The 230,686-nt window shown below is 49.1% G+C and carries 203 protein-coding genes, 10 tRNA genes, 3 rRNA genes, 3 pseudogenes, 1 riboswitch and 1 other annotated feature (1 of these 221 running past the window's edge); of the genes and pseudogenes, 32 read left to right on the forward strand and 187 right to left on the reverse strand.

Annotated elements, in window-relative coordinates; translation table 11 throughout:
- Positions 1 to 239 precede the first annotated feature (239 nt).
- From ACQY69_RS06165 to ACQY69_RS06235, 15 genes are all read right to left on the reverse strand, one after another.
- A tRNA-Thr gene (locus ACQY69_RS06165) sits at positions 240 to 314 on the reverse strand.
- A gap of 24 nt (positions 315 to 338) precedes the next feature.
- Positions 339 to 415, reverse strand: a tRNA-Asp gene (locus tag ACQY69_RS06170).
- 24 nt (positions 416 to 439) lie between these two features.
- Positions 440 to 515, reverse strand: a tRNA-Val gene (locus ACQY69_RS06175).
- A 72-nt stretch (positions 516 to 587) separates the two neighbouring features.
- Positions 588 to 1,238 (reverse strand): YigZ family protein, encoded by a 651-nt coding sequence (locus tag ACQY69_RS06180; RefSeq protein ID WP_428259461.1) that lies wholly within the window; start codon positions 1,236 to 1,238, stop codon positions 588 to 590.
- Between the two features lies 1 nt (position 1,239).
- On the reverse strand, positions 1,240 to 2,526 hold the full coding sequence (gene hflX, locus ACQY69_RS06185; protein ID WP_428259462.1) for a GTPase HflX: 1,287 nt from the start codon (positions 2,524 to 2,526) through the stop codon (positions 1,240 to 1,242).
- A 24-nt stretch (positions 2,527 to 2,550) separates the two neighbouring features.
- The gene (gene yunB / locus ACQY69_RS06190) at positions 2,551 to 3,216 is read right to left on the reverse strand and encodes a sporulation protein YunB (protein WP_428259463.1); all 666 of its coding nucleotides are present in this window, start codon (positions 3,214 to 3,216) and stop codon (positions 2,551 to 2,553) included.
- A gap of 145 nt (positions 3,217 to 3,361) precedes the next feature.
- Complete coding sequence (gene codY / locus ACQY69_RS06195) at positions 3,362 to 4,138, reverse strand: GTP-sensing pleiotropic transcriptional regulator CodY (protein WP_428259465.1); 777 nt, start codon at positions 4,136 to 4,138, stop codon at positions 3,362 to 3,364.
- Positions 4,139 to 4,396: 258 nt separating this feature from the next.
- Positions 4,397 to 5,830, reverse strand: a complete 1,434-nt coding sequence (gene hslU, locus ACQY69_RS06200) for an ATP-dependent protease ATPase subunit HslU (RefSeq protein ID WP_428259467.1) — start codon at positions 5,828 to 5,830, stop codon at positions 4,397 to 4,399.
- 10 nt (positions 5,831 to 5,840) lie between these two features.
- Positions 5,841 to 6,380 carry an ATP-dependent protease subunit HslV gene (gene hslV, locus ACQY69_RS06205; RefSeq protein ID WP_428259468.1) on the reverse strand — a complete coding sequence of 180 codons (540 nt, stop codon included), beginning with the start codon at positions 6,378 to 6,380 and terminating at the stop codon, positions 5,841 to 5,843.
- A 38-nt stretch (positions 6,381 to 6,418) separates the two neighbouring features.
- Positions 6,419 to 8,476: a type I DNA topoisomerase gene (topA, locus tag ACQY69_RS06210; RefSeq protein ID WP_428259470.1), complete on the reverse strand. Its 2,058-nt coding sequence runs from the start codon at positions 8,474 to 8,476 to the stop codon at positions 6,419 to 6,421.
- 58 nt (positions 8,477 to 8,534) lie between these two features.
- Positions 8,535 to 9,413: a DNA-processing protein DprA gene (dprA, locus tag ACQY69_RS06215; protein ID WP_428259472.1), complete on the reverse strand. Its 879-nt coding sequence runs from the start codon at positions 9,411 to 9,413 to the stop codon at positions 8,535 to 8,537.
- Between the two features lie 22 nt (positions 9,414 to 9,435).
- Positions 9,436 to 10,968 (reverse strand): YifB family Mg chelatase-like AAA ATPase, encoded by a 1,533-nt coding sequence (locus ACQY69_RS06220; protein WP_428259474.1) that lies wholly within the window; start codon positions 10,966 to 10,968, stop codon positions 9,436 to 9,438.
- A gap of 17 nt (positions 10,969 to 10,985) precedes the next feature.
- Positions 10,986 to 11,333, reverse strand: a complete 348-nt coding sequence (locus tag ACQY69_RS06225) for a YraN family protein (protein WP_428259475.1) — start codon at positions 11,331 to 11,333, stop codon at positions 10,986 to 10,988.
- Positions 11,334 to 11,675: 342 nt separating this feature from the next.
- The gene (locus tag ACQY69_RS06230; RefSeq protein ID WP_428259477.1) at positions 11,676 to 12,500 is read right to left on the reverse strand and encodes a Cof-type HAD-IIB family hydrolase; all 825 of its coding nucleotides are present in this window, start codon (positions 12,498 to 12,500) and stop codon (positions 11,676 to 11,678) included.
- Positions 12,501 to 12,504: 4 nt separating this feature from the next.
- Positions 12,505 to 13,104 carry an MBL fold metallo-hydrolase gene (locus ACQY69_RS06235; protein ID WP_428259479.1) on the reverse strand — a complete coding sequence of 200 codons (600 nt, stop codon included), beginning with the start codon at positions 13,102 to 13,104 and terminating at the stop codon, positions 12,505 to 12,507.
- A gap of 148 nt (positions 13,105 to 13,252) precedes the next feature.
- On the opposite strand from ACQY69_RS06235, the gene trkA reads away from it, so the two are divergent.
- The 4 genes from trkA to ACQY69_RS06255 all read left to right on the forward strand — a co-directional run bounded on the left by trkA (position 13,253) and on the right by ACQY69_RS06255 (position 18,194).
- A complete protein-coding gene (gene trkA, locus ACQY69_RS06240; RefSeq protein WP_428259481.1) occupies positions 13,253 to 14,629 on the forward strand; it encodes a Trk system potassium transporter TrkA in 1,377 nt (458 codons plus the stop codon).
- 8 nt (positions 14,630 to 14,637) lie between these two features.
- The gene (locus ACQY69_RS06245; protein ID WP_428259483.1) at positions 14,638 to 16,101 is read left to right on the forward strand and encodes a TrkH family potassium uptake protein; all 1,464 of its coding nucleotides are present in this window, start codon (positions 14,638 to 14,640) and stop codon (positions 16,099 to 16,101) included.
- A 13-nt stretch (positions 16,102 to 16,114) separates the two neighbouring features.
- Entirely contained in the window at positions 16,115 to 17,584 is a 1,470-nt protein-coding gene (locus ACQY69_RS06250; RefSeq protein ID WP_428259485.1) for a TrkH family potassium uptake protein, read from the forward strand.
- Positions 17,585 to 17,759: 175 nt separating this feature from the next.
- A complete protein-coding gene (locus tag ACQY69_RS06255) occupies positions 17,760 to 18,194 on the forward strand; it encodes a CBS domain-containing protein (protein ID WP_428259487.1) in 435 nt (144 codons plus the stop codon).
- Here ACQY69_RS06255 and rnr read toward each other — a convergent pair.
- The 11 genes from rnr to trmL form a co-directional block, all read right to left on the reverse strand.
- The gene (gene rnr, locus ACQY69_RS06260) at positions 18,166 to 20,115 is read right to left on the reverse strand and encodes a ribonuclease R (RefSeq protein ID WP_428259489.1); all 1,950 of its coding nucleotides are present in this window, start codon (positions 20,113 to 20,115) and stop codon (positions 18,166 to 18,168) included. The genes ACQY69_RS06255 and rnr overlap by 29 nt on opposite strands.
- A 74-nt stretch (positions 20,116 to 20,189) precedes the next feature.
- Positions 20,190 to 20,477, reverse strand: coding sequence for a hypothetical protein (locus ACQY69_RS06265; protein ID WP_428259491.1), 288 nt, complete (start codon positions 20,475 to 20,477; stop codon positions 20,190 to 20,192).
- Between the two features lie 554 nt (positions 20,478 to 21,031).
- The gene (locus ACQY69_RS06270; protein WP_428259493.1) at positions 21,032 to 23,059 is read right to left on the reverse strand and encodes a sodium-translocating pyrophosphatase; all 2,028 of its coding nucleotides are present in this window, start codon (positions 23,057 to 23,059) and stop codon (positions 21,032 to 21,034) included.
- 128 nt (positions 23,060 to 23,187) lie between these two features.
- The gene (gene secG / locus ACQY69_RS06275) at positions 23,188 to 23,418 is read right to left on the reverse strand and encodes a preprotein translocase subunit SecG (RefSeq protein ID WP_428259495.1); all 231 of its coding nucleotides are present in this window, start codon (positions 23,416 to 23,418) and stop codon (positions 23,188 to 23,190) included.
- A gap of 140 nt (positions 23,419 to 23,558) precedes the next feature.
- The gene (locus ACQY69_RS06280; RefSeq protein WP_428257570.1) at positions 23,559 to 24,500 is read right to left on the reverse strand and encodes a DDE-type integrase/transposase/recombinase; all 942 of its coding nucleotides are present in this window, start codon (positions 24,498 to 24,500) and stop codon (positions 23,559 to 23,561) included.
- 122 nt (positions 24,501 to 24,622) lie between these two features.
- On the reverse strand, positions 24,623 to 25,918 hold the full coding sequence (gene eno / locus ACQY69_RS06285) for a phosphopyruvate hydratase (protein ID WP_428259497.1): 1,296 nt from the start codon (positions 25,916 to 25,918) through the stop codon (positions 24,623 to 24,625).
- A gap of 78 nt (positions 25,919 to 25,996) precedes the next feature.
- The gene (gene tpiA, locus ACQY69_RS06290; protein ID WP_428261024.1) at positions 25,997 to 26,743 is read right to left on the reverse strand and encodes a triose-phosphate isomerase; all 747 of its coding nucleotides are present in this window, start codon (positions 26,741 to 26,743) and stop codon (positions 25,997 to 25,999) included.
- On the reverse strand, positions 26,743 to 27,927 hold the full coding sequence (locus ACQY69_RS06295) for a phosphoglycerate kinase (protein ID WP_428259499.1): 1,185 nt from the start codon (positions 27,925 to 27,927) through the stop codon (positions 26,743 to 26,745). The genes tpiA and ACQY69_RS06295 overlap by 1 nt, the downstream gene beginning before the upstream one ends.
- A gap of 94 nt (positions 27,928 to 28,021) precedes the next feature.
- Positions 28,022 to 29,041, reverse strand: a complete 1,020-nt coding sequence (gene gap, locus ACQY69_RS06300) for a type I glyceraldehyde-3-phosphate dehydrogenase (RefSeq protein ID WP_428259501.1) — start codon at positions 29,039 to 29,041, stop codon at positions 28,022 to 28,024.
- Positions 29,042 to 29,118: 77 nt separating this feature from the next.
- A complete protein-coding gene (rpoN, locus tag ACQY69_RS06305) occupies positions 29,119 to 30,579 on the reverse strand; it encodes an RNA polymerase factor sigma-54 (protein ID WP_428259503.1) in 1,461 nt (486 codons plus the stop codon).
- A gap of 73 nt (positions 30,580 to 30,652) precedes the next feature.
- On the reverse strand, positions 30,653 to 31,129 hold the full coding sequence (gene trmL / locus ACQY69_RS06310) for a tRNA (uridine(34)/cytosine(34)/5-carboxymethylaminomethyluridine(34)-2'-O)-methyltransferase TrmL (RefSeq protein ID WP_428259505.1): 477 nt from the start codon (positions 31,127 to 31,129) through the stop codon (positions 30,653 to 30,655).
- 324 nt (positions 31,130 to 31,453) lie between these two features.
- On the opposite strand from trmL, the gene ACQY69_RS06315 reads away from it, so the two are divergent.
- Both ACQY69_RS06315 and ACQY69_RS06320 read left to right on the forward strand, forming a co-directional pair.
- Complete coding sequence (locus ACQY69_RS06315; protein WP_428259507.1) at positions 31,454 to 32,428, forward strand: homoserine dehydrogenase; 975 nt, start codon at positions 31,454 to 31,456, stop codon at positions 32,426 to 32,428.
- 19 nt (positions 32,429 to 32,447) lie between these two features.
- Entirely contained in the window at positions 32,448 to 32,957 is a 510-nt protein-coding gene (locus ACQY69_RS06320; RefSeq protein ID WP_428259509.1) for an SEC-C metal-binding domain-containing protein, read from the forward strand.
- Between the two features lie 243 nt (positions 32,958 to 33,200).
- Here the strand turns inward: ACQY69_RS06320 and rbr are convergent, their stop codons facing one another.
- The 8 genes and pseudogenes from rbr to ACQY69_RS06360 all read right to left on the reverse strand — a co-directional run bounded on the left by rbr (position 33,201) and on the right by ACQY69_RS06360 (position 39,836).
- A complete protein-coding gene (rbr, locus tag ACQY69_RS06325) occupies positions 33,201 to 33,752 on the reverse strand; it encodes a rubrerythrin (RefSeq protein ID WP_428261025.1) in 552 nt (183 codons plus the stop codon).
- Between the two features lie 240 nt (positions 33,753 to 33,992).
- A pseudogene (locus ACQY69_RS06330) lies at positions 33,993 to 35,399 on the reverse strand (glutamate synthase-related protein); the annotation flags it as partial.
- Between the two features lie 120 nt (positions 35,400 to 35,519).
- Positions 35,520 to 36,155, reverse strand: a complete 636-nt coding sequence (nth, locus tag ACQY69_RS06335; RefSeq protein ID WP_428259511.1) for an endonuclease III — start codon at positions 36,153 to 36,155, stop codon at positions 35,520 to 35,522.
- A 125-nt stretch (positions 36,156 to 36,280) separates the two neighbouring features.
- Positions 36,281 to 36,793: a ferritin gene (locus ACQY69_RS06340; RefSeq protein WP_428259513.1), complete on the reverse strand. Its 513-nt coding sequence runs from the start codon at positions 36,791 to 36,793 to the stop codon at positions 36,281 to 36,283.
- An 89-nt stretch (positions 36,794 to 36,882) separates the two neighbouring features.
- Positions 36,883 to 37,518 carry an ABC-2 transporter permease gene (locus ACQY69_RS06345; protein WP_428259515.1) on the reverse strand — a complete coding sequence of 212 codons (636 nt, stop codon included), beginning with the start codon at positions 37,516 to 37,518 and terminating at the stop codon, positions 36,883 to 36,885.
- Positions 37,515 to 38,363: an ABC transporter ATP-binding protein gene (locus ACQY69_RS06350; protein WP_428259517.1), complete on the reverse strand. Its 849-nt coding sequence runs from the start codon at positions 38,361 to 38,363 to the stop codon at positions 37,515 to 37,517. The genes ACQY69_RS06345 and ACQY69_RS06350 overlap by 4 nt, the downstream gene beginning before the upstream one ends.
- Positions 38,356 to 38,739 carry a GntR family transcriptional regulator gene (locus ACQY69_RS06355; protein WP_428259518.1) on the reverse strand — a complete coding sequence of 128 codons (384 nt, stop codon included), beginning with the start codon at positions 38,737 to 38,739 and terminating at the stop codon, positions 38,356 to 38,358. Before ACQY69_RS06355 ends, ACQY69_RS06350 begins: the two co-directional genes overlap by 8 nt.
- A gap of 311 nt (positions 38,740 to 39,050) precedes the next feature.
- A complete protein-coding gene (locus ACQY69_RS06360) occupies positions 39,051 to 39,836 on the reverse strand; it encodes a nitroreductase family protein (RefSeq protein WP_428259520.1) in 786 nt (261 codons plus the stop codon).
- 272 nt (positions 39,837 to 40,108) lie between these two features.
- Between ACQY69_RS06360 and ACQY69_RS06365 the strand changes: the two genes are divergently transcribed.
- Together ACQY69_RS06365 and ACQY69_RS06370 are read left to right on the forward strand one after the other, a co-directional pair.
- Complete coding sequence (locus tag ACQY69_RS06365; protein WP_428259522.1) at positions 40,109 to 40,465, forward strand: ArsR/SmtB family transcription factor; 357 nt, start codon at positions 40,109 to 40,111, stop codon at positions 40,463 to 40,465.
- Positions 40,458 to 42,749 carry a heavy metal translocating P-type ATPase gene (locus tag ACQY69_RS06370; RefSeq protein WP_428259524.1) on the forward strand — a complete coding sequence of 764 codons (2,292 nt, stop codon included), beginning with the start codon at positions 40,458 to 40,460 and terminating at the stop codon, positions 42,747 to 42,749. Before ACQY69_RS06365 ends, ACQY69_RS06370 begins: the two co-directional genes overlap by 8 nt.
- Here the strand turns inward: ACQY69_RS06370 and ACQY69_RS06375 are convergent.
- On the reverse strand, positions 42,718 to 43,149 hold the full coding sequence (locus tag ACQY69_RS06375; RefSeq protein ID WP_428259526.1) for a hypothetical protein: 432 nt from the start codon (positions 43,147 to 43,149) through the stop codon (positions 42,718 to 42,720). The two genes, ACQY69_RS06370 and ACQY69_RS06375, sit on opposite strands and share 32 nt — an antisense overlap.
- A 432-nt stretch (positions 43,150 to 43,581) precedes the next feature.
- Here ACQY69_RS06375 and gltX point away from each other — a divergent pair, with 432 nt between their 5' ends.
- Positions 43,582 to 45,243, forward strand: a complete 1,662-nt coding sequence (gene gltX / locus ACQY69_RS06380) for a glutamate--tRNA ligase (RefSeq protein ID WP_428259527.1) — start codon at positions 43,582 to 43,584, stop codon at positions 45,241 to 45,243.
- 86 nt (positions 45,244 to 45,329) lie between these two features.
- On the opposite strand, the gene ACQY69_RS06385 is transcribed toward gltX, so the two are convergent.
- From ACQY69_RS06385 to cysE, 26 genes and pseudogenes are all read right to left on the reverse strand, one after another.
- Positions 45,330 to 46,580, reverse strand: coding sequence for an adenosylhomocysteinase (locus tag ACQY69_RS06385; RefSeq protein ID WP_428259529.1), 1,251 nt, complete (start codon positions 46,578 to 46,580; stop codon positions 45,330 to 45,332).
- A 35-nt stretch (positions 46,581 to 46,615) separates the two neighbouring features.
- Complete coding sequence (glmS, locus tag ACQY69_RS06390) at positions 46,616 to 48,445, reverse strand: glutamine--fructose-6-phosphate transaminase (isomerizing) (protein ID WP_428259531.1); 1,830 nt, start codon at positions 48,443 to 48,445, stop codon at positions 46,616 to 46,618.
- Between the two features lie 11 nt (positions 48,446 to 48,456).
- Positions 48,457 to 49,806 (reverse strand): phosphoglucosamine mutase, encoded by a 1,350-nt coding sequence (gene glmM / locus ACQY69_RS06395; protein ID WP_428259533.1) that lies wholly within the window; start codon positions 49,804 to 49,806, stop codon positions 48,457 to 48,459.
- Positions 49,807 to 49,832: 26 nt separating this feature from the next.
- Entirely contained in the window at positions 49,833 to 50,768 is a 936-nt protein-coding gene (locus tag ACQY69_RS06400) for a CdaR family protein (RefSeq protein ID WP_428259535.1), read from the reverse strand.
- Positions 50,755 to 51,609, reverse strand: a complete 855-nt coding sequence (gene cdaA / locus ACQY69_RS06405; protein WP_428259537.1) for a diadenylate cyclase CdaA — start codon at positions 51,607 to 51,609, stop codon at positions 50,755 to 50,757. The genes ACQY69_RS06400 and cdaA overlap by 14 nt, the downstream gene beginning before the upstream one ends.
- Before the next feature lie 256 nt (positions 51,610 to 51,865).
- Positions 51,866 to 52,390 carry a ribosome hibernation-promoting factor, HPF/YfiA family gene (gene hpf, locus ACQY69_RS06410; RefSeq protein ID WP_428259539.1) on the reverse strand — a complete coding sequence of 175 codons (525 nt, stop codon included), beginning with the start codon at positions 52,388 to 52,390 and terminating at the stop codon, positions 51,866 to 51,868.
- Positions 52,391 to 52,412: 22 nt separating this feature from the next.
- A complete protein-coding gene (locus tag ACQY69_RS06415; protein ID WP_428259541.1) occupies positions 52,413 to 52,664 on the reverse strand; it encodes a hypothetical protein in 252 nt (83 codons plus the stop codon).
- A gap of 362 nt (positions 52,665 to 53,026) precedes the next feature.
- Positions 53,027 to 53,788, reverse strand: coding sequence for a ComF family protein (locus ACQY69_RS06420; protein WP_428259543.1), 762 nt, complete (start codon positions 53,786 to 53,788; stop codon positions 53,027 to 53,029).
- Position 53,789: 1 nt separating this feature from the next.
- On the reverse strand, positions 53,790 to 56,024 hold the full coding sequence (gene recD2 / locus ACQY69_RS06425) for an SF1B family DNA helicase RecD2 (protein WP_428259545.1): 2,235 nt from the start codon (positions 56,022 to 56,024) through the stop codon (positions 53,790 to 53,792).
- Positions 56,025 to 56,042: 18 nt separating this feature from the next.
- A complete protein-coding gene (locus ACQY69_RS06430; protein ID WP_428259547.1) occupies positions 56,043 to 57,002 on the reverse strand; it encodes a 3'-5' exoribonuclease YhaM family protein in 960 nt (319 codons plus the stop codon).
- Positions 57,003 to 57,507: 505 nt separating this feature from the next.
- Complete coding sequence (ltrA, locus tag ACQY69_RS06435) at positions 57,508 to 58,791, reverse strand: group II intron reverse transcriptase/maturase (protein ID WP_428259549.1); 1,284 nt, start codon at positions 58,789 to 58,791, stop codon at positions 57,508 to 57,510.
- A gap of 548 nt (positions 58,792 to 59,339) precedes the next feature.
- Positions 59,340 to 60,734 carry a group II intron reverse transcriptase/maturase gene (gene ltrA, locus ACQY69_RS06440; protein WP_428257586.1) on the reverse strand — a complete coding sequence of 465 codons (1,395 nt, stop codon included), beginning with the start codon at positions 60,732 to 60,734 and terminating at the stop codon, positions 59,340 to 59,342.
- A 508-nt stretch (positions 60,735 to 61,242) separates the two neighbouring features.
- A complete protein-coding gene (gene tuf / locus ACQY69_RS06445) occupies positions 61,243 to 62,436 on the reverse strand; it encodes an elongation factor Tu (protein ID WP_428259551.1) in 1,194 nt (397 codons plus the stop codon).
- A 76-nt stretch (positions 62,437 to 62,512) separates the two neighbouring features.
- Positions 62,513 to 62,589 (reverse strand) — tRNA-Thr (locus ACQY69_RS06450).
- Positions 62,590 to 62,736: 147 nt separating this feature from the next.
- Positions 62,737 to 62,901 carry a TRAP transporter large permease subunit gene (locus ACQY69_RS06455; RefSeq protein ID WP_428261026.1) on the reverse strand — a complete coding sequence of 55 codons (165 nt, stop codon included), beginning with the start codon at positions 62,899 to 62,901 and terminating at the stop codon, positions 62,737 to 62,739.
- A 31-nt stretch (positions 62,902 to 62,932) separates the two neighbouring features.
- Positions 62,933 to 64,112 (reverse strand): annotated as a pseudogene (locus ACQY69_RS06460) (amidophosphoribosyltransferase).
- On the reverse strand, positions 64,109 to 66,208 hold the full coding sequence (locus ACQY69_RS06465; RefSeq protein ID WP_428261027.1) for a glutamine synthetase III: 2,100 nt from the start codon (positions 66,206 to 66,208) through the stop codon (positions 64,109 to 64,111). Before ACQY69_RS06465 ends, ACQY69_RS06460 begins: the two are co-directional and overlap by 4 nt.
- Before the next feature lie 19 nt (positions 66,209 to 66,227).
- A complete protein-coding gene (gene asnB / locus ACQY69_RS06470) occupies positions 66,228 to 67,814 on the reverse strand; it encodes an asparagine synthase B (RefSeq protein ID WP_428259553.1) in 1,587 nt (528 codons plus the stop codon).
- A 69-nt stretch (positions 67,815 to 67,883) separates the two neighbouring features.
- Positions 67,884 to 68,159 (reverse strand) — a binding site (T-box leader).
- 211 nt (positions 68,160 to 68,370) lie between these two features.
- Complete coding sequence (locus tag ACQY69_RS06475) at positions 68,371 to 69,981, reverse strand: ATP-binding protein (protein ID WP_428259555.1); 1,611 nt, start codon at positions 69,979 to 69,981, stop codon at positions 68,371 to 68,373.
- A 24-nt stretch (positions 69,982 to 70,005) separates the two neighbouring features.
- Positions 70,006 to 70,626, reverse strand: a complete 621-nt coding sequence (locus ACQY69_RS06480; protein ID WP_428259557.1) for a sigma-70 family RNA polymerase sigma factor — start codon at positions 70,624 to 70,626, stop codon at positions 70,006 to 70,008.
- Positions 70,610 to 71,353, reverse strand: a complete 744-nt coding sequence (gene rlmB, locus ACQY69_RS06485; RefSeq protein ID WP_428259559.1) for a 23S rRNA (guanosine(2251)-2'-O)-methyltransferase RlmB — start codon at positions 71,351 to 71,353, stop codon at positions 70,610 to 70,612. The genes ACQY69_RS06480 and rlmB overlap by 17 nt, the downstream gene beginning before the upstream one ends.
- A gap of 38 nt (positions 71,354 to 71,391) precedes the next feature.
- Positions 71,392 to 71,874 carry a dihydrofolate reductase gene (locus ACQY69_RS06490; protein WP_428259561.1) on the reverse strand — a complete coding sequence of 161 codons (483 nt, stop codon included), beginning with the start codon at positions 71,872 to 71,874 and terminating at the stop codon, positions 71,392 to 71,394.
- Positions 71,875 to 71,890: 16 nt separating this feature from the next.
- Positions 71,891 to 72,721 (reverse strand): thymidylate synthase, encoded by an 831-nt coding sequence (thyA, locus tag ACQY69_RS06495; RefSeq protein WP_428259563.1) that lies wholly within the window; start codon positions 72,719 to 72,721, stop codon positions 71,891 to 71,893.
- Positions 72,705 to 73,106, reverse strand: a complete 402-nt coding sequence (locus ACQY69_RS06500) for a Mini-ribonuclease 3 (protein ID WP_428259565.1) — start codon at positions 73,104 to 73,106, stop codon at positions 72,705 to 72,707. Before ACQY69_RS06500 ends, thyA begins: the two co-directional genes overlap by 17 nt.
- Before the next feature lie 10 nt (positions 73,107 to 73,116).
- On the reverse strand, positions 73,117 to 74,514 hold the full coding sequence (gene cysS / locus ACQY69_RS06505) for a cysteine--tRNA ligase (RefSeq protein ID WP_428259566.1): 1,398 nt from the start codon (positions 74,512 to 74,514) through the stop codon (positions 73,117 to 73,119).
- A 215-nt stretch (positions 74,515 to 74,729) separates the two neighbouring features.
- Positions 74,730 to 75,359: pseudogene (gene cysE / locus ACQY69_RS06510) on the reverse strand (serine O-acetyltransferase); the annotation flags it as partial.
- Between the two features lie 253 nt (positions 75,360 to 75,612).
- Here cysE and ACQY69_RS06515 point away from each other — a divergent pair.
- On the forward strand, positions 75,613 to 75,918 hold the full coding sequence (locus ACQY69_RS06515; RefSeq protein WP_428259568.1) for a helix-turn-helix domain-containing protein: 306 nt from the start codon (positions 75,613 to 75,615) through the stop codon (positions 75,916 to 75,918).
- Between the two features lie 327 nt (positions 75,919 to 76,245).
- Here ACQY69_RS06515 and ACQY69_RS06520 read toward each other — a convergent pair whose 3' ends face one another.
- The 9 genes from ACQY69_RS06520 to ACQY69_RS06560 form a co-directional block, all read right to left on the reverse strand.
- Positions 76,246 to 77,346, reverse strand: a complete 1,101-nt coding sequence (locus ACQY69_RS06520) for a peptidoglycan DD-metalloendopeptidase family protein (RefSeq protein WP_428259570.1) — start codon at positions 77,344 to 77,346, stop codon at positions 76,246 to 76,248.
- A 259-nt stretch (positions 77,347 to 77,605) separates the two neighbouring features.
- Positions 77,606 to 78,472 (reverse strand): PHP domain-containing protein, encoded by an 867-nt coding sequence (locus tag ACQY69_RS06525; RefSeq protein ID WP_428259572.1) that lies wholly within the window; start codon positions 78,470 to 78,472, stop codon positions 77,606 to 77,608.
- 5 nt (positions 78,473 to 78,477) lie between these two features.
- The gene (locus ACQY69_RS06530) at positions 78,478 to 79,026 is read right to left on the reverse strand and encodes a DJ-1 family glyoxalase III (protein WP_428259574.1); all 549 of its coding nucleotides are present in this window, start codon (positions 79,024 to 79,026) and stop codon (positions 78,478 to 78,480) included.
- A 3-nt stretch (positions 79,027 to 79,029) separates the two neighbouring features.
- On the reverse strand, positions 79,030 to 79,956 hold the full coding sequence (locus tag ACQY69_RS06535) for an ABC transporter permease (protein WP_428259576.1): 927 nt from the start codon (positions 79,954 to 79,956) through the stop codon (positions 79,030 to 79,032).
- A gap of 2 nt (positions 79,957 to 79,958) precedes the next feature.
- Positions 79,959 to 81,032 carry an ABC transporter permease gene (locus tag ACQY69_RS06540; protein ID WP_428259578.1) on the reverse strand — a complete coding sequence of 358 codons (1,074 nt, stop codon included), beginning with the start codon at positions 81,030 to 81,032 and terminating at the stop codon, positions 79,959 to 79,961.
- Positions 81,032 to 82,540, reverse strand: coding sequence for an ABC transporter ATP-binding protein (locus ACQY69_RS06545; RefSeq protein ID WP_428261028.1), 1,509 nt, complete (start codon positions 82,538 to 82,540; stop codon positions 81,032 to 81,034). Before ACQY69_RS06545 ends, ACQY69_RS06540 begins: the two co-directional genes overlap by 1 nt.
- Before the next feature lie 151 nt (positions 82,541 to 82,691).
- On the reverse strand, positions 82,692 to 83,795 hold the full coding sequence (locus ACQY69_RS06550; RefSeq protein WP_428259580.1) for a BMP family ABC transporter substrate-binding protein: 1,104 nt from the start codon (positions 83,793 to 83,795) through the stop codon (positions 82,692 to 82,694).
- A 216-nt stretch (positions 83,796 to 84,011) separates the two neighbouring features.
- Positions 84,012 to 84,584 (reverse strand): xanthine phosphoribosyltransferase, encoded by a 573-nt coding sequence (locus tag ACQY69_RS06555; RefSeq protein ID WP_428259582.1) that lies wholly within the window; start codon positions 84,582 to 84,584, stop codon positions 84,012 to 84,014.
- Positions 84,585 to 84,594: 10 nt separating this feature from the next.
- Positions 84,595 to 85,734 carry a hypothetical protein gene (locus ACQY69_RS06560; RefSeq protein ID WP_428259584.1) on the reverse strand — a complete coding sequence of 380 codons (1,140 nt, stop codon included), beginning with the start codon at positions 85,732 to 85,734 and terminating at the stop codon, positions 84,595 to 84,597.
- 211 nt (positions 85,735 to 85,945) lie between these two features.
- Between ACQY69_RS06560 and ACQY69_RS06565 the strand changes: the two genes are divergently transcribed.
- The 3 genes from ACQY69_RS06565 to tnpC (ACQY69_RS06575) all read left to right on the forward strand — a co-directional run bounded on the left by ACQY69_RS06565 (position 85,946) and on the right by tnpC (ACQY69_RS06575) (position 89,381).
- The gene (locus ACQY69_RS06565) at positions 85,946 to 86,989 is read left to right on the forward strand and encodes a hypothetical protein (protein WP_428259586.1); all 1,044 of its coding nucleotides are present in this window, start codon (positions 85,946 to 85,948) and stop codon (positions 86,987 to 86,989) included.
- A 218-nt stretch (positions 86,990 to 87,207) separates the two neighbouring features.
- Positions 87,208 to 87,717: an IS66 family insertion sequence element accessory protein TnpB gene (gene tnpB, locus ACQY69_RS06570; RefSeq protein WP_428257568.1), complete on the forward strand. Its 510-nt coding sequence runs from the start codon at positions 87,208 to 87,210 to the stop codon at positions 87,715 to 87,717.
- Between the two features lie 77 nt (positions 87,718 to 87,794).
- Positions 87,795 to 89,381, forward strand: a complete 1,587-nt coding sequence (gene tnpC, locus ACQY69_RS06575; RefSeq protein WP_428259588.1) for an IS66 family transposase — start codon at positions 87,795 to 87,797, stop codon at positions 89,379 to 89,381.
- An 88-nt stretch (positions 89,382 to 89,469) separates the two neighbouring features.
- On the opposite strand, the gene ltrA (ACQY69_RS06580) is transcribed toward tnpC (ACQY69_RS06575), so the two are convergent.
- The 57 genes from ltrA (ACQY69_RS06580) to ACQY69_RS06860 form a co-directional block, all read right to left on the reverse strand.
- Positions 89,470 to 90,753, reverse strand: a complete 1,284-nt coding sequence (gene ltrA, locus ACQY69_RS06580) for a group II intron reverse transcriptase/maturase (protein WP_428259086.1) — start codon at positions 90,751 to 90,753, stop codon at positions 89,470 to 89,472.
- An 822-nt stretch (positions 90,754 to 91,575) separates the two neighbouring features.
- Positions 91,576 to 92,730: an MBL fold metallo-hydrolase gene (locus ACQY69_RS06585; RefSeq protein WP_428259590.1), complete on the reverse strand. Its 1,155-nt coding sequence runs from the start codon at positions 92,728 to 92,730 to the stop codon at positions 91,576 to 91,578.
- On the reverse strand, positions 92,702 to 92,965 hold the full coding sequence (locus tag ACQY69_RS06590; protein WP_428259592.1) for a hypothetical protein: 264 nt from the start codon (positions 92,963 to 92,965) through the stop codon (positions 92,702 to 92,704). Before ACQY69_RS06590 ends, ACQY69_RS06585 begins: the two co-directional genes overlap by 29 nt.
- A 12-nt stretch (positions 92,966 to 92,977) precedes the next feature.
- Positions 92,978 to 93,241 carry a hypothetical protein gene (locus ACQY69_RS06595; RefSeq protein ID WP_428259594.1) on the reverse strand — a complete coding sequence of 88 codons (264 nt, stop codon included), beginning with the start codon at positions 93,239 to 93,241 and terminating at the stop codon, positions 92,978 to 92,980.
- Between the two features lie 13 nt (positions 93,242 to 93,254).
- Positions 93,255 to 94,235, reverse strand: coding sequence for an SPFH domain-containing protein (locus ACQY69_RS06600; RefSeq protein WP_428259596.1), 981 nt, complete (start codon positions 94,233 to 94,235; stop codon positions 93,255 to 93,257).
- Positions 94,236 to 94,245: 10 nt separating this feature from the next.
- Positions 94,246 to 94,695: an NfeD family protein gene (locus ACQY69_RS06605; RefSeq protein WP_428259597.1), complete on the reverse strand. Its 450-nt coding sequence runs from the start codon at positions 94,693 to 94,695 to the stop codon at positions 94,246 to 94,248.
- Between the two features lie 25 nt (positions 94,696 to 94,720).
- Positions 94,721 to 95,875 (reverse strand): hypothetical protein, encoded by a 1,155-nt coding sequence (locus ACQY69_RS06610; RefSeq protein WP_428259599.1) that lies wholly within the window; start codon positions 95,873 to 95,875, stop codon positions 94,721 to 94,723.
- Positions 95,876 to 96,392: 517 nt separating this feature from the next.
- Positions 96,393 to 96,734: a hypothetical protein gene (locus ACQY69_RS06615; RefSeq protein ID WP_428259601.1), complete on the reverse strand. Its 342-nt coding sequence runs from the start codon at positions 96,732 to 96,734 to the stop codon at positions 96,393 to 96,395.
- A gap of 18 nt (positions 96,735 to 96,752) precedes the next feature.
- A complete protein-coding gene (locus ACQY69_RS06620; protein WP_428259603.1) occupies positions 96,753 to 97,496 on the reverse strand; it encodes a peptidoglycan-binding protein in 744 nt (247 codons plus the stop codon).
- Positions 97,496 to 98,011 carry a DUF2829 domain-containing protein gene (locus ACQY69_RS06625; protein WP_428259605.1) on the reverse strand — a complete coding sequence of 172 codons (516 nt, stop codon included), beginning with the start codon at positions 98,009 to 98,011 and terminating at the stop codon, positions 97,496 to 97,498. Before ACQY69_RS06625 ends, ACQY69_RS06620 begins: the two co-directional genes overlap by 1 nt.
- Positions 98,011 to 98,304 (reverse strand): phage holin, encoded by a 294-nt coding sequence (locus tag ACQY69_RS06630; RefSeq protein ID WP_428259607.1) that lies wholly within the window; start codon positions 98,302 to 98,304, stop codon positions 98,011 to 98,013. The genes ACQY69_RS06625 and ACQY69_RS06630 overlap by 1 nt, the downstream gene beginning before the upstream one ends.
- A gap of 170 nt (positions 98,305 to 98,474) precedes the next feature.
- Positions 98,475 to 106,556 carry a peptidoglycan DD-metalloendopeptidase family protein gene (locus ACQY69_RS06635; protein ID WP_428259609.1) on the reverse strand — a complete coding sequence of 2,694 codons (8,082 nt, stop codon included), beginning with the start codon at positions 106,554 to 106,556 and terminating at the stop codon, positions 98,475 to 98,477.
- A 9-nt stretch (positions 106,557 to 106,565) separates the two neighbouring features.
- Positions 106,566 to 107,363, reverse strand: a complete 798-nt coding sequence (locus tag ACQY69_RS06640) for a hypothetical protein (RefSeq protein WP_428259611.1) — start codon at positions 107,361 to 107,363, stop codon at positions 106,566 to 106,568.
- Between the two features lie 66 nt (positions 107,364 to 107,429).
- Complete coding sequence (locus tag ACQY69_RS06645) at positions 107,430 to 107,834, reverse strand: hypothetical protein (RefSeq protein ID WP_428259612.1); 405 nt, start codon at positions 107,832 to 107,834, stop codon at positions 107,430 to 107,432.
- Complete coding sequence (locus ACQY69_RS06650) at positions 107,813 to 108,304, reverse strand: hypothetical protein (protein ID WP_428259614.1); 492 nt, start codon at positions 108,302 to 108,304, stop codon at positions 107,813 to 107,815. Before ACQY69_RS06650 ends, ACQY69_RS06645 begins: the two co-directional genes overlap by 22 nt.
- Before the next feature lie 40 nt (positions 108,305 to 108,344).
- The gene (locus tag ACQY69_RS06655; RefSeq protein WP_428261029.1) at positions 108,345 to 108,755 is read right to left on the reverse strand and encodes a phage baseplate protein; all 411 of its coding nucleotides are present in this window, start codon (positions 108,753 to 108,755) and stop codon (positions 108,345 to 108,347) included.
- Complete coding sequence (locus tag ACQY69_RS06660) at positions 108,743 to 110,113, reverse strand: DUF859 family phage minor structural protein (RefSeq protein ID WP_428259616.1); 1,371 nt, start codon at positions 110,111 to 110,113, stop codon at positions 108,743 to 108,745. Before ACQY69_RS06660 ends, ACQY69_RS06655 begins: the two co-directional genes overlap by 13 nt.
- Before the next feature lie 3 nt (positions 110,114 to 110,116).
- Positions 110,117 to 112,117 carry a hypothetical protein gene (locus ACQY69_RS06665; protein ID WP_428259618.1) on the reverse strand — a complete coding sequence of 667 codons (2,001 nt, stop codon included), beginning with the start codon at positions 112,115 to 112,117 and terminating at the stop codon, positions 110,117 to 110,119.
- Entirely contained in the window at positions 112,117 to 113,715 is a 1,599-nt protein-coding gene (locus ACQY69_RS06670; protein WP_428259619.1) for a hypothetical protein, read from the reverse strand. The genes ACQY69_RS06665 and ACQY69_RS06670 overlap by 1 nt, the downstream gene beginning before the upstream one ends.
- Before the next feature lie 4 nt (positions 113,716 to 113,719).
- A complete protein-coding gene (locus tag ACQY69_RS06675) occupies positions 113,720 to 114,088 on the reverse strand; it encodes a hypothetical protein (RefSeq protein ID WP_428259621.1) in 369 nt (122 codons plus the stop codon).
- A gap of 60 nt (positions 114,089 to 114,148) precedes the next feature.
- Positions 114,149 to 115,711, reverse strand: coding sequence for a hypothetical protein (locus ACQY69_RS06680; protein ID WP_428259623.1), 1,563 nt, complete (start codon positions 115,709 to 115,711; stop codon positions 114,149 to 114,151).
- Positions 115,712 to 115,723: 12 nt separating this feature from the next.
- Entirely contained in the window at positions 115,724 to 116,782 is a 1,059-nt protein-coding gene (locus tag ACQY69_RS06685) for a hypothetical protein (protein WP_428259625.1), read from the reverse strand.
- Between the two features lie 75 nt (positions 116,783 to 116,857).
- Positions 116,858 to 117,247 (reverse strand): hypothetical protein, encoded by a 390-nt coding sequence (locus tag ACQY69_RS06690; protein WP_428259627.1) that lies wholly within the window; start codon positions 117,245 to 117,247, stop codon positions 116,858 to 116,860.
- A 14-nt stretch (positions 117,248 to 117,261) separates the two neighbouring features.
- Positions 117,262 to 118,281, reverse strand: coding sequence for a N4-gp56 family major capsid protein (locus ACQY69_RS06695; protein ID WP_428259629.1), 1,020 nt, complete (start codon positions 118,279 to 118,281; stop codon positions 117,262 to 117,264).
- A gap of 36 nt (positions 118,282 to 118,317) precedes the next feature.
- Positions 118,318 to 119,244 (reverse strand): hypothetical protein, encoded by a 927-nt coding sequence (locus ACQY69_RS06700; protein WP_428259631.1) that lies wholly within the window; start codon positions 119,242 to 119,244, stop codon positions 118,318 to 118,320.
- A gap of 91 nt (positions 119,245 to 119,335) precedes the next feature.
- Entirely contained in the window at positions 119,336 to 119,638 is a 303-nt protein-coding gene (locus ACQY69_RS06705) for a ribosomal-processing cysteine protease Prp (RefSeq protein ID WP_428259633.1), read from the reverse strand.
- Between the two features lie 9 nt (positions 119,639 to 119,647).
- On the reverse strand, positions 119,648 to 121,519 hold the full coding sequence (locus tag ACQY69_RS06710; RefSeq protein WP_428259635.1) for a hypothetical protein: 1,872 nt from the start codon (positions 121,517 to 121,519) through the stop codon (positions 119,648 to 119,650).
- A gap of 15 nt (positions 121,520 to 121,534) precedes the next feature.
- Positions 121,535 to 122,986: a phage terminase large subunit gene (locus tag ACQY69_RS06715; protein WP_428259637.1), complete on the reverse strand. Its 1,452-nt coding sequence runs from the start codon at positions 122,984 to 122,986 to the stop codon at positions 121,535 to 121,537.
- Positions 122,979 to 123,545 carry a terminase small subunit gene (locus tag ACQY69_RS06720; RefSeq protein ID WP_428259639.1) on the reverse strand — a complete coding sequence of 189 codons (567 nt, stop codon included), beginning with the start codon at positions 123,543 to 123,545 and terminating at the stop codon, positions 122,979 to 122,981. The genes ACQY69_RS06715 and ACQY69_RS06720 overlap by 8 nt, the downstream gene beginning before the upstream one ends.
- Before the next feature lie 181 nt (positions 123,546 to 123,726).
- On the reverse strand, positions 123,727 to 124,137 hold the full coding sequence (locus ACQY69_RS06725) for a single-stranded DNA-binding protein (RefSeq protein ID WP_428259640.1): 411 nt from the start codon (positions 124,135 to 124,137) through the stop codon (positions 123,727 to 123,729).
- The gene (locus ACQY69_RS06730) at positions 124,130 to 124,396 is read right to left on the reverse strand and encodes a DUF6378 domain-containing protein (protein ID WP_428259642.1); all 267 of its coding nucleotides are present in this window, start codon (positions 124,394 to 124,396) and stop codon (positions 124,130 to 124,132) included. The genes ACQY69_RS06725 and ACQY69_RS06730 overlap by 8 nt, the downstream gene beginning before the upstream one ends.
- A 2-nt stretch (positions 124,397 to 124,398) precedes the next feature.
- Positions 124,399 to 124,827, reverse strand: a complete 429-nt coding sequence (gene dut / locus ACQY69_RS06735; RefSeq protein WP_428261030.1) for a dUTP diphosphatase — start codon at positions 124,825 to 124,827, stop codon at positions 124,399 to 124,401.
- A gap of 155 nt (positions 124,828 to 124,982) precedes the next feature.
- A complete protein-coding gene (locus ACQY69_RS06740) occupies positions 124,983 to 125,336 on the reverse strand; it encodes a hypothetical protein (protein WP_428259643.1) in 354 nt (117 codons plus the stop codon).
- Between the two features lie 154 nt (positions 125,337 to 125,490).
- A complete protein-coding gene (locus ACQY69_RS06745) occupies positions 125,491 to 125,955 on the reverse strand; it encodes a hypothetical protein (protein ID WP_428259645.1) in 465 nt (154 codons plus the stop codon).
- Positions 125,952 to 126,443 carry an SAM-dependent methyltransferase gene (locus ACQY69_RS06750; protein WP_428259647.1) on the reverse strand — a complete coding sequence of 164 codons (492 nt, stop codon included), beginning with the start codon at positions 126,441 to 126,443 and terminating at the stop codon, positions 125,952 to 125,954. Before ACQY69_RS06750 ends, ACQY69_RS06745 begins: the two co-directional genes overlap by 4 nt.
- A 1-nt stretch (position 126,444) precedes the next feature.
- Positions 126,445 to 127,245, reverse strand: a complete 801-nt coding sequence (locus ACQY69_RS06755) for a phosphoadenosine phosphosulfate reductase family protein (RefSeq protein WP_428259649.1) — start codon at positions 127,243 to 127,245, stop codon at positions 126,445 to 126,447.
- Positions 127,246 to 127,275: 30 nt separating this feature from the next.
- A complete protein-coding gene (locus ACQY69_RS06760) occupies positions 127,276 to 127,869 on the reverse strand; it encodes a DNA cytosine methyltransferase (protein WP_428259651.1) in 594 nt (197 codons plus the stop codon).
- Entirely contained in the window at positions 127,866 to 128,165 is a 300-nt protein-coding gene (locus ACQY69_RS06765) for a hypothetical protein (protein ID WP_428259652.1), read from the reverse strand. The genes ACQY69_RS06760 and ACQY69_RS06765 overlap by 4 nt, the downstream gene beginning before the upstream one ends.
- A complete protein-coding gene (locus ACQY69_RS06770) occupies positions 128,149 to 128,451 on the reverse strand; it encodes a hypothetical protein (RefSeq protein WP_428259654.1) in 303 nt (100 codons plus the stop codon). The genes ACQY69_RS06765 and ACQY69_RS06770 overlap by 17 nt, the downstream gene beginning before the upstream one ends.
- Positions 128,451 to 128,708 (reverse strand): hypothetical protein, encoded by a 258-nt coding sequence (locus ACQY69_RS06775; protein ID WP_428259656.1) that lies wholly within the window; start codon positions 128,706 to 128,708, stop codon positions 128,451 to 128,453. Before ACQY69_RS06775 ends, ACQY69_RS06770 begins: the two co-directional genes overlap by 1 nt.
- 9 nt (positions 128,709 to 128,717) lie before the next feature.
- On the reverse strand, positions 128,718 to 129,446 hold the full coding sequence (locus ACQY69_RS06780) for a hypothetical protein (protein ID WP_428259658.1): 729 nt from the start codon (positions 129,444 to 129,446) through the stop codon (positions 128,718 to 128,720).
- Between the two features lies 1 nt (position 129,447).
- Positions 129,448 to 129,822, reverse strand: coding sequence for a hypothetical protein (locus ACQY69_RS06785; protein ID WP_428259660.1), 375 nt, complete (start codon positions 129,820 to 129,822; stop codon positions 129,448 to 129,450).
- Positions 129,823 to 129,824: 2 nt separating this feature from the next.
- Positions 129,825 to 130,331, reverse strand: a complete 507-nt coding sequence (locus ACQY69_RS06790; RefSeq protein WP_428259662.1) for a DUF1064 domain-containing protein — start codon at positions 130,329 to 130,331, stop codon at positions 129,825 to 129,827.
- Entirely contained in the window at positions 130,282 to 130,725 is a 444-nt protein-coding gene (locus ACQY69_RS06795) for a hypothetical protein (RefSeq protein ID WP_428259663.1), read from the reverse strand. Before ACQY69_RS06795 ends, ACQY69_RS06790 begins: the two co-directional genes overlap by 50 nt.
- Before the next feature lie 190 nt (positions 130,726 to 130,915).
- Entirely contained in the window at positions 130,916 to 131,104 is a 189-nt protein-coding gene (locus ACQY69_RS06800) for a hypothetical protein (protein ID WP_428259664.1), read from the reverse strand.
- A complete protein-coding gene (locus ACQY69_RS06805; protein ID WP_428259665.1) occupies positions 131,101 to 131,331 on the reverse strand; it encodes a hypothetical protein in 231 nt (76 codons plus the stop codon). The genes ACQY69_RS06800 and ACQY69_RS06805 overlap by 4 nt, the downstream gene beginning before the upstream one ends.
- Entirely contained in the window at positions 131,328 to 131,996 is a 669-nt protein-coding gene (locus ACQY69_RS06810; protein ID WP_428259666.1) for an ATP-binding protein, read from the reverse strand. Before ACQY69_RS06810 ends, ACQY69_RS06805 begins: the two co-directional genes overlap by 4 nt.
- Positions 131,953 to 132,663 carry a hypothetical protein gene (locus ACQY69_RS06815; RefSeq protein WP_428259668.1) on the reverse strand — a complete coding sequence of 237 codons (711 nt, stop codon included), beginning with the start codon at positions 132,661 to 132,663 and terminating at the stop codon, positions 131,953 to 131,955. Before ACQY69_RS06815 ends, ACQY69_RS06810 begins: the two co-directional genes overlap by 44 nt.
- Before the next feature lie 106 nt (positions 132,664 to 132,769).
- Positions 132,770 to 133,045 carry a hypothetical protein gene (locus ACQY69_RS06820; protein WP_428259669.1) on the reverse strand — a complete coding sequence of 92 codons (276 nt, stop codon included), beginning with the start codon at positions 133,043 to 133,045 and terminating at the stop codon, positions 132,770 to 132,772.
- Complete coding sequence (locus ACQY69_RS06825; RefSeq protein ID WP_428259671.1) at positions 133,023 to 133,925, reverse strand: PD-(D/E)XK nuclease-like domain-containing protein; 903 nt, start codon at positions 133,923 to 133,925, stop codon at positions 133,023 to 133,025. The genes ACQY69_RS06820 and ACQY69_RS06825 overlap by 23 nt, the downstream gene beginning before the upstream one ends.
- On the reverse strand, positions 133,918 to 134,874 hold the full coding sequence (locus ACQY69_RS06830) for a recombinase RecT (protein WP_428259673.1): 957 nt from the start codon (positions 134,872 to 134,874) through the stop codon (positions 133,918 to 133,920). The genes ACQY69_RS06825 and ACQY69_RS06830 overlap by 8 nt, the downstream gene beginning before the upstream one ends.
- A 187-nt stretch (positions 134,875 to 135,061) precedes the next feature.
- Complete coding sequence (locus tag ACQY69_RS06835; protein ID WP_428259675.1) at positions 135,062 to 135,340, reverse strand: hypothetical protein; 279 nt, start codon at positions 135,338 to 135,340, stop codon at positions 135,062 to 135,064.
- A complete protein-coding gene (locus tag ACQY69_RS06840; protein ID WP_428259677.1) occupies positions 135,337 to 135,603 on the reverse strand; it encodes a DNA gyrase in 267 nt (88 codons plus the stop codon). Before ACQY69_RS06840 ends, ACQY69_RS06835 begins: the two co-directional genes overlap by 4 nt.
- The gene (locus ACQY69_RS06845; RefSeq protein WP_428259679.1) at positions 135,575 to 135,982 is read right to left on the reverse strand and encodes a hypothetical protein; all 408 of its coding nucleotides are present in this window, start codon (positions 135,980 to 135,982) and stop codon (positions 135,575 to 135,577) included. The genes ACQY69_RS06840 and ACQY69_RS06845 overlap by 29 nt, the downstream gene beginning before the upstream one ends.
- Positions 135,983 to 136,071: 89 nt before the next feature.
- Positions 136,072 to 136,308, reverse strand: a complete 237-nt coding sequence (locus ACQY69_RS06850) for an excisionase family DNA-binding protein (RefSeq protein ID WP_428259680.1) — start codon at positions 136,306 to 136,308, stop codon at positions 136,072 to 136,074.
- Positions 136,309 to 136,339: 31 nt separating this feature from the next.
- A complete protein-coding gene (locus ACQY69_RS06855) occupies positions 136,340 to 136,645 on the reverse strand; it encodes a hypothetical protein (protein ID WP_428259682.1) in 306 nt (101 codons plus the stop codon).
- Between the two features lie 18 nt (positions 136,646 to 136,663).
- Complete coding sequence (locus ACQY69_RS06860; protein ID WP_428259683.1) at positions 136,664 to 136,897, reverse strand: DUF739 family protein; 234 nt, start codon at positions 136,895 to 136,897, stop codon at positions 136,664 to 136,666.
- A 174-nt stretch (positions 136,898 to 137,071) separates the two neighbouring features.
- Between ACQY69_RS06860 and ACQY69_RS06865 the strand changes: the two genes are divergently transcribed.
- From ACQY69_RS06865 to ACQY69_RS06875, 3 genes are all read left to right on the forward strand, one after another.
- Positions 137,072 to 137,707, forward strand: coding sequence for a LexA family protein (locus tag ACQY69_RS06865; RefSeq protein WP_428259684.1), 636 nt, complete (start codon positions 137,072 to 137,074; stop codon positions 137,705 to 137,707).
- A 27-nt stretch (positions 137,708 to 137,734) separates the two neighbouring features.
- Positions 137,735 to 138,967, forward strand: coding sequence for a restriction endonuclease (locus ACQY69_RS06870; RefSeq protein ID WP_428259686.1), 1,233 nt, complete (start codon positions 137,735 to 137,737; stop codon positions 138,965 to 138,967).
- Between the two features lie 426 nt (positions 138,968 to 139,393).
- On the forward strand, positions 139,394 to 140,515 hold the full coding sequence (locus ACQY69_RS06875; RefSeq protein ID WP_428259688.1) for a tyrosine-type recombinase/integrase: 1,122 nt from the start codon (positions 139,394 to 139,396) through the stop codon (positions 140,513 to 140,515).
- Positions 140,516 to 140,653: 138 nt separating this feature from the next.
- Here the strand turns inward: ACQY69_RS06875 and ACQY69_RS06880 are convergent.
- The 28 genes from ACQY69_RS06880 to ACQY69_RS07015 all read right to left on the reverse strand — a co-directional run bounded on the left by ACQY69_RS06880 (position 140,654) and on the right by ACQY69_RS07015 (position 175,224).
- Positions 140,654 to 140,729: transfer RNA gene (locus ACQY69_RS06880), tRNA-Ala, on the reverse strand.
- 62 nt (positions 140,730 to 140,791) lie between these two features.
- A tRNA-Thr gene (locus ACQY69_RS06885) sits at positions 140,792 to 140,867 on the reverse strand.
- A gap of 115 nt (positions 140,868 to 140,982) precedes the next feature.
- Complete coding sequence (locus ACQY69_RS06890; protein WP_428259690.1) at positions 140,983 to 144,384, reverse strand: PD-(D/E)XK nuclease family protein; 3,402 nt, start codon at positions 144,382 to 144,384, stop codon at positions 140,983 to 140,985.
- 15 nt (positions 144,385 to 144,399) lie between these two features.
- Positions 144,400 to 145,866 carry a geranylgeranylglyceryl/heptaprenylglyceryl phosphate synthase gene (locus ACQY69_RS06895; RefSeq protein WP_428259692.1) on the reverse strand — a complete coding sequence of 489 codons (1,467 nt, stop codon included), beginning with the start codon at positions 145,864 to 145,866 and terminating at the stop codon, positions 144,400 to 144,402.
- A 9-nt stretch (positions 145,867 to 145,875) separates the two neighbouring features.
- Entirely contained in the window at positions 145,876 to 146,301 is a 426-nt protein-coding gene (fabZ, locus tag ACQY69_RS06900) for a 3-hydroxyacyl-ACP dehydratase FabZ (RefSeq protein WP_428259694.1), read from the reverse strand.
- 12 nt (positions 146,302 to 146,313) lie between these two features.
- On the reverse strand, positions 146,314 to 147,546 hold the full coding sequence (fabF, locus tag ACQY69_RS06905; protein ID WP_428259696.1) for a beta-ketoacyl-ACP synthase II: 1,233 nt from the start codon (positions 147,544 to 147,546) through the stop codon (positions 146,314 to 146,316).
- A 13-nt stretch (positions 147,547 to 147,559) separates the two neighbouring features.
- The gene (fabG, locus tag ACQY69_RS06910) at positions 147,560 to 148,303 is read right to left on the reverse strand and encodes a 3-oxoacyl-[acyl-carrier-protein] reductase (RefSeq protein ID WP_428259698.1); all 744 of its coding nucleotides are present in this window, start codon (positions 148,301 to 148,303) and stop codon (positions 147,560 to 147,562) included.
- Between the two features lie 88 nt (positions 148,304 to 148,391).
- Complete coding sequence (locus ACQY69_RS06915) at positions 148,392 to 149,372, reverse strand: ACP S-malonyltransferase (protein ID WP_428259700.1); 981 nt, start codon at positions 149,370 to 149,372, stop codon at positions 148,392 to 148,394.
- Positions 149,329 to 150,282 carry an enoyl-[acyl-carrier-protein] reductase FabK gene (fabK, locus tag ACQY69_RS06920; RefSeq protein WP_428259702.1) on the reverse strand — a complete coding sequence of 318 codons (954 nt, stop codon included), beginning with the start codon at positions 150,280 to 150,282 and terminating at the stop codon, positions 149,329 to 149,331. Before fabK ends, ACQY69_RS06915 begins: the two co-directional genes overlap by 44 nt.
- Positions 150,283 to 150,624: 342 nt before the next feature.
- A complete protein-coding gene (locus ACQY69_RS06925; protein ID WP_428259704.1) occupies positions 150,625 to 152,019 on the reverse strand; it encodes a hypothetical protein in 1,395 nt (464 codons plus the stop codon).
- Positions 152,020 to 152,075: 56 nt separating this feature from the next.
- A complete protein-coding gene (locus tag ACQY69_RS06930) occupies positions 152,076 to 153,797 on the reverse strand; it encodes a hypothetical protein (RefSeq protein WP_428259706.1) in 1,722 nt (573 codons plus the stop codon).
- Between the two features lie 814 nt (positions 153,798 to 154,611).
- Positions 154,612 to 155,082, reverse strand: a complete 471-nt coding sequence (locus tag ACQY69_RS06935; RefSeq protein ID WP_428259708.1) for a hypothetical protein — start codon at positions 155,080 to 155,082, stop codon at positions 154,612 to 154,614.
- A 51-nt stretch (positions 155,083 to 155,133) separates the two neighbouring features.
- Positions 155,134 to 155,277, reverse strand: coding sequence for a hypothetical protein (locus tag ACQY69_RS06940; RefSeq protein WP_428259710.1), 144 nt, complete (start codon positions 155,275 to 155,277; stop codon positions 155,134 to 155,136).
- Positions 155,278 to 155,759: 482 nt separating this feature from the next.
- Positions 155,760 to 158,327 carry a hypothetical protein gene (locus ACQY69_RS06945; protein WP_428259712.1) on the reverse strand — a complete coding sequence of 856 codons (2,568 nt, stop codon included), beginning with the start codon at positions 158,325 to 158,327 and terminating at the stop codon, positions 155,760 to 155,762.
- 670 nt (positions 158,328 to 158,997) lie between these two features.
- Complete coding sequence (locus ACQY69_RS06950) at positions 158,998 to 159,648, reverse strand: HAD-IA family hydrolase (RefSeq protein WP_428259714.1); 651 nt, start codon at positions 159,646 to 159,648, stop codon at positions 158,998 to 159,000.
- A 33-nt stretch (positions 159,649 to 159,681) separates the two neighbouring features.
- Complete coding sequence (locus tag ACQY69_RS06955; RefSeq protein ID WP_428259716.1) at positions 159,682 to 161,967, reverse strand: Tex family protein; 2,286 nt, start codon at positions 161,965 to 161,967, stop codon at positions 159,682 to 159,684.
- 3 nt (positions 161,968 to 161,970) lie between these two features.
- Positions 161,971 to 163,072, reverse strand: a protein-coding gene (gene prfB, locus ACQY69_RS06960) for a peptide chain release factor 2 (protein WP_428259718.1) whose coding sequence is annotated in 2 segments (ribosomal slippage) — positions 161,971 to 162,996 and positions 162,998 to 163,072 — 1,101 coding nt in all. Because the reading frame shifts where the segments join, the coding sequence is not laid out codon by codon here.
- 284 nt (positions 163,073 to 163,356) lie between these two features.
- Positions 163,357 to 166,128, reverse strand: coding sequence for a preprotein translocase subunit SecA (secA, locus tag ACQY69_RS06965; RefSeq protein ID WP_428259720.1), 2,772 nt, complete (start codon positions 166,126 to 166,128; stop codon positions 163,357 to 163,359).
- Between the two features lie 19 nt (positions 166,129 to 166,147).
- Entirely contained in the window at positions 166,148 to 167,398 is a 1,251-nt protein-coding gene (locus ACQY69_RS06970; protein ID WP_428259722.1) for a hemolysin family protein, read from the reverse strand.
- Between the two features lie 468 nt (positions 167,399 to 167,866).
- Positions 167,867 to 168,796 (reverse strand): AEC family transporter, encoded by a 930-nt coding sequence (locus tag ACQY69_RS06975; RefSeq protein ID WP_428259723.1) that lies wholly within the window; start codon positions 168,794 to 168,796, stop codon positions 167,867 to 167,869.
- Positions 168,790 to 169,662 (reverse strand): bifunctional hydroxymethylpyrimidine kinase/phosphomethylpyrimidine kinase, encoded by an 873-nt coding sequence (gene thiD / locus ACQY69_RS06980; RefSeq protein WP_428259725.1) that lies wholly within the window; start codon positions 169,660 to 169,662, stop codon positions 168,790 to 168,792. Before thiD ends, ACQY69_RS06975 begins: the two co-directional genes overlap by 7 nt.
- Positions 169,662 to 170,327: a thiamine phosphate synthase gene (gene thiE / locus ACQY69_RS06985; RefSeq protein ID WP_428259726.1), complete on the reverse strand. Its 666-nt coding sequence runs from the start codon at positions 170,325 to 170,327 to the stop codon at positions 169,662 to 169,664. The genes thiD and thiE overlap by 1 nt, the downstream gene beginning before the upstream one ends.
- Before the next feature lie 79 nt (positions 170,328 to 170,406).
- The gene (locus ACQY69_RS06990) at positions 170,407 to 171,018 is read right to left on the reverse strand and encodes a thiamine phosphate synthase (protein ID WP_428259728.1); all 612 of its coding nucleotides are present in this window, start codon (positions 171,016 to 171,018) and stop codon (positions 170,407 to 170,409) included.
- The gene (gene thiH, locus ACQY69_RS06995) at positions 171,011 to 172,273 is read right to left on the reverse strand and encodes a 2-iminoacetate synthase ThiH (protein WP_428259730.1); all 1,263 of its coding nucleotides are present in this window, start codon (positions 172,271 to 172,273) and stop codon (positions 171,011 to 171,013) included. The genes ACQY69_RS06990 and thiH overlap by 8 nt, the downstream gene beginning before the upstream one ends.
- Before the next feature lie 20 nt (positions 172,274 to 172,293).
- Positions 172,294 to 173,070 carry a thiazole synthase gene (locus ACQY69_RS07000; protein ID WP_428259732.1) on the reverse strand — a complete coding sequence of 259 codons (777 nt, stop codon included), beginning with the start codon at positions 173,068 to 173,070 and terminating at the stop codon, positions 172,294 to 172,296.
- Positions 173,071 to 173,140: 70 nt separating this feature from the next.
- Positions 173,141 to 173,809, reverse strand: a complete 669-nt coding sequence (gene thiF, locus ACQY69_RS07005; RefSeq protein ID WP_428259733.1) for a thiamine biosynthesis protein ThiF — start codon at positions 173,807 to 173,809, stop codon at positions 173,141 to 173,143.
- 1 nt (position 173,810) lies between these two features.
- Positions 173,811 to 174,005: a sulfur carrier protein ThiS gene (gene thiS, locus ACQY69_RS07010; RefSeq protein WP_428259735.1), complete on the reverse strand. Its 195-nt coding sequence runs from the start codon at positions 174,003 to 174,005 to the stop codon at positions 173,811 to 173,813.
- Between the two features lie 136 nt (positions 174,006 to 174,141).
- Positions 174,142 to 174,248, reverse strand: a riboswitch (TPP riboswitch).
- Positions 174,249 to 174,291: 43 nt separating this feature from the next.
- Positions 174,292 to 175,224, reverse strand: coding sequence for a DMT family transporter (locus tag ACQY69_RS07015; protein WP_428259737.1), 933 nt, complete (start codon positions 175,222 to 175,224; stop codon positions 174,292 to 174,294).
- Positions 175,225 to 175,411: 187 nt separating this feature from the next.
- On the opposite strand from ACQY69_RS07015, the gene ACQY69_RS07020 reads away from it, so the two are divergent.
- Positions 175,412 to 175,499, forward strand: a tRNA-Ser gene (locus tag ACQY69_RS07020).
- A gap of 21 nt (positions 175,500 to 175,520) precedes the next feature.
- Here the strand turns inward: ACQY69_RS07020 and ACQY69_RS07025 are convergent.
- The 5 genes from ACQY69_RS07025 to ACQY69_RS07045 all read right to left on the reverse strand — a co-directional run bounded on the left by ACQY69_RS07025 (position 175,521) and on the right by ACQY69_RS07045 (position 180,413).
- A complete protein-coding gene (locus ACQY69_RS07025) occupies positions 175,521 to 175,808 on the reverse strand; it encodes a helix-turn-helix domain-containing protein (RefSeq protein WP_428259738.1) in 288 nt (95 codons plus the stop codon).
- Positions 175,809 to 175,823: 15 nt separating this feature from the next.
- Entirely contained in the window at positions 175,824 to 176,489 is a 666-nt protein-coding gene (locus ACQY69_RS07030; protein WP_428259740.1) for a GOLPH3/VPS74 family protein, read from the reverse strand.
- Between the two features lie 163 nt (positions 176,490 to 176,652).
- Positions 176,653 to 176,913: a TIGR04076 family protein gene (locus tag ACQY69_RS07035; protein WP_428259742.1), complete on the reverse strand. Its 261-nt coding sequence runs from the start codon at positions 176,911 to 176,913 to the stop codon at positions 176,653 to 176,655.
- A gap of 412 nt (positions 176,914 to 177,325) precedes the next feature.
- The gene (locus ACQY69_RS07040) at positions 177,326 to 178,948 is read right to left on the reverse strand and encodes an amidohydrolase (protein ID WP_428259744.1); all 1,623 of its coding nucleotides are present in this window, start codon (positions 178,946 to 178,948) and stop codon (positions 177,326 to 177,328) included.
- Between the two features lie 22 nt (positions 178,949 to 178,970).
- The gene (locus ACQY69_RS07045; RefSeq protein ID WP_428259745.1) at positions 178,971 to 180,413 is read right to left on the reverse strand and encodes an MFS transporter; all 1,443 of its coding nucleotides are present in this window, start codon (positions 180,411 to 180,413) and stop codon (positions 178,971 to 178,973) included.
- A gap of 339 nt (positions 180,414 to 180,752) precedes the next feature.
- On the opposite strand from ACQY69_RS07045, the gene ACQY69_RS07050 reads away from it, so the two are divergent.
- The gene (locus ACQY69_RS07050) at positions 180,753 to 182,096 is read left to right on the forward strand and encodes an MFS transporter (RefSeq protein WP_428259747.1); all 1,344 of its coding nucleotides are present in this window, start codon (positions 180,753 to 180,755) and stop codon (positions 182,094 to 182,096) included.
- Positions 182,097 to 182,103: 7 nt separating this feature from the next.
- Here the strand turns inward: ACQY69_RS07050 and ACQY69_RS07055 are convergent, their stop codons facing one another.
- Complete coding sequence (locus tag ACQY69_RS07055) at positions 182,104 to 182,808, reverse strand: pseudouridine synthase (RefSeq protein ID WP_428259749.1); 705 nt, start codon at positions 182,806 to 182,808, stop codon at positions 182,104 to 182,106.
- 93 nt (positions 182,809 to 182,901) lie between these two features.
- Here ACQY69_RS07055 and ACQY69_RS07060 point away from each other — a divergent pair, with 93 nt between their 5' ends.
- Positions 182,902 to 184,095: an ATP-binding protein gene (locus ACQY69_RS07060; RefSeq protein WP_428259751.1), complete on the forward strand. Its 1,194-nt coding sequence runs from the start codon at positions 182,902 to 182,904 to the stop codon at positions 184,093 to 184,095.
- Between the two features lie 300 nt (positions 184,096 to 184,395).
- Here ACQY69_RS07060 and ACQY69_RS07065 read toward each other — a convergent pair whose 3' ends face one another.
- Together ACQY69_RS07065 and ACQY69_RS07070 are read right to left on the reverse strand one after the other, a co-directional pair.
- Positions 184,396 to 184,671, reverse strand: coding sequence for a metal-sensing transcriptional repressor (locus ACQY69_RS07065; RefSeq protein WP_428259753.1), 276 nt, complete (start codon positions 184,669 to 184,671; stop codon positions 184,396 to 184,398).
- Between the two features lie 213 nt (positions 184,672 to 184,884).
- Positions 184,885 to 186,333, reverse strand: coding sequence for a CCA tRNA nucleotidyltransferase (locus tag ACQY69_RS07070; protein ID WP_428259755.1), 1,449 nt, complete (start codon positions 186,331 to 186,333; stop codon positions 184,885 to 184,887).
- A 184-nt stretch (positions 186,334 to 186,517) separates the two neighbouring features.
- Here ACQY69_RS07070 and ACQY69_RS07075 point away from each other — a divergent pair, with 184 nt between their 5' ends.
- The 8 genes from ACQY69_RS07075 (at position 186,518) to ACQY69_RS07110 (ending at position 194,641) form a co-directional block, all read left to right on the forward strand.
- Entirely contained in the window at positions 186,518 to 187,699 is a 1,182-nt protein-coding gene (locus ACQY69_RS07075; RefSeq protein WP_428259757.1) for a M20 metallopeptidase family protein, read from the forward strand.
- 68 nt (positions 187,700 to 187,767) lie between these two features.
- A complete protein-coding gene (locus ACQY69_RS07080; RefSeq protein WP_428259759.1) occupies positions 187,768 to 188,445 on the forward strand; it encodes a response regulator transcription factor in 678 nt (225 codons plus the stop codon).
- Positions 188,442 to 189,443 (forward strand): sensor histidine kinase, encoded by a 1,002-nt coding sequence (locus ACQY69_RS07085; RefSeq protein ID WP_428259761.1) that lies wholly within the window; start codon positions 188,442 to 188,444, stop codon positions 189,441 to 189,443. The genes ACQY69_RS07080 and ACQY69_RS07085 overlap by 4 nt, the downstream gene beginning before the upstream one ends.
- Positions 189,444 to 189,581: 138 nt before the next feature.
- Positions 189,582 to 190,352 (forward strand): ABC transporter ATP-binding protein, encoded by a 771-nt coding sequence (locus ACQY69_RS07090; protein ID WP_428259763.1) that lies wholly within the window; start codon positions 189,582 to 189,584, stop codon positions 190,350 to 190,352.
- Positions 190,345 to 192,384, forward strand: a complete 2,040-nt coding sequence (locus ACQY69_RS07095; RefSeq protein WP_428259765.1) for an FtsX-like permease family protein — start codon at positions 190,345 to 190,347, stop codon at positions 192,382 to 192,384. Before ACQY69_RS07090 ends, ACQY69_RS07095 begins: the two co-directional genes overlap by 8 nt.
- 65 nt (positions 192,385 to 192,449) lie before the next feature.
- Positions 192,450 to 193,451 (forward strand): DUF5685 family protein, encoded by a 1,002-nt coding sequence (locus ACQY69_RS07100; protein WP_428259767.1) that lies wholly within the window; start codon positions 192,450 to 192,452, stop codon positions 193,449 to 193,451.
- Between the two features lie 21 nt (positions 193,452 to 193,472).
- Positions 193,473 to 194,048 (forward strand): J domain-containing protein, encoded by a 576-nt coding sequence (locus ACQY69_RS07105; RefSeq protein ID WP_428259769.1) that lies wholly within the window; start codon positions 193,473 to 193,475, stop codon positions 194,046 to 194,048.
- Between the two features lie 44 nt (positions 194,049 to 194,092).
- A complete protein-coding gene (locus tag ACQY69_RS07110) occupies positions 194,093 to 194,641 on the forward strand; it encodes a hypothetical protein (RefSeq protein WP_428259771.1) in 549 nt (182 codons plus the stop codon).
- A gap of 45 nt (positions 194,642 to 194,686) precedes the next feature.
- Here ACQY69_RS07110 and ACQY69_RS07115 read toward each other — a convergent pair whose 3' ends face one another.
- The 7 genes from ACQY69_RS07115 to ACQY69_RS07145 form a co-directional block, all read right to left on the reverse strand.
- Complete coding sequence (locus tag ACQY69_RS07115; protein WP_428259773.1) at positions 194,687 to 197,128, reverse strand: ABC transporter permease; 2,442 nt, start codon at positions 197,126 to 197,128, stop codon at positions 194,687 to 194,689.
- Position 197,129: 1 nt separating this feature from the next.
- Entirely contained in the window at positions 197,130 to 197,798 is a 669-nt protein-coding gene (locus ACQY69_RS07120; protein ID WP_428259775.1) for an ABC transporter ATP-binding protein, read from the reverse strand.
- Between the two features lie 187 nt (positions 197,799 to 197,985).
- The gene (locus ACQY69_RS07125) at positions 197,986 to 199,197 is read right to left on the reverse strand and encodes a sensor histidine kinase (RefSeq protein ID WP_428259777.1); all 1,212 of its coding nucleotides are present in this window, start codon (positions 199,195 to 199,197) and stop codon (positions 197,986 to 197,988) included.
- Positions 199,194 to 200,066 (reverse strand): response regulator transcription factor, encoded by an 873-nt coding sequence (locus tag ACQY69_RS07130; RefSeq protein WP_428259779.1) that lies wholly within the window; start codon positions 200,064 to 200,066, stop codon positions 199,194 to 199,196. The genes ACQY69_RS07125 and ACQY69_RS07130 overlap by 4 nt, the downstream gene beginning before the upstream one ends.
- 712 nt (positions 200,067 to 200,778) lie before the next feature.
- Positions 200,779 to 203,370: an ATP-dependent chaperone ClpB gene (clpB, locus tag ACQY69_RS07135; protein WP_428259781.1), complete on the reverse strand. Its 2,592-nt coding sequence runs from the start codon at positions 203,368 to 203,370 to the stop codon at positions 200,779 to 200,781.
- Between the two features lie 158 nt (positions 203,371 to 203,528).
- Positions 203,529 to 204,872, reverse strand: a complete 1,344-nt coding sequence (locus tag ACQY69_RS07140) for an MATE family efflux transporter (RefSeq protein WP_428259783.1) — start codon at positions 204,870 to 204,872, stop codon at positions 203,529 to 203,531.
- Positions 204,873 to 204,907: 35 nt separating this feature from the next.
- Positions 204,908 to 205,381, reverse strand: coding sequence for a MarR family winged helix-turn-helix transcriptional regulator (locus ACQY69_RS07145; protein WP_428259785.1), 474 nt, complete (start codon positions 205,379 to 205,381; stop codon positions 204,908 to 204,910).
- Positions 205,382 to 205,539: 158 nt separating this feature from the next.
- Between ACQY69_RS07145 and ACQY69_RS07150 the strand changes: the two genes are divergently transcribed.
- Positions 205,540 to 205,665 (forward strand): helix-turn-helix domain-containing protein, encoded by a 126-nt coding sequence (locus ACQY69_RS07150; protein ID WP_428261031.1) that lies wholly within the window; start codon positions 205,540 to 205,542, stop codon positions 205,663 to 205,665.
- Between the two features lie 91 nt (positions 205,666 to 205,756).
- Here the strand turns inward: ACQY69_RS07150 and ACQY69_RS07155 are convergent.
- Positions 205,757 to 205,839, reverse strand: a tRNA-Leu gene (locus ACQY69_RS07155).
- Between the two features lie 468 nt (positions 205,840 to 206,307).
- Here ACQY69_RS07155 and tnpB (ACQY69_RS07160) point away from each other — a divergent pair.
- Together tnpB (ACQY69_RS07160) and tnpC (ACQY69_RS07165) are read left to right on the forward strand one after the other, a co-directional pair.
- Positions 206,308 to 206,817, forward strand: coding sequence for an IS66 family insertion sequence element accessory protein TnpB (gene tnpB / locus ACQY69_RS07160; protein WP_428257568.1), 510 nt, complete (start codon positions 206,308 to 206,310; stop codon positions 206,815 to 206,817).
- A gap of 77 nt (positions 206,818 to 206,894) precedes the next feature.
- Positions 206,895 to 208,481 carry an IS66 family transposase gene (gene tnpC, locus ACQY69_RS07165; protein ID WP_428258407.1) on the forward strand — a complete coding sequence of 529 codons (1,587 nt, stop codon included), beginning with the start codon at positions 206,895 to 206,897 and terminating at the stop codon, positions 208,479 to 208,481.
- Positions 208,482 to 208,651: 170 nt separating this feature from the next.
- On the opposite strand, the gene ACQY69_RS07170 is transcribed toward tnpC (ACQY69_RS07165), so the two are convergent.
- From ACQY69_RS07170 to ACQY69_RS07195, 6 genes are all read right to left on the reverse strand, one after another.
- Positions 208,652 to 209,407: a YczE/YyaS/YitT family protein gene (locus ACQY69_RS07170; RefSeq protein WP_428259787.1), complete on the reverse strand. Its 756-nt coding sequence runs from the start codon at positions 209,405 to 209,407 to the stop codon at positions 208,652 to 208,654.
- Between the two features lie 18 nt (positions 209,408 to 209,425).
- On the reverse strand, positions 209,426 to 209,836 hold the full coding sequence (locus ACQY69_RS07175; RefSeq protein ID WP_428259789.1) for a MarR family winged helix-turn-helix transcriptional regulator: 411 nt from the start codon (positions 209,834 to 209,836) through the stop codon (positions 209,426 to 209,428).
- A gap of 278 nt (positions 209,837 to 210,114) precedes the next feature.
- Entirely contained in the window at positions 210,115 to 211,338 is a 1,224-nt protein-coding gene (locus tag ACQY69_RS07180) for an FprA family A-type flavoprotein (RefSeq protein WP_428259791.1), read from the reverse strand.
- Between the two features lie 17 nt (positions 211,339 to 211,355).
- Positions 211,356 to 213,275 (reverse strand): acyl-CoA dehydrogenase family protein, encoded by a 1,920-nt coding sequence (locus ACQY69_RS07185; RefSeq protein ID WP_428259793.1) that lies wholly within the window; start codon positions 213,273 to 213,275, stop codon positions 211,356 to 211,358.
- Between the two features lie 995 nt (positions 213,276 to 214,270).
- Positions 214,271 to 214,693 (reverse strand): HEPN domain-containing protein, encoded by a 423-nt coding sequence (locus ACQY69_RS07190; protein ID WP_428259795.1) that lies wholly within the window; start codon positions 214,691 to 214,693, stop codon positions 214,271 to 214,273.
- A complete protein-coding gene (locus ACQY69_RS07195) occupies positions 214,686 to 215,021 on the reverse strand; it encodes a nucleotidyltransferase domain-containing protein (protein ID WP_428259797.1) in 336 nt (111 codons plus the stop codon). The genes ACQY69_RS07190 and ACQY69_RS07195 overlap by 8 nt, the downstream gene beginning before the upstream one ends.
- Before the next feature lie 568 nt (positions 215,022 to 215,589).
- Here ACQY69_RS07195 and ACQY69_RS07200 point away from each other — a divergent pair.
- Complete coding sequence (locus ACQY69_RS07200) at positions 215,590 to 216,348, forward strand: tyrosine-type recombinase/integrase (RefSeq protein ID WP_428259799.1); 759 nt, start codon at positions 215,590 to 215,592, stop codon at positions 216,346 to 216,348.
- Between the two features lie 166 nt (positions 216,349 to 216,514).
- Here ACQY69_RS07200 and ACQY69_RS07205 read toward each other — a convergent pair.
- From ACQY69_RS07205 to ACQY69_RS07230, 6 genes are all read right to left on the reverse strand, one after another.
- Positions 216,515 to 216,589 (reverse strand) — tRNA-Glu (locus tag ACQY69_RS07205).
- 5 nt (positions 216,590 to 216,594) lie between these two features.
- Positions 216,595 to 216,711, reverse strand: a 5S ribosomal RNA gene (rrf, locus tag ACQY69_RS07210).
- Between the two features lie 97 nt (positions 216,712 to 216,808).
- Positions 216,809 to 219,705: ribosomal RNA gene (locus tag ACQY69_RS07215) — 23S ribosomal RNA — on the reverse strand.
- Positions 219,706 to 219,932: 227 nt separating this feature from the next.
- Positions 219,933 to 220,008: transfer RNA gene (locus ACQY69_RS07220), tRNA-Ala, on the reverse strand.
- Positions 220,009 to 220,046: 38 nt separating this feature from the next.
- Positions 220,047 to 221,561 (reverse strand): 16S ribosomal RNA (locus ACQY69_RS07225).
- Together the 16S, 23S and 5S rRNA genes with 2 tRNA genes alongside form the textbook arrangement of a ribosomal RNA operon.
- Before the next feature lie 447 nt (positions 221,562 to 222,008).
- Complete coding sequence (locus ACQY69_RS07230; protein ID WP_428259801.1) at positions 222,009 to 224,306, reverse strand: peptidase U32 family protein; 2,298 nt, start codon at positions 224,304 to 224,306, stop codon at positions 222,009 to 222,011.
- Positions 224,307 to 224,415: 109 nt separating this feature from the next.
- Here ACQY69_RS07230 and ACQY69_RS07235 point away from each other — a divergent pair, with 109 nt between their 5' ends.
- Complete coding sequence (locus ACQY69_RS07235; protein ID WP_428259803.1) at positions 224,416 to 225,693, forward strand: AI-2E family transporter; 1,278 nt, start codon at positions 224,416 to 224,418, stop codon at positions 225,691 to 225,693.
- A gap of 165 nt (positions 225,694 to 225,858) precedes the next feature.
- On the opposite strand, the gene ACQY69_RS07240 is transcribed toward ACQY69_RS07235, so the two are convergent.
- The 4 genes from ACQY69_RS07240 to ACQY69_RS07255 form a co-directional block, all read right to left on the reverse strand.
- Positions 225,859 to 227,013 (reverse strand): NAD(P)-dependent malic enzyme, encoded by a 1,155-nt coding sequence (locus tag ACQY69_RS07240; RefSeq protein ID WP_428259805.1) that lies wholly within the window; start codon positions 227,011 to 227,013, stop codon positions 225,859 to 225,861.
- A gap of 10 nt (positions 227,014 to 227,023) precedes the next feature.
- Positions 227,024 to 228,670, reverse strand: a complete 1,647-nt coding sequence (locus ACQY69_RS07245; RefSeq protein WP_428259807.1) for a glutamine--tRNA ligase/YqeY domain fusion protein — start codon at positions 228,668 to 228,670, stop codon at positions 227,024 to 227,026.
- Between the two features lie 126 nt (positions 228,671 to 228,796).
- Positions 228,797 to 229,975: an acetyl-CoA C-acetyltransferase gene (locus ACQY69_RS07250; protein WP_428259809.1), complete on the reverse strand. Its 1,179-nt coding sequence runs from the start codon at positions 229,973 to 229,975 to the stop codon at positions 228,797 to 228,799.
- Between the two features lie 74 nt (positions 229,976 to 230,049).
- On the reverse strand, positions 230,050 to 230,686 hold the 3' portion of the coding sequence (locus ACQY69_RS07255; protein WP_428259811.1) for a DUF2156 domain-containing protein. It continues 296 nt past the right edge of the window; the window shows 637 of its 933 coding nt (coding positions 297–933); the start codon falls outside the window, past its right edge — the gene reads right to left on this strand; the stop codon is at positions 230,050 to 230,052.

A 230,686-nucleotide genomic window follows, 5' to 3' on the forward strand; every position in this document is an offset into this window, starting at 1 on the left:
AACATATTTTTAATAAATGTCCAGTACTTAATTTAACACTATGGAAGTTTTTTCTCCCGCAGCATCTCCTCGCTGTGCCGGACTCTGCCAGCTGCTGGAGCCGGCGGAGGGAATTACACATATGCTTCGCATCTGCCGTCCTTGCCGCTGCGTTACCGCGGCTGCGGACATCTCGCTGCTCGAAAGTCCACCGGACTTTCTCGCAACGCTCGGGCCCTTTCGGATCCGATCCCCTCTTTTGGAGCTGGCGGAGGGAATCGAACCCCCAACCTGCTGATTACAAATCAGCTGCTCTACCGTTGAGCCACGCCAGCATGTGTCGTGTCTTTCCAGAAAATTGGCGATCCGGAACGGGCTCGAACCGTCGACCTCCAGCGTGACAGGCTGGCATTCTAACCAACTGAACTACCGGACCGCATCGTCGTCTTTTAGAGATAATTGGTGGGCGCTATAGGGCTCGAACCTATGACCCCCTGCTTGTAAGGCAGGTGCTCTCCCAGCTGAGCTAAGCGCCCACGTTCTCCAAAATATTCTGCTTGACACATTTATTTACTATACAGTATAAGTTGTAATATGTCAATATTTTTCTAAACTTTTTCCAAAATTTTTTTCTCTTCCAGTACATGTGCCGTACCGGATGTGATATTGGAAATCAAATCCGCGACATTCTCCTTTTGCTCCGGAGTCGTCATGATATCCATCGTCACTTTATCAGCGTACGATATTTCTCCTATCGTGAACTCCGCCGTCTCATCTCCGCTGTCCAGCAGCCGCTTTTTCGCCATGTTCTGCACTTTTGCCAAAAAAGTATAGTCCATCCTGACTTTCATAATCCATATCTCACAGACGCGGCATATCCCGGCTGCTTCTATCCCCAGCTTGGCACTTCCTGTATATGCCCTCACCAGACCGCCTGTACCAAGTTTTATCCCACCAAAATATCTGGTGACGACCACTGCTACGTCAGTTATCCCTTCGCTCACCAGCATCTGCACTATAGGGGCTCCCGACGTGCCTTGCGGCTCTCCGTCATCGCTGGCCCACTGTATCTGGGATTTATCTCCTATCACCATAGCCGGTACGTTATGGGTAGCATCTTTATATCTGCTTCTTATGGAAGCCACGAATTGGTCAGCCTCCTCCCGGGAAGAAACAGGCTTCACATGAGTTATGAATCTGGAACGCTCCACCACTTGCTCCGCTTCCGCTTCTTTCCTCACTGTTTTATATAGTTCCATGCTATTCCTCTCCGTTGATCTCGAATTTTCTGTATTTCTGATAATCACCGGGATCGAAGCTGCCTTCCAGCATCGTCCCCTCCGGCTGGTACTCGATGGCTGTTATCTCCCCATTTTCACAAAGATACGATGTCACCGCTCCTTTGTCATAAGGTATCCTCAGCCTGGCATGCTTTCTGTCTCCGAACAGCGCCTCCTTTATAGCTGAAAGAAGATGATCCATATTTTCCCCGGTCCTTGCGGAAATATATACAGCCTCATGGCCGCTCACATCCAGTGGTCTCTCGTCGGCCAGATCCATCTTGTTATAGGCCATGATCTTCCTCTTTCCCCCGGCTCCCAGTTCGTCTATGACCTTGTTCGTCACCTCTATCTGGAAGTCTCTGTTCTCATACGAGCTGTCCACTGTGTGTATGAGCAGATCCGCGTCTTTGACTTCCTCCAGGGTGGATTTGAACGCTTCCACCAGGCCATGAGGCAGCTTGCTGACAAAGCCCACCGTGTCTATCAAAATGAACTCGCATCCTTGCTCGACAGCTATTTTCCTGTGCTTAGTGTCCAGCGTAGCAAATAGCATGTCCTCCGACTTTACCAGCTTGTCGTCTCTTTCTGTCATGGAAAGAAGACTGTTCATGATGGCCGACTTTCCCGAATTGGTATATCCTACCAGCGCCGCCACAGGCAGCCGCGACTTGTCTCTGCCGGCTCGCTGGATCTGCCTGTTGAGTCCGGCTTTTCTCAGCTCCGCCTTTATATCATCTATACGCCTTGCGATGTGACGCCTGTCGGTCTCCAGCTTCTTCTCTCCCGGGCCCCTTGTTCCTATTCCTCCTCCCAGGCGTGACAATGCCTTTCCGAATCCTGTAAGCCTGGGCAGTCTATATTGAAGCTGAGCAAGCTCTACTTGCAGCTTCCCCTCCACTGACGTGGCTCTGTCAGCAAATATATCCAATATCAACACTGTCCTGTCGATTATCCTCGCACCTGTAGCTTCCTCCAGATTCCGCATCTGTACGCCCGAAAGCTCCTCGTTGAAGACAATGGTGTCCGCTTCCATAGCAGAACACATCTCCGCCAGTTCCTGTACTTTGCCTTTCCCTATCAATGTTGCTGTATTGGGTTTTTCCAACGCCTGGATCACACGACCCAGCACCTCTATGCCATCTGCCTCCGCCAGACCTTCCAGTTCATCCATCGAATAGGAAATATCATCGTCCAGCCGTATGCCGACGATGATGGCCCTGTATTCCTCTTTCACGATCTCGTTGTTTTCGTTGAATCTAAGCATAACCCTATATTACCACACTTTTCATCACGTTACATCCAAAATATCCTCTTCAGGCACCTGTACAAAGCTGTCCGGGACCTCTCCAAGTATCACTGTCTCCGCCAACAGCACAGTGGTAGATGTATCGAAAGTCCTTGAGCAGAAGGGAGCCATGACCTTGACACGACAACTGAGCACTATGTATATCTTGTACTTTGTCTGATTTATAGCCTGTTCCTCAAATTCCGTCCTGAAATCAGTCGACAACACGCTGAGAGGCACCACTGCCAGATCCATGTATGGCCCTGTCTGAGAAAAAAGTTTGCTTCCGAAGAGAGAACCTACCGGCACCTCCAGCGTCTCCTCATCCATCTCCCTGAAAGCCTGCTGCAAGCATCCCGTCAGCTCCGTCATCATGACATTTATGGCGATAGAATCGGCCTGCACCATCTCCGCCCTCCCGGATTCATCCTTCTTGACTATGAAAAAGTCCTTCTGTGGATCTTCCTTGCCGAACTGTTCTGTCAATGCCTTGTTGACTGCCCTGGACACCAGGACTTCCGCCCTCATCCTGGACACATCTTCCAGGTTAGGCTCTATTATCACTTCCACCCACAGCAGTATACCGGTAAATATCATGGCTGCCGCCAGCGCCAGAGCCGCCGCACCTCTTAATATGCCGCTCTTTCTTTTTCCCCGTTTCCTATACATGTCTCCCTCCGTCAGGCGGCCGGCTCCATCAGTTCCGGATGACGCTCCGCCCGGCAGAAAGGTTTTCCCATCGAAAAACTCCTGCCATTGCATCATATGCACGGCAGGAGTCCCTTGTCACAATTACGCTTTTAGTATCATCTCGCTATATAGTCATCTTATTGAGCTCATCTTTGAACTTGGAATTAGTTATTTTTATCCTCGTACCCTTCATTCCGAGAGATCTGGATTCCACCACTCCGGCGCTTTCCAGCTTCCTGAGAGCATTGACTATCACCGATCTGGTTATTCCTGATCGATCGGCTATCTTACTTGCCACAAGCAAACCCTCGTCTCCATCCAGCTCGGCAAAGATCTGCTGAACAGCTTCTATCTCTGAATAGGAAAGAGTACCTATGGCCATCTGTACCATAGCTATCTCTCTCTCCTCCTCCTCGCGTTCGAGAGACTTTCTTCGCTGTATCTCCATCCCGACTATAGTGGCTCCATATTCGCCTATTACCAGATCTTCCTCCTCAAATGAAGGGGAATATCGGGTCAACACCAGAGTCCCCCATCTTTGTCCTCCTCCCAGGATCGGGATTATGGTGTGGAGCTTGTCCGCCGTGTCATAATCATACTTGAATATCCTGAGAGCTTCATCTCCCGACAAATTAGCCGTCGTCTCCCTGACTCTCATCAGCTCTTCGTTATACTCTTCAGGAAGCACTTCCGATCCGGTCTCCGTATCGGATATGGCCATACTGTCGGATTTGCTCTTGTATCCCACTCCTATGACTTTTCCGTGCCTGTTGGTTATATAGACGTTAGCATCCATAAATTCGCTCATCAGCTCACACATCTCATTAAAAGAGAATGCTCCCGTCGGACTCTCCTGAAGCATCCAGTTCAGCTTCCTTATCTTCTTTAAAATATCTCCCATCTTATTACCTCATTATTTTTACTTGAATTTTTTTACATATTTAAGAATATTTTTATTATATCCCTTTGAGTCCAATAACACAATACATTTTTTTGATTTTTCAAAAAAATATTGTATTTTCACAAAAATTACACAAAGATGCTGTTTCGTTTTAACTTTTCTTAGTGAAATAATTGTAATTTTTGTAAAACTCAACAAAAAGCTCCATAGATACCCGAATCCGCGCAGATACATATGGAGCTTTCCATAAGCAATTTTTTACAATATATATTTATCGATATCTTCCGGATGTATCTTCTCGGCAAACTTTTCCCTGACATACTGTCTGTCGATCACGATCTTCTCTTCATCCATGTCCGGAATATTGAATGATATATCTTCCAGCAGCTTTTCCAATATTGTATGGAGTCTTCTGGCTCCTATATTTTCCGTCTGCTCATTCATCAAAAATGCCATGGTGGCAATCTCGTCAATCGCTTCTTCGGTAAACTCTATCTCTATGCCCTCTGTCTCAAGCAGCGCCTTGTGCTGCTTTATCAACGCGTTCTCCGGAACTGTAAGTATCTTCACAAAAGTATCCTTGTCCAGATTCTCCAGCTCCACCCTTATCGGGAATCTTCCCTGAAGCTCAGGGATCAAATCGGTAGGCTTCGCTGTATGGAACGCACCTGCCCCTATGAACAAAATGTGGTCCGTCTTTACCGGCCCGTACTTGGTATTTATCACGCTTCCTTCCACGATAGGCAGGATGTCTCGCTGGACTCCTTCCCGCGAAACGTCCGCACCACTCCTGTAGCTTGAACCTGACGCGATCTTATCGATCTCATCTATGAATATTATACCATTTTGCTCCGCATTTTCAAGTGCATCATCTGTGACCTGATCCATATCGATCAGTTTCTGCGCTTCCTCTTCTCTCAGTATTTTCCTGGCGTCTTTGACCTTCACTCTTTTGTTTTTCATCTTCTTAGGCGCCATATCTCCGAATATATTGCCGATAGCTATGCTCATGCCCTCGTTACCCATATCCAGTGTATTGGTCTTCGGCGTATCAGTCACCTGTATCTCTATATATTGTTCCTCCAGAAGACCGTCTCTCAGCTGCTGCCTGACCTGTTCTCTGGCCAGCGTATCAGGCTGCTCTTCCTTCTCCGCTTCAGCCTGCTTCTGCTGCTCGTACTGCTCTTTCTGGCTCAGATAACCGCTGTTTCCCAGTATGAAATCGAAAGGTCCTCTGTTCTTGTTGTCAGATACATGCTTCTTCTTGCCTGGGATTATCGCTTCTATTATCTTTTCCTCGACTATTTCGTCAGCGACAGAATACTTTTCTTCCAGCATCGCCTGCTTGGTTATCCTGACGGAAGCTTCCACCAGATCTCTCACCATGGAATCCACGTCTCTTCCTACATAACCTACTTCCGTGAACTTAGTGGCCTCCACCTTTACGAACGGCGCATCCATCAGCTTCGCCAGTCTTCTGGCTATCTCTGTCTTACCACAACCGGTAGGTCCCATCATCAGAATATTTTTAGGCGTGATCTCTTCTCTCATCTCTTCAGACAGCAGGCTTCTCCTGTATCTGTTCCTCAGCGCTATCGCGACTGATTTCTTTGCTTCATCCTGTCCTATGATATATTTATCCAGCTCGCCTACGATCTCCTTAGGCGTCATCTGATAAAGTTTATTGGCCATCCCTTACCTCCTATAACTTTTCTATGGTAATATGGTCATTGGTGTAGACGCATATGGATGCGGCTATCTCCAATGATTTTCTCACTATATCTTCCGCCCCCAGATCCGTGTTGTTGTAAAGAGCGTTGGCTGCCGAATAAGCGTAATTGCCTCCCGAACCTATGGCTACGAATGGCTGGTCGGGTTCTATGACTTCGCCTGTTCCTGACAGCACCAGCATATCGTTCTTATCAGCCACTATCATGAGAGCCTCCAGGTTCCTCATGGCTTTGTCCGAACGCCAAAGCTGAGCCAGCGCCACGGCCGCTCTCTTAAGATTTCCCCCGTGCTCATCCAGCTTACCTTCAAACTTCTCCGTAAGAGAAAAGGCATCGGCTACTGAACCTGCAAATCCCGTTATTATTGAATTCTTATAAATTTTCTTGACTTTCTTCGCGCCATTCTTCATAATGGCAGTTTCTCCCATCGTGACCTGTCCGTCTCCGCCTATGCAGATATCGTCAGGTCCTCTTCTCACTGCTACGATCGTTGTCGCATGAAATTGAACCATATTTACCTCCTTTTACCGCGCCGACACTTTCGCCAGCCCTATTCCCTGTAATCGCATTCGCTGTTGGAACATGCGTATTTAGTATCCTTGCCCTTCTTTTCGACCAGGAGAGACCCGCACTTGGGACACTTCTTATTTACCGGCTTATTCCAGAACACCTGGTCACAGTCAGGGTAACCGCTGCATCCGTAAAAGATCCTGCCTTTCCTGCTCTTCCTTACCACGATATCTTTACCGCATTTAGGACATTTGACATCGATAGTCTTCACGATAGGTTTGGTATTCTTGCATTCCGGATAACCGGTACATGCCACGAAGTCCCCGAACCGTCCGTGTTTGATCACCATAGGCTTTCCGCATTTTTCACACAGCTCTCCCGTAGGTTCTTCCTTGAATTCGACCTTTTCTATCTGTTCATCAGCTGTCTTCAGCTCATCCTTCAAGGTATCGTAAAAGTCCTCTATGACACTTTTCCATCTGACACCTTTGGTCTCTATATCATCGAGGTTTTCCTCCATCTGGGCCGTGAATCCCGCGTCCACGATCTCCTTGAAGTATTGCTCCATCATATCAGTTACTATAAACCCCAATTCCGTAGGAATCAATGATTTTTTTTCTTTTGAAATATATTTTCTGTCAGTCAGAGTCGCCACGATAGGCGCATAGGTACTCGGACGCCCTATGTCCTTTTCCTCCAGATCTTTCACCAGACTGGCCTCCGTAAACCTGGCCGGCGGCTGGGTAAAGTTCTGCTGGCCTTCTATATCGACTGCCTGCAGTACCTCTCCTTTTTCCATATCGGGAAGCAGTCTGTCGGCCTCATCGTCCTTTGACATCGAGTAAACTTTCAGGAACCCGTCGAACAACATCTTCGATCCGTTCGCCTTGAAATCATAGTCACCATTGGCGATGACCACACTTAAAGCCTTAAACTTGGCCGGAGCCATCTGGCTGGCTACGAATCTGTTCCAGATGAGGCTGTACAATTTATACTGATCTCTGCTGAGGGATTCCTTGACAGACTCAGGTTCAAGCTCCACATAGCTGGGTCTTATAGCCTCGTGAGCATCCTGGACATCCTTCTTTCTGTTTTTGTAGACGTTGTTGCCGTAATACTGCTCGCCCATAGTATTTACGATAAATTCCCTGGACGCAGCCCTTGCTTCATCGGATATCCTCACCGAATCGGTTCTGATGTATGACACCAGACCAATGGTCCCTCTTCCTTTGACCTCGATACCTTCATAGAGCTGCTGAGCTATCATCATCGTCTTCCTGGTGGAAAAATTAAGCTTGTTGGCAGCATCCTGCTGGAGACTGCTGGTGGTGAACGGCGCTGCCGCCCGCCTGGTCCTGTCCTTTTCCTCCAGGCTCTTTACGACAAATTCGCCCTTTTTCAGCTCTTCCAATACTGCATCATTCTTCTCCTTGTTCTCTATGAGTATCTTCTCGCCTCTGTACTCCGTCAACCGGGCTGTGAATTTCTTTTTCTTGCTGAATTCAGCCGTGATGGTCCAGAATTCCTGAGGCTTGAAATTCTTTATCTCGTTTTCCCTGTCGCATATTATCTTGAGAGCGGCGGACTGTACTCTGCCGGCGGAAAGTCCTCTTCTCACCTTTCTCCAAAGCAGCGGACTTATCTGATATCCTACCAGTCTGTCCAGTACGCGGCGAGCCTGCTGTGCGTCCACCAGGCTCAGATCGATAGGTCTAGGGTTCTTGATAGCCTCCTTGATAGCCCGCTCTGTTATCTCGTTGAACACGATCCTGCATGGAGCGTCCGGATCTATCCCCAACAAAAACGCCAAATGCCAAGATATGGCTTCTCCCTCTCTGTCCGGGTCAGTGGCCAGATAGACTTTAGACGCATTCTTGGCTTCCTTCTTCAATTCCTTTATGATATCTCCTTTACCTCTTATAGATATGTATTGAGGTTCAAAGTCGTTTTCTATATCTATTCCCAGTTTGCTCTTAGGCAGATCGCGGACATGTCCGACTGACGCGATGACTTTATACCGTCCGCCCAAAAACTTTCCTATGGTCTTGGCCTTCGATGGAGACTCTACTATTACCAGTATTTTCTTTGCTGCAGCCATGAAGACTCCTCCTTTTTTACCTAAGTTCAGCTTCTAGTATTTGATTATATGTATATTTTTACCCTTTTGCAATAAAAATTTTACCCATGCCTGAAAAAATGACGCCTTTCATTTCCATCACAGATACTATCCCCGCCACACGGGCCGGCGGTTTCCCTAACGCTACGCACAGTTCATCAAGAGTCATTTCACCGTGCTTCTCCAGGGCATGGAAAACCTGCAGCTCACTCTCGCCCAGTAATTCTTCCGCCTGTCTTCCAGACAACACGCTTACCCCCATCATTTCAAGCACATCGCCAGGGCTCAATACAGCGCAAGCCCCTTCCTGGATCAACTTGTTGCTGCCCATATTGTACTGGCTGTCCACATTGCCGGGGACTGTGCAGACTTCCCTTCCCTGCTCTGCCGCCAGCCCGGCTGTTATCAACGCGCCGCTGCCTGCGCCGGCCTGCACCACCAGAGTGATCTCCGCTAACCCGCTTATTATCCTGTTGCGCTGAGGGAAATAATACCGCTTCGGTTCCTCGTCCGGAAGATATTCAGAAAGCACCAGACCATTTTCCTCGATCTCCTTTTTGAGCCCGGCGTTTTCCCCGGGATAACATACGTTCACTCCACATCCCAGCACAGCTACCGTCTCGCCGCCGGCATCAAGAGCGCCTCTATGAGCGCATGTATCTATTCCCCGGGCCAGGCCGCTGACTACCGTCAGTCCGGCCTCCGCAATAGCTCCCGCGAATCTGACAGCTGTGGAACGGCCATATGTCGTAGTATTCCTCGAACCCACCACCGCCACACATCTCTTTCCGAGGATCTCCGTATTCCCCTTGCAATAAAGCTGTTTCGGGAAATCAGGGATCTCCCGCAGCATATCAGGATATTGCCGCATTCCCGGCCTTATCATCTCCACATCTGTGTTTCCCCGTTTCGTCAGCATGATCTCCTCCCGCACCCCCTGTTCAGAAGCCCGATGTCCTGTACATCAGCGCCTCCGCCACATGTTCTTCTCTTATGATATCCGCTTCCTCCAGATCCGCGATAGTCCTGGCAACCTTCAGCAGCTTGCCGTACGCCCGCATGGTCAGTCCCATCCTGTCGTGCGCTTCCGCCATGAGACTGCGCCCTTTCTTGTCTGTCTCGCAAAACCTTTCCAGACCGCTCTCATCCAGTCCTCCATTATTTTCATAGTCTGTACCCTTGTATCTTTCACGCTGTATCCGCCTGGCCTTTCGAACCATCTCCCTCATCTCGCCGGAAGAAATCGAAATAAGGCTGTTTCCCATACCGTCGGCGGTGAGATATTCCTTCTTCACAGGATCCATCCTGATGTGCATGTCTATCCTGTCGGCAAAGGGTCCTGAAAGTTTTCTCCTGTAGCTGTCCAGCTGTCTCCTGGTACATGTGCACACCTTCCTGTCATCCCATAGATTGCCGCATCTGCATGGATTGGCCGCCGCAATCAGCATCACGCTGGAGGGGAACACGACTTCTTCCATGCTTCGGTTTATCATGACACGTCCGCTCTCCAACGGCTGCCTCATAGAGTCAATGACCTTGCTGTCGAATTCTCCCAGCTCATCCAGAAACAGCACGCCTCTGTGAGCCAGCGATAATTCCCCCGGCTTCGGTCTGTTCCCGCCGCCTATAAGAGCGGCCATGGAAATCGTATGATGAGGGCTGCGAAAAGGCCTTTCGCCGATCACCGGTCTCTCCCTCCCCAAAAGCCCCGCGACACTGTAGATCCCCGTTATTTCCAGCATTTCCTCATAGGTCAGCTCGGGCATTATGGTAGGCACCCGCTTTGCTATCATAGTCTTCCCGCACCCCGGTCCTCCTATCATCAGCAACCCATGATTTCCCGCCACGCCGATGGTGACCGCCCTTTTCGCGGTCTCCTGTCCTGCTACCTGCGAGAAATCTTCCCGGTTTTCTTTCCGGCTCCACGTCTCTCTTCTATTATTATATATCGCTATTTTCTCATCCCCAAAGACATGTCCTGCCGCCTGCCGCAAGTCTTTCACAGGAAGTATATTGAGATCTCTCAGGACTGCCACTTCCTCCGCATTAGCTTCAGGCAACAGCACCCATTCTATCCCTGCTTCCCTGAGGCTCATAGCCAACGGCAGCGCGCCGGCTATGGGATTCACAGTCCCATCAAGGGATATCTCACCCAGAAACGCCGTCGTTCCCTTCGCCAGGACCGAAGATACGTTTTGCTCTACCGCCATTATACCTATTGCTATAGGCAAATCGAAATGGCTTCCTTCCTTGCGCTTGCCTGCCGGAACCAGGTTCACGGTCACTCTTCCATCCGGGAAATGGAATCCGGAATTCATGATCGCCGGTTTCACTCTGCCGCAAGCCTCCCTTATGGTGGCATCCGCCAGCCCTACGATGTTCAGCGTGGGCAGACCTCTGTGCATATCTGTCTCCACCGTCACCACGCTGCCCTTTACGCCTGCCAGAGTAGCGGTTTTTACCTTTGCAAGCATTCTTCTCCCCCCCCTGTTCAAAACGCGTCCATAATATGATTTACCACCACTTCCACTACGTCGAACCTCATCCTTCCATATATCCGTTCCCCGGGGGTTCTTTCCCGCAGATAGCATACCGCCGCGCTCTTCAGCCTCCGTCTTTTCCTGGCGCTTACCGCCTCGCATGGTCTGCCATAAAGGATCCCTCTCCTCGCTTTGACCTCGATGAAAACGATATCCGCATCCTTTTCCGCGATGATATCTATCTCCCCTTCAGGGCTCATATAATTGCGCTCCAATATCCTGTACCCTTCAGCTTCCAGCATCCCGGCAGCCGCTTCCTCGCCGATCCTCCCGATGACGACGTTATTCACATTTCCCATGTTCCGTTCCCCTTTTTTCGCTCTTTCCGTATTTACCGCAACTTATTATTACATTTTTTTACATAAATATAATAATATGTAATATATGTCGTGTCAAGAGAATTCGCTTCACTCATTCAAATAATTTTGCTACGTCTTGCCGCAAAATGTATATAAAATCAAAGGAGCCCAATCACCGGACACACTGTCGGTAATTGGACTCTCCGATTCCCATATGATTCTCATATGATTCCTATGTGATTTTAAACGATTTTACACTCAGCTTTTCGACATGCCTGAGACCGGACAGGCGATCGCCGGATCCGCAGATCCGCTCAGAGTCGCCGACCATCTCGTGACGTCTCATCCCAGAACGAACTTCTCTATGGCATCAGCCACTCCATCCTCCTGGTTGGTAGGAGCTATATATCTGGCCACTGCCTTGACCTCATCCTTAGCGTTGCCCACAGCTACCGGTATTCCGGAAGCTTTCAGCATCGCTATATCGTTAGGGCTGTCGCCCACCGCCATCATCTCGTCCTGTCCGACGCCGAATATCTGGCACATGTGTTCCAACGCGTCAGCCTTACTGGTTGTAGCCCCGCCTATTTCAAGATTATGATTAAAGGAACTGGTTATAGTAGCCTCCGGTATCGTCAGCAGCCTTTCCCTCATGGCCGGTTTTTCCGAAATATCCTCGAAATTTATATTTATATTTTCGATGGAGTTTCGATGTTCAAGGATGAACTGATATATGTCTTCCACCGGATTCCTGGTGTTGAGGATGTAACTGACGCTTCTGAAGCTTTCTCCCGACTGCTTCACTTCATCGTAGTACCATTTGTCTATGTAGGCAACGCCATCTATGAAACACTCGATGACGTAGTGATAATTTCTCAGCAGTTCCACTGAACGTTCAGCCGCCAATGGCGACATGCAGTTTTCATATATAGTCTTTCCCTCTGCCAGATCCGTTATCCTGGCTCCATTGGATGTGAGCGCGTATCTGATAGCGCCTATCTCCAGTACATCTTTCGGCAGCGCTGATCTGGGTCTTCCCGTAGCGATCACTATATTCACACCTTTTGCCGCGGCCTTTTCCAACGTCTTCCTGTTGCGTCCGCTTATCTTTCCTTCATTGTTCAGCGTCGTCCCGTCCATATCTAAAGCGATGAGTTTTACAGTCATTTTCCTACCTTCCGTTCACTATCTCATTGAATTCCGCATTTATCTTTCTGACCGTCTTCATGGTACATCCGTCCCCGTGTCCCGGATATATCATCATATCGTTGTTCCATCCATCCACCACGTTCAATATGCTGTCGCGCATCTCCGCTTCAGAGCCGTCCTCCAGATCAGTCCTGCCCAGATCAACATTAAACACCGTGTCCCCTGTGAACACGACTTTGCTGGCCTCACTGAGAAAGCACACGCTTCCCTTCGTATGTCCGGGAGTGCTCACGACCCTGATCAGCTCTCCTTCAAGATCGATGATATCACCATCTTCCATATAAACATCCACCGGCTTCCCGTACATATCACAATCAGCCCGGTGAAGATACACCGGACACGGAAATTCGTCCCTGAGCTTTTTGACTGCCCCCACGTGATCGTAATGGTGATGTGTCAGCAATATGGCTTTCGGCTTCAATGAATGCGTGCGTATCACATCCGAAATAGCCCTGGCTCCATATCCAGGATCTATCACATAGCATTGGCCCCCATCTTCATGGTATATCACATAGCAGTTGCTTTCCAGCATACCGCATATCAGTCTTTCTATCTTCAACATTTGAGTTCACCTCTTTCCCGATATCACTTTAAACATTTTAATCCATTTGCGCTCTTCTTGCAATTATATGTTGAAATCCCTATAATAAGTGGTAGAATTATTCTGTTCAATATTTCACAGGTAACTTAGTCTGTACAGGAGAGACGTTATGAAAATAGCCATAGTCGGCGCCGGCAAGCTGGGAAGAAACGTAGCTACCGCATTGCTGGGCGGCGATCACTCGGTAACACTGATAGATACCAATGAAGAGTTGCTGGAAAAGATCAGCTCTCAGATGGATGTCATGGTGGTCCATGGAAACGCCAAGGAAATAAAAATACTCAAACAGCTGGATATCGATTCCTACGATTATCTCATCGCGACCACCTTCAATGATGAAGCCAATATCATTATCGCTTCTTTTGCCAAAAAGCTGGGCTGCAATAAGGTAGTTGCCAGAGTAAGAGATCCGGAACACATGCAGCAGATAAATTTCATCAAGGAGACGATGGATATAGACCATATCGTCAATCCAAACCAGGGCATAACTGTCGAGATCTACAAATATCTGGCGGAGAAATACACTCTGAGCAACGGTATATTCTCATCCGGCAAAGTGTCATTGGTAGAATTCCCTGTAAAACGATACCCGAAACTCATCGGTAAGTCCATGAGGGATGTTCCCGGGATCCTTCCCAACATGCTGGTAGCAGCCATATCAAAAAACGGCAAGGTGATCATACCTCATGGGGACGAGATCATAGACAAGAACGACTTCGTATATATAATCGGCGAAAAAGCGCCTATCCTGGAGCTCAATTCGAAAGTACACGAACGAGGAAAGTATACTGATCTACAAAAAGTAATGATCGTTGGCGGTGGTAAGACCGGTTTTTATCTCGCCGAAATGCTTTCCGAATTCGGAGCTGCCGTAAAACTGATCGAACGGGACAAAGAGCGCTGCCACTATCTGTCCACCCATCTCGAGGACGTGATGATACTCCATGGCGACGCTACTGATCTGACGTTGCTGGAAGAGGAGAACCTTGACCTGATGGATGCCTTCGTTACCGTCACAGGCTTTGACGAGGACAATCTGCTGCTGGCCCTTACCGCGAAACAGCATGGGGTAGAAGACGTGATAGCCACCGTAAGCAGGACAAGCTATGCGGAAATAATCTCCCGCATGGGGATCGACATGGCTCTCAACTCACTCGATATAACCACCAGCAACATACTCCACTTCGTGCAGGGTTCCAAAAAGATCCTCTCTTCTCACCTGATCGAAGGACAGGCTGAAATAATGGAAATAATCGCCACTCCGCACATGAAGATACTGGATACTCCTCTTTCCCAGCTTGATCTCCATGACGGTATACTGATAGCTGCCATCCACAGAGGTGCAGAAGTGATAATACCTAACGGCGATACGGAAATACATGAAAACGACAGGATCATTCTCCTGAGTCTTCTGAAAGACAGAGTCATTACCGAATCCCTGATAAAGGATACAGGCAGACTGAGCTTTTTCAGAAGGAACAGATAGGGGGGCATATGAATCTCAGTTTAAGCTCGATATTGAGGATAGTCGGCATCACGCTGATCGTGATCGCCATGGCCATGATCCCTTCCCTCATCGTTTCCTTCATATATGATGATTCTGCGATATACATACCCTTTCTGATGACGATGCTGGCGGCTTGTGCCGCCGGTTTTCTGCTGGTAAAATCATGTCACAGAGAGACATTGAATCTGAAGATCCGCGACGGCTTTCTCATAGTGTCCCTGTGCTGGTTCATTTCAGCCGCGCTGGGTGCTGTTCCATTTGTCGTCACCGACAGTATCCCTCATTTTGCCGACGCGTTTTTTGAATCGTGTTCGGGCTTCACTACTACCGGAGCTACTGTATTGGCTAAGCCGGAGCTTCTCCCCAAGGGGATTCTCTTCTGGCGTTCCTTCACTCACTGGATAGGAGGGATGGGTATCCTCATCTTCGCCATTGCGTTGATGCCCTCGCTGGGGATAAGCGGCCAGAATATCGCGGTATCTGAAGCGCCAGGACCGTCGCTCGACAAAATAACTCCTAAGATGAGCGATACAGCCAAGTCTCTCTATACCATCTATCTGCTGTTCACCATTGCCGAGACTATCATGCTGATGGCCGGCGGAATGAGCTTGTACGACTCATTGATAACCACCTTCGGTTCCGTAGGCACCGGAGGTCTTTCCAATTACTCCGACAGCATAGGCCACTTCGACAGCACTTACCTCCGTATGGTCGTCACCGGTTTCATGTTCCTGTGCGGCGTCAACTTCAACCTCTACTATTTATCGGCAAAACACGGAATAAAAGTACTGCTGAAAGATTCCGAATTCAGAGTGTACTTTCTCATATTCGCCATATCATCACTGTTCATATTCGCCATGCTGATGATAAGCGGTCAATATGAATCATCGGGATCTGCTCTCAGCGATTCGGTCTTCCAGGTGTCCTCTATCCTCACCACCACCGGGTTCATAACAGCCGACTACGAAACATGGCCTATCGTATGTCAGGTAGTGCTACTGTTCCTCATGTTTGTCGGAGGCTGTTCCTCCTCGACAGGCGGCGGCCTGAAAGTCATAAGGATCATGGTCCTCTTCAAGCTGATAAAACGCGGGATCTCCACCAGGCTTCACCCTAACGTAGTGGAATCAGTAAAGCTGGACGGAGAAAACATCACGAATGATACGGCCTCCGCCATCGTCAGCCATGCCTTCCTCTATGTGATCATGGTCTTCGTCGGCGCTTTCATCATTTCATTCGAAAATGCCGATCTGATCACCTGCTTTTCATCGGTAATAACATGCATAGGCAATGTAGGCCCCGGTCTAGGCGCCGTCGGCCCTGTGGACAATTTCGGAGTCCTCTCCGATCTGTCGCTGTACACCCTTTCCGTATACATGCTGGCCGGCAGACTGGAACTTTATACTTTGTTCATCGTGCTGACGCCGAGATTCTGGAACCCTAATCGTTGACAGGAGAATTCAAATGTCTGTAGCAAATCTGAATTACAAAGCCATAATCAAGATAATGGGCATCATAATACTTGTCCTTGGCCTCACCATGGTCATTCCATGGATATACTCCATAGCTTCAGGCGACAGCGACGCCACATCAGCCTTTGGCAAATGCGTGCCGCCCACCATCATCGCAGGCCTGGTGATCATCCTGGCAGTCAAATCCCATAAACCGAGATTCCGAGCCAGAGAAGGCTATATCGTCGTAGCATCCTGCTGGGTCCTGGCCTCCACCATCGGAGCCTTTCCCTATTATCTTTCAGAATTCACAGATACCTATATAGATGCTGTCTTTGAAGCCACAGCCGGATTCACGACCACCGGCTGCACTGTTGTGACAGGAAACATACTTTCCGGAGGATTACTGCTGTGGAAAGCCATATCCAACTGGCTGGGCGGAATGGGCATACTGCTGTTCGTCATCTCCTTCCTGCCAGCACTGGGTATAAACGGTCAGATCATAGCCAGAGCTGAAACTCCCGGACCTGTACTGCGAAAGATGACTGTTCGAATGAGCGATTCGGCAAAGATCCTCTATATCACATACATTTCTCTCACGATATTAGAGATCATCCTGCTAATGCTCTCCGGGAAAATGCCATTCTTCGATGCTGTCATAACGTCTCTGGGGAACATCAGCACCGGCGGCGTGATGGTGCATCCTGAAGGGATCGCCTACTATGAAAGCGTATATATAGAGGTCGTGATGGCTATTTTCTGTATATTCTCCGCCCTGAACTTCGTCCTTTACCATTACCTGATAACAGGTAAATTCAAATTTTTCTTCAAGGATGTGGAGCTCCGGGCATTCCTCACCATCCTGGCGGGAGGTGTCGTACTGTGTACTGTAGGGCTCATGGCCGGAACCGGAGACAGCTTCGGTTCATCACTGCGAGCATCTTTCTTCCAGGTCATCAGCATGGGTACCACCTCAGGCTATATCAGCACACCTTATATATCCTGGCCTACTTCGTGCCAGATGATACTGATAACCATGATGTTTATCGGCGGCTGCGCCGCCTCCACATCGGGATCCATCAAGGTCATCAGGGTGATCGTCATGCTCAAGCTGATCTGGAGGGGATGTATACGACGCATACATCCCCGCTCAGTAGTCGCCGTGAAAGTAGGAAGAGATCCCATCTCCGCTCCTGTAGTTTCAGCTATCTCCGCCTTCGTACTGACCTATTTTCTCGTGTTTCTCATATCCATACTGGTATTGTCATTCCAGGGTCTTGACATAGACTCCACAGTCACCGCTACCCTGGCGATAATGTCTAATACGGGAACGGCCTTCGGCGAAACGGCTGTCGCAGGCAATTATGCCATGTTTCATCCGTTTCTCAAGCTGTTCATGAGCTGTCTGATGATCGTCGGCAGATTGGAGCTCTTCACCATAATCATACTCTTTACCGGAAACTTCTGGGGACGCGACAGATAACGATCTTCGTGCCGTACATCTGCTTTCTGCGGATAAATACCGCATATCGTGGCAATCATATATTATGAGCTATTGACCGTATGATATGAACATTATCCCACAGCGGCGAGAGTATCACGGTCCGACGCCTGCAGGCGGGACCGCGATACCTCCATATGGCAGAAAGGAGATAGAAATGAAAGTAAGAGATCTCATGAGCACCAATATAACATGTGTAAAAGAGGATGCCTCTGTTTCACAGATAGCATCACATATGAAAAGAGATGATGTGGGATGCCTCCCCGTATGTGACGATGCGGGGCACTTGAAAGGCATCATTACCGACAGGGATCTGGTTCTTCGAGCCCTGACTGAGAAGCAGCCAGGAGAAACGACCTCCGGAGACATCATGACCACATCTCCCGTTACCGTATCGCCTGATATGAATATCCACGATGCTGCTCTCCTCTTTTCCGCTCATCAAATAAGGAGGCTTCCGGTAATAGAAGCCTCCAGGATCGTCGGTATGCTTTCTCTTGGTGATGTGGCTGCCAAGCCCGTATGTATAGACGAGGCCGGCGACGCTCTGTCGGCTATAAGTGTTACCGGCGCTGCACCGGCAGAAAGTTGATCTCTCTGTTTTCCAGATCCACATAGTCGACCATTATGCTTATCTCATCCCCCAGCCTGTACAGCTTTCCCATACGCCGCCCTATGAGGGCGTATTTTTCTCTGTCGTGATCGTAGTAATCGTCATTGAGATCATCTATCCTGATGAGACCCTCTACTGTGTTCTCAAGCTGCACGTATATGCCGAAGCCGGTCACGCCACTTATGATCCCGTCAAAGCTCTCACCCACATGATAGCTTATATATTCCGCCTTCTTGAGCTTTTCCACTTCCCGCTCCAGCTCCACTGCTCTTCTCTCTGCCACTGACGACTGGTCTGCCGCATATTCCGCCGCCTTTCTGAAATGCTTGGCAGCTTTCCCTGTCATCTCCCCTCTGAGGCAGGCTTTGATTATCCTGTGTATCATCAGATCCGGATATCTCCTGATCGGCGACGTGAAATGACAGTAATACTTCAGCGCCAGACCGAAATGGCCATCGCAAACAGTGCTGTAGTAGGCTTTCTGCATGGATCGCAGTGTCACGTAGTTGACCACTCTTTCACTTTGCTTTCCTTTCACCTTATCCAGCATAGCGCTCACCGCTTTAGGATGGACGCCATCAGCTCTTCCCCTCAGATCGATCCCAAAATTTCTCAGAAACACTCTGAGCTGTTCCAATTTGTCGGCAGCAGGCTTTTCATGGACTCTGTAAACGAAAGGTACCTCCATCCAGTAGAAATGCTCTGCCACAGTCTCGTTGGCCAATAACATGAACTCTTCTATCATCTTATTGGCGCTTCTCCTCGCAGATATGCCTATATCCACCGGAACTCCGTTCTTATCCAGGGAGATACATGCTTCATCCAGGTCAAAATCCAAACTGCCTCTGTCATGTCTTATTTTCGCCAGCCGCACAGCCAGATTGTTCATCATGAACAGCTGCTCTTTTATATGTGCGTATCTTTCGCCCACTTCCCTGCTGTTTTTCTCCAGCAAGTCCGATACATCATCGTAGATCAACCGTTCTGTTGAATTGATGACGCTCTCATATATCTCGTGACGTACTACCGTCCCTTCCGGCGTTATCTCCATGTCTACCGACAAAGTAAGCCGCTCCTCGTGAGGATTAAGACTGCATATCCCATTGGAAAGTGCTTTCGGCAACATAGGTATGACCTGATCCAGCAGATAAACACTGGTCCCTCTCCGCAGTGCCTCCTTGTCCAGATCAGAGCCTTCTTTTACATAGTGAGCCACATCAGCAATATGTACTCCCAGCAGATAATTGCCGTTTTCCAGCAGCTCTATGGATACCGCGTCGTCAAAGTCCTTGGAGTCGGCCCCATCTATGGTGAATATCTTCTTGCTCCTCAAGTCGCGTCTCCCTGTCAAGTCCGCCTTGGTCACTCCGCGGCGTCTGAGGCTTTTGGCCTCGGAGCTGACCTTTCCCGGAAACTTCTCGCTCATATCGTAGCTTCTGGCCAGCGCCTTTATATCTCCGCCCGGCTGTCCTGCCCGGCTTATTATCTCCACGATCCTTCCTTCAGCGTTGTTGTTTCTGTCAGGATACCTGGTTATCTCCGCAACTACCTTATCGCCCTTTTTAGCTCCCGCAAAATCTTTTTTCCTCACGAATACGTCTTCCCGGGATTTCCTGCTGTCAGGCACCACGAACCCGAATTTCTTGCTCCGGTTAAAGGTCCCAACTATCTCTGTCGTATTTCTTGAAAGAACACGGTCAACGATACCCTCCGGTGACTCTCTCCACAGATGTCTCGGGATCAGGTCTATCTCGACCTCATCTCCGTTCATAGCGCCGTTCATAGACTCTGCTGCGATGAACACATCCTGCTCCAGCTCGTCACACGTGACAAATCCAAAGCCGCGTTTGTGCTTGCTCAACACGCCGGTAAGCGCTTTTTTCCTTTTCTTCTTTGCCATTTTCCTTTCCCCTCTTATCATATCGATACTATTTTACAGCATAAAAGGTGGCATTGCCACCTTTTATCGTTAAACTAGTTGTTGCCGGTTCCCTTTGCAGCATCGTCTTCTCCGTCGACCTTATCCTTCACGTCGTTGACTCCATCTTCCACATCATCGATAGCATCTCTGGCTCCATCGGCCATATCCTCGGTCAATGAGCCATCATCCTTTTTCGTGCTGTCATCATTTCTGTCGACATTTTCCTCCGTCACAGTACCGTCGCTGGCGTTCGTACCGTTATCGTCATTATTGCCGCATCCAGCGAAAGCCAGTAATGATACACAGAGTATTGCTGCCAGGAAAAGCTTCATGTTTCTCATCTTCTTTCTCCTCTCCTGTTTTCCCTTATAGTATCTGCTATTTTCGAAAAAATATCGCGTCACTCGGCAGGAAATTTTTGAAAATATTCAGGAGCCAGAAGAAGGAACCGTCACGACAGGAATTGCCAAAATGGATCTGTTGTTAATGCTCAATGAGCATAAATCACAGCCGAGTGACCTTCGCAGACAGTGCAAAATGCCTAAAATCCATAAAATACTCGACCTTTTGGCATAAAATCAACGGTCGCCTGTCCGAAATATGCCTAAAACAATATGCTGGAACTGATTTTTTATTATTCGCCATCGCAAAAGCCTGAAATACAACGGTCATTATGCCCATTAATAAGCAAAATCCTCTATTATTGGCATTTCTGATGAAGCGACCTATCACTGCAAGAAGGATGAGATCTCGACGATGGGAGCTTGAGAAAGCGATAAAAGTTTTTTGCAGCCGCCAGCCTGTATCGAAAAGGGGGCTGTTGCCTTAACAGTTATTCCCGTTAAGACGACAGCCCCCGTCTATCTTTTAGCATATCCAGGCTTGTCCTGGAATACTAGAATACCATGTTGATGAGTCCGCCGATCTGCACGAACAGAGGTGCGAATACCAGCGACACGATAGTCATCAGCTTGATGAGTATATTGATGGAAGGACCGGATGTATCCTTGAACGGATCTCCTACCGTATCTCCAACAACAGCAGCCTTATGAGGGTCCGAGCCCTTGCCGCCGAAGTGGCCTTCCTCTATGTACTTCTTGGCATTGTCCCACGCTCCGCCGGCATTGGCCATCATCAGCGCCAGAAGGACACCTGATGAAAGCGCTCCGCCCAGCATCCCGCCAAGAGCGTCAGCACCCAGAACGATACCTATCACCAGTGGTGCGATGATCGCCATAAGACCCGGGATTATCATCTCCTTGAGAGCAGCCCTGGTCGAGATATCTACGCAGTGAGCGTAGTCAGGCTTGGAGGTTCCTTCCAGTATGCCTTTGTCTTCTCTGAACTGTCTTCTCACTTCTTCTATCATCTGATTGGCAGCCTTACCTACCGAATTCATGGTCATGGCTGAGAACAGGAACGGCAGCATAGCGCCTATGAACAGTCCTATTACAACTACAGGGTTCAGCAGATCAACGCCGCTCAGCTGAGTAACTTCGGCATAGGATGCGAAGAGAGCCAGCGCAGTCAGGGCAGCCGAACCGATGGCAAAGCCCTTACCGATAGCAGCAGTAGTGTTTCCTACGGAGTCCAGCTTGTCCGTTATCTCTCTTACGTTCTCAGGGAGCTCCGACATCTCGGCGATACCGCCGGCATTATCGGATACCGGACCATAGGAGTCAACGGCTACGGTCATTCCCGTAGTTGACAGCATACCTACAGCCGAAAGTGCGATACCGTACATTCCGGCAGTGTAGTAAGCCGCAAATATACCTACTGCGATGCAGATGATCGGCCACAGCGTGGACATCATCCCTACGCCGAGACCGCTGATGATAGTGGTAGCGGAACCTGTCTGAGACTGCTCCGCGATCTTCTTTACCGATTTATAATCAGCAGATGTATAGATCTCGGTTATCTTACCGATGGCAATACCTACGACCAGACCGGCGATTATAGCGATGGCATAATTGTACGAGCCCATCATCACCTTGGAAAGGATCACGGTAGCGATGATAACGATTATACCCGCTACATAAGTTCCCATGTTGAGGGCATTGGCAGGATTGGAGCCTTCCTTGCCTCTCACCATGAATATACCGATAAGAGACGCGATGATGCCTATACCCGAAAGGATCAGCGGGAACAGAGCCGCAGTCGTCTCATCGAACAGCCCGCCTGAATTGGTGGCCGCAACAGCCGCCAGCGTAACGGCGGATATTATAGATCCTACATACGATTCGAACAGGTCGGAACCCATTCCGGCAACGTCGCCTACGTTGTCGCCTACGTTGTCGGCGATAACGGCAGGGTTTCTAGGGTCGTCCTCAGGGATACCGGCTTCTACCTTACCTACCAGGTCGGCGCCTACGTCGGCAGCCTTGGTGTAGATACCGCCGCCTACCCTTCCGAACAGAGCCATGGATGAAGCTCCGAATCCAAAGCCTGTTATGCACTCCATAACAGTAGCCAGATCCAGTACACATACAACGACACCGAGTCCCAAGAGTCCCAGTCCTGTTACTGCGAGACCCATTACAGCTCCCGATCTGAAAGCGATCTTGAGAGCCTTGTTCATGCCTGATTCCTGAGCAGCGTTGGCAGTCCTCACGTTACCGAGAGTCGCCACGTTCATGCCAAAGAATCCGGCTGCCACTGAAAGCAGCGCTCCAACTACGTACAGGATGGCTGTAGTAACGCTCTGAAGTCCGATACCGATAAGCAGCGCTATCACGATGATAACGATAGCCATGATGCGGTATTCTCTCTTCAGGAACGCCATGGCGCCTTCTCTTATGTAGCCGGCGATTTCCTTCATCCTGTCATTTCCTTCATCAGCCTGCTTTATCCATGCAGCAAGGCCAACGGCCGCGATAAGCCCTATAACTGCCGCGGCGACGGAAAGAATTGCAATAATTTCCATCTTGATGATACCTCCCCCTCGTGCCTATGCGTATTACGGGAGGCGTCGATGGCGCCTCCCGCTGAACGTGCAAGCACGATTTGTAAATAATTTGATAAAGTCTATACAAAGATCCTCGAAAGTATCCGCTACTCGATCGCTACGAGAATCAATGATAACACGATAAACAGCACTGCCGTGACCGTCGATACCTTGCTCAGTATCGCGTCATAGCCCTGACTCTTCCTTTTACCGAAAAGCTGCTCCGCGCCGCCGCCGATGGAACCGGACATTCCGGCGCTGTTGCTGGATTGCAACAGAATGCTTATAGTCAGGATCACGCTCACCAGCGCAAGTACTATCTTGAGAGCTATTCCCATATTCAATCCTCCTTCATCGATGTCGCCCGAAGGGTGACAACAGGTGTCCAACGAAGTCGGGCTCACTTACTAACTTTTTAAGTGTATCACAGGGTTTTTAAAAAATCAACGGTTTTGGGTTTTCCGGCTTTTATTTTTTCTTAGTTGTCAAGACATTTGTTACACTTTGAGAAATACTCCGCTACTACCTGATCAGGGCTTTTGAAGTTCAATACCGTCTTCGCTGTGCTGTTATATTTCTTCTCGTGTCTCGCTACTTTCTTCTTAAGCTCTTTCTCACTTGTGAATACTTCTCTGCCATACAGGATCTTCCCGTCTTCTCTGTGACTTCTCTCTACCTTCCCATTCTGCCATGGCGAATACGGTCTCGTCCTCTTAAGCTCCATATTCAGCTTTTTTACCGCTTTTTCAAACGCACTGTCCTTTTCCGTCTTATCATCGTCATTTACGAATTCCGGCCCGTTGTCTACCTGGATAGTCTCTATCTTGAATCCCATTCTCTTTCTCAGGCTCTTTATGAATTCCTTTGTCTCGTATGTGCTCTTCTCTTTTACTATCTTCAGCACTCGCTTCCGGCTGTATTCATCTATCGCCGTTATCTGATAATACTTATCTCCGTAACACGGGAACCTTATACATTCCTGAGGTACATATTTGATATCTACCTGCACCTTCTCTCCCGGGTATGTCCCCTGCATGTTCTCATATTTCGTATAGCTTTTCTTCTTTCTCTCTACTTTTCTGTATCCCCTGTTTCTTATCTGTCTGCACATGCTTTCAAAACTTCGGCTATATCCTCTGCTTTGACATCTTACATATACTTCTGCAAGACCATATCGTCCGTTTCTTCTAAGCATGTTCTTTATCAGCTTCAGTTCTTCTTCCGTATGCGCGTTCGGGCTGCGCTGAGGCCTCCTGGACCTCAGCGCAAGGCTCTGAACGCTTCCATCGTACTTTTCCAGTTGTCTATATACAAACTGCCTGTAGGTATGATATCTCCTTGCAGCCTTTGTTACGCCATGTTTTAAAGCATATTCACATAAACGCTGGCGAAATCTCATTTCTTCGGTTATACTTTTCATGAGAGATACTCCTTACTGATACTTGTTTTTTTGGTTGAAAACTATTGTATCAAAGTATCTCTCTTTTTTTATTTATTTCTGTAACATATGTCTTAGCACATTACATTTGGGTTTTCCGGCTTTTATTTTTTCTTTATATTGTAAAAAGCGTCCTTCCCGGCGTACTGTCCCGCTGAATCCAGCAATTCTTCGATCCTGAGGAGCTGATTGTACTTGGCTATCCTGTCAGTCCTGGACAGGGAACCGGTCTTTATCTGCCCCGCATTAAGTCCGACTACGATATCGGCTATAGTAGTGTCTTCCGTTTCCCCGCTCCTGTGGGAAACTACAGCCGTATATCCGGCCTTCTTGGCCATCTCGATGGCATCAAAGGTTTCTGTCAACGTTCCTATCTGATTTACCTTGATGAGTATGGAGTTGGCGATGCCTTTCTCTATTCCTTCCGCCAGCCTTTCTGTGTTGGTAACGAACAGGTCGTCGCCCACCAGCTGTATCCTGCCGCCCAGCTTTTCAGTAAGGTACGCCCAGCCCTTCCAGTCATCCTCTGCCAGTCCGTCCTCGATGGAGATTATCGGATATTTGTCGCAGAGCATTTCATAGTAGGCCACCATTTCCTCCGCATTCCTGCTGACGCCTTCTCCCGTCAGATTGTAGATATCCTTGTCAGCGTCGTAGAATTCGCTGGCTGCTACGTCCAGAGCTATCCTCACGTCATCGCCCGGCTTGTATCCTGCCTTTTCTATGGCCTCTATGATGACCTGTATAGCCTCCTCGTTGTTGGAAAGATTCGGAGCAAAGCCGCCTTCGTCACCTACAGCAGTGTTCATGCCCTTTCCCTTGAGGACGCTCTTCAGATTGTGGAAGACTTCGGCTCCCATTCGCAGCGCTTCTCTGAAGGACTCAGCGCCTACAGGCATTATCATGAATTCCTGTATATCCACCGTGTTGTCGGCATGAGAACCGCCGTTGAGGATGTTCATCATCGGAGTCGGCAGCACCTTTCCGTTGACGCCGCCCAGATACTGGAACAGCGGAAGCCCCAGCGATTCCGCCGCAGCCCTGGCCACTGCCATGGAAACGCCCAGTATCGCGTTAGCTCCCAGCTTTCCTTTATTAGGCGTCCCGTCCAGCGCTATCAGCATCTTGTCCAGACCCACCTGGTCGAAAGCATCCCAGCCTAAGATCTGATCAGCGATAACGTCGTTGACATTCTCGACAGCTTTGAGAGTTCCCTTTCCCATATATCTGTTCTTGTCTCCATCTCTCAGCTCCACGGCTTCGTGGACTCCTGTGGACGCTCCCGACGGAACTATCGCCCTTCCTATAGAGCCGTCCTCCAGCAGCACTTCCACCTCCACCGTCGGATTCCCTCTGGAATCCAGGACCTCTCTCGCTATCACATCTTCAATATAAGCCATATTCTTTACCTCCTGATTTTTCTGTATAAATAAAATTTGCTTTGCCGATCCCGTTTCTCCTAAAATCCGTACCGGCAGCTAAAAATCTATTATCTCCATGAAATCCTTAGCCTTAAGGCTTGCCCCGCCTACCAGCGCTCCATCGATCTCATCCATATTCATGATATCTGTAGCGTTAGCCGGCTTGACACTGCCACCGTACTGTATGATCATCTCGTCAGCGGTATCTTCATCATACAGCTCTATAAGAGTGTTCCTGATGAACGCGCACATTTCCTCCGCCTGCTCCGGCGTGGCTGTTCTGCCTGTCCCGATGGCCCATATAGGCTCATAAGCTATCACGATCCTGGCGGTATCTTTGGCATCGATGTCCGCAAGACCCAGCTGAAGCTGGGACTTTACTCTGTCAAAGGCGCTCCCGGCATCCCTTTCGTCCAGACTCTCTCCCACGCACATGATAGGTCTTATAGCTCCGGTCAGCAGCTTCTTCAGCTTCAGGTTCACGGTCTCATCTGTCTCAGCGAAATACTGCCTTCTCTCCGAGTGTCCGACGATACAGAAATCAACGCCTATATCTTCCAGCATCGCCACTGAGACCTCTCCTGTATATGCTCCTTCATCAGCAAAGTGAACGTTCTGCGCTCCCACCTTTATATCCGTTCCCGCAAAGGCCTCTACCAGCGTTTCGAGATCTGTAAAAGGCGCGCATATGGCTGTCTGTACATCAGTGTCTTTATAAAGCTTCTTGAATTCCTCCGCAAACTCGCGGGCCTCCGCCCTGTTTTTGAACATCTTCCAGTTTCCTGCAATGAATGGTACTCTCATCATTTATCCTCCAGACAAGCTATTCCCGGCAGCTCTTTTCCTTCGAGGAATTCGAGGGATGCGCCGCCTCCTGTTGAAATATGTGTCATCTTATCAGCGTAACCGAACTGCTCCGCTGCCGCAGCCGAATCTCCACCGCCTACGATGGTGACCGCGTCGCTTTTCGCCAGGGCTTCCGCCAGGGCTTTCGTTCCTGCTGCGAAATTAGGCATTTCGAAAACTCCTGCCGGCCCGTTCCAGACGATGGTTTTCGCCTTGGCTATGTTTTCCTTGTAGAGCTCCACCGTCTTCGGTCCTATATCCATCCCCATCATGTCAGCAGGGATCTTATCTCTGTCAAAAACTCCATGCGGACTGTCATTGTCGAATTTCTCAGCGCATACCGTATCCACCGGAAGCAGGAGTCGGACGTTGGCCGCCTTTGCCTTTTCCATGATTTCCCCGGCCAAGCCTATGCTCTCTTCATCCAAGATGGAAGTCCCTATCTCATATCCCATAGCCTTGAAAAAAGTATAACTCATCCCTCCGGCTATGATCAGACTGTCTACCTTCTTGAGCAGATTCTCGATAACAGGGATCTTGTCCCCCACCTTGGCGCCACCCATAATAGCAAGGAATGGTCTTTCCGGGTTTTCCAGCGCTTCTCCCAGGAACCTCACTTCTTTCTCTATAAGGAAGCCGGAAACACTAGGCATGTATTTTGCCAGGCCGGCTGTCGAACAGTGAGCTCTGTGAGCCGTTCCGAACGCATCGTTGACGAAGATCTCGCCCAGCTGAGCCAGCTGTCCTGTGAACGGTTCTTCGTTTTTCGTCTCTTCCTTCCTGTATCTCACGTTTTCCAGAAGCATCACCTGTCCCGGCTGCAGCGCTTCCGCTGTCGCTTTTACATTATCATCCACCACCACGTCGGATGGCGCGAATATCACATCCCGACCCAGCAGCTGCGATAATCTGTCGGCAACCGGCTTTAATGAGAATTCCGGCTTTGCCTCTCCCTTGGGTCTTCCCATGTGGGACATCAATATCACCTTCGCGCCTTGTCCAACGAGGTATTCGATGGTAGGCAACGCTGATGTTATCCTCCTGTCATCGGTTATACGTCCGTCCTGCATCGGCACGTTGAAATCGCACCTGACGAGGACTCGTTTTCCCGAGACATCGATATCTCTCACTGTCTTTTTCATTTTACCCTTCCCTTTCATTCTTTTTTCATTATATTCAATGACCGACAGCCGGCGGAAAGGCCTGCTGTCGGTTCTGCATTGTCCGTTATCGCTATTATGCGTTATCTACGCTGTACATATGCTTTATCAGCTCCAGCACTTTGGTGGAGTATCCATATTCGTTGTCATAGAACGCTATCAGTTTGAAAAACTTGTCATTGAGCTGGATGCCTTCCCTCGCATCGAATATGGACGTATGCGGATCCCCGATGAAATCGCTGGACACCACTTCGTCATCCACATATTCGATGACACCCTTCATTGGACCTTCTTCGGAAGCTTCCTTTATCTTTCTGCATATTTCCTCGTAGCTGGCCGAATTCTTCAGCTGTATGTTGACGTCTATCACTGACACGTCATTGGTAGGCACACGGTAAGCGATACCCGTCATCCTTCCCACGAGAGACGGGATAACAAGACCTACTGCTTTCGCCGCGCCGGTGCTGGTCGGGATGATGTTTCCGAAAGCGGATCTCCCTGTCCTCCAGTCCTTTAAGGATCTGGCGTCCACTACCTTCTGTTTGGCCGTCGCCGCGTGTATGGTCGACATGAGCCCCTGCTCGATGCCCCAGTTGTCCTCTATGACCTTGCACACAGGTGCCAGACAGTTAGTCGTACAGGATGCGTTGGACACTATGTCCATATCCTTGCTGTACTCATCGTGGTTGACTCCCATAACAAAGGTCGGTGTCGTCTTGTCCTTTGCCGGAGCCGTGATGATGACCTTTTTCGCTCCCTGATTTATATGAACCATGGCTTTTTCTGTGGTATTGTAGGCACCTGTCCCCTCCACTATGTACTCTGCCCCACACTTGCTCCACGGGATATTAGCCGCGTCGCTTTCGCTGTAGACAGGTATCTTCCTGCCGTCGATCACAAGTCCCTCTTCATATACCCCCAGCTCTTTCGGAAAACGCCCAAATACCGTGTCGTACTTCAGCATGTACTTCATGTACTCCACGTCGGCGTTGCGGACATTTATCCCCGCGATCTCGATTTCGGGCATATCCATTGCCGCACGGATAACCACACGAGAAATACGACCAAAGCCGCTTACTCCGATTTTGATTGCCATTTTATAACTCCTCCTAAACATACTCTATAAATTTGATTTGATTTATATATCAAGCCCGCCGGGATCCTCCGCCGAGTTTAATATCGTTTGCGCCTGGACGAAGATGGGATGTTCATCTCGTCTCTGTACTTGGCTACCGTTCGTCTCGATATGCTTATGCCTTTTTCTTCCAGCATTCTGACCATTGCCTGATCGCTGTATGGCGATTTGCTGTCTTCGCTGTCGACGATCTCCTTGATGAATTCTTTTATGCTGTTGGATGATATGCCTTCTCCGTGACTGCCGGAAACGCCGGCCGAAAAGAAATACTTTATTTCGAAGACTCCTCTCGGGCATTGGAGGTATTTCCCATTTATGGAACGTGAAACTGTCGATTCGTGTATCCCCAGTTCCTCGGCTATATCCTTGAGAGTGAGAGTCTTCAAATACTTGCTCCCCCGGTCGAGAAATTCCTTCTGATGCCTCACCACGGCCGTCACTACATTGTATATCGTCTGCTTTCTCTGCTCTATACTCTTGATAAGCCATACTGCCGAGTTGACTCTGTCAGAAAGATATTTCGAAAGGTTGTCGTCCTCCTCCGACTGCTTCATCAGCTTGCTGTAATACGAGCTGACCATCAGTCTCGGTGTGCTGCTCTCGTTTACCGTCACCACGTACTGATCGTCCACCTTCTCGATGATTACATCAGGAACTATATATTTGGTATCCGCTCCCGACGCGAAAAGCCGCCCCGGTTTAGGTTCCAAGGACCTTATCACGTCATTCATCTCCTGAACCTTCTGCGGAGATATCCCCAGTTCCTTAGCGATGGCTCCGAATTTGCCATTGGCCAGATCTTCCAGATGCTCGCTGATGACCTTCTCGAAAAGCTCCGTCAGCTGCCCCTGATACCTCAGCTGGATCATCAGACATTCCGCGAGGTCTTTTGCGCCGACACCTATAGGATCGAACCCATGTATGATATCAAGGACTTCCTCCACCTTGTCGACAGGCACGCCGGTAGCCTCTGCGATCTCATCCACCGTAGATGTCAGATATCCGTTTTCATCCAATGATTCTATTATGTATTCGCCAACTCTGCGGCAGCCCTTCTTTTCGGTGGCACACTGAAGCTGGAACACCAGATGTTCGGGTAGCGTAACATCGGAGAACACATACTGTTCATATGTATTCTCCTTTTCTTCCCCGTTCCGGTCTTCCCACTGTCTGTAGCTTATATCATCGTACTGTCTGTCTTTGATATATTCTTTCCAGTCGAAATCATCGTCTTTGCGTGATGAAGCACTGTCTCTGCCGGCAGACGCCGTTTCCGTGAAGCTATCATCGCGGCTTCCGCTCTCTCCGCTGTCCTGGCCGCTGCCCGCGTCGCCACTGGCCTGTTCCAGAACAGGATTGACCAGCAACTGCTCCTGCACATAGGAATCCAGCTCCTGAGTATTGAACTTCAAAATCTGGATGGCCTGTATCAGCTCCGGCGTCATGACCAGCTTTTGAGACTGCTCAATTTTCAAATCGTAACCAAGTTTTATACTCATTTTCTAAATACCTCGGCTTTTATTATATCATACGGACGATTTTTTACCAATGCTTTACCCGGAATTGACATTATTATTTTAGTCCCGGAAACCCTTGCTGCCTCAGGGCTTCGAACAGGATAATGTTGACTGAATTAGCCAAGTTCAGAGACCTCAGACGAGTATCGGCGCTCATAGGTATCCTGACAGTTTCCTCCCGATGCTCCGCTATGAATGACCTGGGCAGCCCTGCTGTCTCACGGCCGAACAGTATCATATCTTCATCCCGGAACCGGACATCTGTATACAATCTGCCACCCTTGGTAGTAGCCAGAAACATCCGCCTGTCGCTTTTCCCGTACTTTTCCATGAACCGGTCCAGACTTTCATGTACTTCCAGCGTTACGTAAGGCCAGTAATCCAGTCCCGCCCGCTTAAGGCTCCTGTCATCTATGGAAAATCCCAATGGTTTGACGAGATGGAGCACACTGCCCGTCGCCGCGCAGCTTCTGGCTATATTACCTGTATTGGGAGGGATCTCCGGCTCCACTAAAACAATATGCATGGACATGTTCATATTCTCCTTTCCTCTGTTCGCCGCAGGCCGCGTCTGCCGCGGCAGTCGTTCCCGGCCGCTGATGCCCCGGATCTGTGTCCGGTCACCGGCTTTCCCCGGCGAAGTCCGACATTTATATTTTACTTTGCCAAACGTGAAAGTCAATGGAGCAAACCACGGGAAGCGGTCCACGAACGTACGCAGCCGGATTTTTCGTTGCGGAAAAGCCTGTATAGCCAACCTCTGTTTTAAAAACCGGCCCATACCAAAAAATGCGAGACAAAACGGCAAATATATTATATAATGACTTCATTGATTGTTGATTTATCGGAGGGAGAAATGAAAACAGTAAAAATAGGGCTGCTGGGGCTGGGAAACATCGGCACCGGTACATATAAAACGCTTGAAATGAACAGAGAAGAAATCGAAAGCACGCTCAACGCCAAGGTCGATATCGTAAAGATCCTGGAACGTGATACGGAGCGTGACAGAGGCATCGATGTCCCTGTCGGGAAATTCACTCAGGATCCTGATGAGATCTTTACCGACCCGGAGATAGACATCGTCATCGAACTGCTGGGCGGCATCGAACCCGCCACATCGTTCATGCTCAAGGCCATGGAAAACAACAAACATGTCGTAACAGCCAATAAGGCCGCCATCGCAGCAAACTACCACAAGCTGATGGATACAGCAAGAGACAATGGCGTGGCATTTCGTTTCGAAGCCAGCGTAGGCGGCGGCATACCGATCCTCAGCACTCTGACAGGACCTCTCAGAGCCAACAAATTCGAAGAAGTCCTGGGGATCCTCAATGGGACTACCAACTACATACTGACCATGATGACAAAGGAAGGTCTTGATTACGACACTGCCCTCAAGGATGCCCAGGCTCAGGGCTTCGCCGAGGCCGACCCTACCGCCGATGTGGAAGGGATCGACGCGGCCAACAAGCTGACCATCCTGATGGCTCTCATGTTCGACAAATATGTAGCCCCTGAAGACATACCTACTACCGGCATCACCCAAATAACAAAGGAAAAGATAGAGGAAGCACGCGCCAACAATTGTAAGATAAAGCTCATCGCCCGTGCCAAAAAGCTTGAGAACGGCGAAATCGAATACGAGGTGCGTCCTATGCATATAAGCGAAACTCATCCTCTGGCCAACATCAACAAGGAGTTCAACGCTGTATTCGTCAAGGGAAACGCTGTGGACGACCTGATGTTCTATGGGAAAGGCGCAGGCCCTCTGCCTACAGGAAGCGCAGTTCTGGGCGACGTTATAGATATAGTGAAAACGGTTTTAAAATAACATTATCAGGAGGTCGACGATGACTTTATTTGAAGAATGGAGAGATCTTATAGAAAATCAGACCGAGGATACTTTCCCCGAATTCTGGAAGGAATATAGCGAAGCCGAAACTAAGATATACAGCGATATCCTTGACAGACCAGAGGAAAAGATGACTGGCACTCTCGGAGAGCTGGCTGAAAAGTACCAGGTCCGCCCAGTGATCTTCATGGGTTTCCTCGACGGAGTCGATTCCAGCTTGAAGAAAAGCAACGACTTCGAAAACTTCGATGAAAATTCCCAGGTAGAGGTGGAAATCGAACCCGAAAAACTGTTTTACAATATGCTGGCGGCCGATGCCGAGTACCTGTATGGGCTTCCTCAGTGGGAGACTATTCTCGGTGAGGAAAAAATGGCTCAGATCGCCAAGGAATACAAGAGATCCAAGACAATCGTGAAAGGGAAAAAAATAGGCCGCAACGAGCCTTGCCCATGCGGCAGCGGTAAAAAATACAAGCACTGCTGTGGGAAGACGGCTTCCCGCAACTGACAAGCAGCAATGGATGCAGCGCAGCCGGAACGTCAGCTCAGCCTGTCCAACATGAGCACCAGGCAAAGGACGCCGGCGACGCTCAGCGACAATATGGGATCAATTAAAAATCCTGGATCCGCCTGATGGCGAGATTCAGGATTTTTTGTTTCCGCCATACCCCGGACACAGAAGCCCAGGGATAGACATCATCTTGCGAAAAAGCAAGCCATTACCGCATATCAGCAGCTCACACGCCACACATCAGTAATTCTCTTCGTTTATTTCAAAATAGCTCTTCGGATAAGCGCATACGGGACATTTCTCCGGCGCCTTCGTTCCTGTCACGATATGACCGCAGTTTCGGCACTCCCACATCTTGACTTCGCTCTTTTCGAAGACGGCTGCCGTCTCCACGTTGTGAAGCAGCGCTCTGTATCTCTCCTCGTGGTGCTTTTCGATGGCGCCCACCATGCGGAATCTGGCTGCCAGCTCCGGAAATCCCTCGGCCTCAGCCGTGTCGGCGAATCCGGCATACATGTCGGTCCATTCGTAGTTTTCCCCTGCGGCAGCTGCGTCCAGATTGGCTGCCGTATCGTTTATGCCGCCCAGTTCGTTGAACCACATCTTCGCGTGCTCCCGCTCGTTTTCCGCCGTCTTCATGAACAGCGCAGCTATCTGCTCATATCCTTCTTTCTCAGCTACCGACGCGAAGTAGGTATATTTGTTCCTGGCTTCCGATTCTCCGGCAAAGGCCGCTTCCAGGTTCTTTTCCGTCCTGGTCCCGGCATATTTGTTCTTTACCTCTCCGGCCACCGCCTCCAGGTTCTCTCCCCTGGCTCCGCACACAGGACATACAGCCTCCGCGCCGGCCTGAACGGTGAACACTTCACCGCACAGCTTACACCTGTATTTGGCGGCGGTCGCCGCCGTTTCGCCGGAAATACCGGAAGCTTCGGCAGAGGCTTCGGCAGCCCGGAAGGCACCGACAGTTTCGGCGTTCCCGGATGCTCCGGGAACATCAAATCCGCTCAGGTTTCCCACAGGCTGCCCCACATGCCTTATCCCGGTATACTCCGCTATATCATAGCTGGTAGTCATCAGATCATCCATGGAAAGATCGTGTACGGAACGGTTCCCCGTGATACGTGCGAAAGTCTTTAATTCTTCTCTGGACACATTCAGATAATTGGCTACTCTCTGAGCCGCCGCGTCTATGTTCAATCTCGACCTGAGTTCAGGGTCCTGAGTGGCCACACCTACAGGACATTTCCCGCTGCCGCATATTCGATATTGCTGACATGCCGCGGCTATCATCCCCGCGGTAGCCACAGCAACAGCATCAGCTCCCATCGCCAGCGCTTTGGCAAAGTCAGCAGATACTCTCAACCCGCCTGTTATAACGAGAGCGATATCGGAATTTACGGAATCCAGATATTTTCTTGCCCTGTACAAAGCATATATGGTAGGCACTGTGGTCGCCTCCCTGAGGAGAAGCGGGCTGGACGCCGTACCGCCGCCTCTGCCGTCCACCGTTATGAAATCAGGCTCTGCGAACACGCAATACTGAAGATCTCTCTCTATCCTTCCGGCAGCTATCTTTATGCCGACAGGCCTGCCGCCTGAGCGTTCTCTCAGCATATCCACCATGGCCTTCAGGTCTTCCTTCGTATCCAGCTCAGGGAATTTGCTCGGGCTCTGGACGTCCTCACCCGGCTTCTTTCCACGAATGGCGGCAATCTCGTCAGTCACTTTATCGCCAGGCAGGTGACCGCCCATTCCAGGCTTTGTCCCCTGACCTATCTTTATCTCTATGGCATCAGCCGCCTGGAGATTTTCATCGGTGACGCTGTACTTGTTGGGAATATATTCAAAGATATACTTGTATGCTTCAGCTCTTTCCTCCGGAAGGATGCCGCCTTCTCCACTGCACATGGCAGTCTTTGCCATGGCGCTGCCTTTGGAAAGAGCTATCTTAGTCTCTTTCGATAAAGCTCCGAAGGACATGTGGGAAATGTAGATAGGACTCTCCAGTACCATCGGTTTTTCAGCATGCTTTCCTATCACCGTTCTTGTGTCGACAGGGTCTTCGTCATTGAGAGGAGGCGGATTCAGCTGAGCCCCCATCATCAGTATCTCATCCCAGTCAGGAACAGGCATTTGAGTACCCATGGATGCCCCCACCGATCTTCCCGTAACTGCCATTTCATGTATCTCAGCCATGTATCTGACCGACGGATCGTGACGAGCTGTTTCAGGATCATAGTCCAGCGGACCGGAAGAGACAAAGCTTCCCATATCTTCCATAGGGCTTTCTCTCCTCGTCACAGTTTCATCTTTCACCGGCACGAATTTTGAGATGGGCTGCCCACAGACAGGACACTCTGAGAGCTCCGCCAGCGGTTTCCCATTCTTTTCCTCATCATATATGAACCCACACACGCTGCATTTGTAAACTGCCATAACCACACCTCCGATATATCTGTTTGTTATTATTAGCTGTTTTTCCTAATAATATCACGCTGGAATTTTTTTGTCGACGGGATCAGCTCCGATCCATATCAGAATATCCCTGATTTTTCATCACTCCACACCGACTTTCTCGCACAGGCCATTTATGGGGCATTCCCCGCACTTGGGATTTCTTGCCGTACAGCAGTTCCTCCCGTGAAAAATAAGGCTGTGATGGGCTTCCGTCCACCTATCCTCCGGCAACACCTTCATCAATCCCAACTCCGTCTTGAGGACATCCTTTTCCTTCACCAGCCCTATCCTGTTGGCCAGCCTGAACACATGAGTATCCACAGCTATCCGTTGATGTCCGAAGCCTACAGCGAGGACTACGTTGGCCGTTTTTCGTCCGACTCCAGGCAATTTCACCAGTTCGTCATAATCCTCGGGGACCTGACCTCCATGCTTTTCCACCAGTTCTCCCGCCAGCGCGATTATATTCCTGGACTTAGTCTTATACATACCTATAGTTTTGATGATATCGATGACATCCTGCTGGTCAGCCTCTGCTAAATCGGCAGGCGACGGATACTTGGCAAACAACTCTCCTGTCACTTTATTGACGCTTTTATCGGTGGTCTGAGCCGACAGCACTACCGATATCAGGAGCTGATATGTATTCTGATGCACAAGCGCGCATCCCGCCTCGGGATATCTGTCTCGAAGCGCGTCCAGCATCTGTGTGATCTCTTTCTTCGTAAAGGCCATGTCTTTTCCTCCGGTTCCCCGATCCTCAGTTCAAATATATAAAGATGGGGATAAGGCCGCGCCTTTTGACGCCATGCCCGCCTGAATCCCCATCTTGATCCGACTTCACGCGATTTTACACTATACTACACTGTCAACGACGGAGCCGCGTATGTCCTCGAAGCCAGCTCGTTATCCAGCATATAGAGGCCTTTGCTGTCGCTTCCGAACAGCTGGAACTTTTTTATCAGATCATCAGCTGTATCTTCCTCTTCAGCCTGTTCTTTGACGAACCAGTCGAGAAACTGCATAGTCCTGAAATCCTTCTCCTCATAAGCCGCTCCATATATGCTGTGTATCAGCCCCGTAACATATCTCTCATGCTTGGCGCCTTCCTTAAGAGGATCTATGAACTCCTTGAATTCCTTATCAGGCTTATCTATGGCCTCCAGCACCACAGCCTCACCGTTCTGCTGGATATAATCCATGAACAGCAGCGCATGATCCCTCTCCTCCTGCGCCTGCACCTTATACCAGTTGTAAAAGCCATTGAGACCTTCATTCTTATAATAGTTGGCCATATCCAAGTATAGATACGCCGAATAAAACTCCTTGTTTACCTGTGTATTGAGCAACTCCAGTACTTTCTTCGATAACATGGTGATCCCTCCTCAACTATCTGAAAACACTTTAATTTGTCGAGGCTATTATAACACAGCACCATGCGTTTTTCTACCAATCCGGTCCATTAAAACTCTTTTTTATCGTATATATTTTTCGATAAGACGATAGATATTACGGCGACTGCTGCGGTCACCAGCACGACAGCGCCTATCATCATCCCTCTGTTCATGGAAAGCAGCGATCCCACTATATTGCCATCCTCTGTCAATGTCGCCAGCTTTCTTCCTCCGGCTACGACAGCTGCCACAACGAAGGCGATGAAAGCCAGAAAAGCGAAGCGGCCTTTTTCCACACCAAACTTGAAAATTATAGGCAACAGCACCGAAGCCATTATCATGCCAAAGGGGAACATGGCTACTGTCAGAAAGAAGCTGCCCGATACATCTTCGCCCATCACCAGACTTCCTATAAATATTATTACAGATAATACCAGCATAGTCATAAAGAGTATCACATATTTCGACAGTACCAGTTTGAATCTGGGAACAGGCGCTGTCAGGGCAAAGGCCGGCCACTTACAGTTGTCATCATATGCGACAGTCGTCATTGGTATCATCAATGCGAACATCGCCATAAGCCCTCCGAAAAATCCCGGCTGTCCGTTCCACATGGCTATCAGAAACCAAAACACAAGTATTATCAGATATATCTTCAGCTGTGGCCTCAGCAATATTATATCTTTCATCAGCAAGCCTTTCATTTTTCATCCTCCTTTATGATCATCACCATTATGTCCTCTATGGTAGCATTGTCTGTGATGAGGGCAGGATTGACCTTCTCCCTCTCCACAAGGGCCTCTACGCCGAATCCCGTTTCCCTCACGGCAACCACCGCACTGCTTTCTATGCTTTCAAGCTCCGTTTTCGGACATCTTACTATGCCATACTTTTCTGTCAACGCGTCTTTTTCGCTGCTGAAGACTATCCTGCCGCGATGGATGAAGGTGATATAATCGCACACCTTTTCCAAATCGCTCAGAATGTGGGAGGAGATGAAGACGCTGTGGCTTTCGTCCTGGATGAAATCCCTCAGGATGTCCAATACATCGTCCCGGGCCGCAGGGTCCAGTCCCGACGTGGCTTCATCCATCACCAGCAGTTTACTGTCGTGGGAGAGCGCCACCGCTATGGAAAGTTTCACCTTCATTCCTCTGGAATAATCCTTCACCCTCTTGCGGACCGGCAATCCGAACCTTTCCATATATCCCGAAAACTTTCTGCTGTCCCAGGTCCTGTATAGCCCGCTCATTATCCTGCCTATGCTTACAGCGTCCGCTTCAGCCGGAAGCCCATAATCTTCCGTAACCATTCCGATATTTTCCCGCAGCTCTCTGTCACCATCAGACATAGTCCCGCCCAGTATCTTTATCTGTCCGCCGTCCGGTCTGACAAGACCCATCATAGCCTTGATAGTCGTCGTCTTACCCGCTCCGTTTTCTCCGATGAAGCCCATGATATAACCGCTGGGCAGCGTGATATTTACATCTCTGAGAGCAAAGCCTTCATACCTCTTTTCCAGATGCTTTATCTCTATAGCGTTACTCATCTCTTTCCTCCTCATATGCCAGCGTCACCATTTCCTTTATGTCCTCAAGGCCGAGATGACAGCTGACAGACAACCTCACTATCTCACCGATGTGTTCCTCTATCCGCTTAAGATATTCTTCCCTGACAGCTTCCGTATTCTTCTCCGCCACGAAGCTTCCCTTTCCCGTCATGGTAACGATGAATCCATCCCGCTCCAGTTCCTCGTATGCCCGCTTGGTGGTAATGACACTTATACGAAGTTCTTTGGCCAGAAGCCTCATGGAAGGCAGCGCTTCACCTTCCTCCAGCTGTCCTGTAAGTATCTTCTCCTTTATCTGTTCGCTTATCTGATCATAAATAGGCCGGCCGCTTGAATTGCTTATTATGATATCCAAAGGAACACCTCCTTTTTCTTTATATTGTATATATTCATTATATACAATATTTACGCGTTGTCAATAGTTGAAATAAAAAAGTGGAAATGACAGGATCAAAGATTCCTATTTCCGCATGCTGACCGCAAGGGTCAGCGCATTCAAGGTACTTTCTTTGAAATTCCGGCCTGCCCCGCAAAGCGGGGAAATATCGTTTTGACGATATTTCCTGCATTATAAAAAAACTGTCTGCATCATCAGTCAGCTCTCGCGACTGCGCAGACAGTTGGCATTACTGTTTTACCGGATGCGCGGCTGGCCGCCCGCCGTCGTCACACCCACTTTATATCAGCTCTCTTGAACCGCTGAGGGATATGTAAATACTCCTCGTCCGCCGGATATCCCAGCATGAATGCTCCGTAAAAACTGCAGCTTGAAGGTATCTTAGGCAGCATTTCCCTGATACCAGGTATATTGTTCGCCATTCTCTTGAGATAGCCAGCCCAGCAGGTCCCTATCCCTTTTGCCTGCAGATACAGCTCAGCCGTCGTCATAGCTATGGCCGTATCTGTTTCCGGCGATATGGCGTTCTCGTTGGCATAGGCCAGGAGCAACGTTTTGGCCGTTCCCATCACCACATTGTTCCCGGTCTCCATTTCCGAAGCGATCTCGGGAGATACTCCGGTTTCATCCACGTATTCCAGGATCATCGTCATCATCCTATCCATGACATCCGGATCTTCTATTATCATCCATTTAGTCGAATGCTGATTTTTAGCACTGGGAGCCCACGAAGCCAGTTCCAGCGCTTCCTCTATGATGGTCCTCGGGACCTGTTCCTCGCTGAAATGCCTGTAAGATCTTCTGGTCAGGATATGATTTTTAAGTTCTTTGTGGAAAGTATCGCTTATGGTCGGCATCTCGTCCGGCAATATAGACGATTCGCCGTTATATGTGATGGCTTCCGTAGGGCATACCGCTCCGCAGTGCATACATGCCATGCATTTTTTCCCTTCCGCCATCCGTATGCCTTCGTCAGATTCCTCCAGCACTGTGAAAGGACAGACTGCGACGCACGTCATACATTCGATACAAACATCCTTGTTGACTTCTATCATTTCGACTACAACCTCCATCTCTGTGCGAAACGGCTGGAAGCGCAGCAAACGCCTTATTATCCGAGCCGTCTGTTTTTAATAACTACCATAATAGCCAAAGTACCGGGCTCCGTCAATTTGTTTTTTCATTTTTTTTGATTTTACTGTTGACAGTTGCATGCACATTCAACTATAATGATGCCATGGGGAACAGTTGAACGATAACGCAACTATTCTCGATCAAAATGAAAACCGGAAAATATGCATATTTTTTTACAGGAGGCGATAAAGCAATGGGAAAAACTGAAGCAAGCTGCGACTGCGCGGCGATACATGAAGATATATTGGAGCATGTCAGAAAAGAAATAGTTTCCGATACGGAGCTTACAGATATGTCGAAACTGTTCAAGGTGTTCGGGGACGGTACCCGCATCAGGATAATGGCAGCTCTCAACTGCCGCGAGATGTGTGTATGCGATATAGCGGTGCTGCTGGACATGACTAAATCAGCAGTTTCCCATCAGCTGAAAGTTCTCAGGGACAACAATCTCGTTAAATTTCAAAAGAAAGGAAAGCACGCCTATTATTCCCTGGCCGATGGCCACGTGAAGGAGATACTGGACGTTGCGCAGGAACATATCAATGAATAGCAAACTGCAACAATTACATCATCACGATGAAGGCTGTGGCTGCGGTCATGACCACGGCGGCCACCATCATCACGACCACGATCATGACGCATGCGGATGCAGCCATGACCATAGCCACGACTGCGACAGCAGCCACGATCATAGCCACGACCATGATTTCGACGATATTTCCGCAGGGCGGCAAGAGATATATATCATAGAGGGCCTCGACTGCGCCAATTGCGCAGCCAAGATGGAACGCAAGATACAGGCCATGCCTGAAATAAAAGCCGCCTCCATCACCTTCGCCACCAGGCAGCTGCGCGTAGCAGCCGAAGACCCGGACTCCCTGGTGCCAAAGCTTGAAAAGGCCTGCCGCACCATTGAAGATAATGTGAGACTGGTAAAGAAGGAGACGACTCCTGCCGCCGGCAGCACCCACACGCGGAGCCTTTTCAGAGAACACATGGCGGATCTCATTTCTCTGATCGTCGGCGCTGTACTGTTTGCCGGAGGCGTGATATTAGAACAGACAGGTATCCTGGATGTCATCGTTTTTCCTGTATTCATCGCTGCCTATCTGGCTCTGGGCTGGGAAGTCCTCTTCACTGCCGGGAAAAACATCCTCAAAGGTCAGGTATTCGATGAGAACTTTTTGATGTCCATCGCCACCATAGCAGCCTTTTGCATCGGTGAATTCACCGAAGGAGCAGGCGTCATGCTCTTCTACAAAGTCGGCGAGCTCTTCGAGCACATCGCTGTGGATAAAAGTCGCTCACAGATAATGGAAGCTGTCGATATGAGACCTGAAACGGTATCATTGGTGGACGGAGACGACATCAGGATCATACCAGCAGGCGAAGCTAAGGTAGGCGACGTCCTGATGGTCCGCCCCGGTGACAGGATCCCTCTGGACTCCGTAGTCACGGAAGGTGAAAGCCGTATAGACACATCCCCTATAACAGGTGAACCCGTTCCCATCAAAGCTGCTGCAGGGACCGAAGTGGTCTCCGGCTGCGTCAACGAGCATGGACTTCTGAAAATAAAAGTGACCAGACCTCTCACTGAGTCGATGGTCACCAAGATCCTCAATTCCGTCGAAAACGCCGCCGCCGGCAAACCTAAGATGGACAGGTTCATCACCAGATTCGCAAAGATATATACACCTATCGTCGTAGGCCTGGCGCTGCTGACAGCCATCGTACCGTCTGCCTTCACGGGGAACTGGAGTCAATGGATAACTACTGCCATAACTTTCCTGGTAATAAGCTGTCCTTGCGCTCTGGTGATAAGCGTGCCGCTGGCATTCTTCTCCGGCATAGGCGCCGCTTCAAAGCTGGGGATCCTCTTCAAGGGCGGCCTTTCCATCGAAGCCCTCAAGGGTGTCAAAGCTATAGTCATGGACAAAACAGGTACTATCACAGAGGGGAACTTTTCTGTACAGAAAATATCGCCTGCCAATGGGATAAGCGAAGAGGAGCTGCTTTCCATCGCGGCTGCCTGCGAATGCCGCTCGACTCATCCTATCGCCGTCAGCATCGTGAAAAAAGCCGAGAGCCTCGGTCTGTCCATAAAGGTACCGGGATCGTTGAAGGAGCTATCCGGCCGAGGTATAGAAGCCGTCCTTCCGCAGGGGAAGATCCTCTGCGGCAACAGAGCCCTTATGAGAGACAATGACATATCCGTCAGCGAAATACAAAATACAGGAGGCACTGAAGTCCTCATCGCAGTCAACGGTTCTTATGCCGGTCTCATCAGTATATCCGACACGCTGAAAGCCGACGCTGCCAAAGCCATATCGGAGCTCAAAGAAAAGGGCCTCGTTCCTGTTATGCTGACAGGCGACAACGCCGAAAGCGCGTCTCAGATAGCTTCGAAGGTGGGCATCGAAAACGTTCACGCCCAGCTCCTGCCCGACGGCAAGCTGGAAACGCTCAAAGCCATAAGAGAGGATATCGGCCCTGCCATGTTCGTCGGCGACGGTATCAACGACGCTCCCGTATTGGCCGGAGCTGATGTGGGAGCCGCCATGGGAAGCGGCGCCGACGCTGCCATAGAAGCCGCCGATGTCGTATTCATGAATTCATCCATGGAGGCTATCCCGCGATCCGTCTCCATCTCCCGCAGCACTGGCACCATAGCAGTTCAGAATATCGTCATAGCGCTGTTCGTAAAGCTGCTGGTAATGGTCCTCGGCTTCATCGGGTTCGCCAACATCTGGGCAGCCATCTTCGCCGATACGGGAGTCGCCATGATATGCATACTCAACTCTCTCAGGATATTGTGGAAAAAATACGACAGATGATATGCCGCGGCTTCAGCTCTGACTTGAACGCACTGGCCCCCCAGACCCGCAGATAAAACAAACCGTATCTGCGGGTCATATTTTTCCCTGCTGTTTTCCTTCTTCCACACCATGCGCCGTCGATACAACGCAGATTATTCTCCAATACTGGCATCGCCGCAGAAATATATCGCCTTTCCCTCAGCTCATCGATCAGCGCCCATTTTCCACTGTACCCCTCAGGGATCATCACATGATTCTTCTGCCCATCCTCATAAAACACCCTGTAATAATGTTTGCCATTTCTTTTCAGGCTGCCCACAGGCAGCTCATCACGACGATGTCCCATCCACTCAAGTATCTTTTTTATCCTCGCACGCTCCCGCCGCGCTAAAATGATCAATGTCCGTTGATTATACATATTTCGCTCCTTGCTTATTTACATTTTTTCCTATTTTAGTATAAATTTGTGATTATTGCGTGTGGCAAATCAAATAAATTTTCTATATTATTGATTTTTCTCAAAATGTAGGTAAAATCCAATGGGTTTGAACAATATGGACTTTTTTTGTAAAGGGCCAGCAGCTGCTTTTCCCCGGCTTAATGGACTATCCCAACGCTTTCAAGTCTTTAAACGTTGAAAATATTACCTACATACGCACTAAAAATCAAAAAGTAGATAACGATTCCGTAAATCATAGAAATACAGGCGATTCCGTAAATCATAAAAATGCAGCCATATATTGCAAGCACATAAAATAACTGATAAAATGATTTAAGCGCTTTGCGCAATTAAAAATCAATGAGTAAGGAGGCGCGGATCCCACATGACAGTGGCGGCCGCATTACGAAAATGGATCACAACAAGCTGGCGGAGCTCCTGTTCCCCCATATAGATAAAAAACCTGAAGATTACGAGAAGATGTACCCTCAAAGACAAATACCCGAAGGTGCTATGATCACAAGGCTCGGTCCGAGTCCTACAGGGTTCATACACCTGGGCAATCTCTACGGTGCTTTCGTGGACGAAAGGCTGGCCCATCAGTCAAACGGTACATTTTATCTCAGGATAGAGGACACCGACGACAAGCGTTACGTTGAAGGTGCTGTCGAGACTATCATCACATCGCTGGATTTCTTCGGTATAAACTTTGACGAGGGAGCTCTTCTGGATGGCGAAAAAGGCAGCTATGGCCCGTATTTCCAAAGCGAGAGAGGAAAGATATACGGGTGCTTTGCCAAAGAACTCGTAAAAAAAGGCTTCGCCTACCCATGCTTTCTGACAGAAGAGGAGCTGGCCGATATCAGAGCCGCTCAGGAAGCTGCCAAGGAGACTACCGGCATATACGGCAAATACGCGGAAAAAAGCAGAAGTCTCACCTACGAGGAGATCGAAGCCAATATAGCATCGGGCAAACCATATGTGGTGCGTCTCAAGTCTTCCGGCAATCACGAGCTTCCATCAGAAGAGATCAGACACATAGAAGTGGAGGACGCTATCAGAGGCACTCTTTCCATGCCGGAAAACGATCAGGATATCATTCTGCTGAAAGCCAACGGTATCCCAACGTACCATTTCGCTCACGTCATCGACGACCACCTGATGAGGACGACTCATGTGGTAAGAGGTGAAGAATGGCTGATGTCCCTTCCGATACACGTAGAGCTGTTCGAAAAGCTGGGATTTCAGATGCCTGTCTATTGCCATACGGCGCAGTTGCTCAAGCTGGACAACGGTAACAAGCGTAAACTGAGCAAGAGAAAAGACCCGGAGCTTTCCCTGGACTACTACAGGCAGGAGGGTTACCATCCACAGGCAGTAAAAGAGTACCTGCTTACCATCCTCAACTCCAATTTCGAGGAATGGCGGATAAGCAATCCAGACGCTCCTATAGACGATTTCAAATTCACTACGGAAAAGATGAGCAGCGGCGGCGCTCTCTTCGACCTCAATAAGCTCAATGACATCTCAAAGGATGTTTTAGTAAAGATACCGGCAGACCAGTTGTACGACTTTCTGCTGGACTGGGCGAAACGATCCAGACCTGAAGTAGCTTCCCTGCTGGAGGCTGACAGAGGGTATGTGGAAAAGATCCTGGATCTGGGACGTACCGGGAACAAGCCACGAAAGGATTTCATCTGCGCCAAGCAGATGTTCGATTTCATCAGCTACTTCTTCGACGACTACTTCGTCATCGAGGATACGATCCCTGAGGAGGTCAGTGACGAAGACGCGGCCGAGATACTGAGAAGATATCTGGATTCATACGACCACAGCGACGACCAGAGCGCATGGTTCGACAAGATAAGAGCCATCGCCACAGAGATGGGCTATGCTGCAAAGCCTAAGGATTTCAAGAAAAATCCCGACCAGTACAAGGGTCATGTAGGCCATGTCAGCACCGTTATCAGGATCGCGGTGATGGGGAGGAGCCAGTCTCCCGATGTCTGGGAAATACAGCAGATACTGGGAGAAGACAGGACAAAAGAAAGGATAGGAATGCTGATAGTGTAAAAAGCACACCTCATAAGAATGAGAAACAGCGTGCCGGATTTCGCTCGTTTTTGAAATCCGGCACGCTGTACCATTTTACAAAGACCTCACACCTTCCAGCTATCCAGATATTCCCTCTGTTCCTCCGTCAGGCTGTCTATCTCGATGCCCCATGCCTCCAGCCGTTTTCTGGCTATCACATCATCTATCTCATCCGATACATCCACGACTCTGTTTCCCAGAGTTCCATGATTATCTTTTATATACAGAGCCGACATGGCCTGAACGGCAAAACTGAGATCCATGATCTCCGCAGGGTGTCCGTCAGCTGCCGCGATATTGACCAGCTTTCCTTCTCCTATCACATTGACTGTTCTGCCGCCAGGCAAAGCATATCCCATGATGTTGCTTCTGGTCTCTATCTTTGACAGAGCGGCCTCCTCCAGTCCTGCCATATCTATCTCAACATTGAAATGTCCGGCGTTGGCCAGTATAGCTCTGTTTTTCATCTTCATCATATGATCGACGGTTATGGTATGCTTGCATCCTGTGGCCGTGACAAAGATATCGCCTAACGGAGCCGCCTTATCCATCGTCATCACATCATGACCATCCATCTTGGCTTCCATGGCTTTGACAGGATCTATCTCAGTGACGATGACCTGAGCTCCCAGCGCTGCTGCCCTCATGGCTATTCCTCTGCCGCACCATCCGTACCCGACTACGACCACAGTCTTAGACGCGACAATGAGATTGGTGTTCCTCATGATGCTGTCCCACACCGACTGGCCCGTACCGTAGCGATTATCGAAAAGATGCTTACATTTAGCATCATTGACAGCTACCATCGGAAACCTTAGGACTCCTTCCCGTTCCATAGCCTTGAGCCGTATGACCCCTGTAGTCGTCTCTTCACAGCCGCCCAAGACTTCGCTCATCAAATCAGGCCGCTTTTCGTGGAGCATCCCAACCAAATCACCTCCATCATCGATAATGATGTTGGGTCTGTGTTCCAGACACATTTCGATATGCCTCATATATTCCTCATCGGTAGCACCGTGGTATGCAAACACCTTCAATCCTCTGTCCGCCAGCGCAGCGGCTACATCATCCTGAGTGGAGAGACTGTTGCTTCCTGTCACAGACATCTGAGCGCCGCCTTCCGCCAGCACCAGGCAGAGATACGCCGTCTTGGCCTCCAGATGGACTGACAAGCTTATCTTCATGCCGTCGAAGGGCTTATCTTTCCTGAACTCTTCCTCCAGTGCCGACAGGAGCGGCATGTTATTTTTCACCCATTCTATCTTCCTGTGGCCCGAAGGCGCCAGTGATATATCTCTGATATCATAATCCTTCATATGGACGTTCCATTCCCTTTCATGCTCCCGGACGCTTATTCAACCGTGACCGATTTTGCCAGATTTTTCGGCTTATCGATATTGCATCCGCGTTCCTTCGCCACATAATACGCGAAGATCTGCAACGGTATGACTGCCAGCACAGGCGATACTTCATCGATGCAGTACGGGATATATATAACTTCGTCTGCTACCGATTCTATTTCAGTCTTTCCTTCCTTTGCCACTCCTATGACTCTGGCGCCCCTGGCTTTTATCTCCTCCACGTTGGAAACCATCTTCTCATAGAGAAAGTCCTGAGTAGCCAGAGCGAATACCAGCGTTTCCTCTTCCATCAGCGCGATAGTCCCATGTTTCAGTTCTCCTGCCGCGATAGCAAAGGAGTTGATATATGAGATCTCCTTCAACTTGAGAGAACCTTCATAGGACACACCTGAATCCAGACCTCTTCCAATGAAGAACACCTGCTCACGTCTGTAATATCTCTTTGCCAGCGCCGCAATGGAATTTTCCTTTTCCAGCAGCTTTTCCACTTTGTCAGGCAGAGCTTTCAGTTCATCCAAAATCTTGTCGTAATAATCTTTTTCGATAGTCCCTTTGGTGCTCCCCATGTAGAGACCTATCAGATACATACAGATCAGCTGAGTCGTATACGCCTTGGTCGACGCCACCGCGATCTCCGGTCCTGCCCAGGTGTAAAAGACATCGTCCGACTCACGTGCCACGGAGCTTCCTACCACGTTGACCACAGACAGGATGCGTGCTCCCTTTCTTTTGGCTTCCCTGAGAGCCGCCAGAGTATCGAGAGTTTCTCCTGACTGACTGATGGCGATGAACAGCGTCTTTTCATCCACAAACGGATCCCTGTACCTGAACTCTGACGCCACGTCTACTTCCACAGGTATCTTCGCCATTTTTTCGATCACCATCTTGCCTACCAGACCGGCATGATAAGCTGTTCCACAGGCCACGATATAGACCTTGTTGAATCCTTCTATATCCTCTTTTGTCATGGAGATACCATCCAGGTTGATGCTCCCGTCATCATTGAGACGTCTTGTCAGCGTTTCATAGATCCCCTTCGGCTGCTCATGTATCTCCTTCAGCATAAAATGCTCATAGCCTTCTTTTTCCGCAGCGTCAGCATCCCAGGTGACATGGAAGACGTCTCTCTTCACCTTCTTTCCTTCGCCGTTATATATAGTGATGTCATCCTTAGTCAGAACCACTGTCTCGTTATTCTCGATAAGGTATACTTCTCTGACGTACTTGAGCAGAGCAGGTATGTCGGAAGCGATGAAATTGAAGCCTTTACCGATACCGGCCACCAGCGGAGCATCCTTCCTCACAGCTACGATCTTGTCAGGCTCCGCAGCCGCTATGGCGCATACAGCATATGCTCCCCTCATCTGAGCCACAGCTTTGTTAACGGCCTGCAGCAGATCTCCCTCATAAAATACCCCTATGAGATGAGCGATGACTTCTGAATCCGTATCAGATTTGAAAGTCACATGCTTCTCAGCGGCAAGCCATTCTTTCAGCTCCTGATAATTTTCTATTATGCCGTTATGTACTATAGCTATGGTATTGTCCTCATTAGCATGAGGATGAGCGTTCACATCGGACGGGACCCCATGAGTAGCCCATCTGGTATGTCCGATACCCATGGAGCTGTCAAAATCCGGATCGCCTATTATCTTTTCCAGATTCCTGATCTCCCCCACATGCTTTCTTATCTCGATCTTACCGTTTATCGGCAACGCGATGCCTGCCGAGTCATATCCTCTGTATTCCAGCCGCTTCAGTCCGTCTATTATCTTCTCTTTGGCGTGATCCTTTCCTACGAATCCCACTATTCCACACATACTTTTCCTCCTTATCCAAACCTCTCCGTCAACAGGTCAGCCAGCTCCTCAGCCAGCTTCGTTATGTGAGCAACGTCCTGGCCCTCAAGCATCACCCTGACGAGAGGTTCCGTACCTGACGGCCTTATGAGAAGCCTTCCGCTCCCCGCTACGGCTCTTTCCACATCCTCTATGGCAGCCTTTATATCGCCGTCTTCCATAAATCTTTCCTTGTTTTCATTTTTCACCTTGGCATTCCTGAGTACCTGAGGGAATATCTCGATCTCATCGGAAAGCTCCGACGGTTTTTTCCCTGATCTGATAACAGCCTGGACCAGCTGCAGAGATGACAGTATCCCATCTCCAGTCGTCGTATGATTCAGGAATATTATATGTCCTGACTGTTCACCGCCGATTTTACTGCCCGTCTTAAGCATGCTTTCCAGCACATATCTGTCGCCGACAGATGTGACCTCTACGCTGCAGCCCATATTTTCCATATATTTATGGAAGCCCAGGTTACTCATCACCGTCGCTGTTACGATATCGTCATCGAGACTGCCCGCTTCTTTCATCATCTTAGCGCATATGCATATCAGTTTGTCCCCATCTATTATCCTTCCCTGTTCATCCACCGCGATGAGTCTGTCCGCGTCTCCGTCGTACGCCAGGCCCAGCAGTGCGCCCTGCTTCACCACTTCCCTCTGCAGCTTTTCAGGATGAGTAGAACCGAATCCATCATTGATATTAGTGCCGTCAGGTTTATTGCCAATGATCGTTATCTCTGCTCCCAGTTCCGAATATACCTTTTCCGCCACCTTATAGGCTGCCCCATTGGCACAGTCCAGCACCAGTTTGATCCCCTTTATATCTGTGTCTATGGTGGACTTGAGAAAATCCGCATATTTCGACACCGACTCATCATCAGCCTCAAGACTCCTTCCCAGCATATCGCCGGTGATATGGCTGTTTACATCGATGTTTCTAAGAATTATGTCCTCTATCTCATCTTCAATGCGATCATCCAGCTTAAAGCCGTCTCCGTTGAAGAATTTTATCCCATTGTATTCAAAAGGATTGTGTGACGCTGAGATCACAACTCCCGCATCAGCCCTGTACGCCTTCACCAAATAAGCTATCGCCGGTGTAGGCAGTACTCCTACCTTTATCACATTGCCTCCGACTGCCAGTATACCGGCGCTGAGCGCGTCCTCCAACATATCTCCCGAAAGCCTGGTATCCTTCCCTATCAAAAAAACAGGCCTGCTGCTGTCGCGGCTCAATACATGGGCACCGGCCTTTCCCAGCTTGAAGGCCAGCTCAGGCGTGAGCTCGGAGTTGGCCACTCCTCTGACGCCGTCTGTTCCAAACAATCTTCCCATAACATTCTCCTCATTTACTTTATCATCTATTCCACCGTCTTCAGTGTGACTCTCACTGACGGTGTATCTTCCTCATCGTATAAATATATGCCATACGGCAGCTCCAGATTCACATCTATTCTGTGATCTTTAGTATCGTTTATCTCGCTCATGTCCACTGTTCCGCTCACAGACTCTATTCCTTCTACAGCATCAGCCGTCCCCACTATCTTCACCGTTTCGGATGAAGGAGAACCGTCGACTTCAAATCCATCGGCTACATTTTCAATGCTGACATTGACATCCACTGTCTTCACTTTGAAGAGCTGTATATCCACACTTATATCCTCACCATTCTGTATGGTGACATTCTCCACCTGCTCGCCATCTTCATCTACGGCCATCAGACTGACGGTAGCGCGACTGCTGTGCTCCGCCGATATGTTAGCGGCGGAAACCACTCCTCTCACTTCCTTCACCTTATCCACCAGGCTCTCCGCTCCTGATACGGTCACATTTTCATATGCCGACGAAACTATCCACGGAACGCTGTCATCGTCTGCAGGGGAATCGTCAAATTCCACAGCGAGAGGTTTTTCCTCCTCCACTATTTCTTCCACATCGAAGGTCATATATTCCTCCGACATGCTGTCTACAGTTATTCCGTCCGGGACATTTATCACTATCTCCCCCCGGTTCCTGCCTTTTTCACAACCGGAGACATCCACATAGGCAGTCAGTCCCGTCTTTCTCACGGCATTTATATCCGAACGGGCCCCCTGTATTTTTACAGTCAGTTCAGTCGAGTCGTTCATCACAGCCGCCAGCCCTCGCTCAGCCAGCACGTCTTCGTTGGCAAAGCTTATGGAAATATCGCTGATCTTATCAGTCTTCTGAGGATCGACTTCCACCATTACATACATCCACAGCAGGACGGCAGCTACGAGGGAAAAAACTTTGAGAAATGTCTTATTGTTCAGCATCCTTCTTCCCCCTTATTTTATTTATCAGCTTCGTTATCAACGACATGGTCCCGCTCATCTCTCCCGTATTGAGATACATATTGAGGAGCGTCTTCTCCACCGTCTTGATGTCCAGGAATCTCGACAGCTGCCCGTCGCTGGCCATGGAAATTATCCCCGTTTCCTCAGATACGATTATGACCAGGGCATCCGAATTTTCCGTTATGCCTATCCCGGCTCTGTGGCGCGTTCCCAGCTCCTTGCTTATTGTATTGTTCCTGGTGAGCGGAAGTACACATCCGGCGGCGTATATGCGACCATCGCGTATTATCACCGCACCGTCGTGAAGAGGTGAGCCCTCGTAAAAGATATTCCCCAAAAGCTGTTCCGACAGCTGGGCATCCACCACTGTTCCCGTTTCCACGATATCATAGAGTGATGTTTCCCTCTCGAACACTATCAGAGCTCCCACCCTGTCCTTTGAAAAAGTCTCCAGGGCTTTTATGATATGAGCAGTTATCTGCTTGCCCTTTTCCTTATCCATCTGCTTCAGCGGAGCTTTGACTATCTTGCTTCGTCCCATGTATTCAAGGGCACGCCTCAGTTCCGGCTGGAAAACCACCAATATTGCTACCGCTCCCAGCATCACGGCGCCGTTGAGCAGCCAGTTTATGGTATGGAGGTTGAAGAATCCCGACAAAAAAGTCGCAACCACAAGAAGGAGCACGCCTTTCATCAGCTGCTCCGCTCTGGTCTGCTTTATAAGTCCCAGCAGTTTGTATATGACAAACGCCACGATTATTATATCTATAACGTCGGTGATACCGACATCGGAAAAAACATTTTCGAAAAAATTTCGCATCAATTTGCTCCCAGGTTTTGTTCAATATATGTTTATATTCTACAAAAAAGAGGTGTGGTTTTCAATAGGAACGCCCATAAAACACCAATGCTTCACCTAGTTTTTATATTGCATCGCCGCGCTTTTCCGAATTTTACCCCCCTCATGGCACGCCCAGTCTGACATTCACGCTCATTCCCGCCGGATAAAAAAGAGCTGCCCCTCGGCAGCTTTAGATCTCGCACCGACGCGGCAGCTCTTTATCGTCACTTGTGTACTAATATGTCGTTTCCAGAAGACCGTAATCGTTGTCGTTCCTCCTGTATACGACATTTACGGAGTCTGTCTCCATATTGAGGAATACGAAGAAATTATGAGCCAGCAATTCCATCTGAACGATAGCTTCGTCCACAGTCATCGGGATGAGCTCGAATTTCTTTCGCTTTACTACGTGGAGTTCCTCAGCCTCTTCTGTTTCAGGCAGCTCGGCAAACATGAAATCTTTGCTTCCCTTATACTTCTTCTGCAGCTTGCTCTTGAACTTGGACATCTGACTGGAAAGCTTGTCTATAACACCATCGAGAGCATCGTAAGGGTCATCCGCTTTCACCTCAGCTCTGAATATGGTTCCTTTGGCATTTATCGTAGCTTCTACCTTGTATCCGCCTTTTTCCTTTATGGTCATTACATTCCCTGTGATCTCGTTCGAAAAGTACTTATCCAGCTTTTCAAACTTTTTTTCTATAGTCGCTTTGAGCTTATCGCTCGGGCTATAGTTTTTACCATTGATAATCGTCTTCATAATAACAACCTCCTTTAGTAGGCTATCCCATTGATGCTTTTTTTAAGTATACCATATATTGGGACTGAACGCATTGTTTTTTTGAATTGTTCACAGAAAAATCTGAAAACATTTCGTAAACATTCACGTCGCCTCCATCTTTATTTCGCCGATTTTTACCTGCCGGCAAAAATGATGATGTTCTGTTTACTCCTATTTTTGCAATAGCAACATTTGAATAAGAAGAAAAAAGAGCTACCATCAGTAACGGCTTTAGATTTTCCCTCTCGTTCAATATCGCCCATTCCTGCTCCTTCCCCAAAAAAATATACTGAAAACATGTGATCTCAATGCTTCCAGCATATATCCAATTACGGTTTCGTCAAGTGGCCGCAAAATCTGTTCAGAGTCTTACGGCTCTGCGACAACCACGTTTCTGCGGCAGTCCATGAATGCGGTCCGGCTGACCTGATCTTTGCCCCCACACTTGCCTTTACCCGGATTTTCCGGAGGACTTACTTCTAAGCTACGCCATGATCACTGCCGCCTTGCGGATCAGCTTACGTGGAGCCCTTCGCCCGTAGCTGGCATGGCCTTTCAATCACAGACCCGGACCACATTCATGGGCTGCCTGCCATAACAGCCCCGATGTTATTATCACGATATATTGCTTTTTCTATTGCCGCCTGACGCCAACGTCAACAGGGACACTTCTCTGGCGCCGGCCTCCAGCAACGCGCGGCTGCAAGCATCTGCCGTCGTTCCTGTTGTATATATGTCGTCCAGCAGCATCACGTGCTTTCCCTGTATACGCCTTATCCCCGACGGGATCACCGAAAACACTCCCCTGAGGATCTCCTCCCTCTCTGCCGGAGAATAGCCTCTCAAGAACGGCGTATTCTTCTTTCTGCGGAGCACATCTGTCCACACAGGCACGTCCCACCGTTTTCCCAGAGCTTTCGCCATAAGCTCCGACTGATCATAACCTCTCTCACGCAGCCTGCGCCGGCTCACCGGCACTGGTATCACCCCATCCGGATCCACATCTTCACAGCATATCCTGTCATAAAGAATATCAGCGAATTTTTCTGCCAGATAACTTTTTCCATTGTATTTCATATCGAATATCAGCTGCCGCTCATACATCCCATATGTAAGACAGCTGTATCCCTTCACAAAGGAATGTTCGTACGTCATACAATCGTAACACAGCTTCCCCCTGTATGTGTCGGGCAGCGCTTTACCGCACTTGTCGCACGTCCTTCCCGTTATCCAGTGGAGTTTTTCCATACATCCATCGCACAACGAATAGTTTCTCGTCCCATCGATGAGGCTCCCACAACATATACAGTATATGTTGGATGGGAATACCGCTTCAGAGACAGCATGCTTCGCCCTTTCCCATAGCCCTTCTCTCATCTCATATCCTTCCCATATCGCTTTCCAGACTCAACATCTTCTTCAATCTGGCTCCCAGGCCCGAATATCTTTCCCTTATCCTGTCGTTGTCCACCATGGCGTTGAGCTTGTTTTCCGAGCCTACCAGCACGACAGCTTTTTTGCCCCTGGTGACACCTGTATAAAGCAGATTCCTGGTGGCCAGCATAGGCGGGAACCAGCTGACGGGCATCACCACTATCGGGAATTCGCTTCCCTGACTTTTATGGACCGTGATGGCATAGGCCAGCTCCAGCTCGTCCAATTGATTGAAATGATACGTGGCATATCTGGTCTCGTCGTACACCACCGTCATTTCATTGAACTCCTTGTCTATCTTCCTTATGAATCCTACGTCTCCGTTGAATACTCCTTCTCCCTCCGTAAAATCCTCCACGTTTTTCCATGTCATCTGGTAGTTGTTCCTGATCTGCATCACCTTGTCCCCTTCGCGGAACAGCCTGTCGCCTATCTGTTTTTCCTCCAGGTCGTCGGCAGGCGGGTTCATCACCTGCTGCAGCTCCCTGTTGAGGTTCATGCTTCCCAGAAGTCCTTTCCTGACCGGGGTCAGTATCTGGATATCAGCTGTCGGCGACACGCCTTCGTAATATCCCGGCAATCTGGTGAGACACAGCTCCTTGATGGTCTCCAGCATTTCCTTCTCACCGTTCCGCCGAAGCAGGAAGAAATCCTTCCCCTTGGCGTTACAGTCGGGATACTCTCCGCTGTTTATCCTGTGAGCATTGACCACTATCATGCTTTCCTTGGCCTGCCTGAATATCTCCGTCAGCTTGGTGCAGTATATGAACTCGCTGTCGATGATATCTCTCAGCACGTTTCCCGCTCCTACCGACGGAAGCTGGTCCGCGTCGCCTACTATAATAAGCCTCGTTCCGGGCCGTATTGCGCTGACGAGGCCGTTCATCAGCATCAAGTCTATCATGGACGCTTCATCGACGATGACAGCATCATAGTCCAGCGGATCTTCCTTTGTTTTGCCAAACCTCATCATATTCTCGCTCTCGGAGAAATAGTATTCCAACAACCTGTGTATCGTGGAAGCGTAGTGGCCCGATGTCTCCGTTATCCGCTTGGCCGCCCGTCCCGTCGGCGCCGCGATGGCCGTCTTCAGCCCGCTTTCCTCGAGGATGTTGATGATGGTGTTGATGATGGTCGTCTTTCCCGTACCCGGACCGCCGGTGATGACCGACACCCCCATGTTGAGGGAGGTAGTAACGGCGTGCTTCTGGTTTTCCGACAGGTATATCCCTGTAGCCGCTTCGGTCCGGCTTATGAGGCTTTCCACACTTCCCGATATGGGCTTCAGCCGCGCGCTGTTGATGGACGCCAGGCACTTGCAGACGTTCTGTTCCGCCATGTAGTAAGCCTCCAGGAACACCACGTTCCTGTTTTCCAGGTTCTCTATATGTATCTCTCCCTCGAAAGCCATGGATGTAAGCTCATCATCTATGACCTCCGTAGGCAGCTCCAGCAGCTGTCCTGTCTTTTCGCACAGCATCCCCCGCGGCAGGAAGGTATTGCCTTCCCCGGCAAAATATGAAAGGGTGAATTTTACCCCGCTCTTTATCCTGAATTCGTCATCAGGAGCCACGCCCATCTTTGCCGCGATCTTATCAGCTTTCCTGAATCCGATGCCAAAAACGTCCTCCACCAGCCTGTAAGGGTTCTCCTCGACAGCTTTTATCGTATCCCCCTCATACACCTGATAGAGCTTCATGGCATATCCGGCGCCTATGCCATATTGCTGTAAATAGAGGACTATATTGGCGAATTCCCGGTGGCTGGCAAAAGACTCAACTATTTTGTCAGCTGTCTTTTTCCCTATCCCCGGGATCTCCGTCAGTCTCTCCGGCTCCTCCTCTATCACCCTCAAGGTATCAGTCCCGAAATGAGAAACGATCGCTGCCGCCGTCTTGCGTCCTATCCCCTTCATCGCTCCCGACGAGAGAAATTCCCTTATCCCGTCCTTGGTTGACGGCAAGGTCTCTTCAAATTCCTTTATGGAAAATTGCTCCCCATATGTAGGATGGATAATGAATTCGCCCCGTACTACATAATTTCTTCCTACCGCTGCTCCCGGCAAGTTCCCGACTGCTGTAAAAGCCTCCGTCTCTGTTTCAAAAATGGCTACGGTATACCCATTTTCACTGTTATGAAAAATTATCTCAACTATAGACCCTTGTTTTTCTTCCAGCATGCCATCTTCCCACTAACATCATTCGGTGACCCTGTAGATCGTTCTGTTGTCGAGAGTCCACACTCTGTCGCTGAAATGCCCGGGCTCTGTTTTCTCCACGGCCTCTTGCATGTCGAACATCTTGGCATCTATCATATCCAAGTAATGGAGCATCTCCGCCTCCGGGAAAAGCGGCTTCTTAGGGCTCCCGAACTCCGGCTCATAGTGGTGAGACAGTATCATATGTTCCAGCATTACGGCCTTCTCCTTAGATACTCCGAACTGAGAGGCCAGCCTGTCTATAGTCTTGACTCCCTGTATCAAATGTCCCAGCATTTTTCCTTCGAAAGAATACCCTGTAGATATCCCCAATTCATTGGATTCTATCTCGTTTATCTTCTCCATGTCGTGAAGTATCACGCCGGCCATGACCAGCTCCCTGTTGAGATTAGTGTACACCTCGCAGGCCCGCTCAGCCATCATCAGCATTCTCTTGACGTGATAGAGCAGTCCCGCCATCTCAGCGTGATGATTCTTCTGCGCTGCCGGATAATACATCAGCTTTTCTCTGTTGTCATCCAGCAGTTTCAGACAGATGTTCCTCAAGTCGATATCACAAAAAGCCTCTGCTTTTCCTCTTATATAGCCGTACATCTCCTCAGCATCCTCAGGTGCCGCTTTGATATAATCCATCATCACGATATTATCCTCGGCCGAAGTCTGCCTGATGCGACTTACCCGCAGCTGCTTCATGCCATTCCACTCTGTCACCAGCGCCTTCACTTTGATGACGCTGCCTTCCTTTATCTTTTGGAGTCCCGGCAGCTCCTCATCAGCTATGTCCCACTTTTTAGCGGATATCTCTCCCGTCTTGTCAGCCAGCAGCAGATCGAGATATGCTTTTTTATTGGAACCAACCTTAACGGCGACGGTCTTGACAATGAAATACGACACAAATTCCTGATTCGTCCTCAATTCTGAAATATAGATATCTTTCATTTAATATGCACCTTCTATAGCCTTTCCCTTTTTCTACTATGGTATTATAGCATGGAAGGCCGCCTTTTAACTATATTAAATTATATACAGCATTTGTGAGGGGCAGATGTGCATTTGGTATTTTATGGAATTTTTGTGGTGCCGTGGGAACCGCACATTTTACTTCTGCATGCGTTTTCGATCTTCAGACAAATATCTACAAATCCGATTTTCTGGCAAATGTCTACAAAATCCAATGGGTTTGAAGATACTGGACTATTTTTGTAAAGGGCTGGGGCAGTCTTTTTTCGGCTTTAATGGACTCGTCACAGGGATGAGAGCCCGTAAACGTTGAAATTTTTACCTACATTACGCAAAAAAAGTGAAATGTATATAAAAGTTTCTCGTCACATCTTCAACAGCGCCCTTCTGATACAATCGAGTAGGAGGAAATTCCTCTGATTGGGGAATTTCCGACCTCTCACACCACCGCTCATGCGGTTCCGCAAGCGGCGGTTCAACCAACTTAACATATGACACGCCTTTCGGCGTAGTAATTACTCATGGAGACTAGCCCAAATGTGGTTAGTCTTTCATTGCTTATCGCTTTATGTACCCAGCCGTTATGCGCAAGCCTCGCATAACGGCCTCCACTGTAGGCAATTTTGTATGCCGCCCAGCGGGGTACGTCCAGCTTCATCAGGTTCTTTGCCCTATTCTGCGGTGTTTTCCAATGCTTCCAAATACACATCCGCAGGCGGTAGCGTATGTTTCTGTCCAAACGTTCACATAATCCCTTCATGCTCCCGATTTTAAAGTAGTTTATCCATCCTCGGATAAGCTGGTTCAGTTTCTGCACTTTGTAACTGTTGCTCACTCCCCAGCTCCTGCATGTCAGCTTCTTCATCTGTGCTTTGAATTTCGCTACTGCTTTCGGATGCGGTCTGGCTTTATATCCTTTGGCTAATGGGTCATAGTAAAATCCAAATCCGAGATACTTGATTCCTTTGGGCTTGTCCACCTTGCTCTTTTCAGCATTTACTTTCAATCCCAGCTTTTCCTCAATAAATCGGGTAGCACTTTTCATTACCCTCTCCGCCGCCTGCTTACTTCCTACCATGATAATCAGATCGTCCGCATAGCGCACGAAATCCAACCCTCTTGCCTCAAGCTCTTTATCCAACTCGTTCAGCATGACATTTGCCAACAGCGGCGATATATTCCCTCCCTGTGGTGTGCCGACAACTGTATCTTTATACTCGTCATCGATCATCACTCCACTGGCCAGAAATTTCCTTACCACTGAGATAACGTCTCCGTCCTTTATTGTCCGTCCGAAAATCGTCATCAACTTGTCATGGTTTACCGTGTCGAAGAACTTTGCAAGGTCGATATCCACTATCCAGCTATGCCCATCGTTCATCATCTCTAATGCTTTCAGCACTGCCTGTTGCGCACACCGATTCGGTCTGAATCCATAACTATGCTCGTGAAACTGCTCCTCGAAGATTGGCGTGAGTACTTGTGTTACTGCCTGTTGTACAAACCGGTCAACTACCGTTGGTATTCCAAGGTTTCTTGTCCCTCCATCTGGTTTTGGTATCTCCACCCGTCTAACTGGCTGCGGTTTGTACTTCCTTGTCCGCACCTGCTTCCTGATGTTTTCGCCGTTTTCCGCAAGATATGCGCCAAGCTCTTCAACGGTCATCCCGTCTACGCCTGCCGCTCCTTTGTTTCTGACGATTTGCAGATATGCTGCATTGAGGTTATCATTGCTCACTATCTGCTCCATGAGACTTCTTGTGTCCATGCGTTGTTTCCTTTCTGCCCCTTTTGCCTTTGCCGCCTTTGATGTCATCGACAGGCGTTTGCTCCGGCTACGAAGTGGAACGTACTTCAACTGATTGATTGTTCGGTCCTTCGCTCCATCCCCATTACAGGAACTTCTTCACTACTACGACCTCTGCTGACTTCTCACAGTTCGTTGTTACTACGGCTAATGAGACCGCCTGTGAGACCTCCCCGCTTAAGGTGCGGACTCTTTCCCTCCATATACCTGCCACATTTACTGGTACTTCCAGCAACTTTTGGACTTCGATGTTTCTTGCCGTCTTATCCGTATTTCCCAGCCTTATATGTGGTTTCTGTCCGTCAGGTCAGAGGTTTGCCTACAGCTTCCTTCAGATTTCACCTCACGGTGAACACCCTTGCTGTTCAGCTATGTGCTTCGTCGTTGCCTACGCGCACTCGGGACTTTCACCCGTTAGAGCCCGCCCATGGCGGGCGATCGAGTAGGAGGCGGTGACTAACCGCCGTCCTCTCACACCACCGTACGTACGGTTCTCGTATACGGCGGTTTCAATAGTTGACGTGCATCTGCTGGTATGCATCGGCTAAATCATAAAAGCCTTTGCGTACCAGTATTTCTTTTGATAAGGCTCTGTTTACTGTGCTGGTTGCCGATGTAAACCAATGCCCTCTGCGGCTGTTAGCCGCCATGAAGGCATAATGCTTCGGTATCCCAAGCTTCATCAGATACTTCATCTTCGACCTCGGCTTTTTCCACATCTTCCATATACACATGCGTATTCTGTGGTATAGCCATCCATTCAGTTCTTCGATTGCTTGCTTCATCGCTGCGATTCCGTAGTAGTTAAGCCATCCTCGCATATACTCTCTGATTTTGCACAGTGCCGGTATTACGCTCTGAACATGTCTGCGGGAAGACAGGCTTTTCAGTTTGGCTTTCATCTTCTTCCACGACTTCGGATGAACTCGAATGAATGTACCATTTCCGTTCCTTCCCAATGCGAAGCCGAGGAACTTAAAATTTCGAATCGCATACACACTGGCCACTTTGCTCTTCTTTCTGTTGACAGTCAGCTTCAGCTTGTTTTCCAAGTATGAAGTGCTTGTTTCCAATAGCCGTTTAGCCGCTCTCTCGCTCTTTGCAAGTAGTACGATATCGTCAGCGTACCGCACACACGGTACACCTCTCCTTTCGAATTCCTTGTCGAATTCGTCCAGATAGATGTTAGCAAGCAGCGGGGACAGGTTCCCTCCTTGCGGAGAGCCTTCTTCCGTGTCCATGACCACTCCATTTTCCATCACTCCACTTTTAAGATATCTCTTGATGATTTGGATGACCCTCTCATCTTTGACTTCCTTACGCAGCCTGTTCAGTAATATCTCATGGTTCAGTGTGTCAAAATACCTACTCAAGTCGAGACTCACCGCATAGCGATATCCCTCCTCGGCGTATTCCCTTACTCGCTCTATTGCATCTTTTGCGTTCCGTCCCGGCCTGTAGCCGTAGCTTCCGTCCGAGAACATTGGCTCGTAGATTAGCATCAGCTTCTGTGCTATTGCCTGCTGGATGATTCGGTCGATGACGGTAGGAATACCAAGCTTTCGTATTCCTCCATCCGGCTTTGGAATTTCGACTCGTCTTACGGGTGAGGGGGTATATTTCCCTCTTTTGATTCTTCCTATCAACTCGTCTTTATGTTCCCTAAGCCATGGCAGTGCCGCTTCAATGGTCATTCCATCTATCCCCGGCGCTCCCTTGTTTGCCTTCACTCTTTTGTAAGCTCTGTTCATGTTATCTCTTTCCAGTATCTTACCTAAGATGTCCGGCTCTGCACTGTCTCTTTCCTTCCATATCCGGTTAAATGAACGGTGCGCTCTCACATACCCTTTACGTTCCGCGCTATCTCTCTGTGAGCAGCTTTCTTTCTCGTTTTCTGCACTCATTTGCTCATTCCTCCTTTCCAGGTTGTACTTAAGACTCCTATTGATTCGGTCCTTCGCTTCTCAGTTACTATGACCTCTGCTGACTTCTGTGTGCTCAGCGCCACCTTACGATAGCGGTTACCCTTTTCAGGGCGTCTCACACAGACCTCCCTGGGTACCACACGTTTCTTTCTCTCCATCTATCTGCCGCATTTACCATGCATGATTCCGTGTAGCTATCGGGCTTCATCGTGTGTTGCAGACTTACCCTCATGCATAGCCTAATATGCGATTTCTGTTCGTCAGACCGGAGATTTGCCCGTGGGTTAGTAGCTTCCCCACACCCGGCTTCCTTCAGATTTGCAGTCACCTGCAACACCCTTGCCTTCGGCTATATCCTTCCCACTACCGGGCGGATTCGGGACTTTCACCCGTTAGAAACGTGCGCCGCCAGGCGCACAACAAAAACGACCTGCAGGTCTTCCCCACAGGTCGTCTTATCTTTAGTTTGATTTATGGATCGGCTCGATTACTCGATGATCTCAGTTACTACTCCGGATCCTACCGTTCTTCCGCCTTCTCTTATCGCGAATCTCAGTCCTTCTTCTATCGCTATCGGTGTGATCAGCTCTATCGTCATCGTTACGTTGTCTCCCGGCATGCACATCTCTGTTCCTTCCGGCAACTGCAGATCTCCCGTTACGTCCGTCGTTCTGAAATAGAACTGCGGTCTGTATCCGTTGAAGAACGGCGTGTGTCTTCCGCCCTCTTCCTTCTTCAGCACGTATACCTCTCCCTTGAACTTCGTGTGCGGATGGATCGTTCCAGGTGCCGACAGTACCTGTCCTCTCTCTATCTCATCTCTCTGCACTCCTCTCAGCAGCGCTCCGATGTTGTCTCCTGTCTCCGCCTGGTCAAGAAGCTTTCTGAACATCTCGATTCCGGTTACTACTACCTTCCTCTTCTCCTCCGTAAGTCCTACTATCTCTACTTCGCTTCCTACCGTCAGGCTTCCTCTCTCTACTCTTCCTGTCGCTACTGTTCCTCTTCCTGTTATCGAGAATACGTCCTCTACCGGCATCAAGAACGGCTTGTCGTTGTCTCTCTTCGGCTCCGGAATGTAGTTGTCTACCTCTTCCATCAGCTCTACTATCTTGTCTCCCCACTCTCCCGCAGGATCTTCCAGTGCCATCAGCGCCGATCCTCTTACTATCGGTGTGTCGTCTCCCGGGAATTCGTACTCGTCAAGCAGCTCTCTTACTTCCATCTCTACCAGGTCAAGCAGCTCCTCATCGTCTACCATGTCGCACTTGTTCAGGAATACTATGATGTACGGTACTCCTACCTGTCTCGAAAGCAGGATGTGCTCTCTCGTCTGCGGCATCGGTCCGTCTGTCGCCGCTACTACCAGGATCGCTCCGTCCATCTGCGCTGCTCCCGTGATCATGTTCTTTACATAGTCCGCGTGTCCCGGGCAGTCTACGTGCGCATAGTGTCTGTTCGGCGTCTCATATTCTACGTGCGCTGTCGCTATCGTGATTCCTCTTTCCTTCTCTTCCGGCGCCTTGTCGATCTGGTCGAACGCTACGTCCGCTCCCAGTCCGTATCTCTGGTGCAGCACCGTCGTGATCGCCGCTGTCAGCGTTGTCTTTCCGTGGTCTACGTGACCGATCGTTCCGATATTGATATGCGGCTTGGTTCTTTCAAATTTCTGTTTTGCCATTTTAATTCCTCCTAAGGTTAAAATAAGTAACAGGCATCAATATCGCAAAGCGATATCCAGATGTTTTTTAATATAATGGAGCTGCTGAGCAGACTTGAACTGCCGAACCTCTTCATTACCAATGAAGTGCTCTACCGACTGAGCTACAGCAGCACACCAATATTCATTATGGTACTATATTTTAGAGACCATGTCAACAAAATCACAAGGCTTTATGATGATTTTTCGCAGGAATCCCGCCGCAAAGTTACGACGTCTGCATTTTAAATACACGGCCATAAGCTGCGAAGACCCCGGTCTTTATGCGCTGGCCACGTCTGCAGCCTCCGTCGGCGTAAAAAGTCCCGGGTAGATACCGCCCAGGATAATGAGTGGCATAAGCAGAGCCGGTATGGACTTCCTCAGAGCTGTAACAAAGGTCCGAAGTGTAACTTCTGAGGCTCTTTGCCCTTTCGCCTTTCTTATTTCTACGTTTCACAGTTTTACCATTTCTTCGTTACAACTCTGAAAGCTTTCTCTCAAACCTGTCCTTTCGCGTATCGTCAGGTATCTTCGTCGGATATTTCCCATCAAAGCATGCGCTGCAATAATCTCCGCTGCCTATAAGCTTCCCCAGCTCCTCCACCGGCAGATATCCCAGCGAATCGGCTCCTATCAACCCGGCAGTTTCGCTGACGGTGTGGGAATTTGCTATAAGATTTTCCTTCGAGTCTATATCGGTTCCGTAATAGCATGGGAAGAGGAAAGGCGGCGCCGATATCCTCATATGTATCTCCCTTGCCCCTGCCTCTCTCAGTATCCTGACAATGCGCCTGCTGGTGTTTCCCCTGACGATAGAACCGTCTATGAGCACCACCCGCCTTAACTCTGGCTCTGTGTACCGACACACCATCCAGAACGGAATCAGGTCTTGCAAAATATATGTATTCGAAGATGCACCTTCTCCTTTCCGTGACATCTCCTGTCATATCCGAGATGACTCCATCTTCGCTGAATACTATCAACTCTCCCGGCTCTACATCCCGTATGAATCTTGCCCCTACAGCACTGAGGCCACAGCTTTCAGAGGCTATCACATACGCTCCGTCCTCCGTCTTCCCGTAGCACAGCGGACGAAATCCATGAGGGTCTCTGACACATATGAGCTTTCGAGGCGACATCAGCACCAGAGAGTAAGCCCCCTCCAGATATTTTACAGCCGATTTCACCGCCTCCTCTATGGACGATGTCCTGAGTCTCTCTCTTGTTATGATGTAGGCTATGGTCTCCGTATCGCTGGTAGAGTGAAAGATGGCTCCCGAAAGTTCCAGTTCATCCCGCAGCTTTCCTGCGTTGCTGAGGTTGCCGTTGTGAGCCAGGGCCATCCTGCCCTTCTGGTGATTCACCTCTATCGGCTGGCAGTTATTGCGGTTGCTGGCCCCGGTGGTCCCGTAGCGCACGTGTCCCACAGCCATCTTCCCCTGAGGGAGCTTTGCCAGCACATCCTTTGAAAACACGTCGCTCACCAGCCCCAGATCCTTGTGGGAGGAAAAGACTCCGTCGTCGTTGACCACTATGCCACAGCTTTCCTGCCCACGATGCTGGAGGGCATATAGCCCGTAATAGCTCATACCTGCCACGTCCGCCACCTTCGGCGTCATTACTCCGAAGACTCCGCATTCCTCTCTCGGCTTCATTGTCCACCTCCGGAAAACAGCAGGTCTCCGTATACAGGCATCGGCCAGCGCACGGCATCCACCCTCTTTTCAAGCTCGTCCACGACTTCTCTTATCTCGTCCATTATCGGCAGTACCTTCCTGCAAAAGAACTCTGCCGCATCTCTGACGTCGGAATCAGGATCGAACTCCTCGAGGGTCCACTCCAAATCGCTGCTCTTGTCATGCAGCTCATCCAAAAGTCCTGACAACGCTGATATCATCTTCTTTTCGGTTCTGCACACGGCGTCCGCTCCTATCAAGTCCTTCTTGACAGCGGCTGTCTCGGCCAGCTCTCTGATATAGGCAGCCACGGCAGGCACGATATCCCTGTTCACCATATCCAGAAGTGTCAAGGCCTCTATGTTGACGTTCTTGTAATATTCCTCATAAAGTATACTCTGTCTGGCTTCCAGCTCCAGCCTCGTGAGCACCTTATGCTTTTCAAACAGCTCCACATTCTTTTCAGCGGTGAAGTACGGCAGGGCATCGACAGTAGTTTTCAGATTCAACAAACCTCTCGATTCCGCCTCCCTCACCCATTCGGCGGAGTAGTTATCTCCGTTAAAGACGATACGCTTATGGGCAGAGTAAGTTTCGCGCACAAGCTCTCTTGCAGCCTTTTCCACATCTTCCGTCCCCTCGAGCGCATCTGCGAACTGTCTCAGAGACTCGGCCACCATAGTGTTGAGCATGTATGCCGGACAGGATACGGCCGTTCTCGAACCGGCCATCCTGAATTCGAATCTGCTTCCCGTAAAGGCAAAAGGCGATGTCCTGTTCCTGTCAGTCGTATCCTTCTTTATGTCCGGCAGGACAGCCGCTTTCAGACCCATTCTCCTTTCTCGCTCAGGCACCGACGTCTTTCCTTCTTCCACGGCCTCCATGACCTCAAGCAGGTCATCTCCCAGAAATACGGAGATTATGGCCGGCGGCGCTTCGTTGCCACCCAATCTGTGGTCATTGCTGGCTCCGGAGACAGATATCCTCAGCAGATCCTGATAATCGTCCACGGCTTTTATAACTGCACTCAGCAACAGCAGGAACCTGGTGTTGGAAACAGGATCTTTTCCCGGCTTCAGCAGGTTCTCGCCATCCTCGGTGGCGATGGACCAGTTGATGTGCTTGCCACTGCCGTTTATGCCGGCGAAAGGTTTTTCGTGAAGCAGGCATCTCAACCCGTGTCTCTCCGCCACGCGCTTCATCATCTCCATAGTAAGCTGGTTGTAGTCCAAAGCGATGTTGGCAGTGCTGAATATAGGAGCCAGCTCATGTTGGGAAGGCGCCACCTCATTGTGCTCGGTACTGGCCGGAATTCCCAGCTGCCACAGCTCATTGTCAAGGTCAGCCATATATTCGGCCACCTTGGTCTTGATGACTCCGAAATAGTGATCATCCAGCTCCTGAGTTTTAGGCGGCTTTGCCCCCACCAGCGTCCTTCCGCAGTACCTCAGATCCTTTCGCTTTTTGTAAAGCTCCGCAGGTATCAGGAAGTATTCCTGCTCCGGCCCTACAGTTGTAGTGACTCTCGAGACTTCTTCCCCGAAGATCCTCATCAGTCTCACAGCCTGCCTGTCGAGGGCCTCCATGGAAAGGAGCAGCGGCGTCTTCTTGTCAAGAGCTTCCCCATCGTACGAGCAGAAAACCGTCGGTATGCACATGGTGTTGCCCTTTATGAAAACGTACGAGCTTGGATCCCAGGCCGTATATCCTCTCGCCTCAAAGGTAGCTCTTATACCTCCTGACGGGAAACTGGAGGCATCCGGCTCTCCCTTTATCAGCTCTTTTCCGGAGAAATTGGTCATTATAGCTCCATTCTTGTCAGGGAACATGAAGCTGTCATGCTTTTCCGCCGTCACTCCTGTCATTGGCTGGAACCAATGAGTGAAGTGGGTAGCCCCCTTTTCCATGGCCCAGTTTTTCATAGCTGTGGCTATTACATCCGCCGTCGTTCCATCAAGCTCAGTACCTTCTTCGATATGTCTGTGAAGGGCTTCGTACGCCTTCTCCGGCAACCGCTCCTTCATGACCACATCGCTGAACACTTTTTCTCCAAAAATTTCCGATATCCTGTCCATTATCCCATTTCCTCCCTTCTCATATACCACTTTCGCCATAGTTAGACAGTGCTCTTGCACTCGGATCATCCACGTCGCATCCTTCCCACTGCCTGTTTGGCATCCAGAAATCCTTTATCATCTCTGCCTGACCGGGATACTGCTCCTCGAACAACTCCCGATACAGCAGTGATTCCTTAGTAAACGGGATGCAATGATACGCGTACTTCTTTCTTTTCTTCGCGAACGCCTCGTCACTATAGCGTTTTTCAGCGTATTTCTTTATATCGTCTGCCAGCGAATGTCCGACGGCGTCGCTGAAGGCTGCCTTTTCCCTGTACAGTATGTGGTGTGGCAGATAGTCGCCTTCGAAGGCCTTTCTGAGCAGATACTTGCCCTTCCCGTATATGTTTATCTTCTTCGCCGGGTCTATGGCCATCACATATCTGACGAAATCCAGGTCTCCGAACGGCACCCTGGCTTCGATAGAGTTGTCGCTTATGCACCTGTCGGCTCTCAGCACGTCGTACATGTATATCTCGCTTATCCTCTTTACCGATTCCTGCTGAAAAGCCTCCGGCGACGGTGCGAAGTCGGTGTATTTGTACCCGAACAGTTCGTCGGATATCTCGCCGGTCAGCAATACCTTCACGTCGGTGGTTTCTCTGATAGCCTTACAGACGAGATACATTCCCATTCCCGCCCTTATGGTGGTTATATCGAATGTCCCCATTGCCCCTATGACCTCCCTGAGGGAACTGAGGACCATATCCGTATCTATTATTATCTCGGTGTGCTGGCTTCCTATATATTCTGCTACCTCCGCGGCGTATTTCAAATCAATAGCATCCGCCTCCATTCCTATAGCAAAGGTCCTTATAGGTTTTTCAGGCATCAATTTCTGTGCTATGGCGCAAACAAGCGAACTGTCCAGACCCCCGCTCAGAAGGAAGCCAAGCGGGGCATCGGAATCCAGTCTCTTGGCAACCCCGGCTATCAGCTTTTCCCTGATGTTTTCGCATATGATGTCTATATCGTCTTCGCAGTACCGGCTGACAGCTGTAACGTCTGTATATCTGTGGAATTCCCCGTCCTTGTAATAATGCCCCGGCGGGAACGGCATTATCTTATCGGTCAGTCCCACCAGGTTTCCGGCTTCACTGGCGAAGAACATCCCTCCCATCTCGGATCGGCCGTAAAAGAGGGGCCTTATTCCGATGGGATCTCTCGCCGCGACGAAGGAGCCCCTCCTGCTGTCGTAGATCACCATAGCGAACTCAGCATCTAACTTCGTGAACATATCCACACCATACTTTCTGTACAGCGGTAATATGATCTCACAATCGCTGTCAGATTCGAACATGTACCCTTCTTCTTCAAGGTTCTCTTTGACCTGTCTGAATCCGTACAGCTCTCCATTGCATACCACATAGTCTCCATCTCTCTCGAAGGGCTGCATCCCTGCCTCTCCAGGATCCATGATGGCCAGCCTGTGGAATCCCAGTATTCCTCCGTCCGTCTCGATAACACGGGACATATCCGGCCCCCTTGGAACGCTCCTCTCAAATCCTTCCATAAATTTCTCGAAACAGGTGTCTTTTCCTTCATACCCCATTATCGAACACATGGCAGCACTCCTTTCCTCCTGCCTTTGGCAGGATCCGCGTAAAATATAAAAGTGGCTATTCTCCTCTAAATATAGGACGAATAGCCACATATCCGCGGTGCCACCTATGTTGAGCTTACGAAGAAGCCCCACCTTTCCAACCCAACAGTTGTATCGGCTGTAACGGGCCGATCCCGTCTCCCCTACTTTCTTTCGAATTCTCTTCCGCGCTCCTGCGCCTGTATCCGACGATTTCGGTTCACAGCTCCGAAGTGTTATTCACCTGAGTCCTTCCACCGGGTTTCCACTATCCCCGACTCACTGCGGGCGGCCGCCCAGACTACTTCTCTTCATCATCGCCTTTGATATATTCTTTTATTGGCTCTAATAATAATACTGCTTTGGTTCATTGTCAACAGTTTTCCGGTTATTTTTTGTTATTTTGGCACAAATTACAGAAATATCAAAAAACATTGGGACGCAATTAATCAGCAAATAATTGCTGTTTGACGCAATTAATCAGCAAATAATTGCTGTTTGACGCAATTAATCAGCAAATAATTGCTGTTTGACGCAATTAATCAGAGGCAAACCATCTCGCAGCCTTTGTCTTTCCGACACAATAAACTCGCCCTTCCTTACGAAGTTCGCGAATCAGCAATTGTATCTGATTTCGACTGTGTCCGGGCAGTACCTGCTGCAGCTCTTTAAATGGCGTGCCCTTATCACCGTTCATACGGATATGCTTCATCAGCAATTCCTTATTCGTATCACGGTCCAATCCGACCATCCTCGTATGGACTCCCGCCTTCCCCGCCGCCGTATAGAGACCCCGTGCAAGAACGTATCTGTTCCGACCGGCGTGCTCCACTATTCCAAGCTCTACCAAACGCTTCAACCTCGTCCTCATATTCTCTGTCAGAGGTTTTTCATGATATAACGCGTCGATTGTTAAAAAGTCACTGGTCGAAAGTATCTCCAATTTTTCATTGCCTATTTTATTGATAACGGAAAGCATTTTCGTGTCCAATACCAATCCGTTTAACGTAATGCTCACAAAACTGTCATCGGTACCGCTGAAATCAGGAAGTGACTTGGCTTCCTTGACACTCAGTTCATACATCAGATTCATCCCCTGCCCGGAGCGTTCCACCAACCCGCAGAGGGCCAGTATCTCCGCAATACGCCGGTTTCTCGGCATCTGCCTGTCCAGAATATTGCTGAGCGATATCCCATTGGGGAAGCCGCCCGGACTCTCCACCGTAAGACGATCCTGGTACTGACGCACGAACACACTGCCGCCCATTTGATAATTCCTGTGGCTTACGGCGTTCAATACAGCTTCCCTCACTACCCGCTCATTGAAGGTCGGGATATCATATATGAAAAACCCTTCCTGGTAATGCTGATTATCGTTGCGAAGATTGATGAGTTCCCACAATCTATCGTAGTAGGAAAAGAAACCTGTTCTCAATTCTTCCCTTTGGCTTGCCGGACCTGAAGCTTCCGACGAACGATATTCAAATATAACTTCCGCCTGAGGCAAATGTTTTCTCAGAGCCTCTTTTTTTCCAAAAAGAATCAGGGCCGCATAAGTCACTCCCTCGTCAGTTACCGCTTCACAATCACAGAGAAGTTGCTCCGCCGACAAACTGATGAGTCTCTTATTCCCACTCTTTTCCATCCATCTGCTTCGGAAGTCCTCGATGGCCTCTTCGTCCAAATCATCCAGCTTTGCATCGGCACAGATGCTGCCTGAAAAATCGAAACCTGATTCCTCGTAGACTCTGCGGCGGATCTCCTCCGGCATGGGTATCAGACTGTCCCCTTCATACCACCAGGCAATCCCATCAAGCTGAACAGGTAAGCCAAGGGGACGGCTTGCAACATCAAATACAAGAACGCGCTTTCCATCACAATCGTAGAGCTGAAAATCAACGCTTACCTTCAGCTTATCCATCAACCCCTTACGCGTACGTTCCGGCTGACCAAAGGCTTCACTCCCTACGACCCTTCGTGGACGTTTATCGGAAATGCCGAACACCAATTTCCCTCCGCCACAATTGGCCAGAGCACAGCAACACCTGGCAGCTTCATTGGAATCGAACCGATTTTTGGCTTCTTTGAACTGTATCTGTTCTCCCTCTTTAGCGTTCAACAATTCCTCTACTGTAGTCAAATCATACAATTTGATCCCTCCCTACGACCATCTTCACTGCCACAGATAGTTGACGATCTTCTTCCGTGCTCTCTGCATGGCGTTATCTATGGATTTGACGCTCCTTCCCAGCTTCTCCGACACCTTTCCGTAATCACCGGTCTTGATCAGTTCATTTATCACTTGCATCTCAAAATCGCTGAATACATTGTTCCCATTATGAAGGATATATTCAGCGATGTCCTTGAAGACGAGCAGCTCCTCGGGGTTCTCTGTCATATTGGTCCTGATGGTGTCTGCGATGGTCACGTCTTCGTTCTCGTCTATCACCGGGTTATTGAGGGAAACGGATGTGTTGAGAGCCTTATGCTTGTCTCTTCCCGCCATCCTTATGGCGCTTATTATCTGCCTCGTTATGCAAAGGCTGGCAAAGGTGCCGAAAGGTACCTCCTTGGCTGCGTCGAACTGCCTGATGGCTTTCAGCAACCCTATCATTCCCTCCTGCACTATATCGTCCTCATCTGCCCCTGCCATATAGTACATCTTGGATTTCTTTCTGACGGTCTCCTTATACTTTCTCATCAGGGTCTCTTCGGCATCCAGGTCACCCTGCTGTGCCATCACCGCCAACCGATCGTCGGAATGGAGGCTATTTCCGTTATCGCTGTTTTTCATATATATTCCTCTGTCTCACAACTTCGTATATCAGCACCGCTGCCGCGTTGGATGCGTTCAGAGAGCTTATGCGGCCCTTCATCGGTATGGAAACCGTAAAGTCGCACTTTTCCTTCACCAGCCTGCTTATACCCGTACCTTCGCCACCTATGACTACAGCCAGCGGCCCTGTCAGATCTCTGTCGTAATACATGTCTACCCCCATGTCGCAGGCAGCCGTCCATATGCCTCTTTCCTTGAGCTTCTCCAGCTCTGCCGCGATATTGGTGACCCTGGCGCAAAGCATGTATTCCGACGCTCCTGCCGATGTCTTGGCTACTGTCTCTGTGACCGATACCGAACGACGTTTCGGGATAACGATACCATGGACTCCGGCACATTCCGCCGTACGCATTATAGCGCCCAGATTGTGAGGATCCTCCAGTCCGTCCAGAACTACGATAAAAGGATCCTCTCCCCGTTCTCTGGCTCTGTCAAGGATATCATCCACAGTGCAGTATCTGTGATCCGAAACTACCGCGATGACTCCTTGATGCGCCCCGCCCGAGGCGGTCTTGTCCATTCGTTTCTTTTCGCTGTAATATATTGGGATGCGCTTTTCCCTGGCTCTGGCCGCTATCTGCTTCACAGAACCTTCGGCTCCTTTCGCCAGGGTTATCTTCTCAATTTCTCTGCCGCTTTTCAACGCCTCAAGCACGGCGTTCCTTCCTATTATTACCTCTGACATCGTACCCTGCCGGACACACGTTTCTTCGCCTGCCCGTCCTATCTGCTATACTTTAAAAATCTGTAAGCTATACCTTTTTCCTGCTGCATCTCACTTTCCCAGATGACCTTATATCCGGCAGCCTCCAGATCAGGAAAGTATCTGTCAGCTTCAAACTCATCGTATATCTTAGTCACGTAGAAACCATCGCAGTCTTCCATGAACTGCTCATATATCTGAGAACCTCCCGCTATGAAAACATCTTCAGGATCGTATCCCGCTATGATTTCCATAACCTCGTCCTTAGAATGGCATATGATACAGCCGTTGGCTCCATACGCGGGATCTGACGTAAGGACTATATTAGTTCTGTCCGGGAGCGGCTTCCCTCCCGGAAACGATTCCAGTGTCTTCCGTCCGACTACGATGACCTTCCCCAGAGTCTTCTGCCTGTAGTATTTAAGGTCTCCCGGCAGATGTACCAGCAGGCTGCCGTCCTTTCCTATGGCCCAGTTTTTATCCACTACAACTATCGCGTTCATATCTTCTCCTTCCCTTCTATATGGCTACAGGTATGTTCTTTATCTGAGGGTTCTTCTGGTAATCCTCCACCTTTATATCGTCCACCGTGAAGTCGTAGAAATCCTTCACCTCAGGATTCAGGCTGAACTTTGGCGCCGGATACTGCGGTCTCGATATCATCTCCCTGATTATCTCCACGTGCCTGTCGTATATATGGGCGTCGGCGATGACGTGTACCAGCTGCCCCGGCTTCAGTCCGGACACCTGAGCCAGCATGTGTACCAGCACCGAATACTGGACCACATTCCAGTTATTGGCCGCCAGTATATCCTGAGAGCGCTGGTTCAGTATGGCGTTGAGCCTGTCACCCGTCACATTGAAGGTCATACTGTAGGCGCACGGCTCCAGCCCCATTTCCATCAGATCGTTGAAATTATATATGTTGGTCATTATCCTTCTGGAATAAGGCGTGTTTTTCAGCTGCCACAGCACATTGTCCACCTGATCCATCTCTCCATGAGGAAACCTGTATTTGACTCCCAGCTGATATCCGTAAGCCTTGCCTATGGATCCGTTCTCGTCGGCCCACTGATCCCATATGTGGCTGCTGAGATCCTTTATGTTGTTGGATTTTCTCTGCCATATCCACAGCATTTCATCCACGGCCGACTTGATAGCCGTAGGCCGCAGCGTCAGCGCAGGGAATTCCTCCTGCAAATCGTATCTGTTGACTATCCCGAACTGCTTTATGGTGTGGGCAGGGATCCCGTCCTCCCATCTGGCTCTGACCACCTGTCCCTCGCTGGAAAAGCCGTTATCCAGGATGTCCCGGCACATATCCACAAACAGTTTATCCGCTCTGCTCATCATTTCCTCCTTCAACGATAGCTATAGCTTCTTCTATAACCTGCCCCAGCCTTTCCGTTTCACCTGCCAGATACAGGTACCCTACAAGAGCTTCGAAAGCCGTCGCCCATTTGTAAGTCACCGGGTCGGCGTTCCTGGCCTTGGTAGTGAATTTCTTGTTTCTGGCTCGTTTCACCAGCCTCTGCTCCTCCTCCGACAGTCCGTCGAACATGGTCTTTATTATCTCCGCCTGAGCCTGAGCTTTTACAAAAGCTGTCGCCGTACGATGAAGCCAATTGGCATCATAAGGTCGCTTTCTTATTATGTGTTCCCTCACCGCCTGTTCATACACGGCGTCACCCATGTATGCCAGCACGGTGGTATTGATGTCCTTTGGATTTTCCATTACCGGCATCTTACTCCTTGATTATCTGGACACCCTGCGGAGTATCCTTCAGTGTGATACCTCTCTCCTTCAGCATATCTCTTATCTCATCGGCTCGCGCAAAATTCCTGGCTTTTCTTGCCTCCTGCCTCTCATCGACAAGCTTCTGTATCTCATCATCTATCTCATCGTCAGCGTCCTGCTGGAGAAGGCCCACTACCGTAGCCAGCTCCATCAGCGTATCCAGGCTCTTCTGGGCGAATTCCCTGCTGGCTCCGTCTTTCACCGCGGTGTTTATGGCCGTCACCAGCTCGAATATGGCTGAGATGGCGTCTGCCGTATTGAGGTCGTCGTCCATGGCCGCGATGAATTCCTCTCTGTATTTATCATATCCGTCCAGCGCCGCTTTTTCATCGTCCGTCATCTCTCCGCCGCTGTTGGCTATGAGATGCTTCAGATTTTCCTTGGCATTTTCCATCCTGGCAAGTCCGGCTTTCGCCTGCTCCATCAACGCATCGCTGAAGTTGATCGGATTCCTGTAGTGGCCCGACAGCAGGAAGAATCTTATGACTTCACCGCTATAATCCTCGAGGATATCTCTTACCGTAAAGAAATTTCCTTTGGATTTGGACATCTTCTCATTGTCTATGGTGATATAGCCATTATGCATCCAGTAGTTGGCAAACGGTACTCCATTGCAGCATTCCGACTGAGCTATCTCGTTCTCATGGTGCGGGAACTGAAGATCCTGGCCTCCGGCATGGATATCTATCGTGTCGCCCAGATGCTTCTTGGCCATAGCGGAGCACTCGATGTGCCAGCCGGGTCTTCCCTTTCCCCACGGGCAGTCCCATGCTATCTCGTCTTCTTCCTTCTGAGCCTTCCAGAGGGCGAAATCGAGCGGATCCTCTTTTATCTCTCCCACAGCTATCCTGGCTCCAGCCTCCAGATCCTCTATGTTCTGCTTGGAGAGCTTGCCATAGCCCTTGAATTTCCTCGTGGAAAAATACACGTCTCCATTGACCTCGTAGGCATATCCTCTGTCGATGAGTGTGCTGACGAAATCTATTATCTCCGGGATATGCTCCGACACCTTAGGATGTACGTCGGCCTTCTTCACGTTGAGGGCCGCCGCGTCCTTGAAATATTCAGCGATATACTTTTCGCTTATCTCAGGAGCCGTCACTCCTTCCTCTCTGGCTTTGTTTATTATCTTATCGTCCACGTCAGTGAAGTTCTGGACGAATTTCACCTTATAACCTCTGTATTCCAGATATTTTCTGAGAGTATCGAAAACCACGAAGGGTCTGGCATTCCCGATGTGGAAATAATTATACACAGTCGGCCCGCAAACGTATATCCTGGCTTTCCCTTCTTCTATCGGTTTGAATTCTTCTTTTTTCCTCGTAAGTGTATTATATATCCTCATTTTTCTCCTCCGCTTTCTCCATCTATACTTTCCGCCCCAATGGCGTCATCTGCGTTCGTAACATCCACAGCTTCCGCGCCTTCCTCTCTGTCCGGCCGGCCTTTTCCCTGAGAATCCTCATCATATATAGGCACAAATTTACCTTCCTGCATTTCCTTCACGATGCTTGAATACTGACAATCATCATCGCAGCGCACATGAGCTTCCTCACCGAACTTCTCGATGAACAGTTCCTCCAGCTCTACGACCCTACGCCTGAGACATTCCAGCTCCACCGCTACAGGATCCGGCATATCCACCTGATCGAGATCCTTCGTCGGCTTGCCGTGCCGTCTCACTATAGTCCCCGGTATACCCACCACGGTACACCCGTCAGGAACTTCCTTCAGCACCACCGAACCTGCGCCGATCTTCACATCATCGCCCACTTTGAAAGGCCCCAGCACCTTGGCTCCACTGCTGATGACCACTCTGCTGCCGATAGTCGGATGACGCTTCCCAACGTCCTTTCCCGTACCTCCCAAAGTCACTCCCTGGTAAATAGTAACATCATCGCCGATCTCCGTAGTTTCCCCTATTATGACAGCCATCCCGTGGTCGATAAAACATCTGCGCCCGATCTCCGCGCCGGGATGTATCTCTATTCCTGTGAACCAGCGCGAAAGCTGAGATATTATCCTTGCCAGCATTTTAGCATTACGCTTATACAGCCAATGCGCCGGTTTATGCCATATGAGAGCCCATATGCCGGGATAACAGAGAAGAACCTCGATGCTGGATCTTGCCGCCGGGTCCCTCTCAAGTACTGCCTTTATATCTTCTCTTACATCTCTGAAAAATGCCATTTTCGTTTCCTTCTATAACACATGATTTCCGGTCTGCCCGCCGGCCATCCCGCGCGTCCCACAAGCGCTGCGCCGACTTTCCTCCTGCCATATCCGTGATATGTACAGATGAGCATACCTAGTCATTATGATATCATATCTATTCGCCGGATTCAATGAAGGTTCACAAAAATCGGACATGATGGGTCGGTATAATAGAGGTATATACTATAGGACATGGGATCAATCACTATAAAGGGGTCACAATACGGATATGAACGATAGTTTTATAAGGGAACGGATTTCGAATCTTCGTCTGAAAAAAGGAGTTTCCGAATACAAGATGAGCCTGGATCTGGGACACAGCAAAAGTTATATACAGAGCATTTCATCCGGTAAATCTTTACCGTCTCTCACGGAGTTTCTCTACATATGTGATTATCTGGGCGTCACACCAAAGGAATTTTTCGACACGAAAAATGACGAGCCGATACTTCATCAGGAGTTGTGCGAAATATCCAAGAGCCTTGATTCATCGGATCTCGAGCTGTTGATAAGATTGGCTGAGCGATTGTCGTGATATATGTTGTGAATGCACCAAAAACATTCTGTCGCACCATTTTTATGGTGCTTTTTTGCCATTTCAGATAACTTTTTAAAATGCGGTGCACCCATAAGCTCCGGCAAAAAATGTATCGTGGGTGCAGATTGCCCCTATCTTCGTCAAAAAATGCACTCAAGACATGGGCTGATCACCATGTCTTGAGCATATCGTCTCCGGGAGAGGCCGGGAAAAGCCACGATTTGCACCTAAAAAGCATCAAGAGCCTGGACTTTAGGTGCATGAGATGAAGTGGATAGAATGGATCACATCCGATGTGGTGATCTCAATGCCTCTGCCATTAATTCACAGCTTCAAAAAATCAAGCGGGTCCACACAGTTTCCGTTTATTATCACTTCAAAATGAAGGTGAGGACCGGTGGAATTACCTGTCGAACCCACCAACGCGATCTTCTGACCGCGGCTCACCTGCTGGCCTGACGAGACCAACAGAGCGCTGCAATGAGCATAGTAGGTCTGCATCCCGTTGCCATGATCTATTTTGAGGAGGTTGCCGTAACCTCCGCCGTCTCCTGAAAAGTAAACGCGCCCGTCATCGGCCGCATATATAGCGCTTCCCTGCGCGAGGCCAAAATCCACACCGCTGTGGAGCCTGCCCCATCGCTGTCCGAATCCTGATGTGATATGGATAGTGTCCAAAGGTGTGGCAAGTATTTCATAGACGGCGTCCGGATCATAGGACACGCCCTCGTCACCGTAGTCTCCTGATCCTCCGCCGTATCCGTCGTAAGTCTTTGTCCCGGTCAGGATTATCTCTTCCTGTGGTTCCCTGATTATTTCCTCATCCAGTACCTCTTCCTCCACCGGTTGGCCATTTTCCCGGACTATCTTCTTAGTCACTGCCTTCGTTCCTTCCCGGCCCTCTACCTCTACTCTCTTCTCTCCCACATACATATCGGAATCCGGCTTATATTCCTGTCGGAACTCTATCGCTACCTGCTTAGTCTGTTCTTCAGTAGTCCTCACCGTGAGATAACTGTCACCGTCATTGCCGCTGACGAGGACCTGTTCCGCCTCCTCCTCTGTCAGGATGTCAGGAGGCACGTCGCCGTTCTCGATATCCATTTGCTCCGATGACGTCTGTTCTTCCACTTCAACATCGAGGACATTCTCTCCGCTGCTACGATATTTCTCAACTACACCCATGACCACGTCACGGGCCGCTTCCTGCGACTCTACAAGAGCTACCTTCTCGCCGTCCACCGTTATATACCAGGGCGCAGTTATCACTTCACCGTTTGACAGCAGGACCGGCATATCTTCTCTTTCCGGCGCCATCGCCATGCCTGCCGCCACGGAGGCTGCCGCCAGCAACGCGCCCAACACGATGATGATCACCCAGCCCCTGCGGGGGACGGGTACCGTACTTTCAAAATAGTTTTTCATATATTTTCCTCTGCGTTTTATTCCCGGTGGGAAATAATTTCCTTAACTATTATTCCCAAAGTACGCTCCTTCATACGCAAAGAGAAATATCCGGCCTTAAGCCTTACGATATCAGGATGGACGTCAATACCGCAAGCCACAGAAAACGAGGTGAGCAATGAGCAAAGAGCCTGCGGCAAAGCGTTGCAAAAAAAAACATCAACGCCGCAGAGCCGAAGCCCTGCTCCGCGGCGTTGATGCCAAATATTTTCAGTTTTCTTTAGTCTGTAACAGAAAGAAAAGGATTCTTCCGTATCCAGTCTTGCTCCTGGCTGTAATCCGGTCCGTGGAAATCAGAGCCTCTCGTTATCCACAGGCCGTGGCGATGGGCCATCCCGGCAAAACGGCCGGCCTGCTTTTCATCCTGGTCCGGATGATAGCATTCCAGTCCGCCAAGCCCCTGATCCGCCAGGCTGACCACCAGCTTTTCCACAGCTCGGTAAAAATCCTCGGATCCGGTGATCCCCATGCCTTTTATCTGTATGGGATGAGCCAGGACTGGGATCCCGCCGGCTCCTCTTATCAGCGATATAGCCTCAGAGGATGAGAAGGGTTCCTTTTTCACGGCCCTGGCCCGGCTGCTCTCCAGGAACCGGCCGGGACTGAAGGCTTCCCGGTAGTCGGCGATATACCCTTTTTCCACCATGGCGCGGGCGATGACAGGCTTCCCCACGTAGCCGCCGGGGTGTCGCTCCTTCAGCTCGCTCAGCGACAAAGGATATCCCATATCCGTCAAAGCCTTCAGCAGCCCTTCGTTACGACGCTGTCTGCGCCTGTCCAGCTCTTTCATCACACGCCTGAAATCCCTGTCCTCCAAATCCATGCCATATCCAAGGATGTGAAGATCAACGCCTTGTTCCGTCTCCGTATCCAACTCTATGCCGGGGATGACCCGCACGCCGTTTTTCCGTCCGGCATCGACAGCTTCTTTCACACCACCAATACCATCGTGATCCGTTATGGCGATGTCTGAATATCCCATTTTCCCGGCTTTTTCCACTATGGCCCCCGGACTGGACTGACCGTCAGAATAATAAGTATGGATGTGAAGATCGGCTTTCCCCATATCAATCATCGATAATTTCATACCACTCACTTGCGCTGATACAGCAAATCTTCCGCGATCTCGTCAGAAGCAGCCTTCCCTTTGATAGCTTCCACCAGAGCAAGGGCGAATTCCATGGCGAGAGCCGGGCCTCGTCCCGTGATGATATTGCCGTCCACCGTCACGGCAGCGCCTGTAGCTTGCGCCCCGGTCAGAGTATCTTCCATGCCGGGATAAACAGTCGCCTTCTTTCCTTCTATGATGCCGCAGTGTCCCAATATCATCGGCGCGGCGCAGATGGCCGCCAGCTTCTTACCGTTCTCGGCGAAACACTTTATGTGCGTCAGCAGCCCTTCATGAGCCTGCAGGTTGGCAGCTCCCGGCATCCCGCCCGGCAGCACTATCATCTCACAGTCCTCGTACTCCGCGTCCTCATAAAGGATGTCCGCCGTTACCGGCACACCGTGAGTCCCTGTAACAACTCTATTTCCCGTTACGGACACGGTCTGCACATCTATTGATGCCCGTCTGAGCACATCTACAGCCGTCAGCGCCTCTATCTCTTCAAACCCTTCTGCCAAATGGACATATATCATATATCATCTCTCCTCTCTGAAATAATTGTTGCCAAGATCAGCCGGAGGCTGACTTTCTTTTTTCTTCTTATATGTACTGAATATGACTATCAGTATGGTCGCCACGTAAGGAATCATATCCACCAGGTACTGAGATACGTTGAATCCCATGGCCTGGAGCCTGAGTCCCAGGATGCTGAGGCCGCCGAAGAGGGCCGCGCCGAAAAAACCTTTGATAGGATTCCACGCCACGAATATTACCAGGGCTACCGCTATCCAGCCGCGGCCGTTGACGATATTCTCCTGCCATATGGGCATCCTCACCAGGGAAAGATAGGCGCCGCCCAGACCGCATAGAGCTCCCCCTATCAGTATATGGATATATTTGTAAAGAGCGACATTTATGCCGGAGGCGTCAGCCGCCGCATTGCTTTCGCCCAGGGCTTTGAGATTCATCCCCATCCTGGTCCTGTACATGTACACGGCTGCCAGCCCGCACATTATGTAGCTGAGGTATACGAACAGGTCCTGCTGGAAGAATACAGGTCCGATGAACGGGATATCTCCCAGAACAGGTATGGATATCTTTCCAAAGAAAGATATCACCGAAGACGGTGCGCTCATCCCCAAAAGAGGCTGTCCCACAAACTGAGCATAGCCTGTGCCGAATATGGTCAAAGTGAGCCCGCATACTATCTGATTAGCCCTCAGGGTCACAGTCAGTATAGCATAGATCAGCGCCCCCGCAGCTCCCGCCACTGCTGCCGCCAATATGGCCACCACAGGGCTTTCCGTATTCATAGCTGCCAGGAATCCCATCACGGCACCTATCAGCATCATGCCCTCGACCCCCAGATTGGTGCTCCCTGATTTTTCAGTTATCAGCTCGCCCAGCGTGGCGAAGACCAGCGGTGTTCCCGCAACCACACATGCCGCAAGAAAATCTGTCATGACTACGCCACCTCCTCTTTGTTTCTGCCTATGTGAACCTTATATCTCATGAAAAACTCGCTTCCCAGTATGAAGAACAATATCAGTCCCTGTACTATATCAGCTACGGAGCTTGAGACTCCCAGAGCTATCTGTATATAATCACCGCCCTGCAGCAATACAGCGAAAGCTATACATATGATAAAGGCCGAGACAGCGTTGAGCTTGGAAAGCCATGCCGGTATTATGGCTGTAAAACCGTAGTTGTTGGCGATACCGTACACCAAAGTTTTCTCGACGGCTGAAGCCTGTATCATCCCCGTGATGCCGCAGAGGCCTCCCGAAACTATCATGGCCGTTATTATTATACGGCTTATGTTCATTCCCGCATACCTGGCCGTTTCTATACTTTCACCCACTACAGCGATCTCGTATCCCTTCTTGGTGTGCTTCATGAAAAAGTACACGGCCACCGTCGCCAGTATAGCGAATATCCATCCTATATGGATACCTCCCAAAACAGGAAGTCTGGCACTGTCCGGGAACATCTCTATCCTGGGGAATCCGTTGACGGACGGATCTCTCCACGGGCCATACTGGAGATAGGTTACGAACTTGATGGCCACGTAATTCATCATCAGAGTGAAAATAGTCTCGTTGGTCCCCAGCTTCGCTTTGAATATGGCCGGTATGAAGGCCCATATGCTGCCGCACAGCGCCGCTGCTGCCATCATCATCAGCAGCATAAGCGGCTGAGGCGTATCGGGACTCAGGTTGAGAGCCACCCAGGCAGCTCCCAGAGCACCCATGGTTATCTGGCCTTCGGCGCCGATATTCCAGAATTTCATCTTGAACGCCACTATTATGCCCAGCGATGTGATTATCAGCGGCACGGCCTTGACGATAGTCTGCTTTATCCTCAGCTCAGTCCCTACGGCTCCCAGTATCACTTCCTTGAAGATATGGAAAGGGTTGAATCCGAATATAGCCAGTATGATGCCGGCGAACACCATGGAAAGCAGCACCGCCAGCACCGTTATCATTATCTCCTTGCTCTTTGGCAGGTCGTCTCGCTTGGTCAGTCTTATGAAATTCATCACGCGCCCACCTCCTCATCGGCGCCGTCGAGGGATTTTCCCGTCATCAGCAGCCCTATATCTTCCTTAGTCACCTTGTCCGGATCCACTATCCCCGTCACCTCACCGTGGCACAGCACTACTACACGGTCGCACAGATCCATCAGTACGTCCAGATCTTCTCCCACGAACAGCACGCCTACTCCTGCCGCTTTCTGTTGATTGAGCAGCTCATATATCTTATATGACGCGCCGATGTCCAGTCCTCTGACAGGGTAGGCTGTTATCAGCACTCTTGGCGACGAATCTATCTCCCGTCCCAGCAGCACCTTTTGAACATTACCTCCCGACAGCTTCTTGACCGGGGTATATATGCTGGGAGTCTGTATATCCAGTTCCTCCACGATCTTCTTCGCTTTCTCGACACAAGGCCCCCTGTGGAGGATGAATCCCGGCCTGTTCTGATAGTCCTTGAGGATTATGTTGTGAACGATATCCATTCCTCCTACCAGTCCCATCCCCAATCGATCCTCAGGTATGAAGCCCATCCTTATACCCAGCTTTATGATATCACGGGGAGTCTTCCCCACTATGTTCTCTCCGTCGAAGAATATACGTCCCTTCTGGGTCTTCACCAGTCCCGCGATGGCCTCGCACAGCTCCTTCTGGCCGCTGTTGGCTACACCGGCCACACCGACGATCTCGTGGGAATTTATATCGAAACTGACGCCTGAAACAGCCTCCTTGCCTTCTCCGTTGAGAACGGTGATCTCATCCAGCTGCAGCAGCGGCTTCTTATCGCTGAACTTCTTCTTTTCTATGGAAAGATCCACCTTCTTGCCTACCATCATCTCGATGAGATCGGAGACTTCCGTTTCTCCGGTGACGACAGTTCCGATGGAGCGGCCTTTCCTCAATACCGTAACTCTGTCGGATATCTCCATCACCTCGTTGAGCTTGTGAGTGATGATGACCACAGAACATCCCTGCTCCTTCATGTTCCGAATCACCCGGAAGAGCTTCTTTATCTCCTGAGGAGTAAGCACTGCTGTAGGCTCATCCATTATCAGTATCCTGGCGCCGCGGTACAATACCTTTACTATCTCCAGAGTCTGCTTTTCCCCTACCGACATATCGTAGACTTTCTTATCTGGATCTACATCGAGACCATATCTGTCGGAAAGTTCCTTTACCTCTTTGGCCAGCTTCTTCCCGTGAACGAAAAAGCCGGCAGGCTGTCCTATGATGACGTTTTCCTTGGCCGTCATCACGTCCACCAGCTTGAAATGCTGATGGATCATCCCTATCCCCAGCTTGATGGAATCCTTCGGAGACGAAAACCGAACTTCCTTTCCGTCTATCCTTATCTGTCCCGTATCCGGGGTATATATCCCTGCCAGCATGTTCATCAGCGTAGATTTCCCTGCGCCGTTTTCACCCAGGAGCGCGTGGACTTCTCCCTTTCTTACCGACAGGTCCACCGCGTCGTTGGCTTTATGGGCGCCGAAGCTCTTGCTGATATTTTTCATTTCGATTGCAAGATTCTGCTCCACTGTATTCCTCCGTACATTGCATCGTTGTTTTCCGCATAAATAGTATAAGGGGAACTGAGCTGTTCCCCTTATTAATATACCATATTACGTCTTCCTTTTGAAAGATTTTAATCGTATGATCCGATATTTAGTTGGAAGTGGCTGTCACGCCTTCAACTTCCTTGTTTATCTGCCAGATTTCCTCGTCTGTCAGCGTCTGTCCTTCCTCACAGAGAAGGGTGCCGTCGGAGTATCTTATCTCTCCGGAGAACACTTCGAATTCACCGTTCTCCATCTGCTCCTTCACGTCGTTTATCTGCTGAGCCACATCTTCAGGAACCGCAGACCCCAACTCGTCGAGACAGATCATGCCATCGGCCATGGAGCCGTAGTAGCTGAAAGGCTGATTACCTGACGGAGCAAATTCCCCGTTCAGCACTTTTTCAAATGTGGAGGAGAAGTAACCTTCTATATCCCAGTAAGGAGCCGTTATATAATAATCTCCCGCTACATTGTTGGCAACGTTCCAACCTGTGGTATAAACGCCTGCCTCCGAGGCAGCCAGCTGTGTAGCCGTGGAATCGGCGTGATACGTCAGTACGTCGCAATCCGCCGCGATCAACTGCTCTGCTCCCGTTCTCTCGATCTCGGCATCGCCCCACGTATTGATGTAGATGACTTTGACTTCGATATCAGGGTTTATGGCCTGAGCTCCCAGCGTGAAGGCATTGATACCTATCTGTACTTCAGTGTACGGGAACGCTGCCACGTATCCCAGAACTCCCGTCTCACTTACGGAAGCCGCAGCCATTCCGCTGAGATATCTGGCCTCCTCCATGGAACCGAAGAAGTTCTCCAGGTTGGTCTCGTTCTGATAAGGGCCTGAGAAGTGCAGGAACGTGATATCGTCGTAATCTCCCGAATTAGCCAGCTCGTTGAGCACTTCACCGTAGCCGAAGGAGCATCCTACGATTATGGTGCATCCCTGGTCGATAAAGTTGGTTACCGCGTCTCTGATTGCCTGAGCGTCATTCTCGCCCAGATTCTCCTTGATGAGCAGCTCCAGGTCATTGGCTTCAGTTGCTGACTGAAGGGCTTCATTCATGCTCTGGGTAAAGCCTCCATCGTTGACGTTGCCGATATAGAGGGCTCCCACCTTGCCGTTGCCGCCGGTGGCTTCATTTTCGCCACCGCAGGCCGCGAGAGCGAATACCATTACCACGGCCAGCAAAACTGTCAGTAATTTCTTCATTGTTACCTCCGTGTAAATCCATGTGATGTTTCTTACCTATCTATTATACTGGTTATTTGCCGCCAGTCCAACAAATAAATTGATTTTTTGTAAAATTTCCGTCATATTTTAGCTTTTCAAAGCTGCGGAAATCCGCTACCCACCCCTTCCTCCAACTAAAATGAGTCCGGATACTTCCGGACTCTCAACTGTATGTATTCACATTCCTGTCCAGCGCTATTCAAAGATTATATTGCCGTCGGATATCTCCTTTATCACAGCCAGCGATTCCACGGTATAGCCCTTTTCCCTGAGCTTGTGACTGCCACCCTGGAAACCTTTCTCGATGACTGCGCCTATGCCGACCACCGTGCCTCCGGCCTGCTTCACTATCTCCGCAAGAGCCATGGACGCCTCTCCGTGGGCCATGAAGTCGTCGATTATCAGGACTCTCTCACCGGCCTTCAGCAGATCCTCAGCCACCCTGAACTTAGATACCGTTCCCTTAGTAAAAGATCTGGCATCTGCTTCATAGAATCCGTCGTTCATCGTGCTCGGCTTGGCTTTCTTGGCAAATACCACCGGCGGATACCCGAAGCACGGCGCCGTAAGACATGCCACGGCGATACCGCTGGCTTCCACCGTCAGTATCTTATCTACCTCGCTGTCGGCAAATCGCTTCCTGAATTCAGCTCCTATCCTCTCAAGGAAACCGATATCCAGCATATGATTGAGAAAGTGATCTACCTTTACTATCTCGGTGCCGATGGCGACACCCTCATTCAAAATCTTTTCCTTTAGTTCTTTCATCGCTGACCGGTTATTTTTCGTCCTTAAACAGATCTTCCAAGCCCTCGAAAGAGATCTCTCCCGTCTCCTCCGCAGCTTTTTCCCCGCTGTTTGCAACTTCCTGCGGGATGCTTCCCGTTGCCGGAGCCGCCTGCTCAGGGACCTTCTCCGTCTTTTCTTCCTTCAGCTCCGGAAGATCTACTTCTATGTCTTCCAGCTTCAGCTCCTGTGCATCTTCCACCGATGCCGCGCCAGCTGCAGACGCAGAAGCGCTATCAGCCTCCACTGTCACATGCTCAGGCATAAGATCTTCAAGTCTCAGTCCGCCGGTCTCCCCTTCAGATCCAGTCTCGACCGCCGCTGCAGCCGCCGGTGCCGTTTCCTCAGCTGCCTCCGGCTGAATCTCAACAGGAGCTGCCGGTATCTCCGCCGCTGCAGGCTCGTCCATATGTATCTCCGGAAGCTGCTCATCCGGAACGTTTATTTCTTCAACGCCTTCGTCCATTACAGGGAAATCGACAGCTTCAGGAGTATCGTTCACTGTCCATACGGAACCTTCATCATCTGCCAGCTTGCTTTTGAGGCTGTCCACTCGTCCCGCCGTGCGAAGGATATTGGTCTTTATCTCAGCAAACTCTTCCTCCATGGCGTTTATCTGCTGCTTATACTTATTCTTGAGAGCCTCAGCCTTTTCCTTTTCAGCCTGTACCTCGGCCTTCATGGCCGCCTTTTCCGCTTCAACGGCCTCTCTCGAAGCATTGAGTTCCCTGGTGATGGCCTCCTTCTCGGATTCCATACCGTTTCTCATCTGCTCCAGCTCCTTCTCCTGCTTGGCGACCTGATCCCTGCCCTCCGCAAGGATTGTCTCGACCTCCGTCTTCGCCTGGTTGATGATCTCGTTGCTGCTCTTCTTCGCCTCCATGATCAGACTGACATACAGCTCGTTGTTATCGTCATATTTCTGATATCTTTCTCTGAGTTCGTTTATCTCGCCTTCATAGGCGTTCTCCAGTTCCTCTATATTATTCTCATACAAATCGCACAGTTGCTGCATGCATTCGTATACATCGTCTTTATCGAATCCCCCTTCAGCGTTCTTCCTGATGTTCATATTTTTAAGGAGACCGATAACCGTTTCCCGTCTCTGCTCAGTTAAGGCGCTCTTATTCATTTCCGTAACCTCTTTTTCTTCTCATTTTGTTATAAATATGAAAATAATTACTTATATTATAACATCATTCAACCGGTTTGTCTTCCTTTATTTGTAATTATATCGCATTTTTTATTGACTTTTCATGGTCAAAAAGGTTACCATAAAAAAAAGGTCTTTGAAAAAGAGCTTGAAATTCTCATGAAATTTATACAAAGTTGAGGTCATTATCATGAAAACTATCGAAATAATATCAGGAGAACAAAGAGCGATATTCACGACGAGATCCGTCACATTCGATGGGAAAGAATTCCTTTACATCAACATGACCGACGTGTCGAACGATCCCGATGCATGTGTCTATACATTTACATATGACAACGAAATAAAGCTGCTGCCTTACGAGGCGAAGGACGCGGCTGTTCTCAACGCCATATTCGGCCAGGTAATGGGCATGGCCGCGAAAAAGGCCACCGGAAAAGCTAACGGTGCGCCTGCCTCCAAAAATGCGGCAGATACAGTCCCAAGCAGCACTGCTGCCGAAACAGAAACAACGCCGACACCGGAGCGACCGGAACAGGCAGCGCCTGATGATACCGGAACGTCCGAAGCACCGCAGACCGGCTCTCCAGGCGACCTCCAGTCGCCGGATGGACAATCGCCGGACAGACAGACAGCGGACGGGCAGGAGACCGCACCGCTCAACGAAAAGGAGGCAAAGAAAGCCGAAAAGGAACGGCGCAAGGAGGAGAAACGCAGAGAAAAAGAGAGGAAGAAGGCCGAGAAAGCTGCCGCTAAAGCCAGGAAGGCAGAAGGAAATGAGGATCCGGCTGTCGTGACTGCCGGTCAGGCCGCCGATGTCAATGCCGTATCCGACAGTGCTTCCCCTCAGGATGCCGCCGCCAGCGAAAGCGACGAGGCCGCCAATGACACGATCAGCGGGGCTGTCACAGGGAGTGAAATTCCCGGCACAGTCACAGACGACGGAACTGTCACAAGCAACGACCCAGGCGAGGGTCCGGAAGAACAGGAAAAGAAGAGCGAAAGATTTTCCCTCTTCAAAGATGTCGACGATGAAGATGAACGTGCGGAAAAGAGCGCCAAGTTCAAAAAATCCATCATAATATTCGCAGCGGTGGTTGCCGTGATAGCGATACTTGCACTTATCTACTTCTTCGTGTTCGGGACCAGCGACGATCCTTCGTCCATCAATCCTTCATCGACAAATTCGCAGACGTATGATGATATCGACGAACTGATAAACGATCTGCAGTAAACACAGTGATCATATACAAGAAACAGACAGAAATATGGCTGCCTCACCGATGAGATCTTCCCGTCGGCAGGCAGCCTTTTATCTTTTCCCGGCAGTCGGCGGATCGACGGATTATCGCCAGACGCTGTCAGGATGTAAGGGTCAAAACATAGGCACATTGAAAAAAAGAGAACAAGGTAGTATGCTACTAAGTAGCAACTACAGGAGGAATAGCACATATGTGGCGAACATCGGATGAGTGGGAGAAAATAATCAAGGAAGCGTATACAAGTGACCTTCCCTTAAAAAGATGGTGCCTGGAACACAATATAAAAGATATTACCTTTAGAAAGGCCCGGGAAAGGCTCCTTCGAGAAGGGAAATTACGATTTATGGAAGAAAAAGTCCTGTTGCCCATAGATGAGAGTAGGAAGTGGGTACGATTGCCATCAGAAAACATCCGGGCAATTCTCGTTTTAGAACCTATCAGAGGGAATCTGTCTATGGAGTCCATGGCATCTATCATAGCGTTCGATCTGGATCTGCCCCTGATACCGGGGCAGATATTCTTCTTCATAGAAAAGAAATGGAAACAGATCTATGCGCTGAAGATATGCAAGAATGGATATTGCCTTTTCAGCAGAAAGCTCGAATACGGAACATTTTACTGGCCAAAATCTCACAGTTACGCCCGTGATTTCATGTACAGATATGAATATGACAGGCTTCTCAAAACCATTGAAAATTAATATGGAAGGATCCTTAAAACCATGGAATAGTCCTTAAAATCATTGAAATTTCAATGGTTTTTTGATATAATAAAGTCATGAAACAGATAGATCTTTCATCCATGACAAAAGCAGAATTGGAAAAATATGCACTGGACACCTCAAGAAAACTGGATGAGGTTTCAGCAGAGCTTGAATATTACAGAAAGATGTTTCGCCTTAGTCAGGCTAAGAGGTTCGGAAGAAAAAGCGAAAAGTCTTTAATAGATGACGGGCAGCAGGAGTGCTTTTTTAATGAAATAGAGAAAGAAGCCGATCTGAGGTTGCCGGAGCCAAAAGCGGAGAAAGCATGTCCTGTTCGCAAGATTAAACGAAAGGGAAAGAAAGACGCTTTTATCAGTGCCTTAAGAAAAACGGATCCTGTAGAATATGTGCTTACAGAAGAAGAGCAGCTCTGCCCTGTATGCGGCCATAAGCTTCATGAGATGACCAAAAGGATCCACCGCGAAGTGGAGATCATCCCGGCAAAGGCAGTTGTGCGTGAGCATATACAGCATATATACAGCTGCAGGAACTGTGAAAAAAACGGAACCGAAGCTACGATCATCGCCTCTCCAATGACGAGATCTCTGCTTCGTGGAAGCATTCTGTCACCGTCACTTGGTGCATACGTCATAACAAGGAAATATGAAAACCGTGATCCTCTGGATAAGATATCTAAAGATCTTAAGCGCTATGGTGTAAACATCAGCAAAGCAACCCTTTCAAACTGGATGATACTTCTTACGCAGAATTATCTTAAGGCTGTTTACGACAGGATGTACGAGAAGCTCCTGTCATATGATATCATCCAGGCTGACGAGACGAGCCTGTCGGTGCTGAGGGATAAGACGCGGGAAAAGAGCTACATGTGGATGTTCCGAAGCGGAAAGGGTATATCACCTATCGTGCTTTATCATTATGCGGATGGCTCTCGTGCAGGCTATGTCCCGGAAACATTCCTTAAAGAATATCACGGATACCTGCAGACAGACGGATATCAGGGCTACCTGAGTGTGAATGATGATATCATCCACGTAGGCTGTCTGGCCCATGCGAGGCGGTATTATGCAGACGCGCTAGAGGTGTTAAATGATAAAGGAAGTCCCGGGGCCTTAAAGATAAAGGAAGGGATCGTATGGTGTGATAAGCTGTTTCTTTTAGATGCCAAGTGCCATGAATTATCTACCGAAGAAGAACGAAGTGAATTCAGAAAGACCACGATGCGGAAGGTATTTGAGGGCTTCTTTGCGTGGGCGGAAGAAGAATCACAAAAGCCACTTCCCAAGGGGCTTTATCTTAAAGCGCTGAATTACACGATAAACCAGAGGAAACCATTGATGAATACCCTCCTTGATGAGAGGCTTGAGGTTTCCAATAACAGGAGTGAACGTGCGATAAAGCCGTTTGTGATGGGCCGTAAGAACTGGCTGTTCTGCAATACGCCAAGAGGGGCAAAGTCAAGCGCAATTCTGTATAGCATTGTGGTAAGCGCCATAGAAAATGATCTGCTGCCATTTGAATATCTGAGCTATCTGCTTGACCAGCTCCGTAGGATCGATCTGAATGATAAAGAAGCCATAGACAGCCTTATGCCATATTCAGAGCAGTTACCTGATACATGCAGAAGAAAAGAAAACGAATAATCGAGTAGGAGGAAATTCCTCTGATTGGGGAATTTCCGACCTCTCACACCACCGCTCATGCGGTTCCGCAAGCGGCGGTTCAACCAACTTAACATATGACACGCCTTTCGGCGTAGTAATTACTCATGGAGACTAGCCCAAATGTGGTTAGTCTTTCATTGCTTATCGCTTTATGTACCCAGCCGTTATGCGCAAGCCTCGCATAACGGTCTCCACTGTAGGCAATTTTGTATGCCGCCCAGCGGGGTACGTCCAGCTTCATCAGGTTCTTTGCCCTATTCTGCGGTGTTTTCCAATGCTTCCAAATACACATCCGCAGACGGTAGCGTATGTTTCTGTCCAAACGCTCACATAATCCCTTCATGCTCCCGATTTTGAAGTAGTTTATCCATCCTCGGATAAGCTGGTTCAGTTTCTGCACTTTGTAACTGTTGCTCACTCCCCAGCTCCTGCATGTCAGCTTCTTCATCTGTGCTTTGAATTTCGCTACTGCTTTCGGGTGCGGTCTGGCTTTATATCCTTTGGCTAATGTGTCATAGTAAAATCCAAATCCGAGATACTTGATTCCTTTGGGCTTGTCCACCTTGCTCTTTTCAGCATTTACTTTCAATCCCAGCTTTTCCTCAATAAATCGGGTAGCACTTTTCATTACCCTCTCCGCCGCCTGCTTACTTCCTACCATGATAATCAGATCGTCCGCATAGCGCACGAAATCCAACCCTCTTGCCTCAAGCTCTTTATCCAACTCGTTCAGCATGACATTTGCCAACAGCGGCGATATATTCCCTCCCTGTGGTGTGCCGACAACTGTATCTTCATACTCGTCATCGATCATCACTCCACTGGCCAGAAATTTCCTTACCACTGAGATAACGTCTCCGTCCTTTATTGTCCGTCCGAAAATCGTCATCAACTTGTCATGGTTTACCGTGTCGAAGAACTTTGCAAGGTCGATATCCACTATCCAGCTATGCCCATCGTTCATCATCTCTAATGCTTTCAGCACTGCCTGTTGCGCACACCGATTCGGTCTGAATCCATAACTATGCTCGTGAAACTGCTCCTCGAAGATTGGCGTGAGTACTTGTGTTACTGCCTGTTGTACAAACCGGTCAACTACCGTTGGTATTCCAAGGTTTCTTGTCCCTCCATCTGGTTTTGGTATCTCCACCCGTCTAACTGGCTGCGGTTTGTACTTCCTTGTCCGCAGCTGCTTCCTGATGTTTTCGCCGTTTTCCGCAAGATATGCGCCAAGCTCTTCAACGGTCATCCCGTCTACGCCTGCCGCTCCTTTGTTTCTGACGATTTGCAGATATGCCGCATTGAGGTTATCATTGCTCACTATCTGCTCCATGAGACTTCTTGTGTCCATGCGTTGTTTCCTTTCTGCCCCTTTTGCCTTTGCCGCCTTTGATGTCATCGACAGGCGTTTGCTCCGGCTACGAAGTGGAACGTACTTCAACTGATTGATTGTTCGGTCCTTCGCTCCATCCCCATTACAGGAACTTCTTCACTACTACGACCTCTGCTGACTTCTCACAGTTCGTTGTTACTACGGCTAATGAGACCGCCTGTGAGACCTCCCCGCTTAAGGTGCGGACTCTTTCCCTCCATATACCTGCCACATTTACTGGTACTTCCAGCAACTTTTGGACTTCGATGTTTCTTGCCGTCTTATCCGTATTTCCCAGCCTTATATGTGGTTTCTGTCCGTCAGGTCAGAGGTTTGCCTACAGCTTCCTTCAGATTTCACCTCACGGTGAACACCCTTGCTGTTCAGCTATGTGCTTCGTCGTTGCCTACGCGCACTCGGGACTTTCACCCGTTAGAGCCCGCCCATGGCGGGCGAACAAGAAACAATCCCCTTGTTCACATCTCTGTGAACAAGGGGATTGTTTTACCTTGTGCCTATGTTTTGACCCTTACGTCAGGATATACCTTCGCGATAGTTTCGCATGTTTTTCCACTCGATTTTCGGTAAAAATATCCTGACTTACGTAAGACACCGTATTCACGATATTTTAAAGGAAATTTTCTCCAAAAATTATCTCTGAACAATTCCTGAATATCAATTGACGATATTCCACTATGCCACCGACAGCCAAAAAGGCTGCATATTATCGCGAAGGCCACTGCTGAGACGCATTGAGGATATTCCGGCTATCCTTACCTCGAAATCCCATCCTAAAATCCCTCAGCTGCTCCCATCCGGATGGCACAATCCACACGGCTCATATCCCGCTTTCTCCGCAGCGGCTCTATCGGTGAAATAGACGCGGTTCTTTTCCTCGGGCAGACCTCCGCAGTCGGGAGAGTGATACTTTTTCGAATTCACATTGCCGATATACGACGCTTCCTGATGATCCTCGGAATACGGTCTGTCAGCTTTGGCGCCTTCACAGTTGAAGGTGATCTCCTCGCCGTCATCCACCGCTATCACAGTCCCCTGCAGGTCTGTCCTGAAGACTTCCGCTCCCAGGTCATTGAACCTGCTCAGCGTCTCCTCATGAGGATGACCATACATATTGTCTTCTCCACACGATATCACCACATATCTGGGATTCACCTCCCTGAGGAAATAATAACTGTTTGATGTACTGCTGCCGTGATGTCCTGCCTGCAGCAAATCCGCCTCCAGTGTGGCACCGCTTTCTATCATCTCGCGTTCCGGCCCGCTTCCGGCGTCCCCTGTAAAAAGCATGCTGTTCTGTCCGTGATCGATACGAAGACAAATGGACATATCGTTTTCATCATCACTGTCGCTGACAGGGCCCAAAAACTCGATACCGCACTCTCCCAGCTGCGCCGTATCTCCCGGCTTGGGAGCCTCGACGTTTATACCCGCCTGCTCCACAGCCTGCCTCAGGCTCCCCTCGATGCCTTCATCGTAACCATCGAGCATATATACCATGTCTACCGTCACCTGCGAAAGGACAGCTTCCCCTGAGCCTATATGATCCTCGTGAGGATGGGTGAACACCATGTACTTGAGCCTTTCGATCCCCAGCTCCGCAAGATAACCGGTGATGAACTGAGCATCGTCCCTGTTGCCCGCGTCTATCAGCATTGCTTCTCCCCTGGAAACAAGCAGTGTAGCATCCGCCTGCCCCACATCAAAAAAATATGCCGTCAGATCTTCCTCAGCCGGCAGATATATTCCCTGACTGTCAACGGAGCCTGTCTCCCCTGCCGCCGTTCCCGCCGAGCACGACGCCAACAGCAGCATTACCGTAAAAAGCGGCAAAAGCAGCAACAGCGCTGCCCTCCTGCAGGCAGCGCTCCCACCACACTTTCCTTTATCGGTTTTTCGTCTTCTCATATCAAAGCACGACGGATATATACGTCCCATCATGTCCCTCCGCGTGTATTATCTCAAGCCCTTTGTTCTGTCTGAATATATCCTTGCATTCCCTGAACATCGTCACCGCCAATTCCCTGGTGATAAATGAGTCATAAGGAGGCCCCATCTTCTCCCGGCCTTTTTCAAAAATCGATTCCGGCATGTTATTGATCGCCAATTCGGCCATGGCAAGAGGCACCGGCATGGAAAAATCCGTATTTTTCGTCTTAACTACTATCTTCATCTTCGTCCTTCATTACTCCACAAAGACGCGAAGCCGCGTTCCGTCGACCGCGTCGATGGTGATTATATCCCCTTCTGTTTCCGCTTCGAGACATTGTTCGACAGTCCTCATCAGATCTTCCAGTTCCATGCCATCCAGCTTTTCTCTTGGGACAGGAAGCTTCCCAGTCGTCCCGATCAGCCTTTTCACAGCAGCTACAGGAAGCTGCACCTTCACTTTATCTCCCCTGGGATCGTCGGCGGTTATCCTGAACATCCTTTTATCATACGGTATCATCTGCGGTCTCCCCTCAGCGATCCGTTTCAACTGTGCCTGACTCGGCAGCTCCCAGAGAATACTTTTTCGGTTTCCCATCTCCGTCTACTACGATTCCCGTAAGAGCGCTGGCAAGTCCCGCCATACCCTGTATCTCCGCAGGGATGATTATCTTGGTCGCTTTTCCGTCGGCGGCCTTTTCAAAGGCTTCCAGGCTTCTCAGAGTCAGAACTTCCTTAGTGGCCTCTGCCTTGCTGAGCATCCTGAGTCCCTCTGCCGTCGCTTCCTGCACCATCTTTATCGCCTCTGCTTTACCTTCCGCTTCCTTTATGGCTGCCTGCTTGGTAGCTTCCGCTTCCAATATGGCCGCTTCCTTGTTTCCTTCCGCGATAAGGATAGCCGATTTTTTCTCTCCCTCTGCCCTGAGGATAGCTTCACGTCTTTCTCTTTCGGCTCTCATCTGCTTTTCCATAGCAGTCTGGATATCCTCCGGCGGATTTATGTTCTTCACCTCGACACGGTTTATCTTTATCCCCCACGCGTCGGTGGCCTCATCGAGAACTATCCTTATCTTCGAATTGATGTGCTCGCGGCTGGTGAGTGTACCGTCCAGCTCCAGTTCCCCGATGATGTTTCTCAACGTCGTAGCTGTCAGATTTTCTATGGCCGCCATAGGGTTTTCCACACCATAGGCATAGAGCTTCGGATCAGTTATCTGGAAATAGATCACTGTATCTATTTCTATCGTAACGTTATCCTTTGTTATCACCGGCTGAGGCGGGAAATCGATGACATGCTCCTTGAGAGACACCTTCCTGGCCACTTTATCTATCAACGGTATCTTGAAATGCAGACCCACCTGCCACGTAGCGTAATACGCGCCAAGCCTTTCCAGTACATAAGCGTTTGCCTGCGGAACTATTCTTATGTTGGTCACTATCAATGCGATGATGATGCCTATGAGCACTATTATCGCGAAAATACCTCCCAGTGATATTCCAGCACCTGAAAACATTGTTATCCTCCTATCTCTTTTCTTCCACCATAAGGGTAACACCCTTTATCGACTTTATAACAACAACGGTATCTTTTTCTATGGTCTCGCCTTCAGCGCACACTGCTGACCAGACCTTGCCATCCGCCCTTACCGCGCCCGGTTCCAGATGAGTCACCCGTTCTTCCACGATACCCTCTGATCCCGGCAGGGCTTCCACATTGGTCCTTTCGACTCTGTTATTGAATTTATTCCTGACGATAGGCCTCATAATCGCCAGCATGATCACAGAGACCGCCAGAAAAACGATCACCTGCACTGGCAACGGACCGCCTACCATAGCCGCAACAGCTGCCGCTACCGCCCCTCCCGCGAACCATATGGACGTGAGCCCCTGCGTAAGAGCTTCTATGATAGTCAGGACCGCGGCTGCTACCAGCCACAGAACTGCCGCGCCTATTGTTATCCCAGCAATAGTCATATCGTTCCTCCATCTCTAAGCTTCGTCAACTTCGTCTTTTCTTCCTGCGTTCAAGATCCCGCATAGTCCTTTCATATTTATCCAGCAATTCCTGCATCTCCGCCTTCGTCACCAGCCCTGATTTCCTCAGGGTCTCCAGGCTTTCCACATATCCACTGCCATGTCGCCTGCCACCATTGCTTACGGTCGCCGGCTGTCTCTGCCGATCATGATTTTCTCTCTTAGAGCTGCCGTTTTTCTTCCTGTCCTTTTCCGATTTTTTACGTTCTTTCGCAGTGTCCTTCTTTCCCGGCGACAGATCCGCCTGCTGCCATCTGGCTTTCGGATAGGATGTACGCGCCCTCCTGGCTCTCCTCTTTATCGCCAACACCACGATCATTATCACGATTACAAATATAAGAGACATCACGACCGATATCACACTCGAAAGCACTGCTCCCGAGTCTGTCTCGCTGTCCGGATGATATGTATCATCGAAGCTGCTTTCTTCCGCATCTCCCATCAGTATATCATCGTATCCGAAGTCGTAATACTCGGCCGCTATCGGCTCCGCCCATTCATCCAGCTGTTCTGCCGTCATCGTCCCGCCCTGGTCGTTTCTGAAGAGGAGGATGCGGTCCACCACTGCTCTGGTCTCGTCTTCGTAGGAGTAGTTGTAGGAGCTTCTGGCGGAGAAATACACCAACTGCTCATTCGCGCCGGCTCCGCTCCCCACAGTTACCATCAGCTTCAGATACGTGTCCCAGGTGAGATCGGCCAGCTCCGGCTCCGCAACAGTTATCTGCTCTCCCGGATACAGCTCGCCGTAAAGCGCTTCTATCATGCCACGACCCTGTTCTTCGTAGTATCTTTCCGCATCACCGCTTGAGCTGTCAAAATACACAGATTCTGTCGTTTCACCAGGATGATAATAGAGGTCGAATACGACACCATCGCCCTGCGAAGACGCAATAAGCTCGAACCCGCTGTCCGACGACTCATCCGGGGCTATTTCCTCCATATCCCACCCGTCAGGAAGATAAAAATCTATATTATTATCTCTGACATAGTGAAGCTCATCAGCATAGACTCTCTCCGCCGAAAACGCCTGCAATACAAAAATAATTAACAGAACCGCCGCAAAGATCTGCGCTTTCAGCGAAACTTTTCCACATACTTTCCGTATCGCTTCTCCATCCACTTCCCAGTCTCACCTCCGCTCATTGCCTCATAAAAACAAGAAAAACCCGGACAGCCTCATCGGTCCGGGCGATTTCCGGTGAAAAGGCGGGCACTCCCCGCCGCTTCATGACTGTTCCCAAATCCCATAGCCAGTATATTTTTATTATAATATAAATATATATCGATTGCAAAAGATACGGATGTCTTTTCACCTGGATTTAACTGGGAGTGCTTTCACAGGGCAGCGTATCAGTGCATGAGGTTGATGGCTTTTGCATGATTTATTTTCATGCTTTTTACTATTTTTCGCAGGAACTCACAGGAAACGATGAAAAAAGCACGTTGGAATTTCAATGCTTCCAGCGTGCTTTTTCATTGATATTGGTGGAGCATAGGGGGTTCGAACCCCTGACCTCATGACTGCCAGTAAATCCACGCTTTTCAGTGTCTCTATAGCATACAATTCGATTTTTACAACTTTTTTACAACCATATATATAATGTAGGAAAAAATCCCCGGCCTTCGCCGGGGACACTCTATTTTATATATCCATCTGTTCCAACATAATATGGGTTCCACTTTGTGCGCTCTGGCACTATAGGCAGTTCCATGCATTCTTCGTAGATGCCCGTTACTATGCCATTTCCACGCAATCTATTATGATACACGTCGTACATCTCGCTTAGATCGTTCCGTTCCTCCATCGTTATTTGGTTGGTAAGAATATAGAATTTACCAAAGCGGCGTATTTTATCCCGCATATCCGTTCGGAGCGTGATAATTACGCTGTTGAACATGCGGACGGCCCACACCAGCACACCGGCTGCGAGACTGGCGACGCCGGAACAAATTATCGCTACCATATTTTCTTGTATCATATTCCACATAGGCAGCACCTACACATTTATATGTACAGCGTTACCCATCTGCGCTGTGTTGGCATAGCTGTAGGCTGCACCGTACTTATACGCCAGATTCACAACGGCATTTCTTCCCGCTCTGGTGTTGGTTACGCCTGGGATATAAATATCCGCCGCCTTGCCCTTGGTATGAGCCGAGCCAGACACGCCTCCCACCTGTTTATTTCTTGTAGCACAACGCTGGCCGGATGTGATCGTTATCGACTTACCATAGTACGCTCTAATCTTTTCTAGTATGTTGAGCAACTTTGCCGATGTGTTCCCTGCCGGATATCCATTGCAGTATCTACCGCCACAGCTGCACTTAAACTCGCTCTTCGCAAAATGCGCAGAACTTCCGCCGGAGGCCGTACTGGTGGAACCGGACGAACCCGATCCGCTACGCAGCTTCGCCCACGTAGCCTGTCCAGCGCATCCGTCTGCTGTCAGGCCCAGCTTTTTCTGCGCGGTCTTTATGGCCGCTGCAGTCTTCTGCCCCAGTACGCCGTCAACGGTCAGGCCTGCGCCGTATTTGTTCAGCAGCGTCTGTAACTCCTTGGTTACTGCCACGGCCTTAGCGTTCGTCTTCGTCCCCCAGATACCGTCCTGCGACAAGCCGTATCCTCTCTGGAATTTCTTTATGGCTGCCTTGGTGCCGGAACCGGATATTCCGTCCAGCTTTCCAGTATAATAGCCATAGTTATATTTTAGAAAATACTGTCTATATAAAACCGATATCATTACTCTACATCTCCTTTCAAACTTTTCGCAAAGACCCAATCTTCAGCAAGCATGTCAGCCTGAGAAGCAAGCCACCCCATCTGCACGCCAGATGTTCCAACAAATGCAATCGCCTGGTTTCCGATTGCGTTATGGTTACAGTTATGTTTCTCTCCGTCCGGAGTCAGATAGCTGATATTCTTTGCCAATTCGATATACTGTTTTTTTCCGTTCCAGCCCTTGCGAGCAACTTTCAATCCTCGTTTAAGGTATCTAATCGCATCAGAGAAACCGAACATTGCTTCACCTCCAAGCTGAGGGCAGTTCTTCTCGTCAGCAAGTTGCCATTCATCAGAGCAGATATTAAGTGCGGTATATTCAACCATCTTTGTCGCTCTAATATCCAGTTCCTCGCCATTCTTGGTGTGCATTATAATAGTCTCTTTGTCTGCATCCCAATACCAATATCCGCCCCATGAAGGAAGCTTTATCTTTGCCCCTTCTTTCATCTTTTCGAACGCTTTTTTAAACTCCATTACTCTACATCTCCTTCCTCAACTTCTTCAAACACAGCTCCATCGCTGCCGTCACCGTCCTCTTTAATTGCTTTCAGTGTATTCTGCGCTTCCTGCGCCGCCGTGGTCATGTTGTTGTTCTTCCACCACGACCATATAGCCGACAGGCCGCCGGCAGCTATCGTAAGCCACTCAGTCACCGCTGCTTCGTCAAATGGTATCGGGTTCTTCCCCGCCAGCGTCAGCACCATGTTTATCATCAGCACTGCCATTACAATCAGTCGTATGATTGCGTCTCTCTTCTGATTTTTCATAGATAATTCCTCCTATCCTTGCAATTTACCCAAGGATAGCAAAACGCCCTGAGAGCTTTCGCCCCCAAGGCGTTTTGGCTGTAAGATTTTTCACGAAAAGAAGTAAAGCATGAATATGAATACATGCCACCTCAGTTATATAATACAACGTTGTTATGCCTTCGTCTCCCCTACCTGAAATATATCATCGGGTCGACGTACGTTCCGCTCTCACGAACCCTAAAATCAAGGTGTGGGCCGGTTGATACACCTGTGCTTCCAACAGCGGCAATAATTTGCCCTTTTGATACCGCATCACCTTTTTGCACGTAATAACAATTAAGGTGGTTATATTCTGTATATCTGCCATTGCCATGGTCAATCGTAACGGAGTATCCCTTTCCGCCATTCCAGCCAGCCCTTGACACCTTTCCTCCATCAGCAGCAGCAACGTCTGAGCCAAGCGGCGCGCCAATATCTATACCTTCGTGGTAAGATGATGCCCCCGCTGTTGGCGAATTGCGATATCCAAATGCGGACGTAATGGTGCCATCTGTAGGGTATGCAAGTTCTCCCGTGCTATAATCTGCGCCCTTTATGGCTTTGGTTCGGTTCACAAACAGCGTATAAGCATCTTGGTACGTTATGCCCGCTTCCAGAAGGTGCGATAAGGCGGTTACCGCAGCCTCTTCATCATCCATGCAGAGTGAAACCTGAAATTCTTTCGCTGTATCGGATTTCGTGATAATATCCATGCTTATTTCCGCGTCAGTCATTCCTTGTTGCATAAGATAATTTCTGTATTCCCAAACCTTGTCTGTATCTCCGCCCTCTCCAATATTTTTCTTCAAGGCTGTCTTGACTCTTGATGTTACTCTCTCATCAAACGTTTTTGTGTCTCCGCCGAGGTCATCGAGCAAGCGGCGCATTTCTGCAAGTTTATCCATATCACCATCCTCTATATATGTGGTGTATCCACGCGTGGCCTCGCTCCATATTTTTTCTTTCTTTTCTTTTCCAGAAAGACCTTCTGTTTTCTCTCGGATGCTTGCAAGCTTGTCTTCGTATTCGGCTGCTTCTTTTTCTTCTTTCGTCAGGTTAAACCCGAAATGATTCAACACCTCATCGAAGCCGCTTCCATCTTTTATGCGCATCTTTCCAAATATCGAATCAAAGAAGCTGCTTTTTTCTTTTTTCACACTATCTTCGCCGCCTTCTTCTGCAGCAAAAGCATTAATACCCAGCGCCTTGAAAATGGAGTCTACTTCCCTCAGCACGTTTTTAACAGGAAGACCAGTCACATATCCAAGGCCCTCAGCAAACGTCTTGATGGACTCTGCATCTCTGTTTTTCGCAAGATTCATAGCGCCCTGCACAAGCTTTTCCCAGCCCTCCATGGCCATGTTCTGAGTTCCCCATCCATCGGTATATCCCCATATATCCTTTACCATTGGTATCATATTCAAAGGATTCACATTTCCCCAGAAATTTGCAAGGAAATTCGCCCACCAGCTATCGTCATCATCGTCGCCCGGAGCCTTATCCCGTAGGGCATCTGCGATAGCCGCAGCGGCAGAAACAGCGGCAGCATTCAATACGAAAACAGATGTTGCTCTGTTGAGCTTTCCGATAGCCGCCGTTTTATTCCCTTCGTGCCATAACTCTACCGCACGAGCATACTCTGTGCGCATCATATTGTATGTCCTCGTAGGTTCAGACATGAACGATGTGAGCATTTTGCTCATCACATCGGTGTTTCGCATCGCCTGTGAACGATGAAATACAGAGTCAACTACCTGCGTCTTGTCGAAAATCTCCGATGCACGCTCATTACATATATGATAAAACTCCTCTGAATCCACCTTTACGTCTGCATGCTTCGCCTTCGTTTCCTCGCGAACAGCCGCCCATATAGAGGACCAGGTCACGTTATCTAGTGCGCCATATATCTCCATGGTTACAGCGTCGATTTTCGACCACTCGTTATTCATCATGATATCGTCGATATCCCTTGCCATGTCTACCTGATTAAATCCCCATGCCTTCCATTTTGCAATCTGGCAATGCTCCTGCATGTCTTTCATGTTCTTCACCGGATTAATATGTGCGTTCACAAAATATCTTGGGCTGATAAGCGTAAACGCCCTCATAACAGCTGTCGGCTGCTGAACGGCAACGCGCAGATTCCCGCCTATCGCAGCTTTCTTGTAGTTTGCAAGCGACTTACTTACAAATCTTGTGAGTCCTTCCGATCTTGTCTGCACCTGACTATTAAGATCACTCATAAAATTATTGATGTAATTTATCGCCTTCTTGCCATAAGCAGACTCTAGGGATTCACTGACAGAAGCCACGGCTTTCCCTTCTTCATTTCTTTTTTTGTAATTATATACCCTCATGAAGTCAGACATTGGGGCAGCAAACGCATTATAAAGACTCATCTTGTTTATATGGTCTGATACAACAGAAAATATATCATCAACTGCTATCGCATTCCCCGGATTAGCAATGGTGCCTTTCGTAAATCCGAAATTCTTTATCCTTTCTACCGCTTGTCTGCCCTCGAAATCGCGATCAAGGTAAGTGTCGATAGATTTAATCGGAAAATAATTTTTCTCTGTAAACTTTTTATATCCGAACATCTTTATGGACACTTCATTACCCCACGCAGCACATTCGTTGTTTAGATAGTCCTGCATCCTGTCGGCCATCTCTCGCTGCTCCGGCGTAAGGGTATTTATTATTCTCGTCACATCTTCTGGCGATACCATAACCTTGGGACCGCCTCCATCAATTTTTGCACCCAATGCCTTTTTGATTTTAGAGGACACGTCAATTTTAGTGCTGGCGATACCATCGCCATATATATGGCCGAGCGCCTGTTCGCGCTTTGATAAACAGTACAGCGACATGATCTGCGCAGGGCTCAGGCTTATCTTGCCACCTTGCACATCGAACGTCTGCACCTGTGAATCATCTCTCCAATGCTCCAGCTCACTTCCCGGCTTTGACCTTTTTCGGATGGCGGTCTTATTTCTATATGGTTTAAACAATTCATCGAAGAAGTCTCTCGTACGGGAGATGTTATCAATGTGCTTATCCATACCTCGACGCATCGACATGAATGTTTTCTCGAGGCCGCCTCCCAACCTTTCAAAGAAATCTCTCGGAGTTACCATAGATTCATTTAATAGTCTGTCGGCACTGCCCAGCACCCCAGACCTATCATGGTATTTATCATCTTTCAGTTTTTCCTGCCTTGCTCTGGCTTTGCCTATGGACTCGTCTCCAAGCTGCGAAATTTCCTCTTTTATACTCTCGTCAAAAGCTTTGTTGTAGTTCCTGATGTTTGCCACGATATACTTCATCAGGATGTCAAGCTCGTGCAGCTGTTCTGTGCTGGACTCATCAATAGCCCTGCCGTCCATATGCTGAGCCATGGAGTCTATGACCTCAAATATGTATCCGTCGTATTCAAACTCACCGCTTCCATCCTCCTTCGCGATTTCAGCAAGACGGCTTCGCAACTCGTCCATCTCAACCCATCTTCTGGCCCTCTCACCGCGCTTTGCTTCGAGGTTTTTCGACCTTGTGGTCTGCATATCCATCTGCGACAATAAATCTGCGAGGGCAGACTTCATGCCCTCCGGCACATGCTTATCATCCGTCGGCTTTGCGATTCTGTCTTGCAGCCATCTCCTGTTCTGCTCGATGCTTGCCATTGCCTCACGACGTGCCTGTGTGTCTCTGCGCTTTTCATCTCTTGCGCGCGCCTTATCCCTTTCAGCCTGCACCCTTTTATCGGCGCGCTCTTTCGCGTGCTTCACTTGTTCTGCCCGCTTCTCGCGCTCTGCCTGCACAAGTCTTTCAGCGCGTTCGCGCTCATTTCTGCGCACATCTCTAATAGCCTCCTGCTGACGCGCCTTTACAAGTCTGAGCTTCTCATCGTATTTATCAACGGTCGACCTGTACGGCTTACCACGACCGGCAATATCGAGAAGGTCTTGCGCCGTCTGTTTCACAAGCTGCTGCGTCTCTTCTGCCGACAGCATAATGTCGTATGGCTCAAGCGACTCTCTGACCTCGGCGATTTCAGTAAGCTGGTCTGCCGGATGCGTGAGCTCTGCATCGAAAAGCTCAGGATACTGCTCAACGAGCTCCTGATATACCGTATCAACCGGCATACCATTCTGCTTTACGATCCTGATCCTTCCCGCCTGCTGCTTCTTGAAGTTCTTGAAGTCAGGTATGTTGGCTGCATCTTCTTCTGAGATGACTATCCTCGTGTTTTTCAGATAGTTTCTAAGCTCCTTGTACTCATGAAACATTTCATCGTTCACAAGCTCAAGCCTTCCCACGATGTCTTCTGCGGCCAGCTCTGCTGTTGTTATGGCCTCATATACATCGCCGTTTTTCATGGCAGTGTAAATCTGGCTGGCCGCATGAACGCCGTCGCGCACCAGCTCGTGATTTGTCTTTCTTCTCCCGCCGTTTACCGTGTAGCTTTCGCTATAGGTCATGAGTGTTGAGATAAGGTTGTTCATTTCTTCGCGGACGGATTTCTCGTCAAGGACCTTGCTTTTTGTGAGATGCTTATCCCGCCTGAGCTTTTCCACCTGAGCGAGAAGTTCCCCGTATGTCTGCTGCCTTACAGCCCTCTGTTTTTTCTCATAGTCACGAACCGGCGGCACGTCGACAAACTCCGTCTCATGCTCGTTGGCGTAGTCGATCACGTCGGATTCGTCAGGGAAGGAAAATCTTCCTTCGTCAGAAATCACATCTTTTTCACTTAAATTGTTGATATTATTGAGCTGTTGGAGTATAGTATAAGGAGAAACAGGCTTGCCAATACGTTCAGAGTCCTTTTGGATTCCCGTATCTTTAGTGGCAAGGCTGTTTTTTTCTACCCAAATGACATCGTGTAAATAATAATTTTGCACATTTTTAGGTAGGTTTCTATTAACAACTACGCCCATATAATACTCTTCATCACCTATCATGATGGGCGCTGCAATCATCACCCTATCATTTTCGTTTCCGGAGTAATTCTCAGTAACATTTATTATCTTACCGTTTGATATAACCTCTCGCAATCCTTTGAAGCCGTCTATCTTTGAGCCATAGAGCTTGTGCTGAACTCCAGATTTTATCCCACGCTTGCCGACCTTCACCTCGCCAAGAGTAGAATTATTTACGTAAAACTCCTTCCCTCCATAATAATCCATTACGGCCTGCGAAAGCGGACGGCCTTCTTGCTTTTCAAACCCAGAGCCATCGAGCGTGACCACAGGAGACATGTCTGTTACCGTTTTCATATTTTGGAGAATCTCGCTTCTCGTTATATCAAATGGCTGCACCCTCTGCCTTGCCTGCTGTCTTGCTTCTGTGCCCACGGAGCCTACTGCCGCCCTGTTCTCCGCAGCCCTCATAAGGCCGTCAGTCCACATCTTCTCAAATTCCTTCAAGATATCCAGTTCCGAAAGAAGTGCTTCGTTCTGCGCCGGGGCAAACCTATCCCCGCCAGCAATCATCAGACGCAGCTTTTTCAGCACCTCCTTGATAGCGCCCAGAAGGGCCTGAGCGATGTTTCTGTGGGTTTTACTTACCTCGTCGATAAATTCCTCGTCTTGAATCATTTCGTATGTAGAATCGGCGATAATCTCGTCAAGTGCCTGCTCCCTCGTAAGCTTCGCATCGTGCTGAGCGTACTGAGCTATCTTCGTATCTATGGCGTCATCAATGCCGCCCTGCTGCGCCCATCTGGTTCGCACAAATTCCTTGAGCTGATTATATTCCTCCGGTGCATAATTCTGCATGTGATGAGTTATCTCATGTGCAAATACGTACTCTAAAGCCCTGTCTGAGCTCATAGACAGGTAGATAACTCCATCATGGTATTCTCCATTGGCCCCACTCTCAAGGCTGTCCACAACGTGGATATCAATGCCGAACGTTCTCGCAAGCATTCTATACATACTCTGCTGGCTGGCTGCAAACCTCGACCGATTCTCCTTAGAGATATCAGAATACAGCCTGCCGCCAGACCTGCGCTGCGAGCGAGCCCGTCTTGCAGTTTCGCCTATCCTCATCTGTAGGCCTCTTGCCGTGTCTGCAGCAAGGAAAGCATCCTGCTGGCCCGCTTGCCATGCCGCTTGCCTTATATCAGCAGAGACATTCCCATGGGCAGGATTAGCCGCGCTTATCACATCAGCATATGCAATACCATTTCGACCCGCCCTGTAAAAATCGTCGAACGTCTCAAGTGATTCTGCCACCTGTGCGGCATTGCCCACATTCACATCAGAAAACGCCTGTGCAAACGCCTCTTGCCCCGCAGCCTCGTAATACTGCGACATGTCCTGCGCCACAAGTCCCTTTACTGCATCAACGGTTTTTTCCGTTTCAAGGCGTGCGGAATTAACGCGGTTCTTTCCGATTTCCTCGAAAAGCATTTCCCGCGTTTCCTGATTCGTCTCCGGCAACGTCTTTCCGGTTACCGCCTCATAGACTGTCCTCGCCTCCGGGTTTCCGACGGTGAACAGGTTCACTTCGTCGATACCGCCTATTCCGGTCTGGATGGCGGCCACGGCGCTGCTTATCTGTTCTGTACTCATCTCGGGAAGCTGCAAGTCAGTCTCCGCCACAAGCTGGTTTACTGCGGCGGTCGCCACTTCTTTCTGCTCGTTGAACGCCTGCACCGTGTTTCTGCCGACAACGGTTTCCCCTGTTTCTTCATTTACTTGAATCGGGGAAATGAGGTTTTCCCTCTGCATAATAGCGTCCGCCGATCGGGCGGCGAGATTGCCTCTTTCAAGGTCTTTTATCTCCTGGTTGTACACAGCCCTGTAAAGCTCGTTCGCCTGTCCTGCGGCGATGCCGTCTCCACGGTTTATCATCTCATTTAACGCAGCTCCTTTGGCCGCTTCAGCCGCATCATCAACTTGGGCAGCGGCTTTTGCCAGTGTCTTCACGCCATCGTCGCCGAACACGTTTTGAACTCTGCGCCCCTGTCCATACTCCACGATCTGTCCGCCCCCGCCAAGGATCCCTCCCATAGCGGCTCCCACGGAGCCTGCATAAAGAACATCCCCTGCCGACGTGCTGTGCGGCTTTCCGATGGCGTTTGCATATATCGTGTTGGCGATAACCGGGTCGAGGCCTTCCGATACCATTTCCTCAAGGCCTTCTGTAATTGCCGCAGTAAGAGTCTTTCCGCCATGATATGCAGCGTTTTTCCCAGCCTGCGTTGAGGCCTTGCTCACCACTTTATTCAGAAGGGTTTCTGTTACATCGTCGGCCACACCTTTTCCAAAAAGGGATTTCAGGGGCTTCGCCACAGAGAACATTTTTTCTGTGGCCGCCTCAAGGCCTCCTATGGCTCTTCCGTAATTGCGCGCCTGTTCTTCACTTGCGCCCTCATCAAGCGCACTCTGTTTTGCGGACCCGTACGAGCGGGCATACATCGCCCCCATTGTCCCTCGCCCACGAGTAAGGAGAGCATCTAGCCCCATTTCTGTCGCCGCCGTTCCGAGGTCTATCCCCCACTGGGCAGCCTTGCTCCTCCCTTCTTTGGCCTTATCTATATTCTTTTGTCCAGACTTTTGGAGTTTCCCGCCAGTCTTTTCGAGTTTCTTCTCCAAGTTTTTAGTGGAAAGTTTTTTGTCCGCCCGTCCGACAGTATTGTCATAGAGGGCTTTGGCTGCGGAAGTTCCTGTTTTGAGCGCTGGCATCGACCTTGACAGGTAGTTTGTAACGTCTTCTACCGTATCGGCCGCACCAGAAATAAGGCTCCCACCATATCTTTTTGCCACGCCCTCAGATATGCCACCGAGGCCTTTATCATATCTTGCCTTGTTCTTCTTCAACGTCTGCTTCTGCTTCTTCGTAAGCGTATTGTCGTTCTGTCGGTACTGAGCTTTCGCCGCCGCAGATTTATTATTTCTTCCTTGGGAAATAGTGCGATTTTGATATCGCTCCATTACAGCCTTTGTGGTTGTCTGCTTGCGCTCTTTCTTCTTATCCTCTTGCCTTCTATTAGATTGTACCCGGGAATTTCGTACATAATTTCCGCTTGAGCTGCCCGAGCCAGCATACCGACTCCCGGTGCTTTGCCCCGTTCTTCTTATCGCGTTCGCTCCCCTGCTTACAGAAGCAGAAGCGGCAGCACTTCTCGCCGCTCTCTCGACGCTCTGTGCCGCCTTTTTAAGATTGTCTGATGTATTATTCTTGTTGAGAGCTTTCCTCAACCTGCTCACATTTCTCTTTCCCGCCATTGCAAACTCCTATTTGAATTTCTTCTTAGTTTTCTTAGCTGTCTTGTTCACTGCGCTCGTTCCCTGCTGAACCAGCGAACTTATATACAAGTCGTTAAAACCACCGGAATAGCCGCTCGTTCCGCTGCTGCCCGAGCTTGTTTTGGAGCCTACATAGCCGCTTCCGCGGCTGCTTCCGCCCCCGGAAGAGCTCCCGCTACCGGAGGCCGCTGATTTTTTTTGCAGTGCAAACTCCTGCGCCCATTGGCTGTCAGTAACCTTATCTCTGCCGACCTGATAGTTGTAATCTCTGTCCGATTCATAAACACCACGATCATATGTTTTCTGCCACTGACTGTCTGCGATGTCATCTCTGTACTGCTGGTACTCCTGTCCGTATTTCCACTGATTGTCGGCCACGGCATCACGGTAGCGTCCATATGCCGAATCGTCCGCGTCCCTAAGGGCAGACAGGGCCGTCACGTTCATGTTGTAGTCATTCAGATACCTGTTGTATGCCGCCTCCTGCAAAGCTGGTATCTGCGATGCCAGCATCTGATTGTAATCGTTCCTCGCCTGCTGGCTGGCTGTCACAGCATAAGAAGATCCATACCCACCATTTAACGCTGCGGCATCCCCTAGCGTGTTCTGTGCCGCCTGATTACCCTGCTTGTTATACACCTTCGCAAGAGCTTGATAATTCGCGTCTTTCAAAGGGTCGTATGTAAAATCTTGTCTATTTGTAACGTTGCTGAGTGCCGAGTCTATCTGGTTTTGGTACTTACTCTCATAGGCCGGCGTCTCTGTTATTTTCGGTTTTTCTGCCATAGCAATGCTCCTTTCTCTATTACTGAGAAAAGAGTACAAAAAAGAGGCGATATTCTCGCCCCTATGTTATTTCCAGGTGCCTTTTACGCTGTGCCAGAACGTACCAGACCCACCGTTTTGATTGCTGAAATATACTACTTGAAAGCTTTCTATTGTAACATTTCTGGCAGACGCCCAAGAAACTCCTGTTCCCCAATAGCAATCAGCGTGAGCATCCGTTATTGTTTTAAACAGCCCGGATGGCAGAGCGTTGCTATAGATTCTATAATACCAACCATTGACTGTGCCAGTTGTCCCAAGATTTGAAGAAGATGTCTTTTTCCACGCTATACAATCTCCACTGGCCCATTTCTTATACGTCCAACCATTAGAAACCCCTCGTTCTACAACATAATCATCTATGACATTAATAGTCGCCGATAATGCCTGTATCTTTGTAAACGCCTTCTTCAACAAGGTGAATATCCGCATGGAATCCACCTCCTCTTAATCAGTATGTTATGTATTACCCCCCCCCTGATAATATTCTGGAGGGCTGTCGGGATAACCGGATCTATGCCGATTATCTCAGTTATAGTCGTCTGGCTGATAGCCCCATGACTGCCGCTCGGGCTATGCACTACCCAGTTGCAATTATTTATCGTCAATGAATCACCCGAAATAGAAGCGAATAAAAGACCTGTCACCAGAGTATCACTGCTTCCTTGCTTGTCTCCGTATATTCCCCTCACTCTTCCTGCCGATGTATTCACTAGAAAATCGCCGTATACAGCCTTTATTCGTATAAGACTATATTTCGACAAATTCGGCACGGTAATGGTCTTTCCTTTGCCCGCAGAGCCAGTCCATAAAACCTTATCCTTTAATCGGAAATATTCCAGTATAGCCTGTATAGTCTCCCCGGTCTGCTGGAACAATTCCTTCATTCTTCTTTCGTCCACATTTCCTCCTTTCCCAGCCCCTCCGAGAAAGGAGCTGTTTTCATGCTGTGCGTTTCCAGTAGTACACCGTGGTATATGGTTGCAGATTGTTGTGGGCAGTGCTGCCGCCCTCATTTTTTATTTCTGTAGAAGAAATAGCAAAGGCGCCCTGTGAGCCACCCGCAGCCGTTCTTCCACTTGTAAATGAAGTGATCGCATAAGCTGTACTTGCTATGTGTTTGTGACTCGGCATTTCCGCCGTCGTCAATTTATGCGTCTTTTCCCCGCCGGTCTTGCCCGCCGTGCTGAACGCCGTATCCGATTCGTTTACGCCCACAAGCGTCTGACCTTTTGCAAACCGTTCCCACGTATGTGTCTTAAATATGTTGTTTGGGTTATAATCCGGATTCACCGACGCCAATACTGCGCCCACCGGATATATCCAATCTATTAACCTAACTACCCCCCCAATAGGGACAGGAGTTCATCATATTCAGCGTCCGTTATGGTGTAGTCGATGTCGCCAACCCAGAAGCCTTCTTCGGTTGCTTCTTTAAATAGCGTCACGCCGCCGCCCCCGGCCAGACGCGATATGACCGGCACGCCGGTAGTGCCGTGCTCCGTCGCGGTAGATAGCTTGTCCGTCAGCTTGGCCTCGAAATCGTAGGTGGTAGTTCTGCTGTCAAGACTGAACGTTTTCGACACCGAGAATGTCCAGCTCGCTGCCGGTATGGTTACCGTAGTAGTGCCGCCGTAGGCCGATGCCGTGGACTTCTTGTAGCCAATGGTAAGCGTCTTCGTATTTTTGTTGGCGCTCCCGACGGCCACAGGAGATACAACGCCGTCTACAGTCACTATCGTGGACGTCCCGGACGATACACAGGAAATGTTCGTTATCATCGGACTGGAATACCCGTAAACCGTTATATTCTTCGTCGTGGTCTTAGTCCTGCCCCTGCTGTCTGTAACTGTAACGGACATAGTCAACGTGCCCGCCTTGGAAATAGCCGCCGTCTGGAAACTTGCCCCGTCATATGTAATGCCGTCGAAGGTCGTCTTGACGGACGATATCGTGCTTCCGTATATGCCGGCCGCTGTGATCTTTACATTCAATTTCGACAGCGATGATACATATACCCCGCTTCCGAAGGCCGCCTGCACTGCTGTAACAGCCTCTGCCACCGTAACGCTGGATATGGACGGCACTACAGTCGACGGCACTGTTACGGTCAGGTTCACGGATTTTGTACCGATAGTCGTGCTCCCGGATTTCGTCGTTACTGTGACTGTCGCCGTTGCCGATGTCCCGGCGATAGCATTTATCCAGGTTACCGGGATGGTGAATGCCGTTCCCGATGTTACGGTTTTGCTATAGCTGCCCAGTTTTACCGTTATGGTGTCTGTGAAGCTACTGGATTTCTTCGTCGCCGTGGCTATGACCGTCGTAGTTCCGTCCGCCGGTACGCTGGTTTTATTCAGCGATAAATCTGATACTCTCGGTATCGTTGTCAACGTCTTAGATGCCGATGTGGACAGCGTGCCGATAGATACTCCCGTGGTGTAACTAGCCGAACAGCTTACTGTCTTTGCGCCATTGCTGTTATGAGTAACCGTCTTAGACTTCGTTGCCAGAAGCTGCGCAGACGTAGACTTTGTAAACGACGCGCTAAATGAATACGACGTCCCATCGATAACGATCGTGCCAGGCTTGCTATTGTAGTTGTACGATACCCCGTTTCCGTAATAGTATAGCTTTGCTGTTACGACGGACGTGTTATTTGCAATACTTACGGACGATTCAGATATAACCAGTGATAGTCGTGCTGCCATATATTAACCCCCAATCCACACATCATTCAAATTACCCCCTGCTCCCGGACGTATCGCCCAGTTGCTACCAAATTTCAATTGGTTATTCGTAGTGATGTTTTCGGTCGTTAATCCATCGTTTCCGTAGCTCGCTATTACGGTATCTCCGGACAGAAAATCCAACGATGTTTTGGTGAATCTGCCCACCATACCGGATTCGCTGTCTCCGATCGTGATAGTCGCTCCCAGCGTTGCATCCTCTGTGATGTGAACATACCTATTACGACGCTCAATTTCTTCAGTAGCATCATCGACCATCTGCTTTATAGTGTCGAAGTCAAATGATACCTTACCGTTCTCGATCAACACACTGGTGATTTGCTCGATGTCCGATCGCAGACTTTCCATATCTGCCTGCTGTTTTTCTATAGTAGATACGCTTGCACGGATATCCTCTGCGGTCATGTCCAGGTTCGTTATAGATTCACGAATCTCCACCAGTTCTTCCTCGGATATATGCTCGATGTCGCCTTTTACCGTATTGATGTCGGCATCTATATCTTCCGGCGCCGGTGTCCAGTCGGTGGCCTTGTTGCCTACTTCCCACTTCGGCCGCCAATAGGTTACGTCAAATGCTTCGCCTTCATTATCCACGTAGATTTGCATCTGCATAATCGTATTGACTACTGTAGGCGTAAAAGTAAATTGAACTCTCCCAGATTGCCCAGGTGGCACTTCGATAAAATTTGTTCCGGTATATGTTCTCCCAACACCTATGGTGTTCGTTCCATTATTCTTTATATGTATAGAACCTACATACTCTTTATCGATCTCTGGAAAATAAAGAGTAGGACTCATCAGTGCCGCAAGTTTACTTGTTCCACGGGTTCCGTATATACGTTTAGCAGTGGTCGCCTTCCACTCATCTACAGTAATGTCGCTTTCTTTTGTTACTGCACTCCCAGAATATGCGTTAAATTCAAGTTCTTCAGAGCTTAAGAGATAATTCCTACCACCAACTTTGATACTCTCCACCTTCTGCACAGTCGCGCTGATCTGCGTTGCCATCTGCGTTATATTGGATTCTGCAGCAGTAACACGATCCGCCAAACTATTCGCCGCACTCTGCGCCGCTGCCGCTGCGTCCCCTGCTTCCGTGGCCGCCTTCTGAGCTTCCTCAACGGCTTCTTTTGCCGCCGCAAGCTGTTCATCGGTCACATCCGCCTGCTGTTTCAGCTGCGTGTATTTATTCTGGGCATCTGTAGCGTTCTGCTGGGCCTGGGCTGCCGCTGCTGCTGCGTCCGCTGCGTCCTGTAGTGCCTGCGATGCGTCTATATCTATCTGCTGGACTGCCGACGCCGTAGACGATATCTGCGCCGCGTTCTGCTGTATCTGAGTGCCGAGGCTGGTACTTATCTCGGTTAATTCCCCTTTAGTGGCATAACTCGCCTCCATGGTGCTTTCCAGCGTTTCAAGTTCCTGCACAAGGGTCGCTATCTGCTGGTTTGCAGTCGCGATTTCTCCCGATACCTGGCCTACCTGCTCGTTTGCACTCTCCGCCGCCGATTGTGCCTGCTGCGCAAGCTCTTTTGACTCATTGGCCAGCTGGGTTATTTCCTCCACAGTCTGCTCTATGGTGGATACGGTAGTCTCGATATCACCCAGGATATCCCCGGCCTCGTATGCCGCCTCATAGGCCCTGTTTAACGCATCCGCAAGCCCCGGAGTCGTATATCTTATGTTCCCGTCCGTATAGTGAACCTCATTACGCGTCCAGAAATAATGGTTAGGCTTCCACTCAGGTCTCCCCTCCACATATACCCATGTTCCAATCGGGGAAATCTTGGAGGTTGAAAGCAGCCACTGTTCTATAATTTCTTCGATTCCGACACCCGGCGCTCCCGGTCTGCCTTCGGCATTCTGTTCAACATCTTCGAGAGCTCGCTGTACCGAATCTTTCAGGGTGCTCACTTTCTGATCTACGGTGGCATTCGGACTTTGGTCATACTCGAGTATCATCCCCATTACCTGACACCCCCGTTTATAGTCCCTTGCCTGTATTCCCTTACAAGGGACTCAATACGACACCTGCCCTTCCCCTCAAAGCGGACAGCAAACTTGTCGCATCTGCGCGGCACTATCGGGAGTACGATGGCTCTGTCATATTCTGCATTCAGATGTTCTATCCTCTCCCAGTCGCCGCCATCAACGCTTATCATCACCGTGAGCTCCGCAAGGTCGGCGAGCTTAAGGCGCATCTTAAGCCGTGAATAGACCTTCTTGTCCTCAATAAACTCATCGAACGGTCCCAACTCAGCCATCCACTCTATAGGTTCTTTTTCCTCTACCTCACCGGAAGGAATCATTTCGTATATCTTGTTGTCGTCGTCGTTTATGCAAAGGAGGCGCCCATCGTGGTAACAGAAATCTCTTGCCCTCATGTGGTCTTCTTTGTGCCACAGAAAACGTTCCATATCGTACACGAGAAGCCTTGGCTCCCCGCCCTCAAGCACGGAAACGACATACTTTATCCCGTCTGTCCCCGCGACAGCGTCCGTATATATGTCTGTTCCGAAGTTTTCGGATATCAGCATCGGAACGCCGCCAGAGTAAGCCATAATGCCCAGCCGCGACTTGTACAGCACAGTTTCGTTTATAATGGCCACGCTCTTACTGCTGCCTTTTTCCAGCGCGTGACACTGTGCTGTCTCTATCTGGTAGCTCGCTGGAGTGCTCCCGTATACCTTGTGGATATAGTCCTCCTTGAAGAACAGAAGGTGTTTGCTGTAGGCCGCACACCCCGTCCACTCGCCGTCGGTTCCCTGCTGCGCGTAGTAGGAATCCAGCGACGTATTCTGAAAATACGTCCAGTTTGTAGGGTCCCCCAGCTTGCAGGCATATATCGTGTTGTCCTTATTCGACACGCCCCACAGCCTGTTGTTCGATTCCATCACAAAGTCCAAATCAGGACAGCTCCTATCTACCGATATGCTCTCGACAGCTATCTCTTTTTCTGTCTCGCCCTCGCCTATGAGTGATATGAAGGTCTCCTCCGGAAACGTAATAGACGTATCCGTAATCGACTGGATCACAGCGGATATGTTCAGATCATCTGTTCCTTCTCCCTTTGCCTTCATCTGCACAGCATCGCCGATGAAAAATAGCGCAGAAAATCCCCCTGATGGGAATGTTATTGTCGATGTAGTAATCGTGACCGTGATATCCGTCAGGCTCTTTTCCGCAGCCATGTCACCGATATCCTCGATGACTACGTCGAAATACTTCTTCTCCGGGAAGAAACATATTTTTGAGTTTATCGGAACCATGTACGTCTCATCGGAGAGTTTAAGCGACGGATATATCACGCCATCATAGGAAAACTGCTTGTTGGATATTACAGCCAGCTTCTTATTCTTCGTTATCATAGCCGTCGGATATTCAAATCCCTCGTCGTAAACCGCACGGGGCTTACGCTGCGAAAGGCAAGGAAATTCGTCGGAGCTGAGGTTGTACATGTCCCTCATTTCCCCGTCGTCGATGACAGTCTTCCTGTTATACCCTTTAAATTCCAATATCCGCTCCTGACGCGGGTTAAATTTATAGACTGGTGCTACAAGTCTCATATCATCACCACCAGTTCTTTATCTTCGTCGGGAGCTCTTTGCGGATTCTGTCCTCTCTGACAGCCCACGCTTTAAACTCCGTGAAGTCCGCTTCAAATTGCGCCTGATTGGTGGCGTAGGATTCATATTCTTCGTTGGCGTAATCTATCTTCGCCTTGAGCCAGCTTATGTATAATGCACTGTATGGCTCCGGCGCGATAAGAACCGCATTGCCATCCTCTTTCCAGTCGTATTTCTTCCATTCATCCGCAGGAATCCCCAGGTACTCCTGCACAGATGCCTCCACCTCGTTGATAAATACCGTACAATGATCCATGCTGAACGAGTGGGGCTTCTCCTTTTTCACCTGTTCTATAGCTTCTGATAACCTCATTACTCGTCTCCTTTCCACCTTTGAGACGAGTATAAAAAAAATAGGGACGATATCTCGCCCCTAAGCTACATTGTTGATGGCCACCCGCAGCGCATCTACGTCGGCCGCCGTTATAACATCCCCGCGAGTCTTATTAGATACGCCCACCGCGCTGACCTGATTTATGGCGTTTTTCATGGTGTTGTAGATGCCAGCTGTTATGGCATCGCCCTGCTTTACCATTGGTATATCAACCACATTGCCCGCCTCACGATTTCGTGAGATGACATACTCACGCAGTCTGTTCCACTCATTCGCCGTTATTACCATCGGCTGGCCGGCTGTTTTCGGAGAATCCCAGACAAAGTTGTCGCGAACATACAGCGCATACTCATTGCTGTGGTTGGTGACGCTGGCCGCCACAGCTGCGTTTTCAGAGGATATCCTGAATGTCGTATCTATATTCCCGGCCTTTGCCGTTACCACATACGGAGATGCAAAACTTGTCAGCGTCGCAAGCGTTGTCCAGTCTGAATCGCCAGCCTTTTTCGCCTGCATTGTGTACGTGGTTCCGGCAATCTCCTTATCCACAATCCATGTTACCGTACAGTTACGCGTCCCCAGCCTCTGCGTTATATTCTCTATTCTCGCAGTCGGCACCAGCGACGTGTCTTTGGTCGTCGCCATTGTAGCGCTCAAGGTTTTCAGAATCGTGCTGCCGTTTTTTATGCGGATCATGACATCATATTTCACGTTGGATATCAGGCCCGTGAGACTAGCGCTTATCGACGTTCCCTGCGCTGTTTTCGTGGTAAAGAGCGCATAGTCTGCGTCTGCGGATTTCTTTATATAAAACTCTATAGTCCTTGTGTAATTCGGCAGATTGAACATATCACCCACGCTGACGGTAAGATATGTAGCCGCAGCAGAAAGAGAAAGCGTTCCGGTTTCCTGCGGCGTTGATACTACTACAGTCTTTGCGCACAGCGCTGTGCTTCCACTGTACACTACCGCCTTTGCAGTGTAGTCCGTATTAGGAAGCAATCCAGAAAGCGCACAGGTAAACGATGTCGCCGCCGAAGAGGCGCTTATGGATGTTGTCCCTATTTGCGTGCTGCCGTTGTACCACCTTATAGTCCTTGCGTATCCCACAGACTTTGGTATGCCAGACAGCGTCAGCGTCGCCTTCGTCTGGTCGATACTGCCGGCTGCAAGCTTAACATTGCTGTACGTTGCCGTTACGCTGCCAATGCCTATATTACCGACTTTCACCTGATCGAGCCTGGCTGACGTACCCCCGCCGGTTGTACGCAGCACCCTGAAATATACTCCCGTAAGTGATGCCGTTGCCGCAGCCGCAGAAACGGTTATCGTCGTACTCACAGAATGGTTTGCTGTTCCTCGCCATGTTACGCTCTCGCTTTTTATGGTAAACGTGTGCCATGCGCCACCCACATAAACGCCAGCCACAAGCCCATATCCTCTTCCTGTCCCCAGCCAGCTTTGCGAATACTGGAGCCTCGCTGTTACGGTAACCGAAAGCTTAACCGCAGTCGGCGTCCTGCTGGCCACAGATACGTCCAGTGTATAGTAGGCATACGGGCTGCCATAGGTGGATTTCTTACTCGATAGTAATCTCGCCATCGCACATCCCTCCTATGCAAATGTAGCCGTTGCTGTCGGCTCCCACGAATCGCCATCCCAGTATTTTATCGTTCCTCCGGCCGATGTGTCTATCCAGAGCAGATCCTTTCTTTCTGGTGCCGTTGCACCTGCCACATAGACACCATTGAGCGGTATGTTCCCGGAGCTTCCCCCTATGTACACCGTTCCCGTATCTGTGGAAAAGCCAAACTCACCTACTTCCAGCGTCGGTATATCATCGTCACTTCCTCTGCGAGCCTTGAGCAACTTCTTCGCATCTGCTCCGTCCGTATAGTTTCCGGCATCGAAGTTCTTTGTTGCCGTGGAAATGGAGTCGTCCACATAGTCTTCCGATGCAAGCCCTAGCTGCGATATGAGGTTTGCTATAATCTCCGCAGATGGATTCTGCGCCAGCTGTGCAAACTGCTGCGCCTGCTCCATATAGTCTTCCGTCTGCTCCACGTAAGATACTGCGTTATTGAGATATGCGGTTATCGCGTCCTCAAGCTCGTCCATTCTGTCCTCTCTTGCGAGCTCCGCCAGCTTTCTGAGCGTTTCTGCGTCTACCCTGTCCCGCTCCGCCGCAGCAATGGCAGAGTTACGAGCTATAAGTGTCCTGAGTGAGCTGTACTCTCCGGAAGACGTTATCTCGCTCGGGTCTGCGTCGCTTTGGAGCGTATCTCCCACATAGTAGTTTATGCGCGCCGTTGTAAGAATCTTGCCGCCCGATGTTATCATTATCTGCCCGAAATGTGTCCCGGTGAGTATCGTCGCCTGCCCCTGCAAGTTGAAAGATATACGCCCTTCCTTTGGGTCGACCACATGTATCGTATACGGGTTATTGTCCTCGTTCACCTCCGGATCGTCCGTTACGCAGGTCTGTATATGCGTGCCGTCCGGCTTTAAAATCTCTATGAATACTTCGGTGTATCCGGTAAAGTCGAAGGCTTCCACGCCGTCCATGAGCCGCGCATTAACGATGTTGGCTGTATCGTACTGCACGATACCGTCCACCACAGACACGTTGTTGGTGTTTATCGGCACCGATATGTTAAATTCCTTATAATTCATCCCTTTCCCCTCCAAAAAACGAAAAGAGCGGCTTCCGCCACTCCCTCCGCGATTGATTTTGTTATGTTAAGACTATTAATCTATCTCCGTTACCTGATTCTGCATTTCCTTCTGGAATTTTCGGAAGAATCTCGCCTGTGCTACCTGATTGTCGAGCACCTCTGCATACATTCTTGGTATCATCACCTGCTCGCCTCTCAAGATCTGCAAAGTTTTCCCGTTCACGGTCACATTTACCTCTTCCGGCTCTCCGTCTATTATTGGAAGCATATACGGAACCTTCTCATTGGAGCGTTCGATCTGAGCCTTAGTCTCGCCGGAAACCTTTGTTTTCCTGCTCTTTGGCTGGGAGGCGGCTACCTCTGCCACCATCTCTGCCTTGAGCTCTTCCCTAAGTTCCGCCTTTATCTGCTCGATGACCTCTGCTCCCAGAGCCTCAGTTACTGCCGTTTTATTCTCATCCATAGCGTTCTCCTTTCCTAGTTAGCTGCCGACGGAAGTGTCGCAGAGTGCTCTATTCTTACCATGTACTCATCTACGAGTATCTTGGCGGTCTTGAGCATCTTCCAGCCGATGGACGACCTCTGGTTGAGTGGGTCTCCTGTACCAGCGGAACCTTTCTGCTTTACGATATGTTCGATTCCTCTTCCGCCCAGCGTAGTAACGCCGTAGGCATTTGCACCCAGCACGAGCGTGCCGTATACGGACACCTTCGTTCCGTCTCCGACCTCCCATATCTTAGCCTCCGTACTCTCTACGAACCTTACGCCGTACATCTTGCCTATCTCGCCCTTAAATATCTGTTCAGAGCCTGCGTACTTGGATGCCTCTATCCACTCGTCATCATTCCACAGGTCGTAGAGTGAATCTGGATGTACGATAGCTACATAGTAACCGTTTATGGTCTCGGCATTCTTCGTCTTAAGGTCTCTTACAGCCTTCTTTATGTCAGCTACAGTAAGTACATCTGTAGCCGTTATGTTGGTTCTGGAAGTCTTTCCGCCCGCATATCTTACGTTCGTTCCCCCTGCAAGAACCTCTCTGGTTATAGCATCAGACGTTTCTCCGGCCTGTCTTCCCAGAATCTTCGTGGTCTCGACCAGCATATTGTCGATAGCCGTGAGTTCCAGAAGATCAGACGATACAACATATCCACCGTACTGAGCAAGCGTAGCGGTGATAGCCGTTACGTTTATGCTCTGGCCGTCTGGCGTAACACCTTCTGTCAGCGGCGTCATCTGCTTCGGCAGGGACGAGAATCTTCTAAATTCTATCGTCTTACCGCTTCTGGCCGGAATAGGCCTCTTCTGCCCAAACTGGTCATGCACCAGCTTAGCCTCTGCCGTCCTGATAAGAACCTTGTCATAGTAGGTTTTCATTTCCGGCGACAGATCCTTACCGGAGCCCGTCTGGGTGGTTGTGTTCGTATTCAGTTTAGGTCCTGTTGCTGCCGGCTGTTCAAACATGTGCGTGTGCAGCCTCTTTAAATAATCTCTCATTTCCCTTTCTCCCTTCTCGCATCGACAAGGGACAAGCTACAGCACGATCCTTTCCCCGTTCTGTACCCTTCGTTCTACCTCGTCGAAATCTTCATCTGTCCAATGCGATGGGTCTGCTTTGCGAACCACGGCCTGCTGCGTTCTTGCCGCGTTCTCGGACGGACGGGCCTGCCTTGTGTGGATGTTCTCCACAACTTTCTGCGTCGTAGCGCTCTTGACTTCGCCCATTGCACCCGATAAAATGTCGGACATGTGTGCGGTCATGAAGGCATCTCGTACGGAATATCCTGCATTTAGCTTTGCGAGGAAGTCCTCGTTGTTAAGCTCTCTTTGCAGGTCGAAAGCCGGGAACGTGTCTTTAAGCTCCCTCGCTTCGCTATCCCACCTGTCAAATGTCTTTTGCCGCTCTGCCTGTCTTCTCATTTCCTCCTGCAAGCTTCTGCCCTGCTCGGCCTCCATACGCAGTCTCAGGTTTTCCCTGTACTGCTGTGCGGTAAGCCCAGCTTCGTCAGCTCTGCTCGCATACAAACTGTCATCGCTTGCTATTGCTCTTTCGAGTCCCTGAACATCTCCGGGCCGGATGCCATAAATCGCATAAAGGGGAGCGACCGCCTTATCGTAGCTCGATATGGTCTCCTGATAATCTTCTGTGTTCTTGAACCTCTGCGACATGATGTTTTTCACATGCGCATCAAACTGGTCCTTGTACTGCCCATTGATAAGCTCGTTGAACTCTGCTTCCGGGTCTGTCGCTCCTTCCTGAGCGTCCTCTCCCGGTTCTCCTTCGTCAGTGCCGACCTGACCAGCATCGTCCCCTTCCGCCTCGGCCTTTCCATATACCACGGTAGGCTCTGCTGTGGACTCTGCTCCCCCGTCCTGCGGGGTACCGGCTGCTGCACCACCATCTCCGCCTTCTCCGTCGAACATGTGTGTGTGCAGTTTTTCCAAAATTTCTTTTCTCATATTTGTTCCTTTCCATGGTTTAAAGAGACACGGCTCTGTATTCTGTCGGCATTATATAAAAAAGGGGAAGAACATCTCTCCCCCCAGGTAATCAGTATACCTTTATGTGCTCTGGAAAACGCTCTGTAAGTGCTGAAAATTCAAGCATTGCAGCCCTGAACACTTCATTCATAAACATGTCCGAACGCTCGATGTTTATCTTCACATGGCCGTCCTTGCAGACATCCGGAACATAGCCTTTCGAGTCTATGTATCGCACGAGCATACAGCATAGTGTGGAGACCTCTGCGCATACATCGTTATACCCTTCATTGTTTCTGTAATCCGAATGCCCGTCACATTCGAAGTACAGCGGTCCGTCATCTCTTGTTATGGAACATATTACCTTCGTCATCTCGTCCTCCTATCCAACATTGGCCTGCTTAGATGCGGCTACTCTCGCCTTTGCGGTTCTGGTGCTGTCGGTTTCGGTTCTGGCCGCCCGTTCTTCTGCGGTTCCTTCCTCGCTCGACGCTCTTTGCTGCGTCGCGGCTGTAGGCTGCGGCTGCGACAGCCCTGCCATCGCCGCTATCCCCAGCTGCGGGAAGGCAGCATCTACCTGCATTATCGCCGCCTGCATCATCTGGAACTGCTGCATCATCAAGGACTTGTTCTTCACTTCCTCTTTTATCTTGTCGATGCCTTCAAACTCCATGCCGTCAAGACACGTGAGCGCCGGTTCTGCGTTTGCAGGAGCGAATAGTCCCATGCCATAAAGCTCCTTCATGGTCTCGTTCTGCGCAGCCCGGCTGAACGGAGACTGTTTCTCCGCATTTATCTTTATATCGAACACCGCATCTCTCCCGGAGATGGCAGAACTGTCGTATTCAACGAAGGTGTAACTGCCGTCGTTATTGTCGATACGAAACGCCCTCGGCTCTGTGTAAAACTGGCGGATAAGCTCCACTTTTAAGAAATCTTCATCCCTGCGGCTCCTATAAAGGACTCTGTTTATATCTCTAGAAAGCTTGCTCCCTGCTTCTTGCAGGGCTGCGATGGCTGTCGCTGCCGTGACACCGCTCTGCGTGCTTCCCTGCGATACATCCCTGTTGCCAGACGTCTCCTTTAGCTGGTCGATCATGTTGGTTTTATGCTGCACGACGAAGGCCGGTATAGAATCGACGCTTATTTCCTTCATGCAATCGTCTAAAGACGATGCCGATCCTGACACCTTGATGAGCGTTTTAGACCAGTCTGCGAAGTCTTCCGGGTTTATCTCGGCGCTTTCCTTAACTGCCCATCGCTTCCTGCCAACCATGATGGCGTTTTTTAAAATGAGCTGGTCGAGCCGGTCTATCTGCGCCTGCGGAGACTTCATTACATCCACATACCCAAAGCCCCACGGGGACTCCTTTATCTTGAACAGCGGCGTAACCACAAACGGATATTTCCCATGGTCATACCAGCCCCTATCCTTCAAAGCCTCGTCATTTTCGGACGCATACAGCAGCACGCCATTGCAGAATTTTACGAAATGCAGAAGCGTGTCCACTCTTTCCGCTCTCTCGCCGGTATCAGATTCCTCCACAACCGTCCTTATCGTCTTCTTGTAGTACATGTCCCAAACTTCGCTTTTCTTTGTCGGGTCAGGATTCTCATCCTTGTTTATGTACTCTGTTGTCGTCTTTGTGCCGCCGCTTTTACCTCTCATCTGTGGATACTGCTCTTCGAGCACATCGTTATCCACAAGCTTAGATACGAACACGTAGGCGGAATCCTGTATATCCTCTATCCCCGGCTCCCAAAAAATGTTGTGAATATCGACAATTTTCGTTACGATGTCGCCCATTCCGTCATTTAGACTGTTATCCCAGATTACCGTCGTCACACAGCCTCCGTCTATCAGCAGATCATACGCCTTGGAGTCGTATATCTTCTCGTAGTCGTTTCTATCGTCGATGATAGGTATAATTTCAGAAAGCCGCTTCGCTTCCTCTTCCATCTGTGGAGAACGCGGAAGGATATTCGGCTTTGGATAGTTGTCCATAATGTCCGCGTGTTTATTTATAATGCTGTTAAACAGCCATGCAGACGTAGCCTTTTCCTCATCAGCCTCGCTGCTCTGCATCTGGCCCCAGTGCCGCATACGCCACCACTCTTGGTTGGCTGTAGCTTTCGCGTCGATAAGCTGCTTTCCCTGCTGGTACTCCTTAAGCACAGCGGTAAACTCTTCGACATCCTTGTCAGTTATGGCTCTCCCATCGTCCACAACGGACTTTTTCTTCCCTTTTGGCATATTATCTCCTTTCCCTTACAGCGTGTTGAGTGCGCCTCTATACCTCTTAGCATCCTGTAGCATGTTCAGCGGGTCATCCACAGCCCTGCCAGCGAGCGGGTCTTTTTCAGCCGGCTTTCTCGGCTTTATCGGCCTTGCCATGCAGACATACCGCCATTCATCGTAATTGTGGTCTTCCTGCGTTGTGTCTATGTCTTCCACATCCGTTTCGCTGTATATCAGTGCCGGTATGCAGCGGATGAAGTGCTTGCAGGTGTTAAACACATAGAACATGCTCCGGCCTTCATCATCGAACGTGAGCCTGTAATGGCACTGCATCTTTCCGGCGATGCGGTTGTGGTCTGCTTTATCAAAATACACTCTCGCCCGGCTCATGGTCTCGGCGATGGACGGGCCGCCATCTTCCTGCCATATTGCAGGATCAGCGACGCCGATTATCTGCCGTCCCTTTATCTGTGGGTCTGTGGTCTCTATCTCACGTATCTTCGCTGCTACTTCTTCCACGGGCCACTTAACTCCCGTGTTAGGCTCCCCTGTGCAGCCATACAGCTCCCGTATGCGGTACAAAACACCTCTATCCGATACTGCATACCACCCCACGGAAAAAGGCCTCGCAAAACCCCAGTCAAATCCTCGGTATATCTTCCACCACTCTGGTATCTCGAATGGCTCAATTACGTGGCTCCATCTTCTGTCTTTGTAATGCTCGGGATCGTTTGTAAATTCCCCGAACACCTGCCCGGAGAAACTGTCCCAGTCCCCGTAAAGAAGTGCCCTTTTTTCCGCTTCTGGCATCATGCCCAGCGTTGCGATGTACCCCGGGTCGTTTTCCAGCAGCTTTCTATTGTCGAAAACTGTCGCAGGGACAAATATCCTCTTCCTTACAACCTCTATCTTCCCGCCGTCCGGCGCGTCGATAACCACCTTTTCTTTTATCGGCGTAAGCGGTGGTGCTGCTGTGATGAACCTGTCCTTTACCCAGTTATGTCCTTTTCCTCCCGGGTTCGTGGTGGATCTGATATATACCCTCGTTCCTGGTCCGTTCGGCCTTGCTCTGGAATACAGGTATGTGTACTCGTCGTATTCAAAGTGTGTCAGTTCGTCGAATCCGACAAAATCGTATGCCTTACCTTGGTAGTTAATCCTGTCTTGCTTTCTGTTCATGCTCCCGAATACAATCTTGCTACCTGTGGGAAACGTCCACGTATGCGTTGTAGTGTTGTATCTTGCGCCACGCACAGCCCGTGGATAAAGTAGCAAGCTCTTATCTATCAGCTCCGAAAGCTGTGGATAAGTCCGCCTGATAATGAGCCCCTTGTAATGCGGTATGTGTATCTGCCGCAGGGCCTCCGCAACAAGCGCATCGCTTTTCCCGCCGCCTGCAGCTCCACCGTACAGACACTCAAACTCCGGCCTCTCCATAAATTTTCTCTGCTGCGGCTGCGGCTCCCAGATAACATTACGCATTGTCGTCACCCTCTTCCAAAATCGGAGCAAGAACCACAACGCCATACTGATCCTCATCGCCGCTCGCCACATTATTCCTCTGCTTTTCCAGCTCCAGACGCTCTTTTTCTATGGCCAGCTTCTCGCGCTCGATGGCCATTTTCTCTCTGTCTGTGTACAGCCCATAGCACTTAGATAGCTGCTCCGCAGCTTTCAGCCTGTCCATCTCGGACGGTGCCTTGCGCACGTTTCTTGCCTTTGAGAAGCCTTTTCCTATTCCCTCGACCGCAAGGTCTTCCGCCTCGCTTTCGCCCCGCAGAACGGACGTGAGATACCTCAAGACCTCATCCTGCGTGGCTATCAGCTCGGATTCCTTTTCGGCCATGCGTTTATCTATGTATGCGCGGACATGATGTTTTTTGAGAAGGTCGCACCCCGTCCTATATGCCGTCCTCCTTGAATACCCCGCCCGTATCGCAGCCTGTGTGGCATTGCAATCTATCAAATATTCATCGCAGAAGCGTTTCTGTTTATCCGTGAGGCCTTTTTTCCCAGCCTTACCACTCTTCTGTTTTGCCATAAAAAACAGGCCTCCTTTCCATATCCATTAAGATACAGAAAAGAGACCTATTTTCTCTCCCCTATGTATGTCCATGGTAAATTACCAGAAGACTATTATATATATTATATTATTTATATATATACATACTCACATACATAATATTATGAAATACTATTCTTTGGGCATTGCCAAGCACCCTCTAAAACGGTATATCATCGTCTGTCATCTGCTGGAACCCTTCTGGAGGCTCCATATCTGGTGGCGGCGCTTCTGCTCCACCCGACTGCTTCCTGTCTCCATATTCCAGAAATTCCACTCTGTCAGCCACCACGTCCGTTGTGTAGACCGTATATCCGTCTTTATTGGTATAGCTTCCCGTCTGTATCCTTCCCTGAATACCAACAAGCCTTCCTTTTGCCAGGTATCTTTCACAGTTTTCAGCTTGCCTGCCGAACACGGTTACCCGCGGAAAGTCCGTCTTTTTCTCAGCATCCTTTTTCACGGGGCGGTCGATAGCGACCGTAAATGTCGCTACCGCCATCTGGCTCCCGGAAACACATCTCATTTCAGGGTCCTTTGTCAGCCTCCCGATCAGAACAACACTATTCATGCGTCCCTCCTATCTCCGCTGCGCAGGCTGCGTATCCTGCAATATCCACGTAGTTATCGCATTTATATCTGCCTGCAGCTCTGGCGACTTTAAGCAGTATCATCATGTTGGCTGCGTCCAGCGGCTCTAGCTTCATCCCCAGGTATCCGCTCCATAGATCCGCTATGTTTGCGAAAGTATCTTCTGGTGGTCCGTAATCCGCTTCCCTGTCCGTCAATACCGCTACTCCCGCAGCTTCTAAGCATTCTTTTCTGTTCATTTTTACCTCCCTGTGCTTCCAAACCCTCCGGTTCCGCGCTCCGTCTCCGTAAGCTCGTCCACCACTACAAACTCTACTTTTTCACATCTTGCCACCACCAGCTGAGCTATCCTGTCTCCGTCGTTTACTGTAAATGGCTCTGTGCCCCAATTTATAAGTGGCACGCCTATTTCACCCCGATAGTCACTGTCTATGGTCCCCACGCCGCTTACTATACCTATCCCATGCTTTGTGGAAAGACCGCTCCTTGCTCGCACCTGCGCCTCATATCCCTTTGGTAACTCCAAAGATATCCCTGTTGGAATAAGCTCTATCTGGCCGGGAAATATTATGCAAGAGCCCCTCGGGAGCAGGGCCCTTATGTCCATTCCCGCAGCTCCGTCAGACTTGTATTCTGGTATGTAGACTCTTGTCTTTATCCTCACCTTCATATTCTCCTTGTTGCCCACACTATTAAACAGGGTATCGAACACCATGCACCCACAGTCTCCAGCCTGCCTGCGCGAATAGCATTGCCTGTTAAATTTACACCGGGCACAGTATTTCCTCGAAAAGTCAATCTCTGCTCTAGTTCCACCAATAATCATCATTCCACCTCCGCAAGCCAGTATTTTTCTTTACAATCACGGCACGATATGTTGCCGCACCCGTTTTCATTTTTGTAACTCGTATCAACGTCGCAAGGGTCCATGTAAATTACGCCATCATCTGTTCTCATTCTCGGAAACATCTTCAAAAACTCCGATTGCCTTGTCTTCTTCGGATGTTCAGCCGCCCACTTTTCGATAATTTCGACTGCTTCTTCGGGATTATCGTTTTCGAATGTCCTACACGAACTGCTGCGTCGATGCACCTCTTTTCCTATCGGACATTCTTTGCAATACGGATTGTGCTTATAGCACATCCTTGTCCATGCCTTCAAATATTCAACTGCGTCCATCACTCTTCCTCCTTTAACTTCGTGCTGCTTGTGCTATATGTTGTGCAACTGCCGGTAGCCTTGCCGCATCTAAAGCAATACCATTCAACATAAACCCTTCCGCAGCTCCAATATATATTAGTCACCATCGGTCTTCCGCACTTTGGACATCTGTTCATTCATTTTCTCCTTTCCATGGCTCCGATGGCTCTTTCCATGCAATTACTATACCCGTTCCATCAGGTACTCTTATGACTTTAGGCTTATCGCCTTTTTCAAGGTCAATATCGGTTTCATCGTATCTTCCGAGAAGAAACCAAAATAAGCAATACCAGCTCTCCACGTCCGGATTATACCATCCATCCGTTATCCCGTATTTAGTTTTCACATGGTACTTAGGACAGAATGCGCCTCTGTGTTTTGCATTTTCCGGCAACCTCTCCGAGCACGGTATCCATTCCCCGACTTTAGGCTGCTTGTCTATAATAGATAAAATCGTAGTCAGCTCGTTTGCCTTGCCGTCACACATGTCCATCGAATATTCATATTTGGGGCCTGCTTCGTCATACTCGGCAGCTTTACTCTCCCAATAATCCCTGCGTTTCCTTATTTCCTCTATCAGCTTTTTTTCGTCTATCATGCTTGTTCTCCTTTCATGAAGCACAACCAATGTGTTTTGTTATTTTTTTGGGGACGCTTGTTTCCAAAAAGAGGCCGTTGACTAAATAGCGACAATATTTGTGACAGCGGTATCTGTATCTCCGACCACTTGAAAATCAACACCCCGTTCGGTTTTAGCACGCGCATACATTCTTTAAATCCTTCCGCAAGCGTTGTCTCCCAGTCCTCTCCGAGTTTCCCGTATTTTACGGCCATAAATGCCTTGTTCCCTACCTGCTTTAAATGTGGTGGGTCGAAGACGGCGAGGCAAAAACTATTATCTGCAAAGGGCAGATTTGTAAAATCACACACTGTATCGGGGCTTATCTCTATATATCTGCCGAGGCAGTATTCTGTTTTCGGAAGCTCACGGATATCGCAAAATTCAACGTCAGGATTTTCTTTATCAAACCAAAACATTTTACTTCCGCAGCACACGTCTATTATGCGTTTCTTTTCGTCTATCATGTTAACCTCCTATCCACCATTCCATAACATCTTCTGGCGTTTTCCATGTGGTTTTTTTATCTAGGTTTTCCAACATCTCTTTAAACGCTCGCAGATACGCCCGTTTGTATTTTGGATACCGCTCTAGTTCTTTCGCCTGGTTAACAGACATCGGGCAACCTATACAGCCCAACCGTTTATACCCCTGGTCATACAATTTGCAGTATGGCACATCGTATTCCCGTATAAACTCCCACACCTCTGAGTCTTCCCAATCTATTATCGGATTTAGAATGTGCTCCCCTTTAGTCGGACAAAATCTTGCCATCTTAGCATTTTCAGGATTATCAGGATCTTCAAGGCTTCGTCTTTTATCGCCGTTATCAATCTCTAATCCTGACCTACTTTTTGCTCTCCTTACTGATTCTGCCCATCTAACGCCAGTCACTACAAACCGTCCTTCTCCACCGCCTTCTTTTAATTTATCGCAACAATATCTGACTAACCTTGTTGGCGGCATTTTCTTTTTAGGTATTAAATTCCACATCGTTATGTGCTTACCTTCCTTGTCTCTTGGTATGTCTATAATCACATCGGGATGCTCGTCCTTGATGAATCTCACCAGTTCCGGCGGATCTACGCTGGTTAAATTGTAGTGTGCATCGTACTTCACGCCCGCCATGTCGGCCAGCGCCTTTATTACTACGCTATCCTTGCCGCCGCTGAACGCCAAATAGTACCCTTCTGGTGGTTCGAATGTCTGCAACCGTTGTATGGCTGTCTCCACCTTATCCATTCCATTAATGTTTAATTGCCCTATCATATAACCACATCCTCAGCTTTTTTTCGTCTATCATGCTTTACCTCCCCATTGTTCAGCCATCGCCCGGGCGATCCCGGGAAACGTTTTACTTCTATTTTTTTGTCTGTCTTTACCGCCTTTCATGAACCACGTTCCTGCTTCATGGCAACCGCATTTATAATCAATTATTGCTGTCGGTTTCAGAAGCGGCAGCCCCTTAAGCCACAGCCGGGTTTTCTTTTGTACTGGGTGCCCGAATTGATACGGTTGAATTTCTTGCGTATGCTTCGGCATTTGATAAATCTTGCTTGATACAGGATTTTCGACACATATTCTAGGACAGTTCGCATTTAAAAATTGTAAGAAAAATGTTTTTGCCTGTAAGCCTTTCCGGTATCTTTCTTCGTTTAGCTTTCCGCCCTTGAATAGGTGTCTCGCTCCCGCATTGCTAAGATATGTGCATGGCGGAAACGCCAATATCATATCCCATTTCATTTTTAGTAGTTCTATTGCATCCGCCTGTATATGCCATTCAGGATGCCCGCCAGAGCACGGTTCTATATCACAGCTGTATGCCTCATGTCCTAACTCCCTAAACGCTTTACAGACGGCCTGGCTTTCTTCGCACGCTACCAATACTCTCATCTCACCACGTCCATACTATCCAAAATTTCCTGCGGCACATCATCCAAACTTCTGTCCGTAACCACCACTGTGTGCTCCGAAAGTTGGTTTATGTACCCCTGCTCCGTTACAATCCGCACCTCTCCGGTGTCCCAGATTTCCGTGCTATATACCCTCCCGCTGTTTTTCGCTGGTTCCGGGGCCGCTATCTCCACGGGCCGGGTTCCTACTCCCAGCCCGATCCAGAAGGCAGTAACGACTGCCACGGCGGCGAATACGGTAACGGCGGCGCGGATTAGGTTATCCTTGTTTTTCATGTCGTCCCTCATCCTCTCTTTGTACCACGCATACTTCTCCTATCAATTCATATGGTGCTGTTGTGAAGGCGTCTGATTCCTTCAACCTGAAATCTATCTTACCTTCCCTTAACATTTCACGTGCAATTTCGCAAGCCACTAACAGTTTTGCCGCTTCAATTTCTTTGGGGCTCTTGCTGTAATAGCTTGCGACTCCAATAACCCTCTCAACTGGGTATTTTTCGTATGTTGGTATCCATATCGTTCCACCCAGTTTCTTTATCAGCCACATTCTCAGCTTGTTCATCACTTCCTGTTTTCCTCCCAGCCTCTTACTTCTGTTTTCAGCGCCTCTATTTCGTTTTTCAGTTCGGCAATTTCCGTTGCCTCCGACGTTTTTATCCGCCGCTCTATGTAGCTTTCTACCGCTCCGGTAAACGTCGGATAATACCCGCTCATGTTTCTTGGATTCACCTTGCCGTCTTTATTCGGCTTCTCGCGTGTTATCCAGCAGCAGAAGCTGTCTGTGTTGAGAAAATGGTGGTCATCCAGTTGTATCCTCATGCTTACCTCCTATGCGATTACTGTAAACCTTTTCATTCCTTTCAATTCTTTTTCCAGATATGCTTTTACGTTTTGCATCGCTTCTATCTGCCATGTGCCACCGTCTGCCTCGAAAATCGCGCATTCCACTCCGCATCCTTCCTTCATTCGGAATATAAACGCCGACTCCGGTTGATCAACCTCCAGGAACGTTCTGTAGGGCTTAAGTACCACTGGATTCGGGATAAGCGCCTCTCCTTTACTGGTCAGTCCCGTTTTTATCGTCGCTTTCTGTGTTACGCCATCGTCCCCGTATTGTGCAACCGTACCAGCTTCTACTGTACCGGCAAATTTGAGCAGCAGCTCCCTGTCCTCATTTGGGACAAATTTAGACTGCAACGCTATGCAAAAATTCTCCTGCTCGTAAAATCTATCGAAACCAAACTCCGGCACCATCGCATCTACCTCTATCAGATATTCACGACATCTCTTTTCGTTTAATTTAGAATACAAATGCACATTTGTAGGAGACTGTACCTCTACGATCATCTTGTCCGCAAACTTATCTGCGCCGGATTTTATGTAATCCACCAGCCCCGTAAGTGTGTGTAGATATAACTTCTCCGCCACCGGGACCGGCGTTTCAAGCCTCTGCAGAGGCTTGTCCGAATACAGGCCCTTCTCTCCATCTGGTAAAACATATTCCTTTACGTTCGCTTCGCCCAGCCCAACTATGTACTCCAATGCTTTTCTAATCATTTCATTCACCCTTAACCTTTCTCATATCAATAACTTCGCCCGTCTCCGTGTCAATTTTCTCAGTCTCTTCCATGCTTATCTGTCCCCGAAGCTGCTTTCCGTATTCTTCGGCGATCACCTCTCCGCTTCGCAGGTCCCTCCCGACTGCAAACTGCGTGGTCAAGCCGCCTTGGGCAGCTAACTTCTCTTTCACGGATATGTCAGCAACAACGTTGTCCCTCTGCTCATTCTGTACAAACGTCATCGTTATAATTATCTGCCGCTTGTCCTTGTATGGCGTGTTCACATCCTGCATGTTCTCCATAACCTTTTCGAAACTATGCGCGAATTTTTCCTGCACGGCTCCGCCTGCCACGTCTTTTAAATCAATTTTCATCCTTACACCTCCGTAATCTTATATCCTTCATGCGCCATCAGCTTTTTCTTTATTGCATATACAGGATTTTTCCTTGTAGCCTCTGACTTCACATCCTCAACAATAAACCTGCCTTCACCATCCGTATAGGTGAAATCTGCGATATATTCCATCTTCCGAATCGGTGTGCCATCCGGCATCTTGAATGCCTCCGCCAGCGTAAAGTGGTGCTGCAGCTTTAAATCTGTTATCCAGCCTGCTTGCAGAAGCCCCATAAGCTCTTCATATCTGCGAGCTTCTTTCTTGCTGTCAAACTGCACTCCGTTTACCTCACATGTCTTATTTCCGTATTTGCGACGAGACCCCTTGTCCTGAGATGCCCCTGTGAGACATTTGTCGGACCTTGAGCCGCTTTTCTGGTCGAAATCGACCAGTTTATCAACTGGCGACTTTCCCCGGCTCAAATCCGCCAATTTCCGTTCAGCCTGCTCCCGCATCTTCGGCGGCAGGTCCTCCAGATTCATGTTCATTGTCCTTCACCTCCCTTGTAGTAACCTCCCAAACGTCCTTTGTTGTATTCTCGGAAATCTTATATTCATACCTTTCCAGCCACGCATAAGCATCTCTCAGGGAAAGGCTTCCACCTACAAACTCGCTTACCAGATATGCGATAACCCCTGCGTACCATTGCGACAAACCTGCGTTTTCTTCGGCGACCCTTTTGCGCGACCTATTACTCAACTCAAGCTCCTTTCGGACTTTTATGTACAAGGATTCGAGCGCGTTACGCTCCTTTTGCAGCCTGCGTATCTTCTCATCCTTCTCTCTTTCGCGCTTTTCGAGTTTTCCCATCATGGCGCTGATTTTCCTAAGTTCCTTTTCCTTGGCCTTAAGATCATGTTCTAATTTTTCTCTCTCGTCCATCTTCCCTCCCATCTGCTCATAGAGCCTATCCAATTCCTGTGCATAGGGGCATTCTTCCCACGCCTTGTCACAATATGTATCCAGCCATCTCTTCTTTTGCGCTGGCCAGCGAAATCGCCTATATGTATCCTCGCAGGATATGCTTAAATTCTTCTCATCCCGATAGTACGGGCAAAGCGTTATCCGGCCGTTATTTGGCATATTTCCGCCTCCGAGCTTCTCCGAGCCTTATTACTGTGTTCGTGGCGAGGTCATCTGCGTTCTTGGCAGCTCGTATTTTCTTATCCCTCTCCCGCTTCTTTTTCCTTGCCGCAAGAAATCTCTCGCAGCTATCTTGGCAGGCTGGGTGTCTGTCCTTGCAGCCCTTACATTCCTTCACGACCTCACCTCCATGTCCTTTAAATCCTCCACGTCCTGCACGATTCCAGCAAGCTCCCGCAAAACCTTCTTTAGCTTTTTGGCTGGCATCCGCCAGACAAAGTCCGGCGTAACAATAGCGTACTCGCCGTCGTTGTAGATATATAAAACCCCTCTCATTTCGCTTTGTACCGGATACATGCCCAGCGCCTCAGCCCTCCCGGCGATGTTCGTCAGACTATTTTTCATGGCTGCCTCCTGTAGTCCCGGCCACTCATCACGACAAGGTTGCACATTTCGCAAAGCCTTGAATATATAGCCTCTCCCACGTTGCGTTCAAGCTCTGTAGTCGTGTCGTTGGTCGTTATTATCACGGGCAAATAGTCCTCATACCGAGCATTTATTATTTCAAACAGCTTTTCCCTGTTCCAGTCAGTTATTTTTTCTTTGCCAAGGTCGTCTATCACCAGCAGCGGCACAGTCTTTATTCGTTTCAGCCGCTCGCCCTGATTATCAAAATCTCGCAAAAGTCCAAATAGTTCAATCGCTGTTACGAACATTGCTGGAATACTTTTTTCGTAAATCAGGTAATTTATTATGGCAGCGGCAAGATGTGTCTTTCCCGTTCCTGCACGTCCGATAAAAATCAGCCCCCGACCCTCTGTCTCCTCAAAATGCTCAACATAGCTCATGGATTTGTAAAATGCAGCTTCATTGCCATCAACTTTGAAGCTCGAAAACGTCCTGCTTGCAAAACGTCTGCCCAGATTACACTCTCTTGCTATCTTGTCCGTATATGCCTTATGCCTTTCAATCATCATTTCCAGATAGACAAGCTCCTCCTTTAGGCTCATTCGCTCCTCATAGCTTTCACGTCTTGAATCCGCTTCCATCTGCGCTATATTCTTTCTCACTTGCTCCGCCCGCGTTTTCACGGCTGATACTTGCGCCTGTTTCAGCATTTCTCCCGTCCTTTCTTGCCCAGCTTAGTATGGTGGCGTAATGGCTTTTATACCGTTTGCCCTTGCTTGCCACGTACTCCGATAATCTCTCGATTCTGACCTGCCAGTCATATGGGAATCGCTCTTTTAGCTTTTCCAGTTCTTCCTCCGTTAGGTACACGTTTCCAAACTCGCCCAGGGCGGGCATAATATATATATTATTATTCTTTACATTCTTTTCTTTCTTCTTCTGTTGCTTGGTTAATCGTTGGTTAGTCGTTGGTTGGTCGATGGTTAGCTCTTTGGTTGATTCGGATTTTTCAATTCCTTCGCCGCCTTGGTACATCGCCCAATTTTCAATGGTTGTGACGGTTATACCCTTCTCTTTACGCGTGGTTATTTCCTTGGTTGATTTTAAGTGCTCTATCGCCGTCCTTACATTTTGCCTGGATAAGCCCAGTTTCATCGCCAACGCCTCTTGCGTTACTACAAGCTGGCCTGCCTCAAGCTCCACACCCCGATATTTTGTAGGTTTAAAATTTGCCTCTAACAACAGGTGAAGAAAAACAGTTTTTGTATTCGAGTCTGAATACCATTCCCACTCGGTCATTTTTCTATGAAGTTTTATGTATCCATCCATAGTCAGCCTCGTTTTTCTATGTAAAGCGCAGACAGGTAAATCATAGATAACATCATGAGCGGTCTGTTCTTAAACTCTGCTCTCTGCCTACGCCCTACAGCATTAATTATCTGCCCGGACATACAAAAGCGTGTGGCATGTAGCCTTTCACAACCTTTGATGTGTCCATGTTTTTGCCTCGCTCATATATGAGGCAATTCCTTATCATTTCGGCATCGTAATTGCGATATTCTACCAGCATTCGCTTCCCTTCTCCGGGAATAAATAGAACCGGTTCGGGCTGTACCGCAATCCACATACCGCTCATAAGTCGCACCCACTTTATTACCTCTCCGCATCTTTCGCAGCCAAGTCCACCTTTATATTTCTGCGTCAATGCCATAGATGTCCTCCGTCTCTGCGCTTACGCCATAGTCTGGTTCAAGTTCCCAATAATCTATCGCTCTTTCGAGCTTTTTGGTCGTCCTGCAATACGCACAATGCCCACACCTTTTAGGAGGCACCTTACCGTCCTTTATAGACTGTATCCTATGGATTTTTTCCTGAACCTTTTCCAGTTCCAGATCATATCGTTGTTGGTGCGTCAAGTTAATTATCTCCTTGTCTGGCGGGTCCTGCTTAGAAACACATACCAGCCAGAAAAGCGGTGTCGCATTGCTTCCGGTAAATTCCTTGTATATCTCTGTATATACCGCCGCTCTGAACATATATCTATAATTTTCTATAAACGTTGCACGCCGCCCCAGCTCTGTGTTGTATTGCAGCCCTCTTATGTCCGCTACGGTTTTCCAGTCGATTATGAGGTCCATTTTAGGAATCCACTTATCCAGGCGCACCTTCCACGGGTATCTGCCAAATAGCTTGCCTGTCATAGAAACTTCTGTTTCTCCTTCCATGGCAATCAAACGCCTTATAGCCTTGTCTTCTTCGGCCGCCTTTATCATGGCATCTATTTTTTCAATGTTCGAATACTTGCCTGTGATCTCGAGCCCCCTTGCTTTGGTCACCTTTGTTTTATATATCTTGTTGAAGTTTTCAGGCTCTTCGCAAAAGGCTTCAAACGCGTCCGGTCCCTCGAAATATGAATGGAAGTATTTCCCCAGAAAGAAGGCGTCTGTCTCCGGGGGTGCCCACCGCCCCTGCGCATGTGCAAGAGCGGCGGCTTCGCAATCTAAAAATTCTTCATACTGCGAACAAGAGAGATAATGCTCGTTCGCTTCCTGTGAATAATAATTATCGTCCGTAAGTACAAAATTACTCATTTATCACATCTCCTATAGCCACCTGTTCGGCAGTCTCTACCTCCTGCTTATCATCATTAGGCTCACTGCTCTCAGGTCCTTCATCAACAGTTTTTTCTTCCTCGTCGACGATCCCATCAATATCAGTCTCTTCTTCCGTCGCATCGCCAAATACGGCCGCCTCAGCCACGCTCTTTATCTCATTCTCATCAACGTCGATAACCTCCGGTTCATCGTCACGCTTATAATCATTACTTGTCACTCTATTGAAAGCATCGACCAGCAGGGCGCTATCGGTCGTGGTGTTCACGAAGAGCTTGCAAGCCCTGTTGATTACGGTCTTTTTAGCCATTTCCTCCGTGAAATTCTTATGAGCGGGACTTCCGCCTTTATTTGCCCCCTGATTCCACGCCTTTTTGACCTGTTCCATCGTCATGATCTCCACATACGGCGTTTCATCTTCCTTGATAACTACTGCATAAACCGCCCTGATCTTGCTGATGTCTATATTGTTTAAATTTTGCGTGTGCTTTGTTATTCTGATATTTGCGGTCATTGGATCTATCTCATATTCAAACTCATCACCCTCATATACCACTTGTGCGTGAACCTCTTTAACTCCTGAAAACCTTTTAGCTACAGCTACAGTACCCATGTAAGATCGCTGCAGTGTAAGCTCCTTGCCATACACTATGAAATAGCACTGCTTCTTTGCCGGGTTAAGCCCCTGTACAACCATATCCAAAAGACTATTTGCTATGCTCGGCTGAGAACAAATCTTAAGTGCCTTATTTCCGCGCTTGTCTTCAACGCCTTGCAACGCTAACCATGCGGCCTTCAAGGCGTTCTCTGCGCTATAGTCCTGCGGCAGCACCAGTTCACCAACCTGTGCAAATCCTGCCACCTTATTCAAGACAACGTCCGTAATATTCTTTTCAGCTTTCATAACTGCATTCTTTTTCTCTGCCATAATTCCCTCCATTGATTTTCTTAATAAACTGTGATACTTTATAAGTGGTTGTTTTAGTGCTCGCTTGCCTCTGTGCAGCGGGCATTATTCGTCTTCCTCCAAATCATCATCCGCCCAGTACGGCCCATCCATGTAGTCATGTCCTTCGCCGTAATAATCGCGGCCATAATAGTCGTTTAATGCTGCATCACTTATCATTTACCTTCTTCCTTTCTATGCATTCGTCAGCAATCCTTTCAAGTTCCTTTACATGCAGCGAAAGCGTCTCATCTATCTCATCATCGCTGTGTTCACCCCACGCAAACTCCGCTATCCTGCCTGCAAGAACAACAGCTTCGTCTGAAAATTCCTTGTCGTACGTAGCCTCGGCGGATTTGTGCACTGCGGCGATAGCTCTTGCAAGGTCTAAAATTACATCTAGCATCATTCCCTCTATATGCACACATTCATCGCTTATCTTAATCATTTTCCATCCTTTCCGGTTGCCTTATATACGGCTACCTTCCTCTTTGTCACATTGTCGTATGCTTTGCCGATCACCTTCACCGTTCCAGCTTCTTTCATCTCGCTCAGCCGTGGTTTTACGGCGTTTAGGTCCGTATACCCCATGCCATGGGCTATCTGCCGGGCCGTCATGGCGTCGTGTCCCATAAATCGCAGGATATCCTGTGCCCTAGTGGCCGGTCTTTGCAAGTAGCTTTCAAGCCTCGTTTCCTCGGTTATTCCCATTGTCATCCCCCTCTGCTAATTTCGCCTGATTCCAATATGTCCCAATACCATCACCGCTCCAGCTTGTCGCCCCGTTAGCCCATGTATATATCAGACCATTTTCGTATCTGGCAAAATACCGCGGTCTCCATGTGTTACCATCACGATCTCGTACCCACACCGGCGTATCCACCGGCACCTTACTCCAGTCGACTTCCGGCTTTTTATCGGCCTCGGCTTGCAGCCAGTTCAATTTCTCTCTATCGCAGTTATGTATCCCGGCCATAAAATCGCAATCATCACAATCATTATTCTGACAGCAGCGTATTTCGCCGCCAAACTTCCCCCACGACATTGCTGCCAGAATTTCATCTAGGTACTTCTCTCTGTTCGTCATCATTTCACCTCCAAAATTCAATCGTGCTCGGTATCGACATGTATGCCACGAAGGCCACTATCGCAGCCATTCCCAGCAGCCACCATGCCGGACTATACTTTCTTATCCTGTATCTTTTCATGCGCCTTCCTCCTTTCCTTTGCTTCCCTTATGGCCTCATTTTCGACGTAGGCTTGCAAGAGAGTCTTTGGGATTTTCCAATAGGTACCATCCTTGTAGGCTGGAATCTCGCCGCGCATTAACTTGTCACGGACTGCGTCCACATTACATTTCAGCGCCTTCGCTGCATCCTGCTGCGAATATACGATAGGCTCTATTGTCGTCTTCACGTGCTTCACCTCCTTGAATTATTTCATATCGCTACAGCTTTTTATTTACGACCAATTGCCTAAGACGAGAATCTCTCTTATAACGTCTATAATCATCAGCTATATCTTCACCAGCAGCCGCAATCCCAGCCGCGCGATTGACTTGTGACGCCCCGTATTGCACTTTCCCGCCGGTATCATCTATTTCATCCAGCCTAAGAAGCCGCTTGCTCACAACGTATGGGACGGTTTGGGCGTTGGCTGTATTGTCGTCATATTTGTCGGCGACTTTTTTTCCGACACCACCGACTAACCGCTTTCCACGCTGCAGTTCCTTTTTCATCTTTTTCTTAGTCATGTTCATTACCTCCTTGAATTATTTTGTTCGTGTTTCTGAACTCATTTTGCAAAAAAAATAGTCAGAAATCTCGTCATACCCCAAACCAAGCAGCTCGCATGATTTCAACATTTCTCGCTGACTAAATTCAAGAATATTATTCAATCTCTGACTAAGCGAAACTCTACCAATTCCTAATGCTTTGGCAAAATTCTCTTCTGTTCCAAAAACCTCTTTTATTTTTCCTCTCAATCTTGAATAATCGAAGTTCATGGCGTCCTCCTTTCGTTCGTGTTTCTGAACTAATAATACCACTTCGCTTTCATCATGTCAATTACTATTTTTCATGTTTCTGAACTTTTTTTAATCATTTCCGAAATATTTGTTGCATTTCCTGAACGCATAGACTATACTTATATTATACTAACGAAAGAAAGGGGAGACAGAATGGCGACAACTGCTGAACGTATCCAACAGGCAATGGAAAAGAACAACATTACACAGGCCGAACTTTGCCGCAAAACAAAAATTGGTAAGTCTTCTCTGAGTACATATTTATCTGGAGACTATGAGCCAAAGCAACGAAACTTATATAAATTGGCAACCGCCCTAAATGTTACCCCTGAGTGGCTGATGGGTTTAGATGTTCCAATGAACGACAACGATTCACAACATCGCAAATCGACCGGCGTATCAATACCTATCGTCAGCACCATCGTTGCCGGTATGCCCGCCGACGCGTATGAAGACCCACTGGGATATGAGGAAATAAGCCATGAACTGGCAAAGACCGGAGATTTTATATGCCTCAAGGTCAAAGGAGATAGTATGTCCCCGGCAATTCAAGATGGAGACTTAGTTATTATCAGGCAGCAGAATGATGTGGAAAGCGGTGATATTGCTGTGGTTCGGATAAATGGAGATGAGGCCACTTTGAAAAAGGTCCAAAAGAGCGCAGATGGAATCACGCTTATAGCCTACAATCCAGCAGTCTATGAGCCGCACTTTTACAGTAACAAGGAGATCGAGGAACTCCCTGTTGAGATAGATGGAAAAGTCGTTGAGATGAAGAGGGTTTTTTAGAATTGCCTTCAAGAAATACTATTTGCTATGATATCATATTTATTTAACGAATACGGCATATTCGCCTTTATTGCCATATTCTTGTTAGTTGCATTAATATCAACAACGCTAAAATATGTAAGAACTTCTAAGGAATTAAGCAGGAGTGAGAAGAGCCAAGCGGAAATTTATCAAAGATTAAATTTCAAAATAAAAGAACATGAATCTGAAATTGCCAAAATAAAAAGCGAAAACACCAATTTAATAGATGAGAATAAAAGTCAGCGAAAATTGATTAATAATAGGAATGCGGAATTATCAAAAATTTTCAAGATGGAGCTAAAGTCACTCCCCTATCTAGCAGGAATCATGTCGGACTACATAACATATGATATTGAAATTCTTGCCAAGCAATTAGATTGGGGAGAAAACGTTGCAAGGCTTAATAAAGTAAATTCAATCAGAGAAATTCGCAAAAATGCAAAAGAAAAAATAGAAGCATATAAGATCTATGAATATCAACTACTATATCTGCTTCAGCTTTTTCCTGAATTGCGTGATTTGCTTGAAACCGATTTTAAAGATGTCCCCCCATCTGTGCTAAATTCAGAAGAAAAAACATCTTCAGAATCATTGAAGAATTATTTGAGCAATGAAGAATGGGAACGATTATCCCCCGCTGAAATAAACCAACTCGCTTTAGATAGATATGTAGCCTCAACAAAGAAAACAAAATGGCAGATTGGACGTGACTATGAACTATACATAGGTTATTTATACGAGCAAAAAGGATGGGAGGTAACGTATTTCGGGTCTGAAATGCGCATTTCGGACCTAGGGCGCGACTTGATCGCCACAAAAGATAACAAAACAGAAATAGTACAGTGTAAATATTGGAGCAATAAAAAACAAATTCACGAAAAGCATATTTTTCAACTTTACGGAACTACTGTTTCTTATATACTTGAACACACGGGCAACACCACAAATGTTGTTCCAAGGTTTGTTACCAACATAACTCTTTCTGACATGGCGAAAACCGTTGCTGATTATCTCAACGTAAACTATGTAGAACACCAAGCTATCGGCGATTTTCCAAGAATAAAATGCAATATTGGCATTGATGAATATGGCAAGAAAAGCAAAATATATCACCTGCCTATGGATCAACAATATGACAACGTAAAAATCAATCATGATAAAGGTGAATTTTTTGCATTAACTGTAAAAGAAGCCGAAGAGGCGGGTTTCAGAAGAGCATACAAATGGCATAACCATTAACCAGTTTGACGATATATATTTAACAAGGCAGCCGAAAAAGGCGGCTCCACCCGTTCTGAGTCTTTCGGAAAGGGTGATGCTTATGAGTACATATGAAGAATTTATGGTACTTTTGACCATCGGGCTACTCATTGTAGCGATTCTGAATGTTGCACATAAAAAATAGCCGTCCTGCTTTAGCCCAGTAGACGACTATTTTTTAGTTCTCTATTGCCGGAGCGGGTGCCCACTCACCTTACCGGCTGTCTTGCTAAATATATTATAGCAAATACACACAAAATGTCAATAAAAACAGCCCTGTTGGAGCAGGACTGCTTTTGAACCACGGGTTACGTGATTCACTGGTCTTACAAATATAGTGTACCATGTGACCCGTGTATTTTCAAGCGGGTATTTTTGTACCCAAAATTAGGGAAAGGAGGTCACATGGCAACAAAAAAGAACACCGCCATAAAGCGTGGCGACAAAGAATACAACTATTATCGGATAACCCGGACCGTCGGTCACGAGTGGAAGGACGGGAAGAAGATCCCTATAAAAAAACAGTTTACAGGAACCAGTAAGGGAAATGCGGAGCAGAAGTACAAAAAGTACTTGGAGAATCTACACAAGGAAAAAGAAGGCTGTATTGATAATACAAAACCCCTGGGTGACCTTATGCAATACTACGCAGACAACGTTCTCTCTGTTGATAAAAAATATGCCCATGGGACTAGACTGAGATACCTTTCCTCGTACAACGTTCACATTAAAGGTGCGGACTTTACGAGAAAAGCTGCCTCTCATGTTTCTGCGGCGGATATACAGATTTTCTATAACTCTCTCGATGTGACACTTAGTGTGATCAAGGGAATACAGAAGTTCATGGTGGCATTTTTCAAATGGGCTTCCGTGACAGAAAAGATCCCAAATGTTATGGATTCTGTAATTGTCCCAGAAAAGAAAGATAATAAGCAAAATGATGAAATTGTTATATGGAGTCAAGCCGAATTAAAGGCCATAATAGCGGCCCTGACGAACCACAGGCTGAGGTTTTTCGTTATCTTAGACATATATACCGGCTTGCGCATTTCGGAGCTTATAGCTCTTAAATATACCGATATAGAAAATGCCGTTTTATATTTACAAAGGCAGTTTTACAGAGGTGCGATATGCCCACCTAAATACGATTCGAAAAGATACCTTCCCTTGCATGAAATAGTCTTGCAAGAGCTGGAGCTTCATAAAAAATGGCATCAGCGTGACATGGAACGGTATAATTACAAAACCAATTATATTTTCACCAGTAGAAACGGAACGTTTCTCGATGAGAGAAATGTAAGGCGGGCCCTCAAAAGGCTTTACAAGGCTCACGGTATTCCATATAAAAAATTTCATGCGTTTCGCGCCACATTTTGCACTGAACTTTGCAAAGCGGGTGTTCCGCTGCAGGTGGCATCTAAGCTCATGGGCCATAAATCTGTAGAGGTAACTGCGAAATATTACACGTTCATATCTAAGTCCGAGATGAAGGAAGCTGTGAATCAACTTCCTGATTTCGCCTCTTAAAATATTTTACAACTTTTTTACAACTTTTGCACAAAAGTCACACAGGAATTTACAGGTTTTCACAGCAACTCATAGGAAACAAATAAATAAAAAACACGTTGGAATTTCAATGCTTCCAACGTGCTTTTTCATTGATATTGGTGGAGCATAGGGGGTTCGAACCCCTGACCTCATGACTGCCAGTCATGCGCGCTCCCAACTGCGCCAATGCCCCATTGCTTCAGGCTGGATCGCCTGCGCGTCCACCGTGTCGTTTTTTCATGAGTTATTGTAAATTGGAGCCACTGGCCGGGATCGAACCGGCCACCTGCACGTTACGAATGTGCTGCTCTGCCAGATGAGCTACAGTGGCTCGCTGAAAATCTACAATGACTATTTTACTATGTGTTAATTCTCACGTCAAGCGAGCAAATGCATTTTTATCGTTATTTTTCGCGATATTTGATAAATATCACGAGGCTGTCAGCTCACACCTGCTCGTATCCGCATCCTTGAAAAGAAGTGTCGAATATGCATATGCTCCTGTACCCGCAATACTTACATGCCGTTTTGTAATTGCCTTCCATATCCTTCTCCTTTTCACGTTTTGGTCTTATGTCGATACTGCCGCTGCAGATCTCGCCACAGATGCGTTCTACCTGTTCTTCCACCTGCTGATAGAGCTGTCCGAATTCCTCCTTTGACATCAGATATCCGCCTGCTGACGGTCTGTAGCTGCCGTCTTTTCCGCTGACTTTCACAGGTATCACGTGTGAAGCTCCGTCTATTTCTCCGTCCATCGCGCTTATGAGCTTTTCGTCGTTGAGGAGTATTCCTTCCAGTTTGTAGGCGTCCGCCATCCTTGCCTCCATCTCATCGGCATTTGCAGGCGCTGAAGACGTGTCCGCGTCCATATCCACATCCTTTATCTTGAAATAAAACACGCCGGCAGGCTCCTGATTCTGCAGAGGAGCAGCATCCAAAGCAGCCTTCAGATAAACCATCAGCTGCAGCTTATATCCCTTCCTGAAATACTCGGGATTTATGGTATCGGCTCCTGTTTTATAGTCGATTATCCTGATGCTGTCGCCCTCCAGCACATCGCATCTGTCTATTTTCCCCTGTATATAGATCTTCTTGCCGTTCAGCTCCACTTTTACCGGCGGAAGCGGACCACTCTTCCCAAAAGGATATTCGAACCGCATCTCTCTGATCTGGCCCTTTCTGACCTGCTGTACCATGGCCCAGGCGATCCTTTCACAGATCTCTATTATCCTCTCTGTCCGGTATCGTTCCTCTCTTCCCGAAGACAGCAGTCCTTCGCGATAAAGGCCTGCATCCTCTTCGATGATGGCCTTCACCTTCCGGCGGCATTCTTCCTTCCCTATGGTCATCCACAGTGAATCGGCATCATCCACAGAGATCCCATCCTTTTGTTCCGGAGTGAGCATCTGTGAAAATCTCATCAGACATCTGTGATACACGTCACCGATCTCACGGGCGCCTACCTGATAGACTCTAGGCTCCTCTGCCCGGAGCCCATACATCACAAAATGAGAAAATGGACATTTGCTGTACTGTTCCAATCTGGAAGCACTGACTTCCAGCGCTTCTCGATCACCACGGTATAAACTGTCGGCAAAGCTGTCTCCCAAAGCCTTTACACGATTATTGAAATCCATTCCGCTTCTGACACGTCTGAGATCATCCAGATCCTTTTCCTCATACCAATTCATGACCTGTAACCACCTGTCATCCAGAAGGCCATCGTCACGGTATTTTCTCAGCGCATCAGTCATGTACTGCAGCGTACCTTTTTTCGACGTTATCATGTCCATAAAGTTGTCAGAATCCTCCAGATCGCCAAACAGCGATACGCTTTCCGTATTTTCGACAAATTTTTCTCTGAGTGACGTAAAGACCTCCGACGGTCTGCACTCTTCCCCGTTTTCATCGACCTTACAGCAACTCACATAAAGGTATTCCTCAGGCAGACAAAATGTCCTGTAAATGGCCAGCTGCTCCTCCTGTCTGACTACCTCGTCTCCTTTGGAGACCTCCAGATCCATTTCTCTGAGCAGCTCCTTTTCCCTCTCACTGAGAAGACCCTCGTCGTCCTTTCCCATAGGCAGCACCCCTTCATTGGCACCTACCACCAGCAACGCTTTCAAGAGGCTTATCCTCGTCCTCTGCAACGTGCCTATTATGACACAATCAGGGCTGACAGGTACAAGGCCGATTTCCACTTCTTCCAGGCCTGCCGTCAGGAGCCGAAGCAACTCCTCGTTGGAAGCACGCTCATCCCCCGATATCTCCAATATCTGGTCAAGCATCTCACATATGACGTTCCAGCTCTGGGCAGTCTCCGCGGCATTTTCATGGAATCCCGCCTCTTCCTGAGCTTCCGATATGTCTTTCAATCGCGCCATCATGTCCATATCCTTTTCAAGGAAATCAAAGAGACCTCGGATCTTCTCCTCTACCGTATTGTGAACGCCTATGCGCGATCTGGCCTGCTCCACCATGTTCACCAGTATTTCCCTCAACTCGTTGAGCTTATTGAGATGTTCCGCACCACAGCTGTCCACGCCTTTGACAAAAGGCGTCTTCCACATGGATCCACGTATCCTGTACTGTCTCACATAATTTTCCAACAGCTCTTTTTCATCGCCGTCAAATCCTGTCACCTCAGATTTCACTATTCTCATCAAAGCCTCATCCCGATAACCTTTCGCTGTCACCTCCATCAGCGCCAGCAAAAAATTCACAGCCTGGTGATGCAGTACCTTCCTTTTTCTGTCCATAAAGACGGGGATGCCCCATCGCATGAAAGTCCTTCTCAATATCCCTCCTCTCGTATCAGTATCATTGCATACCACGACGATATCGCCGAATTTGTATCCTTTTTCCCTGACCAATGTCAAGATGAAGGCTGCCGCCCTGTCAGCTTCTGAATACATGTTGGAGGCTTCCGTCAACGTAAGTGGAGAAATGTCCGCACTGTCCCGCAAAAGACATCCATCGGTATTACCATTATCCCGTTCTCCCGGCGCCGCTTTATCCTCCGCACACTTTCGATTTCCCGGACTCAGCCTGTCCCACACTGTCCTGCGACGGTCTCCATCCATATCCGCCACCTGTACCGATACTCCCGTCCTTTCCGCGGCATCGACAAGCTGCCTTATCACATGTTCGGTAAGACGAAACACGTCATTGTCCTTTTCATAAGTCATTACAACGTTCACGCCGCGGGAAGCCGCCATAAGCCTTTCTATGACCAGTATATTCCTGGGAGTGAACGTATCGAATCCATATATCCATATCTCCGACTCCCGGACCATCGGCGCTTCCAGTATCCTGTCGCCGTAAAAAGCGATATAATCTTCCGAGTCCAGATACTTGCCTTCTATCTGCTCCTGATACAGCTTGTATATTTTCAGTATGTCCTCCAGCTTATATTTAAGATAGCTGTCCTCCTCGAGATTTTCCAACGCTCCCTGAAGATCCTCCGGTGTAACGTCGTATCGTTTCATCTCCGAAATAGCACCGTTGATCATATCAACGAACGAATTTTTCCTGCCCTTCCCTCTGTAAAGCTTCAGCTGATCGTCACAACGACTTATGACCTTAGTCAACAACATATGGCGCCCGTATTTATCTATCAGCTCCGGCCGTTTCCCGTCTGTCTGCTGTACTGCCTTGTGGCCCAGCGAGGAAAAATCAACGACTCTCAGATCCATCAGGCTCTTTTCTTGCAAATAGAAAAAGGCATCCCTCTCCGCCTGCAGCGAAAACTGATCCGGCACAAGCAGAAGGGTCTTGCCTTTTATATGGTCGAATATGAATTTTTCTCTGTCTGTCAGCTCTCCGCCGCGATAGATGTTGAGCATGGAAAATCTTCCTTTCTATGTGGTGAATTCCCTGAAAACATCCTTCACAGTCATTATACTTTCTATCTTCTCAGCGCTGACTCCGCAGAATATCAGTCCATTGTCGTAATCACCGCAGGCAGCCCGCCTGACAGCTCCAATGATATCGTAATCTTCTCTTCCTGTGGCCGCAAGACTGTCAGCGAACGAATTTTTCATCACTCTCACAGATGTCTTCATAGGACTTCTGATTATTGTAACATCATTTTCCGTACAGTTCAAATACAGCTCCTTGTAACGCCTGACAGCGTCGCACTCTTCAGTAGCCACAAACCTGGTGCCCATCATGATGCCGTCAGCTCCATAATCGTACACCTTTTCAGCGTCCTCCCTGCAGGCTATGCCCCCGCCTACTATCAGAGGACAGTTTTCAAGCTTCCCCAGCTCGGCTTTCACCTCAGCGATGATCTTATACCTGTCACCGCATGCTTTCTCCAGCTCCGACTCTTTGAACCCCAGAAGTCCTGCCGCCAACGGCCCCTGAAAAATAAACCCATCAGGAGTCCTGTTGTACTTCTGAGTCCACGTCTTGGTTATTGCAGACGCGGCTCTTCGAGACGATATGGTGGGTATCAGCGCTATTTTGCGGTCACTACAATACGCCGGCAGGTCTTTAGGAAGGCCGGCGCTGGTGACAATGACCTGTGCTCCGCCCTTTACCGCCGCCTTTACATACTTGCCGGCATCCCGATGAGTCCACATGACGGCTGCGCCTACCAGACCTCTTCCTCCGCCCGCTTCGACGTTCTTCCGGGCACGCGCCACTTCTTCCTCAATGACCCTGAGATTGACCGTCAGCGGATCTTTATCATATCCCTTTGTTCGCCATCCTATCTCAGAGGTCCCAATGAGACCAAGACCGCCCTCCAGGGCGACTGCCGCGGCCAGGCGGCTCCCTGCCACCCCTATGCTCATCCCGGCCTGTACTATGGGGACAGGCAGTTCGTTGCCTGCCAGCTTCATAGCAGAGAGCTTGAATTCTCTCTTTCTGGCATAAGCTGTGCTTCTCCTCATGAGGAGAAAATCATTTATGCTGCCGACAGATTCAACAAACCGGCTGATGCTGTCCTCAGGTATCCCGGAAAGAGCGGCCCTTATCATGGCTTCGTGGAAAGCCTCATGCTCCCGTACCACCCTGGCTCCCCGCTCTGACAGACTGATCTTTACCATGCGTCTGTCGGCCTCATCACGAAAACGCCTGGCATATCCTTTTTTTACCAGTCTGCCGACGGCTGTCGTCAGCGTACTGACCTTTATTCCGAGGATATTGGCCACATGGGTCATGGTCCTGGCCCTTCCTGTGCCTATGGCCTCCAGCGTGTGGACCTCCGTAATGGAAATGTCATCGTAGGAGGCCTTCTGTATGGCTTCCTCTTCCATCTTCATCACCGTATTGAAGATATTGACCAGCGTATCGTTCAGCTTCCTTATCTCTCTGTCCACGTCCGTCTCCTAACTGAAGGCAAACATTATCTCACACTTGCAGGCAAGTACATCGCCTACATAGGCTTCCGCAATACCTGTTCCCGTACTGCTCCTCAGTCTGTCAAGAGTCACATTGAGAGTCAGCGTATCTCCCGGCACTACCTGCTTTTTGAACCTGGCATTCTTTATAGCTCCGAAAACCGCCAGCTTTCCTTTATGTTCCGGCATGGAAAGGAGCGCGATGGCTCCCGCCTGAGCCAGAGATTCCACGATCAACACTCCCGGCATTATAGGCTGTCCAGGGAAATGTCCTTTGAAGTAGTATTCGTCCTCAGTGACGAACTTGGTGGCAACGATGGATCTGCCTACTTCCATCTCCTCCACCTGATCCACCAGCAGAAATGGTTCTCTATGAGGGATCACTTCCTTTATCTGCTCCTTGTTCATCAACATGTTGCGCTCCTCCTAATCCTCATATTTTTTCATTATGAGAGCAGCATTGTGTCCGCCGAACCCCAAAGAATTGGACAGAACATATTTGAGATCAGCCTCTCTTCCCTGGATAGGGACATAGTCCAGATCCAGCTCCGGATCCTGTTTCTGAAGACCTGCCGTAGGAGGTATGAAACCCTCAATGAGAGCTTTTACGCATATGACAGCCTCCAGCCCTCCTGCCGCTCCCAGCAGATGTCCCGTCATGCTCTTGGTGGAGCTTACAGGTACCTTTGTATCATCTCCGAAGACCTTCTTTATAGCGATGGTCTCAAAAGCGTCATTGTATGGCGTCCCTGTCCCATGGGCATTGATATAATCCACATCCGATGGAGCGATACCCGCATCTTCTATAGCCATTTCCAGCGCTCTTGATGCTCCCTCACCCTCCGGATCAGGCGCCGTGATATGATATGCATCGGACGTGGCACCATATCCAACGACCTCAGCCAGTATTTCAGCGCCTCTTGCCTTGGCATGCTCCAGCTCTTCCAGTATCAGCCATCCTGCTCCTTCGCCAAGTATGAAACCATTCCTGTCCACGTCAAACGGTATGGATGCTCTGTCAGGATCGGTAGTCGGATTCATCGCCGTCATATTGGCAAATCCCGAAAAAGATATCGGAGCCAATACCGACTCTGCACCGCCTGCTATGACTACATCGTTATATCCGTGCTTGATATTTCTGTACGCCTCTCCTATATTGTGAGTTCCGGCAGCACAGGCGGAAACTATGCCAAAGCTGGCTCCTTTGGCCTTGAACTCCATGGAAATATTTCCGGCGATGGCATTAGGCATCATCATAGGCACCAGCAAAGCAGAAGCCCTGGCAGGCGTATTCTTCTTCACACATTTGGACACCTCGCTTTCCAGTGTCGCCAGCCCTCCTATGCCTGTTCCTCCGTATACTCCGAACCTGTTCGGATCGACGTTTTCCCCGCTGACGATACCACTGTCAGCCATGGCCTCTCTGGCTGCCACCAGCGCATACTGGTCGGCTATATCAAGCCTTTTGGCAGCTCTTCTGTCTCCGAAATCAAAATCCTTCACTTCCGCCGCCAGCGTCACCTTCTGGCCTTCCAGATCAAATCTTGTTATCTGTGCTATCCCATGCTTTCCCGCTCTGACAGACTCCCACATGGCGTCTACATCATTACCTACAGGGGAAACAGCTCCTATCCCCGTCACAACAACTCTTTTTTCCATAAATGTTTCCTCCTTACATTATGATACCGCCATCCACGCTTATTACCTGTCCTGTTATATACGCTCCCATATCGGAAGCCAGGAAAAGGGCCGCGTTAGCTATATCCTCCGGCTGCCCCAGCCTTCCCAGCGTTATGTTCTTTGCGGCTGTCTCCTTTTGCTCATCAGTCAATACCGCCGTCATATCAGTTTCTATGAATCCCGGCGCGATGGCGTTGACTCTGATACCACGTCTTCCCAGCTCTTTGGCCGCCGAAAGAGTCATACCTACGATGCCGGCCTTGGACGCGCTGTAATTGACCTGTGCCGGATTTCCTTTGAGTCCTGATACCGATGCCATATTTATGATGACACCGTTTTTCTTTTTTACCATCAGAGCAGATAATTCCTTCATCATGTAAAATGTTCCATTGAGGTTGGCATCTATCACCTTTGTGAAATCCTCATCGCTCATTCTCATCATCAACTTGTCATTGGTTATGCCGGCGTTGTTCACCAGTATGTCGACTTTCTTGTCAAACTCATCTTTTATCAGACCGGCGACCCTCTTCGCCGTCTCCGGATCTGCCACATCGCCTTTGACCAGTTTCACCTGCGGCCCGAAGCCAGATAGTTCTGCCGCTGTCTTTTCCGCTTCAGCGTCATTACTCCTGTAGCAGAGGATCACATTGGCTCCGTTCCGGCAAAAGGCCTTGGCTATAGCTTTGCCTATCCCTCTGACGCCTCCCGTTATAACTGCTGTCTTGCCTTTCAACATATCTCTTCTGTTCCCTCCGATCGTTCTCCTTCCGAAAAGAGCGCCGGCCTCTCCGTTTTTCTCTGCGCTCTTAGTCTTATCAAACGCTCTAAATCAGTTCCTTCAGCTGCTGTACTGTTTCTTTCAATGTTTCCATATCCTCCACATGGAGCGCAGCTATGTCAGGACACGTCTTTTTCGTGAGTCCTGTCAGAGTTTTTCCCGGACCCACTTCTATAATAGCCTTCACTCCGTCACCATCGAACCGCTTGATGATCTCCTCCCAGTAAACCGGGCTCATGGCCTGCTTCGCCAGCATGTCGGTCATATACGCTCCCACATCGCCGCCGTCAAAATCCTTCATGATGTCATCGGCTGTCACATTGGCATATACCTTCATCTTCGGTTCTTTGAGCTCTGCTTCTTTGAGCACCGTTCTCAGCTTTTCCGCTGCCGGTACCATCATCGGGCTGTGGAAGGCTGTGCTGACGCCTAGAGGTATCGCTTTGACGCCTTTGGCTTTCGCGGCCCTCCTGAACCTTTTGAGCGCAGCTTTATCTCCCGCGACTACCGTCTGAACAGGGGAATTGAAATTGACGCCCTCAAGGATGCCATCCTCTCTGGCCTCTTCCACCGCCTCCAGTATAGCCTCTCTGTCGCCGATGCCTGCGGCCATGCCGCCTTTGGCGTTGCCTTCCTCATCGAGACCGGCTTCCTGCATCATCACGCCTCTCTTGGAAACTATGTCGATACCTTTGCTTATTTCATCTATAGCGCCTGCGGCCGTAAGTGCCGAATACTCTCCCAGACTGAACCCGGCCAGCGCATCGATCTCCAGCTTATCGGCAATTCCTTCCTTTTCCAGTTCCGCCATCAGCGCCTTGTAGGCAGCCATTGTGGTGGTGTAAATAGTCGGCTGCGTCACATGGGTCTGCTTCAGGGTCTCCTCGTCTCCGTTGAAACACCATTCCTTGACCTGGTCTCCGGCCATATCAAATATTTCTTTAGCCTCCGGGTAGCTGTCATAGAGGTCCTTTCCCATCCCGCTATATTGCGCTCCCTGCCCTGCAAATACTATTCCTATCTTCATAGATCTTCTCTACCTCCTTGAACATTTCCTCTATCATCTCCGCCGCCGGCTGCTCCTTGTGCACGAGCCCGGCTATCTGTCCCGACATGATATTGCCGTTGTCCGCATCACCGTCTCGCACTGCAGCTGCCAGCGTACCTGTGCACAGCTGGTTTATCTCTTCCTCCGGAGCATTTTGCTTCTCCAGAGAAAGTATTTTTCTGGCCAGCTTATTCTTTATTATCCTCACAGGATGTCCCGTGCTCCTTCCTGTTGCTACAGTGGAAGAGTCCTTCGCTTTCAGGATAGCATCCTTGTAGCCCTGGTGAATGATACATTCGTCAGCCACAAGAAATCTGGTACCTACCTGCACGCCCTTTGCTCCCAGCATATAGGCCGCTGCGATGCCCCTTCCATCGGCGATACCGCCTGCGGCAATGACCGGTATATCAAGTGCATCTACCATCTGTGGTACGAGGGCCATGGTTGTCGTCTCGCCGATATGACCTCCGGCTTCTGTACCTTCAGCTACGACTGCGTCAGCACCGGCCCGCTCCACTCGTGTCGCCAGTGCGACATTGGCCACTACCGGGATCACCTTGATACCGCATTCCTTCAGCTTGCTGATATATTTGCCTGGATTTCCCGCTCCCGTAGTCACCACAGGCACCTTCTCCTCGCATACCACATCCATCAGCTCATCCACATTGTCGGCCAGCAGCATGATGTTGACACCGAAAGGCTTATCAGTCATCTCCCTGGTCTTCTTTATCTGTTCCCTCAGCCAGTCGGCGCTCTGCCCGCCTGCCGCGATTATTCCCAGACCGCCGCCATTGCTGACAGCTGCCGCCAGATTGCATTCGGCTATCCTAGCCATAGCTCCCTGGATTATAGGGTACCGCGTTCCCAAAATCTCGCAAACATTTACCATCTTATCCCTCCTATGTCAACTTACCTGTCGGCGGCTCGTCTCCACGCCCGTTCGCAGCGCTTTGGTTTCGCCACCAAATACTTTGATTGTCAAACTATTTATATGGTATATAATACTATCCGCGAGCGGATTAGTCAAGAAAATCGGCCATCCAAAGAACGTTTTCCGGCTTTAGAGCCACCCTTTACAGACATTTTGCGTTTTCCGAAAAATGTCTGTAAAACCAAAACAGTCCAATTGGCAATATGCATCATTTAAAAAGAGTCCTATCACCAATATGCGATTGACAATAGGGCTCTTTCAGTTTTCTATGTATTCCTATATGATTTTACAGGCTTTTCTCTAGCTGCTTCTCTTTCTTCTGCCGTAAACCACTGTTCCGGCGGCTGCCGCTGCCGCGAGACCCATGATAACAAACATCAGCGTGAGGTTCGTATCGTCTCCTGTGGCGATGGCTTTATCGTTAGCCGCTGTGCTTCCAGCCGACTGATCCGTCGTGCTTTCCGTACTATCGGAAGGATTCTGACCTCCGGTAGTTATTTCATCTCCACTTTTAATCGTTGTTCCGTTAGCGGTAACCGCCCCGTCTCCATTGTTTTTGATTTTAACGCCGTCACCTTCTACTTTCAAATCGACATCTCCAGCAAGCACTGTTATTTCATCTCCACTGGAAGCGTCTTCAACGATCTCATTGATCTGCGCTTCGGTACCAGCATGGTATATTGACGCAGCTCCGTCTTTTGCCTTATATTCGATCAGAACTACTCCATCCGAAAGGAAATCCGTTGGAGCTGATGCAAAGCTTCCTCCCGTTACTATTATAGATGCTGTCTCTGCGCTCGGATCGGAAATTTCGATCCCTTCACCACCGTATGTCCCTTTATTGAGTTCTCCGGTTATAGTGCCGCCTTCTATGATTACCGTTGGTACACTTTCTCCATCATAATTTACCGCGATCACATCACCGTTGATATTTCCGGAAATGATCCTTGTCTCGGATGATGAACCTCCATAGGCCCACGTAATTACCGGGCCATTGAGTGTTCCTCCGTTGATCTCAGTACTTGACCAGTTCTGCACCGCCTGTTCACCAGATGTTATCGTGCCGCCCGTGATACTGAGACTTGAATAATCATCATTCTTGACGGCTATAAAGCCCTGCTGTTCCAAGGTACCGCCTTCGATCCTCAACGTTGCTACATTATCCGCATCAGTTCCCATGTTCCTTACCAGAGACGAGAAATAGCCGTCATTTGTGATAGTGGTTCCTTCCCTGACAGTCATACTCCCGTTATTGTCGATCACGTAGTAGCTGTTGTTGCCATCTTCTGTCGGTCCCGTGCTCGCTTCCGCGCTGCGGGTAAAGGTTCCTCCCGCAAGGATCGCTTCACCATAGTTCACCAGCGCAGCCCTTCCATGGGTCACATTATCCACCGTCCCGCTACCGATTATCGTAAGTTTCCCATTGTTTACAATAGTATGGCCGTCTGTATTCGTCACAGTCTGTCCGTTCAAGTCAATTGTAATATCCTTTTCGGAAGGGATCGTGATATTCCCGGTTATCGAACCGGTCAGCCTGATAGTCGTCGCCTCCGCAGCACTGTCTATCTGCCCTTGCAACGTGTTGTAATCACCCGCTTCCAGTTCTGCCGCACTTACACTGACCGGCATCGCCATCACCAGCGCCATGACGAGGGTCATGATACCGCACAGCAGGATCCTGCTTTTCTTTTTCATAATGCACCTCTTTCTCTATGCAACTGTCCTTTCATTCTGCAGTCGTTCTTCCAACCTCAGCTATGTCTTTTCTTTCTGCCGTAAATCACTGTACCGGCCGCCGCTGCTGCCGCGAGACCCATGATAACAAACATCAGTGTGAGGTTCGTATCGTCTCCTGTGGCAGTCGCACCTGTCTGAGTTTCTTCTGTTGTCTGGTTTTCTTCTGTCGATGGCTGCTGCGGGTTTTCATCGGATGGCTCCGTAGGAGTTTCCTCCTGTTCACCGTATATTCCGCCGTCGGCTATCGTTTCGCCGTTTACATTTATAGATGCTCCCGTTTTATTTTCTACCTTTACTCCCTCAGGAACTTCTATCTCCGTCTGTCCCGCTTCGACATTGAATACCGTAAGGGTATCGCCATCCTTCAGCTGTTTGAGGGCGTTTTCGAGAACAGTGTACTTATCTCCGTTCACGCTTGCCGCCCACTGTTTGGCGTTATCGTAGACGTCTTCTTCCACCGATGAACCGTCATTGTTATACGCGTATTCACCCACACATTTAGCCGTTATAGCACTTTTCTCCGTCTTTGAAACGTTGTTGTAGATATTCACATCGTGCTCCGGCACGGTATTGTCGTCGCCCTCTCCAGCGACAGGTGTCTCGGTATACTGAATATTACCCACGATTCCGCCTGCGAAGGTCGTGCCACTGATGTTTTCGGCATTGTTTTCGTTGCCTTCTACTACAGCCGTGTTGTATACCGTTCCGATTATGCCGCCGCCATCGTTGCCTCCGTCGATATCGCCATTGTTGACATTATCTATAACTTCTATTATCTCCTTGGCCGGATAACTTTCAGGTGCGCCATTATACCTTACCCAGCCGACAATGCCTCCGGTGCCGTAGGCTTCGCTATTATTCGTTATGTCGCCGTTGTTAGTACACCCGATCACGCTGCCGTAATTCTGCTGCTCAGCTACTATCCCTGCTACGTCAGCTCCATTGCCGGTGATATCAGCATTGTTGACGCAGTTTGATACGTTAGCTGAAGAAAGGCCCACTATCCCTCCAACAGCACCGGCAGTTCCACTCACCGTTCCGTTATTGACACAATCTGATATGGACATCTCCTGACCTATGGCTGTATAGTATGCCGCTCCGACGATGCCTCCCACGTTGGCTCCGGTGCCGCTCACAGAAGCCTCGTTGACACAGTTCGATATCGTGCCGCTTATCGTCATCCTGCCGACGATACCTCCGTTTCCTCTGGTAGCGGTAACGCTTCCGCTGACGGTGATCCTGTCAGCTGTAGCATTATTTACCATAAGGCCGATAGCTCCTCCGGCGCATTCGCTTCCAGACACATCGATATCGACACCGCTAAGATTGAGATCCTGTACAGTTCCTCCGTCGACTACTCCAAACAACCCTACGGCATCATCTGCGCCATCAGACTGTGATACCCTCAGACCTGATATCGTATGTCCCTGGCCGTCGAATATCCCTTTGAAAGCATTCTCCGTATACCCGGAGCCAGATCTGGTTCCTTCCCCTATCGGGGTCCACTCTCCATCGATGACAATATTCGCGGTAAGTACAACATATTTGCCGTCATAATCATTTCCCGCATTGACACTGTCACGAAATTCTTTAAGCTCTTCCAAACTTCCGATCGTATATGGATCAGTTTCCGTCCCTGTCCCGCCTATGGCCGCAAACGCCGTTGATGGTATCATCACAGCAACCATGAGCACAGCGGAAAGGATCGATATAAAACATCGTCTTTTCTTTTTCATAACTCTCCTCCAAGCGCACCAAAAGCTCTGATTATTCTCATAATATAGCAGCATACCCCCTCCCTGTCAAGTTTTGGGCACTTCTTATCGTGTGAAGACCTCAATTCCTCTAACATCAGTGTCTCTGATGTTAGTTTCCACGTGTGCCCCGTATCGCACATGACTACGAGGCCCTCTACGCGGCTTTGAAAATCGACGTGAAAAAATGTCCCCCTGCATGTTTAGAATTATCTCTTATACATATTTCCCCTGATCGGCGATTTTACGTATAAAGCTCTCCCGTGAATTCTCGTCTTGGGAAAGCTGGATGGGCAAACTTTATACGTTTTTCATCAGTTTCAATAAAATCATGTATAAAAACAATGGCGTGGTCCGCGTTGTTGTCGCCGAAAATTATACGTAAAATCTTCATACGCATCCAAAAAAGTATAAAAATCCGCTCAAAACCTCGTTAAACCGGATCTGCAATCGTCAGGCGTTATACGTAAAAATAAGAAAATCAAAAAATATGTATAATTTGCTGTCACGAACACCCCAGCGAGAACATGATCGAGAATATGATTAAGAATATGATTATGATAAAAGCATCCTCGCGTCAACGAGACTGCGAGGAGAAAAATCATTACGAAGATAGCAGCGTCCTCCATTCGATTTGTTTTCTTAAATTTACGCCCTCCATAGGACTGTGAAAAAAGAAACCATTTTGTGAAACAACTGCATATGCCTGCCCCGTTGTTTATTTGATCAAAATCACACGCCTAACAAAGCAATAAAGTAAAGAGTGGACTCATTACAAGTCCACTCTCATAAATTCTCATATATTAAAGGTATCTATACCGAAAGCCATCCCATCGGTGACATAGTTCCCGCCTGTCACCTGCAGAGTCTGGACATCTGCCGCGGTAGTCAGGGTGTCTGTGGAAAAGAACCTGTTATTTGAAGTCATGCTCACATCGTTAAAAATCACCGTAGAACCAGACGCGTCGATATCTTCATTGCGGAAGTTCTTCACGAAAGCTCCATTATCAGTATCTCCCGCATATGTTCCTCCATTCAGCGTCACGACGCTCTGATCCGCGACTTTGATAAATCCGTAAGATCCCGTATTGCTTTCGGGGATCGTCATCTCACTGCTGACCTGCGTGCCGTTCACCGTAAATTCCGCGGCGGTGACATTGAACAGCCTGTCCCCCTGCACGTTGTTTACGATCTCATAACCGTTGAGATCCAGCGTTATGCTCCTGTCTATCGAAATCACGCTGTCCTCTGAAGTGTCGCTTATCAATGTGACAGTCCCGCCCTCCGGGGCCGCTGCTATCGCTTCCGCCAGCGTCGCCTACTCTGTGCCGCCAACTTCCGCCACCATGTTTCCAGCGTTGACCGATACATCGCCGTTTGCATCAGCGGCGAGGGCTATGGCAGGTACCATCACGATAAATGCTGCCACGGTCGCCAAAACAGCCTTTACTTTTACCCTCATTTCGTCATCCTTTCAAATCATTATCGCGTTATCGTCCGATCACTTCTCAAAATTCCCTTTTCATATCAAAATAATACCCTTGACCCCCTAACCCTGTCAAGTTTTCAGGCGTTATCAATGGTATCAGATCGTTACCTTTCCTGCTTCTCGATCTCCTGCCTTTATACTTCCTGCTACAGCATCACCATCACCGCCTTACACTTGCCGTCCCACCGTTGCTCCCCCTGTTCGCCGCAACCCGGTCTCCGAATGCCGCCCGCCGCAACCCTTTCCCCCATAAACCGCAGACAGCCCGGCGGTCTCAGGTCTCCCTTCGACAGCCAGGCTGTTTTTTATCTGTATATTTATCGGCTTTGATCAGACCCTTTCGTATCCGCCCTTCACTTACGCAGAGCCCATGCAAGAACTCCCGGGATCATAAGCTTTTTCACCCGCTGAACCTTTTAGCCAGACCGGAAAACCACTGCTTCCCGCCAGTACTTCTAGCTATGCTTTCTCTTTCTACCGAAGATCACTGTCCCGGCCGCTGCCACTACTGCCGCTCCCATGATAGCAAAGACAAGTGTCAGATCCGTGTCGTCTCCCGTAGCGGCGGATTTGTCATTAGCCGCTGTGCTTCCCGTAGGATCAGTGCTTCCCGGCTTAGTCGGGTCCGTCGGCGTCGTCGGATCTGTCGGCTCCGGTTTTTCCGTTACCACCGTATCATTGCCCTTCACAGGCTCATCGTTTACAGTGACAGTACCGCCGCCGCTGTTGGAAACTTCGACTCCTCCTACAGGGACAACGAGGTCCACATCACCCTGGATCACTTCGATTTCATCCCCCGACGCAGCGTCTTTTACGATCTCGTTTATCTGTTTTTCAGTTCCTACGAAATAAGTGTCATCGTTACTGTGGGTATACTTAACGGCAACTTTCCCTTCCTCTACATATTGTGTCACATCGCTGCTGAACTCACCGCCAGCGATAATTATTTCCTCTGTATCAGACGTCGTTTCTTCATCTTTTAACATCTGTACTGCCGTGCTGTTGGTGCTGTCAAAGGTACCGCTTTCGATATTTACAGTGATATCTCTGTCGTAGTTTCCTTCTACGTAGACGGCATCGCCTGTATCCGTCACGCCACTGTTTACTCCGGCAGGGTCATTCTTTTCTCCCGTACCGGAGATCTTCGCTCCTCCTTTGATCGTCACTTTACCGCCTTTGACGGCTACTCCTGTAGTGCCTGTGATAACTGTCCCGTCAATAGTCAGGCTGCTGTCAGCAGGTGGGAAATAGAGCCCTATGGCATTAGGCGCGTTGACTGAGCCACCTTTCAGGTTGATATTGACCCCGGTGCTCGTACCGTTGCTGACGATGCCGTAGTGACCGTCGCTTCCCGCTCCTGTCGCTGTCAGATCGACATTTTCCAGATTCAACGTCACATTATGATAGTATACCGGATCTCCAGGACTGGCAGTACTTGGTATACCAACTTCCGCTCCGGTCCCGTTTTCCGTCACCATCGTACCGTTTTTGATCGTCAGCGATGCGTCGCTGGTGTTCAAACGGATCACTGGCGTATCGTTGCTGCTCGTCACGGTATTTCCGTCCAGGTCAAGGATCAGCGCTTCACCGGAACTTAACGCAATAGCGCCATTATAGTCATTCAGCAATACAGCCGTTTTATTCACATCGTTCCTGGCCGCCGGCACGAAGCTTCCGTAAATGTACTGCTTGCCGTCTTCCGATGTCGACAGGAATCCTCCCGTCTTTACATAGGATGCCGCCGTGTCACTGTATTCGATACATGTGCTTGTCCCAAGTTCAATATAGGTATCGCCTGTTGATATCAGTTCTATATCGTCTCCCAGTGTCAATGGCAGCAGATTCTGGCTGTTGCCTGAATTTACACGCAACGGAGTTGCAGCCGTTATCTTTGATATGCCTGATCCGCCATTGATGACGGAAACACTTCCTCCTGTCCCTGAAGTACTATATTTTGAAGCGAAGTTGATACCATAGCCCTCTTCCGCAGCATTTGTAATGCTATGCCCGTTCAGGTCTATGATGGCGTTGTCGACACTGACCTCTACAGACTGACTTCCTTCATAATCCTGAAGTAATGTCAGCGTCTCTCCGTCCTTCAATTCAGACGCCGCTTTGACAAGAGAACCATACAGCTTATCACCGATTTTAGCTACAGCATCATCCTCTGTAAGTGGCCGTACGATCCAATGACCGTCTACTTCCTCAGCTATAAGCGAAGCCGGAAGATAAGCAGACACATCCTGCTCAAACCAGCAGTTCAGAACAAAACTTTCTCCGACGCTACCAAAGACTCTTCCGACCGTACCGCTGTTGAGTGCGACTGACGCAGAATTACTGCCTGCATAGACACTCGACACATATACCGTCTTTGCCTCTTCCTCTGTCTGGGTATTTCCAGCTGGCGCGTTACCGACCGTAAGTTTCGATGTGGCCGCCGAGAGAGAAATGCCTCTGATTCCGCCTTCAATGCGCCCGCCGGTCACATCGGCAGTGCCATTGGCGTTTACCATTACTACATATGTCGCATTTGATTGTGTCTGTCTGACGATACCGCCAGTCATGTTGAATACATTTTCCGACGCTACGCGGACTGCCGCTGTCCAACCCGTACCTTCCAGCGTTCCGCTCTGCAGCAGCAACTGGTTGCCGCCTGCCGTATTTGCGTCTACGATATAATCAGTCCCGGTTATCTTACCATCCGCGTTATCGCTGCTGTCGCAAATCGTCAGATCTCCGCCCGAGAGTCTCAGAGAATATTCACCCGTGGTCAATACCTGCCCGTTGAGATCGAGGATGATATCCTCGTCAACGATTATATCCGAATCAAGCTCGGATCCCTGCGTCAAACTGATGATACTGCCATCCTCGGCCGCCGCAACCGCCTCTTTCAAAGACGGATACGGTACGTCTCCTATCTGGCAAACATTGCCCTCCTGCGCGAACGCCGCCGCAGGTATCATCAATACCATCATGACAAAGGCCGAAATACTGCTTAAAAGCGTCCTTCGTTTCTTCTTCATAATTCACCCCTCCGCTTCATTCATCTTCGCATCATACAACCTATGATCGTAATTGCTATGTCTCGATTATATATCACTCCCCCTACCCCGGTCAACAACGGGTATCTGCGTTTCCATTCCATTTATCCACGTTTCCGCTTCATCTCCCCCTCCATGTCGAGAACCGCAGATCATTATACTTTACAGATATCGAAGGGTTTTGTCCGATTATCTGTAATTTTTTCAGCGTCCGAGAAGCCTCCTCCTGCGCGATTTCGTGAAAATCACTGTTTTTGTTCTGGACCAAGACGATCCAATATCTTCAACCCCATTGGGTTTTACAGATAATCATCAAAAAATTGAGAAAATCTGCAGACTTATAGCGACAGAACGCTGCCGCGCCCTGCTGACCGCGCAAATTCCCCAACGAATCAGCCCTGTATCCAAGCCGCCGTTTTCCCAATATAGAACAAAGTCGGCTTCGCCGATTCCCTTTCAGCGGTAGACTTTGTTACCTTCCGGCCTGTCCCGCAAAGCGGGGCAATACCATAAAACGATTTTTCCTGCATGATCAAAAAAAGACCACATTACCACGATCTCTTTTATGTTCCTAAATTTATCTGGATGTATCATCTGCCGGGAATGTATGGTATGCCGACAGCATCCTCCCGCCAGGACGATTACATGACGATTATATTATCTCCAGCAGATCTTCTGGCTTCTCCAATATGTAATCAGGCGCCGCGTCGCCGAGGTCTTCCTTCGTCTTCCCACCGAGAACCAGGGACCAGGACACCAGCACTGATTTGACTCCCGCGTTTTTCGCGCACAGCAGGTCGAACAGCGTGTCTCCCAGCATTATGGTATTCTCTGGTTTTGAGCCCAGCTTTTCCAGAGTTATATTGACCGGCTCGGGATCCGGCTTGTGCTTCGTCGTGTCGTTGGCTGTGATGATGACGTCGAAATACTGTTTAATCCCGTACTTTTCCAGTCCCTGCATCGTGGTGTTGTAAAGCCTCGATGTCACCAGAGCCGTCTTATATCCTCTCGCCTTTACCTCACAGATTAGTTCTTTCATGCCGGGAAACAGATTTATCAGTTCTCCGAAATTATCTCTGTGAAAGCTGCGATAAACTTCCACCGCTTCATCAGCCGGTACGTCGGGGAAAAATTTCCTCATCGTCACCTCTAAAGGCTCTCCGAAAGTCCCCAGAATGACTTCCGGATCTTCCTCCCTGTTTTCCAGTGTCCGGAAAGTGTGCTGCCACGACATCATGATGACGTCGTTTGTATTCATAACGGTCCCGTCAAAATCGAAAAGTACCGTATCTATCTTGTTCATGTCGACTACTCCTCCCGTGGTTCTCACCAGGCTTCAGCCCTTCCGCTGCTTCAGTTTCATGGTGAGCCCGATCTTCTGTTTATCTCTGTCGATAGTTATGATCTTCACTTTCACTGTATCGCCCACAGACACCACATCCATCGGATGTTTGACGAATTTGCTGCTCAACTGGGAAATATGGACGAGGCCGTCGTTCTTGACACCTATGTCGACAAAAGCACCGAAATCAACTACATTCCGTACCGTCCCTTCCAATTCCATCCCTACTTCCAGATCGTCAAACGATCTCACATCATTGCGAAAAACCACAGGCGGCGCATCTTCCCGGGGGTCGCGTCCCGGCTTTTTCATCTCGCCGATTATATCCGAAAGAGTCGGCACACCGATACCCAGATCGGCAGCCATCTTCTCCACAGCTTTCTTCATATTCCGTTTCGGCTTTCTCTCTTCCGCTGCTGCCTTTTGAGAAAGTGCTTTCAGATCTGCCAGACTCTTGGCTCTCGTCCTTCCTGCCTTAGTCTTCTCCTCTTCGCCATAAACAGCCCATACGCGCTCGTCTATATCTGGGATACCACCATGTCTCAGGTCTTCTTTATCCATTCCCAGTTTGGCAAGCATGGCTTCGGCCGCCTTATAGGATTCAGGATGGACGGAGGTGGCATCCAGCGGCTCGTCTCCTCCTGAAACTCTTATGAAGCCGGCGCACTGATTGAATGTCTTCTCTCCCAGCTTGGAAACGTTCTTCAGCTCACTTCGTTTTTTGAATGCTCCCTTTTCCTCTCTGTACGCCACGATGTTCCTTGCGATCCCCATGTTGATGCCGGCCACATGAGCCAGCAGCGACGGCGACGCAGTGTTGAGCTCTACGCCCACTCTGTTAACACAGTTTTCCACTACGTTATCCAGGGCGCTTTCCAGCAACCCCTGATTTATATCGTGCTGGTACTGGCCCACTCCAATGCTCTTGGTAGGGATCTTCACCAGCTCCGCCAGCGGATCCTGAAGCCTCCTGCCCAGGGACATGGCACCTCTGACGGTCACATCCAGATCCGGATATTCCTCTGTTGCCAGCTTCGAGGCTGAGTAGACCGATGCTCCCGCCTCATTGACTATGGTGTAGTGGATATCCCGCCCCGATTTTCTGATGAAATCAGCCACAACTTCTTCAGTCTCCCTGGAAGCTGTTCCGTTGCCGATGACGATGGTGTTTATTTTAAACTTGTCAGCCAGCTTTCCAAGCACAGCTTCCGTTCCTTTTATATCCTTCTTAGGCTCTGTCGGGAATACGGTCGTATAGGCCAGCAGCTTTCCCGTCTCGTTGATGACAGCTACCTTGCAGCCTGTCCTGTATCCCGGATCGATGCTGATTATCCGAGCCCCTTTTACAGGCGGTACCATCAGCAGCTTTTCGGTGTTTTTTGCAAAAACTTTGACCGCCTCGGCCTCCGCCCTTTCCGTCAGCATGCTCCTGATTTCCCTTTCGGCGGAAGGAGCCATCAGCCTCTTGTATGCGTCGGTTATGGTATCCCGAAGCAGCTCTGTGAACGGGGATCCTTCGTCAGTTATGACGTGCTCCCCGATGAGGGTTTCCATCTTTTCCACGTCGGCGCTGACCTTCACCTTCAGTTTTTTCTCCTTCTCGCCCCTGTTGATGGCCAGTATCCTGTGGTTTGGGATGGATCTGACGGCTTCTCTGTATTCGTAATACATATCATACACCGTCTTTTCCTCCGCATCCACAGCCTCTGTCTCAATGGCCGCGGTCTCATATGTCTTCTCCCTGACAGCCGCGGTGATATCCGGATCATCAGATATCATCTCAGCGATGATATCGCATGCTCCCGATATGGCATCCTCGACAGTCTCCACGCCTTTTTCAGGGTCGATAAAAGGTGCCGCCAGTTCTTCCGGTGAGCCGGCATCGTCCTGCTGCTCCCGGAATATAAGGGCCAGAGGTTCCAAGCCCTTTTCCTTCGCCTTTGAAGCTCTTGTAGCCTTTTTCTTTTTATATGGCTTATAAAGATCTTCCACTCTCTGGAGGACCTCCGCCTCATCTATCTGCGCCCTCAGTTCATCATTCAGCTTTCCCTGCTCGTCGATGAGCCTGATGACCTCGTCTTTTCTCTCCTGCAAATTCCGCAAGTACGTCAATCTCTCGTCGATGTCTCTCAACACCTCGTCGCTGAGACCTCCTGTAACTTCTTTTCTATATCTGGCGATAAATGGGATAGTGTTCCCTTCATCAATAAGAGCCACAGTATTCTCTACCTGTGACTCTTTTACATTGAATTCTCCGGCGATCATCTGGATGATGTTCATCTGTTACTCCTTCTGTTTAAGCTTTTCATTTATGAAATAGTCGATGTCCCCGTCCATTACAGCTTCCACATTCCCGACTTCTGCGCCGGTCCTGTGATCCTTGACCATGGTATATGGATGGAAAACGTAAGATCTTATCTGGCTTCCCCAGGTTATCTGGCTATAATCGCCTTTCAACTCGTCCAGACTCTCCTTCTTTTCCTGCTCCTTCAGCTCGATCAGCTTGGACATCAAGAGCTTCATGGCCGTCTCTCTGTTTTGATGCTGAGACCGCTCGTTTTGACATGTAACCACGATGTTGGTCGGTATGTGTGTTATCCTTATGGCGGAATCAGTCTTGTTTACATGCTGTCCGCCTGCGCCACTGGAACGGAACGTATCTATCCTCAGATCTTCACTGTTTATCTCCACCTCAACGTCATCGTCTATCTCCGGTATCACATCCAGCGACGCGAAGGAAGTATGCCTCCTGCCGGAAGAGTCGAAAGGAGAGATCCTGACTATCCTGTGGACGCCTTTTTCGTTCTTCAGATATCCATAAGCGTATTCGCCTTCCACCAGCAGCGTCGCACTTTTGATACCGCCCTCCGTATCGTCCTGCATGTCTATGAGCTTAGCCTTGTAACCCTTCTTTTCACACCATCTGGTATACATCCGAAAAAGCATCTCCGCCCAATCCTGGGCATCCGTACCGCCTGACCCCGCATGTACGGAAATTATGGCGTTGTTCTTATCGTACTTGCCATTGAGGAGCGTCCTCAGCCGCAGATCCTCCAGCGCAGCCGATAGCCTTCCGAAAGCCTCTTCAGCCTCATCGGCAAAAGCTTCGTCCTGTTCTTCATCAGCCATCTCTATCATGACTTCCAGATCCTCCATCTGGCCTTCCAGAGCGTCCAGTTCAGACAACTTATCCTCGATGGACTTCTTCTCCTTCATGACCTTCTGAGCTGCTTCCGGATCGTCCCAGAATCCGTTTTCATTTACCTTTTTATCTATCTCTTCGAGTCTTACTTTGAGCCCTGCCGGGTCAAAGGGACTCACCTGCCTCTTGCAGCATCGTCTTCAGTTCAGGCATCTGGCCTTTTATCTGGTCGAGCTGTACCATAACTTCACATCCTTTTCAATTTTATATTTTTATAGAACACCCTGTGACATTCACGTCCGGGCTGTTTCCGCTCCCTTTCGCTCGCGGACATCCCTCGCGGGAATTTTGTCTTTCCGCTCTTTCATCGCGGGACAAAATGTCCTGACGGGGGACGCTCCGCCACTCTGACTTCGCTGTCGCTCGTCAATCCTGGGGAGTCGTCCTTGCGTCGTTGGTCACCACGGGCTGAAGCCCTGTGACATATGACGGGGGACGCTCCGCCACTCTGACTTCGCTATCGCTCGTCAATCCTGGGGAGTCGTCCTCCCACAGCAGTGTTTGTATTTTTTGCCGCTGCCGCACGGGCAAGGGTCGTTTCTTCCCACTTTCGGCATGTCTCTTCTCACGGTCTGCTGCTTATGCTCTCTCTTCGGTATCACTGCCTCCGCAGGGACATCCTGTCCTCCGCTGGCCATCAAAGCGTCTTCCTCAGAGAATTCATCCTTATGCTCCTCGCCGCTTCCGATAACGTCCCTTCTCTCAGTCGATGTCTTGATCGTTGCATTATAGCAGAACTTGACGAAATCTTCTTTGATAGAATGTATCATCGCTTCGAACATATCGAAACCTTCCTGGGCATAAGCCGCAGCCGGATCCTGACCGCCCAGCCCTCTGACACCGATACCGCTTTTCAGCTGTTCCATAGCATCGATATGATCCATCCACTTGTTGTCCACTATCCTTATGAGAAGCATACGCTCAACTTCCCTGAGCCTGTCTACACCGATCTCCTCTTCCTTGGTCTGATACAGCTCCTCAAAATCTTCATACAATCCGGATTTCAAGCTGGCTTCATCCATATCTGCCAGCGTTTCCTTATCGAAATCAAGGGGCTCAAATCTCGGGGAAATCTTTCGCAGGCCCTTGTTAAGAGTATCAAAATCCCACTCTTCAGCGAACTTTGACTCCATCGTCACCGGATCGACGATCTCGTCTATCAGTTCGTGTGTCATAGAAACCAGATCTTCTCTCAGATTCTCACCGAACAGGACTTTTTTACGTTCTCCATATATTATCTCACGCTGCTTGTTCATTACGTTGTCATACTGGAGTACATATTTTCTTATCGAGAAGTTCTTGCCTTCCACCTTCTTCTGAGCGTTTTCTATCTGCTTCGTTATCATCTTGGCTTCGATAGCTTCGTCTTCCTCCACGCCCAGCCTCTGGACGATGGACTGCATCCTCTCTCCGCCGAAGAGTCTCATCAGATCATCTTCCATGGAAATGCAGAACTGAGTCTGTCCCGGGTCTCCCTGACGTCCGGAACGACCTCGCAACTGGTTATCTATTCTCCGTGATTCATGGCGTTCCGTACCGATTATGCACAGACCGCCCAGTTCTACTACCTTTTCCTGCTCTCCTTTTCTTTCTTCTTTCGCTTTCTCCAGCAGCTCCCTGTATTCCTGGCGGGCATTCAGCAGTTCCTGGTCTTCCGATTGCATAAAACTGGTAGCGAATGTGATCGCCTCGTCATCGTATCCCTTCTGGACCATCAGCTTTCTCGCCTCGAATTCCGGATTGCCGCCCAGTATAATATCAGTACCTCTGCCTGCCATGTTGGTGGCAATGGTAATAGCGCCCAGCCGCCCCGCCTCAGCGATTATCTGCGCTTCCTTCTCATGCTGCTTGGCGTTCAGCACATTAAAGTCTTTGATACCGCGCTTTTTAAGAGCATCAGCTATCAGCTCGGATTTTTCTATGGAAATGGTACCTACCAAAACCGGCTGTCCCTTTTTATGAGCCTCTTCCACCCTGTCTACGATAGACTTGTACTTGCCGTGCTCCGTAGCATAAACAGCATCCTGCAAGTCTTCTCTGATAACCGGTTTGTTGGTCGGTATCACAACTACATCCATATTATAGATGTCTCTGAACTCGCTTTCTTCCGTCTTTGCTGTACCTGTCATTCCTGCCAGTTTCTGATACATCCTGAAATAATTCTGCAGCGTTATGGTCGCCAGTGTCCTGGACTCAGAGCGGACCAGCACGCCTTCCTTCGCTTCGATAGCCTGGTGAAGACCATCGCTGTATCTTCGCCCGAACATGAGACGTCCCGTAAACTCATCTACGATGATTATCTCACCATCTTTTACGATATAATCAACATCTCTCTTCATCATGTTCCTTGCCTTCAGCGCCTGGAGCACGTGATGGTTGATTTCCATATTCTCCGGGTCAGCAAAGTTTTCCACCCCAAAATACTTTTCGCATTTTTCCACACCTTCGTCGGTGAGTGCTATCTGTTTATCCTTTTCCTCAATTGTAAAATCATCATCTTTCCTGAGGGTCCTGACGAAGCCGTCTGCTCTCCTGTACATATCAGTGGACTTGTCGCCTTTTCCCGATATTATCAGCGGCGTCCTGGCCTCATCTATGAGGATCGAATCCACCTCGTCTATAATGGCATAGTTCAACTCGCGCTGCATCATAGCTTCCTTATAGATCACCATATTATCGCGCAGATAATCGAAACCGTACTCATTATTGGTCCCATAAGTGATATCCGCCTGATAAGCGGCTCTCCTGTCAGCTTCGGAAATGCCATGTATCACGCATCCTACCGTGAGCCCCAGGAATGTATAGAGTTTGCCCATCCATTCCATATCACGCTTTGCCAGATAATCGTTGACGGTGACCACGTGGACGCCCTTTCCTTCCAGCGCGTTGAGGTAGGCCGGCAGCGTCGCCACGAGGGTCTTACCTTCACCTGTCTTCATCTCGGATATCCTGCCCTGATGGAGCACGATACCACCTATCACCTGAACGTAGAAATGCTTCATGCCCAGACTTCTCCATGCACCTTCCCGGCATACGGCGAATGCCTCAGGCAATATATCGTCCAGCGACTCTCCGTCCTCCTGGACGCGCTTTTTGAATTCCGCAGTCTTCTCACGCAGCTGATCGTCCGTAAGCGCCTCCATTTCCTTTTCATATGCCATGACTTTATCGGCTATCTTCGAAACTTTCTTTACTTCCTTTTCGTTGAGATCTCCAAAGATCTTCTCTATCAATCCCATTGCGAACTTTTCTCCTTCCTTACGCCTCTTCCACTTTGAGGTTTATTTCCACAGCCTTTCTCCCGTCAGCTTTCGTTACTCTCACTTTCATCCTTCTGCCGTCCGCCACCGTTTCAAAGGTATCATTTTTCTCCGGCATCTTGTCCAGATTCATGACTACCCAACCATTGACCGTGACCACATCAGGTATCTCTTCTATACCGAAATATTCGAAAAGCTTATTGATATTAGTGCCGCACTTCACTCTGTAACTGCCATTTTGCAGCGGCAGGATATCCTTCGAAACTACAGCGTCGTGTTCGTCGAATATCTCTCCCACCAGCTCTTCAACGATGTCCTCCACTGTTATGAGCCCTTCTGTACCTCCATATTCGTCTATCACCACAGCCATATGTATCTTCATCTCCTGCATTTTTTGAAGCAGCTCCGATATTTTCATGGTCGTGCTGACGAATATCACCGGTACTATATAGTCCATGATGCTCCTGGTCGTCCCCATCACATGATTGTGAAAATCCTTCTGGTTTACGACACCTACTATTCTATCCATGTCTTCTTCATAAACCGGCAATCTGCTGTATCCTGTCCTCCTGAAAGTTTCCGCCAGATCGTCATTGGAGCATTCAGAATTGACAGCGCATATAGTTGGTCTCGGCGTCATCACATCTTCCACGACCAGATCATAAAATCCTATCGCTTTCTGTATCAGCTCACTATGCTCTTCTTCTATGCTTCCGGCATTCTCAGCTTTCTCAAGCATAGTCAGTATCTCCTCTTCGGTGACCGCCGTCTCTCCGTCATCGCTGAGCGGCCTCGAGATCCGCCGTTTCATCCTGACGAGAGGAACGCTGACCGGGATCAACACAGTCTCCACAGCTCTGATAGCTGTGACCGACACTTTCGCAAGCCGCTCCGCCCTGGCCTCCCCTACGGCGCCAAATGCAACGCAGCATAATATGGAAATGACTGCGGTCGCCGCGGCGGCAAGCACTGCTCCCAGCGTTCCCCACAGATGCATCGATAAGGCGGTGCTCATAGCCGTAACGGCTATCACCAATACAGTATTCATCGTAAGGATAGATACCCTCAATTTATCCCGTCCCGCTATGACTTTCAGCGCTCTGTCAGCTTTTCTGTCCCCACTGTCCGCCATTGTTTTCAGCTTGCTTCCGTCAGCCGATGAAAATGCCGAGCCGACAGCTGACAAATATGCCATTACCGCGATCAGGGCTACCATTATCAATATATATCCACTGCTGTCACTGTCCATTTAAGTGCGATTCTCCCCTTTCGACAGACACTTATCGCATTATAATTATCAATTAATCAGTATACCTTATTTCTCCACAAAATGGAATATCTTTATATGTTAAATTCATGCTAAGTTCACAGAGGGCTGCCTTCTCTCGCAGATGTCGGATATGCCAAAACATCAGCTTTTTCCCTTTCATTAGGCATAAATACGTGAATGGAGTGACCTTCCCGAAAACTAATATGCCAAAAGATAATATTTGCACCAAGCTTTTTAGCATATTTCTTCTCAACAGAAAAGGAATAATGCCTATGATCCATGTTTCAACAGTATGATTTGGCATATCATCCTCTGTCAGTACCTTCGAAACATGGAAATTATGCCAAAAAGGGCCTCCCGAAAAGCCCTTCTTAGGCATATCGCTCCGAAAGACTACCGTATATCGTCCGAAAACGAGATCCGATGACTGTATCTGTTGGTACGCCTTCACATCTCCATCATTACAGCAAACACAGGTATGGTCACTATGGAAAACAACGTCGAAAGAAGCACTGTTTTGGTGGCGAAGGCAGTCTCCCCTCTGTACTGCTGACTGAATATGACCGATACGGAGCCTGCCGGCATAGCGAAACTCATTATCAACACTTTTTCCAACAGGGAAAAATCTCCCACAGCTACTCTGAGGACGATGAGAGCCAGAACCGGCACTATCAGCAGCTTGGTAAATGATATGACATATATAGAGGCGTCCTTCAAGATTTCCTTCGCTTTGAGGCCGCCCAGCTGATATCCTATGAGAAACATGGTCAGCGGCGTCGTGGCATCCCCAACCATTTCCACGGCTCCCCCTATGACTTCCGGCAGGCGGATATCCAGCAGAAACAGCAGCAGGCCGACGATGACTCCTATGAGCCCGGGGTTGAGGAACAGTTTGGGCTCGAATCTGAGCTTCGCTCCGGCAGACATCTGTATCAGCATCATGCCGATCGTAAATATGACCACATCGTTGACCATCTCCAAAATAGCGGCAAAAAACACGGCTTCCGTCCCGTAAAGTGCTCTGATGACCGGGATACCTATAAATCCGGTGTTGCCGAACAGCAGCATGAACGCTGTTATATATCTCTTGCTATTGTCCAGTCTGAGGAGCTTTGACAGCACCAGTGTCACCACTGCCGTCATAGCGAAGACCACCATGGCTGCAGCCATCATGTACCCGCTGTCTTTCAAGACCGCGGCACTGAAGTCCATCTGCATGGCATCCACCACAAGACAAGGCCATGTGATATTGACTGCCAGAGATGAGATGCCATCGCTCTGTGCAGCGGAAATAATGTCTTTCTTTCTGAATATTATCCCGGGAATGATGAGAAGAAATATCATCACGAGTGATGTGAGTATCTCGGAAATCACCATCGCTTCATGAACCTCCCGCTTCCGGCGATATCAAAGGCATGGTCCAATGGGCCGCTTCCTTTCCCCATGTCCAGCATAGCGGCCAGCGCGCCTGAAATATATGCTTTGGCTTCGGTCACGGCCATCTTCATATCCATTCCTTTAGCCAGGTTTGAAGCGATGGCGCTGGAAAGGGTACAGCCGGTACCGTGGGTATTGGGATTATCTATCCTTCGGCCCCGCAGCCACGTGGCACCACCCTTTTCCCAAAGGACATCATCTGCATCGGAGACGCTGTGACCGCCTTTGCAGAGGACAGCGCAGCCGTATTGCTCCGCAAGCAGCTCCGCCGCCCTTTCCATATCGCCAGGACATTTTATCTCGATTCCCGTCAGCACCTGGGCCTCCGGGATATTAGGCGTTATGATGTCAGCTGCCGGTATCAGCTGCCGCCGCATGACCTGAACAGTCTCATCTTTCATGAGGGGCGATCCGCTGGTAGCCACCATGACAGGATCCAGCACCACGTTTTCCGCCTTATACTTCCTCAGCGTTTCGGCGATGACTGTCGCCAGTTCCGCCGACGATATCATTCCGATCTTCACAGCGTCGGGCCTTATATCGCTGAAAACACTGTCCAGCTGCTCCCGCAGAAATCCGGGAGCCACCTCCATTATATCGGCCACTCCCGTCGTGTTCTGGGCTGTCAGCGCAGTGATGGCGCTCATGCCGTAGACGCCATTGGTTATCATGGTCTTCAGGTCTGCCTGTATCCCCGCGCCGCCGCTGGGATCGCTTCCCGCGATGGCCAGGACGGCTTTTGGGGCCTTCGGCTCGGCGGCAGCCGCCTTTAGCGCGGTCCTTTTCGATGTCGTCGCTTCCATCATCACTTTTCCTCCTGAAACATTTCTTCTTCCCGCAATATCTCTTCAGCTTTTCCCCTGAGAGCTGCGGCAGCCGCTTTTACATCGTCTGCGGCGAACACAGCCGACACTACGGCGAAGCCTGCCATACCACAGCCTTTAAGCTCCGCCATGTTCTCCGGGTTGACGCCGCCTATGGCTACGGCCGGTATGTCGACAGAACCGCATATGGTTCTCAGCTCTTCCTTCGTTATCCTGATAGCACCTTTCTTGGTAGGCGATGGAAATACCGCGCCTACGCCCATGTAGTCGGCTCCGGCATCACATGCTCTTCCGGCCTGTTCTACTGTCTTAGCGGTGACGCCTATTATGAAATCCCTGCCGGCCAGCTTCCTTATCTCTCCGGCGTCCGCATCCTCCTGACCTACATGGACACCGTCGGCCCCGGCCTCCAACGCCACATTGACGTTGTCGTTGACTATGAGTGGTACACCAAAGCTATGGCACAAGTCCCGCAGCTTCACAGCTTCCTCTAAAAGCCGGTCATCGTCCATATACTTTTCCCTGAGCTGCACGCAGGTGACGCCGCCGGAAAGAGCAGCTTTCACCTGATCATACAACGATTCTCTGACTGCGTGGACCCGGTTAGTCACCGCGTACAGCGTCAGATATTCCTTTCTGAAAATCATCCTTTTCACCTCGTCAAAGCGAACCTCTCATCCGCCTGCTTCTTCTCCGCTTTCTCCGTTTCCCGGCGCCCTGCCATCGTTACACGGGCCGGATCATAGCCGCCATATATGCTCCCGGGGCGTCGCACGTCATCAGCCTGCTCATGACACATGCTCCAGCTGCGCCCGTCTCTCTCACCTGACTGATATTGCCGGGGCCGATCCCTCCGATCCCATAGACAGGTATGGTCACGGCATCGCACACTTCCTTCAAAAATCGCAGTCCTCTCGGCTCCATCCCCTTCTTGCAGTCGGTAGCGAACACGTGACCCGCCGTCACATAGCTGCACCCCAGCCGCTGGGCTTCTGCTGCTTCCTCCGGGGAATGACAGGAGGCTCCGATAATACGAAAAACAGACTTTTCCTCATTGCTCATGCTCCTCAGCAGCCGCATAGGCATATGTATAGCTTCCGCCGAAAGGCGGGCCGCTGTCGCCGCGAAGCTGTGGAGCACGCATAAGACGTCTGTCCTGCGGCATATCTCCATGACTCGGGCAGCCAGCTTTTCATACTCCAGCTCGGACAGATCCTTCTCCCGGAGGATGATGGCCGCCGGTCGGCCCTCGGCTATCCTTTCCACCTGTTCCAGGAAGTCGCCGCGGCACAGCTTCCGATCGGTCACGCAGATTATATCGGATTTCTTATCAAACATAGAGATAGTCGTTCAGCACAGGCTGCAGCCCCTCGCTCTCGATGTCCTTGTACATCTTCTCGAAGCTGCGGTCGTCATTTATCTCGAACTGCTCGTCACCTTCCTGGCTGCCGCTCTCCTTTCCTGTATATTTGCTCTCGTGGTCACCTATACCCGTGGAAACTCCCGCCGATACCTTGGTCGCAGCGATTTTCACGATACCGTTTCGGAAGCTTTCGCTTTCCCTCGAAGATACCGTTATCCCGGCAAATGGCAGGAATATCCTGTATGCGCAGATGATCTGGCAAAGCTGCTTTTCGTGAACGTCAAGCGGATTTATCTTATCATTGTTGACGATGGGTCTCAGCCTCGGACATGACAATGACATCTCGGCATGAGGGTATTTTCTCTGTAGATAATAGACGTGCAGAGCTGTAGCCAGGGCGTCCTTCCTGAAATCGGAAAGTCCCAGCAGCGCGGAAAACGCCACCCCTCTCATACCGCCCATCAACGCCCTCTCCTGGGCTTCGAACCTGTAAGGCCATACCCGTTTGTGACCCATCAGGTGGAGTGTCTCGTACTTGTCGGGATCGTATGTCTCCTGAAAAACCGTCACGTAGTCAGCTCCGCATTCATGGAGATATCTGTATTCTTCGGTGTTGACCGGATAGATCTCAAGCCCTACCATCCTGAAGTATTTCCTGGCCATCTTGCAGGCTTCGCCGATGTATTCCACGTCGCTCATGCTGCGGCTCTCGCCGGTGAGTATGAGTATTTCCTCCATCCCCGAGTCGGCGATTATCTTCATCTCGTGCTCTATCTGCTGAGGAGTCAGCCGCATCCTGTTTATATCGTTATAGCAGTTGAATCCACAGTAGACGCAGTAATTCTCACAGTAGTTGGCTATGTAAAGCGGTGTGAACAGATACACGTTGTTGCCGAAATGCTTGCGTGTCTCTATCCTGGCTCTCTGAGCCATCTCCTCGACGAAGGGCTCCGCCGCCGGTGAAAGCAGAGCTTTCAGATCCTCTATGTTACAATTTTCATGGGACAGCGCTGCCTGGACATCCTTCGCCGTATACCGTGAATAATCGTAGCTGTTCATCTGCTCCATTACCTTGTCCCGTATATCGGAGTCTATCCGTTCCATTCCCGGCATGTATTCCATATGATTTTTCCTGGAAGACGGATCCTCTTCCAGTCTGTGTTTTTTTGCCAGAGCCGCTTCCGACAGCCTCTCAGAATCTATGAAAAAATCGTTTTCTTTCTTTGCCATACTATCCCTTCCTTTCCCTGTCAGTCTCTGAGGAATCCCGTAAGGGGATCGGACGCCGCCGCGCCTCTCACCAGTACACGGCCCAGCCCCGAAAGGTATGCCTTCCTTCCGGCTTCGATAGCACATTTGAATGCGGATGCCATCAACGGCAGATCTCCCGCGGTGGCCAGGGCCGTATTGGCCATGATGGCTGCCGCTCCCATTTCCATCGCTTCACATGCCTGAGATGGTCTGCCTATACCCGCGTCGACGATTATCGGCAGATCTATCTCATTTATCAATATCTGGATGAATTCCTTCGTCGCCAGCCCCTTGTTGGACCCTATAGGCGAAGCCAATGGCATCACCGCTGCGGCTCCGGCGTTGACCAGATCCCGCGCCACATTGAGATCAGGATACATGTACGGCATCACGACGAAGCCTTCCTTTGCCAATATCTCCGTAGCTCTTATGGTTTCGCTGTTGTCAGGCAGCAGATATTTGGAATCCCTCATTATCTCTATCTTGATGAAATCGCCACATCCCAGCTCCCTGGCCAGTCTGGCTATCCTTACGGCTTCATCGGCGTCTCTGGCTCCCGATGTGTTAGGCAGCAGCGTGATATTTTCCGGTATATAATCCAGTATGTTCTCCTCATCCTTTGTGTTGGCCCGACGTACTGCCAGCGTTATTATCTCGGCTCCTGCGTCCTTTACGGCCGCTTCGATGAGATTCAGGGAATACTTCCCCGAACCCAGTATGAATCTGGAGTTGAATTCATGCCCTCCGATAATCAATTTATCATTCGTACCCATCATATTTCCTTCTTTCTTTTACTTTTCTTTTTCCTGCTTATATATGCTTGCCCTTCGGCCAGCCGGCCTGACTTTACGCTTCTAAGCGTCCCATGATTATCCTCAGTATCATGTTGGCCTGGTGAGCCGCACATGCCATCACTCTGGACGCAAACAAGCCTCCGCCGTCCGCTATATCGCTTTTACCATCACCGCACAGATAGAATCTGCCCGCAACCTTTCTGGTCTTTATAGTATTGGCTGACTCCAGACCGGCCATTCCGGAGGCAGCTACCACATACTTTTCCGGCATGTTTTCCAACAGGAAATTCACCAGCATCGCCTTATCCTCCGCCGAATCGAAGGCCTCGCATATGATGTCCTCCCCGGCCAGCAGACGCGCCGCATTTTCCTCGGTTATCCGCGTATTGTCCGTTTCGATGCTGATATATGGCGATATTCTCAGGAGGTTTTCCTTCAAAGCATCGGTCTTGGAGCGACCTGTCTGACATGCATCGTACTGCTGTCTGTTAAGGTTAGTGATGTCCACTTCATCAAAATCTATCAGGTGAAGTCGTCCCACTCCGGCTCGTGCCAAAGCGACAGCCACGTTTGAGCCCAGCCCTCCCAATCCGCAGACGGCTACCGACGCGTTTTCCACTGCTCTCTGTATCTCTTCTCCGTGGCGCTCTGCCAAAGCAGCTCTCATCTCCTCCCGGGAAGGTATCCTGTCAAATCTCTCCGGCTCTCTTTTCCCGCTCAAATCAGCCACCTCCCACAAAGCTGACGATCTCCACCACATCATCATCTTCCAGCACGATACCATCATACTGAGCCTTCGGAACGATCTGTCCGTTTCTCTCCACCGCAACTCTTTTCACATCGTAACCATCTGCTGCCAGGCATTCCGAGACCGTCTTTCCCGTCACATCCCGCAATTCTCCATTGATCTTTACCAATGTCCTCTCCTTTCCGCACAACATCTGCCTCCAGCCCCTCTGCCGTCCTTCTTTCTCAAATCCGCCGCGTCCTGCGCCAACAAAACAGGAGCCTACCAATAGGCAGCCTCCCAAAATACTCACATTCCACAATATATACGGTATTTCCGGACTTCCCTACGTTGGCATTATCCAAATCAGGTATTGGGTCGAAGGTCTCACCTTCCTCTCAGCCTGTCGCACAAGCTCCCCGCCGTCAGATTTATTGAAATAATTATAACTCCCGCCATTGGGAAAAGCAAGGCTTTTATGACGGTCCAGGCCCTTCCGGCACATCTGTTTCTCTCTTTTCCTCCTTCCCCGGGACACAGAGCAGCCACAGCGCCAGAATAGTCACTGCCAGTCCACAGAGAGATAATACTGTAGGCTTTTCCGAGAAGAAAATCAATCCGAATACCATGGCCGACGACGGCTCGCCTCCGGCAGCCAGTATCGATACCTTTCCCGCATCCACATAGGACAGTGACAGCGTGTAAAGGATATATGGCAGTATCGAAGTGAAGAGAGCGTTGATAAGGATGAATATCGTGTTCCCAACAGGCGCTTCGACGACGAATCTCACCATTATCCCCCAGTCCGCAAAAGGTATGAGAACAACGGCTCCCGTCAGCATACTGTAAAATGTGATGGTGAACACATTGTATCCGCGTTTCATCGCCACTTTGGAAAAAATGCTGTATAACGCGTAAAAAAATGCCGCGGCTATCCCTGCCAGAACACCCATAGTCGATACTGTTATCCCTGTTCCCGTCTCCAGTACACCGCTCACCAATACACATCCGAATACCGCCATTACGGTACAGCCTATTTTCTTCGCCGTTATCTTCTCCTTGAGGACAAAGGTCGCCAGCACCATCACGAATACAGGAGACATGCTCAAAAGCACGGCCGCCAACGACAGCGTCAAGCCTGCCATGGCCTGATTATAGCAAAGGTTCAGTCCCAGTATACCGAACACACCGCAGACGATGAACACCCATATGTCCCTCGCCTTTATCTTCAGCATGGATTTATCGATAATGAGTATCCCGAAAAACAGGAGCAGTACCGCAACGACTATTCGTATAAATATCATCGTACAGTTATCAAATCCAAAAGCATCCAGCGTCCGCACGAATATGCCCGCCGAACCCCACAGCACCCCTGAAAGCACCGGTAAAAGCAACATCAGCTTTTTCATGGTCCACCTCTTCTGTGTAAATTTATGTCGCAAAATATAACATAACATAAACCTTTTGGCTTATCAATGACAATGTGTATATGTGAGAAACAGAGAAAGGGGATAAAAAATAGATTTTTCCATTGCATAATATACTTTTTTTTGATATATTATATAGGTATCTTGCGGTCAGCGCAGTACGATACCCGGAGGATTGACCGAGTGGCTAAGGAGCTCGCCTGGAAAGCGAGTAAGGTGTAACAGCCCCGCGGGTTCGAGTCCCGTGTCCTCCGCCATACGAACAAAAACGCCCATCATCAGATGGGCGTTTTTTCATAACCGTCCTGCAGTTTTTTCAGCAGCTCCTTTACCTCCGGTATCGTCTTTCCCTGGTCGCGGAGGGCCTTTATATGATTTATCCGTTTTACGCTCTCCTCACGCCTGTACCTTCTGGTAAGGTTGGCCTCGCTCTGCTCAAACGGCAGCATTCCTTCCTCCGTGTAGTATTTGAGGGTGCTGTACCTGACATCGGTGAGGCGCACCAGCTCGCCGATAGTCACGTATTCCGAGCTCAGTATCTTCTCCATGGTCCTTTGCCTAGACATGATACGCGTCCTCCCTTAAGCTCCGGTAGTCGTGGTCACCACTGCGAGCATCGACGCCATGAGCCCGTCTATATAATCAGCCATCTCTTTGACCGACTTTCCGGCTTCACTCTTCTTTATATCTGTCAACCTGGCTCTCAGCTCTTTATGCTCATATTTCGAAAAATAATCCTTCAGCTTCCCTGCCCTGTCCAGCAGCGCTGCCAATGCCACAGCCTCGTCGGACATCTCTCCGTCCTCCAGTATCTCAGCCCTTATCTTCTCCACTACGCCATTGACCGATGCCTGAGACGGAGCGCGTCCTTCCTTGCTTTTAAAGATACCGGTCTTCACAGACTCCATGACTCCTGCTCCCTCCAGGGAGGTTACGACGGATCCGATCAGCTCCTTCAGCTTTTTATCGGAAAAGGAAGCGATATAGCTTTCGACTACTTTGCTCAATTTGATCGCTTTTCCCTGATCTATGGTATCGTACAGTGGCCTGAGAAAGGCTATATTGTCAGGCAACTTTCCCGTCACTTCAACGGTCTTGCCGTCTATCCCGACACAATTTTCCAGACTCATATCCAGCACACCGGCCGCGATCAGACACGTGGCGGCCTTATGATCATAGACCGAAATTGTGCCCTTATCATTGGCTACACAGATATAATATTCCTGAGTTATCGTCAAATTTTCCATTACCACACCTCCGCAGAAATCACTATGCTCATCAGTCATCGCTGAGCCGGCCATCAGTTACTACTTACTACTTACTACTTATTACTTATTACTTATTACTTATTACTTACGATATAAGAATGCACCACTACACTGCGGATGTCAACAGAAAACTGTGGATTTTTTACTTTTCCACCTTCAGCTCAAAGATATTGATGACGTCGGCGTCGGGACAGCAGAACCTGAATTCATCAGTCGTCCCCTCAGGCAGTTGGCCACCGTATCTCAGGATATCTATGTACGGGAAGGCCACGTGCATCGCCATTGGGCAAAGTTGCCCCCGTTCCGTATCGAAATCATAGCTGTCTCCTATCTGATGACCTCTGTGACATGGATGATCGCCCTTCCTGTCCACCAATGTTATGGAAATTTTCAGCTTGCTCATGATGTTTTCTCCTTTCGAGCGCCCATTCTGTGGCGCATATGCTGCCGCATACCTCATATGTTCCTGTCTGGCCGCTGGCGCGGTTGTTTTTTATACTTCAGACATCCTATTTATCATTTTTCCGTATAAACCTCTCCAGCGAATTTATACGGTTTTTCATCTTATACATTATAATGTATAAAACCCTTTAAAAAATGTGTTGCCTGCGCAACAGATACGGGAATTTTCATGAAATCGTCCGGATATGTTTATACGGGATTTTATCAAATTCAACCGAAAAGCGTAACGCTTTGATCCAATAAACGGAAACTGCAGACGATGATGCCGGGTCTGCCGACAGGTTGCCAGATACGTCCATCTAAAAGAGGAGCCGCAGCATAACGCCGCAGGCTCCCCTTCTATAAAAAACTCTTTACCCTTCGTATATTACCTTGCCTTCAGAAATTGTCTGAACGATCTTCACCTTATATATGTCGGCTGCAGGTACCTGGAATATGTTCTCCTCCAGAATAACGAGATCGGCACACTTACCCACTTCGATGCTTCCGGTGATATCCTCCATCCTCAAAGCATAGGCATTGCCTTTAGTGAATACCTCCACCATCTGAGCCGTAGTGAGCCTCTCCTCAGGTGCCAGCACCAGATCCATATCGTCAGGATCTTCGCCTATACCGACCCTCGTCACACCTGTCTGAATACCCCGGAGCGGCGCCGGTTCAGGAGTGACATTGTAATCGCTGGCTCCTCCTAATATTATTCCGGCATCCAGCATGCTTTTCATCGGATATTCGCGATAGGCTCTGTCGCCCAGATACGGCAGTTCGATATCGTCGAAGAAACCTCTGTACTTGAAATGCCAGTACGGATTAGTAACAGCCGCCACTTTATGCTCGACCAATCTCGGATAATCTTCCGGATCCACCACCTGAAGATGCGTGATGACAGGCCTTCTGTCTCTGTCCGGATCAGCAGCCTTCATCGCGTCCAGCGCGTCCAGCGTCATAGCCGTCGCGGCGTCTCCGATAGAATGGACGTGGATATCGAAATCCAGCGCATCGACTTTCTTGCAGAATTCTGTCATTGCTCCAGGCTCCCATATAGGATCACCGGTGTAATCCTCGCCCTCATATGGCTCTTTCAGATATGCGGTCTTCCCTTCAACTACGCCGTCGGCGAACATCTTCACCTGCTCTATCTTGAACATATGGGAATCCACTTCTTCCCTGATCCTTGCGAAATCATCTATATGCTTGTACGGTTCAGCCTCTGAGCTCTTGAAAGCGCCTCTCATTTTGCAGATCAGCTTTCCTTCATCATTGAGCTCCTTTATAGCGTCTATAGCCTCCTCTTCAGGATCCAGCAGCGGATCCATTATCGTAGTGACGCCGTATTTGGCGAATTCCTTCTGTACCCAGCTAAATGCCTCTTTATAATGTTCCTTACCAAATACAGGCTTCACCGAGTCAACAAGAGCGATGGCCGCGAACTCTCTCAAAGTACCTCTTGGCGTGCCGTCAGCTTCTCTTTCTATTATATTGCCCGGCGGCACCTGAGTCTCCTTAGTGATGCCGCACATTTCCAGGGTATATGTATTCACCCAGACCGAGTGCTTGTCATGAGACCACATGAGCATTGGTTTGTCACTGCATATCTCATCGAGGATCTTTCTCGATGGGCCTTCCTTACCAAAAAACGGGTTTTCCCAGCCGACTCCCTCATATACCGGCAAGTCCGGTCGCTCCTGGACAAATTCCTTTATCTTCCTGACATAGTAATCAGCATTATCGGCGCCGAACAAAGCCACTTTAAAGAGCGCGTCTATAGCTCCCCATGTAGCATGAGCATGAGCCTCTATGAAGCCTGGCAGCATCATCTTACCGTCCAGATCCACAGTCTCCTTTGCTTCTATATCTTTCGCCTCGGCATTGCTGCCGACGAAAGTTATCTTTCCATCCTTGACAGCCACAGCTTCTGCCATGGTCTTGTCATCGTCAACGGTGAATATGACGCCGTTTGTATAAAGAATGTCGTTCATCTTGCATTACCTCCGAAAACAGCTATCTGTATTTCCTGTTGAGTACCTGGGCAAAACCTTCGTTATTGTATTCTCTTCCCGCACGCTTGTTTTCCAGCTGCGTATAGAGTTTGTCGTAAACATTTTTCTTGAGAGGATACAGTACGATGACCAGCGCGCTGAGAACGAAGAACAGTCCGGCTGCTCCGCACGTCATAGTCTGAATGGCATTCAGCACGTTTTCCGGATTGTTGGCTCCGAGAGTCTCGTCGTAGCCTGTGCTGGCCAGCACGTTACCTATAACGGATGCCGCGATAGCGTATCCGCCCTTCTGGCAGAAGAGGTAGATAGACATCATCGTTCCTTCTCTTCTCTTGCCGCTCTGGAACTCGTCTACCTCGATGGAGTCATACATCAGCGGTATATTGATGGACCAGTAAGCCGATGATCCTATTACGTAGAATACGCAGAACAGCGCCGCTATCCCGATGGAATTGATATTCATGAAGTTGAAGATTATCATGATGATCCCCGAGAACAGCACGAGAACGATATATACTTTTGCTTTATCGAACTTCTCAATCACCTTCATCAGGATGGCTATAACGATTATGCCTCCGAAGGAGATTATGGATGTGCATGCCGTCATCTGCATCTCCGAAAGAGCAACTACATACAGCATGAAGTACGTCATGGTTGTCAGGAACAGGCAGTATCCTATCCTGAACAGCAGCGACGAAAGAGTCGCTAACAGATATGGCTTTATGGAAAGTACAGCCTTGGCATCCTTGAAGAAGCTTGTCTTGTTTTCCTCGGTCTCCTCTTCAAAATCTATCTCCACACCCTTTGTTGAAAAGAAGACTACTATGAGAGTTCCCACGCACAGGCAGCCTTCCAGCCATGCTGTATAGTGCCATGCCTGACCTTCGCTGAAGCCGGCATCCATGAAAAACGAAACGAACATCGGCGGAGCTACTGTCGAGAAAAATACGCCCACATACTGAACGATCTGAGCAAGCATCCTCAGCTTCGTCCTCTCATCATTGTCTCCCGTCATGGACGCGCCCATGGCATAGTACGGGATACTGAAGCAGCTGTAGGATGTCCAGAACAGCAGCGTCATGACGAGGAAGTAGATATTGGCCGTCGATGTTGAGAAATCAAAGCTGGTGAACAGCAGCAGATATGTAGCGAACAATGGTATTATCGCGATGAGCAGCCATGTCCTCTTCTTTCCGAACCTGGTCCTTGTCTTGTCGGACAGGTTCCCTACGATAGGGTCGGAAATCATATTCCATACCACGCCCAGCGTCAGTATGGTCCCCGCCCATGCAGGACTTACGCCTGTGTAATTCGTCAAAAAGAACAACAGGAATGCCGCCACGAAATCGTATGCCAGTGTATCGGTGGCTCCTCCGATGGAGTAGCCTACTTTCTTGGCAAATGATACTTTCGGCAGTTGTTGGTTCAAATTATTGCCTTCCATGATCAAAACACCTCCTAAAATAAAAAGATAATGACTTTCTGCAGTCGCCGCACAGGTTTCTGCTATACATATATAACGATTATATAATAGCGATTCATCTCATAGAAATACTTTAGTTGCTAAATGTTATGTCTTTTGGGAATTTTCTTTCTTTTTGTCGTAAAACTCGTCTTAAGTAAGACCTTTTTACTTTACACAAAAATAATTTTGCAATAGAGTGTCATATGATATAATATGTTGATATAATATGTCTTAAAGCATTGAAAAAGAGCATTTCAGAAGCGATCGATACATGATGCCGCGCCGGGGCCGCGGCTTTCATCGGGAAAGGAAACGTGAATGGCAAAAACTACTTTTCGTGAAAAACTCGGATATGGCATCGCCTCCCTCGGTGATGCTATTTCATATGGTATCGTGGGAACGTTCCTGCTGTTCTTCCTCACGACAGTGGCCAAGATACCGCCGGCCGCAGCGGGGACCATTGTCGCCATAGGCTCCATATGGAACGCCGTCTTCAACCCTATCATGGGATATATCTCCGACAACGTATCCACCAGGTTCGGCAGACGCAGGCCTGTGATATTTTTCTTTTCCATATTTCTCAGCGTCATGTTGTTCGTACTCTTTACAGATATAAACATGAGCGCCTCCGTAAAACCTGTTTACTACGGTATCATGACAGTATTGTACTGGACCGGCTTCACCGGCTTTTTCATCCCCTACTCCGCCCTGGGAACGGACTACGCCTCCAGCTACGACGAACGGACATCCATACGATCCTTCGCGTCATTTTTTAACATGATAGGCAACTTGTTCTGCATGGTCATGCCTACCATACTGGTGGAATTTCTTGAAAAGCAGGGGCTTACCACGTCTCAGGCATGGTCTGCCACCGGCGGGCTTCTGGGTGCGCTGACGCTGATAACCATCATGGTAACAGTAGCGGTGTCCGGAAAACGAGACATGCCCCGTCTGAAAGAAGAGAACCATCAAAAGCCTCACTTCAGCCTGATACATATATTCAGGGAATACATATCTGTCGCTCGGCTCAAGCCGATGAAATACCTCATTGTCGCTAGTCTGTCTTCCCTCATCACATGCACTATGCTGATGTCCAATGTGATGTACTTTTTCACATTCAACATCCAACTGTCGGCAGTACAGATATCAGCCTGTCTCCTGGGCAGATCGTTGCTGGGGATCGCTTTTATCCCAATAGTCGGCAGGCTTTCGATAAAATTCGACAAACGTATAGCTCTCATCATCTGCTACACCGTCGGGATAGCCGGCATGATAATCATGAAACTCATAGGACTGCATGATCTGGCAGGCGCTGCGGTTTACATCATATTTCTCACCATCTGCACAGCTATCTACTGGCAGATGATGCCGGCCATATTTTACGATATGTGTGATTACGACAGAGCCGCCACCGGAAAGAAGCGAGAAGCAATGATATTATCCTTCCAGGGTCTGGTGGAAGCTATCGCCGTAGGCATCGGCGGTCAGATACTCGGCACGATCCTGCAGACGGCCGGATTCGACGGGGATGGAACGACACAGACATCCATGGCTATGACGTGGATAGAAAACTCAGCCACGATCCTTCCGATGATTTTCACTGCCATCGCGGCCATTGCCCTCTACAAATATCCGCTGACCAGAGAAAGTCATCAGTCATGAATCAGCGTCACAGGCTCTTGAGATACTCTATCTCTTCCCTGGTCAGCTTCCTGTAATGCCCCTCCTTCAGCCTCCCCAGCCGTATCTCTCCTATCTGAGTCCGCTTCAGCTCCCGCACTTTGTTCCCCACTGCGGCGAACATCTTCCTGACCTGACGGTTCTTCCCTTCCCTTATGCTGATTTCCACCACCGCGTACCGTGGCATCTGCTTCAACACCTTCACCCTTGCCGGCGACGTGACAAATCCTCCTATATCGACTCCACGGCGCAGCTTAGCTGCTCTGGCTCCGGAAAGCACTCCTTCCACCTTTGCCACATAGGTCTTGTACACCTCATGTTTCGGGTGTGTCAGAGTATATGTCAGCTGTCCGTCATTGGTCATGATAAGAAGCCCTGTAGTGTTATAATCCAGCCTGCCAACCGGAAACAGTCTTTCCGGTATGTCGGCGACAATGTCCGCCACCGTTTCCCGTTCCCGGTCATCGTCCATAGATGTTATGACTCCCGCCGGCTTGTTGACTGCCACGTACACTTTCCTGCGCCCCGCTTCGATGACGCTTCCATTGACCTCCACCACATCGCCTTCCGCCACATCGACGCCCAGTTCTTTTACAGTAAGCCCATTTATCTTCACGTTTCCATTGGAAATCAGCTCATCAGCCTTTCGCCTGCTGCATATGCCTGCATCAGCTATATATTTATTGATCCTCATTTCGTCCTCCGTGAGTATATCCATTTTCCGCAATATATAGTATAATGAATAGAAACAACCAAAACAACAGATTTATTTTTACAGGAGATCAACATGAGAAAAAGTTTTTACCGCCTCAAGGCGGAGATAGATTCCCTCGCGGTATTTTCAGATATAAAGACCGACCCGGTCATAGCCAGCCTGCGACAGCTGCTGGAGGCCATGGCTGACCGCGATACCGACCTTTCCATAAAACTATACAGCCAGTTCGTCTCTGAGCTTTATCAGACGACAGCCTGCCTGACAGACTATGTACGAGCTCTCGTCCTCCAGGACGACAATTTCTACGTGAAAGGAAAGGCTGCCAAAAAAGAAATGGCAAAGGAGATCGACACGGCTGTGGACAACGAGCTGTCCGTACTTGAAGAGATAGCAGGGCTCAAGTCGATGCATGTCCGCGAGACTATCGACTACGAAGGGTTCCTTCCCGACTGGACAAACCATCCTGCCGATATACATTATGATTTTATGGAAAAGCTGGGCAACATAACCAAAACAGGATACGGTGCATACGCCAGATACAATTTCTTCCGTCTCGAAGACGGTCGCCTGGTCCCTGTGGCCCATCCCGACTTCCAGCCTCTGAGCGAACTGTTCGGCTATGAACGTGAACGAGAGCTGATAATCAAAAACACTGCCGCCTTTGTGGAAGGAAAAGGCGCCAGCAATATGCTGCTCTATGGTGATGCCGGGACAGGCAAAAGCTCTACCATCAAAGCCGTCGCTGCCGATATGGCGCCTAAAGGCCTCCGTCTGGTCGAAGTAAAGAAGACCCAGCTTTATCAGATCCCGAAAATCATGGAGGAGCTGTCGTCGAACCCATTGAAATTCATACTGTTCATCGATGACCTGAGCTTCACGGGAAACGATGATAATTTCTCAGCTCTCAAGGCCACACTGGAGGGGAGCATATCGGGCTGCGGCGACAACGTGGTCATATTCGCCACCAGCAACAGACGTCATCTCGTAAAAGAGACCTTCGCAGACCGGATGGGGGATGAACTGCATCTCAACGATACCATGCAGGAGACCATGAGCCTCTCAGCCCGCTTCGGACTGACCATCACCTTCCAGAAACCGGATAAAGAAGAATATCTCAAAATCGTCAAATCTCTGGCCGAAGAATACGGCGTGAAAATGGACGAAGCCGAACTGTTCAGACGAGCTGAAGCTCACGCCATCAGAAAAAACGGCAGAAGCCCGAGAACTGCCAAACAGTTCGTCGAGCTTCTCAAAATCGGGATATGATGCTTTTTCGCTGCCGCGCCAGCGCGGCAGCAGTGATCACACTGGCAAAATGTCGCGACTTCGCTCAAAATCGCCTCCCACGATAAAATCTGCTGTTTTCCGATCCTTTTTTCGGCCGGAATATCGCAGCCCGGCACAAGACATGCTATTCACGATAATTTTTACCATATTTTGCCGAAATACTATCGTGAATTGGCCTTGCGAAATCATTTCGCGATATTCCTTGTTCTTTGCACTCAGAAAAATACCGTTTTTTATCGCCAACCCTGTCAAAAATACGGGTCTGCGATATTGCAGCCTTCACTGCATGTTGGCGAATCGCTCGACAGCCTTGGTGAAGTTCTCGATAGTCTTGTCAGCATCGCCATGTTCTATGCCGTCTCGGACGCAGTGCTTTATATGCCCCTCCAGCACCACCTGCCCCGCCTTGTGCAGGGCTGATTTGGCGGCGTTTATCTGAGCCAGCACATCCTCACAGGGGACATCCTCATCTATCATCCTGTCTATGGCCTGCACCTGTCCTATTATCTTCTTGAGTCTGCGATGCAGATTATCCGAATCCATACATTGTCTCATTTTTACGTTCACCTCCATACCATAAGGGGTATGCGTATATTATAATTTCGTGCCGCCGGACTGTCAAGGGAGGCACACCGATCGTCAGGCCTAACCGATCATCGCCCCTAAAGGATCCCGCCGTGACTGCTGTGAGTATCTTCGCCCCCCGACAAAAGACATCGCACCTCCGGATCAGTGAAGCCATCTGGGGTATTCTCCCTGCAGCGTATCTCAAACTCTCGCGGCTATTTTCTCCCGCGCCAGTTCCAGCAGCTTTTCCTTCTCGTTAGGAACGCCATCCTCCACCACTGCCTTCAGCAGTGACTCCAGTATCCGTCCCACTTCCGGGCCCTGCTTCACGCCCAGTGCCATCAGCGCTTTCCCATCTACAGCCAGATTCCTGAGAGAAAAACACTGTCCTTGGCATATTATTTCTTCCATCATGGACGATATACGACTGAACTTCGCTTTCAACGGCTCACCCATGTTTCCGGTGGCAAGATTGTCGGCTCTTTTTATTTCCAGTATCTCAAAGAGCACTTCCGGTGTGAATCGCCGCATCCACTTTTTTAGCAGGCGTTCGTCTTCCTCAAATATCAGATCGTGATATCTGACCAGGGTCACCACCCGCTCTGTCAGAGCCTTGTCAGCTCTGAATCTTTCCATGACTTCGGCCACCACCTCCGCGCCTTTTGACGCGTGACCATAGAAGTGCCCCCGGCCGTTGTCCTCTTCAGAATAAGTCAGAGGCTTTCCTACATCGTGGAAAAGAGCCGCCATCTTCATGTGGAGCCTGTTTTCCGGCACAGTCATGACGGTCTCCATGGCTCTCACGCAGTGTTCCAGCACATCGTATCTATGGTACTCGTTATGCTGCTGAAATCCCTTCATGGCCAGCAATTCCGGAAAGACCGTTCCCAGCACATCTATATATCCGCGTACGACGACGCCGGCATTTCCCCCTGTTACCAGCTTCTTGAACTCGCTGAATATCCGCTCTTCTGACAGCTTCAACAGCATCCTCCTGTTTCTGGAAAGAGCTTCCTCCGTTTTCCTCTCTATGGCGAATCCCAACACCGACGAAAACCGCAACGCCCGCATTATCCTCAGTCCGTCCTCCCGAAACCTCTCGTCCGGATCCCCGACGGCCTTCAATATCCGTGCCTCCAGATCGCGCCGTCCACCGAAAGGGTCGATAATATTCCCGTCTGCGTCCATAGCCATGGCATTGACGGTGAAATCACGCCGCTTCAGATCCTCCGTCAGCGATCTGGTGAACTCCACGCTGTCGGGATGCCTCCCGTCGGAATACCCGGTCTCGGTCCTGTAGGTGGTTATCTCCACAGGCAGACTATCGCCGCCAGCTCCTCCCGGCGGCATCACAACAGTAACAGTGCCGTGTTTTATGCCTGTATCTACTGTCCGCATGTCAGAAAAAACAGCCTTGATCTGCCGCGGAGACGCATCAGTAGTCACGTCTATATCAACCTTGCCTGCAGGCAGCTCCGTTTCGGAGCCGGATTTCCCGGCCAGCAAACTGTCCCTGACGCACCCGCCGACGAAATATGCCTCGTACCCGGCATCCTTCAGCCTTTGCAGCGCCTCCACGCCTCTTTCCATCCCGTGTTTTCCCCTGGCTTCCGTCATCTTCCGTGCCTCCGTATCGTCTTTGATGCTCATATTATACCACATTTGCAAGCCCAAGTTTGCCTTACCCGCCCGGCTATGGTATCATTGAAAAAATGAAGGAACATCTTCCCGGCCATGGACCGGCCTACAGCACGTCAGACCATGTCAGGCGGAAGAAAAGAAAAAAAGAGAGACTAGAAACAAACAGAAAGGCAAAAAACAAAAAGGCGAGACGATGATAATGAACGATTACGAAGAACTGCTGAAGCTACACAGGAGAAATCTGCATATGATACCTGAGCTGGATCGGGATCTGCCTGAAACCAAAAAATATCTCCTTTCGGTGCTGGAACAGCTGAACTGCAAGATGACCTTCCTCTGCGGCTCCGGCATCTGCGCGTACTTTGACAAAGGGCAAAAGGAAACATATGGATTCAGAGCCGACATGGACGGGCTTCCTGTACAGGAAGCCAATACCTGCGATTACCGTTCTATTCACGAAAACAGGATGCATGCCTGCGGCCACGACGGCCACATGGCTATGGTCCTGACCCTTGGTCAGTACGTGGACACGCTCGACGAGCTTGGCTGCAATGTACTGCTGATCTTTCAGCCTGCTGAGGAAACTCTTGGCGGGGCCAGGGAGATATGCGAAAGCGGCATCCTGAAACAATATAATGTCACCAGAATCTTCGGCATCCACATGTGGCCTTTCGCGGAAGCAGGGAGGATAGTCTCCAGGCCCGGAGCACTGATGCCAAAATCCGCCGAGATAAACATCGACATCTACGGCAAGGCGGCTCACGGCACCGCCCCATATGAAGGCCTGGACGCACTTTATATCGGAGCTGATTATCTGAAACGGGTCTACAAAAAACACGCCTCTATCACAGGCGCCGTTCCCAGATTCACAGACGGTATCGGCGATCTGCCCACAGCGCCGCAAAACAGGCCTGAGGACAAGACCATAATACACATAGGCAAAATGGTCAGTGGATACGCCAGAAATATCGTTTCCGACCACACTCATCTGCTGGGCACCGTCCGTGCTTTCAGCGAGGAGAACTTCAATATACTGATACGGCTGCTGAAAGAAACTCTGCAAGACGCGGCCAGAGAATATGGCTGTAGTACGGAATTTTCCAACAGTGACGGATACCCGCCCGTTATCAATGACGCCGCGCTGTACGATGAAGTAAAGCCGGTGCTTGGATCTCTTCCCGGTGGCTATGAAGAGCTTGCTGAACCACTGATGATATCCGAGGATTTTTCATTTTACGGCCTCTATGTACCAGCCGCATTCTTTCTGCTTGGAACAGGTACAGGTATCTCTCTTCACAGCGTCGACTTTGATTTTGACGAAAAAGTGCTTACAAGCGGATTAGAACTATACAAACGACTGCTGGCACAGGCATAAAAGCACATGTATGCCGTGACATCCGCTTACCACATGGCCCGAGCAAAGGAGAAACAAAGGAGAAACAAATGTACAGGATCTTCATCGTCGAGGACGACGACATCATATCGGATTCCATAGCAGACATGCTGAGAAGCTGGGGCTTTGAAGCTGTCATATGTCAGGACTTCAGAAGTGTCATGGAAGAATTCCTGCTGTGCGATCCCCATCTGATTCTGATGGACATCTCTCTGCCATTCTTCAACGGCTACCACTGGTGCAGCGAGATACGAAAGGTTTCCAAAGTCCCTATCATGTTCATTTCATCGGCCGGCGACAATATGAACATCGTCATGGCCATCAATATGGGCGCCGACGATTTCGTAGCCAAGCCCTTCGATATCGACATGCTGCTGGCAAAAATACAGGCTCTCCTGCGCAGGACTTACGATTTCGCCACACCTCAGCAGACAGGACTTTTCACCTGCGGCGATATCATGTTCAACAGCGGTGCCGGCACAGTCTCCTGTGGCGATAAAACACTGGAGCTTTCCAGAAATGAGAATAAGATACTGACGATCCTCATGGAAAACAGAGGGCAGGTAGTTGCCCGGGATGTGCTGATGAACAAGCTGTGGGAAACTGACTGCTTCGTGGATGAAAACACGCTGTCAGTCAACGTGGCCAGACTAAGAAAAGCATTGGCCGACATCGGTATCGAGGATCTGATAAAGACCAGGAAAGGCATGGGGTATATAATAGAATGAAAGACAGTTTTTTATGGAGATCAGCGGCCGCATACATGCGCAGCAAGGGCAGAGCCATAGCGATGATGTGTATCTTCGCCTTCATCTTCGCGATAATACTTTATCTTTACGAAGTCAGCGCCGACGCGATAATATATGCGTCCGTTCTTTGCACCGTTGTCGGCCTGATATATCTGCTGTTGGATTTCACCGGATTTTACAGAAAGCTAAAATCGCTGAAAAGCGCATCAGCCGACGTGACTGTATCGCTGGCATCGCTTCCGCTGGCAAAAAACGCCATAGAACAGGGCTACGAAGACCTGATCAAGAAACTGTACGGTGAGCTCAACAGGCTATATATGGAAAATAACGCGGCCAGGAACTACATACAGGATTACTATGCCATGTGGGTCCACCAGATAAAGGTCCCTATCTCGGCAATGAAGATGCTGCTTCAGGATCAGTCCAAGAGCTCTCCGCTCAACGTACAGCTGTTCAATATCGAACAGTACGTGGAGATGGCTCTTTCCTATGTCAGACTGGAATCCGACTATACCGATTACGTGATAAAGCAGTACGGCCTGGACGACATAGTCAGACAGGCAGTCAGAAAGTACGCGCCTCTTTTCATCGCCGGGAAGATATCGCTGGACATCGAAGATACCGGCTTCACCGTCAACACCGATGAGAAATGGCTCTGCTTCGTCATAGAGCAGATACTTTCCAACTCCCTCAAGTACACCAAGACCGGAAAGATCTCCATATTCAGCGAAGCCCCGGCCACACTGGTGATACGTGATACGGGCATCGGCATCGCGGCGGAAGACATCCCGCGGCTGACGGAAAAGGGCTTTACCGGCTATAACGGCAGACTGGGGAAAAAATCCACCGGTATCGGCCTGTACTTATGCAACGAGATACTCTCCCGTCTTCACCATTCCATGGAGATACGCTCGGAGGTGGGCGTCGGGACGACGGTTCTTCTCCATCTGGAAACCGAGGAGCTGACAGTCGAATAGCACAGGCTGGCGGCTGAATAACGCAACCTTACAAAAATGAAAGATTAGACGCGGCCATTGTAAGACAGATAGATGGCAGCGTCTTTTTTTCTCTGTTAATCTTATCATCAGAGAAAGACATTTAAGGAGGTATTGTCAATGACAGTTTTACTGGAAGTAAAAAGCCTGCAAAAGGTTTACACGACACGTTTCGGCGGCAACAGCGTCACGGCTCTTTCCAACGTGAACTTTTCCGTCGAGAAAGGGGAATACATCGCTATCATGGGAGAGTCAGGCTCCGGGAAGACGACGCTCCTCAACATCCTGGCGGCTATAGACAGGCCGACGAAGGGCCAGGTCCTCTTGAACGGAGAGGACATCACATCTATAAGCGAGAAGGAGATATCAGCATTCAGGCGGAACAACCTGGGGTTTGTGTTCCAGGATTTCAACCTGCTGGACACCTTCAACCTGAAAGACAACATTTTCCTGCCGCTGGTGCTGTCGGGGAAAAAGTACCAGGAGATGAACAAGCGTATCAAGCCGCTGGCAGCCAAGCTGGGTATCACCGATCTTCTGTACAAATATCCTTACGAGGTATCAGGCGGGCAGAAACAAAGAGCAGCCGTCGCCAGAGCGCTGATAACAAATCCCCAGCTTGTGCTGGCCGATGAACCGACAGGCGCTCTCGATTCACGCTCGGCTGACGATTTGCTGAAGCTGTTTGCGGACATCAACAGAGAAGGCCAGACTATCCTGATGGTGACTCACTCGGTAAAGGCTGCCAGCCATGCGAGCCGTATCCTCTTCATAAGCGACGGTGCGGTCTTCCATCAAATGTACAGAGGGAACGCCACATCGGAAGAGATGTTCCAGAAGATATCCGATACCCTGACGACTATGACAACGGGCGGTGGTATCCATGACTAGACTCTATCCAAGTATGGCCTTCACTAACATCAAAAACAGCCGCAGGACGTACATCCCTTACATGATATCCTGCATCATAACTACGGCCATCTACTACATCATCTGCTCCCTGGCGGGCAACGAAAATCTGGTGGACATGTGGGGCGGCAACATCATCCAGTCTTATATGGGCTTCGGACAGGTCATCGTCTCCATATTCGCCTTTATATTCCTGTTTTACATCAACAGCTTCCTGCTGAAGCGCAGGCGCAGCGAGTTCGGCCTGTACAACATACTGGGACTGGAAAAGCGCCACATAACGAAGATAATCCTGCTGGAGACTCTGTACACCTACGTCATCACCATGGCGCTGGGAGTACTGCTGGGGATACTTCTGGATAAGCTGATGTACCTGATACTGGCAAAAATGCTGGGTGGTGCGCTGCCTATCGGCTTCTACGTGTCGTGGAGCGGCATAATGAAGAGCCTGTCCCTTTTCGGAGTCATCTTCCTGCTGATACTGCTGAATTCAGTACGCCAGATATACAAGTCAAAGCCTGTGGAGCTCCTCAGAAGTGACAATATGGGAGAACGGGAACCTAAGGCCAAATGGATCTTTGCCGTGCTTGGTATCATCTGCCTCGGAACCGGCTATTACATCGCCGTTACGACAACCAACCCGGTGGCTGCCTTCGCCATGTTCTTCGTGGCGGTGATACTGGTCATCATCGGTACCTATCTGATCTTTACAGCGGGAAGTATCGCTCTTTTGAAGCTGTTGAGAAAGAACAAGGGGTATTACTATAAAACCAAACATTTCATCAGCGTCTCATCGATGATGTACAGAATGAAACGTAATGCCGTAGGGCTGGCCAACATCTGCATACTTTCCACTATGGTGCTGGTTATGGTATCGGCAGTCCTTTCCATAAACGTAGGTCTAAAGGATTCGCTGCAGCAGAGGTATCCCGAGGAATTCACCATGACGTCACTGGCGGACGACCCTCTCAATGACGATGTGACGGATATCCTTCTGAATTCCATGGAAAACAATGGCCTGGAGCCAAAAAACGAAGTCTACTACGATGACTTCTCCATCTCCGCCGTATATGAAGAAGACGAAGACCGCTTTGTCACCGATATCGACAGCTATGGCGGCCTGTCGGGCATCAGAGCCTACAGCAAGATACACACCCTTGTATTCGTGACTCTGGAAGATTACAACAGATGCATGGGAACCGATGAAAAGCTGGAAAGCGCCGGCGATGTCCTCGTCTACCCGAAGGATTCGCTCAAAACTGACAATATCGATATCTTCGGTATGGATCTCCACGTGACAGGCCGACTTAATGAATTTATGGCCAGCAGCAACGCGGCAGCCAACATCACCAACGGCTCCTACGTCATCGTAAAAGACGACAGCGTCATGGAGCAGCTGCTGGAGAAGAACCTTGAAGTCTATGGGAACAACGCATCCTTCATCAGCTTCAACTACATGGTGGATGTGGCAGGCGACGCTGAGGAAAATAATGACGCCATCGTAAATGCTTATGACGAAGCGAGACAACAGATAGACAGTCTGCATCAGCCGGAAGGATCATCCTTCGAAAATTTTACCGGCTCACTGTACTGCCGTACCGTCGAATCCGAGTCATTCGGCACCGATTTCACCGGTCTGTTCTTCGTCGGCATCTTCCTGGGAATGCTGTTCCTGATGGCCACTGTATTGATAATGTACTATAAGCAGCTTACAGAGGGATACGAGGATAAGAAGAGGTTCGAGATATTGCAAAATGTAGGCATGAGTCACCGGGAAGTGAAGAAATCCATCAACTCCCAGATTCTCATCATCTTCTTCCTGCCGCTGTTTACGGCGGGAGTACATGTAGCCTTCGACTTCCCGTTCATATTCAGGGTACTGAACCTGCTGGGACTGTTCAACCTGAAGCTGTTCGCCCTCTGCACCATCGGATGCTTCCTGGTATTCACAGTATTTTATATCGTCGTCTACATCCTGACGTCCAGGCTGTATTACAGGATAGTAAAAAAGTGATATTTTCAACAAATCTTCACCGTTCTCTATTTGAAATCAGCATCCTTTTATGGTAGTCTGTCACTATGCTGGGCTATGTGAAGATAGATAAGGGCGAGCTGAAGGTTCGTGAATACGAAGTATATACCGGATACTACTGCGGCATATGCAAATCCATAGGAAAGCGGTACGGCCAGCTGCCCCGGATGGCACTGAGCTACGATGCCGCTTTTCTCGCTGTCCTGCTGGCCTCGCTGGACGGTGGAAGCGATACGCCGTGCCAGGAGCATTGTATCGCTCATCCCTTCATGCAGAAGAAAACCATCATCAGGAACCGGGCCATAGATTATGCGGCGGACGTGATGCTGATACTTGCCTGGTACAAGCTGGCGGATGACGCCAGAGACGAAGGCAAGGCATATGCCAGGGCCACCATGATCCTGCTCCGGAGGGTGTTCAGGAAACTGAGGCGAAAATACCCTGCTCTGTGCGACGGTATGGAAAGCCGCCTGGCGGAGCTTTCAGAGCTGGAAGATGAAAAGTGCGCCAGTATCGACATGGCTGCGGAGGCTTTTTCCAAGATCATGGAACTGATATTCACCGAAGGCTTCGACACCGTATACCCTGAAGGGCTGCCGCCGGCAGGTAAAGACAGCGGCAACGCAGTGTGCAGCTCTGAGTCGGACAGCGCTGAGCCGGGCAATGCGGGTCCCGCCCATCTGGATTTTTTCACCATTCCCGACGACCCCCGCCAGCTTCTTTCCAGGATAGGCTACCACATGGGCAAATGGATCTACCTGATAGACGCGGCAGACGACATCGAGGAAAACATCCTGTCAGGAGCTTACAACCCGCTTCTCTTCCGTTTTTCCTACGATAAGGACGCGGAAACGACGGAGGAATTTCGCCGCAGGATAGAGCCGAATCTGAGATTCAACCTGTATCATTATCTGGCTGAGTTGAGCAACTATACAGATTCACTTGATATTAAGAAGAATAAAGGTATAATAGATAATGTGATTTACCTGGGCCTCAACAGAAAAACGGAGGAGATCATATCCAGGGTAGACAAGGATAAGCAAATTTGATTTCAAATAAAGGAGATTTATATGAACCCCTATGAAGTCCTGGGAGTGTCTGAGAACGCTTCCGAAGCGGAAATAAAGAAAGCATACAAGGAGCTGGTGAAAAAATATCATCCAGACAAGTATCAGAATAACCCCCTGTCGGATCTGGCGGAGGAAAAGCTGCAGGAAATAAACGAAGCCTACGACATGCTTATGAGAGGCAAAAGCGGCTCCGGCTCGAGAGGCGGCTATTCCGGCGGCTCCGGCGGCGCTACTCCCGATTACATGGCTGTAAGGCGTTACATAGATGCCGGCAATCTGGCGGCAGCCGAAAGCATCCTCAACGGTACACGGGACAGGAGCGCCGAATGGTTTTTCCTCTCCGGTATGCTGTCCTACAGGAAGGGCTGGTACGACGATGCAGTCAACAAACTGAAGACGGCCAACGATATGGATCCGGGCAACGTGGAATACAGCCAGGCTTATGGACGTATAGTTAATATGGGCGGCATGTATCAGAATCAGGCTTATGGCAGAGGATACGGCAGGAGCGACGACATGTGCTGCCAGGCGCTGCAGTGCTACATCTGTGCCGACTGCTGCTGTGACGCCATCTGATCGCCTTTACACTTTGACGCTGCCAGTTATGTGAGGATATAAAATTGAAGAAAGATAATCAAGCAAAAACCAAGACCCAGACCATCGCGCTGGGCGGCATATGCCTGGCTCTGACCGTCGTGTTCATATTTGCCGGTTCCATCGTTCCCGGCATCGAGCTGACCATGTTCGCCATCAGCTCCCTGTTCGTGGCTGTGATGATAATGGAATCAGGCGTCAGGGCCGGCGTCATACTGTACGCGGCAGCTTTGCTGCTGGGCTTCATTCTGGTACCAAACAAGCTGGCTATGATCCCTTACGCGTTTTTCTTCGGATACTACGGCATCCTCAAGTTTTTCATCGAAAAGCTGAAAAACGCTGTCCTCCAGGTGGTCATCAAGGCGGCCTTCTTCGCCGTCGTGATGTGTGTTGGACTGCTGGCCTTCAAGGAACTGTTGCTGGGGGCTATAAGCCTGCCGGACTATCCGACGGCCATACTCATCGTCGCCGGCATACTGATGATGCTGGTCTACGACTACATCTATACACTTCTGATAAACTTCTACCTCAAACGCATAAAGAACAGGGGCGCCGACAATATGAAATTAAGCTGAGTCCAGCAGGCTTCACGCCAGACTCAGCTTTTTTATTTGCTTTCGCTATTCGTTCCTTATCCTGTCTATCAGACTTTCCCGTCTCATCCGCTTTCCTATGGCCCACGTTACCAGCAGCTGACCGACTATCAGCACTGCCGCCAGCAGCAGCGATTCCCACAGAGGATAATGGTACTGAGTCACGCTCATGAATCCGGAATCCCTGCCCCAGAGGAAGATCAGGTATCCCAGCACATTGCCCAATGTCAGGGAGGCTACCAGCGTTCCCGCCGTGAAAACCATTCCTTCTCCCGCCAGCATCCTGGTCAGCTGTCTGTCGGAAAGGCCTATGGCCTGGAGCATCCCCAGCTCCTTCTTTCTTGTGATGATGCTTGTTATCATGGTATTTATCAGGTTCATGAACCCTATCACCGCTATCATCAGCAGGATGGCGTACATCGGATACTTTACCATGTTCACCGACATGGCGCCGATATCCATCTCCTCATCCCTGGAATAGAGGGAAAAACGCTCGTTTTCATCGACGATGTTCTGAAGAGCCGTCTTCGCCTCGTCATAGCTGTCGTCGTCGACGGAGACAAACAGATTGGTGATACTGTTGTTCTCCAGTCCCAGTCCTTCATATGTCTCCTCAGGTATCACGAAAGTCGCCACCCCGCCGTCAGAGACGCTGGCCTGTATGGTCACGCTGAGTGGTATCTGCCTGTCTCCGTCGTAAATGGTGAAATCTATCTCGTCGCCTACCTTGAGGCCATACTCATCCATGAAAGTGTCGCTGGTGAAGACCGTCCCGCTTTCATCTACCAGTTTATCATAATCCAGCTGTCCTCGTTTCACATCCTCTTCCCACTGCTCCACCTTATCTCTGCTTACATCCGAGATGATGATGCGGCCTTCAAAGAGCTCAGAAGGAAAATCCGTACTTGCGGGAACTTCGTGAACGCTCCTGACGTCCTCCACTCCGTCGATTTCCAGTATCTGTCTCAGCAGTTCATCGGTAAAAGGATTGTTCTTATTGATGTTCTCCAGATTGTTCTCCGGATATGTCTCGTCATTGACATCATAGTCCATCTCTATCTTGAAATCGCTTCCTTCAAGCTGTCTGTCGGCGATGTCATCAGCCCGCATACTGTTGAGTATTCCTGCCATGCTCATAAAGAGGACACAGCTTAAGCCCATGGTGACCATAGTGACGATGGTACGCTTCTTGTTCCTTAGCAGATTGGCCTTGGCCAGCCTGAACACATTGACGCTGATGTTGCCTGTCCTGAGCTTTTTGTTCTTGCTGCTCTCCTGATATCTTATCGCCTCTATCGGCGATATCTTTCCTGCCATTCTCATCGGTTTCAGCAGAGAAATATATACTGTCACCACCACCACAGCGATGACCAGGAGCAGCACCGGAAGAGAGAACATATGGATCTCTCCCATATCGAAAGACATGATGCTGATTTCCATGCCCTTTTCCATCACTATCGGCAGGAAAATATATGGTATCAGGAATCCCAGGATCAGTCCGATGGGGATAGATATGGCTGAAACGAACATACCCTCCCGCAGCAGCAGCTTCCTCACCTGTTTTTTCGACGCCCCCAGAGCCTTCAGTTTCCCTATCTCCTGCACGTCGGTTATGACGCCAACGTAGTATATGCTGTATATGACGATCCCTGAAAATATGGCTATCAGCAGCGCTACCGCCACCACCACTCTTATGGTATCGGTGCCCGGGTCGGTGGCTACCATCAGGTATTCCTTGTTGATATCGACATAGTTCTCGTTGGTACCTATATCCTTCGCCACGTCATTTATCCTCTGGCACATGGCGTCGTAATCAAGCTGTCCTTCTCCCATCACCCTTATGGTCGCGTTATATACCCTGTCGGCTGCAGGTATCATCTCATCTACCAGCGCCTCTGATATCTGCGCTCCATAGGCTATCCTGGAATCACTGATGTCCAGCTGGGATATGTCCCTGTCGGAGACAATGCCGCTGATGGTGAAATCCCGGGTCAGTATTTCCCCTTTTCCCTGAACTCTGAAAGAAATGCTGAAGGTATTTCCCACCTCCGGCTCCACATCCATCCTCTCGAAGAACGCCCTGCTTCCGACGATTTCATCTGCTTTTTCGGCCTCGTGCCCTTCCACCAGATTTCCGACTCCCTGCACGATACCGTCCTTTATCTCATCAGTATAAGTCAGATATCCATTCATCCTGTCATAATCTATGGTGGCAAAGATCTCATTGGTCTTCAGCGATTCAACGTCGGCATGGTTACTCAGCTTCTCCACCTGCTGGTGAGTCAGCCCTTTGACAGTGGCGTGAGCGTTGGTGGTGGCTGCCGCCTGTTGCTTGTTAAAATCCAGCAGCCCCACTGCCGACGTCCCCAATGCCATCAGGAGCATGGTAGTGAGAGTTATCGCGATGACCGTCAGCAGCGTACGGCTCTTGTTATATCTTATCCTCTTTCCGGCAAGTGACGTTATCATCTCAATCCACCACCTTGCCATCTTCTATGACGATGGTCCTGTCGGCCATCTGAGCGATATCCTCGTTGTGGGTTATGACCACCAGAGTCTGGCCGTATTTCCTGGCCGAGAACTTAAGCAGTGCCATCACTTCATCGCCTGTCTTGCTGTCCAGATTTCCCGTCGGCTCATCAGCCAGTATTATGGAAGGCTTTGCCGCTATGGCTCTGGCAATAGCCGTCCTCTGTTGTTGTCCACCCGACAGTGTATTGGGCATGTTTCTGGATTTTCCCTCCAAACCTAGTGTTTTCAATATGTCCTTCACAAAATCCACGTCCACCGCTCTGCCGTCCAGGCCAATCGGGAGCACGATGTTTTCCCACACATTGAGGGACGGTACCAGGTTGAAGGCCTGAAACACAAAGCCTATCCTTCGCCTCCTTATCCTGGCCATATTGTCATCCGAAAAATCAGCCAGATTCCTTCCCGCCAGCCATACCTGTCCCGACGTCGGCCTGTCGAGGGCTCCCAGCATATGGAGCAACGTCGACTTTCCGCTTCCCGACTTGCCTACAATGGTAACGAACTCACCCTGCCGTATCTGTATATCCACATGGTCTACGGCCCTGACCAGATTTTCGCTTTCGCCATAGTATTTACAAAGGTCTTTAGTCTCAAGAATAACGTCCACTTTTAAAACCTCCTCGTATTCCGGTATTTTGCTTTTCTATGATACCCCCCCCGAAACATCTTCTGTCAATACGTTTCGAAAAATCCAGGGGCTGTTTTTCTTTACGGGTATATATTACACAGGAAGTCTTACAGCAAACTTACGAAGAGTCTTACATTTACCTTACAGTTCTCATTACAGCTTTCATTCACAATGGAAGCTGAATCACGAAAGTGCTTCCTTCTCCTAACTTGGATTTTACCGAGACAGTTCCGCCCTGATCTTCAAGTATCTTTCTGGTGAGATAGAGCCCGACACCGGAACCTTCCTGTTCCTTCACGGCATCGGCGCTTCCTCTGAAAAATCTGGCGAATATCCTGTTGCGTTCATCTTTAGGAATACCTATACCTCTATCTTCTATTTCGATCCTGACGAAGCTGAACAGCTTATTGACTCTGATAGTAACAACGCTGTGAGGTGGGCTGTACTTTATGGCGTTGTCTATGATATTGGCGAAGGCTTCCACAGTCCATTTCCTGTCCAGCCGCAGCTCCACATCTTCAAAATCTTCCGTCTCTATCTCCACGTCTCCGGCCACCGCCTTGTGGTATTCTGTATTGATAGCTCCAATGAGGACATCTGTGAGAGAAACATCTTCCGGTGTCAGGGTTATCATGTTATTTTCCAGACGCGAAATATTTATGAGAGCGGCCGTCAGGTTTTCCAGCTTATCCATCTGTATCCTGCTCCTGTTCAGAAACTCGTCTCGTTCTTCTTTCGTCTCCGCTTCCAAATACATATCAAAGCAGACCTTCATGGCGCTGATGGGCGTCTTCAGTTGGTGGGATATATCCGTCACCAAAGTCTTGGTATTGTCGTGTTCCTCATTGAACTTCGCTGTTTTGAGACGCAGCTTCTGCTCCAGCCGCTGCAACGACTCGGCAAACTGTACATCTACTGCGTCTCTCAGCTCATCATCATCGTCGGCAAACCGAAAATTTTCCGAAATGCAGTCTTCCAGCACTGCCAACAACATCTGCTGATGCTTTTTCTTCCTTCTGCCGGTATAGACGTGAACGCCGCAGCCAAATACCACAGCCGCGGCAGCCAGGACGCATACCGACGCTAAAAATGTGATGAGAAGCTGTCGGTAGCTGTCGCTCACCTGCCCGGCCTCATCGTATCCGTAGGAGGAAAGGATGGTGTTTCCTTCCTTTTCATACCTGAGCTCCTGATCCGTCATCGCCTCTATCAGTAAATTTTCGGCCTCCGGATACTGCTCCGCCACCGCTCCTGTCACGTTGGCCAGCCGTTCCCCTTCAGCTTTTCCCGCCTCGTCTATCACCTTTGCCCCCAACAAGCCTGTACCGGCAGCGGTGATAAGTACCACGGCGATAAATATAAATAAACTTCTTTTCACAGTTTCTCACATTCCCTTTCCCAGATATATCCCAATCCTCGTATGTTCTTGATGACAGCCGGCTTCGACGGGTCCTCCTCTATCTTCTCCCGCAGCCGCCTTATGTTGACAGCCACCGTGTTGTCATCGACGAAATTGCCGTCGATGTCCCAAATGGCCTCCAACAGCTGGGTTTTGGAAAGCACTTTCATAGGGTTATCCAGAAAATACAGCAGCAGCTTCTGCTCATTGGCGGTCAGCTGCAGATGTTTCCCGTCCTTCGTCACCATGTTCCTGTCGCTGTCGAAGACGATGTCGCCGGAGCGTATCCCCCGCTGTCCGGTACCGCCGCCAATGCCGTCAGCCCAGCCATTCCCACTGCTGCTGCCTTCAGCCCGGCCATTTCCACTGCTGCTGCCGCCGTTCCCAGTCGCCGCAGGGCCTCGGCCCTCACCCACCATTTGTCCGTACCGACTCATGATAGCGTTGACCTTTGATATGAGCACCGCCAGAGAAAAAGGCTTAGTCACATAATCATCACCACCGACATCGTATCCGTTCACGATATCCGTCTCCGTATCCATGGCTGTCAGGAAGAGGAAAACGCATCCTCCAGACCTGGCCGGCTCAGTCGAGCCGGCCAGACCTTCGCCCGTGATTTCGTCCGCCGCCCTTACCCTGGCACAAAAATCCAGTCCGCTGCCGTCGGGCAGCCCTATATCGCAGATTATCAACGCTATATCGTTGTCACAATACAGCTGCCATCCGGTCTTCAGATCTTCAGCCGGATACACATCATAGCCTTCCTTCGCCAGCTTCAGGCTAACAGCCCTGTTGAGGCTCCTGTCGTCCTCCACCAGCAGTATCCCGCCCTTCTTCTTCCCCTCCATCGGGTCACCTCCTATTCGGATAACAATATCGCGCGTTTTTCGCATCGCCACTATTATATCACGGCAATGAACACGGCGCAGAAACTTTGATGTGTCCTGTAAAAAACCTTCCGCCTCTTCTTTCCCTCGCACCTTGCCTGGTCCTCCCACAGGTTTTACCACAGACCTTTCAGCAGGTTTGTCCATTAATCTTACCGGATAACGATATCTCACCAGGGATACGGCAACAATTCACATCAGGTGTGCCGGATTTCGAAAAAACATGCGATTTTCGGCAGTGCCAACGCAGCCTTGTGCCGAATTTCTCATATCATCAAAAAATCGGGCAGCCAGAACCGGAAAAAATCGCATTTCCGGCAGCCAAGCTTTTCATTAACAATATTTATTTACAGCCATGTGCCGGATAGTATGTCCACGCCAAAAATGCGGCAAGCGATGTGCCGGATCTGAATCCAAAACAAAAAACGCGGCAAACAGTCGTGTCAGGCGTGCCGAATTTCATGAGATACAAGAGAATACGGCAAATACCTGCGCCAGCACTGCCGGATTTACAACACTATCCGAAAATACGGCAAGGATAGCTGTTTGTCGTCGTCCTTGCTTTCTGTCACACTCGCACCAAAAAAACGAGAGCCGCAGGCTGCTGTTACCAGCTTTTGCCCACATGCTCCCGTTTCATTCTCTGTCATATCCCGACGCCTGACTGTTTCTGCTATTTAGCCGTAAATGTCAGCTTTTTACCGTCGGTATCGATTTCTACGTCGTCCCCGTCTTTTACGGTGCCGCGGATTATCTCTCCGGCCAGTTCTGTCTCCACGTTCCTCTGGAGGAATCTCTTGACAGGTCTGGCTCCGTAAGCAGGATCATAGCTTTCGTCGGCGATGAATTTCTTTGCTTTGTCCGTAAGAGTCAATCTGATGTTCCTCTCCTCGAGACGTTTCTCTATATCCTTCATGGCCAGCTCTATTATCTTCACGATCTGATCCTCGGTCAGCGGTGAGAATACCACTATCTCGTCTATCCTGTTGAGGAATTCAGGCCTGAAGTACTTCTTCATCTCGTCTTCCACTTCCTGCTTTACCTTGGCATCGACAGTACCATCATCTCTGATCCCGTCTATCAGGTAATTGCTTCCAATGTTGGAGGTCATGATGACGATGGTGTTCTTGAAGTCCACCGTCCTGCCCTGATTATCGGTCAGCCGCCCGTCATCCAGCAATTGCAGCAGGATATTGAAAACGTCAGGATGTGCTTTTTCTATCTCGTCAAACAGTATTACGCTGTAAGGCTTCCTTCTGACAGCTTCCGTAAGCTGTCCGCCCTCGTCGTAGCCTACGTACCCCGGAGGAGCTCCTACCAGCCTGGACACGGAGTGCTTCTCCATATACTCGGACATGTCGATACGTATCAGATTCTTTTCCGTGTCGAACAGCGCTTCCGAGAGGGCTTTGGCCAGCTCCGTCTTGCCGACGCCTGTAGGCCCCATGAATATGAAGGAACCGATCGGCTTGCTGGCATCCTTGAGGCCTGCTCTGGCTCTCAGCACAGCTTCAGCCACGGCTTTAACGCCTTCCTCCTGGCCGATCACCCGTTTATGCAGTATCTCAGGCAGCTTCAGCAGCTTTTCACGTTCGCTTTCCACCAGCTTGCTGACAGGGATACCGGTCCATCCGGAGATAACTTCCGCGATCTCTTCTTCCGTGACCTCTTCCTTCAGCAGTCTGGCTTCCTTGCCTTCGTCGGCCTTTTCCTTTTCTATCTCCAGCTTCTTTTCCAGATCAGGCAGAGTACCGTATTTCAGCTGAGCCAGCTTTTCCAGGTTGTAATTCCTCTCGGCTTCTTCCATCTGGTGCTTTACATCTTCTATCTGCTGTTTTACCGCCTTGACCTCGGTGATGGCTTTCTTCTCGCCTTCCCACTGAGCTCTCATGGCGTTGCTCTCGTCCTTAAGCTGGGACAGCTCCTTCTCCAGGTGCTCCAGCCGAGTCTTGGAACCGGCGTCGGTCTCCTTGCTCAAGGCCTGCTTTTCTATCTCAAGCTGCATTATCTTTCTGGATATCTCATCCAGCTCCGACGGCATACTGTCTATCTCGGTCCTTATCCTGGCAGCAGCCTCATCCATCAGGTCGATGGCCTTATCGGGCAGGAACCTGTCGCTTATATATCTGTCGGAAAGAGTAGCACACGCTATCAGTGCGCTGTCGGTTATCCTTACGCCGTGATGTATCTCAAACCGTTCCTTCAGTCCTCTAAGTATGGAAATAGTATCTTCCACTGAAGGCTGATCTACCAATACCTTCTGGAAACGTCTCTCCAGGGCGGCATCCTTTTCGATGTACTTCCTGTATTCGTCCAGTGTCGTGGCACCTATGCAGTGGAGTTCACCTCTGGCAAGTTTAGGCTTCAGCAGGTTCCCGGCATCCATGGCGCCTTCGGTCTTTCCGGCGCCGACGATATTGTGTATCTCGTCGATGAAGAGTATTATCCTTCCCTCGGATTTCTCTATCTCGTTGAGGACGGCCTTGAGCCTTTCCTCAAACTCGCCTCTGAACTTGGCTCCCGCGATGAGCGCTCCCATGTCCAGGGCGAATATAGTCTTGTCCTTCAATCCTTCCGGAACGTCGCCGTTGAGGATACGCTGAGCCAGCCCTTCCACGACGGCCGTCTTGCCGACGCCCGGCTCACCGATGAGGACAGGATTATTCTTGGTCCTTCTGGAAAGTATCTGGATGGTATGTCTTATCTCTCCGTCCCTTCCGATAACCGGATCCAGCTTGCCCTCCCTGGCCATTTCCACCAGGTCACGTCCGTATTTGTTGAGAGCGTCGTAATTCTCCTCAGGATTCTGACTGGTCACCCTCTGATTCCCTCTGACCTTGTTGAGAGCGTCCAGGAACTTATCCTTAGTTATGTTGTACCGCTTGAATATGGCGGCCGAAGGGGTATTGCGCTCGTCCAGCAGCGCCAGGTAGATGTGCTCCACGCTGACGTATTCATCCTTCATCTTCTCCGCCTTTTTCTCGGCGTTGAGGAAAATCTGCTGCAATCTTCTGGTGGAGTACATGTTTTCCGCACTCCCCGAAACCTTAGGCAGTTTGTCTATCTCGCCTTCCAGCGCTCCGATGATCTCCCCTGTATTAGCTCCCATGAATTTCAGGAGCTTCGGGATGAGCCCATCCTTCTGCATCAGCAATGCCAGATGGAGATGTTCCCCATCTATCTGCTGATTTCCTTCTTCGATAGCTATGTTCTGACAGTCGATTATAGCGCTCTGCGCGTTCTGTGTATATTTATCTATATTCATGATTATCACCTCCGGATAAATCGGGAAAATACTGATACAGGTATATTTTCCCTTTCTGAAAATATTTTAAACCCTGCGAAAACAAAAGTCAACAACTTTTTTAGCACTCACTTGAAAAGAGTGCTAACAACTCACTTCGCAGATGTCCTCCTGTAAAATCAGTCCATATCCGGTCTGCCCAGCTCTCTGCGGAGCTTCAGCAGTATGACGAGGGACAACACCGCCGCCAGAAGCGCCGTCGCAGGAAAATTGAGCCATATCCCCGTAAGACCCAGCGGCCACAGCGCGCCGATCAAAATGACAGGGAAAAACAGCGCCGTCGACACCGATATCAACGAAGCAGCCACAGGCTTCTCCACTGCCAGCATATAACTCTGAGCAGCGAAAGAGAACCATCTGGTGACATACGTGATACTGAAGAGGTACAGCGCGCTGACGGAAAGAGCCGTCGTCTGCGCCCCGGCATCGGCGATGAACAGCCCCGTGATCTCCTCCGGGAAAAGGGTGATGGCGGCAGCCGAAGCCAGTGAAACCACCCCGCTGGCGACGAAGCAGCATTTTTCGATGGCCCGCACCCGTGAAAATTTCCCTGCGCCCCAGTTGTACCCCACCGCCGGCTGCAAGGAATCGCACATTCCGTACAACAGAGGCTGGACGAACCCGTCCACGAACATCAGCACCCCGTACACCGACACGGCCGTCTCGCCTCCCAGACGCACCAGGATAGCGTTCATCAATATGGATGTTATCCTTCCGGCGATATTGTTAAGGAAGTTAGGACTGCCGCAAACTATAATCTTCTTCACCATCTCTATATGAAAATGAGGTCGGCAGAATCTCAAAATCGCTTTACCGCTGAAAAACGGAATGAAAGCAATCACCGCGCATACCAGCATCCCGATGCACGTAGCCAGGGATGCGCCCCATACGCCCCATCGGAAGACGCCCAGGAATATGAATTCCAGAATGGCGCTCAGCACCGACATCAGCAGATTCAGGAACATGCTTCCACGTATGAAACCGCATATCCTGAGAAAGTTATCAGCTGCAAAGACGATGGTCGTCACCGGCGAGCAGACGGCGTAGACCTGCAGATACTGGGTAGCCAGCGCTGCGAATTCCCCATCGGCACCCATCAGCTCCATCAATCCGGGCGCAGCGGCAAAAAGCGCCCCGCCGATGATAAAGCCGGTACCCACTATCATCAAACAGGCACAGGTGAATATGTTGCAGGCCTCGCCCGTTTCTTTCCGCCCCAGGTATATAGCGATAGGCACAGCAGCCCCCACCCCTATCAGATCTGCCAAAGAAAAATTTATTATCACAAAAGGCATAGCCAGATTGATAGCCGCGAAAGCCGTCGCCCCCAGGAACTGACCTACAAGTACTCCGTCTATAGTCTGATACAGCGCCGACGCCAGCATGCTCACCGCACCGGGAACAGAGGCAAAAAAGAACAGTTTGAGCGGCCTCATCCCTGAAAAAATAGCAGTCGAATCCATATGTCTGTTTTTCCCTTTCTTTTCACATCATGTTCTTATCCCCGACTGACAGCTTTATCTCGGCCTAATTCCTCCTGCAGGCCGCTGATATATTTTTCGGTGACGCGCAGCAGTACCTTTCTTTCCTCCTCAGTAAGCTTCCCGAAGGCCGCCTGTTCAGCCCGCACCAACGGTACCACTACGCGCTGCACCGCATCATTCCCCTGCGCCGTAAGAACGACAGCCTTGCTCTTCTTGTTTCCCGGCACCGGTTCCAGCCTTATTATCTCCCGCCTTTCCAGGCTTTTGAGAGCGGAGTTGACCGTCTGGGGAGGTGAATGCCACAGGGCACAGAGCTCCCTCTGGGTGTATACCCTGCCATCCTTGTAGAGGGAGTAAAGCAGCCAGAGAGCCATATCTGAAAATCCGCAGCTTCTCGTGTAAATATGGTATATGTCGTCCATCTTCCTGTACAGCCTGTCAAAGGCTTCGAGGCTGTCGATGACATCCCTGTTCATATCCTTGTCCATCGTTCTTCTCCTTTTAAAACAAATAATCCGAATTCGGATATTTTTGATTATAGTCCGAATTCGGATTATTGTCAATGACTTCGTCTGACGCGGGCGTCACCGGATCGCTGCGCCGCTCTACCTGCGTCGCACTGCCATCGCGCCGGCGACTTGCCGCCATGCTGTTGTCAAATGAAACCAAATCTATCAGATATGAGACCATAGATACGTTATGTGCGATTTTTCAATGCACTCCCAACGAGCTATTTGTATATGTAGAAGATGATATGGATAATAAAATTTAATAAGTTTAGAAATGATAAAAAATATATAGGCGCCCGGGACTTTCAAAAAATAAAAAAGTGGAGACCTCTGAAAAAGAAAGCTCCGCTTTTTTGGTGCGCCAAGAGGGACTTGAACCCCCACGGTCTCCCACCAGAACCTAAATCTGGCGTGTCTGCCAATTCCACCATTGGCGCACATATACACTTTGACGCTGCGTCGAAAAGCCCGCCATTTATTGACCATATTAGTATATTGATTTTTCTCACCATTGTCAATTATATTTTGCAGACAAGGGGGTACCAAGTTTCTTAGTTGTCAGCGCAACGGGAACTCAGTGTTTTAACATCTAAAATATCGCCGTTTTATGGAAACCATGCATTCACGATATTTCAGGCCTTTTGGGGGCCTTTTTGAAAGCCCGATTATCGCGGATTCATTTTACAACACCACTGACGATATTTTTTGATGCATATCGATCGAAAAACTATCGCAGGCTATCCAAAAACATTCATCCGCGATAATCAAGGCGAAATAATCCGTTGAAAAAGGTCGAAATTATCGTCAGATGTATGCAAATCGTAAGGGTCAAAACATAGGCACATTGAAAAAAAGAGAACAAGGTAGTATGCTACTAAGTAGCAACTACAGGAGGAATAGCACATATGTGGCGAACATCGGATGAGTGGGAGAAAATAATCAAGGAAGCGTATACAAGTGACCTTCCCTTAAAAAGATGGTGCCTGGAACACAATATAAAAGATATTACCTTTAGAAAGGCCCGGGAAAGGCTCCTTCGAGAAGGGAAATTACGATTTATGGAAGAAAAAGTCCTGTTGCCCATAGATGAGAGTAGGAAGTGGGTACGATTGCCATCAGAAAACATCCGGGCAATTCTCGTTTTAGAACCTATCAGAGGGAATCTGTCTATGGAGTCCATGGCATCTATCATAGCGTTCGATCTGGATCTGCCCCTGATACCGGGGCAGATATTCTTCTTCATAGAAAAGAAATGGAAACAGATCTATGCGCTGAAGATATGCAAGAATGGATATTGCCTTTTCAGCAGAAAGCTCGAATACGGAACATTTTACTGGCCAAAATCTCACAGTTACGCCCGTGATTTCATGTACAGATATGAATATGACAGGCTTCTCAAAACCATTGAAAATTAATATGGAAGGATCCTTAAAACCATGGAATAGTCCTTAAAATCATTGAAATTTCAATGGTTTTTTGATATAATAAAGTCATGAAACAGATAGATCTTTCATCCATGACAAAAGCAGAATTGGAAAAATATGCACTGGACACCTCAAGAAAACTGGATGAGGTTTCAGCAGAGCTTGAATATTACAGAAAGATGTTTCGCCTTAGTCAGGCTAAGAGGTTCGGAAGAAAAAGCGAAAAGTCTTTAATAGATGACGGGCAGCAGGAGTGCTTTTTTAATGAAATAGAGAAAGAAGCCGATCTGAGGTTGCCGGAGCCAAAAGCGGAGAAAGCATGTCCTGTTCGCAAGATTAAACGAAAGGGAAAGAAAGACGCTTTTATCAGTGCCTTAAGAAAAACGGATCCTGTAGAATATGTGCTTACAGAAGAAGAGCAGCTCTGCCCTGTATGCGGCCATAAGCTTCATGAGATGACCAAAAGGATCCACCGCGAAGTGGAGATCATCCCGGCAAAGGCAGTTGTGCGTGAGCATATACAGCATATATACAGCTGCAGGAACTGTGAAAAAAACGGAACCGAAGCTACGATCATCGCCTCTCCAATGACGAGATCTCTGCTTCGTGGAAGCATTCTGTCACCGTCACTTGGTGCATACGTCATAACAAGGAAATATGAAAACCGTGATCCTCTGGATAAGATATCTAAAGATCTTAAGCGCTATGGTGTAAACATCAGCAAAGCAACCCTTTCAAACTGGATGATACTTCTTACGCAGAATTATCTTAAGGCTGTTTACGACAGGATGTACGAGAAGCTCCTGTCATATGATATCATCCAGGCTGACGAGACGAGCCTGTCGGTGCTGAGGGATAAGACGCGGGAAAAGAGCTACATGTGGATGTTCCGAAGCGGAAAGGGTATATCACCTATCGTGCTTTATCATTATGCGGATGGCTCTCGTGCAGGCTATGTCCCGGAAACATTCCTTAAAGAATATCACGGATACCTGCAGACAGACGGATATCAGGGCTACCTGAGTGTGAATGATGATATCATCCACGTAGGCTGTCTGGCCCATGCGAGGCGGTATTATGCAGACGCGCTAGAGGTGTTAAATGATAAAGGAAGTCCCGGGGCCTTAAAGATAAAGGAAGGGATCGTATGGTGTGATAAGCTGTTTCTTTTAGATGCCAAGTGCCATGAATTATCTACCGAAGAAGAACGAAGTGAATTCAGAAAGACCACGATGCGGAAGGTATTTGAGGGCTTCTTTGCGTGGGCGGAAGAAGAATCACAAAAGCCACTTCCCAAGGGGCTTTATCTTAAAGCGCTGAATTACACGATAAACCAGAGGAAACCATTGATGAATACCCTCCTTGATGAGAGGCTTGAGGTTTCCAATAACAGGAGTGAACGTGCGATAAAGCCGTTTGTGATGGGCCGTAAGAACTGGCTGTTCTGCAATACGCCAAGAGGGGCAAAGTCAAGCGCAATTCTGTATAGCATTGTGGTAAGCGCCATAGAAAATGATCTGCTGCCATTTGAATATCTGAGCTATCTGCTTGACCAGCTCCGTAGGATCGATCTGAATGATAAAGAAGCCATAGACAGCCTTATGCCATATTCAGAGCAGTTACCTGATGAATGCAGAAGAAAAGAAAACGAATAAAGAAAAAGTCCCCTTGTTCACATCTCTGTGAACAAGGGGATTGTTTTACCTTGTGCCTATGTTTTGACCCTTACTGCAAATCAGCGATTGGCGATATTCTAAAGAATGCCCATAAAAGGACGGTTTTTATCTTAACGTCAATGCAACTCATCCGAGCATACCGGGCGTTCTCAGTCTCCGTATGCTTCTTCGGTCCTGATACCGTATCTGACGTTTTCGTTTTTGATTTCTTCCGCATCCTCATGGATAAGCTCTTCGACCAGATCCTCAGCCCGGGAAACGGACGCGAACAGCTTCTCCGGCAGAAAATCCAGATGCTTTCCTATAAAGCGCGCGATGGCCCCAACCAGCAGAGCCGCGATCACAGTTCCTTCCCGAACGCCTGCCAGGTGGCTCATGAAAACAAAGGACAGGGCGGCCGCAGCCAATGTCATGGTCACGTCGAAGGTGATCTTCATGGTACCAAATTCCTTTTTCAACGTCATCACGATGGCTCTGACGAAGGATTCGCCAGGAAGCATCACTACATTGGCCAGCACTTCCATGTAGACACCAATCCCCAGGATAAGACATCCTACCAGCAAAAACAGCAATTTGACGACATACATATCCGGTGACAGCATCTTCAGCAGAAACATGCTGAAATCGATGAAATATCCAAAAGCTATGGATACCGGAAGCTGCAGGAAATACTCCGCTTTGAAATTTTTTCTCAATATTATCAGTTGAATGACTATCAGCAGAACGCTGAAGATTATGGTGAATTCTCCGAGAGTCAGCGGATAGTACAGACTCAGTACATAAGGTATCGCCGATATGGGCGATGTCCCCAGGTCGGCTTTCGTTATCACCGCTACTCCAAATGAACTTATGAAAAGACCTACAGTAAAAATAAGATATCGCTTAAATATTTCGGCCTTAGACATTAAATATGCATTCCTCCTTTACTTTCTCAGGTTATCATTTACCCGTTTCAGATACGATATGAGCCGTTCCTTCTCCTCCTCCGAAAAACCGTCCAGCGCGATTTCCTCCAGCCCGGTCAGCGCGTCGATGGAAAGCGCTGCGTCCGTCCGCCCTTTTTCGGTGAGAAACACGCAGGTATACCGCCTGTCTCCGTCCTTGCTCCTTCTCTCGACGAGGCCGTTCTTTTCCATCCTGGAAAGAAGGCTGGTTGCCGTAGCCGGCTCTACTGCGCAGGCTTCGGCGATATCCTTCTGGATAGCTCCATCGTGAGAAATCAGGTATTCGAGTATCTTGGGCTGCCCTGTGGAAAGCCCGGTGCCCGAAAGGCGTTCAAATACCATCCTGGAAAAAAACGTATGGTTCTCCATCATGAGTTTATGGTAAGACATGGCTGTCCTCCGTTCAATAGTTAGGTTTCTAATTATTATTGTATCAGTTAGAATTCTAACTGTCAACATCTGAAGAACCACATTTTACAGACCTTTTAAAAATCTAAAGATATATCTCTCCCAGCGCCAACAGTTCTTCCTCAAGCGCGGCCATTTCATCGTCCTAAATTGTACGGGGCACTCCGGGTATTCGCAGGAATAAGCAAAGCAGGCCTCGCCATCCGCGAGCCCTGCTTTACATCATACTATCTTTAAGGCATCACCTTTCGTTTGTCCGTTTATTCGTCCACTCCGTTGACGGAATCCACGATGGCCTGCGCCAACGTCTCCAGCTCCTTGGCTTTATCAGGAAGCATGGAGGAGGCGATGGACAGCCTTTCGTTGAGGACGGTCATGTTCTTCAGCTCCTCATCTATGAACTTCCGCATCAGGTCTCCCGACGTAGGAGCCCATGAACCGTTCTCGATGATGGCGAACGTCCTGTTCTGAAGGTTAAGAGCCTTCATGTCCATGAGGAAATTGTGCATAACAGGGTATATCCCCAGGTTATAGGTAACGGACGCCAGCACGATATGGCTGTATTTCCACGCGTCCGATATGAGGTAGGATACGTGGGTGTTGGAAACATCCACGACTTTGACATCCTTTACGCCTTTCTGCACTATTTTAGCCGCCAGCGCCTGAGCCGCCGACTCCGTATTTCCATACATGGAAGCGTAGCATATGAGAACACCGTCCACTTCCGGCTCGTACTTGCTCCATTTATCATATTTCTCTATGAAGTACATGAAGTCCTGACGCCAGATCAGGCCGTGGAGCGGACAGATGAACTTTATCTTATCCAGCAGCCCTGAAGCCTTCCCCAGAAGGTGCTGGATGTGCGGACCGTACTTCCCTACGATATTGGTAAGATATCTCCTGGCTTCGTCTATCCAGTCTCTGTCGTAATCCACCTCATCAGCAAAGAGCTTGCCATCCATAGCGATAAAAGAGCCAAAGGCATCTGCTGAGAAAAGAGCACCGTTAGTAACGTCAAGGGTTACCATTACTTCAGGCCAGTGGACCATTGGAGCAGTCAATACTGCTATAGTATGATCTCCAAATGTGTGGGTATCCCCTTCAGTCACCTCTATACATTCGTGCTCATCAGGATGGAAACCGAACTGACGCATCAGCAGGTATCCCTTCTCCGTAGAAATTATCTTCACATTGGGATATTTCTTCAGTATCTGCTCGATGCTGGCCGCGTGGTCGGGTTCCAGGTGATTGATGACTATCCAGTCGAGAGGACGTCCATCCAGCACGTATTCCAGATTTTCCTCAAACTGTCTGTAGGCCGACCAGTCCACTGTATCGAAGAGGACCGTCTCCTTGTCTAACAACACATAGGCGTTATAGCTGACCCCCTGTGGTATAGGATGTATGTTTTCGAACAGGTGGGTCCTGTGGTCATTTGCCCCGACCCAGTACAGGTTATCCGTTATCTCTCTTACGTTATACATTTTCTACCCTCCTATCTTTAGATGAAATGTTCCTTATCTTCACCACATTCAGGACAAACCCAGTCGACAGGCAGATCCTTGAAAAGCGTTCCCGGCATGATATCGGCATCCTCATCGCCAATCTCAGCTATATACTCATATCCGCATCCTCCGCATACATGAGGTCTGTCGAGAGGCGTCGGCTTAGGGACACGAGGCCTTTTCATCTTTATCATAGGAGGCGCAGGTTTCTTTTCACTGGTTCCGCCAAGTGCTTCGATGAGAAGAGGTATTATCTCGTTCACATCACCTACGATACCATAGTCGCAGTTCTTGAAAATAGGCGCGTTCTTATTCTTGTTGATCGCGACTATAGTCGATGCTTCCTTTATACCCTTGAGGTGCTGTATAGCTCCGGAAATGCCGCACGCTATATAAAGGTTCCCGCTGAACTTCCTTCCCGACATGCCTACATATCTCTCGAGAGGAACGTATTTAAGCGTCTCAGCGACCGGTCTCGACGAGCCTATGGCTGCGCCGGCCGCCTTGGCCAGGTCTTCTATCAGCTTCATATTTTCCTTAGGGCCGATACCTTTACCTGCCGAAACGACTCTCTCCGCATCTATGATCGGCGTATTTATATCTATTCCGACGGAGAAATCATGGCCGTCCTTCTTGAGGGCTTCCACCAGCTTTTCCACTTGCTCTTTCGCATCTCCTTCGTTAAAGATCATCTGCTTTCTCAGTCCCGTTACAGGCGTGGATTTTTTCTTCATGCCGCTCTGTTTGCTGCCGCCCTCCTTGCTGTCTCTGCTGAGCTTTCCTATTATCCCGGCTGCGATAACGACTCTCTGTATCTCGCTGGTGCCTTCGTATATGGTTGTGATCTTCGCATCGCGGTACATCCTCTCCACGTCCATGCCCTTGAGGAAACCTGTGCCGCCGAAAATCTGGACTGCGTCGTTAGTTATCTCGAGTGCCGATTCGGATGCGTACATCTTGGCCATTGCCGCCTCGACCGAGTACCTCTCATGATTTTCCTTCAGCTCTGCCGCGGAATATACGAGAAACCTGGCGCATCTCAGCTTTGTGGCCATTTCTGCCAGCTTGAACGAAACACCTTGCTGAGCCGCTATCGGTTTTCCGAATTGTATCCTTTCCTTAGCATATTTCAACGCCTGCTCATAAGCGCCCTGAGCAATTCCGAGGGCCTGAGAGGCGATACCTATCCTGCCGCCGTCCAGCGTTGCCATGGCTATCTTGAAACCTTCGCCCTCCTTACCCAGAAGATTTTCTTTAGGAACTTTGACATCATTGAAGATCAGCTCCGCTGTCGATGATGAACGTATGCCCATCTTGTCGTAATGGTCTCCAAAGTCAAAGCCTTTCCATCCTTTTTCCACGATAAAGGCCGATATGCCTCTGGTCCCTATGTCAGGTGTAGTTACTGCAAAGACTACATATGTATCTGCTTTAGGGGCATTGGTGATAAATATCTTTCCCCCATTCAACAGATAATGATCGCCTTTATCAACCGCTGTCGTTTCCGTGCCACCGGCATCGGAGCCTGCGTTGGGTTCGGTAAGGCCAAATGCCCCTATCTTTTCACCCTTGGCCAGCGGCACCAGATACTTCTGTTTCTGCTCCTCCGTCCCGTACGCAAAGATAGGATATGATCCCAAGGAAACATGAGCAGAAAGGATCACTCCTGTACCTCCGTCCACTCTGGCCAGTTCTTCCACCGCGATGGCATAGCTGAGGATGTCCAGGCCCGCCCCGCCGTACTCCTTTGGATATGGGATACCCATCAGGCCCATTTCCGCCAGCTTTTTCACAGCATCTTCCGGGAATTCGTTCTCCTGGTCAAGGGAAAACGCTATCGGCTTGACTTCTTTTTCTGCAAACGCGCGAATCTTGTTTCTCAGAGTTTCGTGCTTCTCCGTGGTTTGAAACAACATATGACCCCTCCTTATTATGATTTTAATAACATTATTTGCTGAATTTTCACAACATTTCTTTCTTTTGGCTACATGATATCTTATTGGACAAAAAAAGTCAAGTAGATAATCAGACTTTTTTTGTCCCCTTGATATAATGGCGATCCCTCTGTGATGGATCCGGCAATTGGATTTGACAGTAGATTTCAACAATGGTAACAGAAACCGACGCTAACTTTCAGCGATAGAGTTTACAGCCGTTCTCTTTCTCAGGCTTCTGTTACATGCGATTTTCCTATGATGAAACATCGATATCGCATGGTTTTTATGTCTGCAAAGTTTGTTCTGTCTTATTGATAAAAACTTCTCATAAGAAAAATAAGATTCAACATCGGTGATATTACCTCCCTTTTTTAAGGGAGGGGAACATTTGCTCCCCATTCCATACAGACATGGACGTAAAAGTTATCACCTGGGACAATTATAAATTTCTGCTCACTAATCCTTAATAAGCGCGACAACGTCTCATTATGCCGCATTTTTCCTCGAGCGCGCTTCTTTTCGCACGCCCCTTACAGGGTGCAACGGTGTACGCACTCCCAATTTCTACGGGTAGTAAATTTCTACTCACACGCCTCTTGCGGGGCGCGACACGGCCGGATGCGATTTCGTTTTGATACCGATTATGAGAATTACTGTTTTGACAGGAGCAGTAATGCCGAAAAAGTACAGTTGATAGAAAATGCATTGAACTGAAACCAGAATTGTTCTCAATTTGTTCTCAAATCCTTACATAATTTAACAAATGAGAATGACGGAAGCTCTTATCAAAAAAAATCCAGTCAGGTTCAAACCGTTAGAATTCCAACGCTTCTAAAGAATAGCAAAACCTCGCGGTGCATAACCGCGAGGTTAACATAATGGTGATCCTACCGGGAATCGAACCCGACTACCACTTAAAAACGTTGAAAAAAGGAGGTTCCCACGCTGCTGATTTCATTGTTCTCAATTTGTTCTCAACCTCCTTGTGGCGATAACATATTTTGTTGTATATACTCTCTGATTGAAGTATATACAGCTTCTGCATTCTCAATCTGCGCCTGCGTATCGCTTTTACTTGCAATAAACATATCGTCATAATCGGAAGCATTTCTTATCGTAAATGCTGAACCTATCATTTTTGAAAGCCCTATCGGCAATAAATTTTCTTTTATGTAAATTCTTCGAAATTCCGCAATTACTCCACTGTGTTTTCTTGTATCAAAACTGTTAAAAACCAATATAGCTCTCATAGCATGAAACATGGAATAATATGCTCGATTGTTTGCCGCTCTGTATTCTCCGTTTGAAAACAATAGCTTTGCCGCTTTCAAATCACTTCTCGCCCGTTCAAGACGATATTTCGAATAATCCTTTTGGAGCTGTGTATACTCAGGCAATCCTCACGCCCTCCCTGTCTATATTTTGATAAAACACAGAGACCGGCATATATTTATTATATATCTCCAAGCTCTGAAAAACCGGTGCCAAAACCACATCATATTTCAAGTCTATCTTATCAGCTATATCAAATATTTTATTTCTCTCTGTTCCTATTTCTTGCGGAGGCACAGATAACAACAGCAAAATATCTATATCACTATCACTGTCGTTATCTCCTCTTGCACACGATCCATATAAAATTACTTCCTGAAGCTTATTTCCATATATGCTCTTGGCTTCATCTGCAAAGAGCGAGACGATCTCATGTATCTTATCATTTACCATAATCAAGCCTCCTAGGCATTAAAGCATATATCATATCTGTATTATATCATGCCTTAATTATTTTATACAGTCATATCTATTCATACGAAACTCTCTATTATCCAAAGCTAATACATAATATGTTTTATCAAAACATGTCCTTATAAATGGTATGATACTATACGATAAACTTTGAAAAACAATAAAAAAGACTTACAAGCTATGCCTTAAACACACGATATAATATGAGGAAGGCATAATTTTATCGTATGAAGCATAATCAATTAATAAGCACAAATGCGCTTGATAATTATGCAACATATTAAATTGCGATGTATCTCATATTACGGAACACATCCCTGACGATAATGTATTTTAGCTTTGAACTTTATAAAATATATTAAACAATTTCTATCCTAAATGGAAAAAATATAAAGAACTCCATACCACTGCCGGAACTTACATATCGCGCATTGAATGTGATTGGAAAAAATATTATTGCGGTGCTGACATAGTAAATGTTCCACTTGAAAAGTTAAGCAAAATAATGCTCGACGAGTGGGCACATAGCTTGATAAAGGAATACAGCATGACAAAGAAGCAATACTATAACTGTACTGTGATAATGCGTCAGGCATTACAATACGCTGTTGATCTGAAAATAATACTTGAAAATCCAATGATGAAAGTACATATTGATGGCAGAAGAATGTTTCGTTATGTGCGAAAGAAAAAGGACAATACTCAGGTATTTTCAAAAGATGAACTGCGACAGTTGAAATACCTGGCTTGGAAAGATTTTCACAATCGCACGCTGGTATATGAGCTGGTTCCATTGGCGATCCTCTTTCAGTTTGAAACAGGATTGAGAGTCGGTGAGCTGATAGCTATACAAGATGATGATATAGACGGCGATCAGTTGCATGTTCAAAGGATGTATCGTAAGGAAACAAAAGAAATCGTGGAACATACAAAAGGCTCCTACGGTGACAGATATGTCATATTGACCTCTGCCGCAAAACACATCATCGAATGCGCACAGTCACACCGGCAAAAGTATGGCTCGAACAAAAATGGATATATTTTTTCCATGGATGAAAAACCTTTTTCCTATAATTCCATTTCACACAGATACAACAAATACTGTGACATAATCGGAACTATAAGGAGAAACAGTCATAAGGCAAGAAAAACATACATTTCTTCTCTTATTGACGGGAATGTCAACATCAACACTGTTCGCGAAATGGCCGGACACGCTGACGAGAGAACAACTTATGAGAATTATTGTTTTGACAGGAGCAGTAATGCCGAAAAAGTACAGTTGATAGAAAATGCATTGAGCTGAAACCAGAATTGTTCTCAATTTGTTCTCAAATCCTTACATAATTTAACAAATGAGAATAATGGAAAACTCTTATCAAAAAAATTTCAGTCAGGTTCAAACCGTTAGAATTCCAACGCTTCTAAAGAATAGCAAAACCTCGCGGCGCATAACCGCGAGGTTAACATAATGGTGATCCTACCGGGAATCGAACCCGGGTTACCGCCGTGAAAGGGCGGTGTCTTAACCGCTTGACCATAGGACCAAAATAAGCGGCAACGTCCTACTTTCCCAGGCGGTCTCCCACCAAGTATCATCAGCGCTAAGGAGCTTAACTTCTGTGTTCGGTATGGGAACAGGTGTATCCTCCTTGCTATTGTCACCGCATATTCTCCGTTCAAACCGTATCTACAGCCTGAACCTCTCTTTTTAAGTGTGCTCCGCACACTCAAAACTGAATAAATCCTGCTTCCAAAGCTCTGCCTTGGTCAAGTGTTCGACCTATTAGTATCGGTCAGCTCAATACATTACTGCACTTACACCTCCGACCTATCAACGTGATAGTCTCTCACGGGTCTTACGCCTTGCGGCAAGGAGATCTTTTCTTGTGGGGGGCTTCGTACTTAGATGCTTTCAGCACTTATCCCTTCCATACGTGGCTACTCAGCTATGCACTTGGCAGTACAACTGATGCACCAGAGGTATGTCCATCCCGGTCCTCTCGTACTAAGAACAGCTCCACTCAAATCTCCAACGCCCACAGCGGATAGGGACCGAACTGTCTCACGACGTTCTGAACCCAGCTCGCGTACCTCTTTAATGGGCGAACAGCCCAACCCTTGGGACCTACTTCAGCCCCAGGATGAGACGAGCCGACATCGAGGTGCCAAACACCCCCGTCGATGTGGACTCTTGGGGGGTATCAGCCTGTTATCCCCGGGGTAGCTTTTATCCGTTGAGCGATGGCCCTTCCACTCGGTACCACCGGATCACTAAGCCCGACTTTCGTCCCTGCTCGACCTGTTTGTCTCGCAGTCAAGCTCCCTTCTGCCTTTACACTCTTCGTGCGATTTCCGTCCGCACTGAGGGAACCTTTGGGCGCCTCCGTTACTCTTTAGGAGGCGACCGCCCCAGTCAAACTGCCCGCCAGACACTGTCCCAATACCGGTTCACGGTATATGGTTAGAACCTCAACATTACAAGGGTGGTATCCCAACGGTGACTCCACTAAAACTGGCGTCCTAGCTTCTTCGTCTCCCACCTATCCTGTACATGCAATGCCGAAATCCAATATCAAGCTGCAGTAAAGCTCCACGGGGTCTTTCCGTCCTGCTGCGGGTAACCGGCATCTTTACCGGTACTACAATTTCACCGAGTCTATTGTTGAGACAGCGCCCAGATCGTTACGCCTTTCGTGCGGGTCGGAACTTACCCGACAAGGAATTTCGCTACCTTAGGACCGTTATAGTTACGGCCGCCGTTTACTGGGGCTTAAGTTCATGCCTTCGCTTTCGCTAAGCAGTCCCCTTAACCTTCCAGCACCGGGCAGGCGTCAGCCCCTATACTTCAGCTTTCGCTTTAGCAGAGACCTGTGTTTTTGGTAAACAGTCGCCTGGGCCTTTTCACTGCGGCCATCTTTCGATGGCACCCCTTCTCCCGAAGTTACGGGGTCATTTTGCCGAGTTCCTTAACAATAGTTCTCTCGCTCACCTTAGGATTCTCTCCTCATCTACCTGTGTCGGTTTGCGGTACGGGCACCTACAGTCTCACTAGCGGCTTTTCTTGACAGCGTGAAATCATCAGCTTCCGGTACTATTTTTCCCTCCCCATCATAGCCTGGCCTTAAGATGCGCGGATTTGCCTACGCATCAGCCTCACTATTTGGACGCGCTCTACCAGCGGCGCGCTCTGATTATCCTTCTGTGTCCCCACTTCGCTCATACAACTTTCGGTGGTACTGGAATCTCAACCAGTTGTCCATCGCCTACGACTCTCGTCCTCGGCTTAGGTCCCGACTAACCCTGAGTGGACGAACCTTCCTCAGGAAACCTTAGATTTTCGGTGGGCAGGATTCTCACCTGCCTTTCGCTACTCATGCCAACATTCTCTCTCCTGCATCGTCCAGATCGCCTTCCAGCTCTCCTTCTGCCAATGCAGGATGCTCCTCTACCATACCTTTCGGTATCCCAAGCTTCGGTAGTAAGTTTTAGCCCCGTTTATCTTCGGCGCAGAGTCACTCGACTAGTGAGCTGTTACGCACTCTTTAAATGAATGGCTGCTTCTAAGCCAACATCCTAGCTGTTTGTGCAGCTCCACATCCTTTTCCACTTAACTTACATTTTGGGACCTTAGCTGTGGGTCTGGGCTCTTTCCCTTTCGACTATGGAACTTATCTCTCATAGTCTGACTCCCAAGTATGATTGCACGGCATTCGGAGTTTGATAGTTTTCGGTAACCGGTGAAGGCCCCTAGAACATTCAGTGCTCTACCTCCGTGTATCTTAACTTGAGGCTAGCCCTAAAGCTATTTCGAGGAGAACCAGCTATATCCGAGTTCGATTGGAATTTCACCGCTATCCACACGTCATCCCAACACTTTTCAACGTATACGGGTTCGGTCCTCCACGAGATTTTACTCTCGCTTCAACCTGCACATGGATAGGTCACCCGGTTTCGGGTCTACAGCATACAACTATTCGCCCTATTAAGACTCGCTTTCGCTTCGGCTCCGATGCTCCAGCATCTTAACCTCGCTGCATACCATAACTCGTTGGCCCGTTCTACAAAAAGTACATGGTCACTTGCGCTCCCATTGCTTGTAAGCATAAGGTTTCAGGTTCTATTTCACTCCCCTCCCGGGGTCCTTTTCACCTTTCCCTCACGGTACTATTCGCTATCGGTCACTGGGTAGTATTTAGGCTTGGAGGGTGGGCCCTCCGGCTTCATACCGGGTTTCACGTGTCCGGTACTACTCTGGTGCCACCTGGATCATCTCCGATTTCGTCTACGGGAGTTTCACCCTCTTCGCTTGGCTGTTCCAAAACCATTCGACTATCTTCCCTGAATTCCACACGGTGGTCCGCAACCCCGAAGAACAAGTCCTTCGGTTTGGCCTCTTTCCCGTTCGCTCGCCGCTACTTAGGAAATCGATCTTTCTTTCTCTTCCTGGAGCTACTTAGATGTTTCAGTTCACCCCGTTCCCTTCTCACAGACTATCTTTTTCATCTGTGGATGACGACGCATTACCGCCGCCGGGTTCCCCCATTCGGATATCTGCGGATCAGCGGATATTTGCTCCTCCCCGCAGCTTTTCGCAGCTTGTCACGTCCTTCTTCGGCTCCCAGTGCCAAGGCATCCGCCTTATGCTCTTATTCACTTGACCTCTCAAGTCGCCTGATGTAGCGTCATCAGGCTCTTTCGGCTTCTTTTCTCGGTTCTCTGAAATCGTAGTAATTCTTACCCTCTCGGGTTGCTATTACCTTATTCTTATGGCACTTTCGTGCCTCTCTCGATTTCGTCTTCGATTCTTTTCTTGCTTCTTTCACAGTTTTTATTCAGTTTTCAATGTGCGCTCCCGACTTCACTATCATCAAGGCAGTGAATCGTGGATGGTGGAGAATAAGGGGCTCGAACCCTTGACCCCCTGCGTGCAAGGCAGGTGCTCTCCCAGCTGAGCTAATTCCCCATATAAAACTCATAGTGCAGAAACTTTCGTCTCCTTAGAAAGGAGGTGATCCAGCCGCACCTTCCGATACGGCTACCTTGTTACGACTTCACCCCAGTCATTGGTTTCGCCTTAGGTAACATATTTGCCTGCCAACTTCGGGCGCCCCCAACTTCCATGGTGTGACGGGCGGTGTGTACAAGACCCGGGAACGCATTCACCGCGACATTCTGATTCGCGATTACTAGCAACTCCGACTTCATGCAGGCGAGTTGCAGCCTGCAATCCGAACTGGGACCGGCTTTTGAGATTCGCTCCACCTCGCGGTCTCGCTTCCTCTTTGTACCGGCCATTGTAGCACGTGTGTAGCCCAGAACATAAGGGGCATGATGATTTGACGTCATCCCCACCTTCCTCCGAGTTATCCCCGGCAGTCCCGTTAGAGTGCCCAACTTAATGATGGCAACTAACAGCAAGGGTTGCGCTCGTTGCGGGACTTAACCCAACATCTCACGACACGAGCTGACGACAACCATGCACCACCTGTCTTTCCTGTCCGAAGAAGGACCCGTTTAAGGGTCTGTCAGGAAGATGTCAAGCCCTGGTAAGGTTCTTCGCGTTGCTTCGAATTAAACCACATGCTCCGCTGCTTGTGCGGGTCCCCGTCAATTCCTTTGAGTTTCATTCTTGCGAACGTACTCCCCAGGCGGAGCACTTATTGCGTTAACTGCGGCACCGAAGTCTTGCGACCCCGACACCTAGTGCTCATCGTTTACGGCGTGGACTACCAGGGTATCTAATCCTGTTTGCTCCCCACGCTTTCGTACCTCAGTGTCAGTTACAGTCCAGAAAGCCGCCTTCGCCACTGGTGTTCCTCCTAATATCTACGCATTTCACCGCTACACTAGGAATTCCGCTTTCCTCTCCTGCACTCAAGTAGCCCAGTTCAAGGGGCGAACAATAGTTAAGCCATTGCCTTAAACCCCTTGCTTAGGTAACCACCTACGTACTCTTTACGCCCAATAATTCCGGATAACGCTTGCCCCCTACGTATTACCGCGGCTGCTGGCACGTAGTTAGCCGGGACTTGCTCCTAAGGTACCGTCACTATCTTCCCCTAGAACAGAAGTTTACGACCCAAGGGCCTTCATCCTTCACGCGGCGTTGCTGCATCAGGGTTTCCCCCATTGTGCAATATTCCCCACTGCTGCCTCCCGTAGGAGTTTGGACCGTGTCTCAGTTCCAATGTGGCCGATCACCCTCTCAGGTCGGCTACTGATCGTCGCCTTGGTAGGCCGTTACCCCACCAACTAACTAATCAGACGCAGGCCCATCCTCTGCCGATAAATCTTTGGCACATCCAAGATGTCTCAGTTGTGCGTTATGAGGTTTTAATCCCGGTTTCCCGAGGCTATCCCTCTGCAAAGGGCAGGTTGCCTACGCGTTACTCACCCGTCCGCCGCTTTCCACTTTGATCATCAACCGAAGCGTCAGTTCAAAGCTTCTCGCTCGACTTGCATGTGTTAGGCACGCCGCCAGCGTTCATCCTGAGCCAGGATCAAACTCTTTATTTAATGGTATCTAAACTCTCTCGAGCTTAAATCAAGTTTGAAGTCTAACTCGTCTACGCTTAGCGTCTTACTCGCTAATTCTTTATCCGAATTATCTCTTTTAAGAAATTGTCGGAAACTTTACATTCACCTTTCAGGTTTGTGTACAGTTTTCCTTCAAATCAATCGTCTCTTTCAAGACCGGATCTTTAAGATCCTTTTTATTGACTCAAATTTCTACACTATGAAGTTTTCAATGTTCTCGGCCGTTTTCGCCCTCAGGCTTCCCGGCCTCGCCCGCTCTTGGCGAGCTTTTTTAGTATATCGCATGTCACAGCTTTTGTCAACATCTTTTTTCGACTTTTTTTCGTCCTTTCTCAGAACGCTCTGCCGTGACAGCTCGTTTATATTACCAAATTTAACTTGCCCTGTCAACATGTTTTTTGCTTTTTATTTTCTTTCTTTTCGCCTTCATTCGATATAAGTCATAAAAGCCGTTCCAGAGCCTGCATTTTCACCATCTGTACCCAATATCAGATATTTATCCCCGCTATACCATTCTACCACGTCATATACCGCTCCTTTCCTGTCTGCAAGCGTTGCCGCAGACACAGGATGCTCCGTCGTCATGAGGGGAATGATTCCTCTATGGTATTCCGCGGCCTCCAGGGAATACGCCCTTATGTCGACGCCCGATTCCTCAAAGGCTCTCAGGCTCTGGCTATTATACACATTGAGGCCATGAGCGCCGTACATCTTCACACCCCTTTGACGGAAAGGTTCTATCCATTGAGGGTTTCCTATCATTATTCCCGTTTCTTTTACCGCTTCGATTATATTGTCGAAGTTGTCTTCTATATATGTGTCTTCCTTCCCCTTGCTCACCTCCAATATATAGGGCACTGTTCTCCCACTGTCGCCGACAGCATCTTCCAGCCTCCGCCTCAGCTTCTTCTCCATATAAAGTTCCAAAGGTATACATACCAGCACATCACCTTCCCGTCCGGCTGCGACTTCTCTAACCATCCTCCCGATACGCTCGGTCTGTTCCGCCATTTCTCTGCGGTATATGTACAGCCCGCGGCAACTCGCCCCCTTCTCTTCCATAAGACTTTCATCACCCAGTTTTTCCCCGGAAGCTATGCCGGAAAGTCTTTCATCCGAAAGAGCCTTCCTCCCCGCCCATGCCCGGCGCCGTTCGATCAGCAATCTATCAGCCGCTTCTCGCCTCATCCTGTTTATTTCCGATACAGGTACCGCTATATCGCTGTCCATGGCAATGACTGTAGATACCGACCGGAAAATCGTAGCCCCCAGCTTTTCCAACTGCCTCCTTACCCTCTCTTCATCCAGAGGTTTGTTTCTCGCCGGCTCGGCTTTGACCTCCCCTGTTACTGAAACAGCATATCTTTTCGTCCTCATTTTCAGCACCGGATATTCGTCTTTTTTCGCCGTGAAGCTCATCTCTACCGATATCTTCCTGCGAAAATCGTTCTCGTAAGACTTCTCCGCTTCATCCAGCAACCGGCGGTCAGTGACCTTATACACTTTATCTCCTATATCCACCCGCCCTTTTATATCACCGACGCGTATATCGTTCCCCGCCATTTCCTTTATATATGTTATTACGTTTCCTGTGACCTTTCTCCCTCTTATCTCTATACCGTCTCCCATGGAAATCCTCTTCTCGCTTCCGCAGGCATATGTCTGCCGCCCCGTTCGGATTTTCGATATATTCTTCCTTTCAAGCTCCACATCTACCAGCGTGCTGCCTTTTTTTACCCCAACTACCTTTCCCATATATACTCCCTGGTTCTTTGGGCTTTCTCCGGACAGCAAACCTGCTCCCGGATTTCCTTCCATATATCCGCTGCTGGATCCGCCCCGGTTGAAGATCGCCAAAAGTCTGTCCATATCTTCCCGGCTGACATCCGCCCTTCCGCACTCCCTGTATATATCCAGATACTTCCTATATAATCCGGTAACTACAGCCACGTATTGAGGTGATTTGAGGCGTCCTTCTATCTTGAGAGAATCGACGCCGGCTTCACATATCTCCGGCAATATGTCCAGCGTACACATATCCTTTGGACTGAGAAAATACCCACGCCTTCCCGTTTCATCAACGTATGGCAGTCTGCAGGGCTGAGCACACGTCCCTCTGTTGCCGCTCCTCCCATTACCTCCGCCTATGGCTCTGCTCATATGGCACTGTCCTGAATAACACATGCACATAGCTCCATGTACAAAGACCTCTATCTGACATCCCCCGCCTCCCGCGTCCTCATCATGGCATACATCTGTCAGTTCTTTAATTTCCGCCAGGGTCAGTTCTCTGGCCGGAACTATCCGGCTAAACCCTGACTTTTTCGCCCAGATAGCTCCTCTGCCGTTATATATGGTTCCCTGGGTGGACATATGCATATCCATATCCGGCAGATATGTCCTTACAAGACGTGAAAGGCCCACATCCTGAAGTATGACCGCGTCAGCCCCGGCTCCATACAGAAAATTCACGTATGAAAAGGCATCTCGCAGTTCACTATCCTTTATGAGGGTGTTGATAGTCACGTAAACGCGGACATTTCTGTCATGGGCGTACTCTATGGCTCTCTCCATGTCCTCTTTCGTGAAGTTTTCCGCCTTTATCCTGGCATTGAACAATGGGCCTCCCATGTAAATCGCGTCAGCTCCATTTTGCACGGCGGCCCTGAGCTGCTGCCACCCTCCTACAGGTGCCAGAAGCTCTGGGATATTTACGTCTCTCACTTGTATTTCTCCTTTCGTCCGGACGCCATGGGCTGCCCGGCCCTACAGGGTTTATTATTGATTGCTCGACTATATTAGTATATAATGATTTCATACTGGAGGGAAGAGTATGAACAGATTAAAAGAACTGCTGAAAGACAAAACCTTTACGAGAGGAAGCATATTCATCGTATTCAATGCAGCGCTGCTCTGCATTCTCTTTTTCATAATCAGGGATATCGGCAGCATCGCTTCCACCCTTTACGGATGGCTTCGTACATTGCTGGATGCCTTTTGGCCCCTCATACTTGGCCTCATTCTCGCCTATCTGCTCAATCCTCTCTCCGAACTGATAGATTCCAAGCTGATGGAACGGTTAATAAAGCTGCCGGAGGATCCATTGAAAGCGGAAAAGCGCAGGAACCTCCGTCATCTGTTAAGTGTCATACTCACTTTCCTCATTGCCATCGCTGCTGTTATTGCCATAATCCTGGGCTTCGCGGTGATGATAATAGGAAACATAAACTTTTCGGATCTGCCCAGCACATTCTCCGACTTCATGAGGGGGATACTGAACTACGAATCCACATTCAAAAACTGGATCACCGCCAATATACCGGAAAGCATGCTTTCCGAACGCCTGACGGATCTGACCAGCACCGTCATGACATGGATAAGCGACAACATAAGCGCATCGTCTGTCATATCCTTTTTCACCAGCATAAGCGGCAGCATTGTCGACGTCGTGGTCGGCATCATCGTCAGCATTTACCTGATGAAGGACAAGCAGTTTTTCCTGGGGCTCTGGAGAAAGTTTCTCCACCTGACCCTTCCGCAGAAGCGCCACGCTGTCCTCACCGAAGCTCTCAGCGAGATCAATACAGTCTTTTCAAAATTCATAAGAGGCGCGTTGCTTGATGCTTTGATAATCGCTATATTGGCATCTATAGGTCTTTCCATCATGGGTCTGGAAGGCTCGGTCTTCATCGGCATATTTGCCGGTATCGCCAACGTCATCCCTTACTTCGGTCCTGTGATAGGTATGATACCCGCTTTCCTCATGGGCTTGTGCACAGATGGTTTCTGGAGCGGCGCTCTGGCAGTGATAATTCTTCTGGTGATACAGCAGATAGACTGCAACTTCATATATCCTAAGATAGTAGGGACATCGACGGGCCTCCACCCTCTCATGGTGCTGCTGGCCGTCAGCGTCTTCGGATATTTCGGCGGGATCCTGGGAATGCTGCTGGCAGTGCCAATAGCAGGTATAATACAAGTGTTCGTTGTCAAGTGGGCGGAAAGCCGGGAGATCAGGATCAAAAAATCCGTCGGCCCGGATGCCCCCAATGCGACAGGCGATACCGCCACATCTGACAGCAGAGACAATAAAGACGATCGACAAATGTGAAGTGATCGTTCGCTAAGCAATGGACGATAACTCTCATATGAAAAAGCGATAAGTAAAATACCACTAAAACAGGGAGGTCGAAAAAATCGAACTCCCTTTCTTATTCTGTTCAGCTTCTTCTCTGGAAAGTCTTTCAGATCCATCAGCAAGCGCTTTCTTGCCTCCCTATTCCTTCCATGCCTTTCTCACGGCCTCAGCCACGATGTCAGCAGCTCCAGGATAAAAAGCGCTCGGGATTATGTAATCAGCTGTCAGTTCTTCGTCCTTTATTATCTCCGCCAACGCGAAAGCAGCGGCGGTTTTCATCTCTTCCGTTATCCTTTTGGCTCTGGCCGCTAGCGCTCCCTTGAAGAGCCCCGGAAAAATCAGCACGTTATTTATCTGGTTAGGATAATCCGACCTTCCTGTGCCTATTACTGCCGCGCCGGCTTCTCTGGCAAGATCCGGAAGTATCTCGGGCTCCGGATTAGCCATGGCAAAAATTATCGCATCCTTGTTCATCGATCTTACCATATCCTGAGTCAGCACCTTTGCCGCCGAAACCCCTATGAAGAGATCCCTTCCCTTCACTGCGTCTGTCAGGCTGCCGGAGATCTGTTCCTCGTTGGTGACTGCCGCCAGACGCTTCTTGGCTTCATTCAGATCGCCTCTGTCTCTGGTCAGTATCCCTTTGCTGTCACATGCCACGATATCTTTTATCCCCAGGTTCATGAGCATCTTGGCAATAGCCGTTCCCGCCGCCCCTGCGCCGTTGATGACAGCCTTCATAGAGCCCAATTCTCTTTTCGTCAGCTTAGCCGCATTTATTACTGCCGCCGACACAACCACGGCTGTCCCATGCTGATCGTCATGAAATACGGGTATATCCACCTGTGCTTGCAGCTTTTCCTCTATCTCAAAGCATCTGGGAGCAGAAATATCCTCCAGATTTATACCTCCCAGCGTAGGAGCTATATTCTTCACGATATTTACGATTTCATCCACATCCTGAGTCTCAAGACAAACCGGGAATGCGTCTATCCCCGCAAATTCCTTGAAGAGCAATGACTTGCCATCCATCACCGGGATGGACGCGAGTCCGCCTATATTACCCAGGCCCAGCACCGCCGAGCCGTCTGATACTACCGCTACGATATTGGATTTATTGGTATATCTGTAGACATCGTCAGGATTCTCATATATCTTCCTGCAGGGTTCGGCAACGCCTGGTGTATACGCAGTTGAAAGATCGTCAGTATTCTCAACTCTTACCTTGCTCGCTACAGCCATCTTCCCTTTATGCTTTTCATGCATCTCCAAGGATGCCTTATAATAATCCATCCAATCACCTCTATTTCTTTTTCCAGGAGCTCTTGAGACCGACGATCTTATTGAAGACTTTCTCTTCATCCGTCGTGAGCTTCTCATCTGCTATATAATATCCCTTTCTGAAAAACTGGAATCGCTCTCCCGGCCTGGCCTCTGCCACGGAAGGCTCCGCATATGCCACCGTCTCCGAAAGAGAGTCGGGATTGAGCCGCTGAGATCCATCCTCCTCATCCAGCATCAGATAGTCATAATTCCTTATCCTTATCTTAACAGCGGTCCTGGCGTCCACCCAGTGTATCGTCCCCTTGACCTTACGGCCTTCGAACCCGCTGCCGCTCCTGGTCTGAGGATCATATGTGCACCGCAGCTCCTTTATGGAACCATCTCCATTCTTAATAACTTCCTCGCATCTGATGAAGTAGGCGCCCTTGAACCTGACCTCGTTTCCCGGAAAAAGCCTGAAATACTTCTTCACCGGCACTTCCATGAAGTCATCGCCATCCACATACAATTCGCGGCTGAAAGGCACACTCCTGTTGCCCATCTCCGGCACTTCCCTGTTGTTCTCTATCTCCATCTCCTCGGTTTTGTCTTCAGGGTAATTGGTTATCACGACTTTGATAGGGTTCTCCACCACATTTCTGTTTTCCACCTTCTGCTTCAGATCTTCTCTGACGCAGTGCTCCAAAAGACCTATGTCCACCGTGCTGTTCGCTTTGGACACGCCTATCCTCTCACAAAAATCCCGTACGGCTTCCGGCGTATATCCTCTCCGCCTTATACCGGCGATGGTCGGCATCCTCGGATCGTCCCATCCTTCCACAGTCCCATCATCTACCATTCTTTTTAAATATCGTTTACTCATCACTGTATTAGTCAGGTTGAGTCGGGCGAACTCTATCTGCTGCGGCGGTTCCGGCCATTTGCCCACTTCCCGCAGCACCCAGTCATAGAGAGGTCTATGATCTTCGAATTCCAACGTACAGATGGAATGAGTTATACCTTCGATAGCATCTTCGATAGGATGAGCAAAATCGTACATCGGATAGATGCACCATTTGTCGCCTGTGTTGTGATGCTCCGCATGAGCTATCCTGTAGATGACTGGATCGCGCATGTTTATGTTAGGCGAAGCCATATCTATTTTCGCTCTGAGCACTTTCTCACCGTCGCTGTACTTCCCTTCTCTCATTTCCTCGAAAAGCTTCAGGTTTTCCTCGACAGACCTTTCACGATATGGGCTTTCCCTTCCCGGTTCCTTCAAAGTCCCTCTGTATTCCCTTATCTGATCGGCGTTGAGATCGCAGACATATGCTTTGCCTTTTTCTATCAGAGCAACAGCACATCGATACATTTCATCGAAATAATCGGAAGCCCAGAGCCTTTCATCCCACTTGAACCCCAGCCATCTTACATCTTCTTCTATTGAATCCACGTACTCCGTATCCTCTTTTACAGGATTGGTATCGTCATATCGCAGATTGCACTTACCGTGATATTTCTCGGCAGTAGTGAAATTGAGGCATATGGACTTAGCATGTCCTATGTGGAGATATCCGTTCGGCTCCGGCGGGAACCTCGTATGCACCTTGTCTCCATACTTATGAGCTTCCAGGTCCTTGTCGATCATATTATGAATAAAATTGTTGCTTTCCAGTCTGTCTGCCATCTCGTTTCCTCCTAAACGTTTTTACGCTTTATTATATCCCATCTGTGCTTGTAAATGCAACGGCTTATGCAATTAAAAAGGCGCGGTACAGCTCCGCGCCTTTTTCACGGTGAAACATCACCTTTTTTATCTTTCAACGATCATCGTCGTTCCCTGTCCGCCGCCGATGCAGAGAGTAGCGAGACCTGTCTTGGAATCTCTCTTGATCATCTCATAAATCAGCGTAACGAGGATCCTGGCACCGGAAGCTCCAATAGGATGTCCCAGAGCGATAGCTCCACCGTTCACATTGAGCTTTTCAGGGTCAAATCCCAGATCCTTGCCTACTGCTACGGACTGTGCCGCAAACGCTTCATTAGCTTCGATAAGATCGATGTCATCTATAGTCATTCCAGCCTTATCGAGAGCCTTCTGGCAAGCGGAGATAGGTCCGATACCCATGATAGCAGGATCTACGCCTGCGGATGCATATGACTTGATAGTGCAGAGAGGCTTGATCCCCAGCTCGTCAGCTTTTTCCTTGGACATAACGATGAGGGCCGCAGCAGCGTCGTTTATACCGGAAGCATTAGCCGCTGTTACTATACCATCCTTCTTGAAGGCTGGTCTCAGTTTAGCAATGCTCTCAGGTGTTACGCCGTCCTTTGGATATTCATCAGTGTCGAATACGATAGGATCGCCTTTTCTCTGAGGTACTTCTACAGGAACGATCTCGTCCTTGAATCTGCCCGATTTTACCGCAGCAACTGCCTTCTGCTGTGACTTGGCAGCAAACTCATCCAGTTCTTCCCTGGTGAGGCCCCACTGCTCAGCTACGTTTTCGGCAGTTATACCCATGTGGTAATTGTTGAACGCGCAAGTCAAACCATCGTTTGTCATCATGTCGATGATCTTATTGTCGTTCATCCTCGCTCCCCATCTTGCTGTAGGGATAGCGTAGCCTGTTGCCGACATATTCTCAGTTCCGCCTGCTACGATGATATCAGCGTCGCCTGCTTTGATCATCTGAGCTGCCAGAGACACTGTTCTCAGACCGGAGCCGCATACTTTGTTCAGAGTCATTGCAGGAACTTCCTTAGGGATTCCCGCATCCATAGCTGCCTGTCTTGCGACGTTCTGTCCGAGACCTCCCTGGAGAACACATCCGTATACCACTTCATCTATGGTTGCCGGATCGATTCCCGCTCTCTTGATGGCCTCTTTAATGGCAATCGCTCCGAGGGTCCTGGCTGAAGTGTTCTTCAGAGTTCCTCCGAAGCTTCCGATCGGTGTTCTCACTGCACTCGCAATTACAACATCTCTCATAATGAATTTCCTCCTTTTCATTCATTGGTTATTTATTTAAATAAAATATATTTACATATATTTTTATTTAAAGCCTATTCAAATGTCCCTATATACTTTTCCAATAACTCCACAGGCTTATAAGACAGTTTTGATTTTCTCAGGTTCTCAATGTCCATATCCTCTTCCCTGTTGAGATATTCAGCTCTGGAAGAGATATGCCTGCAAAACTCGTTGAGCATCAACTGATAAAGGCCTCTGAAATCGGTGTTGGCTTTTTCCACATGCTCGGTAACGGTATCGCTTCCCAGCATCCCGCCTACGGCAACCGCCTCTATGTTTCCTTCTATCAGTATCGCTCCTCCGATGTAGCCCACCTTCTCCAGATTCCTGAAAACGTCCTCCATGGCCTCTTCTTCCATCACCAGAAGTTCCATCTCGTGAGGAGGTATCTCTTTTTTTCTATTGAAATCCGATATGAATTTCATGACCTCATCGGCCATATCCGATGTCAGCTCTGCATATTGATACTGATACGTTTTCTTGAAATAATTCAAATGATTCTTCTTGCTGTGGTACGCTCTGCCTTTGAGCTCCACCAGATCCTGTACCCTGTAGATATAGTCGTAGTTGGGCCTGTCATCCTCAAAGTTTATCTCCGGACACGCTTCCTTTATTATATCAAGCATGTGAACCGGCACCAATCTGAGGCTGAAGGGATACCCTTTGTCC

It is taken from the genome of Gallibacter sp. Marseille-QA0791 (genome assembly GCF_965119705.1).
Classification (GTDB): domain Bacteria; phylum Bacillota; class Clostridia; order Peptostreptococcales; family Anaerovoracaceae; genus Lentihominibacter; species Lentihominibacter excrementipullorum.

Excerpts from the sequence above, each read along its gene's own strand:
- ACQY69_RS06180 (WP_428259461.1), bottom strand. The coding sequence starts at position 1,238 with ATGGAACTATATAAAACAGTGAGGAAAGAAGCGGAAGCGGAGCAAGTG.
- hflX (WP_428259462.1), bottom strand. The coding sequence starts at position 2,526 with ATGCTTAGATTCAACGAAAACAACGAGATCGTGAAAGAGGAATACAGG.
- yunB (WP_428259463.1), bottom strand. The coding sequence starts at position 3,216 with ATGTATAGGAAACGGGGAAAAAGAAAGAGCGGCATATTAAGAGGTGCG.
- codY (WP_428259465.1), bottom strand. The coding sequence starts at position 4,138 with ATGGGAGATATTTTAAAGAAGATAAGGAAGCTGAACTGGATGCTTCAG.
- hslU (WP_428259467.1), bottom strand. The coding sequence starts at position 5,830 with ATGGCCAATAAACTTTATCAGATGACGCCTAAGGAGATCGTAGGCGAG.
- hslV (WP_428259468.1), bottom strand. The coding sequence starts at position 6,380 with ATGGTTCAATTTCATGCGACAACGATCGTAGCAGTGAGAAGAGGACCT.
- topA (WP_428259470.1), bottom strand. The coding sequence starts at position 8,476 with ATGGCTGCAGCAAAGAAAATACTGGTAATAGTAGAGTCTCCATCGAAG.
- dprA (WP_428259472.1), bottom strand. The coding sequence starts at position 9,413 with ATGCTGACGAAACGGGGAAACACAGATGTGGAGATGATAAGGCCGGGA.
- ACQY69_RS06220 (WP_428259474.1), bottom strand. The coding sequence starts at position 10,968 with ATGCTTGCAAAGGTAAAAACCGCTACTCTGGCAGGCGTAAAGGGCAGC.
- ACQY69_RS06225 (WP_428259475.1), bottom strand. The coding sequence starts at position 11,333 with ATGGGAAATGTGAATAACGTCGTCATCGGGAGGATCGGCGAGGAAGCG.
- ACQY69_RS06230 (WP_428259477.1), bottom strand. The coding sequence starts at position 12,500 with ATGACTGTAAAACTCATCGCTTTAGATATGGACGGGACGACGCTGAAC.
- ACQY69_RS06235 (WP_428259479.1), bottom strand. The coding sequence starts at position 13,104 with ATGTTGAAGATAGAAAGACTGATATGCGGTATGCTGGAAAGCAACTGC.
- trkA (WP_428259481.1), top strand. The coding sequence starts at position 13,253 with ATGAAAATAGCCATAGTCGGCGCCGGCAAGCTGGGAAGAAACGTAGCT.
- ACQY69_RS06245 (WP_428259483.1), top strand. The coding sequence starts at position 14,638 with ATGAATCTCAGTTTAAGCTCGATATTGAGGATAGTCGGCATCACGCTG.
- ACQY69_RS06250 (WP_428259485.1), top strand. The coding sequence starts at position 16,115 with ATGTCTGTAGCAAATCTGAATTACAAAGCCATAATCAAGATAATGGGC.
- ACQY69_RS06255 (WP_428259487.1), top strand. The coding sequence starts at position 17,760 with ATGAAAGTAAGAGATCTCATGAGCACCAATATAACATGTGTAAAAGAG.
- rnr (WP_428259489.1), bottom strand. The coding sequence starts at position 20,115 with ATGGCAAAGAAGAAAAGGAAAAAAGCGCTTACCGGCGTGTTGAGCAAG.
- ACQY69_RS06265 (WP_428259491.1), bottom strand. The coding sequence starts at position 20,477 with ATGAGAAACATGAAGCTTTTCCTGGCAGCAATACTCTGTGTATCATTA.
- ACQY69_RS06270 (WP_428259493.1), bottom strand. The coding sequence starts at position 23,059 with ATGGAAATTATTGCAATTCTTTCCGTCGCCGCGGCAGTTATAGGGCTT.
- secG (WP_428259495.1), bottom strand. The coding sequence starts at position 23,418 with ATGGGAATAGCTCTCAAGATAGTACTTGCGCTGGTGAGCGTGATCCTG.
- ACQY69_RS06280 (WP_428257570.1), bottom strand. The coding sequence starts at position 24,500 with ATGAAAAGTATAACCGAAGAAATGAGATTTCGCCAGCGTTTATGTGAA.
- eno (WP_428259497.1), bottom strand. The coding sequence starts at position 25,918 with ATGGCTTATATTGAAGATGTGATAGCGAGAGAGGTCCTGGATTCCAGA.
- tpiA (WP_428261024.1), bottom strand. The coding sequence starts at position 26,743 with ATGAGAGTACCATTCATTGCAGGAAACTGGAAGATGTTCAAAAACAGG.
- ACQY69_RS06295 (WP_428259499.1), bottom strand. The coding sequence starts at position 27,927 with ATGAAAAAGACAGTGAGAGATATCGATGTCTCGGGAAAACGAGTCCTC.
- gap (WP_428259501.1), bottom strand. The coding sequence starts at position 29,041 with ATGGCAATCAAAATCGGAGTAAGCGGCTTTGGTCGTATTTCTCGTGTG.
- rpoN (WP_428259503.1), bottom strand. The coding sequence starts at position 30,579 with ATGAGTATAAAACTTGGTTACGATTTGAAAATTGAGCAGTCTCAAAAG.
- trmL (WP_428259505.1), bottom strand. The coding sequence starts at position 31,129 with ATGTCCATGCATATTGTTTTAGTGGAGCCGGAGATCCCTCCCAATACA.
- ACQY69_RS06315 (WP_428259507.1), top strand. The coding sequence starts at position 31,454 with ATGAAAACAGTAAAAATAGGGCTGCTGGGGCTGGGAAACATCGGCACC.
- ACQY69_RS06320 (WP_428259509.1), top strand. The coding sequence starts at position 32,448 with ATGACTTTATTTGAAGAATGGAGAGATCTTATAGAAAATCAGACCGAG.
- nth (WP_428259511.1), bottom strand. The coding sequence starts at position 36,155 with ATGGCCTTTACGAAGAAAGAGATCACACAGATGCTGGACGCGCTTCGA.
- ACQY69_RS06340 (WP_428259513.1), bottom strand. The coding sequence starts at position 36,793 with ATGTTATCGAAGAAAGTACTGGAGTTGCTCAATACACAGGTAAACAAG.
- ACQY69_RS06345 (WP_428259515.1), bottom strand. The coding sequence starts at position 37,518 with ATGAAAGGCTTGCTGATGAAAGATATAATATTGCTGAGGCCACAGCTG.
- ACQY69_RS06350 (WP_428259517.1), bottom strand. The coding sequence starts at position 38,363 with ATGAGTAACGCTATAGAGATAAAGCATCTGGAAAAGAGGTATGAAGGC.
- ACQY69_RS06360 (WP_428259520.1), bottom strand. The coding sequence starts at position 39,836 with ATGATAGAAGTCAACAAGGATGTTTGTATCGAATGTATGACGTGCGTC.
- ACQY69_RS06365 (WP_428259522.1), top strand. The coding sequence starts at position 40,109 with ATGGGAAAAACTGAAGCAAGCTGCGACTGCGCGGCGATACATGAAGAT.
- ACQY69_RS06370 (WP_428259524.1), top strand. The coding sequence starts at position 40,458 with ATGAATAGCAAACTGCAACAATTACATCATCACGATGAAGGCTGTGGC.
- ACQY69_RS06375 (WP_428259526.1), bottom strand. The coding sequence starts at position 43,149 with ATGTATAATCAACGGACATTGATCATTTTAGCGCGGCGGGAGCGTGCG.
- gltX (WP_428259527.1), top strand. The coding sequence starts at position 43,582 with ATGGATCACAACAAGCTGGCGGAGCTCCTGTTCCCCCATATAGATAAA.
- ACQY69_RS06385 (WP_428259529.1), bottom strand. The coding sequence starts at position 46,580 with ATGAAGGATTATGATATCAGAGATATATCACTGGCGCCTTCGGGCCAC.
- glmS (WP_428259531.1), bottom strand. The coding sequence starts at position 48,445 with ATGTGTGGAATAGTGGGATTCGTAGGAAAGGATCACGCCAAAGAGAAG.
- glmM (WP_428259533.1), bottom strand. The coding sequence starts at position 49,806 with ATGGGAAGATTGTTTGGAACAGACGGCGTCAGAGGAGTGGCCAACTCC.
- ACQY69_RS06400 (WP_428259535.1), bottom strand. The coding sequence starts at position 50,768 with ATGCTGAACAATAAGACATTTCTCAAAGTTTTTTCCCTCGTAGCTGCC.
- cdaA (WP_428259537.1), bottom strand. The coding sequence starts at position 51,609 with ATGCGAAATTTTTTCGAAAATGTTTTTTCCGATGTCGGTATCACCGAC.
- hpf (WP_428259539.1), bottom strand. The coding sequence starts at position 52,390 with ATGAAGACGATTATCAATGGTAAAAACTATAGCCCGAGCGATAAGCTC.
- ACQY69_RS06420 (WP_428259543.1), bottom strand. The coding sequence starts at position 53,788 with ATGAGAGAAGGGCTATGGGAAAGGGCGAAGCATGCTGTCTCTGAAGCG.
- recD2 (WP_428259545.1), bottom strand. The coding sequence starts at position 56,024 with ATGCTGGAAGAAAAACAAGGGTCTATAGTTGAGATAATTTTTCATAAC.
- ACQY69_RS06430 (WP_428259547.1), bottom strand. The coding sequence starts at position 57,002 with ATGAAAGATATCTATATTTCAGAATTGAGGACGAATCAGGAATTTGTG.
- ltrA (WP_428259549.1), bottom strand. The coding sequence starts at position 58,791 with ATGGACACAAGAAGTCTCATGGAGCAGATAGTGAGCAATGATAACCTC.
- ltrA (WP_428257586.1), bottom strand. The coding sequence starts at position 60,734 with ATGAGTGCAGAAAACGAGAAAGAAAGCTGCTCACAGAGAGATAGCGCG.
- tuf (WP_428259551.1), bottom strand. The coding sequence starts at position 62,436 with ATGGCAAAACAGAAATTTGAAAGAACCAAGCCGCATATCAATATCGGA.
- ACQY69_RS06465 (WP_428261027.1), bottom strand. The coding sequence starts at position 66,208 with ATGGACAGGATATCGGAAATTTTTGGAGAAAAAGTGTTCAGCGATGTG.
- asnB (WP_428259553.1), bottom strand. The coding sequence starts at position 67,814 with ATGTGTTCGATAATGGGGTATGAAGGAAAAGACACCTGTTTCGAGAAA.
- ACQY69_RS06480 (WP_428259557.1), bottom strand. The coding sequence starts at position 70,626 with ATGAAAAACAGCGATAACGGAAATAGCCTCCATTCCGACGATCGGTTG.
- rlmB (WP_428259559.1), bottom strand. The coding sequence starts at position 71,353 with ATGTCAGAGGTAATAATAGGAAGGAACGCCGTGCTTGAGGCGTTGAAA.
- ACQY69_RS06490 (WP_428259561.1), bottom strand. The coding sequence starts at position 71,874 with ATGAACGCGATAGTTGTAGTGGATAAAAACTGGGCCATAGGAAAGGAC.
- thyA (WP_428259563.1), bottom strand. The coding sequence starts at position 72,721 with ATGAGCAGAGCGGATAAACTGTTTGTGGATATGTGCCGGGACATCCTG.
- ACQY69_RS06500 (WP_428259565.1), bottom strand. The coding sequence starts at position 73,106 with ATGGAAAATCCAAAGGACATCAATACCACCGTGCTGGCATACATGGGT.
- cysS (WP_428259566.1), bottom strand. The coding sequence starts at position 74,514 with ATGAGGATATATAATACACTTACGAGGAAAAAAGAAGAATTCAAACCG.
- ACQY69_RS06515 (WP_428259568.1), top strand. The coding sequence starts at position 75,613 with ATGAACGATAGTTTTATAAGGGAACGGATTTCGAATCTTCGTCTGAAA.
- ACQY69_RS06520 (WP_428259570.1), bottom strand. The coding sequence starts at position 77,346 with ATGAAAAACTATTTTGAAAGTACGGTACCCGTCCCCCGCAGGGGCTGG.
- ACQY69_RS06525 (WP_428259572.1), bottom strand. The coding sequence starts at position 78,472 with ATGAAATTATCGATGATTGATATGGGGAAAGCCGATCTTCACATCCAT.
- ACQY69_RS06530 (WP_428259574.1), bottom strand. The coding sequence starts at position 79,026 with ATGATATATGTCCATTTGGCAGAAGGGTTTGAAGAGATAGAGGCGCTG.
- ACQY69_RS06535 (WP_428259576.1), bottom strand. The coding sequence starts at position 79,956 with ATGACAGATTTTCTTGCGGCATGTGTGGTTGCGGGAACACCGCTGGTC.
- ACQY69_RS06540 (WP_428259578.1), bottom strand. The coding sequence starts at position 81,032 with ATGAATTTCATAAGACTGACCAAGCGAGACGACCTGCCAAAGAGCAAG.
- ACQY69_RS06545 (WP_428261028.1), bottom strand. The coding sequence starts at position 82,540 with ATGAAAAATATCAGCAAGAGCTTCGGCGCCCATAAAGCCAACGACGCG.
- ACQY69_RS06550 (WP_428259580.1), bottom strand. The coding sequence starts at position 83,795 with ATGAAGAAATTACTGACAGTTTTGCTGGCCGTGGTAATGGTATTCGCT.
- ACQY69_RS06555 (WP_428259582.1), bottom strand. The coding sequence starts at position 84,584 with ATGAAAGAACTAAAGGAAAAGATTTTGAATGAGGGTGTCGCCATCGGC.
- ACQY69_RS06560 (WP_428259584.1), bottom strand. The coding sequence starts at position 85,734 with ATGAATAAGAGCGCCTTAACTGAGCAGAGACGGGAAACGGTTATCGGT.
- ACQY69_RS06565 (WP_428259586.1), top strand. The coding sequence starts at position 85,946 with ATGAAAACTATCGAAATAATATCAGGAGAACAAAGAGCGATATTCACG.
- tnpB (WP_428257568.1), top strand. The coding sequence starts at position 87,208 with ATGTGGCGAACATCGGATGAGTGGGAGAAAATAATCAAGGAAGCGTAT.
- tnpC (WP_428259588.1), top strand. The coding sequence starts at position 87,795 with ATGAAACAGATAGATCTTTCATCCATGACAAAAGCAGAATTGGAAAAA.
- ltrA (WP_428259086.1), bottom strand. The coding sequence starts at position 90,753 with ATGGACACAAGAAGTCTCATGGAGCAGATAGTGAGCAATGATAACCTC.
- ACQY69_RS06585 (WP_428259590.1), bottom strand. The coding sequence starts at position 92,730 with ATGGGACGTATATATCCGTCGTGCTTTGATATGAGAAGACGAAAAACC.
- ACQY69_RS06590 (WP_428259592.1), bottom strand. The coding sequence starts at position 92,965 with ATGAAGATAGTAGTTAAGACGAAAAATACGGATTTTTCCATGCCGGTG.
- ACQY69_RS06595 (WP_428259594.1), bottom strand. The coding sequence starts at position 93,241 with ATGATACCGTATGATAAAAGGATGTTCAGGATAACCGCCGACGATCCC.
- ACQY69_RS06600 (WP_428259596.1), bottom strand. The coding sequence starts at position 94,235 with ATGTTTTCAGGTGCTGGAATATCACTGGGAGGTATTTTCGCGATAATA.
- ACQY69_RS06605 (WP_428259597.1), bottom strand. The coding sequence starts at position 94,695 with ATGACTATTGCTGGGATAACAATAGGCGCGGCAGTTCTGTGGCTGGTA.
- ACQY69_RS06615 (WP_428259601.1), bottom strand. The coding sequence starts at position 96,734 with ATGATACAAGAAAATATGGTAGCGATAATTTGTTCCGGCGTCGCCAGT.
- ACQY69_RS06620 (WP_428259603.1), bottom strand. The coding sequence starts at position 97,496 with ATGATATCGGTTTTATATAGACAGTATTTTCTAAAATATAACTATGGC.
- ACQY69_RS06625 (WP_428259605.1), bottom strand. The coding sequence starts at position 98,011 with ATGGAGTTTAAAAAAGCGTTCGAAAAGATGAAAGAAGGGGCAAAGATA.
- ACQY69_RS06630 (WP_428259607.1), bottom strand. The coding sequence starts at position 98,304 with ATGAAAAATCAGAAGAGAGACGCAATCATACGACTGATTGTAATGGCA.
- ACQY69_RS06635 (WP_428259609.1), bottom strand. The coding sequence starts at position 106,556 with ATGGCGGGAAAGAGAAATGTGAGCAGGTTGAGGAAAGCTCTCAACAAG.
- ACQY69_RS06640 (WP_428259611.1), bottom strand. The coding sequence starts at position 107,363 with ATGGCAGAAAAACCGAAAATAACAGAGACGCCGGCCTATGAGAGTAAG.
- ACQY69_RS06645 (WP_428259612.1), bottom strand. The coding sequence starts at position 107,834 with ATGCGGATATTCACCTTGTTGAAGAAGGCGTTTACAAAGATACAGGCA.
- ACQY69_RS06660 (WP_428259616.1), bottom strand. The coding sequence starts at position 110,113 with ATGGCAGCACGACTATCACTGGTTATATCTGAATCGTCCGTAAGTATT.
- ACQY69_RS06665 (WP_428259618.1), bottom strand. The coding sequence starts at position 112,117 with ATGGGGATGATACTCGAGTATGACCAAAGTCCGAATGCCACCGTAGAT.
- ACQY69_RS06670 (WP_428259619.1), bottom strand. The coding sequence starts at position 113,715 with ATGAGACTTGTAGCACCAGTCTATAAATTTAACCCGCGTCAGGAGCGG.
- ACQY69_RS06675 (WP_428259621.1), bottom strand. The coding sequence starts at position 114,088 with ATGAGGTTATCAGAAGCTATAGAACAGGTGAAAAAGGAGAAGCCCCAC.
- ACQY69_RS06680 (WP_428259623.1), bottom strand. The coding sequence starts at position 115,711 with ATGGCGAGATTACTATCGAGTAAGAAATCCACCTATGGCAGCCCGTAT.
- ACQY69_RS06685 (WP_428259625.1), bottom strand. The coding sequence starts at position 116,782 with ATGAATTATAAGGAATTTAACATATCGGTGCCGATAAACACCAACAAC.
- ACQY69_RS06690 (WP_428259627.1), bottom strand. The coding sequence starts at position 117,247 with ATGGATGAGAATAAAACGGCAGTAACTGAGGCTCTGGGAGCAGAGGTC.
- ACQY69_RS06695 (WP_428259629.1), bottom strand. The coding sequence starts at position 118,281 with ATGAGAGATTATTTAAAGAGGCTGCACACGCACATGTTTGAACAGCCG.
- ACQY69_RS06700 (WP_428259631.1), bottom strand. The coding sequence starts at position 119,244 with ATGAGAAAAGAAATTTTGGAAAAACTGCACACACACATGTTCGACGGA.
- ACQY69_RS06705 (WP_428259633.1), bottom strand. The coding sequence starts at position 119,638 with ATGACGAAGGTAATATGTTCCATAACAAGAGATGACGGACCGCTGTAC.
- ACQY69_RS06710 (WP_428259635.1), bottom strand. The coding sequence starts at position 121,519 with ATGCCAAAAGGGAAGAAAAAGTCCGTTGTGGACGATGGGAGAGCCATA.
- ACQY69_RS06715 (WP_428259637.1), bottom strand. The coding sequence starts at position 122,986 with ATGCGTAATGTTATCTGGGAGCCGCAGCCGCAGCAGAGAAAATTTATG.
- ACQY69_RS06720 (WP_428259639.1), bottom strand. The coding sequence starts at position 123,545 with ATGGCAAAACAGAAGAGTGGTAAGGCTGGGAAAAAAGGCCTCACGGAT.
- ACQY69_RS06725 (WP_428259640.1), bottom strand. The coding sequence starts at position 124,137 with ATGAATAGTGTTGTTCTGATCGGGAGGCTGACAAAGGACCCTGAAATG.
- ACQY69_RS06730 (WP_428259642.1), bottom strand. The coding sequence starts at position 124,396 with ATGAACAGAAAAGAATGCTTAGAAGCTGCGGGAGTAGCGGTATTGACG.
- dut (WP_428261030.1), bottom strand. The coding sequence starts at position 124,827 with ATGAAGGTGAGGATAAAGACAAGAGTCTACATACCAGAATACAAGTCT.
- ACQY69_RS06740 (WP_428259643.1), bottom strand. The coding sequence starts at position 125,336 with ATGGACGCAGTTGAATATTTGAAGGCATGGACAAGGATGTGCTATAAG.
- ACQY69_RS06745 (WP_428259645.1), bottom strand. The coding sequence starts at position 125,955 with ATGATAGACGAAAAAAAGCTGATAGAGGAAATAAGGAAACGCAGGGAT.
- ACQY69_RS06750 (WP_428259647.1), bottom strand. The coding sequence starts at position 126,443 with ATGATAGACGAAAAGAAACGCATAATAGACGTGTGCTGCGGAAGTAAA.
- ACQY69_RS06755 (WP_428259649.1), bottom strand. The coding sequence starts at position 127,245 with ATGATAGGGCAATTAAACATTAATGGAATGGATAAGGTGGAGACAGCC.
- ACQY69_RS06760 (WP_428259651.1), bottom strand. The coding sequence starts at position 127,869 with ATGAGAGTATTGGTAGCGTGCGAAGAAAGCCAGGCCGTCTGTAAAGCG.
- ACQY69_RS06765 (WP_428259652.1), bottom strand. The coding sequence starts at position 128,165 with ATGAAAAACAAGGATAACCTAATCCGCGCCGCCGTTACCGTATTCGCC.
- ACQY69_RS06770 (WP_428259654.1), bottom strand. The coding sequence starts at position 128,451 with ATGAACAAGCTGAGAATGTGGCTGATAAAGAAACTGGGTGGAACGATA.
- ACQY69_RS06775 (WP_428259656.1), bottom strand. The coding sequence starts at position 128,708 with ATGAGGATACAACTGGATGACCACCATTTTCTCAACACAGACAGCTTC.
- ACQY69_RS06780 (WP_428259658.1), bottom strand. The coding sequence starts at position 129,446 with ATGATTAGAAAAGCATTGGAGTACATAGTTGGGCTGGGCGAAGCGAAC.
- ACQY69_RS06785 (WP_428259660.1), bottom strand. The coding sequence starts at position 129,822 with ATGAAAATTGATTTAAAAGACGTGGCAGGCGGAGCCGTGCAGGAAAAA.
- ACQY69_RS06790 (WP_428259662.1), bottom strand. The coding sequence starts at position 130,331 with ATGAACATGAATCTGGAGGACCTGCCGCCGAAGATGCGGGAGCAGGCT.
- ACQY69_RS06795 (WP_428259663.1), bottom strand. The coding sequence starts at position 130,725 with ATGGACGAGAGAGAAAAATTAGAACATGATCTTAAGGCCAAGGAAAAG.
- ACQY69_RS06805 (WP_428259665.1), bottom strand. The coding sequence starts at position 131,331 with ATGAAAAATAGTCTGACGAACATCGCCGGGAGGGCTGAGGCGCTGGGC.
- ACQY69_RS06815 (WP_428259668.1), bottom strand. The coding sequence starts at position 132,663 with ATGGATGGATACATAAAACTTCATAGAAAAATGACCGAGTGGGAATGG.
- ACQY69_RS06820 (WP_428259669.1), bottom strand. The coding sequence starts at position 133,045 with ATGGCATTGACGCAGAAATATAAAGGTGGACTTGGCTGCGAAAGATGC.
- ACQY69_RS06825 (WP_428259671.1), bottom strand. The coding sequence starts at position 133,925 with ATGAGTAATTTTGTACTTACGGACGATAATTATTATTCACAGGAAGCG.
- ACQY69_RS06830 (WP_428259673.1), bottom strand. The coding sequence starts at position 134,874 with ATGGCAGAGAAAAAGAATGCAGTTATGAAAGCTGAAAAGAATATTACG.
- ACQY69_RS06835 (WP_428259675.1), bottom strand. The coding sequence starts at position 135,340 with ATGATTAAGATAAGCGATGAATGTGTGCATATAGAGGGAATGATGCTA.
- ACQY69_RS06840 (WP_428259677.1), bottom strand. The coding sequence starts at position 135,603 with ATGGGAATAACCGAGGAAACGAGGCTTGAAAGCTACTTGCAAAGACCG.
- ACQY69_RS06845 (WP_428259679.1), bottom strand. The coding sequence starts at position 135,982 with ATGATGACGAACAGAGAGAAGTACCTAGATGAAATTCTGGCAGCAATG.
- ACQY69_RS06855 (WP_428259682.1), bottom strand. The coding sequence starts at position 136,645 with ATGACTAAGAAAAAGATGAAAAAGGAACTGCAGCGTGGAAAGCGGTTA.
- ACQY69_RS06860 (WP_428259683.1), bottom strand. The coding sequence starts at position 136,897 with ATGAACTTCGATTATTCAAGATTGAGAGGAAAAATAAAAGAGGTTTTT.
- ACQY69_RS06865 (WP_428259684.1), top strand. The coding sequence starts at position 137,072 with ATGGCGACAACTGCTGAACGTATCCAACAGGCAATGGAAAAGAACAAC.
- ACQY69_RS06870 (WP_428259686.1), top strand. The coding sequence starts at position 137,735 with ATGATATCATATTTATTTAACGAATACGGCATATTCGCCTTTATTGCC.
- ACQY69_RS06875 (WP_428259688.1), top strand. The coding sequence starts at position 139,394 with ATGGCAACAAAAAAGAACACCGCCATAAAGCGTGGCGACAAAGAATAC.
- ACQY69_RS06890 (WP_428259690.1), bottom strand. The coding sequence starts at position 144,384 with ATGCTCAACATCTATCGCGGCGGAGAGCTGACAGACAGAGAAAAATTC.
- fabZ (WP_428259694.1), bottom strand. The coding sequence starts at position 146,301 with ATGTTGATGAACAAGGAGCAGATAAAGGAAGTGATCCCTCATAGAGAA.
- fabF (WP_428259696.1), bottom strand. The coding sequence starts at position 147,546 with ATGGAAAAAAGAGTTGTTGTGACGGGGATAGGAGCTGTTTCCCCTGTA.
- fabG (WP_428259698.1), bottom strand. The coding sequence starts at position 148,303 with ATGTTGAAAGGCAAGACAGCAGTTATAACGGGAGGCGTCAGAGGGATA.
- ACQY69_RS06915 (WP_428259700.1), bottom strand. The coding sequence starts at position 149,372 with ATGAAGATAGGAATAGTATTTGCAGGGCAGGGAGCGCAATATAGCGGG.
- fabK (WP_428259702.1), bottom strand. The coding sequence starts at position 150,282 with ATGGTAAATGTTTGCGAGATTTTGGGAACGCGGTACCCTATAATCCAG.
- ACQY69_RS06925 (WP_428259704.1), bottom strand. The coding sequence starts at position 152,019 with ATGAAAAAGAAAAGCAGGATCCTGCTGTGCGGTATCATGACCCTCGTC.
- ACQY69_RS06930 (WP_428259706.1), bottom strand. The coding sequence starts at position 153,797 with ATGAAAAAGAAAAGACGATGTTTTATATCGATCCTTTCCGCTGTGCTC.
- ACQY69_RS06940 (WP_428259710.1), bottom strand. The coding sequence starts at position 155,277 with ATGAGGGTAAAAGTAAAGGCTGTTTTGGCGACCGTGGCAGCATTTATC.
- ACQY69_RS06945 (WP_428259712.1), bottom strand. The coding sequence starts at position 158,327 with ATGAAGAAGAAACGAAGGACGCTTTTAAGCAGTATTTCGGCCTTTGTC.
- ACQY69_RS06950 (WP_428259714.1), bottom strand. The coding sequence starts at position 159,648 with ATGAACAAGATAGATACGGTACTTTTCGATTTTGACGGGACCGTTATG.
- ACQY69_RS06955 (WP_428259716.1), bottom strand. The coding sequence starts at position 161,967 with ATGAACATCATCCAGATGATCGCCGGAGAATTCAATGTAAAAGAGTCA.
- secA (WP_428259720.1), bottom strand. The coding sequence starts at position 166,128 with ATGGGATTGATAGAGAAGATCTTTGGAGATCTCAACGAAAAGGAAGTA.
- ACQY69_RS06970 (WP_428259722.1), bottom strand. The coding sequence starts at position 167,398 with ATGGACAGTGACAGCAGTGGATATATATTGATAATGGTAGCCCTGATC.
- ACQY69_RS06975 (WP_428259723.1), bottom strand. The coding sequence starts at position 168,796 with ATGGTGATTTCCGAGATACTCACATCACTCGTGATGATATTTCTTCTC.
- thiD (WP_428259725.1), bottom strand. The coding sequence starts at position 169,662 with ATGATGGAAGCGACGACATCGAAAAGGACCGCGCTAAAGGCGGCTGCC.
- thiE (WP_428259726.1), bottom strand. The coding sequence starts at position 170,327 with ATGATTTTCAGAAAGGAATATCTGACGCTGTACGCGGTGACTAACCGG.
- ACQY69_RS06990 (WP_428259728.1), bottom strand. The coding sequence starts at position 171,018 with ATGTTTGATAAGAAATCCGATATAATCTGCGTGACCGATCGGAAGCTG.
- thiH (WP_428259730.1), bottom strand. The coding sequence starts at position 172,273 with ATGGCAAAGAAAGAAAACGATTTTTTCATAGATTCTGAGAGGCTGTCG.
- ACQY69_RS07000 (WP_428259732.1), bottom strand. The coding sequence starts at position 173,070 with ATGATGGGTACGAATGATAAATTGATTATCGGAGGGCATGAATTCAAC.
- ACQY69_RS07015 (WP_428259737.1), bottom strand. The coding sequence starts at position 175,224 with ATGAAAAAGCTGATGTTGCTTTTACCGGTGCTTTCAGGGGTGCTGTGG.
- ACQY69_RS07025 (WP_428259738.1), bottom strand. The coding sequence starts at position 175,808 with ATGTCTAGGCAAAGGACCATGGAGAAGATACTGAGCTCGGAATACGTG.
- ACQY69_RS07030 (WP_428259740.1), bottom strand. The coding sequence starts at position 176,489 with ATGGAAAATTTGACGATAACTCAGGAATATTATATCTGTGTAGCCAAT.
- ACQY69_RS07035 (WP_428259742.1), bottom strand. The coding sequence starts at position 176,913 with ATGAGCAAGCTGAAAATTTCCATAACATTGGTGGACAGGAAGGGCGAT.
- ACQY69_RS07040 (WP_428259744.1), bottom strand. The coding sequence starts at position 178,948 with ATGAACGACATTCTTTATACAAACGGCGTCATATTCACCGTTGACGAT.
- ACQY69_RS07045 (WP_428259745.1), bottom strand. The coding sequence starts at position 180,413 with ATGGAAGGCAATAATTTGAACCAACAACTGCCGAAAGTATCATTTGCC.
- ACQY69_RS07050 (WP_428259747.1), top strand. The coding sequence starts at position 180,753 with ATGGCAAAAACTACTTTTCGTGAAAAACTCGGATATGGCATCGCCTCC.
- ACQY69_RS07055 (WP_428259749.1), bottom strand. The coding sequence starts at position 182,808 with ATGAGGATCAATAAATATATAGCTGATGCAGGCATATGCAGCAGGCGA.
- ACQY69_RS07060 (WP_428259751.1), top strand. The coding sequence starts at position 182,902 with ATGAGAAAAAGTTTTTACCGCCTCAAGGCGGAGATAGATTCCCTCGCG.
- ACQY69_RS07065 (WP_428259753.1), bottom strand. The coding sequence starts at position 184,671 with ATGAGACAATGTATGGATTCGGATAATCTGCATCGCAGACTCAAGAAG.
- ACQY69_RS07070 (WP_428259755.1), bottom strand. The coding sequence starts at position 186,333 with ATGAGCATCAAAGACGATACGGAGGCACGGAAGATGACGGAAGCCAGG.
- ACQY69_RS07075 (WP_428259757.1), top strand. The coding sequence starts at position 186,518 with ATGATAATGAACGATTACGAAGAACTGCTGAAGCTACACAGGAGAAAT.
- ACQY69_RS07080 (WP_428259759.1), top strand. The coding sequence starts at position 187,768 with ATGTACAGGATCTTCATCGTCGAGGACGACGACATCATATCGGATTCC.
- ACQY69_RS07085 (WP_428259761.1), top strand. The coding sequence starts at position 188,442 with ATGAAAGACAGTTTTTTATGGAGATCAGCGGCCGCATACATGCGCAGC.
- ACQY69_RS07090 (WP_428259763.1), top strand. The coding sequence starts at position 189,582 with ATGACAGTTTTACTGGAAGTAAAAAGCCTGCAAAAGGTTTACACGACA.
- ACQY69_RS07095 (WP_428259765.1), top strand. The coding sequence starts at position 190,345 with ATGACTAGACTCTATCCAAGTATGGCCTTCACTAACATCAAAAACAGC.
- ACQY69_RS07100 (WP_428259767.1), top strand. The coding sequence starts at position 192,450 with ATGCTGGGCTATGTGAAGATAGATAAGGGCGAGCTGAAGGTTCGTGAA.
- ACQY69_RS07105 (WP_428259769.1), top strand. The coding sequence starts at position 193,473 with ATGAACCCCTATGAAGTCCTGGGAGTGTCTGAGAACGCTTCCGAAGCG.
- ACQY69_RS07115 (WP_428259773.1), bottom strand. The coding sequence starts at position 197,128 with ATGATAACGTCACTTGCCGGAAAGAGGATAAGATATAACAAGAGCCGT.
- ACQY69_RS07130 (WP_428259779.1), bottom strand. The coding sequence starts at position 200,066 with ATGGAGGGGAAGAAGAAGGGCGGGATACTGCTGGTGGAGGACGACAGG.
- clpB (WP_428259781.1), bottom strand. The coding sequence starts at position 203,370 with ATGAATATAGATAAATATACACAGAACGCGCAGAGCGCTATAATCGAC.
- ACQY69_RS07140 (WP_428259783.1), bottom strand. The coding sequence starts at position 204,872 with ATGGATTCGACTGCTATTTTTTCAGGGATGAGGCCGCTCAAACTGTTC.
- ACQY69_RS07145 (WP_428259785.1), bottom strand. The coding sequence starts at position 205,381 with ATGGACAAGGATATGAACAGGGATGTCATCGACAGCCTCGAAGCCTTT.
- ACQY69_RS07150 (WP_428261031.1), top strand. The coding sequence starts at position 205,540 with ATGCTGTTGTCAAATGAAACCAAATCTATCAGATATGAGACCATAGAT.
- tnpB (WP_428257568.1), top strand. The coding sequence starts at position 206,308 with ATGTGGCGAACATCGGATGAGTGGGAGAAAATAATCAAGGAAGCGTAT.
- tnpC (WP_428258407.1), top strand. The coding sequence starts at position 206,895 with ATGAAACAGATAGATCTTTCATCCATGACAAAAGCAGAATTGGAAAAA.
- ACQY69_RS07170 (WP_428259787.1), bottom strand. The coding sequence starts at position 209,407 with ATGTCTAAGGCCGAAATATTTAAGCGATATCTTATTTTTACTGTAGGT.
- ACQY69_RS07175 (WP_428259789.1), bottom strand. The coding sequence starts at position 209,836 with ATGTCTTACCATAAACTCATGATGGAGAACCATACGTTTTTTTCCAGG.
- ACQY69_RS07180 (WP_428259791.1), bottom strand. The coding sequence starts at position 211,338 with ATGTATAACGTAAGAGAGATAACGGATAACCTGTACTGGGTCGGGGCA.
- ACQY69_RS07185 (WP_428259793.1), bottom strand. The coding sequence starts at position 213,275 with ATGTTGTTTCAAACCACGGAGAAGCACGAAACTCTGAGAAACAAGATT.
- ACQY69_RS07195 (WP_428259797.1), bottom strand. The coding sequence starts at position 215,021 with ATGGTAAATGATAAGATACATGAGATCGTCTCGCTCTTTGCAGATGAA.
- ACQY69_RS07200 (WP_428259799.1), top strand. The coding sequence starts at position 215,590 with ATGACAAAGAAGCAATACTATAACTGTACTGTGATAATGCGTCAGGCA.
- ACQY69_RS07235 (WP_428259803.1), top strand. The coding sequence starts at position 224,416 with ATGAACAGATTAAAAGAACTGCTGAAAGACAAAACCTTTACGAGAGGA.
- ACQY69_RS07240 (WP_428259805.1), bottom strand. The coding sequence starts at position 227,013 with ATGGATTATTATAAGGCATCCTTGGAGATGCATGAAAAGCATAAAGGG.
- ACQY69_RS07245 (WP_428259807.1), bottom strand. The coding sequence starts at position 228,670 with ATGGCAGACAGACTGGAAAGCAACAATTTTATTCATAATATGATCGAC.
- ACQY69_RS07250 (WP_428259809.1), bottom strand. The coding sequence starts at position 229,975 with ATGAGAGATGTTGTAATTGCGAGTGCAGTGAGAACACCGATCGGAAGC.